The 226,578-nt window shown below is 70.5% G+C and carries 204 protein-coding genes, 2 pseudogenes and 1 riboswitch (2 of these 207 only partly in view); of the genes and pseudogenes, 94 read left to right on the top strand and 112 right to left on the bottom strand.

The window, feature by feature from the left end; translation table 11 throughout:
* The 3 genes from ACQPYZ_RS32405 to hemL all read right to left on the bottom strand — a co-directional run.
* Window positions 1–128: the 5' end (the start) of a TlpA family protein disulfide reductase gene (locus ACQPYZ_RS32405; RefSeq protein ID WP_433162755.1), read on the bottom strand. 439 nt of this gene lie to the left of the window's left edge; the window shows 128 of its 567 coding nt (coding positions 1–128); it begins with the start codon at window positions 126–128; its stop codon lies beyond the left edge, outside the window.
* A 61-nt stretch (window positions 129–189) separates the two neighbouring features.
* Entirely contained in the window at window positions 190–813 is a 624-nt protein-coding gene (locus ACQPYZ_RS32410; protein ID WP_433169809.1) for a histidine phosphatase family protein, read from the bottom strand.
* Between the two features lie 74 nt (window positions 814–887).
* Window positions 888–2,213: a glutamate-1-semialdehyde 2,1-aminomutase gene (gene hemL, locus ACQPYZ_RS32415; RefSeq protein ID WP_433162757.1), complete on the bottom strand. Its 1,326-nt coding sequence runs from the start codon at window positions 2,211–2,213 to the stop codon at window positions 888–890.
* Window positions 2,214–2,471: 258 nt separating this feature from the next.
* On the opposite strand from hemL, the gene ACQPYZ_RS32420 reads away from it, so the two are divergent.
* Window positions 2,472–3,845 (top strand): lytic transglycosylase domain-containing protein, encoded by a 1,374-nt coding sequence (locus ACQPYZ_RS32420; RefSeq protein ID WP_433162759.1) that lies wholly within the window; start codon window positions 2,472–2,474, stop codon window positions 3,843–3,845.
* Between the two features lie 107 nt (window positions 3,846–3,952).
* Here ACQPYZ_RS32420 and ACQPYZ_RS32425 read toward each other — a convergent pair whose 3' ends face one another.
* Complete coding sequence (locus tag ACQPYZ_RS32425; RefSeq protein ID WP_433162761.1) at window positions 3,953–7,633, bottom strand: S8 family serine peptidase; 3,681 nt, start codon at window positions 7,631–7,633, stop codon at window positions 3,953–3,955.
* A gap of 304 nt (window positions 7,634–7,937) precedes the next feature.
* Complete coding sequence (locus ACQPYZ_RS32430) at window positions 7,938–8,900, bottom strand: LLM class F420-dependent oxidoreductase (RefSeq protein WP_433162763.1); 963 nt, start codon at window positions 8,898–8,900, stop codon at window positions 7,938–7,940.
* A gap of 396 nt (window positions 8,901–9,296) precedes the next feature.
* Between ACQPYZ_RS32430 and ACQPYZ_RS32435 the strand changes: the two genes are divergently transcribed.
* Window positions 9,297–12,446, top strand: coding sequence for a glycoside hydrolase family 3 N-terminal domain-containing protein (locus ACQPYZ_RS32435; RefSeq protein ID WP_433162765.1), 3,150 nt, complete (start codon window positions 9,297–9,299; stop codon window positions 12,444–12,446).
* Window positions 12,447–12,453: 7 nt separating this feature from the next.
* Here the strand turns inward: ACQPYZ_RS32435 and ACQPYZ_RS32440 are convergent, their stop codons facing one another.
* From ACQPYZ_RS32440 to ACQPYZ_RS32450, 3 genes are all read right to left on the bottom strand, one after another.
* Complete coding sequence (locus tag ACQPYZ_RS32440) at window positions 12,454–14,574, bottom strand: MMPL family transporter (protein WP_433162766.1); 2,121 nt, start codon at window positions 14,572–14,574, stop codon at window positions 12,454–12,456.
* Window positions 14,575–14,692: 118 nt separating this feature from the next.
* Window positions 14,693–15,622 (bottom strand): GlxA family transcriptional regulator, encoded by a 930-nt coding sequence (locus tag ACQPYZ_RS32445; protein WP_433162768.1) that lies wholly within the window; start codon window positions 15,620–15,622, stop codon window positions 14,693–14,695.
* A gap of 4 nt (window positions 15,623–15,626) precedes the next feature.
* Entirely contained in the window at window positions 15,627–16,226 is a 600-nt protein-coding gene (locus ACQPYZ_RS32450) for an isochorismatase family protein (RefSeq protein ID WP_433162770.1), read from the bottom strand.
* A gap of 225 nt (window positions 16,227–16,451) precedes the next feature.
* On the opposite strand from ACQPYZ_RS32450, the gene ACQPYZ_RS32455 reads away from it, so the two are divergent.
* Window positions 16,452–17,672, top strand: a complete 1,221-nt coding sequence (locus tag ACQPYZ_RS32455) for an aldose epimerase family protein (RefSeq protein WP_433162773.1) — start codon at window positions 16,452–16,454, stop codon at window positions 17,670–17,672.
* 50 nt (window positions 17,673–17,722) lie between these two features.
* On the opposite strand, the gene ACQPYZ_RS32460 is transcribed toward ACQPYZ_RS32455, so the two are convergent.
* Window positions 17,723–18,484: an SDR family oxidoreductase gene (locus ACQPYZ_RS32460; protein ID WP_433162774.1), complete on the bottom strand. Its 762-nt coding sequence runs from the start codon at window positions 18,482–18,484 to the stop codon at window positions 17,723–17,725.
* A 78-nt stretch (window positions 18,485–18,562) separates the two neighbouring features.
* On the opposite strand from ACQPYZ_RS32460, the gene ACQPYZ_RS32465 reads away from it, so the two are divergent.
* A complete protein-coding gene (locus tag ACQPYZ_RS32465; RefSeq protein WP_433162776.1) occupies window positions 18,563–19,126 on the top strand; it encodes a TetR/AcrR family transcriptional regulator in 564 nt (187 codons plus the stop codon).
* Here ACQPYZ_RS32465 and ACQPYZ_RS32470 read toward each other — a convergent pair.
* Complete coding sequence (locus ACQPYZ_RS32470; protein WP_433162778.1) at window positions 19,123–19,713, bottom strand: DJ-1/PfpI family protein; 591 nt, start codon at window positions 19,711–19,713, stop codon at window positions 19,123–19,125. The genes ACQPYZ_RS32465 and ACQPYZ_RS32470 overlap by 4 nt on opposite strands.
* A gap of 72 nt (window positions 19,714–19,785) precedes the next feature.
* Between ACQPYZ_RS32470 and ACQPYZ_RS32475 the strand changes: the two genes are divergently transcribed.
* Both ACQPYZ_RS32475 and ACQPYZ_RS32480 read left to right on the top strand, forming a co-directional pair.
* The gene (locus ACQPYZ_RS32475) at window positions 19,786–20,700 is read left to right on the top strand and encodes a GlxA family transcriptional regulator (RefSeq protein ID WP_433162780.1); all 915 of its coding nucleotides are present in this window, start codon (window positions 19,786–19,788) and stop codon (window positions 20,698–20,700) included.
* 54 nt (window positions 20,701–20,754) lie between these two features.
* Entirely contained in the window at window positions 20,755–21,963 is a 1,209-nt protein-coding gene (locus tag ACQPYZ_RS32480; protein WP_433162782.1) for a cytochrome P450, read from the top strand.
* 18 nt (window positions 21,964–21,981) lie between these two features.
* Here ACQPYZ_RS32480 and ACQPYZ_RS32485 read toward each other — a convergent pair whose 3' ends face one another.
* Complete coding sequence (locus tag ACQPYZ_RS32485) at window positions 21,982–23,418, bottom strand: hypothetical protein (RefSeq protein ID WP_433162783.1); 1,437 nt, start codon at window positions 23,416–23,418, stop codon at window positions 21,982–21,984.
* Between the two features lie 185 nt (window positions 23,419–23,603).
* On the opposite strand from ACQPYZ_RS32485, the gene ACQPYZ_RS32490 reads away from it, so the two are divergent.
* Entirely contained in the window at window positions 23,604–24,512 is a 909-nt protein-coding gene (locus tag ACQPYZ_RS32490; protein ID WP_433162784.1) for a phosphotransferase enzyme family protein, read from the top strand.
* Between the two features lie 21 nt (window positions 24,513–24,533).
* On the opposite strand, the gene ACQPYZ_RS32495 is transcribed toward ACQPYZ_RS32490, so the two are convergent.
* From ACQPYZ_RS32495 to ACQPYZ_RS32510, 4 genes are read right to left on the bottom strand one after another with little or no spacing between them, the layout of a single operon-like run.
* Window positions 24,534–25,637, bottom strand: a complete 1,104-nt coding sequence (locus tag ACQPYZ_RS32495; RefSeq protein WP_433162786.1) for a Gfo/Idh/MocA family protein — start codon at window positions 25,635–25,637, stop codon at window positions 24,534–24,536.
* Window positions 25,638–25,675: 38 nt separating this feature from the next.
* A complete protein-coding gene (locus tag ACQPYZ_RS32500) occupies window positions 25,676–27,004 on the bottom strand; it encodes an ABC transporter substrate-binding protein (RefSeq protein WP_433162788.1) in 1,329 nt (442 codons plus the stop codon).
* Window positions 27,005–27,023: 19 nt separating this feature from the next.
* On the bottom strand, window positions 27,024–27,908 hold the full coding sequence (locus ACQPYZ_RS32505; RefSeq protein ID WP_433162790.1) for a carbohydrate ABC transporter permease: 885 nt from the start codon (window positions 27,906–27,908) through the stop codon (window positions 27,024–27,026).
* A complete protein-coding gene (locus tag ACQPYZ_RS32510; protein ID WP_433162791.1) occupies window positions 27,898–28,821 on the bottom strand; it encodes a carbohydrate ABC transporter permease in 924 nt (307 codons plus the stop codon). The genes ACQPYZ_RS32505 and ACQPYZ_RS32510 overlap by 11 nt, the downstream gene beginning before the upstream one ends.
* A gap of 221 nt (window positions 28,822–29,042) precedes the next feature.
* On the opposite strand from ACQPYZ_RS32510, the gene ACQPYZ_RS32515 reads away from it, so the two are divergent.
* Window positions 29,043–30,794, top strand: a complete 1,752-nt coding sequence (locus ACQPYZ_RS32515) for a hypothetical protein (protein WP_433162792.1) — start codon at window positions 29,043–29,045, stop codon at window positions 30,792–30,794.
* Here the strand turns inward: ACQPYZ_RS32515 and ACQPYZ_RS32520 are convergent.
* The gene (locus ACQPYZ_RS32520) at window positions 30,791–31,768 is read right to left on the bottom strand and encodes an NAD(P)-dependent alcohol dehydrogenase (RefSeq protein ID WP_433162794.1); all 978 of its coding nucleotides are present in this window, start codon (window positions 31,766–31,768) and stop codon (window positions 30,791–30,793) included. The genes ACQPYZ_RS32515 and ACQPYZ_RS32520 overlap by 4 nt on opposite strands.
* Window positions 31,769–31,908: 140 nt before the next feature.
* Between ACQPYZ_RS32520 and ACQPYZ_RS32525 the strand changes: the two genes are divergently transcribed.
* Genes ACQPYZ_RS32525 through ACQPYZ_RS32535 form a run of 3 tightly spaced genes read left to right on the top strand, consistent with a single transcriptional unit; the run spans window position 31,909 to window position 35,070 of the window.
* Entirely contained in the window at window positions 31,909–32,919 is a 1,011-nt protein-coding gene (locus ACQPYZ_RS32525; RefSeq protein WP_433162795.1) for a LacI family DNA-binding transcriptional regulator, read from the top strand.
* Complete coding sequence (locus tag ACQPYZ_RS32530; RefSeq protein WP_433162797.1) at window positions 32,919–34,511, top strand: FAD-dependent oxidoreductase; 1,593 nt, start codon at window positions 32,919–32,921, stop codon at window positions 34,509–34,511. The genes ACQPYZ_RS32525 and ACQPYZ_RS32530 overlap by 1 nt, the downstream gene beginning before the upstream one ends.
* A gap of 28 nt (window positions 34,512–34,539) precedes the next feature.
* Window positions 34,540–35,070 (top strand): dihydrofolate reductase family protein, encoded by a 531-nt coding sequence (locus ACQPYZ_RS32535; RefSeq protein WP_433162799.1) that lies wholly within the window; start codon window positions 34,540–34,542, stop codon window positions 35,068–35,070.
* A 382-nt stretch (window positions 35,071–35,452) separates the two neighbouring features.
* Here ACQPYZ_RS32535 and ACQPYZ_RS32540 read toward each other — a convergent pair whose 3' ends face one another.
* Both ACQPYZ_RS32540 and ACQPYZ_RS32545 read right to left on the bottom strand, forming a co-directional pair.
* A complete protein-coding gene (locus ACQPYZ_RS32540) occupies window positions 35,453–36,277 on the bottom strand; it encodes a hypothetical protein (protein WP_433162801.1) in 825 nt (274 codons plus the stop codon).
* Window positions 36,274–36,480 (bottom strand): hypothetical protein, encoded by a 207-nt coding sequence (locus ACQPYZ_RS32545; protein ID WP_433162802.1) that lies wholly within the window; start codon window positions 36,478–36,480, stop codon window positions 36,274–36,276. The genes ACQPYZ_RS32540 and ACQPYZ_RS32545 overlap by 4 nt, the downstream gene beginning before the upstream one ends.
* A 353-nt stretch (window positions 36,481–36,833) precedes the next feature.
* Here ACQPYZ_RS32545 and ACQPYZ_RS32550 point away from each other — a divergent pair, with 353 nt between their 5' ends.
* On the top strand, window positions 36,834–38,945 hold the full coding sequence (locus tag ACQPYZ_RS32550) for a DUF222 domain-containing protein (RefSeq protein WP_433162804.1): 2,112 nt from the start codon (window positions 36,834–36,836) through the stop codon (window positions 38,943–38,945).
* Window positions 38,946–39,366: 421 nt separating this feature from the next.
* Window positions 39,367–39,882, top strand: coding sequence for an AAA family ATPase (locus tag ACQPYZ_RS32555; protein ID WP_433162805.1), 516 nt, complete (start codon window positions 39,367–39,369; stop codon window positions 39,880–39,882).
* Between the two features lie 462 nt (window positions 39,883–40,344).
* On the opposite strand, the gene hemB is transcribed toward ACQPYZ_RS32555, so the two are convergent.
* From hemB to ACQPYZ_RS32590, 7 genes are all read right to left on the bottom strand, one after another.
* On the bottom strand, window positions 40,345–41,322 hold the full coding sequence (gene hemB, locus ACQPYZ_RS32560; RefSeq protein WP_433162807.1) for a porphobilinogen synthase: 978 nt from the start codon (window positions 41,320–41,322) through the stop codon (window positions 40,345–40,347).
* A 1-nt stretch (window position 41,323) separates the two neighbouring features.
* Window positions 41,324–43,051 carry a uroporphyrinogen-III synthase gene (locus ACQPYZ_RS32565; protein WP_433162808.1) on the bottom strand — a complete coding sequence of 576 codons (1,728 nt, stop codon included), beginning with the start codon at window positions 43,049–43,051 and terminating at the stop codon, window positions 41,324–41,326.
* Window positions 43,048–43,929, bottom strand: a complete 882-nt coding sequence (hemC, locus tag ACQPYZ_RS32570; RefSeq protein WP_433162809.1) for a hydroxymethylbilane synthase — start codon at window positions 43,927–43,929, stop codon at window positions 43,048–43,050. The genes ACQPYZ_RS32565 and hemC overlap by 4 nt, the downstream gene beginning before the upstream one ends.
* Window positions 43,929–45,242, bottom strand: coding sequence for a glutamyl-tRNA reductase (locus ACQPYZ_RS32575; RefSeq protein ID WP_433162811.1), 1,314 nt, complete (start codon window positions 45,240–45,242; stop codon window positions 43,929–43,931). Before ACQPYZ_RS32575 ends, hemC begins: the two co-directional genes overlap by 1 nt.
* Window positions 45,239–45,994, bottom strand: a complete 756-nt coding sequence (locus ACQPYZ_RS32580; RefSeq protein ID WP_433162812.1) for a redox-sensing transcriptional repressor Rex — start codon at window positions 45,992–45,994, stop codon at window positions 45,239–45,241. The genes ACQPYZ_RS32575 and ACQPYZ_RS32580 overlap by 4 nt, the downstream gene beginning before the upstream one ends.
* Before the next feature lie 149 nt (window positions 45,995–46,143).
* Window positions 46,144–46,377 carry a glutaredoxin family protein gene (locus tag ACQPYZ_RS32585; RefSeq protein ID WP_433162813.1) on the bottom strand — a complete coding sequence of 78 codons (234 nt, stop codon included), beginning with the start codon at window positions 46,375–46,377 and terminating at the stop codon, window positions 46,144–46,146.
* The gene (locus tag ACQPYZ_RS32590) at window positions 46,374–47,813 is read right to left on the bottom strand and encodes a class I adenylate-forming enzyme family protein (RefSeq protein ID WP_433162814.1); all 1,440 of its coding nucleotides are present in this window, start codon (window positions 47,811–47,813) and stop codon (window positions 46,374–46,376) included. The genes ACQPYZ_RS32585 and ACQPYZ_RS32590 overlap by 4 nt, the downstream gene beginning before the upstream one ends.
* Window positions 47,814–47,925: 112 nt before the next feature.
* Between ACQPYZ_RS32590 and ACQPYZ_RS32595 the strand changes: the two genes are divergently transcribed.
* From ACQPYZ_RS32595 to ACQPYZ_RS32605, 3 genes are all read left to right on the top strand, one after another.
* Window positions 47,926–48,807, top strand: coding sequence for an HAD family hydrolase (locus ACQPYZ_RS32595; RefSeq protein WP_433162816.1), 882 nt, complete (start codon window positions 47,926–47,928; stop codon window positions 48,805–48,807).
* Window positions 48,808–48,850: 43 nt separating this feature from the next.
* A complete protein-coding gene (locus ACQPYZ_RS32600; RefSeq protein WP_041289570.1) occupies window positions 48,851–49,393 on the top strand; it encodes a sigma-70 family RNA polymerase sigma factor in 543 nt (180 codons plus the stop codon).
* Window positions 49,394–49,647: 254 nt separating this feature from the next.
* Window positions 49,648–50,700 (top strand): DUF5667 domain-containing protein, encoded by a 1,053-nt coding sequence (locus ACQPYZ_RS32605; protein ID WP_433162817.1) that lies wholly within the window; start codon window positions 49,648–49,650, stop codon window positions 50,698–50,700.
* 801 nt (window positions 50,701–51,501) lie between these two features.
* On the opposite strand, the gene ACQPYZ_RS32610 is transcribed toward ACQPYZ_RS32605, so the two are convergent.
* The 3 genes from ACQPYZ_RS32610 to ACQPYZ_RS32620 all read right to left on the bottom strand — a co-directional run bounded on the left by ACQPYZ_RS32610 (window position 51,502) and on the right by ACQPYZ_RS32620 (window position 53,837).
* Window positions 51,502–52,659, bottom strand: coding sequence for a lysophospholipid acyltransferase family protein (locus ACQPYZ_RS32610; protein ID WP_433162819.1), 1,158 nt, complete (start codon window positions 52,657–52,659; stop codon window positions 51,502–51,504).
* Entirely contained in the window at window positions 52,652–53,644 is a 993-nt protein-coding gene (locus ACQPYZ_RS32615; RefSeq protein WP_433169810.1) for an NAD-dependent epimerase/dehydratase family protein, read from the bottom strand. The genes ACQPYZ_RS32610 and ACQPYZ_RS32615 overlap by 8 nt, the downstream gene beginning before the upstream one ends.
* A gap of 91 nt (window positions 53,645–53,735) precedes the next feature.
* Window positions 53,736–53,837, bottom strand: coding sequence for a 30S ribosomal protein bS22 (locus ACQPYZ_RS32620; protein ID WP_008356322.1), 102 nt, complete (start codon window positions 53,835–53,837; stop codon window positions 53,736–53,738).
* 111 nt (window positions 53,838–53,948) lie between these two features.
* Here ACQPYZ_RS32620 and ACQPYZ_RS32625 point away from each other — a divergent pair, with 111 nt between their 5' ends.
* Window positions 53,949–54,611 carry a class I SAM-dependent methyltransferase gene (locus ACQPYZ_RS32625; RefSeq protein WP_433162820.1) on the top strand — a complete coding sequence of 221 codons (663 nt, stop codon included), beginning with the start codon at window positions 53,949–53,951 and terminating at the stop codon, window positions 54,609–54,611.
* Window positions 54,612–54,641: 30 nt separating this feature from the next.
* Here the strand turns inward: ACQPYZ_RS32625 and ACQPYZ_RS32630 are convergent, their stop codons facing one another.
* Window positions 54,642–54,839: a hypothetical protein gene (locus ACQPYZ_RS32630; RefSeq protein WP_433162822.1), complete on the bottom strand. Its 198-nt coding sequence runs from the start codon at window positions 54,837–54,839 to the stop codon at window positions 54,642–54,644.
* Between the two features lie 113 nt (window positions 54,840–54,952).
* On the bottom strand, window positions 54,953–56,785 hold the full coding sequence (locus ACQPYZ_RS32635; RefSeq protein WP_433162824.1) for a BTAD domain-containing putative transcriptional regulator: 1,833 nt from the start codon (window positions 56,783–56,785) through the stop codon (window positions 54,953–54,955).
* Between the two features lie 51 nt (window positions 56,786–56,836).
* Between ACQPYZ_RS32635 and ACQPYZ_RS32640 the strand changes: the two genes are divergently transcribed.
* On the top strand, window positions 56,837–57,802 hold the full coding sequence (locus ACQPYZ_RS32640; RefSeq protein ID WP_433162825.1) for an alpha/beta fold hydrolase: 966 nt from the start codon (window positions 56,837–56,839) through the stop codon (window positions 57,800–57,802).
* 51 nt (window positions 57,803–57,853) lie between these two features.
* Here the strand turns inward: ACQPYZ_RS32640 and ACQPYZ_RS32645 are convergent, their stop codons facing one another.
* Both ACQPYZ_RS32645 and ACQPYZ_RS32650 read right to left on the bottom strand, forming a co-directional pair.
* A complete protein-coding gene (locus ACQPYZ_RS32645) occupies window positions 57,854–58,069 on the bottom strand; it encodes a helix-turn-helix domain-containing protein (protein ID WP_132209923.1) in 216 nt (71 codons plus the stop codon).
* 118 nt (window positions 58,070–58,187) lie between these two features.
* A complete protein-coding gene (locus ACQPYZ_RS32650; protein ID WP_433162826.1) occupies window positions 58,188–59,363 on the bottom strand; it encodes an acetoin utilization protein AcuC in 1,176 nt (391 codons plus the stop codon).
* A gap of 127 nt (window positions 59,364–59,490) precedes the next feature.
* Here ACQPYZ_RS32650 and ACQPYZ_RS32655 point away from each other — a divergent pair, with 127 nt between their 5' ends.
* From ACQPYZ_RS32655 to ACQPYZ_RS32670, 4 genes are all read left to right on the top strand, one after another.
* Entirely contained in the window at window positions 59,491–60,687 is a 1,197-nt protein-coding gene (locus ACQPYZ_RS32655; RefSeq protein ID WP_433162827.1) for a GDSL-type esterase/lipase family protein, read from the top strand.
* 374 nt (window positions 60,688–61,061) lie between these two features.
* The gene (locus ACQPYZ_RS32660; RefSeq protein WP_433162829.1) at window positions 61,062–61,739 is read left to right on the top strand and encodes a hypothetical protein; all 678 of its coding nucleotides are present in this window, start codon (window positions 61,062–61,064) and stop codon (window positions 61,737–61,739) included.
* 181 nt (window positions 61,740–61,920) lie between these two features.
* Window positions 61,921–62,889, top strand: coding sequence for a tryptophan--tRNA ligase (gene trpS / locus ACQPYZ_RS32665; protein ID WP_433162830.1), 969 nt, complete (start codon window positions 61,921–61,923; stop codon window positions 62,887–62,889).
* On the top strand, window positions 62,886–63,632 hold the full coding sequence (locus ACQPYZ_RS32670; RefSeq protein ID WP_433162832.1) for an endonuclease/exonuclease/phosphatase family protein: 747 nt from the start codon (window positions 62,886–62,888) through the stop codon (window positions 63,630–63,632). Before trpS ends, ACQPYZ_RS32670 begins: the two co-directional genes overlap by 4 nt.
* Window positions 63,633–63,644: 12 nt before the next feature.
* On the opposite strand, the gene ACQPYZ_RS32675 is transcribed toward ACQPYZ_RS32670, so the two are convergent.
* The 3 genes from ACQPYZ_RS32675 to ACQPYZ_RS32685 all read right to left on the bottom strand — a co-directional run bounded on the left by ACQPYZ_RS32675 (window position 63,645) and on the right by ACQPYZ_RS32685 (window position 66,132).
* Window positions 63,645–64,262 (bottom strand): hypothetical protein, encoded by a 618-nt coding sequence (locus ACQPYZ_RS32675; RefSeq protein ID WP_433162833.1) that lies wholly within the window; start codon window positions 64,260–64,262, stop codon window positions 63,645–63,647.
* Window positions 64,263–64,343: 81 nt separating this feature from the next.
* Entirely contained in the window at window positions 64,344–65,147 is an 804-nt protein-coding gene (gene proC, locus ACQPYZ_RS32680) for a pyrroline-5-carboxylate reductase (protein WP_433162834.1), read from the bottom strand.
* A gap of 55 nt (window positions 65,148–65,202) precedes the next feature.
* Entirely contained in the window at window positions 65,203–66,132 is a 930-nt protein-coding gene (locus ACQPYZ_RS32685) for a proline dehydrogenase family protein (protein WP_433162835.1), read from the bottom strand.
* A gap of 163 nt (window positions 66,133–66,295) precedes the next feature.
* Between ACQPYZ_RS32685 and ACQPYZ_RS32690 the strand changes: the two genes are divergently transcribed.
* On the top strand, window positions 66,296–67,327 hold the full coding sequence (locus ACQPYZ_RS32690; RefSeq protein WP_433162837.1) for a DUF695 domain-containing protein: 1,032 nt from the start codon (window positions 66,296–66,298) through the stop codon (window positions 67,325–67,327).
* Between the two features lie 135 nt (window positions 67,328–67,462).
* Entirely contained in the window at window positions 67,463–68,332 is an 870-nt protein-coding gene (locus tag ACQPYZ_RS32695; protein WP_433162838.1) for a hypothetical protein, read from the top strand.
* On the opposite strand, the gene ACQPYZ_RS32700 is transcribed toward ACQPYZ_RS32695, so the two are convergent.
* The 7 genes from ACQPYZ_RS32700 to ACQPYZ_RS32730 are packed head-to-tail and all read right to left on the bottom strand — an operon-like array spanning window position 68,281 to window position 73,819.
* Complete coding sequence (locus ACQPYZ_RS32700; protein ID WP_433162840.1) at window positions 68,281–69,165, bottom strand: aminoglycoside adenylyltransferase domain-containing protein; 885 nt, start codon at window positions 69,163–69,165, stop codon at window positions 68,281–68,283. The two genes, ACQPYZ_RS32695 and ACQPYZ_RS32700, sit on opposite strands and share 52 nt — an antisense overlap.
* A 55-nt stretch (window positions 69,166–69,220) precedes the next feature.
* Window positions 69,221–69,958: an ABC transporter permease gene (locus tag ACQPYZ_RS32705; RefSeq protein ID WP_433162841.1), complete on the bottom strand. Its 738-nt coding sequence runs from the start codon at window positions 69,956–69,958 to the stop codon at window positions 69,221–69,223.
* Window positions 69,955–70,677, bottom strand: a complete 723-nt coding sequence (locus ACQPYZ_RS32710; RefSeq protein WP_433162842.1) for an ABC transporter ATP-binding protein — start codon at window positions 70,675–70,677, stop codon at window positions 69,955–69,957. Before ACQPYZ_RS32710 ends, ACQPYZ_RS32705 begins: the two co-directional genes overlap by 4 nt.
* Before the next feature lie 41 nt (window positions 70,678–70,718).
* Window positions 70,719–71,309: an HDIG domain-containing metalloprotein gene (locus tag ACQPYZ_RS32715; RefSeq protein ID WP_433162844.1), complete on the bottom strand. Its 591-nt coding sequence runs from the start codon at window positions 71,307–71,309 to the stop codon at window positions 70,719–70,721.
* Window positions 71,309–72,007 (bottom strand): TetR family transcriptional regulator, encoded by a 699-nt coding sequence (locus ACQPYZ_RS32720; RefSeq protein ID WP_433162845.1) that lies wholly within the window; start codon window positions 72,005–72,007, stop codon window positions 71,309–71,311. The genes ACQPYZ_RS32715 and ACQPYZ_RS32720 overlap by 1 nt, the downstream gene beginning before the upstream one ends.
* On the bottom strand, window positions 72,004–72,858 hold the full coding sequence (locus ACQPYZ_RS32725) for a sugar phosphate isomerase/epimerase family protein (protein ID WP_433162847.1): 855 nt from the start codon (window positions 72,856–72,858) through the stop codon (window positions 72,004–72,006). Before ACQPYZ_RS32725 ends, ACQPYZ_RS32720 begins: the two co-directional genes overlap by 4 nt.
* A 28-nt stretch (window positions 72,859–72,886) precedes the next feature.
* The gene (locus ACQPYZ_RS32730; RefSeq protein WP_433162848.1) at window positions 72,887–73,819 is read right to left on the bottom strand and encodes a Ppx/GppA family phosphatase; all 933 of its coding nucleotides are present in this window, start codon (window positions 73,817–73,819) and stop codon (window positions 72,887–72,889) included.
* A gap of 87 nt (window positions 73,820–73,906) precedes the next feature.
* Here ACQPYZ_RS32730 and ACQPYZ_RS32735 point away from each other — a divergent pair, with 87 nt between their 5' ends.
* Window positions 73,907–74,644 carry a hypothetical protein gene (locus tag ACQPYZ_RS32735; protein ID WP_433162850.1) on the top strand — a complete coding sequence of 246 codons (738 nt, stop codon included), beginning with the start codon at window positions 73,907–73,909 and terminating at the stop codon, window positions 74,642–74,644.
* Here the strand turns inward: ACQPYZ_RS32735 and ACQPYZ_RS32740 are convergent.
* On the bottom strand, window positions 74,562–75,587 hold the full coding sequence (locus tag ACQPYZ_RS32740; RefSeq protein ID WP_433162852.1) for an NAD-dependent epimerase/dehydratase family protein: 1,026 nt from the start codon (window positions 75,585–75,587) through the stop codon (window positions 74,562–74,564). The two genes, ACQPYZ_RS32735 and ACQPYZ_RS32740, sit on opposite strands and share 83 nt — an antisense overlap.
* Window positions 75,588–75,655: 68 nt before the next feature.
* Between ACQPYZ_RS32740 and ACQPYZ_RS32745 the strand changes: the two genes are divergently transcribed.
* The 3 genes from ACQPYZ_RS32745 (at window position 75,656) to ACQPYZ_RS32755 (ending at window position 77,181) form a co-directional block, all read left to right on the top strand.
* Window positions 75,656–76,285, top strand: coding sequence for a VOC family protein (locus ACQPYZ_RS32745; RefSeq protein ID WP_433162853.1), 630 nt, complete (start codon window positions 75,656–75,658; stop codon window positions 76,283–76,285).
* 64 nt (window positions 76,286–76,349) lie between these two features.
* Window positions 76,350–76,706 (top strand): ArsR/SmtB family transcription factor, encoded by a 357-nt coding sequence (locus ACQPYZ_RS32750; RefSeq protein ID WP_433162855.1) that lies wholly within the window; start codon window positions 76,350–76,352, stop codon window positions 76,704–76,706.
* The gene (locus tag ACQPYZ_RS32755) at window positions 76,687–77,181 is read left to right on the top strand and encodes an SRPBCC family protein (RefSeq protein WP_433162856.1); all 495 of its coding nucleotides are present in this window, start codon (window positions 76,687–76,689) and stop codon (window positions 77,179–77,181) included. Before ACQPYZ_RS32750 ends, ACQPYZ_RS32755 begins: the two co-directional genes overlap by 20 nt.
* On the opposite strand, the gene ACQPYZ_RS32760 is transcribed toward ACQPYZ_RS32755, so the two are convergent.
* The 3 genes and pseudogenes from ACQPYZ_RS32760 to ACQPYZ_RS32770 all read right to left on the bottom strand — a co-directional run bounded on the left by ACQPYZ_RS32760 (window position 77,178) and on the right by ACQPYZ_RS32770 (window position 80,130).
* Window positions 77,178–77,750 carry a WS/DGAT domain-containing protein gene (locus ACQPYZ_RS32760; protein WP_433169812.1) on the bottom strand — a complete coding sequence of 191 codons (573 nt, stop codon included), beginning with the start codon at window positions 77,748–77,750 and terminating at the stop codon, window positions 77,178–77,180. The two genes, ACQPYZ_RS32755 and ACQPYZ_RS32760, sit on opposite strands and share 4 nt — an antisense overlap.
* 69 nt (window positions 77,751–77,819) lie before the next feature.
* Window positions 77,820–78,583: pseudogene (locus tag ACQPYZ_RS32765) on the bottom strand (wax ester/triacylglycerol synthase domain-containing protein); the annotation flags it as partial.
* 122 nt (window positions 78,584–78,705) lie between these two features.
* The gene (locus ACQPYZ_RS32770) at window positions 78,706–80,130 is read right to left on the bottom strand and encodes a beta-N-acetylhexosaminidase (protein WP_433162858.1); all 1,425 of its coding nucleotides are present in this window, start codon (window positions 80,128–80,130) and stop codon (window positions 78,706–78,708) included.
* Window positions 80,131–80,290: 160 nt separating this feature from the next.
* On the opposite strand from ACQPYZ_RS32770, the gene ACQPYZ_RS32775 reads away from it, so the two are divergent.
* From ACQPYZ_RS32775 to disA, 9 genes are all read left to right on the top strand, one after another.
* Window positions 80,291–81,526: an MFS transporter gene (locus ACQPYZ_RS32775; RefSeq protein WP_433162859.1), complete on the top strand. Its 1,236-nt coding sequence runs from the start codon at window positions 80,291–80,293 to the stop codon at window positions 81,524–81,526.
* Between the two features lie 11 nt (window positions 81,527–81,537).
* Window positions 81,538–82,233: a class I SAM-dependent methyltransferase gene (locus ACQPYZ_RS32780; protein ID WP_433162861.1), complete on the top strand. Its 696-nt coding sequence runs from the start codon at window positions 81,538–81,540 to the stop codon at window positions 82,231–82,233.
* Between the two features lie 125 nt (window positions 82,234–82,358).
* Entirely contained in the window at window positions 82,359–82,910 is a 552-nt protein-coding gene (locus ACQPYZ_RS32785) for a hypothetical protein (RefSeq protein WP_433162863.1), read from the top strand.
* Entirely contained in the window at window positions 82,900–84,147 is a 1,248-nt protein-coding gene (locus ACQPYZ_RS32790; protein ID WP_433162865.1) for an ABC transporter substrate-binding protein, read from the top strand. The genes ACQPYZ_RS32785 and ACQPYZ_RS32790 overlap by 11 nt, the downstream gene beginning before the upstream one ends.
* Window positions 84,147–85,919 carry a sugar ABC transporter permease gene (locus ACQPYZ_RS32795; RefSeq protein WP_433162867.1) on the top strand — a complete coding sequence of 591 codons (1,773 nt, stop codon included), beginning with the start codon at window positions 84,147–84,149 and terminating at the stop codon, window positions 85,917–85,919. The genes ACQPYZ_RS32790 and ACQPYZ_RS32795 overlap by 1 nt, the downstream gene beginning before the upstream one ends.
* Entirely contained in the window at window positions 85,916–87,232 is a 1,317-nt protein-coding gene (locus tag ACQPYZ_RS32800; RefSeq protein WP_433162868.1) for a hypothetical protein, read from the top strand. The genes ACQPYZ_RS32795 and ACQPYZ_RS32800 overlap by 4 nt, the downstream gene beginning before the upstream one ends.
* Before the next feature lie 53 nt (window positions 87,233–87,285).
* Entirely contained in the window at window positions 87,286–88,686 is a 1,401-nt protein-coding gene (gene radA / locus ACQPYZ_RS32805) for a DNA repair protein RadA (protein ID WP_433162870.1), read from the top strand.
* Window positions 88,687–88,837: 151 nt separating this feature from the next.
* Complete coding sequence (locus tag ACQPYZ_RS32810) at window positions 88,838–89,776, top strand: beta-ketoacyl-ACP synthase III (RefSeq protein WP_433162871.1); 939 nt, start codon at window positions 88,838–88,840, stop codon at window positions 89,774–89,776.
* Window positions 89,777–89,954: 178 nt separating this feature from the next.
* Window positions 89,955–91,049: a DNA integrity scanning diadenylate cyclase DisA gene (disA, locus tag ACQPYZ_RS32815; RefSeq protein ID WP_433162873.1), complete on the top strand. Its 1,095-nt coding sequence runs from the start codon at window positions 89,955–89,957 to the stop codon at window positions 91,047–91,049.
* Between the two features lie 39 nt (window positions 91,050–91,088).
* On the opposite strand, the gene ACQPYZ_RS32820 is transcribed toward disA, so the two are convergent.
* A complete protein-coding gene (locus ACQPYZ_RS32820) occupies window positions 91,089–91,757 on the bottom strand; it encodes a hypothetical protein (protein WP_433162875.1) in 669 nt (222 codons plus the stop codon).
* Window positions 91,758–91,790: 33 nt separating this feature from the next.
* On the opposite strand from ACQPYZ_RS32820, the gene ACQPYZ_RS32825 reads away from it, so the two are divergent.
* Window positions 91,791–92,687: an A/G-specific adenine glycosylase gene (locus ACQPYZ_RS32825; protein ID WP_433162876.1), complete on the top strand. Its 897-nt coding sequence runs from the start codon at window positions 91,791–91,793 to the stop codon at window positions 92,685–92,687.
* Between the two features lie 37 nt (window positions 92,688–92,724).
* Here the strand turns inward: ACQPYZ_RS32825 and ACQPYZ_RS32830 are convergent, their stop codons facing one another.
* Window positions 92,725–93,675, bottom strand: coding sequence for a DivIVA domain-containing protein (locus tag ACQPYZ_RS32830; protein WP_433162877.1), 951 nt, complete (start codon window positions 93,673–93,675; stop codon window positions 92,725–92,727).
* Between the two features lie 72 nt (window positions 93,676–93,747).
* Window positions 93,748–95,730, bottom strand: coding sequence for a kinetoplast-associated-like protein (locus ACQPYZ_RS32835; RefSeq protein ID WP_433162879.1), 1,983 nt, complete (start codon window positions 95,728–95,730; stop codon window positions 93,748–93,750).
* Between the two features lie 118 nt (window positions 95,731–95,848).
* Between ACQPYZ_RS32835 and ACQPYZ_RS32840 the strand changes: the two genes are divergently transcribed.
* The 3 genes from ACQPYZ_RS32840 to ACQPYZ_RS32850 all read left to right on the top strand — a co-directional run bounded on the left by ACQPYZ_RS32840 (window position 95,849) and on the right by ACQPYZ_RS32850 (window position 100,470).
* Window positions 95,849–98,680 carry a hypothetical protein gene (locus ACQPYZ_RS32840; RefSeq protein WP_433162881.1) on the top strand — a complete coding sequence of 944 codons (2,832 nt, stop codon included), beginning with the start codon at window positions 95,849–95,851 and terminating at the stop codon, window positions 98,678–98,680.
* A complete protein-coding gene (locus tag ACQPYZ_RS32845; protein WP_433162883.1) occupies window positions 98,677–99,192 on the top strand; it encodes a hypothetical protein in 516 nt (171 codons plus the stop codon). Before ACQPYZ_RS32840 ends, ACQPYZ_RS32845 begins: the two co-directional genes overlap by 4 nt.
* Window positions 99,193–99,297: 105 nt before the next feature.
* Entirely contained in the window at window positions 99,298–100,470 is a 1,173-nt protein-coding gene (locus tag ACQPYZ_RS32850; RefSeq protein WP_433162884.1) for a hypothetical protein, read from the top strand.
* A 100-nt stretch (window positions 100,471–100,570) separates the two neighbouring features.
* Here the strand turns inward: ACQPYZ_RS32850 and ACQPYZ_RS32855 are convergent, their stop codons facing one another.
* The 3 genes from ACQPYZ_RS32855 to lysS form a co-directional block, all read right to left on the bottom strand.
* Complete coding sequence (locus ACQPYZ_RS32855; RefSeq protein WP_433162886.1) at window positions 100,571–103,117, bottom strand: ATP-dependent Clp protease ATP-binding subunit; 2,547 nt, start codon at window positions 103,115–103,117, stop codon at window positions 100,571–100,573.
* A gap of 348 nt (window positions 103,118–103,465) precedes the next feature.
* Window positions 103,466–103,798: a histone-like nucleoid-structuring protein Lsr2 gene (locus tag ACQPYZ_RS32860; protein WP_433162887.1), complete on the bottom strand. Its 333-nt coding sequence runs from the start codon at window positions 103,796–103,798 to the stop codon at window positions 103,466–103,468.
* A 298-nt stretch (window positions 103,799–104,096) separates the two neighbouring features.
* Window positions 104,097–105,617 (bottom strand): lysine--tRNA ligase, encoded by a 1,521-nt coding sequence (gene lysS, locus ACQPYZ_RS32865; RefSeq protein WP_433162889.1) that lies wholly within the window; start codon window positions 105,615–105,617, stop codon window positions 104,097–104,099.
* 148 nt (window positions 105,618–105,765) lie between these two features.
* Between lysS and ACQPYZ_RS32870 the strand changes: the two genes are divergently transcribed.
* On the top strand, window positions 105,766–106,224 hold the full coding sequence (locus ACQPYZ_RS32870; protein ID WP_433162891.1) for an NfeD family protein: 459 nt from the start codon (window positions 105,766–105,768) through the stop codon (window positions 106,222–106,224).
* Complete coding sequence (locus tag ACQPYZ_RS32875) at window positions 106,200–107,123, top strand: SPFH domain-containing protein (RefSeq protein ID WP_433162893.1); 924 nt, start codon at window positions 106,200–106,202, stop codon at window positions 107,121–107,123. Before ACQPYZ_RS32870 ends, ACQPYZ_RS32875 begins: the two co-directional genes overlap by 25 nt.
* Here ACQPYZ_RS32875 and ACQPYZ_RS32880 read toward each other — a convergent pair.
* Both ACQPYZ_RS32880 and ACQPYZ_RS32885 read right to left on the bottom strand, forming a co-directional pair.
* A complete protein-coding gene (locus ACQPYZ_RS32880; RefSeq protein ID WP_433162895.1) occupies window positions 107,103–108,407 on the bottom strand; it encodes a hypothetical protein in 1,305 nt (434 codons plus the stop codon). The genes ACQPYZ_RS32875 and ACQPYZ_RS32880 overlap by 21 nt on opposite strands.
* A 102-nt stretch (window positions 108,408–108,509) precedes the next feature.
* Entirely contained in the window at window positions 108,510–109,184 is a 675-nt protein-coding gene (locus ACQPYZ_RS32885; RefSeq protein ID WP_433162896.1) for a hemerythrin domain-containing protein, read from the bottom strand.
* Between the two features lie 99 nt (window positions 109,185–109,283).
* On the opposite strand from ACQPYZ_RS32885, the gene ACQPYZ_RS32890 reads away from it, so the two are divergent.
* Entirely contained in the window at window positions 109,284–112,538 is a 3,255-nt protein-coding gene (locus ACQPYZ_RS32890) for a BTAD domain-containing putative transcriptional regulator (RefSeq protein WP_433162897.1), read from the top strand.
* Between the two features lie 12 nt (window positions 112,539–112,550).
* On the opposite strand, the gene ACQPYZ_RS32895 is transcribed toward ACQPYZ_RS32890, so the two are convergent.
* From ACQPYZ_RS32895 to ACQPYZ_RS32925, 7 genes are all read right to left on the bottom strand, one after another.
* On the bottom strand, window positions 112,551–113,993 hold the full coding sequence (locus tag ACQPYZ_RS32895) for a multicopper oxidase family protein (RefSeq protein WP_433162898.1): 1,443 nt from the start codon (window positions 113,991–113,993) through the stop codon (window positions 112,551–112,553).
* 38 nt (window positions 113,994–114,031) lie between these two features.
* On the bottom strand, window positions 114,032–114,472 hold the full coding sequence (locus tag ACQPYZ_RS32900; RefSeq protein WP_433162900.1) for a hypothetical protein: 441 nt from the start codon (window positions 114,470–114,472) through the stop codon (window positions 114,032–114,034).
* A 100-nt stretch (window positions 114,473–114,572) separates the two neighbouring features.
* A complete protein-coding gene (locus ACQPYZ_RS32905; protein WP_433162901.1) occupies window positions 114,573–115,334 on the bottom strand; it encodes a type III pantothenate kinase in 762 nt (253 codons plus the stop codon).
* Window positions 115,334–116,218, bottom strand: coding sequence for a carboxylating nicotinate-nucleotide diphosphorylase (gene nadC, locus ACQPYZ_RS32910; RefSeq protein ID WP_433162903.1), 885 nt, complete (start codon window positions 116,216–116,218; stop codon window positions 115,334–115,336). Before nadC ends, ACQPYZ_RS32905 begins: the two co-directional genes overlap by 1 nt.
* Window positions 116,211–117,875 carry an L-aspartate oxidase gene (locus tag ACQPYZ_RS32915; protein ID WP_433162904.1) on the bottom strand — a complete coding sequence of 555 codons (1,665 nt, stop codon included), beginning with the start codon at window positions 117,873–117,875 and terminating at the stop codon, window positions 116,211–116,213. Before ACQPYZ_RS32915 ends, nadC begins: the two co-directional genes overlap by 8 nt.
* 22 nt (window positions 117,876–117,897) lie before the next feature.
* On the bottom strand, window positions 117,898–118,725 hold the full coding sequence (panC, locus tag ACQPYZ_RS32920; protein ID WP_132314907.1) for a pantoate--beta-alanine ligase: 828 nt from the start codon (window positions 118,723–118,725) through the stop codon (window positions 117,898–117,900).
* Window positions 118,722–119,624, bottom strand: a complete 903-nt coding sequence (locus ACQPYZ_RS32925; protein WP_433162907.1) for a Rossmann-like and DUF2520 domain-containing protein — start codon at window positions 119,622–119,624, stop codon at window positions 118,722–118,724. Before ACQPYZ_RS32925 ends, panC begins: the two co-directional genes overlap by 4 nt.
* Before the next feature lie 76 nt (window positions 119,625–119,700).
* Here ACQPYZ_RS32925 and ACQPYZ_RS32930 point away from each other — a divergent pair, with 76 nt between their 5' ends.
* Window positions 119,701–120,252, top strand: a complete 552-nt coding sequence (locus ACQPYZ_RS32930) for a 2'-5' RNA ligase family protein (protein ID WP_433162909.1) — start codon at window positions 119,701–119,703, stop codon at window positions 120,250–120,252.
* 296 nt (window positions 120,253–120,548) lie between these two features.
* Window positions 120,549–120,839 (top strand): annotated as a pseudogene (locus ACQPYZ_RS32935) (SAM-dependent methyltransferase); the annotation flags it as partial.
* A 155-nt stretch (window positions 120,840–120,994) separates the two neighbouring features.
* Here ACQPYZ_RS32935 and ACQPYZ_RS32940 read toward each other — a convergent pair.
* Together ACQPYZ_RS32940 and ACQPYZ_RS32945 are read right to left on the bottom strand one after the other, a co-directional pair.
* Window positions 120,995–122,485 carry a PH domain-containing protein gene (locus tag ACQPYZ_RS32940; protein ID WP_433162911.1) on the bottom strand — a complete coding sequence of 497 codons (1,491 nt, stop codon included), beginning with the start codon at window positions 122,483–122,485 and terminating at the stop codon, window positions 120,995–120,997.
* Entirely contained in the window at window positions 122,482–122,970 is a 489-nt protein-coding gene (locus tag ACQPYZ_RS32945) for a PH domain-containing protein (protein WP_433162913.1), read from the bottom strand. Before ACQPYZ_RS32945 ends, ACQPYZ_RS32940 begins: the two co-directional genes overlap by 4 nt.
* Before the next feature lie 26 nt (window positions 122,971–122,996).
* Between ACQPYZ_RS32945 and ACQPYZ_RS32950 the strand changes: the two genes are divergently transcribed.
* Entirely contained in the window at window positions 122,997–124,202 is a 1,206-nt protein-coding gene (locus ACQPYZ_RS32950) for an NADH-quinone oxidoreductase subunit D (protein ID WP_433162915.1), read from the top strand.
* A gap of 6 nt (window positions 124,203–124,208) precedes the next feature.
* Here ACQPYZ_RS32950 and ACQPYZ_RS32955 read toward each other — a convergent pair whose 3' ends face one another.
* The 15 genes from ACQPYZ_RS32955 to dacB form a co-directional block, all read right to left on the bottom strand.
* Window positions 124,209–124,991, bottom strand: a complete 783-nt coding sequence (locus tag ACQPYZ_RS32955) for an inositol monophosphatase family protein (RefSeq protein WP_433162916.1) — start codon at window positions 124,989–124,991, stop codon at window positions 124,209–124,211.
* Window positions 124,992–125,015: 24 nt separating this feature from the next.
* A complete protein-coding gene (locus ACQPYZ_RS32960; RefSeq protein WP_433162917.1) occupies window positions 125,016–125,414 on the bottom strand; it encodes a hypothetical protein in 399 nt (132 codons plus the stop codon).
* A gap of 36 nt (window positions 125,415–125,450) precedes the next feature.
* Complete coding sequence (locus ACQPYZ_RS32965; protein WP_433162919.1) at window positions 125,451–125,891, bottom strand: hypothetical protein; 441 nt, start codon at window positions 125,889–125,891, stop codon at window positions 125,451–125,453.
* 11 nt (window positions 125,892–125,902) lie between these two features.
* Window positions 125,903–126,469, bottom strand: a complete 567-nt coding sequence (locus ACQPYZ_RS32970) for a DUF3180 domain-containing protein (protein ID WP_433162920.1) — start codon at window positions 126,467–126,469, stop codon at window positions 125,903–125,905.
* Window positions 126,470–126,471: 2 nt separating this feature from the next.
* Entirely contained in the window at window positions 126,472–127,029 is a 558-nt protein-coding gene (gene folK, locus ACQPYZ_RS32975) for a 2-amino-4-hydroxy-6-hydroxymethyldihydropteridine diphosphokinase (protein ID WP_433162922.1), read from the bottom strand.
* Window positions 127,026–127,415, bottom strand: a complete 390-nt coding sequence (gene folB / locus ACQPYZ_RS32980) for a dihydroneopterin aldolase (protein ID WP_433162924.1) — start codon at window positions 127,413–127,415, stop codon at window positions 127,026–127,028. Before folB ends, folK begins: the two co-directional genes overlap by 4 nt.
* Entirely contained in the window at window positions 127,412–127,894 is a 483-nt protein-coding gene (locus ACQPYZ_RS32985; RefSeq protein ID WP_433162926.1) for a nuclear transport factor 2 family protein, read from the bottom strand. The genes folB and ACQPYZ_RS32985 overlap by 4 nt, the downstream gene beginning before the upstream one ends.
* Window positions 127,891–128,688 (bottom strand): dihydropteroate synthase, encoded by a 798-nt coding sequence (gene folP / locus ACQPYZ_RS32990; RefSeq protein ID WP_433169813.1) that lies wholly within the window; start codon window positions 128,686–128,688, stop codon window positions 127,891–127,893. The genes ACQPYZ_RS32985 and folP overlap by 4 nt, the downstream gene beginning before the upstream one ends.
* 112 nt (window positions 128,689–128,800) lie before the next feature.
* Window positions 128,801–129,940, bottom strand: a complete 1,140-nt coding sequence (locus ACQPYZ_RS32995; RefSeq protein WP_433162927.1) for a S1 family peptidase — start codon at window positions 129,938–129,940, stop codon at window positions 128,801–128,803.
* Window positions 129,941–130,105: 165 nt separating this feature from the next.
* Entirely contained in the window at window positions 130,106–130,678 is a 573-nt protein-coding gene (gene folE, locus ACQPYZ_RS33000) for a GTP cyclohydrolase I FolE (RefSeq protein WP_433162928.1), read from the bottom strand.
* Window positions 130,679–130,780: 102 nt separating this feature from the next.
* Window positions 130,781–132,817 carry an ATP-dependent zinc metalloprotease FtsH gene (gene ftsH / locus ACQPYZ_RS33005; RefSeq protein WP_433162929.1) on the bottom strand — a complete coding sequence of 679 codons (2,037 nt, stop codon included), beginning with the start codon at window positions 132,815–132,817 and terminating at the stop codon, window positions 130,781–130,783.
* A 198-nt stretch (window positions 132,818–133,015) separates the two neighbouring features.
* Complete coding sequence (gene hpt / locus ACQPYZ_RS33010) at window positions 133,016–133,567, bottom strand: hypoxanthine phosphoribosyltransferase (RefSeq protein WP_433162931.1); 552 nt, start codon at window positions 133,565–133,567, stop codon at window positions 133,016–133,018.
* A 4-nt stretch (window positions 133,568–133,571) separates the two neighbouring features.
* Complete coding sequence (gene tilS / locus ACQPYZ_RS33015) at window positions 133,572–134,576, bottom strand: tRNA lysidine(34) synthetase TilS (RefSeq protein ID WP_433162933.1); 1,005 nt, start codon at window positions 134,574–134,576, stop codon at window positions 133,572–133,574.
* Between the two features lie 31 nt (window positions 134,577–134,607).
* The gene (locus ACQPYZ_RS33020) at window positions 134,608–135,699 is read right to left on the bottom strand and encodes a zinc-dependent metalloprotease (protein WP_433162934.1); all 1,092 of its coding nucleotides are present in this window, start codon (window positions 135,697–135,699) and stop codon (window positions 134,608–134,610) included.
* A gap of 40 nt (window positions 135,700–135,739) precedes the next feature.
* Window positions 135,740–137,104 (bottom strand): D-alanyl-D-alanine carboxypeptidase/D-alanyl-D-alanine endopeptidase, encoded by a 1,365-nt coding sequence (gene dacB, locus ACQPYZ_RS33025; RefSeq protein ID WP_433162935.1) that lies wholly within the window; start codon window positions 137,102–137,104, stop codon window positions 135,740–135,742.
* 50 nt (window positions 137,105–137,154) lie between these two features.
* On the opposite strand from dacB, the gene ACQPYZ_RS33030 reads away from it, so the two are divergent.
* The gene (locus tag ACQPYZ_RS33030; RefSeq protein WP_433162937.1) at window positions 137,155–137,643 is read left to right on the top strand and encodes an inorganic diphosphatase; all 489 of its coding nucleotides are present in this window, start codon (window positions 137,155–137,157) and stop codon (window positions 137,641–137,643) included.
* Between the two features lie 11 nt (window positions 137,644–137,654).
* On the opposite strand, the gene ACQPYZ_RS33035 is transcribed toward ACQPYZ_RS33030, so the two are convergent.
* From ACQPYZ_RS33035 to ACQPYZ_RS33055, 5 genes are all read right to left on the bottom strand, one after another.
* Complete coding sequence (locus ACQPYZ_RS33035) at window positions 137,655–137,846, bottom strand: hypothetical protein (protein WP_433162939.1); 192 nt, start codon at window positions 137,844–137,846, stop codon at window positions 137,655–137,657.
* Window positions 137,847–137,854: 8 nt separating this feature from the next.
* The gene (locus ACQPYZ_RS33040) at window positions 137,855–139,255 is read right to left on the bottom strand and encodes an NlpC/P60 family protein (protein WP_433162942.1); all 1,401 of its coding nucleotides are present in this window, start codon (window positions 139,253–139,255) and stop codon (window positions 137,855–137,857) included.
* Between the two features lie 315 nt (window positions 139,256–139,570).
* A complete protein-coding gene (locus tag ACQPYZ_RS33045) occupies window positions 139,571–140,392 on the bottom strand; it encodes an endonuclease/exonuclease/phosphatase family protein (RefSeq protein WP_433162943.1) in 822 nt (273 codons plus the stop codon).
* 64 nt (window positions 140,393–140,456) lie between these two features.
* A complete protein-coding gene (locus ACQPYZ_RS33050; RefSeq protein WP_433162945.1) occupies window positions 140,457–141,527 on the bottom strand; it encodes a WD40/YVTN/BNR-like repeat-containing protein in 1,071 nt (356 codons plus the stop codon).
* Window positions 141,528–141,548: 21 nt separating this feature from the next.
* Entirely contained in the window at window positions 141,549–142,811 is a 1,263-nt protein-coding gene (locus tag ACQPYZ_RS33055) for an RICIN domain-containing protein (protein ID WP_433162947.1), read from the bottom strand.
* A gap of 160 nt (window positions 142,812–142,971) precedes the next feature.
* Between ACQPYZ_RS33055 and ACQPYZ_RS33060 the strand changes: the two genes are divergently transcribed.
* A complete protein-coding gene (locus tag ACQPYZ_RS33060) occupies window positions 142,972–143,856 on the top strand; it encodes a bile acid:sodium symporter family protein (RefSeq protein WP_433162949.1) in 885 nt (294 codons plus the stop codon).
* On the opposite strand, the gene ACQPYZ_RS33065 is transcribed toward ACQPYZ_RS33060, so the two are convergent.
* Window positions 143,832–144,677 carry a helix-turn-helix transcriptional regulator gene (locus ACQPYZ_RS33065; RefSeq protein WP_433162951.1) on the bottom strand — a complete coding sequence of 282 codons (846 nt, stop codon included), beginning with the start codon at window positions 144,675–144,677 and terminating at the stop codon, window positions 143,832–143,834. The two genes, ACQPYZ_RS33060 and ACQPYZ_RS33065, sit on opposite strands and share 25 nt — an antisense overlap.
* Window positions 144,678–144,776: 99 nt before the next feature.
* On the opposite strand from ACQPYZ_RS33065, the gene ACQPYZ_RS33070 reads away from it, so the two are divergent.
* Window positions 144,777–145,520: an SDR family oxidoreductase gene (locus tag ACQPYZ_RS33070; protein WP_433162953.1), complete on the top strand. Its 744-nt coding sequence runs from the start codon at window positions 144,777–144,779 to the stop codon at window positions 145,518–145,520.
* Here ACQPYZ_RS33070 and ACQPYZ_RS33075 read toward each other — a convergent pair.
* From ACQPYZ_RS33075 to ACQPYZ_RS33085, 3 genes are read right to left on the bottom strand one after another with little or no spacing between them, the layout of a single operon-like run.
* A complete protein-coding gene (locus ACQPYZ_RS33075; RefSeq protein WP_433162955.1) occupies window positions 145,509–145,808 on the bottom strand; it encodes a thiamine-binding protein in 300 nt (99 codons plus the stop codon). The genes ACQPYZ_RS33070 and ACQPYZ_RS33075 overlap by 12 nt on opposite strands.
* Complete coding sequence (locus ACQPYZ_RS33080; RefSeq protein ID WP_433162957.1) at window positions 145,805–147,394, bottom strand: MFS transporter; 1,590 nt, start codon at window positions 147,392–147,394, stop codon at window positions 145,805–145,807. The genes ACQPYZ_RS33075 and ACQPYZ_RS33080 overlap by 4 nt, the downstream gene beginning before the upstream one ends.
* Window positions 147,391–148,011 (bottom strand): TetR family transcriptional regulator, encoded by a 621-nt coding sequence (locus ACQPYZ_RS33085; RefSeq protein WP_433162958.1) that lies wholly within the window; start codon window positions 148,009–148,011, stop codon window positions 147,391–147,393. Before ACQPYZ_RS33085 ends, ACQPYZ_RS33080 begins: the two co-directional genes overlap by 4 nt.
* 150 nt (window positions 148,012–148,161) lie before the next feature.
* On the opposite strand from ACQPYZ_RS33085, the gene ACQPYZ_RS33090 reads away from it, so the two are divergent.
* On the top strand, window positions 148,162–148,707 hold the full coding sequence (locus ACQPYZ_RS33090) for a hypothetical protein (protein WP_433162960.1): 546 nt from the start codon (window positions 148,162–148,164) through the stop codon (window positions 148,705–148,707).
* Here ACQPYZ_RS33090 and ACQPYZ_RS33095 read toward each other — a convergent pair.
* Window positions 148,697–149,158 (bottom strand): methyltransferase family protein, encoded by a 462-nt coding sequence (locus tag ACQPYZ_RS33095; RefSeq protein ID WP_433162962.1) that lies wholly within the window; start codon window positions 149,156–149,158, stop codon window positions 148,697–148,699. The genes ACQPYZ_RS33090 and ACQPYZ_RS33095 overlap by 11 nt on opposite strands.
* Window positions 149,151–149,630 carry a MarR family winged helix-turn-helix transcriptional regulator gene (locus tag ACQPYZ_RS33100; RefSeq protein WP_433162964.1) on the bottom strand — a complete coding sequence of 160 codons (480 nt, stop codon included), beginning with the start codon at window positions 149,628–149,630 and terminating at the stop codon, window positions 149,151–149,153. The genes ACQPYZ_RS33095 and ACQPYZ_RS33100 overlap by 8 nt, the downstream gene beginning before the upstream one ends.
* A 38-nt stretch (window positions 149,631–149,668) precedes the next feature.
* Here ACQPYZ_RS33100 and ACQPYZ_RS33105 point away from each other — a divergent pair, with 38 nt between their 5' ends.
* The 8 genes from ACQPYZ_RS33105 to ACQPYZ_RS33140 all read left to right on the top strand — a co-directional run bounded on the left by ACQPYZ_RS33105 (window position 149,669) and on the right by ACQPYZ_RS33140 (window position 156,220).
* Window positions 149,669–150,907 carry a glycosyltransferase gene (locus ACQPYZ_RS33105; protein ID WP_433162966.1) on the top strand — a complete coding sequence of 413 codons (1,239 nt, stop codon included), beginning with the start codon at window positions 149,669–149,671 and terminating at the stop codon, window positions 150,905–150,907.
* 68 nt (window positions 150,908–150,975) lie between these two features.
* On the top strand, window positions 150,976–151,590 hold the full coding sequence (locus tag ACQPYZ_RS33110; RefSeq protein ID WP_433162968.1) for a DUF998 domain-containing protein: 615 nt from the start codon (window positions 150,976–150,978) through the stop codon (window positions 151,588–151,590).
* 113 nt (window positions 151,591–151,703) lie between these two features.
* On the top strand, window positions 151,704–152,042 hold the full coding sequence (locus ACQPYZ_RS33115) for a hypothetical protein (RefSeq protein ID WP_433162970.1): 339 nt from the start codon (window positions 151,704–151,706) through the stop codon (window positions 152,040–152,042).
* Window positions 152,043–152,047: 5 nt separating this feature from the next.
* Window positions 152,048–153,376: a hypothetical protein gene (locus ACQPYZ_RS33120; RefSeq protein WP_433162972.1), complete on the top strand. Its 1,329-nt coding sequence runs from the start codon at window positions 152,048–152,050 to the stop codon at window positions 153,374–153,376.
* A gap of 95 nt (window positions 153,377–153,471) precedes the next feature.
* On the top strand, window positions 153,472–153,903 hold the full coding sequence (locus ACQPYZ_RS33125) for a MarR family winged helix-turn-helix transcriptional regulator (protein WP_433162974.1): 432 nt from the start codon (window positions 153,472–153,474) through the stop codon (window positions 153,901–153,903).
* On the top strand, window positions 153,900–155,111 hold the full coding sequence (locus tag ACQPYZ_RS33130) for an MFS transporter (protein ID WP_433162976.1): 1,212 nt from the start codon (window positions 153,900–153,902) through the stop codon (window positions 155,109–155,111). The genes ACQPYZ_RS33125 and ACQPYZ_RS33130 overlap by 4 nt, the downstream gene beginning before the upstream one ends.
* 40 nt (window positions 155,112–155,151) lie before the next feature.
* A complete protein-coding gene (locus ACQPYZ_RS33135; RefSeq protein WP_433162977.1) occupies window positions 155,152–155,703 on the top strand; it encodes a TetR/AcrR family transcriptional regulator in 552 nt (183 codons plus the stop codon).
* A gap of 10 nt (window positions 155,704–155,713) precedes the next feature.
* Window positions 155,714–156,220: a DUF2867 domain-containing protein gene (locus ACQPYZ_RS33140; RefSeq protein ID WP_433162978.1), complete on the top strand. Its 507-nt coding sequence runs from the start codon at window positions 155,714–155,716 to the stop codon at window positions 156,218–156,220.
* Here ACQPYZ_RS33140 and ACQPYZ_RS33145 read toward each other — a convergent pair.
* Window positions 156,203–158,044 (bottom strand): FtsX-like permease family protein, encoded by a 1,842-nt coding sequence (locus tag ACQPYZ_RS33145; RefSeq protein ID WP_433162980.1) that lies wholly within the window; start codon window positions 158,042–158,044, stop codon window positions 156,203–156,205. The two genes, ACQPYZ_RS33140 and ACQPYZ_RS33145, sit on opposite strands and share 18 nt — an antisense overlap.
* 158 nt (window positions 158,045–158,202) lie before the next feature.
* Between ACQPYZ_RS33145 and ACQPYZ_RS33150 the strand changes: the two genes are divergently transcribed.
* Complete coding sequence (locus ACQPYZ_RS33150; protein ID WP_433162982.1) at window positions 158,203–159,240, top strand: IS30 family transposase; 1,038 nt, start codon at window positions 158,203–158,205, stop codon at window positions 159,238–159,240.
* A 41-nt stretch (window positions 159,241–159,281) separates the two neighbouring features.
* On the opposite strand, the gene ACQPYZ_RS33155 is transcribed toward ACQPYZ_RS33150, so the two are convergent.
* The gene (locus ACQPYZ_RS33155) at window positions 159,282–159,836 is read right to left on the bottom strand and encodes a TetR/AcrR family transcriptional regulator (RefSeq protein ID WP_433162984.1); all 555 of its coding nucleotides are present in this window, start codon (window positions 159,834–159,836) and stop codon (window positions 159,282–159,284) included.
* A gap of 118 nt (window positions 159,837–159,954) precedes the next feature.
* Here ACQPYZ_RS33155 and ACQPYZ_RS33160 point away from each other — a divergent pair, with 118 nt between their 5' ends.
* Entirely contained in the window at window positions 159,955–162,450 is a 2,496-nt protein-coding gene (locus ACQPYZ_RS33160; RefSeq protein WP_433169815.1) for a bifunctional FO biosynthesis protein CofGH, read from the top strand.
* A gap of 544 nt (window positions 162,451–162,994) precedes the next feature.
* Here ACQPYZ_RS33160 and ACQPYZ_RS33165 read toward each other — a convergent pair.
* Both ACQPYZ_RS33165 and ACQPYZ_RS33170 read right to left on the bottom strand, forming a co-directional pair.
* Entirely contained in the window at window positions 162,995–163,621 is a 627-nt protein-coding gene (locus ACQPYZ_RS33165) for a hypothetical protein (RefSeq protein ID WP_433162985.1), read from the bottom strand.
* Window positions 163,614–165,536 (bottom strand): acyl-CoA dehydrogenase family protein, encoded by a 1,923-nt coding sequence (locus ACQPYZ_RS33170; protein WP_433162986.1) that lies wholly within the window; start codon window positions 165,534–165,536, stop codon window positions 163,614–163,616. Before ACQPYZ_RS33170 ends, ACQPYZ_RS33165 begins: the two co-directional genes overlap by 8 nt.
* Window positions 165,537–165,636: 100 nt before the next feature.
* Here ACQPYZ_RS33170 and ACQPYZ_RS33175 point away from each other — a divergent pair, with 100 nt between their 5' ends.
* From ACQPYZ_RS33175 to ACQPYZ_RS33190, 4 genes are all read left to right on the top strand, one after another.
* Window positions 165,637–166,032: a TOBE domain-containing protein gene (locus tag ACQPYZ_RS33175; protein WP_433162987.1), complete on the top strand. Its 396-nt coding sequence runs from the start codon at window positions 165,637–165,639 to the stop codon at window positions 166,030–166,032.
* On the top strand, window positions 166,032–166,802 hold the full coding sequence (modA, locus tag ACQPYZ_RS33180) for a molybdate ABC transporter substrate-binding protein (RefSeq protein ID WP_433162988.1): 771 nt from the start codon (window positions 166,032–166,034) through the stop codon (window positions 166,800–166,802). Before ACQPYZ_RS33175 ends, modA begins: the two co-directional genes overlap by 1 nt.
* Before the next feature lie 68 nt (window positions 166,803–166,870).
* Window positions 166,871–167,632, top strand: coding sequence for a molybdate ABC transporter permease subunit (gene modB / locus ACQPYZ_RS33185; RefSeq protein WP_433169817.1), 762 nt, complete (start codon window positions 166,871–166,873; stop codon window positions 167,630–167,632).
* Window positions 167,629–168,690, top strand: a complete 1,062-nt coding sequence (locus tag ACQPYZ_RS33190) for an ABC transporter ATP-binding protein (RefSeq protein ID WP_433162990.1) — start codon at window positions 167,629–167,631, stop codon at window positions 168,688–168,690. Before modB ends, ACQPYZ_RS33190 begins: the two co-directional genes overlap by 4 nt.
* A gap of 172 nt (window positions 168,691–168,862) precedes the next feature.
* On the opposite strand, the gene ACQPYZ_RS33195 is transcribed toward ACQPYZ_RS33190, so the two are convergent.
* A complete protein-coding gene (locus tag ACQPYZ_RS33195; RefSeq protein WP_433162991.1) occupies window positions 168,863–169,531 on the bottom strand; it encodes a hypothetical protein in 669 nt (222 codons plus the stop codon).
* Window positions 169,532–170,537: 1,006 nt separating this feature from the next.
* Here ACQPYZ_RS33195 and lanKC point away from each other — a divergent pair.
* From lanKC to ACQPYZ_RS33220, 5 genes are all read left to right on the top strand, one after another.
* Window positions 170,538–173,120 (top strand): class III lanthionine synthetase LanKC, encoded by a 2,583-nt coding sequence (lanKC, locus tag ACQPYZ_RS33200; RefSeq protein ID WP_433162992.1) that lies wholly within the window; start codon window positions 170,538–170,540, stop codon window positions 173,118–173,120.
* Window positions 173,121–173,125: 5 nt separating this feature from the next.
* A complete protein-coding gene (locus ACQPYZ_RS33205; RefSeq protein WP_132210032.1) occupies window positions 173,126–173,260 on the top strand; it encodes a SapB/AmfS family lanthipeptide in 135 nt (44 codons plus the stop codon).
* Between the two features lie 100 nt (window positions 173,261–173,360).
* Entirely contained in the window at window positions 173,361–175,280 is a 1,920-nt protein-coding gene (locus ACQPYZ_RS33210; RefSeq protein ID WP_433162993.1) for a prolyl oligopeptidase family serine peptidase, read from the top strand.
* On the top strand, window positions 175,277–176,929 hold the full coding sequence (locus tag ACQPYZ_RS33215) for an ABC transporter ATP-binding protein (protein WP_433162995.1): 1,653 nt from the start codon (window positions 175,277–175,279) through the stop codon (window positions 176,927–176,929). Before ACQPYZ_RS33210 ends, ACQPYZ_RS33215 begins: the two co-directional genes overlap by 4 nt.
* Window positions 176,926–178,644: an ABC transporter ATP-binding protein gene (locus ACQPYZ_RS33220; protein ID WP_433162997.1), complete on the top strand. Its 1,719-nt coding sequence runs from the start codon at window positions 176,926–176,928 to the stop codon at window positions 178,642–178,644. The genes ACQPYZ_RS33215 and ACQPYZ_RS33220 overlap by 4 nt, the downstream gene beginning before the upstream one ends.
* Here ACQPYZ_RS33220 and ACQPYZ_RS33225 read toward each other — a convergent pair.
* Window positions 178,623–179,222, bottom strand: coding sequence for a response regulator transcription factor (locus tag ACQPYZ_RS33225; RefSeq protein ID WP_433162999.1), 600 nt, complete (start codon window positions 179,220–179,222; stop codon window positions 178,623–178,625). The two genes, ACQPYZ_RS33220 and ACQPYZ_RS33225, sit on opposite strands and share 22 nt — an antisense overlap.
* A gap of 488 nt (window positions 179,223–179,710) precedes the next feature.
* Here ACQPYZ_RS33225 and ACQPYZ_RS33230 point away from each other — a divergent pair, with 488 nt between their 5' ends.
* Entirely contained in the window at window positions 179,711–180,316 is a 606-nt protein-coding gene (locus tag ACQPYZ_RS33230; protein ID WP_433163001.1) for a transglycosylase family protein, read from the top strand.
* A 94-nt stretch (window positions 180,317–180,410) separates the two neighbouring features.
* Here the strand turns inward: ACQPYZ_RS33230 and ACQPYZ_RS33235 are convergent, their stop codons facing one another.
* From ACQPYZ_RS33235 to ACQPYZ_RS33245, 3 genes are read right to left on the bottom strand one after another with little or no spacing between them, the layout of a single operon-like run.
* Window positions 180,411–181,064 (bottom strand): class I SAM-dependent methyltransferase, encoded by a 654-nt coding sequence (locus tag ACQPYZ_RS33235; protein WP_433163003.1) that lies wholly within the window; start codon window positions 181,062–181,064, stop codon window positions 180,411–180,413.
* Window positions 181,065–181,068: 4 nt separating this feature from the next.
* The gene (locus tag ACQPYZ_RS33240; RefSeq protein ID WP_433163004.1) at window positions 181,069–181,710 is read right to left on the bottom strand and encodes a Pr6Pr family membrane protein; all 642 of its coding nucleotides are present in this window, start codon (window positions 181,708–181,710) and stop codon (window positions 181,069–181,071) included.
* 40 nt (window positions 181,711–181,750) lie between these two features.
* Complete coding sequence (locus ACQPYZ_RS33245) at window positions 181,751–182,314, bottom strand: 2TM domain-containing protein (protein ID WP_433163006.1); 564 nt, start codon at window positions 182,312–182,314, stop codon at window positions 181,751–181,753.
* A 77-nt stretch (window positions 182,315–182,391) separates the two neighbouring features.
* Here ACQPYZ_RS33245 and ACQPYZ_RS33250 point away from each other — a divergent pair, with 77 nt between their 5' ends.
* The 3 genes from ACQPYZ_RS33250 (at window position 182,392) to ACQPYZ_RS33260 (ending at window position 185,734) form a co-directional block, all read left to right on the top strand.
* The gene (locus ACQPYZ_RS33250; protein WP_433163008.1) at window positions 182,392–183,003 is read left to right on the top strand and encodes a TetR/AcrR family transcriptional regulator; all 612 of its coding nucleotides are present in this window, start codon (window positions 182,392–182,394) and stop codon (window positions 183,001–183,003) included.
* Window positions 183,004–183,095: 92 nt separating this feature from the next.
* Window positions 183,096–183,608, top strand: coding sequence for an AAA family ATPase (locus ACQPYZ_RS33255; protein WP_433163010.1), 513 nt, complete (start codon window positions 183,096–183,098; stop codon window positions 183,606–183,608).
* 35 nt (window positions 183,609–183,643) lie between these two features.
* Entirely contained in the window at window positions 183,644–185,734 is a 2,091-nt protein-coding gene (locus ACQPYZ_RS33260) for a molybdopterin-dependent oxidoreductase (RefSeq protein ID WP_433163011.1), read from the top strand.
* Here ACQPYZ_RS33260 and ACQPYZ_RS33265 read toward each other — a convergent pair.
* Window positions 185,731–186,744 carry a LacI family DNA-binding transcriptional regulator gene (locus ACQPYZ_RS33265; RefSeq protein ID WP_433163013.1) on the bottom strand — a complete coding sequence of 338 codons (1,014 nt, stop codon included), beginning with the start codon at window positions 186,742–186,744 and terminating at the stop codon, window positions 185,731–185,733. The genes ACQPYZ_RS33260 and ACQPYZ_RS33265 overlap by 4 nt on opposite strands.
* Window positions 186,745–187,162: 418 nt before the next feature.
* Here ACQPYZ_RS33265 and ACQPYZ_RS33270 point away from each other — a divergent pair, with 418 nt between their 5' ends.
* The 6 genes from ACQPYZ_RS33270 to ACQPYZ_RS33295 all read left to right on the top strand — a co-directional run bounded on the left by ACQPYZ_RS33270 (window position 187,163) and on the right by ACQPYZ_RS33295 (window position 194,564).
* Entirely contained in the window at window positions 187,163–187,912 is a 750-nt protein-coding gene (locus tag ACQPYZ_RS33270) for a sugar phosphate isomerase/epimerase family protein (RefSeq protein ID WP_433163015.1), read from the top strand.
* Window positions 187,909–189,006, top strand: coding sequence for a Gfo/Idh/MocA family protein (locus ACQPYZ_RS33275; protein ID WP_433163017.1), 1,098 nt, complete (start codon window positions 187,909–187,911; stop codon window positions 189,004–189,006). The genes ACQPYZ_RS33270 and ACQPYZ_RS33275 overlap by 4 nt, the downstream gene beginning before the upstream one ends.
* A 132-nt stretch (window positions 189,007–189,138) precedes the next feature.
* A complete protein-coding gene (locus ACQPYZ_RS33280) occupies window positions 189,139–191,565 on the top strand; it encodes a glycoside hydrolase family 2 protein (protein ID WP_433163019.1) in 2,427 nt (808 codons plus the stop codon).
* Window positions 191,566–191,587: 22 nt separating this feature from the next.
* On the top strand, window positions 191,588–192,940 hold the full coding sequence (locus ACQPYZ_RS33285) for an APC family permease (RefSeq protein ID WP_433163021.1): 1,353 nt from the start codon (window positions 191,588–191,590) through the stop codon (window positions 192,938–192,940).
* Window positions 192,937–193,338, top strand: a complete 402-nt coding sequence (locus ACQPYZ_RS33290; protein WP_433163023.1) for a hypothetical protein — start codon at window positions 192,937–192,939, stop codon at window positions 193,336–193,338. The genes ACQPYZ_RS33285 and ACQPYZ_RS33290 overlap by 4 nt, the downstream gene beginning before the upstream one ends.
* Window positions 193,338–194,564: a glutathionylspermidine synthase family protein gene (locus ACQPYZ_RS33295; protein ID WP_433163024.1), complete on the top strand. Its 1,227-nt coding sequence runs from the start codon at window positions 193,338–193,340 to the stop codon at window positions 194,562–194,564. Before ACQPYZ_RS33290 ends, ACQPYZ_RS33295 begins: the two co-directional genes overlap by 1 nt.
* On the opposite strand, the gene ACQPYZ_RS33300 is transcribed toward ACQPYZ_RS33295, so the two are convergent.
* Together ACQPYZ_RS33300 and ACQPYZ_RS33305 are read right to left on the bottom strand one after the other, a co-directional pair.
* Window positions 194,565–196,022 (bottom strand): NAD-dependent succinate-semialdehyde dehydrogenase, encoded by a 1,458-nt coding sequence (locus tag ACQPYZ_RS33300; protein ID WP_433163025.1) that lies wholly within the window; start codon window positions 196,020–196,022, stop codon window positions 194,565–194,567. It abuts the gene before it with no gap.
* Window positions 196,023–196,058: 36 nt separating this feature from the next.
* Window positions 196,059–197,132: an MsnO8 family LLM class oxidoreductase gene (locus tag ACQPYZ_RS33305; RefSeq protein ID WP_433163027.1), complete on the bottom strand. Its 1,074-nt coding sequence runs from the start codon at window positions 197,130–197,132 to the stop codon at window positions 196,059–196,061.
* 411 nt (window positions 197,133–197,543) lie between these two features.
* Here ACQPYZ_RS33305 and ACQPYZ_RS33310 point away from each other — a divergent pair, with 411 nt between their 5' ends.
* The 4 genes from ACQPYZ_RS33310 to ACQPYZ_RS33325 all read left to right on the top strand — a co-directional run bounded on the left by ACQPYZ_RS33310 (window position 197,544) and on the right by ACQPYZ_RS33325 (window position 205,166).
* Window positions 197,544–200,519, top strand: a complete 2,976-nt coding sequence (locus tag ACQPYZ_RS33310; RefSeq protein ID WP_433163028.1) for a type 2 lanthipeptide synthetase LanM family protein — start codon at window positions 197,544–197,546, stop codon at window positions 200,517–200,519.
* Window positions 200,516–200,719 (top strand): hypothetical protein, encoded by a 204-nt coding sequence (locus tag ACQPYZ_RS33315; RefSeq protein WP_433163030.1) that lies wholly within the window; start codon window positions 200,516–200,518, stop codon window positions 200,717–200,719. Before ACQPYZ_RS33310 ends, ACQPYZ_RS33315 begins: the two co-directional genes overlap by 4 nt.
* 103 nt (window positions 200,720–200,822) lie before the next feature.
* Window positions 200,823–203,747, top strand: a complete 2,925-nt coding sequence (locus ACQPYZ_RS33320) for an ATP-binding protein (RefSeq protein WP_433163031.1) — start codon at window positions 200,823–200,825, stop codon at window positions 203,745–203,747.
* A 189-nt stretch (window positions 203,748–203,936) separates the two neighbouring features.
* Window positions 203,937–205,166 carry an ROK family transcriptional regulator gene (locus ACQPYZ_RS33325; RefSeq protein WP_433163033.1) on the top strand — a complete coding sequence of 410 codons (1,230 nt, stop codon included), beginning with the start codon at window positions 203,937–203,939 and terminating at the stop codon, window positions 205,164–205,166.
* Here ACQPYZ_RS33325 and ACQPYZ_RS33330 read toward each other — a convergent pair.
* Window positions 205,163–205,903, bottom strand: coding sequence for an alpha/beta fold hydrolase (locus tag ACQPYZ_RS33330; RefSeq protein WP_433163034.1), 741 nt, complete (start codon window positions 205,901–205,903; stop codon window positions 205,163–205,165). The two genes, ACQPYZ_RS33325 and ACQPYZ_RS33330, sit on opposite strands and share 4 nt — an antisense overlap.
* A 98-nt stretch (window positions 205,904–206,001) precedes the next feature.
* On the opposite strand from ACQPYZ_RS33330, the gene lysX reads away from it, so the two are divergent.
* The gene (lysX, locus tag ACQPYZ_RS33335; protein ID WP_433163036.1) at window positions 206,002–209,358 is read left to right on the top strand and encodes a bifunctional lysylphosphatidylglycerol synthetase/lysine--tRNA ligase LysX; all 3,357 of its coding nucleotides are present in this window, start codon (window positions 206,002–206,004) and stop codon (window positions 209,356–209,358) included.
* A gap of 84 nt (window positions 209,359–209,442) precedes the next feature.
* Complete coding sequence (locus ACQPYZ_RS33340; protein WP_433163038.1) at window positions 209,443–210,369, top strand: hypothetical protein; 927 nt, start codon at window positions 209,443–209,445, stop codon at window positions 210,367–210,369.
* Here ACQPYZ_RS33340 and ACQPYZ_RS33345 read toward each other — a convergent pair.
* Entirely contained in the window at window positions 210,366–211,025 is a 660-nt protein-coding gene (locus tag ACQPYZ_RS33345) for a hypothetical protein (protein ID WP_433163040.1), read from the bottom strand. The two genes, ACQPYZ_RS33340 and ACQPYZ_RS33345, sit on opposite strands and share 4 nt — an antisense overlap.
* Window positions 211,026–211,202: 177 nt before the next feature.
* Here ACQPYZ_RS33345 and ACQPYZ_RS33350 point away from each other — a divergent pair, with 177 nt between their 5' ends.
* Window positions 211,203–211,877: an alpha/beta fold hydrolase gene (locus ACQPYZ_RS33350; protein ID WP_433163042.1), complete on the top strand. Its 675-nt coding sequence runs from the start codon at window positions 211,203–211,205 to the stop codon at window positions 211,875–211,877.
* Here the strand turns inward: ACQPYZ_RS33350 and ACQPYZ_RS33355 are convergent.
* Window positions 211,864–213,237 carry an L-serine ammonia-lyase gene (locus ACQPYZ_RS33355; RefSeq protein ID WP_433163044.1) on the bottom strand — a complete coding sequence of 458 codons (1,374 nt, stop codon included), beginning with the start codon at window positions 213,235–213,237 and terminating at the stop codon, window positions 211,864–211,866. The two genes, ACQPYZ_RS33350 and ACQPYZ_RS33355, sit on opposite strands and share 14 nt — an antisense overlap.
* 78 nt (window positions 213,238–213,315) lie before the next feature.
* A riboswitch (glycine riboswitch) is annotated at window positions 213,316–213,406 on the bottom strand.
* Between the two features lie 164 nt (window positions 213,407–213,570).
* On the bottom strand, window positions 213,571–213,960 hold the full coding sequence (locus ACQPYZ_RS33360; RefSeq protein WP_433163046.1) for a DUF3817 domain-containing protein: 390 nt from the start codon (window positions 213,958–213,960) through the stop codon (window positions 213,571–213,573).
* Window positions 213,961–214,084: 124 nt separating this feature from the next.
* Here ACQPYZ_RS33360 and ACQPYZ_RS33365 point away from each other — a divergent pair, with 124 nt between their 5' ends.
* Window positions 214,085–215,554, top strand: coding sequence for an alpha/beta hydrolase (locus ACQPYZ_RS33365; RefSeq protein ID WP_433163048.1), 1,470 nt, complete (start codon window positions 214,085–214,087; stop codon window positions 215,552–215,554).
* A gap of 47 nt (window positions 215,555–215,601) precedes the next feature.
* Here ACQPYZ_RS33365 and ACQPYZ_RS33370 read toward each other — a convergent pair whose 3' ends face one another.
* The 3 genes from ACQPYZ_RS33370 to ACQPYZ_RS33380 all read right to left on the bottom strand — a co-directional run bounded on the left by ACQPYZ_RS33370 (window position 215,602) and on the right by ACQPYZ_RS33380 (window position 218,260).
* Window positions 215,602–215,829, bottom strand: a complete 228-nt coding sequence (locus tag ACQPYZ_RS33370) for a hypothetical protein (RefSeq protein ID WP_433163049.1) — start codon at window positions 215,827–215,829, stop codon at window positions 215,602–215,604.
* A gap of 192 nt (window positions 215,830–216,021) precedes the next feature.
* Window positions 216,022–217,452 carry an aminopeptidase P family protein gene (locus ACQPYZ_RS33375; protein ID WP_433163050.1) on the bottom strand — a complete coding sequence of 477 codons (1,431 nt, stop codon included), beginning with the start codon at window positions 217,450–217,452 and terminating at the stop codon, window positions 216,022–216,024.
* An 85-nt stretch (window positions 217,453–217,537) separates the two neighbouring features.
* Window positions 217,538–218,260, bottom strand: coding sequence for a GntR family transcriptional regulator (locus ACQPYZ_RS33380; RefSeq protein ID WP_433163051.1), 723 nt, complete (start codon window positions 218,258–218,260; stop codon window positions 217,538–217,540).
* A 169-nt stretch (window positions 218,261–218,429) separates the two neighbouring features.
* Between ACQPYZ_RS33380 and ACQPYZ_RS33385 the strand changes: the two genes are divergently transcribed.
* The 4 genes from ACQPYZ_RS33385 to ACQPYZ_RS33400 are packed head-to-tail and all read left to right on the top strand — an operon-like array spanning window position 218,430 to window position 221,934.
* Entirely contained in the window at window positions 218,430–219,725 is a 1,296-nt protein-coding gene (locus tag ACQPYZ_RS33385) for an NRAMP family divalent metal transporter (protein ID WP_433163053.1), read from the top strand.
* 15 nt (window positions 219,726–219,740) lie between these two features.
* Entirely contained in the window at window positions 219,741–220,493 is a 753-nt protein-coding gene (locus tag ACQPYZ_RS33390; RefSeq protein ID WP_433163055.1) for a LamB/YcsF family protein, read from the top strand.
* Window positions 220,493–221,098: a 5-oxoprolinase subunit B family protein gene (locus ACQPYZ_RS33395; RefSeq protein ID WP_433169819.1), complete on the top strand. Its 606-nt coding sequence runs from the start codon at window positions 220,493–220,495 to the stop codon at window positions 221,096–221,098. The genes ACQPYZ_RS33390 and ACQPYZ_RS33395 overlap by 1 nt, the downstream gene beginning before the upstream one ends.
* On the top strand, window positions 221,095–221,934 hold the full coding sequence (locus ACQPYZ_RS33400) for a biotin-dependent carboxyltransferase family protein (RefSeq protein WP_433163057.1): 840 nt from the start codon (window positions 221,095–221,097) through the stop codon (window positions 221,932–221,934). Before ACQPYZ_RS33395 ends, ACQPYZ_RS33400 begins: the two co-directional genes overlap by 4 nt.
* Window positions 221,935–221,966: 32 nt before the next feature.
* Here ACQPYZ_RS33400 and ACQPYZ_RS33405 read toward each other — a convergent pair whose 3' ends face one another.
* A complete protein-coding gene (locus ACQPYZ_RS33405; RefSeq protein WP_433163059.1) occupies window positions 221,967–222,944 on the bottom strand; it encodes a GlxA family transcriptional regulator in 978 nt (325 codons plus the stop codon).
* A gap of 62 nt (window positions 222,945–223,006) precedes the next feature.
* Here ACQPYZ_RS33405 and ACQPYZ_RS33410 point away from each other — a divergent pair, with 62 nt between their 5' ends.
* On the top strand, window positions 223,007–223,645 hold the full coding sequence (locus ACQPYZ_RS33410) for an HD domain-containing protein (protein WP_433163060.1): 639 nt from the start codon (window positions 223,007–223,009) through the stop codon (window positions 223,643–223,645).
* Window positions 223,646–223,740: 95 nt separating this feature from the next.
* Entirely contained in the window at window positions 223,741–224,085 is a 345-nt protein-coding gene (locus ACQPYZ_RS33415) for a UBP-type zinc finger domain-containing protein (RefSeq protein WP_433163062.1), read from the top strand.
* Window positions 224,086–224,111: 26 nt separating this feature from the next.
* Here the strand turns inward: ACQPYZ_RS33415 and ACQPYZ_RS33420 are convergent, their stop codons facing one another.
* The 3 genes in view from ACQPYZ_RS33420 to ACQPYZ_RS33430 are tightly spaced (each overlapping or abutting the next) and all read right to left on the bottom strand, a layout consistent with a single transcriptional unit that may run on beyond the window.
* Window positions 224,112–225,113 carry a proline racemase family protein gene (locus ACQPYZ_RS33420; protein WP_433163064.1) on the bottom strand — a complete coding sequence of 334 codons (1,002 nt, stop codon included), beginning with the start codon at window positions 225,111–225,113 and terminating at the stop codon, window positions 224,112–224,114.
* The gene (locus ACQPYZ_RS33425; protein WP_433163066.1) at window positions 225,110–226,012 is read right to left on the bottom strand and encodes a dihydrodipicolinate synthase family protein; all 903 of its coding nucleotides are present in this window, start codon (window positions 226,010–226,012) and stop codon (window positions 225,110–225,112) included. Before ACQPYZ_RS33425 ends, ACQPYZ_RS33420 begins: the two co-directional genes overlap by 4 nt.
* On the bottom strand, window positions 226,009–226,578 hold the end of the coding sequence (locus tag ACQPYZ_RS33430; RefSeq protein ID WP_433163067.1) for an FAD-dependent oxidoreductase. The gene runs 1,176 nt beyond the window's last position; 570 of the gene's 1,746 nt are visible here — the last part of the coding sequence; its start codon lies beyond the right edge, outside the window; the stop codon is at window positions 226,009–226,011. The genes ACQPYZ_RS33425 and ACQPYZ_RS33430 overlap by 4 nt, the downstream gene beginning before the upstream one ends.

The following is a 226,578-nucleotide window of genomic DNA, read 5'->3' on the forward strand; positions in this document are numbered from 1 at the left end:
GACGCCACCCGGCCGTTGCCGCTGACGAAACCGGTCTGTCCCTCCCGGCTCTCCGCCGCCTGCTGCCCGGACGAGCAGCCCGCGACCAGGAGCACCGCGGCGACGGCAACCGACGTACGCAGAAACATCACGCGCCACCGACGAACTTCTTGGGGTTCTTCGCGGCCCTCACACCCTCTTGTTCCTTCATCACGCCCCACCTACGAACTTCTTCGGGTTCTTCACCGGCAGCAGGTCCTTGGCCGGTTCGGCGTACCCAACAGAAACGATCGAGTCGCCGTGGAAGGTGAACGAGGTCAGGCTGGCCAGGCTGCACTGGCGGCGGCGCGGGTCGTGCGGCAGCCGGCGGCCCTCGATCGCGGACCGGACGATCCAGATCGGCAGCTGGTGCGAGACGATCAGCGCCTCGTGACCGGCCGCCTTCTGCCGGGCGGTCTCGATCGCGTCCCGCATCCGGCGGACGATCTGCTGGTACGGCTCGCCCCAGGACGGCTTGATCGGGTTGCGCAGCAACCACCAGGCGCTCGGGTTCTTCAGCGCGCCGTCGCCGACGCCGAACTTCCGGCCCTCGAACAGGTTGGCGGCCTCGATCACCCGCTCGTCGATGTCCGGCGTCAGGCCGAACGTCTTGGCGATCGGCTCCATCGTCTCCTGGGCCCGCTCCAGCGGGGAGCTGACCAGGTGGACGATGTCGCGGCCGGCCACGTGCTCGGCGACCCGGTCGGCCATCTTCCGGCCGAGCTCGGACAGGTGGAAGTCGGGGATCCGGCCGTAGAGCACCCCGGTCGGGTTGTGCACCTCGCCGTGACGCATCAGGTGCACGACCGTCGTTTCGGTCACTGCTGCCCCTCTATCTCGCGGTTGGGTAGAGCATCGATGTCGGTCTTTCAGTTCTGGACCGCGGCGGCCGCACGGGCTGCCGGGGCGAGGGCGGACTCGAGCTCCGCGAGCGCGTCGTCGTCGATGGCGCTGCTGACGAACCAGGCCTCGAACGCGCTCGGCGGCAGGTAGACGCCGGCCTCCAGCATGGCATGGAAGAACGCCGCGAACCGGGGCAGCACCTGGGCGTTCGCCCCGGCGAAGTCCCTGATCGCGGCAGGTGCCTCCGAGGACTCCACGAAGAAGACGCTGAAGAGGTTCCCGGCCGCCTGGATGACGTGCGGCACACCTTCCTTGTCCAGCGCGGTGCCGACCAGCCGCTGAATGGTGGCCGAGGTCTCGTCGAGCCGGGCGTAGACCTCGTCGGTTGCCAGCCGCAACGTGGTCAGGCCGGCCGCGGTGGCCACGGGGTTCCCGGACAGGGTGCCGGCCTGGTAGACCGAGCCCTCCGGGGCCAGGTGCGCCATCACGTCGGCCCGGCCGCCGAACGCGGCCGCCGGGAAGCCACCGCCCATCACCTTGCCGAACGTCATCAGGTCCGGCCGGACGCCGTCGACGCCGTACCAGCCCGAACGGGTGATCCGGAAGCCGGTCATCACCTCGTCGGAGATGAACAGCGCGCCGTTGTCCCGGCAGGTCCGCGCGAGGAACGCGTTGAAGTCGTCCCGCGGCGGGACCACGCCCATGTTGCCCGGCGACGCCTCGGTGATCACGGCCGCGATCTGGTCGCCGTACTCGGCGAAGGCGGACGTGACGGCGGCCTGGTCGTTGTACGGCAGCACGATCGTGTCCGCGGTGGTGGCCTCGGTGACGCCCGGCGTCCCCGGGATGCCGAGGGTGATGACGCCGGAGCCGGCCTGGGCCAGCAGGGCGTCCACGTGACCGTGGTAGCAGCCGGCGAACTTGACGATCTTCGCGCGGCCGGTGAACCCACGGGCGAGCCGGAGCGCCGACATGGTCGCCTCGGTCCCGGACGACACCAGGCGGACCTTGTCCACCGGCGTCCGGCCGACGATCTCCTCACCGAGCAGTACTTCGGTCTCGGTCGGCGTCCCGTACGACGTACCCCGGGAGACCGCGGCCTGGACGGCGGCGGTCACCTCCGGGTGGGCGTGGCCGAGGAGCATCGGGCCCCAGGAGCAGACCAGGTCGAGGTAGCGGTTGCCGTCGACGTCGGTGATGTGACATCCGTCACCCGACGCCATGAACCGCGGCACGCCGCCGACGGCGCGGAAGGCGCGTACGGGAGAGTTGACTCCGCCCGGGGTGACGGCGGAGGCCCTGTCGAAGAGAGCGGCGGACTGTTCGGTGCGGTCGGGCCCTGGGTTCGTCACCGGACCATTCTCCCCGACACTCCGGTCGGTCCGGCGGGCGGGCAGGGTGGATCGGACCCGATTACCGGCACCAGGGGGTTCACAGCAGCGTTGTTACGCGCCAGTATGGGTACCCGGTGACCGCTCGTACACGGTCTCGTCCGGCGCGTAACCCACGCACGGGGCGGACGTTAGACCACTCGAGGGCGACCGAGACGACGCACAGACCGTCCGCAGCGTGGGGCCGGACAGGTCGATGAGTCACGGAGGGGATCATCGATGGCGAAGGGCAAGCGCCGCGCCACCGGGAGCGGATGGCGTCAGGTGGCGCCGTTGGTCCCGTTGGCGTTGTTCGCGAGCGCGTTCACCGTCAGCGCCACGGACGATCCGGCAGTTGCCACGGCCTCGCTCGAGGAGGGTCTGTCCGGCAAGGACCCGGTCGTCGTACCGGCCAAGCCGATCGTCGCGCCGGCCAACGTGCCGGTGCCCGGGGTGGTCGGCCACGGGGTCGGCCCCGGTGAGCAGCCGACCCAGGTCGTCTCCGGACTGTCCCGCAACGGGATCCCCACCCTCGCCCTGAAGGCGTACTCCCGGGCCCAGCAGGTGATGGCCCAAGCCGACCCGGCCTGCCACCTGCCCTGGACGCTGGTGGCCGCGATCGGCCGGGTCGAGTCGAACCACGGCCGCTTCGGCGGCAACGCGCTGAACGCGCAGGGCGTCGCGGTCCCGGGCATCTTCGGACCCCGGCTGGACGGCGCCAGCACGGCCCGGATCACCGACACCGACGCGGGTGCGTTCGACGGTGACGGCGCCTTCGACCGCGCGGTCGGCCCGATGCAGTTCATCCCCGGCACGTGGCGGTCGATGGGGGTCGACGGTGACGGCGACGGCGTACGGAACCCGCAGGACATCGACGACGCGGCCATGTCGGCGGCGGTCTACCTGTGTTCCGGCAAGTCCGACCTGTCCGATGCAGGCGACCTGAACGCGGCGATCCTGCGCTACAACCACTCCCAGCAGTACGCCGACCTCGTGCTCAGCATCGCCAAGGCGTACGCCGGCGGCAGCTGGATCGCGGTCGGCAACGGGACCGAGGACGACGAGCAGGGCATCGACCGGGCCGGCGACCAGATCGGTGACCAGGACATCGACGCCCCGGCCGACGACAACCTCCCGCAGGCGGTGGACAACCCCACCTACCCGGGCACGGTGAAGCCGCCGGGCGAGCAGCAGACCGGCAAGCCGTCCACCGATCCGGCGGGCAAGCCGTCGTCGACCACCAAGCCGACGACGAAGCCGTCCACCAAGCCCCCGTCGCAGCCGCCGTCCAAGCCGCCGGCGAGCGACCCGACCACCCCGAAGCCACCGGCCACGACGCCGCCGAAGGCCCCCGGCCTGGCGACGCTGCAGACCGCCGCCGGCCTGATCGTCGGCACGGTCGGCAGCACGGTGGCCGAGCTGTCCAAGGCGACGCAGTACTGCCAGGCCGAGATGGCGAAGGTGACCATCACCAAGCCGTCGCAGGAGCAGCTGCAGAAGTGCGTCACCGCCTACCAGACCGGCGGCACGAAGGCCGTCGACCAGGTCATCCGCAACCTGCTGTCCCTGCTCGGACTGCTGGGCGTCCTCGGTGGAGGGCTGGGCGGAAGCTGACCCACTGACCGGCGCGCCTGCCCCCACCCCTCCCTGGGCGCGCCCCTGGCGACGCCACGGAGCACCTCCCCCCGGCTTCGTGGCGTCGCCCTTTTTGATCGTTCATCTCACCGGACGGCCCAGGCCTTCTCGATCGTCTGGCTGATCCGGTTGCCGACTAGATCGGTCGCCGTGACCCGCAGGTTCGCGTACTGCGCCCCGTCCGGAGCACCCGGGATCCGCGCCCCGACCGTGCCGCCGAGACCGGGCCGCAGCGGCAGTCGCTGCCACGTCGTCCCGTCGTACGAAATCTCGGCGGTGGTCCGGAACAGCCCCAGGCCGCGAGCCGCCGGCTGGTAGCCCGGCTTCAGGTCGAGCCGGCCGGCTGCCACCTTGTAGTCCACCTGGACCAGCGGCAGCACCGACCGCCCGCGCGCCGATGTGGAGTAGAACCGCCACTCCGTGTGGGTCGCCGTCGAGGTGGTGGCCCAACTGTTCGGGCCGCGCCGCTGGTCGAGCTTCAGTTCGTACCAGGCAGGCTTCGCCGCGACGGGGAACTGTCCCATCGACCAGTCGGCGCTGCCGAGCACGGTCCCGTTGCTGCTGAGCTCGAGTTTCGTCGTGTCGCCGCGATCACCCCAGCCGTAGGTGTCGCCGTCGCCGCTGACGTACTGCGGGATCGCGACCCTGATCGCGTTCTCGAAGCGGGCCACCGGCAAGCCTTCGGCCTCGGTCCCGGTCGGGTTGTCCGGGATCGCCGGGCGCATCAGCGACTCCCACCAGCCGCGGGTGACCTTCTCCCCGGGCCGGTAGCTGCGGGCGACGGAGTACTCCCAGCCGGACTCGTTCCACTCGCCGGCCGCCGTCCGTTCCTCCCACTCGACACCTCCACGGTCCGTCGCCAGGTAGTCGGTGCGCGTGACCGGGCCGGTGACCTGCCGGGACGAGGTGAGCCCGGTGGCGAGGCCGGGGAGGTAGGCCGTCCGGCGGTCGAAGTGCAGGAACCACGCGTCGTTGCGGTGGTACTCGGTGGTCACCGCGGCCGGGCGCATCTTCGCGATGTCGTACGTCAGCGGACCACGCACCGTCGACGGACCGACGGCCAGGTCGTAGCGGTAGGTGCTGTCGAGCAGACCCTTGAGCTGGAACGTCACCGGACCCTTGGCGAGCAGGGACAGCAGTTGCTTCCCCTGCTCGGCCCGCAGCAGGTAGAACGGGATGCCCTGGTCGGAGGAGGTCGACCAGAAGCCGGGGCGCTCGTTGTACAGGAAGATCGCCCGCGCGCCGGCGTCCTTCGCTGCCTTGACCTGCGCCTCGACCTCGGCCGGCGACACGAAGCGAACCAGCGCCACCTTGTCCTCGGCCCCGGCCAGCTGCTCCGGCGTCCCGTCGCGGCCGTCGACCACCGGCACCTTGTCGTTGCCGACGTACACGGTCCGGAACGACGCCTCGCGTGGCGTCGGCAGCCGGAAGCTCTCGCCCGACCCGCTGACGTCGACCGTCAGCTTGGGTTCCGCGAGGTCCCACCGCTGGACGACCTGGAAGGTGCCGTTGGCAACCTTCCCGAAGTCCTGCACGTAGACGCCGTCGGCCACGCTCTCGTCGTACGCCCAGCCGGACACAGCGTCCCGGTCGCCGACCGTGCGGTGCCAGGCGACCCCGACGCTCTGCGGGTCGGTGCGCAGCGGGGTCTTCACGGTCACCTTGTGGGCTGTCCGGGCGTCGAAGGTGAAGGTGCGGTCGCGGTCGATCCACTCGTCCGGGTCGCCCATCAGCGTGACCGAGTTCGTCCAGTCGGCCTCGTCGCCGCCCATCGCGTACGCCATCACGCTGTACCGCCCGGTCGGCACGTCGAGGACGCGGGTGCCGGTCTGGTCGAACGCGATGGCTCGGACGTCACCGGTGTCCTGGTTCCACAACTGGACACCGCTCGCACCGGCCCTCGTGGTCGCCGGCTGACCGTCCCGGCCGATCCCCTTCACCGTCACCTGATGCATCCGTCCCCCGGCCGCGAACCCGAGCCCGGTCCGGTACGACGTACCACCTGAGCGGGCCGTGAGGACGCCGGAGTACTTCGCCGGCGTGGTCCTGGCCAGGTCCAGGGTGACGGTGGCGGACGCCGTGCCGCCGGCCGGGATCGTCATCCGGGTCGGGCTGACGGTGACCGCGGCCTTGACCTTGGCCGGCGACCGGGCGTCGACGGTCAGATCGAGCGTCACCGGCCGGTTCGTGGTGTTGCGGTAGGCAACTTGCTTGGTCACCGGCTTCGGCGCGGCGCCGGTCCAGGAGACGTCGCCGAAGTACAGGTTCGCGGTGTCCGGCAGGACCTTCGGGTCCAGCGCCTTCGGGATGTCGATCCGGCCTAGGCCCTGCTGGTCGGTCCTTGCTGTCGCCGTCGGGACGGCGGTCGCCGCCAGGGCGGACTTCAGCTGCTCACCGGTCCAGTCCGGGTGACGCTGAGCCAGGATCGCGGCGGCGCCGGCCACGTGCGGGGTCGCCATCGAGGTGCCGCTCATTGCCGCGTAGTACTCACCGAGCACGTGACCCTGGACGGTCCCGGCCGCCCGGGCGGCCGCGATCTCGACGCCCGGCGCGGTCACCTCGGGCTTCAGCGCGCCGTCGCCGAGCCGCGGACCACGGCTCGAGAACGGGGCCAACGTGTCGTCCCGGTCCACCGCGCCGACGGTCAGCGCCTCGGACGCCGCGCCCGGAGTGGCCACCGTCTCCTCGGCACCGGCGTTGCCGGCGGCGATGACGAACAGGGCGTCGCTGTCCCTCGACAGCCGGTCGACAGCCTGGCTCATCGGGTCCGAACCGTCGCTCGGCAGGCCACCAAGGCTCAGGTTGATCACCTTGGCACCCTGCTGGACCGCCCACTCCATGCCGGCGATCGCCTCGGAGTCGAGGCCGCTGCCGTTGTTGTCGAGCACCTTGCCGACCAGCAGGTCCGCCCCCGGTGCGACCCCCTTGCGCTTGCCGTCGGACGCCGTACCGAGGCCGGCGACGATGGACGCGGTGTGCGTGCCGTGGCCGTGCAGGTCCTGGACGGGCTGGTCGGGGACGAAGCTCTCGGACGCGACCACCTGCTTGGCCAGGTCGGGGTGCTTCGTGTCGTACCCGGTGTCGAGGACGGCCACCTTCACGCCGTCGCCGTCGTACCCGTGGCGCCAGGCGGCCGGGGCCCCGATCTGTTGCGTGGAGCGGTCGAGGGTCGCGTGTGTGCGGCCGTCGAGCCAGATCTTGCCGACCTGGGTCCCCGCCTTGAACGTGGTGGGTCCGCTGACGCCGTCCCAGAAGGTCTTGGCGTCCGCCTTCTGCACGCTGACCGCGGTGCTGCCGACGCTGGCGAGCGTACGGCGGACGGTCGCGGCCTGCGGCGCCGGTGGCGCGCTGCGCAGGGTGGCCGGCGCGGTGAGGATCAACGGCAGCCGGTCGCTGCGGGCGTCGTCGTACCCTTGGGCGACCAGGTCGGTGAGATTGAACAACCGCCGGTCGAGCCGGCCCTCGGCGAACAGCGGGTACGCGTCCGCCGGGACCAGGGTGAGGTCACCGTCGAAGTTGCCGAAGTAGTACGGCTCGTCGTTGGTCAGCCGGGCGGAGACCTTGCCGTTCGTGCCCTTGGTGAACTCGGCGACGTCGCCGGTGACCAGGGTGATCCGGTGCGTGCTGGCACCCGGGGTCGGCCGGTCGGCGCCGGGACCGGCCGCGGCGGTGGTGCCGTCGGCTTGTGCCGGGGTGGTCGCCAGCAGGGAACTGGCGACCACCGCAGCGAGCAGGCTCTTCGCGAGACGTGACGATCGGGTAGTCACAGGGGGATACCTCCCGACGCCCCGACCCACGCGAGGCCATCGTCGGGAGCCTGGCAGTTGCCCTCAGCCCCGGTCCACGAGTTCCCGTGACGTACTCCCGCCATGACCGGTTCTGGTCACGGCTCAAGCAAAGCGCTTGGCTACCCGCTCGGCCCGGTCGACCTCACCCCTCACCTCTGCTTCCTCAGGCGAAGCGCTCGGCCCGGTCGACCACACCCCTCACCTCTGCTTTCCTCAGGCGAAGCGCTCGGCCACCCGCTCGACCCGGTCGACCTCACCCCCCACCTCTGCCTTTTGCTTTTCCTCAAGCGAAGCGCTTGGCCACCTGCTCGGCCCGGTCGACCAGGTCCAGGTCGTAGGCGACGCCGGGGACGTAGAAGTTGACGTAGTCGGCGCCGGCCTCGAGGGCGGCCTCGACCTTGTCGGCAATCTCGTCCTCGGTGGCGATGAAGTTGTCCTTGTCGAACTTCTCCCGGTTCATCGGGCCGAGCGCCTTCTCGGTCGCCTTCTGCGGGTCGTCACCCTTGTCGATCGGGAAGACGTTGAAGTTCGTCGACTTGATGATCTCGTCGTAGTCGCGGCCGACCTTCTCGCAGTGTTGCCGCAGGATGGCGCACTTCTCCTTGATCACCTCGGGGTTGCCACCGCCGATGTTCGCGGCGTCGGCGTACTGCGCGACCAGCTTGAGCGTCACCTGGGGACCGCCGCCACCGATCCAGAAGCTCGGGTGCGGCTTGCGCACACCCTTCGGCTCGTTGATCGGCTTGTCGATCGAGTAGTACTTGCCGTCGTAGACCGGCTTGTCCTCGGTCCACATCTTGACGATGATCTCGGTCGCCTCGCGGAACGCGGCCATCCGCGGCTTCACCTCGGTCCACTCGTAGCCGTACGCCTTCCACTCGTGCTCGTACCAGCCCGCGCCGATCCCGGCGTACAGGCGGCCGTGGCTGGCGACGTCGACGGTGGACGCGATCTTCGCGTAGAGCGCCGGGTTGCGGTACCCGTTGCAGCCGACCATCTGGCCGATGTTCACCCGCTGGGTGTCACGGGCCAGCGCGGCGGTCGCGCTCCAGCACTCGAACGTGGTGTTGTCACTGGGCTCCGGCACGGTGTGGAAGTGGTCGAACAGCCAGATCGAGTCCCAGGACTGCTCGTCGGCGCGCTTGGCGACCGCGGTCATCGCCTCCCACTGCTCGACCGGATCCGCGATCTGCGCGAGATCCATCTTCCAGCCCTGCGGAACGAAAATGCCGAAACGTGTAGTCATGCCCCCATCCTTTCCACCCCTCCCCACCCCGGTCCATCACTCCAACTACTGAATTCCTTCTCAATCAGACCACCCCAACTTCTCAATCCCACCCGCCGTCGTACCCCCGACGGCGGCCGTTGGCCTTCGGTCGCTTGAGGCCCACCACCGGACTCCCCACGCAGTCGCCGGTTGCGGGCAGATCGACAGGAGGTGTTCGGTTTCATGGGCATCGGGGGGCCGGGGTTGAGCGTGGAGGTGATGTGCGGGGGCTGGCACCTCCTGTCGGGTTGCAGGTGTGGTCGCCGTGAGAGCGCTCTAGTTTCGGAACCGGTGAGGTCTTGCGTTGGGCGGGGTGAGGGCTGAGAGTCGGGGCGGAACGCGGGTGTGAGGCTCGCGCGGACCTGAGGGGCGGCCATGCGGAGATTGCCTGGTTTTCGTCGGACGGCGCTGGTCGCGGCAGCGGCCCTGGTCGCTGCGTTGACACCACTGCCTGCGGCGGCGGACGATCCGGCGCCGATCGTGCTGGCGGCGTTCGAGGGGGCGGAGCCGTTCGCGTCGCCACCGAACCCGGGGATCTTCGGCTGGGGCAGTGACGGCGACGACCCGCCGACGATGGAGCTGCAAGCCCAGGCGGACGCGCCGGCCGGTGAGAAGGTGCTGCACGGTTCGTACGACATCAGCGGCTGGGGTGGCTTCACCCACAACGTCACCTTCGACCAGGCGCCGGGTGACTGGTCGGCGCACAAGGGCATCCGGTTCTGGTGGTACGGCCAGAACACCGCGCCGCTACCGCCCGGGTCGGGCAAGCGGATCTTCTTCGAGATCAAGGACGGCGGCGCCAACGCCGAGGCGTCGGAGCTGTGGAACACCAGTTTCACCGACGACTGGCAGGGCTGGCACCTGGTCGAGATCCCGTTCAGCGACCTGGTCTACCGCGCCGACTACCAGCCGGTCGGCGGTATCGACCAGGTGCTCAACCTGACCCAGATGTGGGGGTACGCGTTCACCATGCCGGCCGGATCGCCGGGTGAGTTCGCGATCGACCAGGTCGAGGTCTTCGGCAAGGCCGACCCGGCGCTGAAGGCGAGCGTAGTCACCGACGCCGGCGTCTACCCGGTGAAGGAAGGCGGCACCGCCAAGGTCAAGATCCAGGTCGCGACCACCGGCAGCACACCGCTCGAGGAGCCGGTCACCGTCGCCTACCGGACCGGCACCGGTAGCGCCGGCGCAGACGACTACAACCCGACCAGCGGCACGATCACCTTCCCGGCCGGTACGCCGTCCGGTGCATCACAGCTCGTGAACGTCGCGACCCGCAAGGACCGCACCGCCGAGGTCGCCGAGACGATCCCGCTCGAGCTCACCGTCACCGGCGCGAAACCGCCGTCGACGCAACCGGTGGTCGTGATCGACGCGCACGACCTGCCGTACCTGAACAGCAAGCTCCCGATCACGAAGCGGGTCGCGGACCTGCTGTCGAGGATGAACCTGGCCGAGAAGGTCGGCCAGATGACCCAGGCCGAGCGGAACGCCCTCCGGGCCCGCACCGACATCGCGACGTACGCACTCGGTTCGCTCCTGTCCGGCGGCGGTTCGGTACCGACGCCGAACACTCCCGCGGCCTGGGCGGCGATGATCGACACCTTCCAGCTGAACGCGCAGGCGACCCGGCTGCAGATCCCGCTGATCTACGGCGTCGACGCCGTGCACGGCCACAACAACGTGGTCGGCGCGACGATCCTGCCGCACAACATCGGCCTCGGCGCGACCCGGGATCCGGACCTCGCCCGGCGTACCGGTGAGGTGACCGCGACCGAGGTCCGCGCGACCGGCATCCCGTGGGACTTCGCGCCGTGCGTCTGCGTGGTCCGCGACGACCGCTGGGGCCGGGCGTACGAGGGGTACGGCGAGGACCCGGCGCTGGTGCGGTCGATGGCGACCGTGATCACCGGCATGCAGGGCAAGGCCGACGGCAGCCAGCTCAAGCAGAACGACAAGGTGCTGGCCACGGCCAAGCACTTCGTCGGCGACGGCGGTACGACGTTCGGGTCGTCGACGACCGGCTCGTACACGATCGACCAGGGCGTCACCGAGGTCACCCGGCAGCAGCTGGAGACGCTGCACCTGGCGCCGTTCGAGACCTCGGTCGACCTCGGGGTCGGCACGGTCATGCCGTCGTACTCGAGTGTCGCGATCGACGGCCAGGCACCGGTCAAGATGCACGGGAACGGCGAGCTGATCAACGGCGTGCTGAAGGACCGGATGGGCTTCGACGGGTTCGTGATCAGCGACTGGCAGGCGATCGACCAGCTGCCGGGCGACTACCCGAGCGACATCCGGACCTCGGTCAACGCCGGGCTCGACATGATCATGGTGCCGACGAACTACCAGGGCTTCACCCAGGGCCTGACCGACGAGGTGACCGCCGGCCGGATCCCGATGAGCCGGGTGGACGACGCGGTCCGCCGGATCCTGACCGAGAAGTTCAAGCTCGGCCTGTTCGAGCGACCCTACGCCGACACCTCGCGGATCGGCGAGGTCGGATCGGCCGCCCACCGCGCGGTCGGCCGGGAGGCGGCGGCCAAGTCGCAGGTGCTGCTGAAGAACGACGGCAACCTGCTCCCGCTGAGCCCGTCGAAGAAGGTGTACGTCGCCGGCAGCAACGCCAACGACCTCGGCAACCAGATGGGTGGCTGGAGCATCAGCTGGCAGGGCGGCTCGGGTACGACGACCACCGGGACGACGATCCTGGACGGGATCAAGCAGGTGGTGCCGTCGGCAACGTTCAGTGCGGATGCCTCGGCGCCGCTCGACGGTCACGACGTCGGCGTGGTCGTCGTCGGCGAACGCCCGTACGCCGAGGGGATCGGTGACGTGGGCAACGGTCACGACCTGCTGCTGTCGCCCTCCGACAAGACCGCGGTCGACACGGTATGCGCCGCCATGGACTGCGTCGTGCTGATCGTGTCCGGCCGGCCGCAGGTCATCGCCGACCAGCTCGGCACGATCGACGCGTTGGTCGCGTCCTGGTTGCCGGGGACCGAGGGCGCGGGCGTTGCCGACGTACTGTTCGGCAAGCGGCCGTTCACGGGCCGGCTCCCGGTCAGCTGGCCGCGGGCCGAGGATCAACAGCCACTCAACGTGGGCGACGCGTCGTACGATCCGCAGTACCCGTACGGCTGGGGTCTGACGACGCAGGCGACGGCTCGGCAGAAGCTGACGGAGGCACGGAACGCCCTGCTGCAGAAGCGCGATCCGTACGCACTGGCTGCCGGGATCGCGGCCGGAATCGCGCTGCACGTCAGGGACTGGTCGGGGCCGCAGGCACCGATCGCGCTGGCCGCGCTGGCACAGTCCGGAAAGTACCTGGAGCGCACCAAGGTCGACTCCTACGGGCAAGGTGATGCGGTGGTGAGCGCGGCCCGGTGGATCGCGCAGAACCGGATCGGCCAGAACGTCGACCAGCCGACCTCGAAGCTGACGTCCGACGCCGAGCACGCACTGCTGACCGGAAAGCTGCAGACCGCGGTCAGCAAACTGACCGCGGCCTACAACCTGAGGTAGCTCGAGCTCAGACGGTGACCAGCTCCCGTTCCGTCTGCACCGGCGCCTCCCGGTGCAGGCGGTTCGGCCACCAGGCCTTGCGTCCCAGCAGGACCATGATCGAGGGCAGCATCACGATCCGGACCAGGGTCGCGTCGATCAGTACGGCGACCGCCAGGCCGACCCCCATCTGCTTCATCTCCAGCATCCCGAGGGTGGCGAAGACGGCGAACACCGAGATCATCACCGCGGCCGCGCTGGTCACCACACCGGCCGACTCGACGATGCCCTTGCGGACCGCCTCCCGTGGCGCCAACCCCTCCGCGACGCCTTCCCGGATCCGGCCGAGCACGAACACGTGGTAGTCCATCGACAGCCCGACCAGGATGACGAACAGGAACAGCGGGATCCACGACACCACGAACCCGGCCGAGGTGAAGTCGAGCAACCCTTCCGCCCACGTGCGCTGGAAGACCAGCGCCAGTACGCCGAAGCAGGCCGCCACCGAAGCCAGGTTGAGCAGCGTCGTGACCACCGCGATCGCCACGCTGCGGAACGTCACCGCCATCATCACCAGCGTCAGTGCGAGCACGAACGCGATCACGTACGGCAGCCGGTCCCGCTGGTTGTTGCTGTAGTCAACCGACTCGGCCGACTCACCGCCGACCGCCCAGGTCGTCGACCCGAGCGCGGGCGGGGCCAACTCGGTGCGCAACTGGTTCAGCGCGGACTCGCCGTTCTCGCTGCTCTCCGGCAGCACCGACACCAACGTCAGCACCGCGGTCCCGTTCGCCTGCCGGATCGCGTCCCCCGGTGGCACCACGAACTTGCCACTTCCGACCGCGGACTCCTGCAGCCGGGTCAGCCCCGCGACCGCGTCCCCGCCCTGCGCGACGACGTCGTACGAGAGGCCGCCCTGCGACGGGAAGTTGGCCTGCAGGTCCTTGAACGTGCGCACCTCGGGGATGCTCTGCGGCAGCGTGTTCAGGTCGGCCGACTCGGTCTTCATCCCGACCGCGGGTACGGCGAGGGCCACCACGGCGACCGCGGAGATCGCCAGGGCCGCGCGCGGGTAGCGCAGTACGGGAGCTAGCACGCGACGACTGATGCCGCCCGGGCCGATGCGCCGGTTGAGCCGCCACAACAGCGGAACCCGCGGCCGGTCGACCCGGTGCCCCAGCTTCGCGAGCAGGGCGGGCAGCACGGTCAGCGAACCGAGCACCGCCACCGCAACCACCACGATCGTTGCCGTCGCCATCGACGTGAACGTCGCGTCCTGCGAGACGTACAGGCCGGCCATCGACACGATCACCGCGAACCCGGAGACCACGACCGAGTGCCCGGACGTCGCCGCGGCGATCTCGACCGCGTCCAGCGTGGTGCGACCCTTGCGCCGTTCCTCGCGTTCGCGCTTGAGGTAGAACAGCGAGTAGTCGACGCCGACCGCCATGCCGATCAGCAGCACGACGTTCGCCACCGAGCCGCCGTCCGGGAACAGGTACGACAGCGGCGCGTAGAAGCCGAGGGCGGCGCCGACGGCCGAGAACGCGAGCAGGACCGGGATGCCGGCCGCGATCAGCGCGCCGAAGGCCAGCAGCATCAGCGCGAACGTGATCGGTAGGCTGAGCATCTCCGCCTTCGCGAGGTCCTCGCCGACCTGCTTCCAGATCCCCGCGTCCACCGACGCGTTGCCGGCCTGCGTGATCGACAGCTCCGGGTTGGCCTGCTGCACCTCGGCCGTGGTGGCGACGATCTTCTCGATGTTGTCGGCGGCGTCGTCCGGGGTCCCCTTCAACTCCAGCGGGACCAGCGCGGCCTTGCCGTTCTCCGACCACACCGGCTGCCCGACGGACCGGACCGAGTCCAGTGCCGTGAGCTTCTGCCGGAGCTGGGCGATCGCCGTACCGGCGGCCGCCTTGTCCAGCGGTCCGTCCGGGTCGGTCAGCAGGACGGTCTCGGTCGGGACGTCGCCGAGCCCCGCCTTCTCGATCAGCTCCGCGGCCTGGCCGGACTGGCCGACCCAGGTGTCCTTGCTCTCCGCCTGCTGCTTCGGGATGACCACCGACATCCCGACCGCGACGACGACGAGCAGCAGCCAGAGGCCGATCGCCCGCCATGGATGAGTCGCACTCCAGCGTGCGACGCGCACAGTTACCGATCCCCTGCTCACCTTGGCCCCACCTCTCGTTCGTTCGGTCAGCACGAGCCTGACCGGACGGCGGGCGGAACTCAGGAGTCCTGAGCCCCCGGGGTGGGTGGAGCTAGGCCTACCCCGCGACCGGCTCGGCCGTCCGGGAGCGGAGGCGGCGGAGCATCCGGGCGTCCTCGAAGCCGACCGCCCGGGCGGCCGCCTCGACCGTCGTCCCGTGGCCGATCAGGTGCTCGGCGCGTTCGAGGCGGAGGAGTTGCTGGTAGCGCAGCGGGGTCAGGCCGGTCGCGGCGGTGAAGATCCGGGTAAGGGTCCGCTCGCTGACGCCGACCTGGCGGGCGAGGTCGGCGAGCAGCAGACGGTCGGCGTACCGGGCGTCGATGACGTCCTGCACCCGGTGGGCGAGGTCGCTGAGGTGACCGCGGTGCCGCAGCATCACGCTCTCCTGCAACTCGTCGCCGTTGCGGCGCGCGTACACGACCATTTCCCGTGCGACCCGGGCCGCCGCCTCGGCACCGCGGGCGACGGCGACCAGGTGCAGGGCGAGGTCGATCCCGCTGGCGATCCCGGCGGAGGTGATCACCCGGTCGTCCACGACGTACAGGACGTCACGGACGATCGTGGCCTTCGGGTACCTGGCCGCGAGTACGTCGGTGAGCTCGTGGTGGGTGGTGTAGCGCCGGCCGTCGAGCAGGCCGGCCGCGCCGAGCGCGTCGGCCCCCGAGCACACGCTCGCCACCGATCCGCCACCCGCGTAGTGGCTGCGCAGACGCTGCCTGGTCTCCGGCCCGATCGGCGGCACCGGCGACAACCGCGGTGACCGCCACCCCGGTACGACGACCAGGTCGTCCGGACCGAGGTCCGGCCACTCCAGCCGGGCCCTCACCGGCACGCCTTGAGCGGTCGGGATCTCGTCCGTCTCGGCCACGTAGCTCAGCTCGTAGCCGTACCCGAGGTCGTTCGCGGTCGAGAACACCTGCGCCGGCCCGGCCAGATCCAGCAGGTGCAGCTTCGGCACCAGCAGGAAGGCAACCTGGGTAGGTCTCATCCGGTCAGGATGGCACGGGGACGCCGGTCAGTTCGTCGAGTGTCCGAATGGTGGCGAACCGTCCCGCGAGCGCGTACTCGGTCCGCTCGGTGACGAGCTCCGGGGTAAGCGTCCGCGGATCGGCCAGGACCTCCTCGAGGGATGCGTCGGCCGGCATCGTCCAGTGCGGCAACGGGGTCGTCGCGGTCGCCTCCGTGACGAACACGACGTCGTACCCGAGGTCGGAGGCGACCCGGGCGGTCGTCTCGCAGCACTGCTCGGTACGGATGCCACTGATCACGACCTCGGTGACGCCGTGCTGGGTCAGGTACTGCTGCAGATGCGTTGTGGTGAAGGCGTTGTGCGACGTCTTGGTCATCACGAGCTCGGTGGGCAGCGGCTCCAGGCCGTCGATCAGCCGGACGTGGCCATTGACCGGGTCGAACGCGCCGCCGGTGCCGGGCTCGGTGTGCAGCACCCAGACCACCAGGTCGCCCTTGTCCCGGGCCGCGCGAACCAGGCGGTCGACCCGCTCGGCGATGTCAGGACGGTTCACCGCCTGCCAGTTCGGGCGGACCCGGAAGGACTCCTGGACGTCGATCACGATCAGTGCGGTTCGGCTCATGGCGTCCATGCTCGCGCCCGGCCGGCGTACCCCAGAAGGCCTGATCAGGGCCCGGGCCGGACCGATCCGGTCAGGCGGCGCGGAGCCTTTCGATGGCCGTGCAGTCATCGGACGAATTCGAACCGTTACGAACTGTTCCGAACACGCGGGTGGCGTGCTTATCGTGCCCAGGTCGGCGGTGGGAACGCTCTCGCCGGCTTCGGACGATTCAGTGAGGGGATTGTCATGTCTGACCAGTTACCCCGCCGCCAGGTCCTCCGGACGGCCGGGGCCATCGGCCTGGGTGCCGCCGCCGTGAGCGGCCTGAGCGGTACGGCCCAGGCCACCTCGTCCACTGGTACGGCGGATAGGTTGACCGCCATGGGCGAACATCACGGCAGGTTCGAGATCCGCAAGGACCCCTTCGGCACCACCTCCGACGGCCGGCCGGTGGACGTGTACACGTTCACCAACGGCCGGGTCACCATCTCGATGCTGACCTGGGGCGCCACCATCCAGCGGGTCGAGACCCCGGACCGGCGCGGCCGGACCCGGAACATCAGCTTCGGGTTCGACAACATGCCGGACTACGAGACGCTCAGCCCGTACTTCGGTTCGACCATCGGCCGGTACGGCAACCGGATCGCCAAGGGCCGGTTCACGCTCGACGGGACGACGTACCAGATCCCGGTCAACAACGGTGAGAACGCCCTGCACGGCGGCACGATCGGCTTCGACAAGCGGATCTGGACGGCCAAGGTCGTCCGCAGCGACAAGGCCGTCGGCGTCGCCTTCAGCTACGTCAGCCCGGACGGCGAGATGGGTTTCCCGGGCGAGCTGACCACGACCGTGACCTACACGCTCGACCGGCGGGACACCCTGCGGATCGAGTACCACGCGACCGTGGCCGGCAAGGCGACCGTGGTGAACCTGACCAATCACGTGTACCTCAACCTGGCCGGCGAAGGCAGCGGCTCGATCGAGGGCCACGTGCTCCAGCTGGACGCGCCGTCGTACACCCCGGTCGACGCCGGGCTGATCCCGACCGGCGAGATCGCGCCGACGGCCGGTACGCCGTTCGACTTCAGCCGGCCGACCGCGATCGGAAAGCGGATCCGTGACGACCACCCGCAGCTCGTGATCGGGCGCGGGTACGACCACAACTTCGTCCTCGGTGACGAGCCGGACCGCAACGGCCTGCGGTACGCCGGACGCTTCTGGGAGCCCGAGGACGGCCGCACCGTCACCGTCCACACCACCGAGCCGGGCGCCCAGTTCTACAGCGGCAACTTCCTCGACGGCACCTTCCAGGGCATCGGCGGCAAGTCCTACCGCCAGGGCGACGCCTTCGCCTTCGAGACCCAGCACTTCCCCGACTCCCCGAACCACCCCAACTTCCCGTCCACCGTCCTCCGCCCCGGCGAGACCTACCGCTCCACCACGACCTACACCTTCGACACGAAGTAGGCACGGCTCGTGGTGCAGGACGCCGTACGACGTCCTGCACCACGACGGACTCAGCGCTCGTTCGGGCCGAGCCAGAGTCCCCCGTTGGCCTCGAGAACCTGGCCGGTGACCCAGCGCGCCTCGTCCGAGGCGAAGAACGTGATCACGTCGGCGATGTCGCCGGACTGACCGTGGCGGCCGAGGGCGACCATGCCGGCGACCCGGGCGGCGGCGGCCGGATCCTGCAGCCAGCCGTTCATGTCGGTCTCGGTGATGCCGGGCGACACGGCGTTCACGGTGATCCCCCGAGGGCCCAACGTGCGGGCCAGCGAGCGGGTGAAGACGTTCAGCGCGCCCTTGGTCATCGCGTAGGTGATCTCCGGCTGGGCGAACCAGGTCACGCCGGACGACACGTTGACGATCCGGCCGCCGTCCGGGATCAGCGGCAGCACCCGCTGGGTGAGGAACAGCGGTGTCTTCACGTTGACCGCAACCAGGCGGTCGAACTGCTCCGGGCCGACGTCCTCGATGCCGTCGGCGTAGTCGACGACCGCGGCGTTGTTCACCAGGATGTCCAGGCCCGCGCCGTCCAGACCGGCCACCAGGCCGTCGTACAGAGCATCGACGGCGCTGTCGGTCCCGAACTCCGCCTGTACGGCGAACGCCTGGCCGCCGGCCGCGACGATCGCCTCGACCGTCTCCTTGGCCGCCGCCTCGTTCGTGCTGTAGTGCACCGCGACCCGCGCGCCGTCCGCGGCCAGCCGCTCGGCCACCGCCCGGCCGATCCCGCGAGACGCTCCGGTCACCAGTGCCGTCTTTCCGTTCAGGCTCATCGCTGCAGTCCTCCTCGAATGGAACGATCCCTAACATGAACGATAGGGAACGATCCCTAACATTGCTACCCTGGGTTCGTGAAAACCCGCAGGAGTTCGGAGGAGACCCGTGAGCACGTGCTCACGGTCGCGCACGACCTCTTCTACTGGCAGGGCATCCGGGCGATCGGCGTGGACCGGATCGCGACCGAGGCCGGGATCGCACCGACGACGCTGTACCGGCTGTTCGCGTCGAAGGACGACCTGATCGCGGCGTACGTCGCGCGCGCGTACGACGCCTATCGCGAGTGGTTCCGGACGGCGGTCGACCGGGGTGGTGACGATCCACGCCGGCGGGTGCTCGCACTGTTCGACGAGCAGAACGTGATGCTCCAGCCGGACGTCTGCCGCGGCTGCCCGTTCCTGATGGTGCTGACCGAGTTCCCGGATCCGGAGTTGTCCAGTCACCAGCAGGCGATCCGGCTCAAGGAGTGGGTCCACGACCAGTTCGTCGTACTGGCGTCCGAGTTGGAAGCCGGCGATCCGGACCGGCTGGCCACTCAATTGACGTTGATCTTCGAGGGCGCGTACGCGTCCGTCCAGGCGCTTGGGGTCGAGGGGCCCGCCGGGCACGCGCGGGCCCTGGTGGAGACGCTGATCTAGCCTCTCCGCCAGACCGTTCCCTGACGGTCGCGGCCGATCCATTGCTCGAGGGCGACGGTCTCCGCGGCCGCGCCGAGTTCGCGCTCGAGGAGCCACGAGGCCAGGTCGACGCCGGCGAACCAACCAGATCCACAGGTGACCAGGTCGCCGTCGTCGACGATCCGCGCGTCGATCACCTCGGCCCACGCGCGCAGGCGGTCGTAGTCGGCCCGGTGGGTGGTCGCCGGCCGGCCGTCGATCAGGCCAGCGGCGCCCAGCAGCAGTGACCCCGAGTCGATCCCGGCCAGCACCAGCTTGTTGCCTCCGGCCCGTTTCGCGTCGGCCAGCTGCTTCGGGATGACGCCGCGCTCGATCTCCTCCAGGATCCACCCGCCGGACACCGCGAGCACCCGCGCGGTCGTCGGCGACCAGGGCTCCAGGCCGGCGAACGTCGTTCCGTAGCACCCGGTGACCTCGGTCGCACCGTCCGCGGTCACCAGCCGGGCATCCACGGCCAGCCCTCGCCGCTGCGCGTTCGCGAACACCGCGTACGTCGCCAGCGCATCCACCTCGGCCACACCCTCGAACATCAGTACGTCGATCCGCATACCCGTCAGCCTGCGAGCGTCGCGGCCTCGACCGTGAGTGGCCGGAAAGACATGATCAGCTAGATTCGCGCCATGATCACCGTCGCCGTACTGGCCCTGGAGGGCGCGATCGGGCTCGAACTGGCCGGCGCCTGCCAGGTGTTCGCCAGCGCCGGCCGGTACGACGTCCGCGTCTGCGGCTCACCCGGTACGACGCTGATGGCGCACGACCGCCCGATCCTCCGGGCCGAGGCGCCGTACCCGCTCGAGGAAGCGCTGGCCGCGCACACGCTGATCGTGCCCGCCGCCTTCGAGCCGAGTGACGAGGTGGTGGAACTGGTCCGTGAAGCACACCGGCGAGGGGTGCGGATCGCGTCGATCTGCACGGGCGCGTTCGTGCTCGCGGCGGCCGGCGTACTGGACGGGCGGCGGGCCGCGACGCACTGGGCCCACGCCGACGAGCTCGCTCGCCGCTACCCGGAGGTCGAGGTGGTCGTCGACGCGCTCTACCTGGACGACGGCGACGTACTCACCTCCGCGGGCATCACCGCCGGCCTGGACCTCTGCCTGCACCTGGTCCGGCGCGACCACGGCTCGGCCGTCGCCGCGGCAGTCGCCCGCCGCCTGGTGATGGCGCCGCACCGGGACGGCGGCCAGGCGCAGTTCGTCGTCGCACCTGTTGTCGCGGGCAACGATTCGCTGGAGCCGGTGATGCGCTGGATGCGCGACCACCTGGCCGAACCGCTCACCCTCACCACCATCGCCGCCCAGGCCGCCGTGAGCCCCCGCACCCTCTCCCGCCAGTTCCGCGCCCAGACCGGTACGACACCCCTCCAGTGGCTGATCCGCCAACGCCTCGCCCGCGCCCAGGAACTCCTCGAGACCACCACCCTCCCGATCGGCCGGATCGCCACCGAGTGCGGCTTCACCACCCCACTGCTCCTCCGTCAGCACTTCACCAGGACCTTCGCGACCACCCCCACCAACTACCGCCGCAGCTTCGGCTGAGTTCGACGCGCCCGGGTCGCGCAAAGGGTTGCCTAAGTCGCTTAGGGTCGAGCCATGTCGGAGCCGGTGTTGCAGATCCCGTTCGAGGACGCCTTTCGGTTCGATCCGTCGCCGACCTTCGCCGAGCTCCGGGAGAACCGGCCGGTCGCGCGGGTGCGGACGCTCGCCGGCGCCGAGGTCTGGCTGGTGACCCGGTACGACGACGTCCGGATGGTGCTCGCGGATCCGCGGTTCTCCCGGGCCGCCGTGGTGAAGCAAGGCGCGCCCCGGGTCGCGCTGGCGAAGCCGATGCCGAACAGCCTGACCACGACGGACCCGCCGGAGCACACCCGGCTGCGGAAGCTGGTGTCGTCGACGTTCGCGCACCGCCGGATCGAGCGGACGCGGCCGTGGGTGGCGGAGCTGTCCGCCCGGCTCGCGGACGACGTGGCCGCGGCCGGCGACGGCGCGGACCTCCGGCAGCTGGTCGCGCTGCCGCTGCCGATCCAGGTGATCTGCCAGCTGCTCGGCGTACCGTACGAGGACCGCGAACAGTTCCGGGAGTGGACCGAGCTCGGCTACAGCATGCGGATGGCGGAGAAGGATCTCGTCGAGGACGCGATGACGAGCCTGACCGCGTACATCGAGGCCCTGGTCACCAGGAAGCTGGCGAACGCCGACCGGCCGGCCGAGGACCTGCTCGACGAGCTCGTCCGCGCGCGGGAGGAGGGCGACCGGCTCAGTCAGGACGAGCTGATCGCGTTCGGCGTCAACCTGCTGGTCGCCGGCCACGAGACGTCGGCGAACCAGATCTCCAGCTGTGTCGCCACCCTGCTGCGGTGGCCGGACAACTGGGCGAAGCTGGTCGCCAACCACGACCTGGTGCCATCGGCCGTCGAGGAGCTGCTGCGGTTCAACCGCTTCAGCGAGGTCGGACAGCTGCGGGTCGCGATCGAGGACGTCGAGCTGCACGGCGTACAGATCAAGGCCGGCGAAGGGGTGATGGCGGCGCTGAACTCGGCCAACCGGGATCCGCGCGCGTACGCCGAACCCGACGAGCTGCGGCTGGACCGACAGGACAACAAGCACCTGTCGTTCGGCTTCGGCCCGCACTTCTGCCTCGGCGCGCAACTGGCCCGGATCGAGCTGCAGGAGTCGCTGCTCGCGCTGGTACGCCGCTTCCCGCGGCTGAGCCTGGCCAAGCCGGCCGAGGAGCTCGAGTGGCGACGCGTGCTCGTCAGCGGTCTCGCGGAACTGCCGGTGAACCTCGGCCTCGACGGCTGAGGTCCACCGGCGGTCGCCCTAGTTCTGGGACGCGAACACGACGCCGTGCTCGGTCTCGTACTGCTCGATGAACCGCGCGGCCATCGGCTCGCTCGACGCGATCGCGTCGGCCAGCGTCTTCGCGGTCCGCTCGCGGCCGTCCGGCCAGTCCGACAGCAGGGCGTACGCCCGCATCCGCTTCTTCTCCAGCGCGGTCGGCTCCGGCTGGTCCTCGGCCGGCTTGTCCGCCTCGACCTTCTCGGTCTTCTGGACGACGACCGGCTCCGGCGTGGGCCGCACCTGCTCGACCTTGGGCGTGGTGATCAACGCTGGCGGCGAGGTGTCGGTGGTGTCCGCGAACGGCGACGGCGGCTGCGGCTTCTGCACCAGCGGCTCGGCCTTCGGCTGCGGCGCGAACGGCTTCAGCTTGCCGTTCACCGCCGAGGACGCCGTCCCGTTCTGGACGACGTGCTGCGGCTCGCTCTCGTCCTCGACCACGACCGCCTCGGCGACCGGCTCGTCGTTGTCGTTGCGGTCCGGTGTCTGGTCGACGATCGCCATCAGCTCACCGGTCCAGGCGTCCTCGTCGCGCAACGAGACGCCGGTGCTGTCCGCGCGCAGCGGTCGCGGCTGCCCGCCCTCGAGCACCCACACCGCGGCCGGCACCCGCGGCTCCTCGGTCTGCTCCGGCGGCGGCGAGATCGCCTTGGTCAGCTTGTTGGTGATGACCTCGTAGTTGATCCGCTCCTCGAGCATCCCGGCCAGCCGATCCGGGTCGTACGTCGTCTCGGCGATCTTGGCCAGCCGCTCGTCCTGGTGCTCCGAACGGATGTACTCGGCAACGGTCCCGGCGATCGCCTCCCGGCGGCTCCGGTTGCGGATCTGGTGCTGGGCGGCGCGGAGGCTCTCGTACAGGCCGTACCCGTGCTCGATCGCCAGCGACCGCGCGAGCCAGGTGACCTTCGGCTCGCGGATCCACTGCACGACGCCGTACACCGGGCCGGTCTCACGCATCTGCCCGGCGCGGCGCAGCGCATCGCGACGACGGGCCGAGCTGTGGATCAGCCAGAGCACGTAGGCGAACGCGGACAGGCCGCCGAAGCCGAAGGCGAGGAACCGCTCCTCCGGGCGCCAGTGGCCGACCACGTTGAAGACGACCGCGACCAGGGCCGCGAAGAACGACATCGCGCGGTAGGCGTAGGCCTGCTCACCCTTGCGCCGGCGCAGGTCGGCGAGCGCGGCGGTGGCCACACCACCGAGCTCGAGCACGGCCACCGCGGGGGTGACGACGGCGATCTTGAGGACCGTCGACCAGCCGGTCTCCGGCCAGGGGATATGGGTCACGCCGGCCCAGACCTGGCCGACAAGTGCGGCCGCGGCCGCAGTGGCGTAGAACGCATAGGCGACCTTGTCCGCACCGGTAAGAGGTACGTTCGCCAGTTCGCCAGTACTGGTGTTGCTGGTGTTCTCCTGCAAGACGTGGTCTCCTGACCGGTTTGGGCTCTCCGGCAGTTTCGTCGGGTGATGGTACGGCGGCCTCCCCCTAGGGCGCTGCAAGAGGCTACCGGTTCCCGGCCCCCGAAGGGGAGGCGAATCCGGAAACGTCTCGAACCTCCCCACTCCGTCCCGACTTCACACCTGCGAGTTCTACGCTCGTCGTCGTGCTTCCGACATTGCGTTCACTGCCCGAGCCCACCGCGCTGACGACGTACCTGAGCGATCGGTACGGCCTCGCCTTCACCGGCTGCACGCTGCTCCGCTCGCTGGTGAACGACGTCTACGAGGTCACCACCACGGACGCCCGCTACGTCCTCAAGCTCTACCGGTACGACGGCCGCGCGGTGGACGAGATCCGTTGGGAGACAGGGCTTGCGGCTCATCTGGTCGCTCGCGGACTGCGGACACCACGGGTCGTTCCGCTGCCCGGCGGGGACCCGGTCGGAGTGCTCGACGCACCCGAGGGACCACGGCCGTTCGTGCTGCAGGAGTACGTCGACGGGAGCAAACCGCCGTACGAGCCGGAGCTGTATCGGGAGTTCGGCGTACTGGTTGCCGAGTTCCACGAAAAGGCGGATTCCTATGTGTCCGAATTTCCGCGCGGTCCCGTCGACCTGTCACAAAGCCTCGACGATCTTCACCCGTATCTTGCATCCGCGGAGGAAAACCTGCTCCGGGACCTGATGGCCGCTGTACGGAACAACGTCACGCAGTACACCCCGCGGCCCGGCATCTGCCACGGCGACGTGAGCCTCGACAATCTGCTCGTCGTCGGCAACGACCTCGTGCTGTACGACTTCGACCTCGCCGGCCCCGGCTACCGCGCCACCGACTTCACCGGCGTCGCGTCGACGCCGTACTGGGAGGACTTCAAGGCCGGCTACGGCACCCGCCTCCCGATCACCCCCGACGACGAGGCCGCCATCCCCTACCTTGGCGTCGCCGCGCGGATCGCGAACCTGCGCTTCCACCTGATCGACAAACCGCGCTTCCGCGGCGCCGAGTCCCGCACCGAGGGCTGGGCCGACCGAGAGCTGACCGCACTGAGGAAGGCAGCCGGCCAGCTTCTCTGACGCGTCAACTGTTGGCCGTCGTCACGCGGTCCAGGGCGCTCCCAGTTCGCTGAAGAGGGCCAGTTCGTCGGAGGCGCGGTCGATCCACGACTCGACGTCCTGCACGATCGGGTGGCGGTCGAGGCCTTCCCCTTCCCACCGGATCAGCGCCGGCGGGATCTCGCGCGGTGCCGCCGCGACGCGGACCGCCTCGACGACCTTCGTGAACCCACCGGTCGCGGAGACCGGCACGTACAGCGGCACGGCGGGATCCGCGCGATGGGCGAGCAGGTTCTCCAGCAGGTCTTCCCGCTCATACTTGCGGGCCTGTAGACAGCTGCCCTCGTAGATCTCGAGTGTGTCCGAGGCATACTTCAGGACTGCGCGACCGGTCGAGCCGTGCACGATGACCTGCGGCTCGAGGTGCTCCGTCGCGCACAACGTGACCGCCACGAGGATCGGCGTACCCCGGCCGGTCACGACCCGGACCGTCGTCGTGTCGTCGGACTCGATCGCGTTGGCCCGGAACAGCTCGGTCTCCACCGACCGTACGTCGTCCACGCCGGTCGACCCGTCGAGCAGCAACGCGGCCGCGGTCGAGTGCGCCAGCGGGTTCGTCACCGCGCCATCGACCACCGCGACCCCGTCGAGGGTACGGCGACCCGCCCAGCGGGCCCGTTGGAAGTACCGCGCCGTCCGCACCCATTTGCCGACCGCACTGATCCCGCGAAGCTCACCGAACCGGCCGTCGGCCACCATCTGCGCCAGCTTCAACGTCGCCGTGGACGCCTGCGCCTGGAACCCGATCTGACACGCCCGGCCGGTCTCGTCGACCAGCGCGGACAGCCGCTCGAACTCGGCCAGCGACGCCGTCGGCGGTTTCTCCAGCAGTACGTCGGCGCCGGCCCGCATCGCCAGCTCCGCGAGCGGGACGTGCGTCTGGATCGGCGTACTGACGATCACCACGTCGACCTCGGTCGACGCGAGCAACTCGTCGAGCCCGCCGTACACCTGGACGCCGGTGGGCAGGCCCTCGGCCGGCCGAGGGTCGGCGACGGCGACCAGGCGGGCGCGGCCGGTCTCGGCCAGCCGCGCGACGTTCCGGACGTGGGACGCCCCGTGGCCGTGGACCCCTGCCACGGCCACCCGGGGCGTCATCGGCAATCAGTTGCCATCAGCAACACTTACTTGAGCTCCCCGTTGACCTCGTCGATGAATCCCTGCGCGGCCTTGTCCGGCGTCTGCCGGCCGAACAGCACCTCGGTGGTGTACCGCTGGATGATCTTCTCCACCTGACCACCACCCACCGGCGGCGCCGGCGACGGGTCGCCGAGCTCCTTGCCGATGTCCTGGATGAACTTGGCCGACGCGGCGTCGGCCGGCTGCAGCTTCGGCGTCACCGCCGAGCGGATCTCGGTGTTCGGCGGCACGCCCCGCTCCGCCAGCAGGATGTTACCCGCCGCGGTGCTGTTGGCCAGGTAGTTCACGAACTCGGCGGCCTCCTTCTGGTGCTTCGACCGCGACGAGATCGACCAGAACATCGAGCCCTTGTAGTAGGACCCGTTCGCCTCGGCCTTGCCCTCGACACTCGGCACGCGGAGCAGCTTGAGCTCCTTGCCGGCCGCCTTGCTCATCGCGTTCAGCTGGTTGCTCCACATCCAGCTCATCGCCAGCTTGCCGGTGGCCATCGCGGACTGGTCGAGCGCGGCGTTCATGTCCTGGGAGACGAACTCGGCGGACGGGATCGCCTTGGCGTCCCGCAGCTTGAGGACCTGCTGGTAGAACGCGGTCACCTGCTCGGCCGAGACGCCGAGCTTGCCGTCCTGGGTCCACAGCGACTCACCGTGCTGGCGGGCCCACAGGTTCAGTGCGGCCTCGTTGGTGCCGGGGGCACCGGTGCCCCAGCCCTTGCCGGCCAGCTTGGTGCTGAGCTCGGCGGCGATCCGGGTGTAGTCGTCCCAGGTCCAGGTGGTGTCGTCCGGCATGGCCACACCGGCCGCCTTGAAGACGGCGGGGTTCGCCACGATCGCGAACGAGTTGATGCCGGCGTTCAGGCCGTACAGTCCGCCGTCGAACTCACCGGCCTTGAGGGTGTCCTCCTCGAACTTGCCGGTGTCCAGGCCCTCGGCCTTCTTCAGGTCGAGCAGCGCGCCGCGGTCGGCGTACTCACGAAGGTACTTCTCGTCCATCTGGATGATGTCCGGCGCGTCGTTCGCGGCGACCGTGGTGGCGAGCTTGTCCCAGTAGCCGGACCACTCGCCGAACTCACCCTTGATCTTCACGTTCGGGTGGTCCTTCTGGTAGGCGTCGATCGCCTGCTGGGTCAGCTTGGTCCGGGTGTCACCACCCCACCAGGTGAACCGCAGGGTGACCTCGCCGCCGTCGGCGGAATCGCCGCCGGGACCGCCGGAGTCGCCGCCGCAGGCACTGACGGCGAGCAGGCCGGACGCGATCGCGACAGCGGCCATGGTTCGCAGGCGCCGGCCCGCGGTGGGTGGGATGTGCGGCCTCATGATGTGCACCTTTCAGGGATTACTTGATGCCGGTGGTGGCGATGCCCTTGATCAGGAACCGCTGGCCGAGCAGGAAAGCGAGGAAGATGGGAACGAGGGAGACGACCGACATCGCGAACATCGAGCCCCACGAGGACTCCGCGGTCGCGTCGACGAACGACCGCAGGGCCACCGGGACGGTGTACATCTTCGGGTCGGTCAGGTAGATCAGCTGGCTGAAGAAGTCGTTCCAGGTCCAGATGAACGTGAAGATCGTGGTGGTCGCGAGCGCCGGCACCATCAGCGGCAGGATCACCCGCAGGAAGATGCCGCCCCGGCCGCAGCCGTCGATCCGGGCGGCCTCGTCCAGCTCGCGCGGGATGCCGCGGATGAACTGCACCATCAGGAAGACGAAGAACGCGTCGGTGGCCAGCAGTTTCGGCACGACCAGCGGGAGGAACGTGTTGATCCAGCCGGCCTGCGAGAACAGGATGTACTGCGGCACGATCACCACGTGGATCGGCAGCATGATGCTCAGCAGCATGATCGCGAACCAGAGCTTCTTGCCGGTGAACTCCAGCCGTGCGAACGCGTACGCCGCCATCGAGCAGGACACCAGGTTGCCCAGCACCGAGCCGAACACCACCGCCGCGGAGTTCAGCAGGTAGCGGGTGAACGGCTCGGTGAGCGCGTTCCAGCCGACCCGGTAGTTGTCGATGTGCAGGTCGCGCACCAGGATGCTCGGTTCGCGGAAGATCTCGTTGCCCGGCCGCAGCGAACTGACCACCATCCAGATCACCGGGTAGAGCATCACCAGGGCGGCGGCCGCCAGCGCGACGTGGATCACCGCCGGCCGTATCCGCGCCCAGGTCAGGCCGGCCGTGCTCCGGGCGGCGACCGTGCCGCGCATCGTCTCAGTCGTCATAGAACACCCAGTACTTCGAGGCGAAGAAGTTCGCCGCGGTGAAGACCCCGATGATCACGAGCAGGAACCACGCCATCGCGGACGCGTAGCCCATGTCGAAATTGCCGAAGCCCCGGTCGTAGAGGTAGAGCGTGAAGAACATGGTCGAGTCCGACGGCCCGCCGGTTCCCCCGGAGACGACGAACGCCTGGGTGAACGACTGGAACGCGTGGATGATCTGCAGCACCAGGTTGAAGAAGATGATCGGCGTCAGCAGCGGCAGCGTGATCCGGAAGAACCGGCCGAGGACGCCGGCGCCGTCCACCGACGCGGCCTCGTAGTACATCGTCGGGATCTGCCGCAGGCCGGCCAGGAAGATCACCATCGGCGAGCCGAACGTCCACACGTTCAGCACGACCAGCGTGCCGAGCGCCGTACTCGGATCGGAGATCCAGCCCTTGCCGTCGATACCGACCAGCGCGAGCACCTGGTTCAGCAGACCCTCGGTGCCGAACACCTGCCGCCACAGAATCGCGATCGCGACGCTGGAGCCGAGCAGGGACGGCAGGTAGAAGACCGAGCGGTAGAACGCCATCCCGCGCACACCGCGGTCGAGGACGACCGCCAGCAGCAGGGCGACCGCCAACTGCAGCGGCACCGAGACGAACACGTACGTGAACGTGACCCGGAGCGAGTTGTGCAGCCGCTCGTCGGACAGCATCCGGGTGAAGTTCTCGAACCCGATCCACTGGGGCGCCTGGATCAGGTTGTAGTCCGTGAACGACAGGTACAGCGAGGCCAGCATCGGCCCGATGGTGATCAGGAACAGCCCGAGCAGCCACGGCGCCAGAAACAGATACGCGGCCAGATTGTCTTTCTTCTGCCCTGCGGGTTTCTTGCCGCGGAGCGAACCGAGCTCGCCCAGCGCACTCATACTTTCTTACCTCCAGAAACCTCCCAGGCCAGCGGAAAGCGCTTGCCTTGGCCGGTCAAATTAGTCCAAGAAACCGGTTCACACAAGACTCTGCGTCGCCTCCGCCTGACCGGATGCGGTCAGCTGCGAAGTCTTGACAGGACAAAGCCCCACGGACACAGTTACGGACGTTTCGGCAACCGCTTACCAAGTCAGCTGGTTCGATCCCCTGGGAGAACCCGATGCATCGTCGTACGTTCCTCGCCGGCTCGCTCACCACGCTGTCGGCCGGCGCGCTCTTGCCGGCCACCGCGGCGGGCGCGGACGCGGCTCCTGTCGACGACGACTTCCTGACGCTGCTGACCACCGCGAACCAGGCCCAGATCCCGGTCGTGCTGGCCAACCTGCAGAACCCGTCCGACAGCGTCCGGACCGTCGCCCGCAAGGCCCGGCGCCTGGTGTCCGGGTACGTCTGGGGCAGGTCGTCGTACCACCACGACGCGTCGCTGCTGGCACCGCTGCAGTGGCTGGCCGAGCAGCTCGCCGCCCGCCAGCACGAGGACGGCCTGTACGACGTCGGCAACCTGCACTCGCCGCCGGACAGCTCGTTCGCGATCCAGGACGTCGCGATGGTCTACGGACTGCTCGACGCCGACGACCAGCCGGCCACCGAGCCGCACCGCGCGATCCTGGCGAAGGTACTGCGGAAGGCCGGGCCGGCCATCGCGACCGGCGGGGTCCACACGCCCAACCACCGCTGGGAGATCGCGGCCGCGCTCGCGCGCACGCACCACCTGTTCCCGGACCGCCGGTACGCCGCCCGGATCGACGACTGGCTCGACGAGGGCATCGACGCGACCCCGGACGGCATCTACTCCGAACGCAGCTCGACGTACGCGTCCGAGGTGACGAACCACTGCCTGCTCGCGATCGCCTGGGTGCGGAACAAGCCGGAGCTGCTCGAGTACGTGCGACGCAACCTGGACGCGACGCTGTCCTTCCTCGAGCCGAACGGCGAGGTCGACACGATCGCGTCCCGGCGGCAGGACCAGACCCGGATCCGCGAGGTCTGGTGGTACCTGACGCAGTTCCGCGAGCTCGCCCTGCACACCGGCGACGGACGCTTCTCGACTGTTGCCAAGAGCATCGAGCAACGTGGCACCGGTGAGCTCGGCGACTTCCTGGCCGAGGTGCTGGAGCGGCCGGAGCTCGCCGCGGTGCTGCCGACGCCGGAGCCGTTGCCGACGGACTTCGCCCGGCACTTCCCGTCCCAGGCGTCGGCCCGGATCCGCCGCGGCTCCAGGACCGCGTCAGTCTTCGGCGGGACGGATTTCCACGACATCCCGGTGATCGCGTCCGGGTTGTCCACGAACCCGACGTTCTTCAAGCTGCGCAGCGGTTCCGCGATCCTCGACTCGGTCCGGCTGTCGCCGCAGTTCTTCAGCACCGGGCACTTCCGCAGCGACGGAATGCGCCGGGTCGGGCCGCGGACCTACAAGTTGGCGCAGGAGGTGAAGGTGCCGTACCACCTGCCGTTGCCGAAGCGATACCGCCGGGAGGACGGTCGCTACGCACTGACCCCGGACGGCCGGTTCTACGCGTCGATGGACTTTCCGCACCGCCCGAAGCACTACCGCAGGTTGCGCACCGAGGTGACGATCGTCGAGGTCGGCGACGGCTGGGACCTGGCGTTCGAGTTCGACGGCGACGAGACGGCGTACGCGATCGAGCTCTGCTTCCGCACCGGCGTTACGTTGTCCGGCGTGGAGGCGTTGAGTGCTCCGGGCAACTATCAGCTCGTGTCCGGGACCGGCACGTACACCGTCGGTTCCGACCGGATCTCGTTCGGCCCCGGCAATGGTGATGCGCGCGTCGCCATGGATCCGGGCGAGCGCTACACCTACCTCGGCGGCAGCCTGACACCGGACGGTCAGCGGGTGTACCTCACCGGCCGCACACCTGGCCGGCAGACGCTGCGGCTACGTACCTTCTAGACCGTGATCACGACCTTGGCGCGGGCGTGCTCGGTCTCGACGTACCGTAGGGCTTCGGCGATCTCAGCGAGTGGGTAGGTGCGGTCGATGGCCGGGATCAACTGCCTGGCCTCGACCATCGTCCGGAGTGCGGTGAGGCTGTCCACACTGGGCTTCGCGTCGAAGGTGACGATTCGCTGCCGGACGAAGCGGGACAGCAGGGCACCGCGCATGATCAGGCCGACCGGCCCGAACACACTGCCGCCGCGGAACACTCCCCCGCCGGACAGGACGAGCACGCCCTCCGGCGTCAGCGCCCGTCGCAGGTCGCCGAGTGACCGGTTCCCCACCAGGTCGAGGACGACGTCGTACCGCTGCCGGGTGAAGTCGTCGCGCGAGTAGTCGACGACCTGGTCGGCGCCGAGCGATCGCATCAGGTCGACGTTCCGCGTGCTGCAGACCGCGGTCACGTGCGCCTCGAGCGCCTTGGCGATCTGTACGGCGAACGTCCCGACGCCACCGGAGGCGCCGTTGATGACGAGGCGTTGACCGGCCTTGACCTGTGCCACGTCGCGCAGTCCTGTCAGGGCGGTGTTCGCGGCGAGCGGCATCGCGGCCGCCTGCTCGAAGGTCAGGTTGGCCGGCTTGTCGTCGACCACGCTCTCGGGCGCCACGACGTACTCCGCGAACGCTCCCGGCGCCTCGCCGTACACTTCGTCCCCGGGCTTGAGGCGGGTGACGTCCGGCCCGACGGCCTCCACGACACCGGCGAAGTCCGTGCCGAGCACGTTCTTGGGTGCGCGGAGCCCGAACGATCCCGGATCCATCAGGCGGGCGACGTACGGATCGCCGCGCATGACGTGCCAGTCGCGGGCGTTCACCGACGCCGCCCGCACCCGGACGACCACCTGATCCCCGGTAGGGCCGGGCTGCTCGGTCTCTCGCACCTCGAGCACGTCCGGACCGCCGTATCGCGCCTGCGCCACCGCTCTCATGCTCCGACCGTATTCGGCCGGACACAGCGGGACCATCCGGACGAACCCTGCACGATCCCTGGTTGGCCGGGTTGGAGGCTGCTGGTCGATCGGCGTACGGTGGTGTTCGGCAATACGTATTACTACTGAAGGTTGATCGAATGCCGAGCGCCCGGCTCACGCAGCGCGATATCGCCCGGCTCGCGAAGGTGAGCCAGACGACCGTGTCGCTGGTGCTGAACAACCGCGCCGTGCGCGTACCTCCTGAGACCCGGGAGCGGGTGCTCGAGGTGATCCGGGAGACCGGCTACCAGGCCGACCCGCTCGCCCGCCGGATGGTCGAGCAGCGCAACCAGATCCTCGGCGTGTTCACCTACGAATCGGTGTTCCCGAGCTCGACCGGCGACTTCTACCACCCGTTCCTGGCCGGGATCGAGGACTGCGCCGAGCGTCTCGGCTGGGACCTGCTGCTGTTCACCAGCGCGCCGGTGACGTCCGGCCAGCGGCGCATCTTCCACGAGAACAACCGGCTCCGGATCGCCGACGGCTGCCTGCTCCTCGGCCGCCGGATCCCCGGTGACGAGCTGGCCCGGCTGATCGCCGAGGACTATCCGTTCGTCTCCGTCGGCCGGCGCGACGATGCCGGCGGCCCGGTTCCGTACGTCGGCGCCGACTACGGGTCGGCCACCTCGGCCCTGGTCGAGCGCGCCTTCGCGCTCGGCCACCGCCGGGTCGCGTACGTCGGTCCCGGTGCCGGCGCCGAGTCGTCCACGGATCGCCTGCGCGGCTTCCGTCGTACAGCGGGACGCCGGGCGCGGCACGTGCCGACCGACCGACCCGCGGCCGAGGTGCTCGGCACGCTGGTGGACGCGCGGATCACCGCGGTCTTCGTCGAGGAGCGGGCGGACGCGGTCGCGCTGGCCGACGCGGCCGCCGACCGCGGCGTCGACGTTCCCGGCGACCTGTCCGTGATCGCGCTCGGCGACGCGACCCGGCCGGCCACGACCGGCATCGAATTCAGCGGCTTCCACGTCCCCCGCCAGGAGATGGGCAGCCAGGCCACCGAATTGCTCGAGGCCATCCTGAGCGGCCGGGCCGAGGCAGGCACGCAACGGCTGCTGCCGTGCGAACTGACCGAAGGCACCACGTTGATCGCACCGAAGGGTACGTAATGCAGACAGACGTTCTGGTAGTTGGTGGCGGGCTCGGCGGTGTGGCCGCGGCTCTGTCGGCCGTGCGCGCCGGTCGCTCGGTCGTGCTGACCGACGAGTTCGACTGGCTCGGCGGACAGCTGACCAGCCAGGCCGTGCCCCCGGACGAGCACACCTGGGTCGAGCAGTTCGGCGTCACCGCGTCGTACCGCGCACTCCGCGAGGGGATCCGCGACTACTACCGGCGCCACTACCCGTTGACGTCCGCGTCACGGGCGGCTGTGCAGCTCAACCCGGGCGCCGGGTACGTGTCCAAGCTCTGCCACGAGCCGCGGGTCGCGCTGGCGGTGCTGGAGGGAATGCTCGCGCCGTACCGGTCGAGCGGGCGGTTGCGGGTGCTCCAGCCCTTCCGGCCGGTCGCCGCCGACACCGATGGCGATCGCGTCAGCGCGGTGACCGTGCGGCATCGCGACACCGACGAGCAGCTGACGATCACGGCGCCGTACATCCTGGACGCGACCGAGACCGGCGAGCTGCTGCCGCTGACCGGGACGGAGTACGTCACCGGCTTCGAGTCGCAGAGCGACACCGGCGAGCCGAGCGCGCCGGCCGAGGCGCAGCCGCTGAACATGCAGGCGGTCTCGTATTGCTTCGCCATTGATCACGTCGACGGCGACCTGGTCGGGGACGAGCCGGCGAACTACTCGTTCTGGCGCGACTACCAGCCGTCGTTCTGGGGTGATCGGCTGCTGTCCTGGACGGCGCCCGACCCGCGAACCCTGACCGCCTCCCCGCGGACCTTCACGCCGAACCCGGACGACGACCCGCTCGCGGTGGTCGCGGACCAGCGCCGGACCGGCGGCGACACAAACCTGTGGACGTTCCGCCGGATCGCGGCCCGCCGGCACTTCGAGCCGGGTGCGTACGCCAGCGACATCTGCCTGGTGAACTGGCCGATGATCGACTACTTCGAGGGCCCGGTGATCGACGTACCCGACGCGGACCAGCATCTGGCGGCGGCGAAGGAGCTGTCCCAGGCCGTCTTCTACTGGCTGCAGACCGAGGCGCCGCGACCCGACGGCGGCACCGGGTTTCCCGGGCTGCGGATGCGCGGCGACCTGCTCGGGACCGACGGTCTCGCCCAGGCGCCGTACATCCGCGAGTCGCGTCGCATCAAAGCGGAGTACACGGTCGTCGAGCAGGACCTGGCGGTCGCGGTCCGCGGCTCGAGCGGCGCGGTCGAGTACGACGACAGCGTCGGCGTCGGGATGTACCGGATCGACCTGCACCCGTCGACCGGCGGGGACAACTACATCGACGTGGCCAGCAGCCCGTTCCGGATCCCGCTCGGGGCGCTGATCCCGCGCCGGGTGGAGAACCTGCTGCCGGCGAACAAGAACCTCGGCACCACCCACATCACCAACGGCTGCTACCGGCTGCACCCGGTCGAGTGGAACATCGGCGAGGCCGCCGGACTGCTCGCGGCGTACTGCCTCGACCGCGGTGTCCGCCCGCGCGCGGTCCGCAACACGCCGGCGCTGCTCGGCGACTTCCAGTCCCGGCTGGTTGCCCAGGGCGTCGAGCTCACCTGGCCGGATGTCACCGGCTACTGACATCTTCCCGCTGTGGAAAACTGGTGGCGTGAGCTTCCATGCGGCTGTCTTCATCGCCACCAGTCTCGACGGCTACATCGCCCGCCCGGACGGGTCCATCGACTGGCTCACCTCGCGCGCCGAACAGGCCGGGGACACCGGGTACGACGAGTTCATGGCGTCCGTCGACACCGTCGTACTCGGCCGGAACACCTACGAGAAGGCACTCACCTTCGACTTCTGGCCGTACGAGGGCAAGCACGTCGAAGTCCTCAGTACGACGCTCGCCGCGGACGCCGACGAACGCATCCTCGTCCACCGCACGCTGGACGGCCTGGTCGAGACGCTGAACGACCGCGGCGCCAAACGCATCTACACCGACGGCGGCCGAGTCATCCAGACCTTCCTCCGAGCCGGCCTCCTGAACGAGCTCACCATCACCACCGCCCCCGTCCTCCTAGGCGCCGGCATCCCCCTCTTCGGCGACCTGGACACCGACATCCCCCTCACCCACAACGCCACCCGAACCCTCAAAGCCGGCTTCACCCAATCCGACTACACCATCCACCGCCCCACCTAACCACCTCCGCACCCAACGCGGGCCCGCCCTACACACACCGCCCCACAGACGGCGCTACACGGGACCAGACCTACCCACCCCGGCCCACAGACGCGCTCCACCGAGCCCGGCCCACACACGTCGGCGCAGGCGTCCTGCCGGGACCGGTCAACTGCACGCCGGCCCGCACGCGTCCTCCACGAGCCTGCCCCACCCCGACCCGCAGGCGTCCTGCCCGCGCCCGGCCGCAGCCCGCCAACAGACCGGCTCGCGCGGCCCGCCGTACTGGTGCTGAACGTCCGCCTTCGCACACCTCGCGCGCTGCGTGGACTGGCATGCTCTGCGTGCCTGACGGCTCGGCGGCCTCGCTTAACTGCGCCAGAGGCAGCCCTGGGGACGCGTGCTAGAGGTCGAGGGTCTTGCTCGGGTCGCGGCCTTCGGACCAGGCACGTCGTGGGTCCTCGGCGGTGGCACCCGCCTTGGTCTGCTCCGACGGCTGCGTCGGATTCGTCCCGGCACGAATCGCAGTCGCCAGCTCGTCACTGTCGTGCGCGATCCGCCGGGCATCCGGGGACGTGTTCTCGAAGCCTTCGCGCAGCTCACCAAGCCCACGGCGTGCGGTACCGACCGCGTACTCGGCCTCCGTGCCGGCTTCCTGGACGACCCGCGCGGTCCGGTCCTGGTCCTCGATCGCACCAGGTACGTTCAGCAGCGGCTCGAGGTTCTCCCGGGCAGCGGCCAGACGCTGGTTGGTCCGATCGGTCCCCTCCATCGCATCGTCCACCGCGCGACTGAGAGCCACCAGCCGCGTCCGCAGCTGATCATTCACCTCGGACCGCTGCCCAGGCATCGAGTCGAGCTCATCCATGAACTGCCGACCGGCCGCGAGGGAACGCGCCCCCTGCTCCAGGTGCTCACGGACCTCGGCGACGCCGCCCTGCCCGCGTCGCAGGCTCTCGCGGATCTCGTCGGCTGCGTACCGCGCGTTCCGCAGGATCGCCTCGGCGTCTTCCGTGTTCTCGGCGTCCCGCACCCGGTTGGCCATCCCCGCGACCGAGGCGATGTCGTCCTCGGCCCAGCGCAGCCGACGGTCCACCTGGTCGGTGAGCTCGGCAGCGCTCTCCAGCGACGCGCGCGCCGAGGTGACCGCGTTCACCGTCATCTCGGCCAGGTTGCCGGCATGCTCCCGGGCTTGCACCGCGGCTCGCTCGTCAGCCGGCGTACTCACCGACCCACCTCACCCTGACTGTCGCCCCGCACGCCACCCGCCGCGTTGCCCTGCACGCCGCCCGCCGAGTTCGTCTGCTCGCCGCCCGCGGCGAGGGCGTCGTCGGCCGCCAGCGCGTCCCTCAGACTCGTACCGACCGCCTGGATCTCCCTCCTCGCGGCCCGGAGATCCGCATCCGGCGCCTGCTCGTCCGGCAGTTCCACGCCCTCGCCCCGATCATCCTCTGGGGCCCCGTCCGATGGCAGTTCCGGCACGACGAAACCTCCTTCTCAGCAACAACAGTCGACGCACGACTGTATCCCGCCACAGGCCCACCCCCGGAGATTGCCGGGCAGCAGGGCTTCGCCGACAACCTCCAACGCCAACCTCCGCTTCATGCTACGCCCGCCGTACGGCGCCGTCCATTCGACTACTTGCCCGCAGCAACAACCCTGCAGTTGTGGATGACTTATCCACAGAACACGAAGCTGTGGACAACCTCACGTAGCCGATCCTCCTTGAAAATAAGGGATCTCGAGCTCGAAAACTGTCGGTGGGCATGTCTACAGTGATGGGCATGGAGATCCTCGGCGAACGGCCCGCCTGGTCGATGAGCGACAGCGAGAAGCTGTCGACCCTCGACGCGGTCCTCGCCGAGCAGGCCAGGCTGGCGACGTACAGGTTGCACCTCATCGCCGACCTCGAGCGCTCCGGCTACGCCAAGGAGCTAGGCGCCGGCGACACCGCCCGCCTCCTCTCCCAGCGCTACCGCATCGACACCGCCGAAGCCCGCCGCGACGTACGCGTCGCCACCAGCCTCGACCGACACCCAGCCACCAACGCCGCCCTCCCCGACCCCAGAACCCCTTTCGCGAATCCGGCCACCGCCCAACCCACCACTCCCGGCAACCCCGACGACGCCAACAACGCCGACGCGGCTGCCGGGCCACTGGGCAGCCTGGACACCGAAGACGCCGAGACTCTCAACAGCCCGGCCGCCAACGGGGCCGGCCTCGGTGGCCTCGATGCCGCCGGCTCCGGGCTGCGTGGAGGCTGGCGGGTTCATCCGGCTCATGCAGAAGCGATCATGTCGGTCCTGGACAAGGTCCCCGCGACGGTGTCGACCGAGAACCTCGAATTCGCCGAACGCCAACTGATCGACCTGGCCGCAACCCACACCCCGTCCGAGCTCCGCCGCGCCGGCCGGAAGATCCGCGACATCCTCGACCCCGACGGCCCCGAGCCGGACGAACAGAAGGCGTACGACCGCGAATCCCTCACCCTGAAAACCGCCGACCGAGGCCTCACGTTCCGCGGCTACCTGGCCAACGAGAACGCCGAACTCTTCCGCACCCTGATCCACGCCCACGCCAAGCCCCACAAGACAATCGACGGCGAGCTAGACCCACGCCCACGCGACAAACGCCAGGCGGACGCCCTAACCACCATCCTCACCACCGCCGCCAACCCAACCCCAACCCCCAACACCGCAGCTGGCAAGGCAGGGGACGGCCGGGCGGCGGACAATGCCGTCGGCACGCTGCTCGGCACCATCGAGCCTCGCCCAACCGCCGCAACGACCGCGCCCAGTCGTGGCGGCCACGAAGGTCACCGCGAACCTGAAGCCCACCGCGAGCGTCCAGGCCAGCGTGCAGACGACGGCGAGCGTGCACGCGATGCCGACGATGTGTACGACGGCGAGGAAGCGCGCGACAGTCTGCGCGACGGCCAGGCTGTGGGACACGAGAAGGGTCATGGGTACGTCGCTGGGTATGGGCCGAAGGCGCAGATCAGCGTGACCATCGACTTCGAATCCCTCAAGGCTGCGACCGCGAACGCAACCGGCGCCCTCGTGTTCGGGGATGACCTGTCCGCCGCGGTCGTACGCCGCCTGGCCTGCGACGCCGAGATCCTCCCCATCGTGCTCGGCTCCAAATCGCAGCCACTCGACGTCGGCACCAGCCAACGCCTCGTCACCCGCCCCATGCGACGCGCCTTGAACGCCCGCGACAAAGGCTGCGTCGTGTGCGGCGCACCACCGATCAAATGCGACGCCCACCACGTCGTGTCGTGGCTCGACGGTGGCATAACCGCCGTCAGCAACCTGGTGCTGCTCTGCCGGCGGCACCACAACGACCTGCACTCCGGCCACTGGCGGATCCGCATCGTCGACGGCGTCGTCCAGGTCACCCGCCCCACTTGGACGAATCCCACTCCAATCCCACAAGGCAGATACCGCCCACCCACCACCCCGATCCCCTCCTACCTTGCACCCACCTCACCGAAATCGCCCCCAGTCGACGCCCGCCCGAGCAGCGCGCACCCAGACAGCGTGCATCCGGTCGCCGAGTGCACAGGCAGCGTGCATCCAGTCGACGTACGCGGCGACGAGCGCCAAGGCAGCGCACGCCCAGTCGGCGTAGGCCCAGGTGACATGCGACCAACGGCTCATTTCGATCCCTGGGGAGAGACCGATGCGACAGACATCGCGCCCCAAACTGGCCCGCGGCAAGCAACGTCACCTACTCCCTGGCCGCGCCCGTCGAGCGCGCCAACAGGTCAGCCACCCGGCGGACACTTCCCGCGCCCGTCGGCCCCGACCAAGCCGTTCGACCCGTGGGGCGAACCACTGCCCGATGGCACGCCGACAACGAACAACACGGACCCGGCCGCAACCGCCTCCGCTTGACCACCACCCGCGCGTACCGCGACAGCCAACCTCAAAGCCGCCAGTCCCCACCGCGCTGACACGGAGCGAAACACTGCACCGAGACCCAGCCGCAACCGCTTGCGGTCCGCTGTCTCCGCGCGCACCGCGACAGCCGAACCTCGAATTCGTTGAACCCTGCCGCGCTGACACAGTGCCAAGACAGAGCATCGAGGCTCCTGCTGCACATCGAGCGAGTTGCCGGGAGCAACGATCACACGCCCAGAGTGGGCCAGATGGTCAGGGCCATCTCGCGGATGTTCGGCAGCGGTCCGGCAGTTTGGCCACACCGCCAATCGGCACGACGCCACGACGTGCGGCGAGGGCTCGGCAGGCCTCCATGGGTTGTGGAGTCTGGATAACTGCGTTGCCTTCGTGTCGGGTGGGCCGATTGGATGTGGGGATGGGATCGGGTGTCAGGGTGGTGCTGCTGTGTGGGACCGCGTTTTCTGGCAAGAGTACGGTCGCGCGAGCCTTGGCGCCGAGGTTGTCCGCGGGCGTTGTGAGTCTCGATGAGATCAACGAGCGCCGTGGATTGTGGGGTGGCGACGGGATTCCCGTCGAGGAGTGGGTCCGTACTCATGAGCTCGCGAGGGAAGAGGTCCGCGGGCTCCTCGGCTCAGGACGGTCCGTCGTCATCGACGACACCAGTTCCCTGCGAGCCCTCCGCGACGGCTGGCGCTCACTGGCCATCGGCGCCGGGGCCGAATTCATCCTGCTGTACGTCGACGTCGACCACGCGACCGTCCGCCGTCGCCGGGCCGACAATCAACTCGATCCGCGCCGACGCGATGTCACCGACGCCGTACTGAACCAACACCTCGCCGACTTCGAACCCCCAGAAGCCGACGAGAATTCCATCCGGATCAAGTCCGCCGAAGATCTGCAGCGCACCCGGTTGGCTGCCGAGTCACCCTGACGGGGCGGCGCCGCTGACATACAGGGCGAGGACCCCCGGACCGCCCGCTGCCACCCACGACGGGTGATCTCCGCTCGTGGATTCCTCGGCACGGATCGCGCGGGTTGAGCAGCGGCAGGCGCGCTCGCCGCGGCCGGCCACGCCCGGGCGGGCAGGACGGCGCCGCGGCGATGGGATGCGGCGGCGCCGAGCCGGCGACGGGTTGCGCGCGGACGGCAAGCCGGCGACGGGGTGCGCGCGGACGGCGAGTAGCGGATCGCCGGGGAGTGCGAGCCGCGGGTTGTGTTGGCACGTTGCGGGTGGCGCATGGCAGGTAGCGTTCCTCGCCGCGATGCCCACCCTGGCCAGCATGCCTAGCGCGCTTCACGAGGACTACGCCGCGCGGACACGATGGCAGGCGAGGGCCGGCCGGGTACACCTTTGGCGGGCTGGAGGGCCGGCCGGGCACACACCTTAGGCGGGCTATCTGAGGAGGTGGACTGCTTCGGTTGCCCAGTAGGTGAGGATGGTGTCGGCGCCGGCTCGGCGGATGGCGGTGAGGGTTTCGAGGATGGCGCGGTCGCGGTCGATCCAGCCGTTGGCGGCGGCGGCTTCGACCATGGCGTACTCGCCGGAGATGTTGTACGCGGCAACGGGTACGTCGACGTGGTCCCGGACCTGCCGGATGATGTCCAGGTAGGCGAGCGCCGGCTTCACCATCACGATGTCGGCGCCTTCGGCGATGTCCAGGTCGACCTCGCGCAGCGCCTCGCGGGCGTTGGCGGGGTCCTGCTGGTACGTCTTCCGGTCGCCTTGCAGCGACGAGTCGACGGCCTCGCGGAACGGGCCGAAGAAGGCCGACGCGTACTTGACGGCGTACGCCAGGATGACGGTGTCCTGGAAGCCGGCCGCGTCGAGCGCCGTACGCACCGCCCCGACCTGGCCGTCCATCATCCCGGACGGGCCGACGACATGCGCGCCGGCGGTGGCCTGGGCGACGCCCATCTCGGCGTAGAGCTTCAGGGTCGCGTCGTTGTCCACGCGGCCGGCGGAGTCGAGTACGCCGCAGTGCCCGTGCGAGGTGAACTCGTCCAGGCAGAGGTCCGACATGACCAGCAGCGCGTCACCGGCCTCGGCGACCGCGTCCCGGATCGCGACGTTCAGGATCCCGTCCGGATCGATTCCGCCCGACCCGACCTCGTCCTTGGACGACGGTACGCCGAACAGCATGACGCCACCGAGTCCGAGCTGAGCCGCCTCGGCGACCGCCTTCCGGGCGGTGTCCCGGGTGTGCTGGTACACGCCCGGCATGGACCGGATCGCGATCGGCTCGCGGGCGTCCTCCCGGATGAACATCGGCAGGATCAGCTGCCGCGGTTCGAGCGTGGTCTCCGCGACCAGTCTGCGCACCGCCGCCGACGACCTCAGCCGCCGCGGCCTCACTTCCGGGAATCCAGGCATGTCAGCTCTTCCGACGAGAACCCGAGCGCCGCTCGGACGGACGGGTGACCGGCTCCCCGGCCTCGACCATGGTGTCACGCCGGTCCGCACCGAACCGGGCCAGGGCGTCGGCGAGCTCCTCGGCGGACGGCGACTCGGCCATTGCGTCGACCCGCAGGCCGTGCTCCTCGGCGGTCTTCAGGGTGGCCGGGCCGATGACCGCGATCACCGTGGACGCGTGCGGCTTGCCGGCGATGCCGACCAGGTTGCGCACGGTCGAGGACGAGGTGAACACGACCGCGTCGAACTTGCCCGACTTGATCGCCTCGCGGGTCGGCGCGGGCGGCGGGGCGGCCCGCACGGTCCGGTACGCCGTCACGTCGTCGACCTCCCAGCCGAGATCGGTCAGCCCGGCGACCAGGGTCTCGGTGGCGATGTCGGCCCGCGGCAGGAACACCCGGTTGATCGGGTCCAGCACCTCGTCGAACGGCGGCCAGTCCTCGACCAGCCCGGCGGCCGACTGCTCACCGGACGGGACCAGGTCCGGGCGGATGCCCCAGGCACCGATCGCCTCGGCGGTCTTGTCGCCGACCGCGGCGATCTTCAGCCCGGAGAACGCCCGCGCGTCCAGGCCGTACTCGTCGAACTTCTCCCGGACCGCCTTGACCGCGTTGACCGAGGTGAACGCGACCCACTCGTACCGGCCCTCGACCAGGCCGCGGATCGCCTTGTCCATCTGCTGCGGGTTGCGCGGCGGCTCGACCGAGATGGTCGGGACCTCTTCCGGCATCGCGCCGTACCGCCGCAACCGGTCCATCAACGGGCCCGCCTGGTCCTTGGTCCGCGGGACCAGGATCCGCCAGCCGAACAGCGGCTTGGTCTCGAACCAGGACAGCGCCTCGCGCTGCTCGACCACGGCGCCGACCACGACCACGGGCTCGCCGGTGACCTTGGCCGCGCGCAGGTCGGCAACGATCGTCTCCAGTGTGCCGACCACGCTGGTTTGCGAGGTCGTCGTACCGCCGACCGTCGCGGCCACCGGCGTACCGGCGTCGAAGCCGGCCTCGACCAGGGCTGCGACCGTCTCCTTCAGGACCTCGGCCGCGTTCAGCAGCACCAGGGTCTGCTTCGGGTGCAGCCGGGTCAGGTCGAGCTTGGCCTCGGCCAGGTCGAGGACGGTGACCTCGCGGTCGCCCTTCATCGTCAGCGGGATCCCCGCGTACGTCGGGACCGCGCTGACCTCGCTGACACCGGGGACGATGTTGAAGCCGATGCCCGCCTTCCGGCACGCGGCCGCCTCCTCGGCACCGCTGGAGAAGGTGAACGGGTCACCGGTCAGCAGGCGGACGACGTTCGCCGCGGACTTGGCCGTCTTCACCACCAGCCGGGCCCGGGCGGCGACCCGCAGCGCCCGGCTGCCCTCGGCGCCGCTGCCGTCGATCACCTCGACGCCCGGCTTGCAGTACGCCAGGAACGCGTCGTGCTCGGGGCCCTCGACGACGACGGCGTCGGCGTTCGCCAGGACGTCGCGGCCGGCCAGCGTCAGCAGGGCGGGGTCGCCCGGCCCGACACCGACGAACGTGACGTGGCCGAGTGGTCTGGTCTGCTTGACCGTGCTGGTGGCGGCCGCCTTGGCCGGCACGTTCTGAGGTGCCGCGGTGGCCGCTGTCTTCGCGCTGCTCACGTCTGCCTTCGCCCTCGTCCTCGTCCTGCTCGTCTTCTTGGCCGTCGTGCCCTGTGCCGGTGTCATGTCTGCTCCAGCAACTCGTTCGCCAGCGCCTTGCCGAGTGCCACCGGGTCGTCCACCGGCCCGTTGGCCGACAGCCGTCGTACGCCGTCCTCCTGGCCGAGCGCTCCCCGTAGCCAAAGCTCCGGCCCGTCCTCACCTTCGACCACCTCGGCGAGCGCACCGACCGGAGCCGTGCATCCCGCCTCGAGCGTCGCCAGCATCTGCCGCTCCGCCGTCACCGCTGCCCGGGTGGCCGGGTCCTCCAGTGGTGCCAGCGCGGCCAGTACCGCGGTGTCCTCCGCCCGGCACTCGATGCCCAGGGCACCTTGTCCGGGAGCCGGCAGGACCTGGATCGGATCCAGGGTCTCGGTCACCTCGGCGAGCCGTCCCAACCTGGACAACCCTGCCCTTGCCAGCACCACCGCGTCCAATTTGCCCTCGGCCACCAGGCCGATCCGGGTGTCCACGTTGCCGCGGATCCCGGTGCACTCCAGGCCGAGGCCGAGCGCGTCCAGCTGGGCGACCCGGCGGGGTGAGCCGGTGCCGACCAGGGCGCCGCGCTGCAGCTCGCCGAGGGTCAGCCCGTCCCGGGCGACCAGTACGTCTCGCGGGTCCTCGCGCACCGGGACGGCGCCGATGGACAGCCCGTCGACCGGCGCGGTCGGCAGGTCCTTGAGCGAGTGCACGGCGATGTCGATCTCGTTGGCCAGCAGGGCGTCGCGCAGCGCGCTGACGAAGACGCCGGTGCCGCCGATCTGCTCCAGCGGCGCGCGGTTGACGTCGCCGGTGGTGACGATCGGGACGAGCTCGACGTCGTGGCCCAGGGCCCGCAACCGGTCGGCCACCCAGGTCGCCTGCGCGGTCGCCAGGGCGGACCGCCGCGTACCGAGCCTGATCATCAGCGGTCACCTCCGGTCGCGTCGGCGCGGGTTTTGCTGGTCTCTTCCGGTGTCTTCGCGGCCGTGACCGCGTCCACCGTGGCCGGATCGAGCGCGAACAGCTCGCGCAGGGCGTCGGCGTACGTCGGCCCGCCGGGGTCGGCCGCCAACTCCTTCACCCGCACGGTCGGCGTGTGCAGCACCTTGTCGACCACGCGACGGATGGTCCGGGCCACCTCGTGGCGCTGGGTGTCGTCCAGGCCGGGAAGCTTCCGGTCCAGCCGGGCCAGCTCGGCCTCGACCAGCTCGGTCGCCATCGCCCGCAGCGCGACCACGGTCGGCGCGACCGACGCGGCCCGGCGGGTGGCCTCGAACGACCCGGTCTCCTCCGCGACGATCCGGCGTACCTCGTCGATGTCGTCCTCACTGCCGCCCGCCGTGCCGGCGAGGTCGGCCAGCGTGACCAGGGTGACGCCGGGGATGCGCGCCGCCTCGGGCGCGACGTCCCGCGGCAGGGCGACGTCGAGTACGCCGATCGGCCGCCCGTCGGACGCGTTCCGGATCATCTCCTCGGTCAGTACGACGCCGCGCGCGCCGGTGCACGAGACGACCAGGTCCGCCTCGGCCAGCGCATCCGGAACGGCCGCGAGCTGGATCGCCGACCCGCCGACCCGCTCGGCCAGCGCGACCGCGCGGTCGTAGTTGCGGTTGGCGATGGTCACGCTCTTCGCGCCGCCGTTCAGCAGCGTCTGCGCGGCCAGCGACGCCATCGAGCCGGCGCCGACGATCAGCGCGCGGCGGCCCTCGAAGCCACCCACCGCGTCGAGGCCGGCCGAGACGACCGACCGTCCGGCGGAGTCGATGCCGGTCTCCGCGCGGGCGCGCTTGCCGACCCGCAACGCGTGCTGGAAGACGGCGTTCAGACCGGTGCCGACGGTCTCCAGGTCCTGGCCGACGCGCAGCGACTCCTTCACCTGGCCGAGGATCTGGCTCTCGCCGACGACCATCGAGTCCAGCCCGACCGAGACCTGGAACAGGTGCGCGACCGCACCTTCCTCGAAGTGCACGTAGAGGTGCTCGGCCAGGTCCAGCAGCGGTACGCCGGTGATGTCGGACAGGATCGCGGTGACCTCGTCCATGCCCGCGTGGAACCGGTCGACGGACGCGTAGACCTCGGTCCGGTTGCAGGTGGCGAGCACCGCGGACTCCGAGACGGCCGGGGTGTGCTTGACGGCCAGGGCCAGCTTGGTCGCCGCGTCCGCGTCGAGCGCCACCCGCTCGAGGACGTTGATGTCGGCGGAGCGGTGGCTGATCCCGACGACCAGATAGCTCATGCGCCGACACCTCCCCCGACGCTCGGCAGATCGGTGAGACCGTTCATCGCTGGTAGTTCGGGCACCGGGGGGAGCGCCGCCTCTCCGGACTTTCGTTGTTCGTGGTACGCCAGGATCTGCAACTCGATCGAGAGGTCCACCTTGCGGATGTCGACGCCGTCGGGCACGGACAGCACCACCGGCGCGAAGTTCAGGATGCTGGTCACCCCGGCCGCGACCAGCCGGTCGCACACCTCCTGCGCCGGGCCGGCGGGGGTGGTGATGACACCGATCGAGACCCGGTCGGCCTTGACGATGTCCTCGATCTCGGCGAAGTCGCGGACCTCCATGTCACCGATCCGCTCGCCGATCAGGTTCGGGTCGGCGTCCAGCAGCGCGACGATCCGGAACCCGCGGGTGCCGAAGCCGGAGTAGTTCGCCAGCGCGTGGCCCAGGTTTCCGATCCCGACGATGACCACGGCCCAGTCCTGGGTGACGCCGATCTCGCGGGCGATCTGGTAGCGCAGGTACTCGACGTCGTAGCCGACGCCGCGGGTGCCGTAGGAGCCCAGGTAGGACAGGTCCTTGCGGAGCTTGGCCGAGTTCACCCCGGCGGCGGTCGCCAGGTCCTCGCTGGACGCGGTGGCGATCCCGTTGTCCGACAGCGCGGTCAGCGCCCGCAGGTACACCGGCAAGCGCGCGACAGTCGCCTCGGGAATGCCGCGTTCGGTTCTCGTCGGCGGGCCGGGGCGACGGCTGCTGGCACGCGTCACAATTCTCCTGGGAACGGTTCTCCACGGCCGCGGTCTTGACGGCCGGCGGCTCTTCTTACTCTAGGAGCTTGTGAACGTGAGAACAAAATCGGCGGCGGCCGAGGTGACCGACTGCACTAAGAGTCGGGTCGGGGGATCACCAGACGCGACTACGTGAGCGCCATTCGGAGCCTGGCGGGGTCCACGCGCCAGAAATCGTGCTGCTTGCCGTCCACGAAGGTCACCGGGATCTGCTCGCCGTACTCGGTGAACAGCCGGTCATCCTGTGTGATGTCGACCTCGGACCAGTCGACGCCCAGCTCGGCACAGACCTGCTGGACGATCGCCCGGGCGTCGTCGCACAGGTGACAGCCGGGCTTCCCGTAGAGAGTGACGCGCGTCATTTCCGCAGTTGCCCCTTGGCGACCTTGCCGGTGACCGAGTGCGGCAGGTGGTCCACCACCGCGATCTCGACCGGACACTTGAACCGGGCCAGCCGCGTCCCGGCGTACTCCAGCACCGCGGCCGTGTCCACCGCCGCACCCGTCTCCGGGACGACGAACGCCTTCACCGCTTCCCCGGTCTCGTCGGACGGTACGCCGATGACGGCGGCCTCGCGGACACCGGGAGCGCCGACCAGGACCTCCTCGACCTCGCTCGGGAAGACGTTGAACCCGGACACGATGATCAGCTCGCGCAACCGGTCGACCAGGAACAGGTCGCCGTCGGCGTCCAGGAAGCCGACGTCACCGGTGCGGTACCAGCCGTCCTCGTCCGGGCCGTCGACCCCGTCCGGCCAGTAGCCCGAGAACAGGTTGCGGCCGCGGATCAGGATCTCGCCGGGGTCGTCGCCCTCGACGTCCTCGCCCTGCTCGTCGGCGATCCGCACCTCGACGTTCGGCAGCGGGCGGCCGACCGAGCCCGGTTTCGGGTTCTCCTCGCCGAGGGTCGTGGTGACGCCGGGGGACGCCTCGGTCAGGCCGTAGCCCTGGTGGACGAACTTCCCGGTCTCCCGCTCGAACCGGTCGGCCAGCGCCCGGTCGAGGGTGGACGCGCCGGTCAGGACGACCTTGACCGTCGCCAGCGCGTCCCGCAGGTCCGGCCGGGCGAGCAGGGCGGTCAGCGCCGGCGGGGCGAGCGGCAGGCGGGTCACGCCGTACCTGCTGATCAGGTCGAGGGTGTGGGTGGAGTCGAAGCGCGGCTCGATGACGAGGGTGGCGCCGCTCGCGACCGCCCAGCCGAGGACGGCGTTCAGGCCGAAGGCATGGAACATCGGCAACACGCCGAGGACGACGTCGTCGGGACCCATCCGGTCCTCGCCGAGGCCGGAGAGGTTCCGGACGTTCGCGGCCAGCGCGCGGTGCGACAGCATCGCCGCCCGCGGATCCCCGCTGGTTCCGGACGTGTAGAGCAGGACGGCCAGGGTCTCCGGGTCGAGCTGCGAAAGTAACGGAGCGTGACCTTCGAGCTCGCCGGCCCGGATCGTCCGGAGGCCCTCGATCTTGCCCGCGAGGTCGCCGTCGGCGACCGCCAGCCGGGCTCCGGAGTGCTCCACGACACTGCTGATCTCGCGCGCCGTCAGCCCGGTGTTCAGCGGTACGGCGACCAGGCCGGCCCGGAGAATCCCCAGGTAGGACGTGACGAACTCGACGCTGTTGGCGGACAGCAGGAGGACCCGGTACCCCGGCACCAGGCCGGCCGCGGCGAACCCCTGCGCGGTCCGCTCGACGGTCGCGTCGAGCTCGCGCCAGGTCAGCCGCCGATCACCGTCGACCAGCGCGAGACGTTCGCCGTGACGTTGCGCTGTGTCACGAAGAATGTCCGCGAAATTGAAGTTCACCAGGCGAGTCTGTCATGTGGGCGTGGTCACGGTACGCCCGCCCGCCGCCGCTGTGAGACGGTGACGGGCAGTAGGCGACAGACCGGGGTTCCGTGCCCTAAGGTCCTCATCCATGGGTGGGGGTTCGTCGCGCGATCTGCGCGCGAGATCGGTGCTCGCCGGGGAGGCCAGCGCCGCGGCGGCCGAGGTCGAGGCCGCGTTACGGACACGTCCGGTGCCGGACGCGGCCGCGTTCTTCGACGTGGACAACACGATGCTGCAGGGCGCCTCGATGTTCCATCTGGCCCGCGGGCTCTACCGCCGGAAGTTCTTCACCTCCGGCGAGATCGCGCAGAAAGCCTTTGCACAGTTGAGGTTCCGGCTCCAGGGCGAGACGCCGGACTCGGTCGCCAACGCCCGGGCGGCCGCGCTGACGTTCATCGCCGGCCACCGGGTCTCCGAGGTGCAACTGCTGGTCGAGGAGATCTTCGACGAGATCATGGCCGACCGGATCTGGCCCGGGACGCGGGCGCTGGCCCAGCAGCACCTGGACGCCGGCGAGCGGGTCTGGCTGGTGACGGCCGCTCCGGTGGAGGTCGCGAGGCTGCTCGCCAGGCGGCTGGGACTGACCGGCGCGCTCGGAACGGTTGCAGCGGAGCGTGACGGGATATATACAGGTGAACTCGTGGGCGACATCCTGCATGGCCCGGCCAAGGCAGAGGCCGTCCGCGCGCTTGCGGCGCACGAGGGGCTGGCCCTGGCCTCCTGTGCGGCGTACTCGGACTCGGTGAACGACCTGCCGATGCTCGAGCTGGTGGGGAATCCATGCGCGATCAACCCCGACAGCCGGCTGCGCCGCCACGCGGAAGTCGCCGGCTGGCGCATTCGTGACTATCGGACCGGACGGAAGGCGGCACGCCTCGGACTGTTGACAGCGGGTGTTTCAGGCATAACGCTCGGTGCTGTCTCAGCCGCTGTGGCCATTCGCGGATGTGTCAGAAGACGTGCCAGTTGAACGGGGAGAAATCTTGACCACGCCGGAGCCAAGCCCGGACGGGATGAGACGTGCGGAGCTCGTCGATCGCGCCCAGGCCGGGGACGTCGGTGCCTTCGGTGAGCTGTACGACGAGTACTCGCTCACCGTCTATCGCTACATCTACGCTCGGGTTTCGTCCTCGGCGCTCGCCGAGGACCTGACCAGCGAGACGTTCGTCCGGGCGCTGCGCGCGCTGGACTCGTTCCGCTGGCAGGGCCGCGACTTCGGCGCCTGGCTGGTGACGATCGCCCGGAACCTGATCACCGACCACTACAAGTCCGGCCGGGTCCGGCTCGAGGTGGTCACGGACGAGATCGAGACGCACGACCGGCAGACCGAGGGGCCGGAGGTCGACGTACTGGCCGCCGCCACCGCCGAGGTCCTGCGGGACGCCGTCGCGGCCTTGCCCGACGAACAACGCGACTGCCTGACGATGCGATTCTTCGCCGGTTTGTCGATCGCGGAAACGGCCAAGGCGCTGGAGAAGTCCGAAGGCGCCGTCAAGCAACTGCAACTGAGGGCCGTACGGCACTTGGCGAAGGTTATCCCCAAGGACTTGAGGTGAGGCGGATGACAACGAATGTCTTTCGTAACCCGTCAGTGAGTTTCCTCGTTCTCCTTCGTGAGGACCTGTCGGTAACCCCGACTGGCCATTGAGGAGAACGAGAACTCATGAGTGACCTACACAGGGCTCGAGCGCGCGCGGAGGCCTTCGCGCACGCCGTCGATCACGGGCCCCGTCACTCTTCGCGACTGAGCGATGACCCCGAGCTGATGGAAGCTGTGGAACTGGTCGGACGGCTGAGGACCGCCGGCGCAGTGGCACCGCGACCGGAGTTCAGTGCCGAGCTGCGGCACCGCCTGATGGAGCAGGCGGCGGCGCGAGCGGCCACGACCACTCCGACGATGGTGCGCAGTACTCCGGACGACTCGGACGACCCGCCGACCCGCGAGGACGTCGACGCGTCCGTGACAGATATCCGCCATCGTCACGGCCGGCGCATCCGGCTCGTGGCCAGTACCGCCGCGCTGGTCCTGCTCGGAGGTGGCATCGGTTCTGCCGCCGCCGCTCAGCAGGCGATGCCCGGCGACACCTTGTACGGGATGAAGCGCAGCATCGAGAACGTCTCCACCAACGTCAGCGTCGGGGACGACTCCCGGGGCCGGCGTGATCTCGAGCACGCGATGACCCGACTGTCCGAAGTCCAGGCGCTGGCCGATTCCGGCGGCGACGTGGGCACGATCAACGCCACCCTCGACGACTTCTCGGCGCAGGCCCGCAAGGGCGTGTCCCGGCTGGTCGCGTCGTACCAGCAGGACGGCGACGCGAGTTCGATCACGGCGGTCACGCAGTTCATCACCAGCGCCCGCCAGGCCCTTGGTGAGCTCGCGCCGAAGCTGCCGCCGGAGTCGCTGAAGTCCGCCGTCGAGGCGCTCGCCACCATCGAGCAGCTGGCCGGTCACACCACGGCCGCCTGCCCGAAGTGCGAGCAGCCGAAGCCGGCCAAGGGTGGTGGCAACCAGCCGGCCGCACCGAACAACACGACCGAGCCGAGCGCCACGGTCAAGGAGCCGAGCGCGGGTCCGTCCAGCAAACCGGCAACGGCCCCGAGCACCGCGCCGAGCGCGACGCCGACCAAGCCGGTGGACACGACCATCGTGGAGGAGTCGAACACTCCACCGCCGAGCCTGAAGACGCCCCCGAAGCCGGTCTCGTCGGGCACACCGACGTCGACGCCGACGGTCGTCCCCACCCTGCCCACGCCGAGCCAGACCTCCTGGCCCTGGCCGTTCCCGACCCTGTCCCTCCCGACAACGCCGATCATCAACCTCCCCGGCGTCATCGAAACCCTCCTCCCACCCTGGAAGTAAGGGACAGCAAACCCCCAGGAAGCCCGGCGCCCCGCGCCGGGCTTCCTGCTTTCCCCCACCCCACACGACATTTCCACCTGCGGCCGTCGCCCCGCCCCGCCCCGCCCCGCCCCGCCCGGGCCCGGTCCACCCAGCCCGCGTCGGACTCCCTACTTTCCCCCGCCCGAAGCACCACCGGCGGGCCCACGCCGCTTCCCGCCGTACGCCGCCCGCCTCGTACCCAGCACCCCCGCCCGACGTCGTACGCCGCGCCCCTCCCGCCGCGTCGAGCTTCCTGCTTCCCACCCTCCCGCGCGCATCCCCACGGGCCCTGCCGCCCCACGTCGCCCGCCCCACCACATCCGCCGGCGCCGCGCCCCGCCGTGCTGCCCCGCGCCCCGACGCCGGGCTGCCTGCTTCGCCGCCCTTCCCGCCGTGGCGCATCACCCACGAGCCGGCGCCGCCCCCGCCTCGGGCCGCGGTCCACACGCCCGCGCCCCGGTCCGCGGCCCCCCGGCCGGGCCTCGCTCGTCCGCATTTGATGGGTTAACCCATGAGGTTGTGGGTTCTCCACCCGGATTATCGGTGCACAACCGACCATTTCATGGGCCAACCCATGAAATGGTCGAGGGCGGGGCGAGCTCGGGCAGCAGGCGGGCCGGGCTGAGCCGGTCAGCGGCGGGCCGGGGCTGAACGCCGGGCCGGGGGTCGGGCCGTAGTTGGCGGGGCTGCGGCTGGCCGGGCTGGCGGTGGGCCGGGCTGGGGTGCGCCGGGCGGGAGGCGAGGACGGGGTCTGGGTCCGGGCTGGGGGGAGGCCGGGCGTTAGAAGAAGACGCTGCGGCGTTGGACTAGGAGGGTGTAGAGGGTTTGCTGGATGGTTTCGCGGACCTGGTCGGTGACGTTGAAGACGAGCATCGGGTCGTCGGCGGCGCCGTCGGGGAAGTCGTCGGTGCGGATCGGCTCGCCGAACTCGATCAGCCACTTCGACGGCAGCGGGATCAGGCCGAGCGGGCCGAGCAGCGGGAAGAAGGGGGTGATCGGGATGTACGGTACGCCGAGCAGCCGCGCGAGTGACGCCATGTTGCCGACCAGCGGGTAGATCTCCTCGGCGCCGACGATCGAGCACGGCACGATCGGTACGCCGGTCCGCATGGCCGCGCTGACGAAGCCGCCGCGGCCGAACCGCTGCAGCTTGTACCGCTCGCTGAACGGCTTCCCGATCCCCTTGAACCCTTCCGGCCAGACGCCGACCAGGTCGCCGCGGCCGAGCAGCCGCTCGGCGTCGTCGTTGCACGCCAGTGTCGCGCCGCCCTTGCGGGCCAGCTCGCCGACGAACGGCGTCTGGAACACCAGGTCGGCCGCGAGCGTCCGCAGCGGCCGGTGCGCGTGGTCCGCGACGATCAGCTGGGTGACCAGGCCGTCCAGCGGCATCGTGCCGGAGTGGTTCGCAACGATCAGCGCGCCGCCGTCGGACGGGATGTTGTCCACGCCGCGGACCTCGACCCGGAACCACTTCTCCGCCAGCGGCCGCAACATCGGCAGCAACACCTGGTCGGTGAGGTCGGCGTCGTACCCGAACTCGTCGACCGCGTACTCGCCGCTCAGCCGCCGGCGCATGAACGCGAGCCACTCCGCCACCCGGCGCTCGCCGTCCTCGCCGAACAACTCGCGGACGACCCGCTCCAGTCCGGCGAAGTCGAACGGCGGCGGACCTTCGACCAGCGGGATGTCCTCGAGGATCGGCTCGACCGGTACGTCGCCTGCGCCGTCCACCTGTTGTCCCGACGGGCCGCGAGTCGACGACCCCGACGTCGACGACCCCGGCGTCGAAGGCCCGGGCTTCGGCGGTCGGCCGGTCCTCGACGAGCGGTCGCGGGGTCCGGCAAGGGCGCGGGCTGCTGCGGACGGCGTCGTACGACGGCCGCTGCCACGACCCGGTCGCCCGCCGGAACCGATCGGGATCACTTCGGCGTCAGCCACGCAGGGCTCCCAGTCCGGCGCTGAGCAGGGCGGAGGCGTGAGAGGTGGCGCCCGGGCCGAGCGAGGCGCGGAAGTCGTCGAACGCGGTCGCGGTGGTGTACTTCGGCTCGAAGCCGAACTCGGTCCGCATCCGGGTGGTGTCCACCGCGCGGCCGTAGGTCAGGAACGTGATCTGGTCCGGCGAGAAGTCCGCGAGCCGGGCCCGGCGTACGGCGGCCGCCGTGGTCGACGCGGTGAACGGGGGCAGCCGCAGCGCCGGCCGGCCGAGCCGGCGGATCGCCTGGGACAGCGCAAGGATCCCGTCGCCGGCCAGGTTGAACGTGCCGGGCAGGTCGTCGACGGTGGCGTGATGGATCGCCTCGACGCCGTCGTCCTCGTGCAGGAACTGCAGGCGGGCGTCGTACCCGAAGATCGTGGGGATCACCGGCATGGAGAAGTACCGGGTGATCGGGGAGTCGGTCCGCGGACCGATCCAGTTCGCCATCCGGAGGGTGGAGACGCAGACGTCGGGGCGGCGCCGGGCGAAGCCGCGCACGTACCCCTCCACCTCGACCGCGTCCTTGCTCAGGCCGGTCTGGTGGATCGCCCGCGGCGCCATTTCCTCGGTGAACAGGGCCGGGTCGCGCGGGCCCGCGCCGTACACGGTGGTGGACGACTTGACCACCAGCTTGGCCACGCCGGGCGCCTTCTGGCAGGCGGCGAGCAGCTGCATGGTGCCGATGACGTTGATCTCCTTCATCGACGACCGGCCGCCCGCACTGCCCGGGGTCGCCACGACGCCGGTGTGGACGACCGTGTCGACGTCCTCGGCGGCGATCACCTTGGCGATCACGGGGTTGCGGATGTCGGCCCGGACGAACCGGACCCGGCCCAGCTCGGCCCGTGGCGGTACCACGTCGACGCCGAGCACCGTGCCGATCGACGGGTCGTCGGCCAGTCTGCGCGCACAGCGAGCACCGGCGTCCCGGGAGACGCCGGTCACCATCACCACCTGTGCCACGAGAGACCCCCAGCCAGACAGCAACCCCACGAAACGCCGCGCTGCCGTGCTTCCCGGCCGGCGCGGCGGGACCTGCTTACTTGCCGAGCTTGCGGCGCTGCACCCGCGTCTTCTTCAGCAGCTTGCGGTGCTTCTTCTTCGCCATACGCTTACGGCGCTTCTTGATTACGGAACCCACGTTGGACCTTCCAAACCTAAAGAGAACGTCGGCAAAGCTTACCCGTAGGTCACCGCCCCGACCTAAAGCGGGCGGCTGGGTAGGGTGGAGGCTCGACCTGGGGAGGTTGGGATGAGGGCTCGGTACGACGGTCTGGCCGAGTGGTACGAGGAGCGCTTCGTCGCCGGATCGGACACCCACCAACCGGGGCTGCTCGACCTCCTCGGCCCTGGATCCGGCCCCTGTCTGGACCTCGGCTGTGGCACCGGCCGCAACTTCGAGACCATCCGCGCGACCGGGCGCGGCGTCGTCGGCGTCGACTGCTCGCCGGACCAGCTCCGGGTCGCGCGGACGCGTACCGACGGACCGTTGATGGTTGCAGACGCTGCTCGGGTGCCGTTCGCCGACAGCTCGTTCGACACCGTGATGGCGATGTGGATCTCGACCGACGTGGACGATTTCGGGGCGGTACTGCGTGAGGCCGCGCGCGTGCTGCGGGTGGGCGGAGTGCTGGTGGTGTACGGCGTGCATCCGTGCTTCAACGGGCCGCATGTCGTGTACAACAGCGAGGACGGGAGCCGGTTGGTTCATCCGAGTTATCGGACTCCGGGATGGGCACAGGAGTCGCCGTGGTGGGCGGAGGACGGTGTCCGCCGGCGGGTCGGCATGCGCCACCTTCCACTCGCCGAGTACCTCAACGCCTTCCTCGCCACCGGCCTCACTCTCGAACACTTCGAGGAACCAGGCGGCTATGAGGTCCCCCACGCACTCGCCGTCCGAGCGCGCCGAGGCTAGCCACCGGGCCGATCAGGCCAGACGGCGGGCCTAGGCGGCGGTTTTGCGGACCGGGAGCTGGACGATCGGCTCGGTGAGGACGGCCAGGTGTGGACCGAGGGTGGTGCGGGTGACGGTGGACCGGTCGGACGGGGTCGCGGCGTAGGCGGCCGGGGTGAAGGCGACGGCGGCGAGGCCGAGGCCCGCGATGGTGCCGGCGGCAACGGTCTTGACGATCTTCATGCGCATCGGGTGCTCCTCAAAACCTGTGGCCGGGCCTTCCCCGGCGGCACCTCCATCCTGACCACCGCACATCAGCCTCCCCTGGGAACATCCTGGGAGCTTCCTGTGAGCCTCGATGCCTAGAGGTAGTCGCTGACCGGGCCGAGGGTCAGCAGACCTGAGCCGGCGGCGAGCTCGCCCGCGGCTGGTGCCAACGCGTGGCGGGCTCGGGTGAGCAGGGCGTCGTCGCCGAGCTCGCGCGCAACAAGCGCCGTCAGGCACCAGAGCGCCTCGAGCAGCAGCCCCGGCGGTGGCTCTGGTACGGCGGCCGAGACGGGACGGCCCCGCGACAGCAGGACCAGCGGGCGAACCCACGGCTCGTACGGGCCGTAGTCGACGTCCGCGAGCGGCCGACCGTGACGCAACGCATGAGCGGCGACGGCCAGCGGCACCAGCCCCTGCTGCAATCCAGGCATCCCGGCACCGTCGAGCAACGAGCCGGCCTGCTCATAGGCATCCACGGTGTCCACCCGGAGGGCGCGGTACCAGGCCGTGAAGACACCCACCAGCGGAAGCTCGTGCCGGGCCGCCAGTGCATCAGCAGCGCTCGAATGCTCGTCGGCAACCGCATACTCACCCAACGCGCAGCACGCCTGCAGCCGGATCAGATGACCCAGCACCTCGTAGGTCGCCAGCCCGTGCCGCGCCGACAGCTCGACCAGTTCCGCACCCAGCGCATCGCGCCGGGACGCCAGCCCTGCGCGCCGACACGACTGCATGAACACCCCGTTGAGCGCGAACGCGAGCACCGCCGGATCGTCCAGCCCGCGAGCGATCTCCTCCGCCTCCCGAGCCGCCTGCCCGGCCCGGCGGTCCCGCGACCCGCGCGACTCCAACGCGATCGTGGCAAGGAGCCGAGCCCGCATCGACGGATGCTCCTGCGTCCGCAGGGCCCGCTCCGCCGAGGCCACGATCGCGGTGCCCTGCGCCTCGTCGTCCGACCGCGTCCAGATCGCTGGTACGTCGTACGCGCCGATCACCCGGGCAGTCAGGTCGGCGTCACCGAGCTCCTCGGCCGCCATGACTGCTGCCAACCGATGGCGGCGCGCTGCCTCGAGCCCACCGCCGCCCGTCACCGCGAGACTGCGCAGCAGGCCGACCGTCGACTCCAGCCGTGCTCGCGCGCCGGCACCCACAGTCCGGTCGTACTCCGCGGCCGCCTCCTCCCACACGCGTCCGGCCGACACGGGGTCCAAGTGCTCGGCCTGGTTGAGGATGTCGGTCTCCAGCCGACTCAACGCAGTCCCCGGATCCACACCGAGCTGGTCGATCAGCATGGCGCGCGCACGACGCAGTACCGCCAACGCGTCGCCTTGCCGACCAGTCCGGTAGAGCGCGAGCGCCAGCAGCCGCCAGGCCTCCTCGCGCCAGGGATGCTCGGTCACATGCGCGTCCAACTCGGGCACAGCCTCAGCCGCCAACCCGAGCGCGAGCCGCGCCTCCGCCTGCCGCTCAACCGCTTGCAGCCGCAGCTCGGTCAGTCGTGCGCGCTCCGACTGCGCCCAGTCCTCGTCGGCGAAGTCGGCGTACGCCGGACCGCGCCACAACGCCAGCCCCTTCGACAGCTCAGGCAACCCGCCGGCCGCGACCGCCCGCTCGAACCGCCACGCGTCCACCGCCTCCGTGCGCAACGCGTACCCGGGCCCTTCGGTCACCAGCAACCGGGCCGGCGACCGTGGCGCTCGGTCCGGCTCGAGCGCCCGCCGCAGTGACGCGACGAACGTCCGTACGGCGCTCAGCGCGCCGTCGGGCGGGTCGATCCACAGATCGTCGACCAGCCGGCTCGCCGGGACGACGCGGCCCCGGGCGACGATCAGCCGGGCCAGCACCGCCCGGTGCCGCGGACCCTTCAGAGCGATCGGCCGCCCGGCGTCGTCCCAGGCCGCCACCGGCCCGAGCACCCCGAGTTCCACCCGCTCACCGTACTCATCCAGTGCTCATCCGCGCGCGCAAGGCTGATCACCATGAACATCAACGGGTTCGACTACCGCCGCGTCCCCGGCGTCGACGGCATCTCGCTGAACGTCGCCGTCGCCGGCTCCGGTCCGCCGATCGTCCTGCTGCACGGCTTCCCGCAGACGCACCTGATGTGGCGGCACGTGGCCACCGACCTGGCGGCCGACCACACCGTCATCTGCCCCGACCTCCGCGGGTACGGCGCCAGCGACAAGCCAACCGCCGACGGTGGGCACGACGCCAGCGACAAGCCGACCGCTGACGATGGGTACGCCGCCAACGACAAGCCGGCCGACGACGCGAACGGGACGACGACCGGCACCTACGCGAAGCGGACGATGGCCGCCGACGTCGTCGCGGTCGCCCGCGCATTGGGCCACGAGAAGTTCGCTCTGGTCGGCCACGACCGCGGTGCCCTGGTCGCCTTCCGGGCCGGCCTCGACCACCCGGACGTGATCACGCACCTGATGTGCCTCGACGTGCTGCCGACGCTGGACATGTGGGACGTGATGCACGGGACCAGCGCGGCCGTCGGCTTCCACCTGTACCTGATGGCGCAGCCACCCGGCCTGGCCGAGACGATGATCGCCGCCGCCGCGGACACCTTCTTCGGCCACTTCCTGACGCTCTGGGCGAACGACGACGTCGCGATCCCGGCCGACGTCCGGGCGGCGTACCTGGACGCCTGCCGGGACGCCGTTCCGTCGATCGTCGCGGACTACCGGGCCTCGGCCACGATCGACGTCGCGCACGACCGGGAGGATCTTGCTGCGGGCAACAAGCTGACGATGCCGGTGAGCGTGATCCAGCAGGACTGGGGTGCCGCCCTGGGTTTCGACGCCGCCGCATTGTGGCGTGCCTGGGCGAAGGACCTCGACCACCGGACGACGTCCGCCGGCCACTTCATGGCCGAGGAGTCTCCCGCCGAGATCACCGCCGCGATCAGGGCCCTGCTGACCAGGGCCAGGCAGTAGACACGGCGAGGCGGCCGGTCCCGGAGGACCCGGCCGCCTCGTCTCTCGTGGTTATCCGGCTTGAAAGTAGGCGCCCTTGAGGTAGTCGTGCACGGCGTCCTCCGACACCCGGAACGACCGGCCGACCCGCACCGCGGGCAGCTCTCCGGAGTGCACCAACCGGTACACCGTCATCTTGGACACGCGCATGGCCGTGGCGACCTCCGCCACGGTCAGGAACTTCACCTCGGCGAGCGGCTGCTCACCACCGGACTTCTTTGATGCCATTGCGCACCGCACTTCCAGCACGGATCGTGCGCCGGCTTCCCCTCCGGCACCTCCGTCCGCGCATGTCACGAGCGTAGTGGCTGTTGGTACGAATGGGAAAGGGGGTGTCTCGTGTGACTCAGTACGACGGGTCGAGCCCGAGCAGCGGGAAGCTGACGTCGCGGGTCGCCTTGATCGAGCGGTCCAGCCACGTGTCCGGGTTGTAACCGCCCGACCAGTCCTCGTACGCCGCGTCCCGGCCGTCCGTCATCCGCAGCGGCGCGGTCCGGGCGTACCGGATCCGGATGTCCTCGCGCCACGACTCCGGCACCGGGGTCTGCGGGTCGATCGGGTGACCGGCCACGATCGCGAGCAGGTGACTCCAGGCCCGCGGGACGACGTCGATGATCGCGTAGCCGCCACCGCCGGTGGCCACCCACTTGCCGTCCGCGACCTCGTGGGCGAGGTCGTGCAGCGCCAGGTACGCCGCGCGCTGGCCGTCGACCGTCTTCGTCAGGTGCGCCAGCGGATCCTCGACGTGCGAGTCACACCCGTGCTGGGTGACCAGGACCGACGGACGGAACGCCCGGACCACGTCCGGCACGATCGCGTGGAACGCCCGCAGCCAGCCGGCGTCCCCCGTCCCCGGCGGGAGCGGGATGTTGACCGCCGTACCCTCCGCACCCGGTCCGCCGGTCTCCGCCGCACTCCCGGTCCCGGGGAACAGCGTCGTGGGCGACTCGTGCAGGCTCACGGTCAGCACCCGCGGGTCGTCGTAGAACACGGTCTGTACGCCGTCCCCGTGGTGGACGTCGACGTCGACGTACGCGACCCGCTCGGCGCCGTGGTCGAGCAGCCACCGGATCGCGATCGCGGGATCGTTGTAGACGCAGAACCCGCTGGCCGCGGACGGCATCGCGTGGTGCAGGCCGCCGATGATGTTGGCCGCGTGCAGCACGTCGCCCTCCCAGACCGCGCGGGCGGCCTCGACCGAGGCGCCGACGACGTGCGCGGAGGCGTCGTGCATGTTCGGGAAGCAGTACGTGTCCTCGGTGCCGAGGCCGTGCTCCAGGTCCGGCTCGTCGGGGTCGGCCCCCGCCCGCTTGACCGCCGCGATGTACTCGGGGGTGTGCACGGTCCCGAGCAGCGCGTCGTCGGCGACCGGCGCCGGCACGACCTTCAACTGGTCGAGGACGCCGAGCGCCCGGGCCAGCCGGACCGTCAGGTCCACCCGGATCGGGCTCATCGGGTGCCCATGGCCGAAGTCGTACGCCGTCAGACCCTCGTCGAACACCAGCATTGCCTCACCACTCATGCCCCGACCCTAGCCCCCTCGGAAAGTTGGCACCGGTTGACGAAGGCTTCGGGGTCGGTCGAAAGGATTGCCCGTGGCCACGGACGGAACTGACGATCGGGTGGTCCGCCCGGTGAAGGAGAACCGCATGCGAGCGTCCGTCCGCGCCCTGCCCGTCCTGCTCAGCGCCGCCGCGCTGGCGTTCACCCTCGGCCCCGGCACACCGTCCGGCCCGGCCACGCCCAGCTCGAAGGCATCCACCCTGGCCGCGTCCGCCCCAGCCGCGTCCACCCAGGACGCGTCCACGCCGGCTGCCGACGGGCCCGCCGTACCGCTGGAGCGGGAGCGGCCGACGAGGATCATGCCGCTGGGCGACTCGATCACGGCCGGGCACGACGCGGCGAAGGGCGGTTACCGGACCGACCTGTATCAACTGCTGGCGGCGGACGGGCGGCCGATCGACTTCGTCGGCTCGGTGGCCTCCGGGTCGGCGGCGCTCGCGGACAAGGACAACGAGGGCCACGGCGGTTGGACGATCGGGATGGTCCAGGACAAGGTGGCCGGCTGGCTGACCACCTACACCCCGGACGTCGTCACGATCCAACTCGGCACGAACGACATGTACAACGACGCCTCCGCCGGCGCGGCACCCGGCCGGCTGTCCACGCTCCTGGACACCATCGCGACCACCCTGCCGGCCGCACGGATCTTCGTCAGCAGCATCCCGCCGATCAACGACCCGAACCACTACAGCCGGGTGAACGCCTTCAACGCCACGATCCCCGGCCTGGTCGCCACGAAGGTTGCCGCTGGCAAGCAGATCGCGTTCGTCGACACGAACCCGTCGTTCTCGAACCCGTTCGACCTGACGGACGCGCTGCATCCCAACTACGGTGCGCTGTCCAAGGCCGCGACCAGGTGGTACGGCGCTCTGACCGGCGTACCGCTGACCCGGCTCGAGGCCGAACAGTCGGCGAACGCGACCGTCGTCCACGCCCGGCGGACCCAGATCACCTCGGCCTCGGGCGGGGCGAAGATCGGCTACATCGACTACGCCGACAGCTCGGTCACGTTCACGTTCCAGGTGCCGGCCGCCGGCACGTACCGGATCCGCGCCCGTGGGGCCAACGGCACCGGCAGCACCTGCACCCACCAGGTCTCGGCCAACAACGGGCCGCAGGCAACTATCACGTACCCGTCCTACGGCTGGGCCCTGCTGGCGGTCGCGAGCGTCGACCTCCCGCTCACCGCCGGCCCCAACACAGTCAAGTTCACCAAGGGCGTCTGCTACGCCGAACTGGACGCGATCGACCTCAGCCCGGTGCCCTCGGCTACCGGGAGCTGAGCGGCCGCAGACAGGGAAGCGGGCGGCGCAGCACCCCTCCTGGGCCGCGCCGGCCGCTTCCGCAGGGATCGGATCCAGCTGACAGCTGTCGGCTGACCCAGTCGCGCACAGCCCCGTCCGCCGACGAGGTGACCAGGTCGATCGAATGGCTACTAATCGAAATGGCTACTGGGAGTCACTGGCCCTGCGAACGGTCTATCGCGAGAAGCCTGCAAGGCGTTACAGGATTTGCAGGAACCTGCAAACCGGGCACCGGACTTGCGCTGAGTAGCCGGTTGGCCTCACAGTTCCCTCCCGTGAGGAAGACCGTGAGCTCGCTGAGACCGAATCGACGACAGATCTTCACGGCGGGGGCCGCGGTAGCCGCTTCCACCGTGGCCGTGCCACTGGCGACCACCACCGAGGCCGCGGCGGCCGGCGGCGGGCCGTACGGCTCCGGCGTACTGGGGCCGTGGAGCGACAAGACCAAGGCGATCTCGACCGCCGCGCAGATCCAGCGGACGCGGGACACCAACGGGGTGTTCATGTTCGGCGACAGCATCTCCGTCCAGGACGGCAAGTCGCTGGCGATCCGGCTGCTGAACCGCGACAACAGCCAGCTGGCCGTGCACAACTGGGCCAGCCGGCCCACCGTCGGCGCGGTCGACGCGCTCCAGCAGTGGGCGTCGACGTACGGCCTGCCGCGGCGGATCCTGATGGCGAGCGGCTCGAACGACATCTTCGACCCGCCGAAGTTCGCCGCGCAGGTCGACCGGGCGATCAGCATCGTCGGCCCGAACCGGACGCTGTTCTGGGTCAACCTCCAGGTCGTCCGCACGAGCGTGCCCGCGACGACGCAGCTCGCCGACCAGCGCAACAGCTCGTGGCTGAACATGCAGCTGTACGACGCCCAGGAGAAGCACCCGAACCTGCGCATCATCCGCTGGGCCGAGTGGCTCTGGGTCAAGCCGTACCGCCTGGTCAACTACCTCCGCGACGGCGTGCACCCGACCGTGCCGCTCGGCCAGGACGCCCGCAACGAGCTGATCGTCCAGTCGCTCGTCCAGCGATAACCAGGCTGGCGCGGGCTCCCGCGCTCCGGCTACCCTGGTCGCGTGAACACGAACGTGCAAATGTGGTGGGCCGCCTAGGGCGGTCCCCCCAGCGTGTTCGCACGCATCCACGAGGCCGCCTCGCCGAGGCGGCCTCTTTCATGCCCTCGGTGGGGCCTCCACACACCGAAAGGGCATTCCCATGACCTCGCTTTCCGGCATCACCCCGTCCGGCCGGCTGACGCTCGGCAACCACCTCGGCGCGCTCCGCCGGTTCACCGACCCCGACGGGTACTACTTCGTCGCGAACCTGCACGCGATGACGACCAGGCACGACCCCCGAAGACTCGCCGCGCTCACCCGGGAGATCGCGACGCTGATGCTCGCCGCCGGCGTCCCCGAAGGGACCGTCTTCGTCCAGTCCGACGTGCCCGCGCACGCCCAGCTCGCGTACCTGCTGGAGTGCACGTCGTACGTCGGCGAGCTGTCCCGGATGATCCAGTACAAGGAGAAGGGCCGGGGCCGGCCGATGACCCGCGCATCGCTGTTCACCTATCCGTGTCTGATGGCCGCCGACATCCTGCTGTACGGCACCGAGCAGGTCCCGGTCGGCGGCGACCAGGACCAGCACGTCGAGCTCGCCCGGGACGTGGCGATCCGGTTCAACCGCGAGTACGGCGAGACGTTCGTCGTACCGCGGCTGGCGAAGGCGGCGTTCGCGATGCGGATCAAGGACCTGGCCGATCCGGTCGCGAAGATGAGCAAGTCCGACTCCGACGACGCGATCGGCACGATCCGCCTGCTCGACCCGCCGGACGTCATCCGCCGGCAGATCATGCGCGCGGTCACCGACTCCGGGAACGAGGTCCGGCACGACGAGGCGAACCAGCCGGGAGTGACCAACCTGCTGGAGATCCTGGCCGCCTGCACCGAGGGCGACCCGGTCCGGCTGGCGCAGTCCTACTCGTCGTACGGCGCGCTGAAGCAGGACGTCGCGGACGCGGTGCTGGCGGTGATCGAGCCGCTGCAGAAGGAGTACGCGCGGCTGGCGACCGACCCGGGAGCGGTCGACGACCTGCTGGCCAAGGGCCGCGACCGGGCGATCGAGGCGAGCACACCCCGACTCCAGGCGGCGGTCCGGGCGATGGGTTTGGCAGGATCGGCGCCATGAAGCTCCGCGCCGCCACGTTCAACATCCGCAACTCGTCCGCGCCGGACGGCGACAACGCCTGGCCGGTCCGGCGGGACGCGGCGGTGGCGGCGATCGAGCACCTCGACGCGGACGTGGTCGGGCTGCAGGAAGTGCTGCCCGACCAGCTCGAGTACCTGCGCTGGCGGTTCCCGCGGTACGAGGTCGTCGGCGTCGGCCGGGACGACGGCATGAGTGCCGGCGAGCACTCCGTCGTCCTGGTCCGGCCGGGCGACTGGAAGGTCGACAAGCACGAGACCCGGTGGCTGTCCGACGACCCCGGTACGCCGGGATCGGTCGGCTGGGACGCGGACCTGACCCGGATCGCCACGCTGGTCTGGCTACGCCACCGCAACGGTACGACGGTCGGCGTCGCGAACACGCACTACGACCACGCCGGCGAGGTCGCGCAACTGCAGTCGTCGCGGCTGATCGCCCGCTGGATCGCCGGCGCGCTGCCGTGGATCGTGCTCGGCGACCTGAACGCGACGCCGGACTCGCCGCCGTTGAAGGCGTTGACGGCCGCCGGGCTGCGGAACGCCGTACCGGCCGACGCAGGTGGCAGCTGGCACGACTTCACCGGCGCCGAGGACGACGACCGCATCGACCACATCCTGGTGACCGAGGAATGGCGCGTGCTCGAGGGGTCCGTGTCCCACTTCCGCCCGGGCGGTCGGCTGCCGAGTGACCACTGGCCGGTGGTCGCGACTTTGGAGCTCGGCTAGAACCTCTGCGGGTCAGACGATGTGCCAGCGCATCAGGAAGGCGCCGACGGACAGCGTCAGGTAGACGAGCACGAAGAGGGTGCCGATGCCGGGGCGGTGGTGATGGCGGCGGACCGGGTTGCTCGCGGCCTGCCGGCGGAGGGCCTCCATGACGGCGGCCACCTCGGCGACGCGGTGTTTGGGGATGCCGTTGATCTCGTTCTCGTCCTGGCCGCGGGTGAGCACGACGTTGTCGTCGCCGACCTCGATCCGGTCGACGTCCTGCCAGGCCAGGCTGCGGATCAGCATGCTGGTGCGCGCCTTCAGCGCGGTCGGGGTCAGCACCACCCGGTAGAGGACGACACCGCCGGCCACCCGGACGACCGAGGCGCCGATGACGATCAGCAGGCCGACGGCGAGCATGTCGCGGGCGCCCATCCAGAGCCAGGAGTTCAGCGCCGGCACGGCGACGAACGGGGTGACGAACAGCGCCCAGGCCCACCACGGCGCCGGATCCAGCGGAACCCGCCACGGCAGCGCGGGCACCTGCGCGGCGGCCGGCACCTGCGCGGGGGCGTTCACTTGCGCGGCGGCCGGCTCCGGGGCAGGGCTGACTTGCTCGGGGCTCGCCTGCTCCGAACGATTACGCATGGGCGGGACCATAGTCGACTCATCCCTTGAACACGGCAGGGAACTGCGGCGACAACAATAACGACCACCGCGGTCGAGGTGTTATTCGGCGGCGAGCGCCCTCGACCGGTTGCGGGCCGCCTCGATCGCGGACAGGAACGCGGCCCGGACCTTGTGGTCCTCGAGCTCCCGGACGGCGGCCGCCGTCGTCCCGCCCGGGGACGTCACGCGCTCCCGCAGTACGGTCGGGTGCTCACCGGTCTCCCGCAGCAGCTTCGCGGAGCCGACGACGGTCTGGACGACGAGCTCGGTCGCCGTACCCCGCGGCAGCCCCATGTGGACGCCGGCCTCGATCATCGACTCGACCACGAAGAACAGGTACGCCGGACCGGAACCGGAGATCGCGGTCACCGCGTCCTGCTGTTTCTCCGGCACGCGCAGCACCCGGCCGGTCGCCGCGAGCAGGCTTTCGGCCAACTCGAGGTGGCTCTCGTCGCAGTGCGCGCCGCGGGAGATCGCCGCCATCCCCTCGTCCACCAGGGCCGGCGTGTTCGGCATCACCCGGACCACGGCGACGCCCTCCGGCAGGCGGGACTCGATGAACCCGGTGGTCACCCCGGCCGCCATCGACACCACGGTCTGCGAGGCGTCGACCGCCGGGGCGATCTCGCTCAGCAGGTCCGGCATGTCCTGCGGCTTCACCACCAGGACGAGGGTCTCCGCCTTCGCGGCCGCGTCCACGTTGGACACGACGTCGACGCCGTACCGCTCGCGCAGCTCGGCGGCACGCTCCTCCCGACGCTCGGTGATCAGGAGCTCCTCCGGTCGCCGTCCGGCCCGAATCAGCCCGGACAACAACGTCTCCCCCATCACACCGGCCCCGAGAATGGCCACCTGACTAGTCATGCCTTCAGGTTACTGATGGCGGTCGCCGGGGTGCCGGTGGCGCCCACCAGGCGGTCTACTTCTTGCTGATCAGGGAGCGGGCGAAGAACTGGAGGTTGGCGGGGCGCTCGGCGAGGCGGCGGACCAGGTAGCCGTACCAGTCCTCGCCGTACGGGATGTAGACGCGCACGGTGTGGCCCTGCGAGGCCAGCCGGAGCTGCTCCTCGGGGCGGATGCCGAAGAGCATCTGGTACTCGAAGCTGCCCGGGCGGCGGTTGGCGCGGTCGGCGAGCGAGCCGGCGATCGCGATCAGCCGCGGGTCGTGGGAGGCGATCATCGGGTAGCCGGCGCCGTTCATCAGGATCTTCGTCGCCCGGACGTACGCCTTGTCGACCGCCCGCTTGTCCTGGAACGCGACCGACTCCGGCTCCTTGTACGCGCCCTTGCACAGCCGGACCCGGGAGCCCGCGTGCGCGAGGTCGCGGCAGTCGGCCTCCGTCCGGCGCAGGTACGCCTGCAACACCGCGCCGGTCTCCGGGAAGTCCTGGCGCAGCTCGCGCAGGATGTTCAGCGTGGAGTCCGTGGTGGTGTGGTCCTCCATGTCGAGGGTGACCGTCGTCCCGGCGTTGCGGGCCGCGTGGCAGATGGTCCGCGCGTGCTCCAGCGCGATCTTCTCGCCGTCGCCGGGCAGCGCCTGGCCGACCGCGGACAGCTTCACCGAGACCTCGGCGTTCTTGGTCAGGCCGGCCTCGGACAGCTGCCGGAGCAGCTCGAGGTACGCGTCCGCGGTGGCGGTCGCGGCGGCCAGGTCGGTGACGTCCTCACCGAGGTGGTCGAGGGTGACGTACAGGCCGTTGCTGACCAGCTTCTCGGTGGCCAGCACGGCCTCCGGCGCGGTCTCGCCGGCCACGAACCGCGCGACGATGCCACTGGACACCGGAAGTGACGACACGGCCTTCTTCATCTGGGGGCTGCGGGACATGCCCAGCAGGACTCGCCGAAGCACTACGTGTTCCTCCTCATCACCCACCCGGCCCCGATTGCCAGTGGTGTCAGCAGGTTACGCGCCTGAACGGAGCGCTCCCTAATCGTGTGTCCGGGACCACACCACCATGGTCACTGGTTCGGTCACAACCCGTGCCCGCACCCCGGCCGGGAGAGGATGCGGCATGCCCATCTTCAAGCGTCGCAAGCGCACCACCGGGGAGGCCGACCGGATCGGCGCGTTCTGGTCCTGGTGGACCGGATCCGGCGCCACGCTGGTCGCCGGCGCCGTCGCGCGACAGCAGCCCGCCGAGGCCGCCGTACTGTCCGAGCACCTCGGCCGGATCCATCCCGACCTCGAGTGGGAGCTCGGGCCAGGTCTGCACGCCGAGTACGTGCTGATCGTCACCGCCGCCGGCGACCCCGGCCTGCGGGCGACCGCGCGCCGGTGGCTGCGGGCGGCGCCGCCGTCCGACCAGACTTGGGAGTACGCCGACCTGCGGCGCCCCGGGCCGGCGGCCACGATCCGCTTCGAGGGTCTGCCGCAGATCGCGGTCGACGAGGCCGTGGTCACGACCGATCCTGAGGCGGCCGCGATCCATGTCGGCGTACATCACCCTGTCTTTCCGTCGCTGCCGGTCGACGCGCAGCGGCAGGTGACCTTCCTGATACTCGACCTGGTGCTGGGCGAGGAGATGGTCGAGACGTGGGTCGGCGCGATCGAGCCGCTGTCGGACGCGCCGGCCGACGGTTCGCCGATCTCGACGCTGCTGCCGACGGTCGCCGCGTTCGCGGGCGAGCACACGCTGGCGGACGGGAGTCCCGCGTGGAAGATGCTCGAGGGGACGCGCGCCGGTCAGCGGATCATCGCGACCGCCGAATATCCGCTGCGGTCGATCCGGCGGCCGCAGCTGGACACCCACGCGGCCGTGTCGATCGGCTATCCGGTACGTCGCGAGGACGGCCTGCCCGAGACGGAGATGCTCGACGAGCTCCGCCAGTTCGAGGACCACCTCACCGACCGCCTCGGCGGCTCCGGCAACCTCCTCGCCCACGAAACCACCGCCGGCATCCGCACGCTGCACTACTACGTCGACGGCACGACCCCCGCCGGCGAACAACTCCGAGCCGCCACCACCGGCTGGCCCCACGGCCGGGTCACCGTCTCCGTAACCCCCGACCCCGCCTGGACCAACGTCTCCCACCTCGCCGGGTAATCCCCCACGCGCCCGGTTGTTCGTCTGGTGGTCGGCAACTAAATCGGGGGTGGGGGTGTCTATACCCGCGAGTCGACGTACCGATGAGAGGTGGGGGACATGCGGAAGTTGCCGGTTGCTTTAACCATGTTGGCTGTGACCGCGGGGCTGGTCGTCAGCCCGGCGGCGGCGAGTGCGAAGACGCAGAATGCCGCGGCCTGTGCGATGAATCTCGGCTCCGTGACGGCCGGGGGTGACCAGGTGCTGCAGCGGATCACCGCGACCACCCCGCCGACCGCCGGGGCTCGTGCCGTCACGCCGAACGTGTACGCCGACGGGGCAGCACGGCTCAGCGGGTCGTTCGTGAACGAGTCCGTGCCGACCGGGTCCAGCCGGTACGGGCGGGTCGTGCTCGGCGATGCGATGTACCAGCACTGGCTCGAGCTCGGCACGAACGGTGCGGTCAAGTCGTCGAAGCTGGCGCGGATCGGCGGCGGCTGGAGTGCGTTCACCGACTTCGAGCACTCGTCGTTCAACGACAACCCGACGCATCCGCGCACGTACGAGTACGCGCTGCGCAACGACGGCGTACTGTTCCGCTGGGTGGTCGGCGACGCCGGCGGCTGGCAGGCGTACGGCTCGGCGCCCGGGTTCGCGGCGGTCAAGTCGATGACGCTGATCAGCAAGGCGGCGGCGTACGACACCTTCCTCGCGAACACCCGCGGCGGCGCGCTCTACACCATCCGGATCCCGGTCAACACCGCGATGAAGCCGGTCGTCACGAAGGTCCGCACGGCCACCTGGCAGGGCTTCGAGCACCTGGTCGCCGGCCAGTGCGGCAACTACGGAACCGTTGTCGTCGGCATCGACAAGGACACCGGCTCGGCGTACCTGTACACCTTCGGCCACGCCGACGGCCCGAGCACCTCGATCACCGGCCACGGCAAACTCCCCGGCACCTACGCCGACCCCACCTACTTCCGCTGGGCACCCCCAGTCAAATCCGACTGGCTCTTCGGCGAGTGATCGTCGAGCGCGGCACGGATCGTGTCGCGGAAGTTCAGTAGGGCGGGGTGATTCCAGGGGTGGCCGTCGGTGGGGCGTTCGGTGGGGGTGACGGGGCGGGTGCTTCGGTAGCAGGTGAGGGCTTGGTCGATGAGCGGGTGGTGTTGGGGCGGTAGGTTCGCTCGGGCCCAGGGAACGGCTTCTTCTTTGCTGAGGACGGTTCCTGGGCCGAGGGCGCGCGTTGCCAGGACGCGGCAGGCGTTGAGTACGCCGTAGTACGGCGACGCGAGGATCTCGTCGCCGGCGAGGATGTCGTCGAGGTCGGCGGTGATGGCTGCGAGGTAGTCGCCGTACGGGACGGAGGCGAAGACGTCTGCCGGGGGTGGGCCGCTCACGGTCGCACCGCGGTGGCGGGTGACGGTGAGGTGGGCGGCGAGGTCCGGGTCTTGGTGGGTGGCGGTGTAGTCAACGTCGCCGGCGAGGATCCTGGCGGTCCAAGCAGCCGAGTAATGCACCTCGAACGGCCTTGGGTGTTGGTGATTCGCCGCTTGGTCTTCGGTGAGGACCGACAGCTCGAGGTCGCCGACGATGGGTCGGTGTGCGGCGCGGTGGGCGAGTGTCTGTGCGACGTGCTCACGCTCGGCCGGGGTCAGTGTTTCCGGGACGACCACCAGGACGTCCACGTCGCTCTTTGCCCGGTAGAAGCATCCCATCGCGAGCGAGCCGTGCACGTAGACGCCGACGGGCCGCAGACCGGTCGCATCCAACGTGTCGACAACGTAGGCCCGGACATCCGGATCGCAGTCACCCCACGCCTGAGCCCGACCAGGCGGATGCGGGACAAGAGCCTCCATGCCGACTCACCTTAGGCGGCACAGTCTCTTCACGCACAGGAGTTTGGGGGTGAACTCAGGCTGTGCGGCGGCGGAGGGTGGCGGCTCCTAGGGTGAGGGCGGCGAGGATGAAGGCGAGGACGACGAGGGCGTCGGTGCCGGCGCCGGTGGTGAAGCCGTTGCCGGCGGCAACGCTCGTGACGGCGTCGACGGCGTACGACAGCGGCAGGACGTCGCTGATCGCGTGCAGGACGCCGGGCAGCTGATCGCGGGGAATGAGCAGGCCACACAGCAGGATCTGCGGGATCATCACGGCCGGCATCATCTGCACCGCCTGGAACTCGGTCGCCGCGAAGGCGCTCGCGAAGAGCCCCAGCGCCGTACCGAGGACACCGTCGAGTACGGCGACCACGCCGAGCTGCCACGCGGCGCCCTGGACGTCGAGATCCAAGGCGTACAAGGCGATCGAGACGACCACGAGCGCCTGGACGACGGCGATCAGCGCGAACGCCAGCGCATACCCCAACAGGAAGTCGAGCTTCCCCATCGGCATCGTGAACAGCCGGGACAACGTGCCCGACGACCGCTCGCGCAACGTGGCGACCGACGTGACGACGAACATGATGATCGCCGGGAAGACCGCGAGCAGCGGCCCGCCGAAGCGGTCGAACGTCGCCGGCGAGTCGACGAACATCCACCACATCAAACTGACCAGCAACGCCGGCAGCACGACCAGCATGGCGACGGTCCGATGGTCGCGGCGCAGTTGGGCGAGCACGCGCGCGGCGACGGCGAAGGTGACCCGGGGCGTCATCGCGAACCTGCCTTCTGTTCGATGAGGGTGAGGAACACCTGCTCGATGTCGTCGGTTCCGACCGCGTCGAGCAGGGCTTGCGGGGTGTCGTCGGCGAGCAGGTCGCCGTCGCGCATGAGCAGCAGCCGGTCGCAGCGCGACGCCTCGTCCATCACGTGACTGGAGACGAGCAGCGTCGAGCCGGCGTCCGCCAACGAGTGGAAGAGGTTCCACAGGTCGCGCCGGAGCACCGGGTCCAGACCGACGGTCGGCTCGTCCAGCACCAGGAGCTCGGGGTTGCCGAGCAGCGCCGCGGCCAGCGAGGCCCGGGACCGCTGACCGCCGGACAGACGATCGACGCGTACGTCGGCATGCGACCGCAGATCCACCGCGTCGACGACCCGGTCGACGTCGTCGGCCGGCACCCCGAGGACGGCGGCGAAGAAACGCAGGTTCTCCGAGACGCTCAGGTCGCCGTACACGCTCGGCTCCTGGGTCACGTACCCGATCCGGCCGCGCAGCTTGGGCGCACCCGCCGGCTGGCCGAGGACCGACACGTCGCCGGTGACCTTGGCCTGCAGTCCGACGATCGCCCGGATCAGCGTCGTCTTGCCGCACCCGGACGGGCCGAGCAACCCGGTCACGGTCCCGGCGCGGAGGTCGAACCCGACCCCGTGCAGGACCTCCCGGTCGCCGCGGACCACCACGACGTCCCGGCAGCTCACCGCGTTTTTCATCATGTGATGAATTTAGAACCTGAGCCGTCGCGTTGGCAAGAGGTTCAGATCACCGAGTGGCCGCTCTGCGAGCTCAGGGACTCCAGGTCCGGGTCGCCGTACCGCTGCCGCAGCCGGCCGAACGTCGTCACCTTGTCCGCACCCCACCGCGCGACCAGGGCCGAGTACGCGTCGCCGGACACGAAGACCGGCGGCGTGCGCTTGCTGTGGAACTTGTCCGCGTACAGGACGAGCTCCTCCTCCGGCGTCCCGGGCACGTAGTCGTCGACCGGGATCGGCAGCGCTTGCCGCCGTACGTCGTCCCGCGTGAGACCGACCCCGGTGTGCCGGGAGCAGAAGCGGGCGAGTTCATCGGGGAAGCCGAGGTCGTGGAGCAGTTCGTGCCCGAGTACGCCGTGCCGGATGTAGCCGACCGAGTCGAGTACGCCGGAGTCGTCGTACAGCCGGTAGACGCCGATGTCGTGCAGCAGACAGCCCGCCCGGACGAGATCGCCGTCGACGTCCAGTCCGGGAAGGAACTGCTCGGCGATCCGGCAGACGAGTTCGCAATGCACGAAGACGGACTCGAAGGCCCCGCGGGTGGGTGCGTGATCGCGATGCAGGGCGCGGAGCTCGCGGTCGGTCGGGAGCTGCATTAGCCCGTCAGGTGATGTTGCAGCACCGGGGCCAGCCGGTCGATCAGGGTGCCGAGCTCGGCGGACGCGATCGGCTCGAGCTCGATCAGGTAGCGGGCCATCGCGACGCCGATCAGTTGGGTCGCGGCCAGGCCGACGCGCAGGTGGGCGTCGGGGGTGTCGAGGAAGCGCGACACCGGCTGGATGATCATCTGGCCCATGCCTTCACGCATGATCCGGGCCACCGCGTCGCTGCTCACCACACTGCGGATGATCGCCTTCATCCTCTGCTGGCCGTCGGGCGACTCCCAGACCCCGAGGAAGACGGTCGCGATCCGGCGGCCGAGCTCGTCCGCCGGGCCGTCCATGATCTGCGCCGCGACCTGGCGGGGATCCACCGGCAGGGCCATCGACTCGATGAACAGCTCGTCCTTGCTGCCGAAGTAGTGGTGCACCAGGGCCGCGTCCACGCCGGCCTCGCGGGCGATCGCACGGATCGAGGTCGCGGTGAAACCCTTGTCCGCAAAGGAGTCCCGGGCCGCCCGCAGGATCTCCCCGCGCGTGTCCGGCCCGCCCGGCCGCCGCCCCTTCCCCACTCCCCGGCCCGCCGAGCCGCCGCCCTCCACGGCGCCGGCCGTCCCGGTTCCGGACGCCGGTGTGCCGGCCGCCGCGGTACGTCGGCCCGCCGGCGACGGACCGTCGGTCGCGGACTTCGTCATCGGGTGAGCTCCGAGATCTCCCCCTCGGGGGTGACCGCGAACGAGGACCGGCGGGAGGACGAGCGGACGAAGTGCTTGCGGGTGAACTCGAGCGACTCGACCAGGTCGACCTCACGCTCGGACCGGCTGGTCGCCCGGCGGGTGTTGATCTCGATGATGATGTGCCCGCGGAAGTCCTGGTTCGCGAGGTTGTGGAGCAGGTCCGCGGCCCGCTGGGTCCCCCGGCCCGGCACCAGGTGCTCGTCCTTCGCCGACCCCGTCCCGTCGGTCAGGTGGAGGTGCGTGAGGCTCTTGCCCATCGTCTCGGCGAGCTCGACGCAGTCCTGCTCGGCGGTCGACGAGTGCGACAGGTCGAGGGTGGTGTGGGCGTAGTCCTGCTCGGTCGGGTCCCAGCTCGGCGCGTACGCCTGCAGGCCGCGGCCCGGCGCCCGCCACGGGTACATGTTCTCGACCGCGAAGATCACGCCGGTCTCGTCCTCGAGCCGGGCGATCCCGTCGACGAAACCGCGCGCGTAGTCGCGCTGCCAGCGGAACGGCGGGTGGACGACGACCACGTCCGCGCCGAGCACCTTCGCGGCCTCGGCGCTGCGCTCCAGCTTCTCCCACGGGTCGGTGCCCCAGACCCGCTGCGTGATCAGCAGACACGGTGCGTGGATCGCCAGCACCGGCAGTTGGTGGTAGTCGACCAGTCGCTGGACCGCGTCGATCTGGGTGCTCAGCGGGTCGATGCCGACCATCACCTCGACGCCGTCGTACCCGAGCCGGGCCGCAAGCTCGAACCCGCTGGCCGTCGACTCGGGGTAGACAGACGCGGTCGACAGGCCGATCCGGGCGGTCTTGCTGGTGCTCATCTGGTGCCTTCGCGGTGGTTCGACAGGTTCATCGGGGTTGCAGCTGGTCGAGCCGGGACAGGATGACACCCTCCCGCAGCGCCCAGGGACAGACCTCGAGCGACGGCAGGTCGAACAGGTCCATCACCGCGTCCGCGACCAGCGCGCCGGCGAGCAGTTGGGACGCCCGGCCGGCCGACACCCCGGGCAGCTCGGCCCGCTCGGCCGTGGACATCTTGGTCAGCTTCGGCATCCACTGGGCCAGGTCGTCGCGGTCCAGCCCACGCGGCACGTACGGCCCCTCGTCCGACGGCGCGGCCCCGCAGATCCTGGCCAGCGAGCGGAACGTCTTGCTGGTGGCGACCGAACGCTGCGGCTTGCCGGCCCGCAGTACCCTCCCGGCCACCGCGGCCATCTCCATCCGGATCCGCTTGCGCAGCGCCCGGACCTCGTCCTTGTCCGGCGGGTCCGAGGTCAGGGCCTCGCGGGTCAGCCGGCCGGCGCCGAGCGGGACCGACACCGCGACCGTCGGCTCCTCGTCGGACCCGGCCGCGATCTCCAGCGAACCGCCGCCGATGTCGAACACCGCCAGCCGCCCGGACGACCAGCCGAACCAGCGGCGGACGGCGAGGAACGTCAGCCGGGCCTCGTCCTCGCCGGTCAGCACCTGCAGGTCGACGTCGGTCTCCTGGCGGACCCGGTCCAGCACCGCCAGGCCGTTCGGCGCCTCGCGCAGGGCGGAGGTGGCGAACGCGAGCACCGACTCACAGCCCTTGTCCTCGGCCAGCACCGAGGCCTCCTTGACGAACGAGAGCAGCCCGTCGGCCCCGGACGAGGCGATCTTGCCGTCCTTCGCGAGGTGCTCGGCCAGCCGCAGGTCGGCCTTGTGCGAGTACGCCGGCAGCGGCGCGGCACCGCGATGCGCGTCCACCACGAGCAGGTGGACGGTGTTGGATCCCACGTCGAGTACGCCGAGCCGCATACCCTCACGCTACTGGACCACGAGAAGCCGGGCGCGTTCCGGAGTCGCCGTTCACAGTTGCCGGGCTCGGGCGCGTACGCTTTCCAGGTGCCTGAGGTTTCTCTCGATTTTCCCCGTGCCTGGGTCGAGTTCATCGACCCCGAGGACCCCGACCAGGTCTTCCGCTGCGACCTGACCTGGCTGACGTCCAACTGGACCTGCATCTTCGGCGGCGGCTGCCGGGGCATCTACAAGGGCCGGCCGAACGACGGCTGCTGCACGCTCGGCGCGCACTTCTCCGACGCCGACGACGAGAAGCGGGTGAAGGCGTACGTCAAGGAGCTGACCAAGGAGGACTGGCAGTTCCGCAAGGAGGGCCGGAAGAACGGCTGGGTCGAGACCGACGACGACGGTGACCGCAAGACCAGGGTCTGGGACGGCGCCTGCATCTTCCTGAACCGGCCGGACTTCCCCGGTGGCGGCGGATGCGCGCTGCACGGCCTGGCCCTGAAGAGGGGCGTGCACTTCGTCGAGACCAAGCCGGACGTCTGCTGGCAGCTGCCGATCCGCCGGACCTTCCGCGAGGTCGAGCGCCCGGACGGTACGACGTACACCGAGGTCGGCATCGGTGAGTACGACCGGCGCGGCTGGGGTCCGGGCGGGCACGACCTGGACTGGTACTGCACCGGCAACACCGAGGCTCACATCGGCGTCGAGGCCGTCTTCGAGTCCAGCAAGGTGGAGCTGCAGACGCTGATGGGTCTCAAGGCGTACGACGTCCTGGCGACGTACTGCCGCGAATACCTGGAGGCCGGCCGGCTCCTCCCGCACCCCGCTTCTCAGTGATCTTGCCGTTGTCCACCAGCCAGCTGACGCCGGCCAGCGCGGCGTCGAGCGCGGAGTAGCGCGGCCGGAAGCCGAGTAGGCGCGCGGCCTTCTCCATCGAGCAGTGCGGGCTGTGGGCGATGTGGTCGTAGGTCGCGGCCGCGTCGCGTTCGGAGACGGTCTTGCGCCACTCGTCCCAGGGCAGGAAGCCGAGCTTCGCGTCCTGGCCGAACCACTCGGCGACCCCTTCGGCGTACCCACGCAGCGTCATCGCGCCTTCGGCGACGGCGTGGAAGCTCTCGCCGGTCGCGACCGAGTGGTTCCGCAGCGCGGCGAGGAACATGCCGGCGACATCGGCCGCGTGCACGTGCTGGACGGTCTCGAGGCCGAGGTTCGGCAGCAGCAGTTCGTCGCCCCGGGCAAGCTTCTCGAAGACACCGAGGTCGAGGTTGGCGGCCGGATTGATCGGCGTCCAGCCGGGACCGCTGATGTGGCCGGGGTGGATCAGCGTGACCGGCAGACCGTCGCGGCGGGCGCGGTCGAGCAGGTAGGTCTCGATCGCGGCCTTCTGGATGCCGTACTCGCCGAACGGCCGGCGGGGAGTGTCCTCACGGGTCGGCACCTGGCCACTCGGACCGTGGATCCAGATGGTGCCGCAGTGCAGCAGGTGCTGGATCCTTCCCTGCACCGCCTCGGCGAGCTGACGGGTGCTGTCCTCGGTGAACGAGATCAGGTCGACGACGACATCCGGCTCCAGTTCCGCGACCCGTCCGCCGAAGCTGCCCGCGGCATCCTCCGTCTCCCGGTCGACCTGGATCGTCCGCACCCGCGACCAGGCTCCGTCCGACCGGTACGGCGACCGCTCGCCGCGACTGAGGACGACGACCTCGTGACCGAGCCGGACCAGCTCCGGGACCAGGTACGTACCGATATGACCGGTGCCTCCGACGACGACTGTGCGCATGCAGCCGAGGGTAGTCCGCGACACCCCCGGATCGGCGACTGTCGGTGGTCGGGGACAGAATGACTGGCATGCGTCTTGATCATCTTTCGTACGCCTGCGGGCCCGACGGGTGCGAGGCGACGCTCGAACGGCTGTCCGCCCTGCTCGGCGCCGAGTTCGTCGACGGCGGGGTGCACCCGCGGTTCGGCACCGTGAACCACGTCCTCCCGCTGGAGAACGACCGCTACATCGAGGTCGTCGACGTGCTCGACCACCCGGCCTCGGACAAGGCGCCGTTCGGCCAGGCGGTGCGCGCCCGCAAGGCGCTCGGCGGCGGCTGGCTCGGCTGGGTGGTGGCGGTCCGCGACATGGAGCGGATGGAGAAGCGCCTCGGCCGGGAGGCGGTGCCCGGCAACCGGCACCGGCCGGACGGGGTGAACCTGACCTGGCGGCAGATCGGCGTCAAGGGCCTGATCGCCGACCCGCAACTGCCGTTCTTCGTGCACTGGGACGACCTGACCCAGCACCCGTCGGTCGGCGGCAAGGGCATCCGGCTGACCTCGCTGGAGATCGCCGGCGACCCGGCGCGGGTGACCGACTGGATCGGGCATCCGGCCGACCATCTGCTCGACGACCTGGACGTCGACTGGCGTCCCAACGGCCAGCCCGGTCTGGTCTCCGCCGTCTTCGAGACCCCGTCCGGCACGGTCCGGCTGTAGGTCCCGTTCGGCTGATCCCGCATGGTCTTGACCCAGTGGTCGCGCAGGCCTAACGTACAACCAAATGGTTGTAGATGAGCAAGTGGTGGACCGGTTGCTGCAGGCGCTGGCCGACTCGACCCGGCGGGACATCGTCCGCCGGTGCCTGGCCGGCGAGGCGTCGGTGTCGCGGCTCGCGGAGGCCTATCCGATGAGTTTCGCGGCGGTGCAGAAGCATGTCGCCGTCCTGGAGCGGGCCGGGCTCGTCAGCAAACAACGCAGTGGCCGGGAGCAACTGGTGAGGACCGACGTCGACGCCGTACGGCGGGCGCGCGAGGCGCTCGACCGGCTCGAGGCGACCTGGCGTGGACGGGTCGACCGGATGTCGGAGCTGCTCACCGAGACAGAGGGGAACCGGAACGATGAGCGTGATCAGCGTTGACAAGGACTTCGACGCACTGACCCTGACCGTGATCGCCGACTTCGCCGCACCCGCGGAGCGGGTGTGGAGGCTGTGGGCCGACCCGCGGCAGCTGGAGCGCTGGTGGGGACCGCCGTCGCACCCGGCGACGGTGATCGACCACGACCTGACGCCCGGCGGCGAGGTCACGTACTACATGACCAGCCCGGAGGGTGAGAAGTTCCGCGGCTGGTGGCGGTTCACCGAGGTCGACCCGGTCACGTCGCTGGAGTTCCTCGACGGGTTCGCGGACGCCGACGGCAAACCGGTCGAGGGCATGCCGGTGAACACCGTCCGGATGCGACTGTCGGCGCACGACGGCGGCACCCGGATGGAGCTGCGGTCGGTGTTCGACTCGCGCGAGCAGATGGACCAGCTGATCGGCATGGGCATGGCCGAGGGTCTGGAGCAGTCGGTCGGCCAGATCGACGCACTGCTCGCCCAGCCAACTGGCTAGTGGATGTTCTCCAGCTCGGCGAGGGACGTCTCGAGGTGGACGAGCAGCCGCTGGAGGTGTGGGACCGTCCGGCGGCAGCCGATCAGGCCGAAATGCAGGTGGTGGTCGTAGCTCGTCACGCTGATGTTCAGCGCCTGACCGTTCAGCACGATCGACGCCGGGTACATGCCGAGCAGGCGCGAGCGGTTCCAGTACAGCGGACCCTCGGCCGGTCCGGGCACGTTGGAGATGACCAGGTTGTACGGCGGCATCGTCCGGCCGGCCATCCCCGGGAGCACGGCCGCCGGCCCGGCGACACCGAAGCCGACGGCGCCGATGATCAGGTTCTGCAGGGGGCTGAGCGCGGACAGCACGCCTTTGCCGTAGCTCGTCGACGCCATGATGCGGCGGATCCGGCGGTCCGGGTCCGCCTCGTCGGTGGCGAGGTCGGCGACCATCGTGCTCAGCGAGTTGGCACCGCCGGGCGCGTCGGCCCGGCCGCGCAGCGACACCGGCACCATCGCCGTCATCGCCTTGTCCGGCAGGGCGTTCAGCTCGAGCAGATAGTTGCGCAGGGCACCTGAACACATCGCCAGCAGGACGTCGTTGAGGGTCGCGCCGGTGATCGCGCGGACCTTCTCCAGGCGTTCGATCGGCCACGACTGCGCGGCGAACCGGCGGGCGCCGGTGATCGGCCGGTTGAGGACGGTCCGCGGCGCCTGGAACGGCACGGTCGTGTGCAGGAGGCTCTTCAACGCCACCGGCGTGAGCCCGGCGAGGTCCGCGAGCAGGCGGCCGGCCCCGCCGACCGTCTGAGCGGCCGCGCCGATCGCCCGCGCCGGGAGGTCCGCGAGCGACCCGGGCGCTCCGACGCCACCGGCACCCGGCACGGCGTACGTCGCGGGCATCCCCGACCGGCCGGGGTCGGTGGTCAGGGTGTCCTGCATCCAGCGGAGGGCGGTCACGCCGTCGAGCAGCGAGTGGTGGATCTTGCTGTAGAGCGCGAACCGGCGGCCTCGACGCCCTCGATCAGGTGCATCTCCCACAGCGGCCGGTGCCGGTCGAGCAGCGTCCCGTGCAGCCGGCTGGTCAGCTCGAACAGCTCGCGGTACCGCCCGGGCCGGGGCAGCGCGGACAACCGCACGTGGTACTCGAGGTCGATCTCGCCGTCCGGCTCCCACGACCAGTAGCCGAGGTCGCGCGGCCGGTTCCGCACCCGGCGGGCGAACAGCGGGTTGACCGACGGCGCGGCGACCATCTCGTGGTACAGCCGCGACAGGTAGTCCCGGGACCCTTCCGGGAACACGTGGTCGCGCCCGGCCCCCTCGGGCAGCTCGAACAGCATCAACCCGCCGACATGCATGGGCTGCTCACGGCTCTCCCCGAGCAGGAACATCGCATCCAGCGGCCCCACGACGGTCATGGCCCCTCCCGCTCCGGCCTGGGTGGCTGACGACTCATCGTGGTCACCCGGCACCCAGGCCGTCTACCCCTCCAGGTAGCGCTTACGGAGAATTGTCGTCCCCCGCCTGCCTACAACCGGGGCTAGTCGAGCGGGCGGTAGTTGACGCCGAGGCGTTCGATCCGGGTCAGGTGCGGGCGGAGGCGGGTGAGGAACTCGTCGTACGACGTCCGCGGCGAGCCCCAGGCCCGTTCGGCGAACGCGGACAGCCGCGGCAGCAGCATGTAGCCGACCTGCTCCGGCCCTTCCATGTACTCGGTCCAGATCTGGCACTGGGTGCCGACGATCCGGGCCTCCTCCTCGGCCGACAGCCCAGCCGGGATCACCTCGAAGTCGTAGACCTTCTCCAGCGGGATGAACCCGCCGATCGCCAGCGGCTCGGTCGACGGGTCGCCCTGGTAGTAGTCGAAGTACACCGACTCGCACGGCGCCATCACGGTGTCGTGGCCGGCCTTCACCGCGACCTCGCCGCGCTGGGCGCTCCGCCACGCCATGATGACCGCGTCCTTCGGGCAGTCGGTCTCGACCATCTCGTCCCAGCCGACCAGCCGACGGCCCTCCTCGGCGAGCACCTCGGCAACCTGCGCGGTGAACCACCCCTGCAACTGGCTCGGCTCGCTCAGGCCGAGCTCGGCCTGACGCTTCTGGGCCGCGTCCGCCTCGCCCCACTGGACCGCCGGGCACTCGTCGCCGCCGAGGTGGATGTACGGGCTCGGGAAGATCTCCAGGACCTCGCGCAGCACGGTCTTCACGAACTCGACGGTCTCGTCGTTGACGTTCAGCACGTCGTCGCTGATCCCCCAGATCTGCCGGACGCCGAGCTGGTTCTCGGGGAAGTTGCCGAGCTCCGGGTACGCCGCGATCGCGGCCTGCATGTGCCCCGGGAGGTCGATCTCCGGGACCACGGTGATGCCCCGCTCGCCGGCGTACGCGACGATCTCGCGGAGCTCGTCCTTGGTGTAGAAGCCGCCGTGCCGGACGCCGTCGTAGGTGAACTCGGTCTGGTGGTGGGTCATCTTCCCGACCATCGACTGGTCCCGCCACGCACCGATCTCGGTGAGCTTCGGGTAGGCGTCGATCTGGACCCGCCAGCCCTGGTCGTCGGTGAGGTGCAGGTGCAGCACGTTCAGCCGGTGCAGGGCGATCACGTCGATGATCCGCAGGACGAAGTCCTTCGGCATGAAGTGCCGGGCGACGTCGAGCATCATCCCCCGCCAGCCGAACCGCGGCGCGTCCGCGATCCGCACGGCCGGCACCGCGACCTTGCCGTCCTCGGCCGGCTCGGCGGCGTCCAGCAGTTGCTCGTACGTCGTCTCCGCGTGCCGCAGCGCGTCCTCGGAGCCGGCCGAGAGCCGGGCGCCGTCCGGGGTGACGTCGATGCGGTACTCGGTCTCACCGAGGTTCTCCACCACCGTCCGGACCGCCTCCGCGGCCGGATCCTCGGCGATCCACCGCCCTTCGGTGGCGGTGAGCTCGCGGGGTGCAGGGACGATCGCGATGTCGGGCATCGGGACTCCAAAGGGAGGGTCGAGTTACGTCAGATCGATCCTATAAGCGCGGATCGGCGGACGTCCATGCTCGAAAATGCGTGCAACCCACAAACTGGGAACGATGGCGAACACCCGAACTGAGCTGCCTTCCCGGTCAGGGAGATGAGAAGGTGAGCCCGTGACCGTCGACCAGAGACCCGCCGACCTGCAGCGAACCACCCTGAAGGTCCTGGTCACCAGCAACGCGCTCGGCGGCGTGGCCACAGCGAGCGGGTTCGCCGTTGCCGGCCTGCTGGCCGAGAACGTGTCGGGCTCGACCTCGATGGCCGGGCTGGTCGCCACCTCGACCACGCTGGGCGCCGCGCTGCTCGCCGTACCGCTGGCCCGGCTGGCGCGCTCGCACGGGCGCCGAGCGTCGCTGACCACCGGCTACCTGATCGCCTTCGCCGGGGCGCTGCTGACGATCGTCGCCGCCCAGGTGGGCTCGCTCGCACTGCTGCTGTTCGCCGGTTGCCTGTTCGGCAGCGGGTCCGCCTCCAACCTGCAGTCCCGGTACGCCGCCACGGACGCGGCCGACCCGGATCGCATCGCCCGCTCGCTGGCCGTGGTCGTCTGGGCGACCACGATCGGCGTGGTCGTCGGCCCGAACCTGACCGGGATCGGCGGCTCGGTCGGCGAGGCCGCCGGCCTGATCGCGCTCGCCGGTCCCTACCTCTTCTCCGTGGTCGCCTTCGGGGTGAGCGCCGCGATCGTCTGGCTCGGGATGCGCCGGTTGCAGCAGTTCCGGCCGAAGGGCGCGGTCGAGCGCCAGCCGCTCGTGGCGACGTTCCGGCAGGTCGTGGCCGTCCCGCACGCCCGGCTGGGCCTGCTGGCGATCGCCACCGCGCACGCGGTGATGGTCGGCGTGATGTCGATGACTTCGGTGCACCTGACGCACCACGGAGCTTCGTTGACGATCGTCGGGTTCGTCCTGAGCGGTCACGTCGCCGGTATGTTCGCGCTGTCGCCGGTGACGGGCTGGCTGGCCGACCGGCTCGGCCGGGTGCCGACCATCGGGATCGGGCTGGCGGTGCTCGCGATCGCGATGACGCTCGCCGCGCTCGCTCCGGACGAGGCGCACGGCCTCACCGGGGTGGCGCTGTTCCTGCTCGGTCTCGGCTGGTCCTGCTGCCTGGTGGCCGGCTCGACGCTGCTGTCCCGCTCCGTCCCCGAAGACATCCGCACCTCGGCCCAGGGCCTGTCCGACCTCACCATGGGCATCCTCGCCTCGATCGCGGGCATCGCCTCCGGCCCGATCCTGGCGTACTTCGGTTTCCACTGGCTGGCCGTGGTCTGCGGCCTGCTGCTGATCCCCGTCGCGGTGCTCGCGGCCACCACCAAGCCGATGCCCATAGCAACGATCAGCGTGGATTAGGGTCAGACACCGTGAGTATCGCGGACGGCGGGATCCCGAGTCCCAACATCTGGCAGCACCCGGCGGTCTACGAGATCGAGAACCGGGCGGTGGACCCGCACGGCGTGATCGAGCCGGCGATGCGGGCGATCCGGGACTGGGCCGGCGCCACCGTGCTCGACATCGGCTGCGGCACCGGGTTCCACCTGCCGAAGTTCGCCGCGACCGCGGCCCGGGTGATCGGCGTCGAGCCGCACGGCGGCCTGGCCGAGGCCGCCCGCCGCCGGACGCGCGCCGTACCGAACGTCGAGGTCCGCCAGGGTACGGCGCAACGCCTGCCGGTGGCGGACGCGTCGGTCGACGTGATGCACGCGCGCTGGGCGTACTTCTTCGGCCCGGGCTGCGAGCCGGGGCTGGCCGAGCTGGACCGGGTGATGCGCCGCGGCGGGACGGCGTTCGTGATCGACAACGACGGCAGCCGGTCGACGTTCGGGCGCTGGTTCAGCGACGCCTACCCGAAGATCAAGGCACCGGTGGTCGAGCGGTTCTGGAGCGCGCGCGGCTGGCAGCGGACGCCGTTGGACATGGGCTGGCGGTTCGAGAGCCGGGCCGACTTCGAGGCGGTGGTCCGGATCGAGTTCACCCCCGCCGACGCCGACCGGATCATCGCGTCGTACCCCGGCACCGAGGTCGACTACGCGGTCAACCTGTGGAGCCGGACCTTCTGAACGCTTTCAGCAGGATGGGCTCAACATTCTGAAGGAGGCACGCGGCGACGGCTGCGGACGGCCCTGGAATCCCCATAGGGTTGACGGACCACTCGACGGGGCCACTGGGGAGGCGCCAGCCACGGATGGACGGACTGCTGCTCGAACACGTACCCGGTCTGCCCGCGAGAGTCCTGATCGAGGTGGGCGAGCAACGAGCCGTGGTGGTGCCCACCGCGGCTGCGGCCCGTCGGCTGGCCGACGTGGTGCTCGGCGAGGAAGACCCGCCTGACGAGGCCGTCGTCAAGGCGGGCGGACCGATCCGGCTGGTGCCCGCGGAAGGCGGACTGCTCCCGCATCTGACCGTGCTCGGCAACGTCGTCCACGGACATACCGTGGCGCATCGGGTGACCCGTCAGGCGGCCGAGCTGCAGAGCACCCAGACCGCGAAGTGGTGCGGCCTGGGCGACGTACTCGATCGTCATCCGCACGAGATCACGCCCGGCCGGCGCCGACTGGCCGGTGTGGCCCGGGCACTCCGCGCGGAACCGCGGGTGATCGTCCTGGAGGACGCGGGCGGCCTGCCGACGTGGGGATCGCTGCTCGCCCTGCACCCCAACCCGGAGCTCAAACGAGCCGCACTGGTGCTGATCACCACCGATCCGGAGCGTACGACGGGCTTCGACGATGCGACCTAGTCGCCGGGTGATCCTCGGGACGGCGGCAACATTGGCGGTCGCGGGATGCTCGAGCGACGTCCTCGGATTGCGTCGCGGTGTGCGCGTCGCGGTCAGCTGGAGCGGACAGGAGTTGCGGGCGTTCCACGACGTCCTCGACGGCCTCGGCGAGCTCGGGTACCCGGTCGAGGTCGTGCCCCTCGGCGACGACATTTCGACCGCGTTCGGTGCGCGTCCGACCCGCCGGCCGGACATCGTGATGCTCCCGCAGCCCGGGCTGGTGCCACGCCACCTCGACGACCTCGAGCCGATCCCGGACGACGTCGCCGACCGCGGCCGGGCCCGGCTCTGGGCCGAGTTGCTGGTGCACGACGGGACGACGTACGGGGTTCCGTTCAAGACGGCGCACAAGTCGGCGGTCTGGTACCGGCCGTCGGTGTTCCGGGAGGTCGGCGTACGACCGCCGCGGTTGTGGTCGGAGTGGCTTGACCTCAACCGGTCGCTGACGTCCGCCGGCGTACGGCCGCTCTCACTGGCCGCCGGTGACGGCTGGGTGCTGACCGACTTCTTCGAGAACGTACTGCTCGGCACAGCTCCCGCTGTCTACGCAGCCCTCGCGACAGCGGACCACCCACAGCCGTCGCGGCAGTCCCAGACCGCTGCAGCGCTTCGGCTCCTGGGCACGGTGTGGTCGGCGCCGGGTGTGCTGGCGGGCGGTGTGGAGCGGTCACTCGTGCAGCAGTTCCCGGACGCGATCGTCGAGGTGTTCGGCCATCGCCGCGCGGCCATGGTGCTCGCCTCGGACTTCGCTGAGCCGGTGGTGCGGTCGTTCGCCGCGGACCCTGGCGACGTCGGCCTCTTCACCTTCCCGCCGCTCGCGCCGGGTGCGGCCGCGCCGGTCGTCGTCGGCGGAGACGTGATGGTGCTGCCCAAGCCGTCCTCCGACGACGCCCTCGACCTGGTACGACGCCTGGCCGCACCGGCCGCCGTGGACCCATGGGTGCAGGAGGGCGGTTTTCTGGTCGACGGGCGGACGTCCGGCTACTCGCCCGAGCTCACGCTGCTGGCGAAGCAACTGTCCGGGACGGACGGTCTGCTGCAGTTCGACCTGTCCGACCGGCTGGGCCGGCTCGGTGACATCAACGGACTGTGGCGGGTGCTCACCGACTTCCTCGTCCGCGTCGGCGGTCGCGGCAGTGACGTCGTACCGGCTGCGGTGGACGCGGCGATGACCGAGCTGCGGACGGTGGAGAGCTGATGGGCCTGCACAGCAACGGCCTGTCGCTCGAGATCGTCGGCCGCGAAGTGAGTGGCCGTCCGGTCCCCGGCAAGCCCCGACGGGCCGGCGGACCGTACCTGCTCGGCCTGCCCGCCCTGTTGCTGAGCTGCCTGCTGCTGGTCCCGATCGGGGTGACCGTGGTCGCGGCGTTCCGGACACCGAGCGGCTTCGGCGTCGGCAACTTCGCGGTGATGGCCGACCCCGACGCATTACGGGCCGTCGGCAACAGTCTGGCCTGGGTCGCGGTCGCGCTCGGGCTGGTCGTGGTCGGGTTCTTCCTTGCGCTGGTGAGCTACCGGCTGCCCGGGCTGACGTCGTTCCTGCAGCCCGCACTGGTCATCCCGTTCGCCGTCTCTGTGCTGGTGTCAGGAGCGACGTTCCGGCTGATCTTCGACCCCGCCCCCGAGCGCGGCACGGTGACGGCGGTCTGGACCCAGCTGTTCGGGTCGAGTCCGGTGTGGCTCGGTCCCGGCCTGGTCTGGCTGGTCCTGGTGTCCGCCTTCGGCTGGACCTGGCTCGGGTACGTCGTCTCGTTGTTCCGCGCCGGTCTGGACGCCATCCCGGACGACGTGAGCCGGACGATCGCGGCCGAGGGGGTCACCGGCTGGCGGCGGCTGTTCGCGCTGGAGATCCCGCTGCTGCGGCCGATCACCGGGGTTGTCACGTTGACGCTCGTGATCGCGGCCGTCCGGGTGTTCGACCTGGTGCTGATCGTCGTCCCCGGGCCGATGCAGCGGTCGGCCGACGTACTCGGGCTGAACTGGTGGCGTGCGACCACCACGGGAGACGATCCGGGTCGTACGGCGGCGCTCGGGGTCGTGCTGTTCGCGATCGTGGCGGCTGTCGGGGTGGTCGGCGTCCGCGGGTTGCGTCGGCGCAGCTGGGCGATGCCGGTGGCCGTCGTACCGCCGGACCCGTCGCTCGGTCGGCCGAAGCCGAGCAAGCGGGTACGGCGGATCGGATGGACCGCCGGGTTCGCGGTCAGCCTGGTGTGGATCCTGCCCGCGGTGGTGCTGGTTGCCACCGCACTGCATTCACCACGTGAGGCCGGGCTGCGGGGATGGTGGTCGCCGTCGGGACTCGGGTTCTCGTCGTTCACCGCTGCCGCGAATGTCGGGTTGTTCCGGGCGTTGCTGTCCACGGTGCTCATCGCCGGTGCGGCCACGGTGGTGCTGCTGGTGATCGCCGTACCGACGGCCTATCTGGTCGCGTGGGGCGGCCTGCCGCAGTGGCTGGGTCGCGTGGTGATGTCCGTGTTCGTGGTGCTGGCCGTGACGCCGGTGCAGATGTACGCCGCTCCGTTGCGGGATGCGATCGGTGCAGCAGGGTTGGCCGGATCGCGGATCGCCCTCGCGTTGGTGCATGCGGCGGCCGGCCTGCCGTTCGCCGTGCTGTTGCTGCGGTCCGCGTTCGCGTCGGCTCCACCGGCGTTGGTTTCCGAGGCATTGCAGGGCCCTGCGCGTCAGAGCGCCGTACTGGCGACCGTGCAGCGGACCTACCGGCCTGCGTTGGTCGCCGTTGCGGTGCTGGAGTTCGCGCTGGTGTGGAACGACTTCATCGTGGGCTTCCTGATCAGCGGCCCTGGTACGACGCCGTTGTCGCTGGTGCTGTGGGGTGAGGCCAGGCAGTTCTCCGCGTCGGCCGGGACCGTCGCCGCGGCCGGTGTGGTCGCGTCCGTCGTACCTGTGGTGCTGATGCTGACGTTCTGGCGGACTGTGGTGCGCGGACTGACCGCGGGGAGCAGGCCATGACCGAACCGCAGTCCGAGGCAGACAGGCGCCCTGAGGACAGGGACCGGCAGAATCGCCGGCGGGGTGGGTTCTTCGGCGTCGCCGCGCTCGCGTGGGCCCTGCTGTCCGGACTGGTCGGCGACCAGTTGTCGGCGAGCCTCGACAGCGGCGGCTGGGTCCAGGTGGCGGGGTACATCGTCACCGGCGCGCTGACGCTGATCTGCGCGATCTACTACCTGCCGACCGGCCTGCATGCGTTGCGGCGGTGGCGGCGGGGTGGCCTGGACTCCGCACCGGCTCCTGAGCTCCACGCCGCGGCCGAAGAGGCGGAGACCTGGTTGGTCAGGCTCGGTTCGGGGTCAGGCGGGATGGCCGCGGCGGAGTGGTTCGCACTGAACGAGTCGTGGCTGCGGGAGCTGCTGGAGACCGAGAAGGCACGGCCCGAGACCGCCGACGACCTCGCGCGCATCTGCGACGCGCTGGAGGTCTGGTACCTGCGCAGGTACGAGCCCGGCGCGCTGCTGGCGTTGAGCGAGTTCCTGACCGTGGTCGCGGACGCGAGCGGACGACGGGACCTCGCCGAACTCGCTGCCGCCCGCGCGGCCACGGCGTACCGGCTCATGGGCGACCTGGCCGCCGCCAGCACAGAGCTCGGCAACTCCGACGACGTCGCGACCCACGGTCGTACGGCGGCCGCGCTGACGACCCGCCGGCAGGTGGAGCGCGCGCTGCTGAACCTGGAGCGGGCCGACCAGGCGCCGGCCGGCAACGACCGCGAGGAGGCCGTCCTCAACGCCCGGGACCGGCTGGACGACGCCCGCCGGAGCCAGCCAGGTCCCGACCTGGCCGCCGATGTGGCGATCTCCGTCAACCTCGCGATCGTGCACCTCTATCAGCAGGACCCGGAGAGCGCCCTCGACCACCTGCGGACGGCGGCTGCCCGGGCCACCGCAGCCGGAGACTTGAGCGGTCACGCGCACGCCATCGAACTGCAGGGCGTGGCCGCCTGGATGCAGCGCAGCCCGGTCGAGGCCGAGAACTGGTGGCGGCACGCCGAGCACCTGTACGCCGAGATCGACGAACGCGAGGGCCGAGCACGCTGCCTGCAGCACCTGGGCTCGGCCGCCGTGGTCGCCGGCCGACTCGACGACGCCCGGGAACTCCTCGAGCAGGGTGCGATGCTGCGGCAGTCCGAGAGCGACCTGTTGACGAAGTACCTCCACGCCGCCCGCCGGACCGGCGAACCACCGGTGGTCGTCGAGGACGAGCGCGGGCACGTCGCGGTCAGCTGGATCCGGCGCCGGCTCGCGCGGCTGCGCGGGCACTTCCGCTGAGCCTGTGGACGAGTCGCCGGGATTTGTCGGCAGCTTCGCCTAGGTTGTTCGCCATGGCGAAGGCTGCGGGGAGCACGAAGGGGAAGCCGGCGTTCGCGTGCAGCGAGTGCGGGTGGACGTCGGCGCGGTGGATCGGGCGGTGCGGTGAGTGCCAGGCCTGGGGCACGGTCGCCGAGGTCGGTGCGCCCAAGGCCGCCCGGATCACCGCCGGTCCGGTGTCCTCGCCCGCGATGCCGATCGCCAGGGTGTCCGCGATCGAGGCCGAGTCCCGCCCGACCGGGATCGGCGAGCTCGACCGCGTGCTCGGCGGCGGCGTCGTACCGGGTGCGGTGATCCTGCTCGCGGGTGAGCCGGGGGTGGGGAAGTCGACGCTGCTGCTGGAGGTCGCGGCGCAGTCGGCCCGGCGCGGTCAGCGCACGCTGTACGTGTCTGGCGAGGAGTCCGCGGCCCAGGTCCGGTTGCGGGCCGGCCGGACGGACGCGCTCGTCGACGAGCTGTACCTCGCGGCCGAGACCGACCTGTCCGCGGTGGTCGGGCAGGTCGAGGCGGTCGAGCCGTCGTTCCTGGTGATCGACTCGGTGCAGACGATGGCGCATCCCGAGGTCGAGGGCGCGCCGGGTGGCGTGACCCAGGTCCGCGAGGTCACCGGCGCCCTGGTGCGGCTGGCGAAGGAGCGGCACATCGCGGTCGTCCTGGTCGGGCACGTGACCAAGGAGGGCGCGATCGCCGGGCCGCGGATGCTCGAGCACCTGGTCGACGTCGTGCTGGCCTTCGACGGCGACCGGCACTCCGGCTTCCGGATGGTCCGCGCGACGAAGAACCGGTTCGGCCCGTCCGACGAGGTCGGATGCTTCGACATGGTCGACACCGGCATCGTCGAGGTGACCGACCCGACCGGCCTGTTCGTGTCCGAGCACGCCGAGCCGGTCGCGGGCACGTGCGTGACCGTGATGATGGAGGGCCGGCGGCCGCTGCTCGCCGAGGTCCAGGCGCTGGTCGGGCCCTCCGTCGCACCCCAGCCCCGCCGGACCACCTCGGGGCTCGAGTCGTCCCGGGTCTCGATGGTCCTCGCCGTCCTGGGCAACCGGGTCGGGCTCAAGCTGACCGACCAGGAGGTGTACGTCGCCACCGTCGGCGGCGTGAAGATCGCCGAGCCGGTCGCCGACCTCTCGGTCGCGATCGCGGTCGCCTCGTCGGTGATGGACCGGCCGATCCACCCGGGCCTGATCGCGATCGGCGAGGTCGGCCTGGCCGGTGAGGTGCGCCGGGTCGGCGGCCTGGAGAAACGGCTGGCCGAGGCCGCGCGGCTCGGGTTCACCAAGGCGATCGTGCCCGCCGACGTGCCCAACCGGGGCAAGGAGCTGAAGCCGATGGACATGCAGGCCAAGTACGGCCTGCGCGTCTTCGCCGCCCCCGACCTGCCGTCCGCCCTGCTCGCCGCCGGCCTCACCTGAGGCTCCCGGCCGGGTTGTGTCGCGGGCCACACCACGAGACGCGGCATCCCGGCGGGCGCGCGGGGAACGTACGCTGGGGACGCCCCCCGCCGGGTTCAGCGTGGAACCTGGGATCTCACCGGCTCGCCCCGGTTGACCGCAGGAGCCACAGATGACCGGATCCAGAGTTGTCGCGCTCGGCCACTACCAGCCCGAGCGGGTGCTCACCAACGACGAGCTCGCCACCATGGTGGAGACCAGCGACGAGTGGATCCAGAGCCGGGTCGGCATCCGCGAACGCCGGATCGCCGCGCCCGACGAGCAGGTCGACGAGATGGCCTGGCGGGCGGCCGAGAAGGCGGTCGCGAACGCCGGCATCGACACCGCCGAGATCGACTTCGTCGTGGTCGCCACCTGTACGGCGATCGACCGCTCCCCCAACATCGCCGCCCGGGTCGCCCGCCGGCTCGGCCTCGGCACCCCGGCCGCCCTGGACGTGAACACCGCCTGCTCGGGGTTCGCGCACGCGCTGGCGACCGCCGACCACGCGATCCGTGCGGGCGCGGCCTCGAAGGCGCTCGTGATCGGCGTCGAGAAGCTGAGCGACTTCACCGACTGGACCGACCGGACCACCTGCGTGCTGATCGGCGACGGCGCCGGCGCGGCCGTGGTGGTCGCGAGTGACGAGCCCGAGGTCGGCCCGGTGGTCTGGGGTTCGGTGCCGGAGATGTCCGACGCGGTCCGGATCGAGGGGCCCGAGGCGAAGTTCGCGCAGGAGGGCCAGAGCGTCTTCCGCTGGACCACCACCCAGCTGCCGGTGATCGCGAAGCAGGTCTGCGAGAAGAGCGGGATCGCCCCCGAGGACCTCGGCGGTGTCGTCCTGCACCAGGCCAACCTGCGCATCATCGAGCCGCTCGCCAAGCGCCTCGGCGCGGTCAACGCGGTGGTCGCCAAGGACGTCGTCGAGTCCGGCAACACCTCGGCCGCGAGCATCCCGATCGCGCTGTCGAAGCTGGTCGAACGCCGCGAGATCCCGAGCGGCGCGCCGGTGCTGCTGTTCGGTTTCGGCGGCGGCCTGTCCTACGCGGGCCAGGTCATCCGCTGCCCCTGAGCGCGCGGCCGCCGGTCCGATCGGGCCGGTTTCACGCGGGAGCACGGCCTGCACGGGCCGGGTGCACGGGCGTTTGCACGCGCACGTGCAAGCGCGACCGCGTCGCGGGCCCGCCGCGGTGCGCCCGCCGGGGACTTCGGGCCCACGCGGTGCGGACAACGGCATAGACTCAGTCACCGTGGCCCCGAATTCCGACAAGAACAGCACCGGCGCCCGGATGCGCGCGACCCTCGCGGCGGTGGCACCGGGTACCGAACTGCGCGAAGGCCTGGAACGGATCCTGCGCGGGCGTACCGGCGCCCTGCTGGTCCTGGGTCACGACAAGACGGTCGACGCGATCTCGACCGGCGGCTTCGAGATCGGCGTGGAGTTCACCGCCACCGGGCTGCGCGAGCTGAGCAAGATGGACGGCGCGATCGTGCTCGACCGTGACGCCACCCGGCTGATCCGGGCCGCCGTCCACCTGATGCCGGACCCGTCGATCGAGACCGACGAGACCGGCACCCGGCACCGCACCGCCGACCGGGTCGCCCGGCAGACCGGCTTCCCGGTGATCTCGGTCTCGCAGTCGATGCACATCATCGCGCTGTACGTCGACGACCAGCGCTACGTGCTGGAGGACTCCGGCGCGATCCTGTCCCGCGCGAACCAGGCCCTGGCCACTCTCGAGCGGTACAAGCTGCGGCTCGACGAGGTGTCCGGCACGCTGTCCGCGCTCGAGATCGAGGACCTGGTCACGGTCCGGGACGTGGCCGCGGTCGCGCAACGGCTGGAGATGGTCCGGCGGATCGCGACCGAGATCGACGGGTACGTCGTCGAGCTCGGGACGGACGGCCGGCTGCTCACGCTGCAGCTGAACGAGCTCGTCGCCGGGGTCGCCGGCGAGCGTGAGCTCGTGGTCCGCGACTACCTGCCGCCGGCCACCGGCCGCAGGGCGAAGACGGCGGACGACGTCCTGCTCGAGCTGGACGCGGTCAGCCCGGCCGATCTGCTGGACATCGGGCAGGTCGCGCGGGCGCTGCAGCTCGGCGGCGCCGAGCAACTGGATGCTGCCGTCACCCCGCGTGGGTACCGGCTGCTCGCCAAGGTGCCGCGGCTGCCGGGGGCCGTGATCGACCGGCTGATCGATCACTTCGGGCATCTGCAGAAGTTGCTCGCGGCAAGCATCGACGACCTGCAGACGGTCGAGGGCGTCGGCGAGAACCGGGCTCGCACCGTCCGCGAAGGCCTGTCCCGGCTGGCGGAGTCCAGCATCCTCGAGCGCTACGTCTGACCGCCGGCCCGACCGCCTCGCGGTGGCGGGAGGTGGGGATCAGACGACCTGGAAGGCCTGCACGGTCGACGCGCGGCCGTCGTACTCGGCCTTGACGACGTACGTCCCGGGCTTGGCCACCGGCTGGCCGGGCAGACAGCCGGGACCTGAGCGCCGGCCGTTCCATGGCACCGTCGACGCAGCTTGCTTGCCCTCGGCAACGACTAGCGTGGCGCGCTGGATCGCCTGCCCGCAATGGGTCGTCGTCCAGATCAGGTCGTTGCCGGACATCACCGTAACGGTCAGGGTCCCGGACTCGACCGCCGCCTTGCACTCGTCCGCGGCCGGCTCGAGCCGGACGACGAAGTTCAGCGCCGACCCGGACGCGATCTTCCGGTGGGCCGGCAGGACGTCGACCCGGACATCGGAGCCCTCACACTTGGTGTCCTGTGGCGGCGTGGTGGTCTTGGCCGACCCCTCGGACTTCTTGGTCCCCGACGGCGTACTGGACGAGGTACCCGACGGCGTACCGGTCGGCGTCGCCGGCGGGGCGGACGTGGGGTTCTGCTCCGGGCCCGAGGCAGCCGTGTTCTGCGGGTCCTCGCCGCCGCCTCCGAACAGGCGGAGGACCAGGAAGAGCAGCAGCGCCAGGACGGCGAGCACCAGTCCCCGGCGGAACCAGTACACGCTGGCGGGCAGATGCCCGACCGGACGGAGCAGGCTGCTCATGAGGCTGACCTTAGTGTCAGGATTGTCCCCACCATGTCAGGCTCGCCGCTCCCCGGCCCAGCTGCCGCGCTGCACGGCCCCGTGCTCGCGTGGTACGACGCCAACGCCCGGGTGCTGCCGTGGCGGGAGCCGGGCGTGGGTGCGTGGGCGGTCATGGTCAGCGAGTTCATGCTGCAGCAGACGCCGGTCAACCGGGTGCTCCCGGCGTACCGGGCGTGGCTGGAGCGGTGGCCCAAGCCGGTGGACCTGGCCGTAGAGCCGCCAGGCGAGGCTGTGCGGGCCTGGGACCGGCTCGGGTACCCCAGACGTGCCCTCCGGCTGCACGCGGCGGCTCAGGCGATCGTGGAGCGCCACGGCGGCGACGTACCCGACGACCACGAGGCGCTGCTCGCACTGCCCGGTGTGGGCACGTACACGGCGGCTGCGATCGCGTCCTTCGCGTTCGGCCGGCGGCACGCGGTCGTGGACACCAATGTGCGCCGGGTGCTCGCGAGAGCCCTCACCGGCGTCGCACAGCCGACCGTCTCGCCGACTGCGGCCGATCAGCGGCTCGCGGTTAGCGCACTGCCCGATGACGAGCCGACCGCCGCCCGCTGGGCCGTCGCGTCGATGGAGCTCGGTGCACTGGTCTGCACGGCCCGTACGCCGCGATGCGGCGACTGCCCGATCCGCAGCCGGTGTGCGTGGGTCCTGGCCGGCAGTCCGCCGTACGACGGCCCGCCGCGTCGCGGGCAGACGTACGAGGGCACCGACCGCCAGGTCCGCGGGCGCCTGCTGGCCGTACTGCGGGCTGCGGCGGACGACGTACCGAAGAAGACCCTGGACGCGTGCTGGCACGACGCAGCGCAGCGCGAACGCGCGCTGGACGGCCTGGTGGCCGACGGGCTGGTCGAACCGCTGCCGCGGTCCCGCTACCGCCTGCCGAGCTGAAAGGCCGGCCCGGCACCCCGGACCGGCCTCACAACCTTCAGTTCTTCTTGCTGCCGCTGGTGGCCTGCTCGTCGTCGTCGGTCAGCAGGTCGAGCGGCATCGCCGGGCTGCCGGACAGCGTCGCCAGCATCTGGCGGACGTTGGTCAGCTGCGCGTTGATGCTGTCCCGGCGCTGCGTCGCGGCGGCGAGCTCGCGCTCGGACTCGGCCCGGATCCGCTCCGCCTTGTCCTTCGCGGCGGCGACGATCTCCTGGGCCTGCCGGTTGGCGTCGGCCAGCTGCTGCTGGGCGAGCCGCTCGGCCTCGGACCGGGCGCGGTCGGCCTCACGCTGCACCTGAGCAGCGCGGTCGGTGACGGCGGCCAGCTGCTGCTCGGCCAGCGCGGTCCGGGCGGCGAACTCCTGCTCGACCTTGCCCCGGCGCTCGGCCAGGGTGGTCTCGAAGGCGGCCGCGGCCTGGGCGGACTTGGCCCGCTCCTGCTCGTACAGCGCCTGGGCCTCGCTGCGCCGCGCGGTGGCGTCGCGTTCGGCCTCGTCCCGCATGTCGTCGGCCTGGGTGCGCGCCTCCTCGAGGATGCGGGCGGCCTCGGCGTCGACCTCGCTCTTCCAGTCCAGGGAGTACTGCTCGGCCTCCTTGCGGACCTTCTTCGCGTGCGCCTCGGCGTCGGCGACGATCGCCTCGGCGTCGGTGCGGGCACGGGTGACCAGGTCACGGGCCTCGTCGTCGGCCAGCGACAGGATCTTCGCCACCCGCTCACCGAACTCGGTGAACGTCGGCGCGCGGTCCTTGCTCTCCTCCTGCGCAGAGATGACAGCCGACTCGGCGGCGTCCGTCCGGGTCTGCAGCTCCTGCACGTGCCGCTGCAGCTGCTCGGACTGCTGCTGCAGCGCGGTCAGCGAGGTGGTCAGCTCACGGATGTGCTGGTCCACCTGGGCAGGCTCGTAGCCACGCAGAACGGTGCGGAACGGGGTTGGGCTTTCACTGCTCATGTTTTCTGATGCTCACTTCGGTGGGTGGGTGGATCACACATTGTCACTGACAAGGATCTGACTGTCACGTCCTCATCCTGATTCCCCCGTGGAACCCTCACTGGACGACATTCCACCACCTGGACGGAACCCCGGTACAGCGAGTGCCTCGATCACACCCGAAAGCTGGGTGAGCTCCTTGGTGATCTCATCACGGCGCTGGTTCAGCGCCGCGACCCTCGCCTCGGCGTCGGCGAGAAGTTTTCGGGCCTGGACCCGCAGGTCGTCGGCGTGCTCGCGCGCCTGCGCCTCGATCTGCTGGGCCTCGGCGCGGGACTTGCGGATCAGGTCGTGCGACTGCCGCTGGGCGTCGGCCAGGTCGTTGGCGGCGCGCTCGCGCAGGACCTGGGTGCTGGCCTCGGCCTCGGCCTCGCGGCGGTTGGCCCGCTCGACGATCTCGCGGGCCTCGGTCTGGGCCGCGCCCTTCAGCCGGTCGGCCCGCGCCTGCGCCTGGGCGGTGACCTTGCCGGCCTCCTGCCGGGCGGCGGCCAGGGTGGCCTCGGCCTGCTCGGTCGCGGTCGTCAGCGTGGTCTCGGCGAGCGTGGTCAGCTCGGCGTTCTCGCGGGCGATCGCGTCCTTGGTCTGCTTGAGCCGGCTGGTGGTCCGGCCGACCACCCGGCGCAGGTGCGCCCGCTTGTGCCGCAGCAGCTCGGCCGCGTCCGCCGCCGCCTGCTCCCGGATCGTCTGCGCCTCGGTCTCGGCCGCGCCGATCAGGTCGTCGACCGTCTTCCTGCTCCAGGCGGTCTGCTTCTCGGCCTCCGCCAGCGCCGCCTCGGCCGCCTTGTTCGCGTCCTCGACGATCCGCTGCGCCTCGGCGGTGGCGGTCCGGCGGTCGGCCTCGATGCTGTCCACGACCAGCTTGGCCTGGGCCCGGGCGTCGGCCATCAGCTGCTCGTTGCCGGCCTCCGCCTCGGCCTTCCGCTCGGCGATCTCGGCGACCGCCTCGGCCCGCAACTTGTCGATCTCGAGCGAGATCGCGGCCAGCTTGGCCCGCTCGGTCTCCTCCAGCTCGGCGGTCCGGCGCTCCAGCTCGGCCCGGTTCTCGCCGCGGAGCCGCTCGATCTCGGCGTGCGCCTCGGCGATCTGCACGCGGGACTTCTCCCGGGCCGCCTCCACCTCGCGCTCGACCGCGGCGCGCAGCTCGGCGGCCTCGGTCTCGGCGCGGGCGATCAGCTCGGCCTCGTTGCGGACCGCGGCCTGCGAGACCAGCGCGGCCTGCTCGCCGGCGTCCTTGACCAGTTGCTGCGCCTCGCGGCCGGCCCGGTCGACCGTGTGCTGCGCGGACTCCCGGGCCATCCGGGCTTCCTCGAGCAGCTCGTCGGCCTCCTCCTTCAGCCGGGCCGCCTCGGCCTCGGCCGCCGCGATCCGCCGGTCGGCCGCCGCCTGCGACTCGGCCCGCAACCGGTCGGCGGCCGCCTGGCTGTCGCGCCGCAGCTGCTCCGCCGCGGCCTCGGAGTCGGCCCGGCGCTTCGCCACCTCGTCGGCGACGGCGGCCCGCAACTGCTCGGCCGCGGACTCCGACTCGGTCTTCAGCCGCTCGGCGATCGCGGTCGCCTCGGCTCGGACCCGCTCCGCTTCCGCGGTCGACTCCTGTTGCAGCTTCTGCGCGGCCGCGGCGGCATCGCGTCGTACCCGGTCGGCTTCGGCGGTGGACTCGGCCCGGAGACGCTCGGCCGCGGACTCGGCCTCGGCCCTGACCCGCGCGGCCTCCTGCTCGGACTCGGTCCGGAGCTGCTCGGCGGCCCGCTCGGCGTCGTTCAGCAGCCGCTGCGCGGCGGACGTCGCGTCGGCGCGGAGCTTCTTCGCGGCCTGCTCGGCCTCGGCCTGCAGCCGCTCGCTCTCGGCGCGGACCCGGTCCGCCTCCTCGCGGGCGAGGTCGTTCTCGTACTCCGCCTGCTCGCGCAGGGTGTCCGCGATCCGCTGGGCCCGCTCCAGGACACCACCTGCTTGCCGCACGCCGAAGGAACCGGTGTCGGCGACCGGTTCCTGGGTCAGGGGCAGACGCGGGGCGTCCATGCGACGAGATGATTCCATCCCCGGCCCCCTTTCCGACAGTCCGGGTCCCATCAGCGTGGTCACAGCGTTACAACGCGGTACCGAGCGAGAGGTAACTGTGGCGGGTAACGTCACTCTCGTGCCGCTGCGCGATCTTCCCACCGAATCGAAGGCCGCGGCGGCCCTTCTCCGTACCGATCTGATCACCCATCGCAGGACGATACGACGATCCGGACGGCACGGTGTGGTGCTCGCGTGTCTGGCCGCCGGTACGGCGTTCGCAGTCCTCGTCCCGGGGTCGCCGGGCACAGGCTGTTACCTCTGGCGGGCGACCACGCAGCCGATCACGGGCCGCGGCGCGGCGGTCGCCGTACCGGTCGTGATCGTGCTGCTCGTGCTCGCGGATCGCTTGTCCGCGGACAGATTCCGGTTGCGCCGCCAGGTCCGGGCCGTCGGTACGGCGGCCGTCGCGCTGACCACCCTCGCGGCCTGGACCGGGTTCGCCGCGCAGGGCCGGCCGAGCTGCACGACCTCACCGGCTGTGATCGGCACGATCGTCCTGGGGATGCTGGCGACCGGCGTCGCCGCGCACTGGGCGACCCGGTCGACGACTCCGTGGACCGTGGCCGACGAGGCCTCGGACGACGTCTCCACCGAACCGCTCAACCAGTCCGAATTGCGGGCAGTCTTCGTCCGGCTCGGCGCGGAGGTCGACGCGTGGACGCCTTTTCGCTTCCGGATGTTCGCCTTCGCGTCGGGCACCCTTGCCGTCCTGCTCGTGCTGTCCACCGTCCTCCCCTGGCGTGAACTGCTCGATCCGGTCGCGCTCGGGCCGACCGCGGCGGAAGCCGGTCTAGCCCGGTCTCAACTCTGGGAGATTCCGTCCGCGCGGGTCTGGGGCTACCTCGTCTGCGGGTTGGCGTTGGCGACGCTCGTCTCGTCCGGTCTGGTCCGACGAGCAGCCGCCACGGCCACTGGTTCCGTGGTGGTCGCGGGACTGCTGACCAACCTGTTGTGGCTGCCGCCGACGTTGGGGTCGGGTGTCGGCTACCGGCCGGCGATCGGAGCCTGGACCGCCCTCGGGCTCGGCGTGCTCCTGGTGCTGGCCGGTCTGTGGGGTGCACGCCGGGCGGTGGTCATCGGGGCGGCGGTGGTCGGCGTGGTGGCCGGAGTGCTGGTTCCGTCGGCGACCGGAGCGCCGTACCGTCCGTCGGTCGAGGCCGGAGTGCCGCATCGCCTGCTGGACCTGCAAGGCGGGCAACTGGTCGATCGACTCGGGATGCGGGTCGCCATCGGCACACCCAACCCGTTGGACTCGGTGGCCGGATCACTGGACGGAGAGGCCGGGCAGTGGTTGCTGGGCCGGACCGGCTCGGAGAGCTCGACGGTGTTCGCGTACGACGACGGCGTCGCGCTGCCCCAGGTCACGCTCAACCACGGTCCCCCGCCGCCCGCACTGTGGGGCGTCACCGGCAACCGCATGATCCTGCTCGCCGGCGGCGCACTCGGCCGGCCATGGGCGATCCTGTCGGTGCCGCTCGACCTCGTCAGCGCCGACATCAGCCTGAGCCACAAGAACCCGGACGGGTCGTACTACGTGACGCCCGGCGTCGACATCCTCGCGACCGGCCGCGGGCCCGCTCGCAGTCAGCGCAACGCGGACCGCTCGATCGTCCTCTGGGGACCCACGACCACCTGGCAGCTCCCGGCGCACCAGCTACGCAAAGGCATGCAGCTGCAGGACTTCCAGGTCGACCCCGGCGCGGGCGCACCGGGCCACCCGGTCTCCGTCGGTCCGGACGGGACGACGGCCTGGCGGACGAGCGAGACCGGTCTCGCGATGGTCTGGCCAGGTGGTCCTCCGCAGCAGCTGACCGGCGTGGCGCCGGCGGGCTGTGTCCTGAGCAGCGACGCCGCGAGCTCGTCCCTCAGCGCCGACGCCTTCGCGGTCGACGTACGCGGCAATCTCTGGCTGGGCGGTGGCGCGCCGGCCTCGGTCATCACGCCGGACGGCGTACTGCGGAAGCTGCCGGGTGGTGCAGACGGCGTCGAGAGCATCGAGGCCCGGCCGGACGGATCGGTCCTGCTGGGGACGTCACCGGGTGGAGGCGACCAGATCCTGCGGATTCCCGACGCGGCGGCCGCGGCGGCGTCGTACCCGGCTGCTCCGCCGCCGTCGCCTCGCTGCGACCGCCGTAGGCCTGTCGACGGTACGACGTCCTTCAAGGCGTCGACGGTGTCGCGGGTGCCGGAGGTGGACCCGAAGCTGGGGGCCTCCGGCGTACGCACGCAGTTGGGGCTGGACGCGGCCGGACAGTTGGTGCGCATCCGGTTGCCGTTGACGGCTCGGGCGATCGCTCCGGACGGGCAGGGTGGCGTCTGGTGGACGGTCGCCGGTCGTCGGTCGACCGAGAGCGCCGTCCATCTGTCCGGCGGCGTGACGACCGTGGTGCGGGATCCGCAGCCGGCACCGGCCGACCAGAAGCTGCAGTCCGCCGCGGCGTCCGGGGACCGGTTCGTGACCGCGGTCGGCCCTGGCTCCTACAACTTCTACGGACCGGGCCGCGCCGTACGCCGGGTGCAGGTCGAAGGCGAGCTGCGGCCGGGCGGCTTGGTCCAGCTCCCGTCAGGTCAGGCGGCGATGGTCCTCGGCGAGCAGCTCGTGCAGGTCGCCGGGGACGGCCGCACGACGGTCCTGCTGGGCGGTACGGCGACCGGCTGGCCGATCTCGGCGGCCGGCGTACCGGTGTCGCAGCGCACCGCCGACGGCACCTGGTTCACCGGCCCGGACGGCCGGCTCTGGGGGTACGACGGAAGCCACCTGGTCCGCGTGGACGCGCCGGGCCGGGTCACTGTGCTCGCCGGACCACGGCAAGGCGTTCCCCAGGCCGCGGACCAGCTGACCGTGATCGGCCAGGCCCTGTACTTCCAGCTGGGCACCGACCTCGTCCGGTTGGAGGCGGCCTCGTGACGGAGTTTCCGGACGAGGAACTGCCTCGCCGGCTGGACGCCGCTGAGGCAGCGCTCGCGCGGTCGGAGCACCGGTGGTTCGGTCGGGTCACGCTCCTGGCCGCCTTGGCCACCGGGCTGACGCTGCTACTGCCTTGGACCTACACGCGCCGCTACGGACTCTCAGTTTGGCAGTTGGGCATCGAGACGCAGCCGACGCTGGCTCTCACCTGCCTGGCCGGGATCGCGGCCACAGTCGTCGCACTGACCCTGAAGCCGGGCACGGGCGCTCAGGTGGCCGCAGGTGTCACCGCCGTCGTCGCGCTCTGCTGCCTCGTTCTCGGCTGGCGGGTCACGAACCTCGAGACGCTGGACGACACCTGGGCGGGCCCGGGTCCGACGTTCACCATCGCCACGTCGGTGGTGTGGCTGCTCGCCGCCGCCGCCCAACTCGTTGCCCAGAACAACAAACCCGCCGAGCCCGACCAGGCGGCCGTCGCCCGCGCGATCACCCGGCTACGCCGGACCCGCTGAGCGCGGGTGACATCACTCCCCGGAGGGAGACGGAACACTCTCGCGGCTGAGGTCCGCGGTGGTGCTCCGGCCGGACAGTGAGAGCACTGACGGCTGGAGGAAGCGATGAGCGATGTTGGGGTCCGGGATCGAACCCGGAGCGTGGTGCCGGTGCTGGTGGCAGCGCTGTCGTTGGTCTACGGGATCGCCGGGCTGGCCTGGCTGCTCGGCGCGGACGGGTACGCGTTCGGCCCGGTTCCGCCCGACGGCGAGCGGCTGTCCCTGCTCGCGCAGGTGCCGGACCGGGTCGGCGCCGGGCTGATCGCCGTACTCGGGTTCCTCGGTGTTCCGGCCGCGATCGCGCACACCCGGACGGAGTGGAGTACGACGGCGTACCGGCCGCTGCTCGGGTTCACGGCGGTGCAGGTGCTCGTGTTCGGGCTGCTGGCGCCGAGCGTCACGGTGGTGATCATGACCGGCTACCTGCTCGTGCTGATCGGTCTCCCGGCGGGCGTCGTGTGGTTGGTCGTCGGGGCCTGGAGGCAGCCGGCGACCAGGGTCCTGCTGATCGGGCTGGTGGTCGTCCTGGCCGGGTTGGAGGTGACCACCGGGATCTTCGACTGGGCCGCCTTCCGCGAGGTGGCCGTCGGCATCGGCGGCGTACCGGCGAAGGTCGGGACCACGCCGCTGTTCGTCACCGGGGCGTTCCTGCTGGGTTGCGGGTGGGCGGTCCTCGGTGTCCGTGGACTGCGCAGCGCGCGCGGGCGATGCCTGCGGTGCGGGCGGCCGGGCGCGAACTGGACGCGGCCGGAGTCGGCCCGGCGCTGGGGGTTCTGGGTCACGATCGTGGCGGCGCTCTGCCCGATGCCGTACGCGCTGCTGCGGATGACCTGGCTGCTGCCGAACCCGATCGGTTTCGACGCCGACGACCTGAACGCCGAGCCGGGGATCAAGCTCTTCGGCCTCGGGCTCGGCCTGATCGCGCTCGCCGCCGGGATCGTCACGCTCGGCCTGATCCGGCCGTGGGGCGAGGTGTGGCCGCGGTGGATCCCGGTCGTCGCCGGGCGGCCGGTGCCGATCAAGGCCGCCGTCGTCCCGGGCGCGGCGGCCGCCACCCTGCTCCTGGTCGGCAGCGCCTCGCTGATCGGCCTGCTCTGGAACCCCGAGGCGTCGCTGGGCGAGAACCTGCTCTTCCAGCTCGTCCTGCCCTTCCCGATCTGGGGAGCCGCCGTCGGCCTGGCCACCGCCGCCTACTACTACCGCAGGCGAACCGCCTGCACCAGCTGCCAGCAAGCCTGAGCACGCAACACCGACTCCCCGGGCTGCAACCACTGCCCGGGCTGGGAGCAGCAGAAGGCCCCGCGCGGGGAGCGCGGGGCCTTCTGCGGGGTTGATGCGGTTACGAGTCCTGCACGCCAGAGGCGGTGCCGGGGCCGGCCGTCAGGTCGGACAGCTCCAGCTCGGGCGAGGTGGACTTCGGCGTCCCGGTGAAGGTGAAGTACTCCGGCAGGCCGTCCTCGCCCACCGTGCCCTCCGGCGCCACGTCGACCAGGACGATCTGGCCGGAACGCAGGTCCCCGAACAGGATCTTCTCGGCCAGCACGTCCTCCACGTCGCGCTGCAGTGCGCGGCGCAGTGGGCGGGCGCCCAGGACCGGGTCGAAGCCCCGCTTGGCGACGAGTTCCTTCGCCGCCGGGGTGAGCTCGATGCCCATGTCCTTGTCCTTCAGCCGCTCCTCCACCTGGGCGACCATCAGGTCGACGATCTTGACGATCTCTTCCATGCCGTGCTGGTGGAAGACCACGATCTCGTCGACGCGGTTCAGGAACTCCGGCCGGAAGTGCTGCTTGAGCTCCTCGGTGACCTTCGCCTTCATCTTCTCGTACGAGCCGCCGGTGTCGTTGGCCTGCGCGAAGCCCAGGGAGACCGCCTTGGCGATGTCCTTGGTGCCCAGGTTCGTGGTCATGATGATCACGGTGTTCTTGAAGTCGACCACGCGGCCCTGGGCGTCGGTCAGGCGACCTTCGTCCAGGATCTGCAGCAGCGAGTTGAAGATGTCCGGGTGGGCCTTCTCCACCTCGTCGAACAGCACCACGCTGAACGGCTTGCGGCGGACCTTCTCGGTCAGCTGGCCACCCTCTTCGTAGCCGACGTACCCGGGAGGCGAGCCGAACAGCCGGGAGGCGGTGTGCTTCTCCGAGTACTCCGACATGTCGAGGCTGATCAGCGCGTTCTCGTCGCCGAACAGGAACTCGGTCAGCGCCTTCGACAGCTCGGTCTTACCGACGCCGGACGGGCCGGCGAAGATGAACGAGCCGCTCGGGCGGCGCGGGTCCTTCAGGCCGGCGCGGGTCCGCCGGATCGAGCGGGACAGCGCCTTGACCGCGTCGGTCTGGCCGATGTACCGCTTGGCCAGCTCCTTCTCCATGTCGAGCAGCCGGGACGACTCCTCCTCGGTCAGCTTGAAGACGGGGATACCGGTCGCGGTGCTCAGCACCTCGGCGATCAGCTCCTCGTCAACCTCGGCGACGACGTCCATGTCGCCGGCCTTCCACTGCTTCTCCCGCTCGCCCTTGGCGTTGATGAGCTTCTTCTCGTCGTCGCGCAGGCTCGCGGCGCGCTCGAAGTCCTGCGCGTCGATCGCCGACTCCTTCTCCCGGCGCACGTTCGCGATCTTCTCGTCGAACTCGCGCAGGTCCGGCGGAGCCGTCATCCGGCGGATCCGCAACCGGGCGCCGGCCTCGTCGATCAGGTCGATCGCCTTGTCCGGCAGGAACCGGTCGGAGATGTACCGGTCGGCCAGCTGGGCCGCCGACACCAGCGCCGGGTCGGTGATGGTCACCCGGTGGTGCGCCTCGTAGCGGTCGCGCAGACCCTTGAGGATCTCGATCGTGTGCGCGATCGACGGCTCGGCCACCTGGATCGGCTGGAACCGGCGCTCCAGCGCGGCGTCCTTCTCGACGTACTTGCGGTACTCGTCGAGGGTGGTCGCGCCGATGGTCTGCAGCTCACCGCGGGCCAGCATCGGCTTCAGGATGCTCGCGGCGTCGATCGCGCCCTCGGCCGCGCCGGCCCCGACGAGGGTGTGGATCTCGTCGATGAACAGCACGATGTCACCGCGGGTGCGGATCTCCTTGAGCACCTTCTTCAGGCGTTCCTCGAAGTCGCCGCGGTAGCGCGAACCGGCCACCAGGGCGCCCAGGTCGAGGGAGTAGATCTGCTTGTCCTTCAGCGTCTCCGGGACGTCACCGCGGACGATCTGCTGGGCCAGACCCTCCACGATCGCGGTCTTGCCGACGCCCGGCTCACCGATCAGGACAGGGTTGTTCTTGGTCCGCCGGGACAGCACCTGCATGACCCGCTCGATCTCGGTCTCGCGCCCGATCACCGGGTCGAGCTTCGATTCGCGGGCGGACTGGGTGTAGTTCCGGCCGAACTGGTCGAGCACCAGCGAGCTGCTGGGAGCACCCTCGGTGGCACCGGCTCCGGCCGACGCCGTCTCCTTGCCCTGGTACCCGCTCAGCAGCTGGATGACCTGCTGACGGACCTTGTTCAGGTCCGCGCCGAGCTTGACCAGGACCTGCGCGGCGACACCCTCACCCTCGCGGATGAGGCCGAGCAGGATGTGCTCGGTGCCGATGTAGTTGTGGCCCAACTGCAGGGCCTCGCGCAGGGAGAGCTCCAGCACCTTCTTGGCGCGTGGGGTGAACGGGATGTGCCCGCTCGGTGCCTGCTGCCCCTGGCCGATGATCTCCTCGACCTGGGAGCGGACGGCCTCGAGCGAGATACCCAGGCTCTCGAGAGCCTTGGCGGCGACACCCTCACCCTCGTGGATCAGGCCGAGCAGGATGTGCTCGGTCCCGATGTAGTTGTGGCTGAGCATCCTGGCCTCTTCCTGAGCCAGGACGACTACCCGACGGGCGCGGTCCGTAAATCGTTCAAACATCGCCAAAGCGCTCCTTGCCTCAGAGGAGTCGGACGTGCCGTGTAGGCCGACCCCCGTACATGCATGCTAGTCCCCGGTGCCGACAGGCTCGCTCTCGGCGAACAAATGCTCACCGCGCGGCCGGCCGCCGAACAGGCATCACAAGGGAACAACCCCGCGGTTCGCCCCGGTGTTCCCGCCCGGGCCGACTCACCGGGCCTGTTCGCCACCAGCGAATTCCCGCGGTTGCCTGCCGCCGCAGTGATCCTTCGCGACACGCCCGGGGCCGGATGCGTCCACACTGTGAAACAACCGGAATGCGGACGGTCCCGGCACCCATGCAGGGGCCGGGACCGGCGGTCGTGCGAATTACTTGGCTTCGTTGTACGCCGCGCGCACCTCGGCGGAGATCCGGCCGCGCTCGCTCACGTCGTACCCGTTCTCCTTCGCCCAGGCCCGGATGTCGGCGGAGTCCGACGCCGACCGGCCCCGGCCCCGCGCCCGGCCCGCGCCGCCACCGCGGCGGCCGGAGACCCGGCGCGCCGAGCCGACGTACCCGGCGAGGGCGTCGCGCAGCTTGGCGGCGTTCTTCTTGGACAGGTCGATCTCGTACGTCGTTCCGTCCAGGCCGAAGGTCACGGTCTCGTCGGCCTTACCGCCGTCGAGATCGTCCTCGAGAACCACCTGCACCCTTTGCGCCATCGATGACAGTCCTTTCCGCGCCCGTCACCGGGCCGCAATCCCCCTGCCGTTTTCGTCACCTGATTTGTACCGCACAAACCGGCTTCGTGTCATTCACATCCCACAATGAGCGGGAAAGATGTGACTAAACCGTCGGTACGGCGTGCCGCCGGTCAACGCTGTGCAGCCGTCGTGACCTTGAGTATTCACCGGCGAAACCGGCCGGACCAGAAAGCGGCGCTATCCGGAATACGGGACCCCGGCATTTGCAGTGACCGTCCGTTGTGCTATGCAACGATCCTGCGACCGATTCGCGGAATCACTCCGGGCGGAGCAACGGGAAGAGAATCGTCTCCCGGATACCGGCCCCGGTGAACAGCATGATCAGCCGGTCCAGGCCCATCCCCATACCACCGGCCGGGGGCATCCCGAACTCCATCGCACGCAGGAAGTCCTCGTCCAGCTCCATCGCCTCCGGGTCGCCGGCGGCGGCCAGCAACGACTGTGCCACCAAGCGTTCCCGCTGGATCACCGGGTCGTTCAGCTCCGAGTAGGCGGTGCCCAGCTCGACCCCGTTGACGACCAGGTCCCAAGCCTCGACGAGCCCCGGAATTTCCCGGTGCGGCTTCGCCAGTGGCCGCGCCGACTCCGGATAGTCGCGCACAAAGGTGGGCTGGATCAGCGTGTGCTCGACCAGCTTCTCGAACAACTCGACGGCGATCTCACCGGCATTCCAGCCCGGCTGCAGCTCGACGTCGTGCTGCTCGGCCAGCTTGGTGAGTGTGGCCACGTCGGTGCCCACGTCGACGGTCTGGCCGACCGCTTCGGAGACCAGGCCGAAAAGCGTCGCGTGCCGGAACGGCTGGTCCAGGTCGATGACGGATCCGTCGCGCGCTGTGATCACCGACCGGCCGATCGCGTGCGCGGCGTTCCGCATCAGCTCGGCGAACAGTTCGGCCATCGTGTCGTAATCGCCGTACGCCTGATAGGCCTCGATCATCGAGAATTCCGCCGAGTGGGTGGAGTCCAGCCCCTCGTTACGGAACGTGCGGCCGATCTCGTAGACCCGGTCGACGCCGCCGATCATCGCCCGCTTGAGGTCGAGCTCGAGCGCGATCCGCAGCTTCATCTCCTGGTCGAACGCGTTCAGGTGGGTGGTGAACGGCCGGGCCGCGGCGCCGCCGTTGGTCAGCTGCAGGACGGGGGTCTCGACCTCGACGAAGTCGTGCCCGTCGAACGTCGCCCGCAGTGACTTCAGCACGGCGGCCTTGGCCCGGACCATCTCACGGGCCTCGGCCCGGACGATCAGGTCGACGTACCGGAGCCGGACCCGGGCCTCCTCGTTCAGCGGCCTGTGCTCGTTCGGGAGCGGGCGCAGCGTCTTGGCGGCCATCTGCCAGCCGGTCGCCTGCACGGACAGCTCGCCCCGGCGGCTGGTGACCACCTCGCCCTGGACGGCCAGCAGGTCGCCGATGTCGACCAGCGCCTTGAAGCGGGCCAGCTGCTCCTCGCCGAGGTCGGCCAGCGACAGCATCACCTGGAGCTCGGTCCCGTCGCCCTCGCGGAGCCGGACGAAGCACAGCTTGCCGGTGTTGCGCAGGAAGATCACCCGGCCGGCCACCGAGACCTGCTCGCCGGTCCGGGTGTCGGGCGCCAGCTCCTGGCCGTCGTACGTCGCCCGCAGGTCCTTCAGCAAGTGCGTCCGGGGCACCGAGATCGGGTACGGCTGCACACCCTCCGCCAGCAGGCGGTCACGCTTCTCCCGGCGGACCCGCAGCTGCTCGGGCAGGTCGTCCTGCCCGCTGTCGGGGTTCACCGGGTCCACGTGTGCATCAGTCATGCCCCAAGGCTAGTGACTGAGCACCTCCTCGGCCGAATCGTTTGTCCCCGGGCCCGGTGCCGGAAGGAAGTTGAACTGTTACGTCCGCACCCGCGGATCCCGGGGTACCGTCGACAGAAGAGGTACTCTCCGCCGCCGGGTGGTCGCCATGCAGTCCTGGTTCCTGTGGTTGATCCTCGCCGCCGTTCTCGGCACCGCCGAGTTGATGACGGCGACCCTCGATCTGCTCCTGCTCGCCGTCGCCGCGCTTGCCGCGGCCGGAGTGGCCGGCCTGGGGCTGGGTGTCGGGCTGCAACTGCTCGCGTTCGCGGTCACCGCGGCCGCGATGATCACGCTGGTCCGGCCGGTGGCCCGCCGGCACCTGACCGCTCACCCGCACCTGCGCTCCGGGGTGGCCGCGCTGGTCGGCCGCGAGGCCGTCGTCCTGCGCCAGGTCGGCCGCGAGTCCGGCCGGGTCCGGCTCAACGGCGAGGAGTGGAGCGCACGGTCCTACGACCCCGACCTCGTCATCCCCGAGGGCACCTGGGTCGACGTCTTCGCCATCGAGGGGGCCACCGCCCTCGTTCATCCCCGGGAGGATCCATGGCCGAACTCATCTTCGGGGTGATCATCGCCCTGCTCGCCGTCGTCCTGGTGCTCCGGACGGTCCGGATCGTGCCGCAGGCGCGGGCCAGCAACGTCGAGCGCCTCGGCCGGTACCTGCGCACGCTGGAGCCCGGACTCAACATCGTCATCCCGTTCATCGACCGGCCCCGGCAGCTGATCGACCTGCGCGAGCAGGTGGTCTCGTTCGAGCCGCGCTCGGTGATCACCGAGGACAACCTGGTCGTCCACATCGACACCGTGCTGTACTTCCAGGTCACCGATCCGCGGGCGGCGGCGTACGAGATCGCCAACTACATCCAGGCGATCGAGCAGCTGACCGTGACCACGCTGCGCAACGTGATCGGCAGCCTCGACCTGGAGAAGGTGCTGACGTCGCGCGAGCACATCAACTCCACGCTGCGCGGGGTGCTCGACGAGGCCTCCGGCAAGTGGGGCATCCGGGTGAACCGGGTCGAGCTGAAGGGCATCGAGCCGCCGCCGTCGATCAAGGAGTCGATGGAGAAGCAGATGCGGGCCGAGCGGGAGAAGCGGGCCGCGATCCTGGCCGCCGAGGGCCAGCGGCAGTCCAAGATCCTGACCGCGGAAGGTGAGCGGCAGGCCGCCATCCTCCGGGCCGAGGGTCAGGCGAAGGCGATCGACACCGTCTTCGACGCGATCCACCGCAACGACCCGGACCCGAAACTGCTCGCGTACCAGTACCTGCAGATGCTGCCCGAGCTGGCCAAGGGTCCCGGCAACACGTTTTGGGTGATCCCGTCCGAGGTCACCTCGGCACTGCAGAACGTGACCAAGGCCTTCAACGGCATCGCGCCCGAGATCGCCGCGCCCGAGGTCGCCGCGCCGGAGATCGCCAACGGCCGGACGCCCGACACCGCGAGGTCAGCGGACGGTCAGGGGTAGTTGCGGGGTGATGGTCCCGCCCAGCGGGCGGCCGAACATCATCGCGCCCGGGATCACCCACCGGTAGGCGAAGCTCCCGGCCTGGGACGTCTTGAACAGCAGCGAGGCCTGGCCCTTGCGCATCGGCACCGCCTTCAGGTTCACCCAGCGCCGGGTCTGCCGGTTCCACGACTGCAGCATCACGGTGGAGTTCATCCGTGGGGTGACCGTCGTGTAGACCGACACGTTGTCGCCGCGCCGCTTCGCCGGACCGCCGACGAACCCGGCCGCGGCCACCCGGACCACGCTCTTGGTGTACGCCGGCCGGCTGGTGGACGGACCGGTGAGCACGCCGGCCCGGGTGTACGCCGGGACGGTGATCTTGTACGGCCGGCTCGGACCGTTGACCATCGGGATGTCGTAGTGCCCACCGGCGGTCGTCGAGCCGCGGGCCGCGGGCGTCCACCGGGCGCCCGGGGTCACCTGCGTGAGCACGACCACCGGCACACCGGCCGGGGTGGCCCGCCGCTGGACGCAGGCGGTGTCCGCCTCGCAGACGACCTCCTGGACGACGACCCGGCCGCGGACGTGCACCTGGATGCTGTACTGCGCCAGCGCGGGCACCGACCCGCTGATCGAGCTGGTCAGGCCGAGCACCTCCCCGCCCATCCGGGTGCTCCACTCGTTCTGCGCCCGCAACTGGAACAGGTACGGCGGCTGGAGGCTCTTGATCAGCTGCCGCGTCGACGTCGTCGCGGGGCCGATCGCCCGCATCGTCCCGCCGGGCCGGCCGACCATCGGCACGTAGCGCTGGGTCTTCGCACCCTTCACGTCCAGCGGGTCGTTCGGGGTGAAGTCCTGCGGCGCGACCGGCACCGACCACTTCATCAGCACCCCACGGCCCATCGGCGTCGCGCTTGCCCCGCCCGGCCGGACCGGTCCGTCGGTGTCGAACACCTCGGAGCGGGCGAGTTTGCTGGTCACGCCGCCCTGAGACGTCCCGGTCGCCACCGCGACCCGGTAGTTGCCGTCCGGCGGGAAGGCCGAGGTCGGGATCTCCCAGCTGTTCGGCTCGCCGGCGCCGACGTACTTGACGTACGACGGGCTGCTGCTCAGCACCCCCTCGATCGTGATCCGGTTGGGGGCGCCGTCGTCCTTCCAGCTCACCAGCACGCCACCACCGCCGCCGGCACTCTCACCGGCCCAGGCGACCCCCACGTCGGTGGGCATCGGATCCGACTGGCAGGCGGTCAGGGCGGAGGCGCCCAACAGCGCCGCCAGCCCGACGGCGAGCACCCGCCGCATCTGGACCACCTCGTTTCAGCTGCCTCACAACCGACCCGGGTGAACCTTACCCAGTCCCTACCCCCCATTCTGAACGACCGTTGCCGGATCGGTACCCCGCCGTCAGGGCGTGGCCGTGCCGTGGACGGCGAGGGCGTGCTTGCGAAACGCCCGCCGGGACAGCCGCGGCACGATCCAGCGGATCAGCACCGGAGTGTTCCCGACGATCCTGGCCACCACCTCCGGGTCACCCTCGTACTGCACCATTCCGAGTACCAACGGCATCTCCTGCTTCCGGAGCTTGGCCACCCCGGCCTCGCCGAGCTGGTTCCACTCCGCCTCGGTGACGGTGCGGGCGGCGATCGGGAGCAGCCGCTCCTCCTCCGCCTCGAGGTGCTCGACCAGGCTGACGTACAGCTCGTCGAGGAGCCGGGCGAGCTCGTCGGTGTCCGCCGGCCGGGCGGTGGCCCGCCACTGCGGGCGAAGCTGTTCGATCTCCGTCAGCAGCGCGCCGACACGCTCGTGCTGGGCCTCCATCAGGTGCACGATCGGCGCCAGCTCCTCCGGCACCCGGGCCAGCAGCTTCGGCCAGAGCAGCTCGTCCTCGCCGACGTGATGGTGATGCAGGACCGTGGTCAGGAACTCCAGATGGTCGGCGACGATCCGGGCCCGGCCGGTGTCGTCGGCGCCGACCGCCCGGACCACGCCCGGCGCGAGGCGGAACTCGCGGTGGAACATGGTGTGCACAGCGTTCATTTCCCGGGTGTCGATCGTCGTCGACGGCAGTCCGGCAGTCATGGCGTCCCCCTCAGGATCTCGGTGGATCCACTGTCCGGGTCGTCGCTTGCCATCGAATTGCGGACGACTTGCACCGCGGCGCGCCCTATCCTGCGGAGCATGCAGGTCCGGGTGCTCGGCGGCGTGGAGCTGGTCGTCGACGGATCGGCCGTCGACCTCGGCGGCCCGAAGCAGCGCGCGCTCCTGGCGATCCTGGTGGCCGCCGACGGCCAGGCCGTCTCGGCCGATCGGCTGGTGGACCTGCTCTGGGGCGACGAGCCGCCGGCCAAGGCCGTGGTCTCACTGCACGCGTACGTCGCCCGGCTCCGCCGGCTGCTCGAGCCGGTCCGTGAGCCGCGCGCACCGGCCACCGTCCTGGTCTCGCGCGCACCTGGCTACGCCCTGCTGCTCGACGGTATCGACGTGGACGCCCGCCAGTTCACCAGGCTGCTCGCGGACGCGGTCGGCGCGGACCCGGCCCGGACCGAGCACCTCCTGCAGACCGCACTCGACCTCTGGCACGGCGAAGCCTTCGGCGGACTGCCCGGTACGACGCCGGTCGTGCACGCCGAGGCGACCCGGCTGGAGGAGCTGCGGCTGACGGCGCTGGAGGACCTCTGGACCGCGCGACTCGCCCTCGGCCGGCACGCGCACGCCGTGCCGGAGCTCGAGCGCCTGGTCGAGAGACATCCGCTCCGCGAGCGGCTCTGGGCGCTCCTGGCGTTGGCGTTGTACCGCTCGTCCCGGCAGGCCGAAGCACTCGATGCGTTGCGGCGAGCGCGCCGCCGGCTGGTCGACGAGGCGGGTCTCGATCCAGGCGTGGAACTGCGCGACCTGGAGACCGCGATCCTGCGCCAGGCTCCCGACCTGCAGCTCCCCAGTACGTCCATCGGTCTCGCCGGCCGGGACATCCCTCTGCGCGAGGTCCGGCAGGCGTTGACGGAGGCGGCCGCCGGTCACGGTCGCGTCGTACTGGTGAGTGGCGAGGCCGGCATCGGCAAGACCTGTCTGGCGCAAGCTGTGGCCGAGCAGGCGAAGGCGGCCGGCTTCCGCTGCGGATGGGGTGGCTGGGAGCCCGATGCGAGTGCGCCGTTGTGGGGATGGCAGCAGTCCGTGCAGCAACTGTTCGGCGACACCGGCATCCTGAGGCAGGCCGGACCGGAGCCGATCGACACGGCCTCGTCGACCTTCCGGCTGGCCGGTGCGCTCGTCGACGCCCTGCGTACTGAGGGAGCGTCGCTGCTGGTGCTCGACGACCTGCACTGGGCCGACGCGGACAGTCTGCGGCTGCTGCGACGCGTCGCGGCCACGCTGTCCGACGTACCCGCGCTGCTGCTGGTCACCTGCCGGGACACCGAGTCCGACATCAGCTCGCCGGTGGCCGAGGTGCTCGCAGCACTCGCCCGGTTCGAGCCGGTGCGGATCCGTCTCGACGGCCTGGACGAGGCGGCCGTCCAGGCCCAGGTACAGCGGCAGACCGGGGTCGAGGTGGATGCCAGAGTTGCCGCGGCGATCCGGGGGCGGACCGACGGCAATCCCTTCTACGTCAATGAGTTCGTCCGGCTGCTGGCGGCGGCCGGTGATCTGTCCGATCCGGCGGCCTCGTCCTGGCGGGAGGTTCCCGGCGGGGTGCGGGACGTGGTCCGGCAACGCCTGGCGCAGCTTCCCGGCGAGGCCGGCGACCTCCTCGCGACCGCGGCCGTGCTGGGCCGGTCGTTCGAGCTGGACGTCCTCCAGGCCGCCGTCGAGGCTCCGGCGGAGGTGCTCGACGATGCCGTCGGGGCGGCGTTGCGTTCCGGTCTGCTCGAGGAGGAGACACCCAACCGGTACCGGTTCACCCACGCCCTCGTCCGCGACGCCATCTATCGCTCGATGACCGCGCCTGCCCGCTCGCGGGCCCATGCTCGCGTCGCACAGGCCCTCGAACGCCGGCGCATCGGCCATCTCGAACCCCACACCGCACAACTCGCCGAGCACTACCGGCTGGCGGGACCTGTGCACGCGCGATCGGCCTGGACGTTCGCGAACCGTGCCGCCCGGCGAGCGGCTGACCGCTCGACCCATGACGAAGCAACCCGGCTGTTCCGGATGGCTGCCGAGTTGCAGGACCAGGACCCACTCGTGACCGCGGCAGAACGAGAGGCGGCGCGGGCCGGACTCGGCCAGGCGCTGCACTGGTCGGGCCGTCCGCTCGAGGCCTGGGCTTCACTCGCCGACGCAGCTCAGTCGGCGCTCCAGCACGGAGAGGCCGTCAAGGCCGCTCGAGCGCTGGTGGTCATCACTGCGGGCGCCATCTGGACGTGGCGTGAGTATCCGGTGCCCGACCAGGCCGCGATCGACCTTTGGGAGCAAGTCCTGGCGAAGCTCCCTGGCTCGGAGGCGCTGCTGCGAGCGCAGGTCCAGGCTGCGCTGGCGATCGAGCTGCTGTACCAACCGGGCGCTGCCAACCGCGCAACGGCGCTGGTCACCGAAGCCGTGCGGGTGACCAGGAGAGCGGGCTCTGCGAAGCAGCTGGTCCGGGTTCTTCAGTTGGGGCACCTGGCGCAGCAGCGGCCGGATCTGCTCGATCGCCGGATCGCGATCGCCGACGAGCTCGTGACCCTGGCGGGCCGGATCGGCGATCCCGCTGAACTCGCCGCTGCGCTGTGCAAACGAGCCGTCGACCGCGCCGAGGCCGGTGCGTGGGCGAGTGCGGTCAGTGACCTGCACCGCGCGTACGGGATCGCCGAGCAGCACCAATTCGTGCCGGCGATGGTGGTGGCGACTGCGGGACTGTCCTTGGAGCGCCAGGCAGTCGGAGACTTCGCCGGCGCCGAGGAAGCGATCGAACGACTCCAGATCCTGCAGGCCACCGTGTCGATGGCGCCGGAGGCCTTGGTCCCCGCGCACTACGCTGCCCTGCGGATGTTCCAGGGCCGGCTGGCCGAGCTCGAGCCCGCGCTTCGGGCCACGACCCAGGGCCAACCCGTGTTCCGCGACTTCCACGCGCTCGCACTGCTCGCCGGTTCGCGGACCGACGAGGCCCGCATGCTGCTCGGCGACTGGTCCGAGCAACCCCCGCTGAACTGGGACTTCGCCTGGATCGTCCTGACTATCCTGCGGGCCCGGGTCTGGCTCGGCCTCGGCGACGCCCGGGCGATCGCCGACCTGCGGGCACAGCTGGCGCCGTTCGCGGACCGGCTGGCCGTGGGCGGCCTGGGCTCGTTCTTCCTGGGTAGTGTCCACCACACGCTCGGCGAGCTCGCGTTGGCCGCCGGTGACCGGGCGGCCGCGCGGGAGCATCTGCTGAAGGCCCTGGAGATCCACGAGCGGCTCGGGTTCGCGGCGTTCGCCTTGGCGACCGGAGCTCTGCTGCGGCGTACCGACCTGCCGTGACTTGCCCGACGCCTATTCGGGCTCGTTGCCGGTGGGGCCGCCGAGGTGGAACTTCGTCGTCACGCCGCTGTACATCAGGTGGGTGACCAGCCCCTGGGCCGCGTGCGGCAGGTTGTGGCAGTGGTCCATCCAGACGCCCGGGTTGTCCGCGACGAACGCGATCTCGAAGGACTCGTCGTCCTCGACGTTCAGCGAGTCGGTCCACCACGGGCTGCCGGTGGCGGCGACCCCGTTGCGGCTGAGGACGACGACGTGGTGCCCGTGCAGGTGCATCGGGTGGACCTGGCCGGAGGTGTTCCGCACCGTCATCCGGACCACGTCCCCCTCGGTCACCATGAACATCGGTACGTCGGGGAACTGCCGCCCGTTGATCGTCCACCACAGCCCCGGCCGGCCGTCGAAGAACCCGGGCCGCCGGCCGATGTCGTACTGGAACACCCGGGTCGCGCCGGCCGGGTCGAAACCGAGATCCCCCGGCTTCCCGTAGGACAGCAGGTCGACCCGGTCCCGTGGCTCGGCACCCGCCGGGGCGTCGCCCTCGCCGATCACCAGGGACGTCGGGCCACCACCGAGACCGACCCGGATCGCCGACCCCGGCGGCATCGTGACCTGCAGGTCGATCCGGCCGCCCGCCGTGACGAGCACCGACTTGCCTTCCACCGGCGGCGGCGCGTTGATTTCGGTCCCGTCCACCGCGACCACCGTGTACGGCGCTCCGTCGACCCAGGCCGCCCACGGTCCGTTGTCGGTGTTGATCAACCGGACCCGGACCGTCGATCCGGGTGCGGCCACCCGGCGTTCGCCGTACCCGCCGTTGACCGTCCGGACCTTGTCGTAAGTGTGCACGGCCGCGACCACGTCGGCGGCGGTCGGCTCCACGATCAGCACTCCCCACAGGCCCTTCTTCACCTGGTCGTGGGAGACCTGGTGGGAGTGGTACCAGTACGTGCCGACGTCCTCGGCGACGAACCGGTACACATGTGACTGCCCCGGCAGGACCGCGTCCTGGGTCACCCCGGCGACCCCGTCCTCGCCTGCGGGTACGTCGACGCCGTGCCAGTGCAGCGTGATGCCGTCCGGCACAGACTCGTTGTGCAGGGTGACCTGGACGAGGTCCCCCTTCCGCGCGACGATCTGGGGTCCGGGTGAGGTGTGGTTCAGCGTGAAGCCGTCCATCGAGCCGCGGCCGGGAATCTCGAACGGCTCCTCGCGGGCAACCAGGTCGACGGCGACGTCCGGCGTACCGGAGGGACCTCTGAGCGTGCTGACGTCCTGGCCATGATGCGCGTGGTCCGCGTGCGTCGCCGGGCCGCCGCCGTAGTCGGCGTACCCCATCTCCATCGCGGACAGGTCGCCGGGCACCAGGCTGCGCTGCCAGAACCACGCGAGCGGCGCCAGGACGACGAGCGTCGCCACGACCGCGATCACGGTGCGGCGACGTGGCCGCCGGGCCATCAGCCCGCGGCCACGTGCGAGTCAGTTGCCAACAGCATCTATCTGGCCGCCTCGGCCGGCGTCTCCGCCGGTGCCGTCGCCTGCGCGGACGCTGCCCGGCGGGCGGCCATGCTCGCGACCCCGGCCAGGGCGAACGCGTTCAGCCCGTGCAGCGTGCCGACGACCGGCGCACCGAAGGACACGAACGCGAGCGCGATCTGCAGCACCACCAGGCCGACCACGAACAGCGCCCACTTGACTCCGCCCTGGATCTTGGCGAAGAACGAGACGATCAGCAGCAGCAGCGCGATCACCGGGATGGCGATCATCCCGATCCAGCCGTGCGCCAGGTGGCCGAAGTTGAGATCGGTGTTCTTGTCGATGACCAGGCCGTCGTCCATGTCCTTGATCGCGGTGAACCAGGCGAGCGCGATCGACATCGCCTGGACCACGACGCCGACGGCGACCAGGCCGGCCAGTGCTCGGTAGACAGACTTCATGTTCTCCCCCACCCCCGGAAGTCGTTCACCTCATAGTGATCCCGGCCACATCAGCGCACAAGGGGTTTTGCCCGTCGGGGCATTTCTGGCACTCGGCGGTCTAGTTGTTCCGGGCAAAGGCCCGGTACAGGCCGTGCAGAGTCAGTAGCGGTTCGTTGCGAACCGGGGTCGTCAGCTGCCCGGCCAGCAGTGGTGCGAGTGCTCCGGTGAGCACGACCGCGGTGTCGCCGTCGAGGGACTGCTCGGCGCGGATCCGGGTGACGAGACCGTCGACCAGTGCCGCGAAGCCGTGGATCGCGCCGGACTGCAGGGCCTCGACCGTGTTCTTCGCGACCACCGAGCGCGGCCGGACGAGCTCCACCCGGCGCAACTGGGCAGCGGCGTGACCGAGGGCGTCGGTGGCGGTCTCGATGCCAGGGGCAATCACTCCGCCGACGAACGCGCCGGCCGGGTTGACCACGTCGATCGTGATCGCCGTCCCCACGTCGACGATCAGGCACGGAGCGCCGTACAGATGGACGGCCGCGAGCGCGTTGGCGATCCGGTCGGTGCCGACCTCGCGCGGGTTGTCGACCAGCACCGGCAGCCCGGTTTTCACACCCGGCTCGACCACGACACTCGGTACGTCGTGGTAGTACCGCGCCACCAGATCCCGCAGCTCGTGCAGGACGTGCGGTACGGCGGAGCACACCGCGATCCCGGACACCGGTGACTCTCCGGCCAGCAGGCCCTGCAGGAGCACTGCCCACTCGTCGGCCGTCCGCCGGCTGTCCGTGCCGACCCACCAGTGCCGTTTGACCGTGCCCTCGAACACCAGGCCGACGAGGGTCCTGGTGTTCTCGACGGCGACGGCGAGCAGCATCAGGAGTCCCCGTGATCCATCTCGGAGCCCGGCTCGGCCCGCAGGTCCAGCGCGATGTCGAGCACCGGCGCCGAGTGCGTGAGCGCACCGACCGCGAGGTAGTCGACGCCGGTCTCGGCCACGGCGCGGGCCCGGTCCAGGGTCAGGCCACCGGAGGCCTCGAGCCTCGCCCGGCCGGCCACCTTCTCGACCGCCTCGCGCAGCAGCGGGAGGTCCATGTTGTCCAGCAGGATCAGCTCGGCGCCGGACTCGACCGCGATCAGCGCGTCGTCGACCGAGTCCACCTCGACCTCGACGGACAGCTCCGGGTAGGCCTTGCGGACCAGCCGGAACGCCTCGGCCACCCCGCCGGCCGCGATCACGTGGTTGTCCTTGATCAGCGCCGCGTCGGACAGGCCCATCCGGTGGTTCTGGCCGCCGCCGCAGCGAACGGCGTACTTCTCCAGCGACCGCAGCAGCGGCATCGTCTTGCGGGTGTCGCGGATGACCGCGCCGGTGCCCTCGACCGCGTCCACCCAGCGCCGGGTCAGCGTGGCCACGCCGGACAGGTGGCAGAGCAGGTTCAGCGTCGTCCGCTCGGCGGTCAGCAGCTGCCGGGTCTTGCCGCGGATCGTCATCAGCACGTCGCCCCGATGGACGGTCGCGCCGTCGGTGACGGAGTACTCGAGCTCGACCTCCGCCGGGGCCGCGACCAGCCGGATCACCAGCTCGGCGATCTCCAGGCCGGCGACCACGCCGTCTGCCCGGGCGACGAGCTCGGCGACCGAGACCTGGTCCGGGTCGATGGTGGCGGTGGTGGTGACGTCTACTCCGCCGGCCAGGTCCTCCTCGATCGTGGCCCGCACGAGGTCGGCGACCCATTGCCGGTCGACAGTGTCATCCATGCCGGTCATTCTCCTCGGTCTGGTGCGGGACGAACGTCGTCCGCGGAACGGCCTGGTCGCCGTCCGGCGACAACGTGAGGTCCAGGTTGCCCGACCACCGCGCGTCGTCGCGATCGGGGTGGTCCTCCCGCCAGTGCGACCCGCGGCTCTCCTCCCGGGCGGTCGCCGCGGCGATCAGCGCGGAGGCCACCGTGACCAGGTTGGTCGCCTCCCAGCCCGGCGTACCCGGCACTCCGGCGGGTTGCTGGATCAGCTTGCCGAGCGTGGCGCCCGCCTCCGCGAGACCGGTGGCGCTGCGGATCACCCCGGCACCCACGGTCATCACCCGCTGCACGTCCGGTACGACGTCCGCGTCGACCAGACCGGGGACGCGGGTGTCCTGGACCGGCTCGCGCAGCTCGGGCAGGCCGCGGGACAGCTGGGTGGCGATCCGCCGGGCGAACACGAGCCCTTCGAGCAGGGAGTTCGAGGCGAGCCGGTTGGCGCCGTGCACTCCGGTGCACGCGACCTCCCCGCACGCGTACAGGCCGGGCACCGACGTCTGACCGTGCAGGTCGGTCCACACGCCGCCGGACGAGTAGTGACAGGCCGGCGCGACCGGGATCAGTTCGCGGACGGGGTCGATCCCGTGCGAGCGGCAGGACGCCAGGATGGTCGGAAACCGGACCCGCCACTTCTCGTCGCCGAAGTGCCGGGCGTCCAGGAAGACGTGATCCTTGCCACTAGCAAGCATCTGCCGCATGATCGCTTTCGCCACGACATCCCGCGGCGCCAGGTCGGCCAGCTCGTGCTGACCCTGCAGGAACCGGTTGCCCTCGTGGTCGACCAGGAACGCGCCCTCGCCGCGGACCGCCTCGGACACCAACGGCTGCTGGCCTTTGGCGCTCTTGCCCAGCCAGAGCACGGTCGGGTGGAACTGCACGAACTCGAGGTCGCGCACCTTCGCCCCGGCCCGCAACGCCAGCGCCATCCCGTCACCCGTCGACACGCTAGGGTTCGTCGTCGCGGCGTACAACTGGCCGATGCCGCCGGAGGCGAGGATCACCGCCCGGCTGCGGATCGCGCCGACGCCGTCCAGTTGGCCCTCGCCCATCACGTGCAGGGTGACGCCGGCGACCGCTCCGTCCGCGGCGGTCAGCAGGTCGATCACGAGCGCGTGCTCGATCAGGCGGATGTCGGGCGCCCGCTTCACCGCGGCGACCAGGGCCCGCTCGACCTCCGCGCCGGTGGCGTCACCGCCGGCGTGCACGATCCGGTTGCGGTGGTGCCCGCCCTCGCGGGTCAGCGACAGGTCCCCGTCGACGGTGTCGAACCGCGCGCCGAGGTCGATCAGGTCCCGGACGGCGTCCGGCCCGTCGGTGACCAACGCCCGTACGGCGTCCGGATCGCAGAGGCCGGCGCCCGCGACCAGGGTGTCGTGCAGGTGCTCCTCGGGCGAGTCCTCGGGGCTGAGGGCGGCGGCGATCCCGCCCTGGGCCCACTGGGTCGACCCGGAGGCAACGACGTCCTTCGTCACCACCAGCACGGACCCGAGCTCCCGGGCCTCGAGCGCGGCGGTCAGCCCGGCGATCCCGGACCCGATCACCACCACGTCGACGCTGTCGGTCCAACCAGGCTCAGGCGCGGCGAGTCGCTGCGGGACTGCAGGTGCGGTCATCACGCGACCGTATCAATCGATTTCACCTGAGCGTGATGGAAATGTTGTCAATGAGACGGGTGGTGCCGATCCGGGCGGCGATCAGCATGCGGGCCTCGCCGGGGCCGATCACCGGGCCGAGATCCGGCGCGCGCAGCGCCAGGTAGTCGATCTTCACCGACGGGACCGCCTCGAGCTCGGCCTGGGCCGCGGCCATCACCGCGTCCGGACCGTTCATCCCCGCCTTGGCTCCGGCGGTGAGCGCCCGGTAGAGCACGAGGGCCTCGTCACGCTCGGTCTCGTCCAGATACCGGTTGCGTGAGGACAGCGCGAGACCGTCGGCCTCGCGCACCGTCGGCACCGGCACGATGTCGACGTCCCAGTCCAGGTCGCAGACCATCTCGCGGATCAGCGTGAGCTGCTGGTAGTCCTTCTCGCCGAACAGCGCCAGGTCCGGCGCGGTCAGGTGCAGCATCTTCGCGACCACGGTGAGCACGCCGGCGAAGTGGCCCGGCCGGACCATGCCCTCCAGCTCGTCGGCCAGCGGCCCGGGGTGCACGGTGATCGACGGCTCGTTCGGGTAGAGCTCGTCCCGGGACGGATTGAAGACCAGGTCGACGCCCTCGTTCTTGGCGATCGCCAGGTCGCTGGCCAGCGTGCGCGGATAGCGGTCGAAGTCCTCGGCAGGCCCGAACTGCAACGGGTTCACGAAGATCGTCAGGACGACGCTGCCGTCCGGCCCGACCCGCTCGCGGGCCTCGGCGAGCAGGGCCGCGTGACCTTCGTGCAGGGCGCCCATCGTCATCACGACCGCCCGGGGCCGGATCGCCGCGGCCGCCCGCAGCTCGGCCTTGGTCTGGGTGAGTCTCATCGCGGTGCCTCCCCTGTCCGATACCGCTCGCCTGCCACTCCGTCCGGCACCAGACCGTCCGGCACCAGACCGTCCGGCACCGGCCCGTCCAGCACCTCCGCGAACCGCGCCGCCGTGTCCGGATCCAGCCGTCCGTCCGCCGCCGCCAGGTCCACCGTCGCCCGGGCCAGCTCGGCGTACGTGCGGTGGACCCGGTCCCGCAGTACGGCAAGATGCGCTGCCACCGTGTCGACATCGCCCCGGGCGATCGGCCCGGTGAGCGCATGATGACCGGATCGCAGCGTGTTGTCGAGGGTTGCGGTGACCAGCGGCCGGAGTGTCGCCGCCGGATCCGCGACGCCGGCCGCCCGCAGTACGTCGACGGCCTGCGAGAGCAACGTTGTCAGGTGATTCGCGCCGTGGACGAGACCCGCGTGGTACCGCGCACGGTGCTCCTCGGCCACCCACTGCACCTGACCGCCGAGCGACTTCACCAAGCGCTCGACCAGCTCCCTGGCCGCGTCGGGCGCGGTCGCCGTGAACATGACCCCGTCGAGGCTGACCGGGCCGCCGGGAAACGTCATCGCGGGATGCAGCGCGACCGGGACCGCCTCGGACGCCCTCAACGGCTCGAGGCCGTGCGCTCCGGACAGATGGACGACGTACTGCGCACTCGTGAGCGGAAGCTGGTCGACGACCTCGCCGATCAGGTCGTCCGGTACGGCGACCAGGACCACGTCGGCGCGTTCGGCGACCTCGCCGGCCGTCAGCACCGGTACGTGGGGAAGAAGCCGGGTGGCGCGTTCACGTGACGCGCCCGACCGGGCGGTGACGCCGACCAGGGGATGCCCGGCGGCCGCCAAGGCTGCTCCCACGGCGGTTCCGGCCCGGCCGGCTCCGATCAAGCCGATCCGTTCCATACTCACCCTCTTCGTTCCAGTCCCGCACGGGTACCAGACGATCCACCTTCAGCGTAGGTGATGAGAGCATGCGGGAGTGAGTGACGCGTGGGCCGGACGGAACGGATTGACCGCGATTCTGATCACAGCGCCCGAGTTGGCCGACTTCACCGACCGGTGGCGGTCGGTGTCGCGGTCCAGTGCGCGGCCGCACGTCTCACTGAGCGAGCTGATTCCACCGCACGTCACCGTGTTGATCCCGTGGGTCGCCGACCCGGACGATGCGGACGTGCGCCGGCTCGAGGAGGCGGTGTCGACGTTCGAGCCGTTCGAGCTCAGCTTCCCGACGGCCGGAGAGTTCCCCGGCGGCACGGCCTGGTTGAAGCCCGAGCCGTTCGACAAGGTGCGCTCGCTGTTGTTCGCGGTCTACGGGGCGTTCCCCGAATGCCCGCCGTACGGCGGTGAGTTTCCCGACCCGCATCCGCACCTGACCATCTCGGCCGGTTCGGACCGCGGTTCCGACGTCGTCCGGGAGGCTTCGGCGGCGCTCGCGGAGACGCCGGCGCCGACCACCGTGCTGACCGAGTTGGGCCTGTGGCATGAGGGTGACGACGGGGTGTGGCGGCAATTCGGCGCCGTCGCGTTGTGAGCGGCTTCCGCGAGGCATGGGAGGCCGCGCTCTACGGGCCGGACGGGTTCTACCGGCGGGAGCGGCCGGCGGCGCACTTCCGGACGTCGGTGCACGCGTCCGCGCTGTTCGGCCAGGCGCTCGCACGGTTGGCCCGAGCTGTCGGCGCTGAGCAGGTCGTGGATGTCGGCGCCGGCTCCGGTGAGTTGGGCGAGGTGGTGCGGGCCGAAGGGTTGTCGGTCGTCGAGGTGGAGCTGGACGACGAGCTACCGGCCGTCATCCAGGGGCTGGTCGTCGCGAACGAGTGGCTGGACAACGTGCCGTGTGACCTCGCCGAGCTCGACGACGACGGCGTACCCCGGTATCTGCTGGCCGACTGGTCGCTCGGTGATGTTGTCACCGGCAACGACCTGCGATGGCTCGAGCAGTGGTGGCCGTTGCGGGAGCCGGGTGATCGCGCGGAGATCGGTACGTCGCGCGATCGGGCCTGGGCGTCGGTGGTCGAGCGGCTCGCGGACGGCGGGCTCGCGGTGGCGATCGACTACGGGCATGTGCGGGCCGGGCGGCCGCCGTACGGGACGGTGACCGGCTTCCGCGCCGGCCGCGAGTGCGAGCCGGTGCTGGACGGCTCCTGCGATGTCACCGCCCATGTGGCCCTCGACTCGCTGGGTGGATCGCTCGTCCGGCAACGAGACGCTCTGCGCGCTCTCGGTGTGAGCGCGACCCGCCCGAGCCTCGAGCTGGCTCAGGCGGATCCGCTGCGCTACGTCGCCGGGTTGTCGTCCGCCGGCGAGGCCGCGGAACTGCTCGATCCGTCCGGGCTCGGCGGGTTCGGCTGGGTCTGGACCGCCGCCGACGACGGCACCGCGCGCCGGGCCTCGCGCGCCCTGTCGGCCTGAGCCTCCAGGAGCTGCGCGGCCTCGAACTGGTCGCGGTGCAGCGCGATCGCGTCGGTCGGGCCGAGCGGCGTGTCCACGTGCACGTTGGCGAGACCCAGGCGTCGTTGCAGCGGCCCCTGCTCCAGCCGGACGGACTGCGTCTTGTGGTGCAGCACGATCGACGTACGGCGGCTCACCCAGCCACGCGTGGTCACGAGGACCTGGCCGTCGTACCCGTACGCGAGATAGCGCCAGCCGATCGGGCGCAGACGCTTCGCCCGTTCCGGCGCGCGGTGCATCTCGATAGCGGCGAGGTCCAGGCCCGGCAGGACCCGTGCGAGTACGCCGGCGACCTCGTCGCGCTCGCCGACCGGCAGGAGTTGGGCGCCCTCGCGGTCGTCCTCACCCTCGGCCGGGTTGCCCGCGACGCCGGCGATGTCCAGCTCGACCCGTGACCAGCCGAGCAGGCGCCAGATGATGGGCTCGGTGATCAGCAGACCCTGGACGCGTCCGGGCGGCACGGTCTGCCGCTGGACGTCGAAGAGGCCGCGCTTGGTCCGCAGACCGTGGTCCGTCTCCGACAGCGTGAAGCCGTGGTTGCCGACGACCTGCTTCCAAATCGGCTGGACGACACCGAGCAACAGCGGCAGACCGGCGAACAGACCGATGCGGAAGTCCAGGACGGTGGTGGCGACGATCAGCCAGATCAGGCCGCCGGCACTGCCGAGCACGGTGGACGACAGCAGCGTGGCGCCGAGCAGCCGGGTCGTCGGGACGACCAGGATCGGCTCCGGCTCGGGCTGCTGGACGGCGTGCTCGACCGCCTGCTCACCCTTGGCCCGGACCAGCAGGATCGTCCGCAGCTTCACCGCCTCGTCGTAGGTGAAGTAGCTCAGCTTGCCGTCGCTCTTGCCGCCGCCGGCCACGTCCATCCGCAGCTCCGCCATCCCGAACAGGCGCGCGACGAACGGCTGGGCGACGTCGATCGCCTGGATCCGGTCGAACCGGATGATCCGGGTCCGGCGGAACAGGAACCCGCTGTCCACCCGGACCGCGTCGTCGGTCAGCTGCCACTTGGTGAACCACCACGACAGCGCGCCGAGCGCGATCCCGCCGATCAGCACCGCGATCAGCGCGAACCCGGCGATCGTCAGGTTGCTGCGCAGGCTCTCGTTGTTCACCATCGCGATCGCCGCGACGACGAAGTACCCCCAGCCCTTCACGAACGGCGTCAACGGGTGCAGCCGCGCCCCGGTCGGCTCCCCCGGCGGCCGCTGCGCGGGCAGCTCCTCCACCGGAGGCGGCGCAGGCCAGTGCTGTCCGGGTGGCGCCGGTGGGTGCTGCCCGTCGTACCGCCCGGGCGTCGGCTCCGTCACAGGCCCCACGCCTGGGCCTGGCCGAGGGCGGACAGGCGGTCCCGTAGCCGGCTCGCCTCGTCGGGATGCAGGCCCGGGATCTTCGCATCGGTCGCCGGGGTCGCGGTGTGCAGCTCGACCGTCGCGATCCCGAACGAGCGCTCCAGCGGGCCGGCGGTCACGTCAACGAACTGCATCCGGCCGTACGGCACCACCACCAGCTCACGGAACAGGATTCCGTGGCTGACCAGCAGCTCGTCCTCGCGTTCGGCGTACTTCCAGGACCGCTGGTTCCGCCCGATCAGCATCCACGACCAGGCGAACCCGGCCGCGAACACCGCCAGCGCCAGGAAGCCCCAGACCCAGCCCAGGGTGATGCCGAGCACCACGAGCGCGACCAGCCCGAGCAGGCCGAACGTGATCGCCGCGTTCAGCCGGCGGACCGCGGCCAGCTTCGGTGAGACCGGCGTCCAGCTGACATCCGAGGGTGCGAAGAGGTCGTCCACCCCCTAAGCCTGTCACGATAGTGGTCATGAGTACCGAACGAGTCGTGGGAATCGGCGCCGGGGCCGCGGGATTCGACCCGGCGTACGAGCGCGGCGGGACCGGGAGCGGCTCGGAGCTGGCGACCACCGACATGGTGCTCAACATCGGTCCGCAGCACCCGGCGACGCACGGCGTACTGCGGCTCCGGCTGACCCTGGACGGCGAGCGGATCGTCGGCTGCGAGCCGATCGTCGGCTACATGCACCGGGGCGCGGAGAAGCTCTTCGAGGTCCGCGACTACCGCCAGATCATCGTGCTGGCGAACCGGCACGACTGGCTGTCGGCGTTCAGCAACGAGCTCGGCGTGGTGCTCGCGGTCGAGCGGATGATGGGCCTGGAGGTCCCGGTCCGCGCGGTCTGGCTGCGCACCCTGCTGGCCGAGCTGAACCGGATCCTCAACCACCTGATGTTCCTCGGCTCCTACCCGCTCGAGCTCGGCGCGATCACCCCGGTCTTCTACGCCTTCCGTGAGCGCGAGACGCTCCAGGCGGTGATGGAGGAGCTGTCCGGCGGCCGGATGCACTACATGTTCAACCGCGTCGGCGGCCTGAAGGAGGACCTGCCCTACGGCTGGCTCGACCGCGCGGCGGCCGCCTCGACTGCGGTCCGCACCCGGCTGCCCGACGTCGAGGACATTGTCATCGGCAACGAGATCTTCCGGGCCCGGACCGTCGGCGTCGGCCGGCTCGCCCCCGAGCTGGTCGCCCAGTACGGCGTCTCCGGCCCGATCGCCCGCGCCTCCGGCGTCGACGCCGACCTCCGCCGCGACGAGCCCTACCTCGCGTACGACGAGTTGCAGCGCGACGGCGTACTCCGGGTGATCACCCGCACCGACGGTGACTGCTTCTCCCGGTTCTCGGTGCTGCTGGAGCAGGTGAAGGTGTCCCTGGACCTGGTCGACGCCTGCCTGGACAAGCTGCGGTCGATGCCCGCCGGGCCGGTGAACGTCCGGCTGCCGAAGATCCTCAAGGTCCCGGAGGGCAACACCTACGCCTGGACCGAGAACCCGCTCGGCATCAACGGCTACTACCTGGTCTCCCGCGGCGACAAGACGCCGTGGCGGCTCAAGCTGCGCTCGGCGAGCTTCAACAACATCTCCGCCCTGCCCGCACTGCTGCCCGGCACCGTCATCCCGGACATGATCGCCATCCTCGGCAGCATGTTCTTCGTCGTCGGCGACATCGACAAGTAGCCGGCCTCAGCCGAACGCTTCGCCGATCAGCTCGAGCAGCGGCTCCCGGAGGCCGGCCGAGACCGCGAAGGTGCCGCGGGACGCGGGCGAGTGCTCGGACCCGTCCAGGTCGAGGACGAACACACCGGCCTCGCGGTTGATCGCCACCCCGGCCATCGTGTCCCAGGGCTTGTTGGAGAACATCACCATCGCGTCGAAATGGCCGGCCGCGGTCCAGGTCAGCGCGGTGGCCGCCGTACCGATCATCCGCAGCCGCTGCACACGCGGATAGAGCAACCGGGTCAGCGCGAGCCGGTCCGCGTTCTGCTCAGCCGCGCCCGGGCCGACGGCGTAGTCGCCCACGGCAACCAACGCGTCGGACAGGTCGTCGCACTCGCTGCCCCGGATCGGCTGCCCGTTGCAGGTGGCGCCGTGGCCCTCGGCGGCGGCGTACCTGGTCCCGAGCGCGGGGTGGTCGATGACGCCGGCGACCGCGCGGCCCTCGTGGATCAGGCCGAGCGAGATCCCCCACAGCGGCACCCCGTGGATGAAGTTGACCGTCCCGTCGATCGGGTCGAGCACCCAGCGCGTCCCGTCGGTCGCGCCGCCCTCCTCCTCGCCGAGTACGCCGATGTCCGGCGTCTCCCGCTCGAGGAACGCCCGGACCTCGCGCTCGACCGCGAAGTCGACCTCGGAGGCCATGTCCCGGTCGCCCTTGGCGGTCAGCACGCCCGGCGCCCGGGAGTCGGTGATGGCCCGTCCACGATCGACGGCGGCCTCGGCGACCTTCAGCAGCTCGGAGATGTCCACAGAGCAGAAACCTACGCGACCGGCTCAACCGGTGCCGGAGCTGTCCGACCTGCGGCGCCACGACCGCACCGCGGTGAACGCTCCGGCGGCGAGGACCCCCGCGGCCGCGGCCTGGCCTGCCTTCCGCCGGCAGCCGACGCTCTGGCAGCGGGGGATCGGGTACGGCTGCCCCGGGTTCAGCTCGTGGGTCTCGTCGGCGGCGACGTACGCCGCGGTCGCCGGGAAGTCCCAGCCGTCCGGATTCAGCAGGCGGTACCAGTCCCGCTCCTCCCAGGCCGTCAGCCGGCAGGTGACGTTCACCGACGGCGACTCGAACGGCGTCGGCCCGAGCTGCCCGATCGGGAAGTGGTCCTGGTTGTAGACCGTGACGTGCCCGTTCGGGTCGTTCATCGTCACGGCCGGGTAGTTCGCGTCCAGCCCCATGTCCATCCCCTCCCACACCGCAGTATGGGCGCGGACTCAGGACGCGGCCAGACCTCGCAGCTTGAGGTCGACGACCGTCGGCGCCTCGGCCTGGGAGTGTTTGTCGCCCGCGGCAACCACCGTGGCGACCTCCTGGTCGATCTTGTCCAGCCGCTCGTCGATCTTGTCCAGCCGGCGCTGCATCAGGTCGACGAACTCGGCGTTCTCGACCACCCGGGCACTGGTGATCCGGGAGTACTCCTGGGCCACCTGGGCCCGTTCCTCGGAATGGGCGAGGCGTTCGACCAGGAGCTGGTGGCGGACCAGCAGTGAGGCACCGACGGCGACCAGTACGGCGACCACGGCGGCCGCGCGCAGGATCCACTGGTTCTGCGAGAACAGGGCGATCGACACGCCCAGGCAGACGACGACCAGCAGGGAGTTGGCGACGGCGAGAACTGTGGCCCTGGTACGACGGCGGTTACCCCTTGAGCCCATGGACCGACATGTTAGGGGGTCTCGTCGGGGTCCTCGGGAATGCGACACGCGCGTTCGAGCAACAATCCGGCCGTGACGACCAGCACAGAGATCACCGCCGCGGCACCGGCCATGATCACACGGTTGCGGGGCCCGGACGAGCTCACCGCTTCCAGGAAGGATAACGCGAACCCTGCGTAAACACCGGTGCACAACGCGCCGACGAACGCGCTCGCCTTGCCGATCAGCAGCAGGAACACCGCCCGGGACGGCTCGATCCGCTCCCGCCGTACCTGGACCCGCTGGTGGGTGTTGCGGGCCGCGGCGAACAGCAACGCGGCCAGGAACGCCCAGGCGACCAGCGTCAGCCAGGACACCGAGGGCGCCACCCCGCCGCCGGACTCGATCGCCTTGACCAGGGTCACGCCGATCGCGGCGCCGAGGACCGCGATCGCGACCAGCAGCCGGCGCGCGGTCGGCCGGACCGAGCCCGGGCGCGGCGGCTCCTGACCGTTCCCGCGCCCGCTGCCGTTTCCGTTGCCGCGCCCGTTCCGGCGATCGTCTTCAGGCGCCCGGCCGGGCTCGGGACCGCCGGACACCACTACTGCAGCTCGATGTCGAGTTTGGTCACGCCGTCGGAGTCGACCTTGGCGAGCAGCTCGGCGACCGGCCCGTGCCCGGGCAGCACGGCGTCCGGCTCGATGTCGAGCCAGGGCGCGAGCACGAAGGCCCGCTCGTGCGCCCGCGGGTGCGGCACCGTCAGCTCCTCGGACTCGATCGTCTTCTGGCCGTACGTGATCAGGTCGACGTCCAGCGTCCGCGGCGCACCCGGCACCCCGCGCTCGCGGCCGAAGGCCTGCTCGATCGCGTGCGCCCGGTCCAGCAGCATCTCGACCGGCAGCGTGGAGTCGGCCAGCAGGACGATGTTCAGGTACGGACCGGACTCGCTCGGCCCGCCGATCGGCTGGGTCTCGTAGACCGGGGAGACCTCGACCACCACGACGTCCGGGGTGTCCCGCAGCGCGTCGACCGCGCCCTGCAGGTTCGCCTCACGGTCGCCGAGATTGCTGCCGAGCGACAGGATCACCTGCCGGATCGGCTTGAGGCCACCGCTCAGGGTGTCCGCGTCGATGACGTGGGGACTAGGGGTCTCAGTCACGTGGATTCTCCGGCTCTGCGCTGCACGGTCAGGACAACGTCGTCGAACGGCACCGTGATCGGCGCCGAGGGTTTGTGGATGGTCACCGCGGTCGCTGTCACCCGCCGGTCGGCGAGGCACAGGTCGGCGATGCGCTGGGCGAGGGTCTCGATCAGGTCCACCGGGTCGTTCTCGATCGCCCGGTGCACCTGCTCGGCCACCACCCCGTAGTTCACGGTGTCGGCCAGGTCGTCGGAGGCCGCCGCGGGCCGGGTGTCCAGCTCCAGCCGGACGTCCACGACGAACTCCTGTCCGTCGGCCCGCTCGTGCTCGAACACCCCGTGGCGCCCGAATCCCCGGATGCCACGGATCTCGATCACGTCAGGAGACGTAGTGGGACCGCTCATTCCGCCTCCTCCTGTCGGCCCCCAGACGACAGTACCGGGGAGGCATGGTGGATCCACAACCGCCAGCCGGACGAAGTTTTCCGGAAGACGTTCGTCGCCAGCGCCTTGCCGCCCGCGAAGCCCTCCTCCGGCGCACCCTCCCCCGAGGACAGGACATTCTCCGTACACGTGACGTATGCCACGTCTTCATCCACGCGCACCTGCACGTCGGTCAGGAAGAACTGGATGTACGGCGTGTTCGCGAAGATCATCGCCCAGGCGCGCATCATCTCCGGATACCCGTAGATCGCCGCGTTCCCGGGATGGATGCAGACCGGGTCCGGCTCCGGCAGCCAGACCGCCGCCATCAGATCGAGGTCGCCGGCCTCGAACGCGTTGTAGAACGCGGTGTTGGCGGTCAGCACGACGTCCTCCACCGTGGCACCGCGCGCACCCTCACCATTGGTGCCGTGCCGCGGGCCGCCGGTTCCGTCCGTCATACCGTTCCCCATCTCTTCGCCACCCGGACCGCATCGGCGCTCGGCGCCACCGCGTGCGCCCGGACACACCAGGCTCCCGCGGCGGCGGCCAGGGCGGAGACGGCCGCGCTCGCATCGTCTCGTCGTACGGCCGGTCTGGGTTCACCGGTCTGCTCGTCGGCGAGCAGCCTACCGAGGAACGCCTTCCGGGACGCACCGATCAGCAACGGTCTTTCCAGTACGGCGAATTCCCGCAACCGCCGCAGGATCTCCCAGTTGTGGTCCGCGTTCTTCGCGAAACCGAGCCCGGGGTCGAGCGCGACCCGGCCCAGGTCGACGCCGGCCGACCGCATCGCCTCGATCCGCGCGCCCAGCTCCGCGATCGTCTCGGCGACGACGTCGTCGTACTCCGCCTTGTTCTGCATGTCGATCGAGTGTCCGCGCCAGTGCATGCAGACGTACGGCGTCCGTCGTTCGGCGACCAGCGGGAGCATGTCCGGATCGGACTGGCCGCCGGACACGTCGTTGATCATCACCGCCCCGGCGTCGAGGGCGAGCGCGGCCACGTTGGCCCGCATCGTGTCGACCGACACGAGGACGCCGTCGGCCGCGAGCGCCTCGATCACCGGGAGGACCCGGCGGATCTCCTCCTCCGGCGCCGGCCGCTCGGCACCCGGCCTGGTGGACTCACCGCCGATGTCCAGCAGATCGGCCCCTTCGGCCAGGAGCTCACGCCCGTGCTTGATCGCCGCGGTCGGCTCGAACCACTCGCCCCCGTCGGAGAACGAGTCCGGCGTGACGTTGACGACACCCATCACCAGACACCGGTCCACCACCGGCAGCCCGTCCACGAAACCCCAAGCCTCAATACCCACCCATCCACCGTAGTGGGCCCCACCCCCAGCAGCAGAACAGACCGCCGCCTGGTCAGTTGGTCAGGATCAGGCGGGATCTGGTGGACTGGAGGACTTCGGCGATGGGCTGGGCGTAGGACTCGCTCGCCTGGCCGTGCTTCTCGAGGCACTGGCCGTTGATCAGGGCGGCGCCGCTGGAGATGCCCTGGGCGTAGTTGCCGGTCATGGTCGCGCCGCCCGAGTCCCCGGCCTCGGTGCACGCGGTGTGCTGGAACAGCCCGCGGACGACCCGGTTGTTGCCGTAGTTCACGGTCACGTTCCGGGCGACGATCCGCCCGCACGTCCAGCCGGTGGTCTTGCCCGACTTGCACAGCGTCGACCCGACGGTCGCGTTCGCGATCCCCTTGACCGCGACGTTGCCGGCGCCCCAGCCCTCGACGTACCCCTGCTGGTCCCAGCCCTCGATCACGCCGACCGTGCCGAAGTCGTTACCCGGGAAACTCGACGTCTGGGTGTTGCCGAGGACGTACCCGTTCCGAGAGAACGTCGGCTTGCCGGCCGTGCAGTGCCCGGCGGTGAGGAAGATCCGGTTGCCCTTCGTGGTCCGCGCGTTGAAGCCGAGCGAGCAGACATACCCGGTGTTCTTGTCGACCTTCATCCCGCCGCGGAGGCCGAAGTCGTCGGCGGTGAGGGTCACCTTGCCGACCGCGCGCCGGATCGTCACCAGGTCGCCGTTCTCCTTGGCGCGCTCGAGGAACCGCTCAGTGATCAGGTCGCGGGCGCCCTTCGGCACGGTGACGACCACGGTCCCCGAGATCGGGTCGACGTACCAGGACCGGACCTTGCCCGCGCTCGAGCTGGTGGCCAGGCGGTTCAGCTCGGCCTGGACGGCGTTCAGCTGGTCGGCGGTGAACCGGACGAGTTTCGGGATCGCGCCGGCCTGGCGGACCAGGTCGGCGGCGGCCAGGTCGGACACCGCGACAACGAGCTTACCGGCGTCGTCGTAGTACGTGCCGACGGCCTTCGAGCCGAGCTCCGTCCGCAGCTCGGTCTCGAGCGCGTTCGCGACCAGCGGCGAGCGGTCGGTCAGTTGCCCGGGCGTGATCTCCGCCGACGGTGAATCTGCGGTGGCCCAGTTGGCCGCGACCAGCCCGGTCGCCGTCAGTACGACGGCCCCGGCCAGTGCGGCGCCGACCCGGAAACGCCCCGACATCCTTGTCCTCCCTCACGCCGGCCTCCGATCCCGTCGACCGAACGCACTACGGAAAGTAAACGCTCAGCGACAGAATGTCCACAGATCCCGGCTTTCAAACCCCAACGATCCACACCCCGTTCGAGCTACGCCCCGCACCGGAGCCGGCTGATGGGCGGGCGGGGATCAGCCGACGATGAGGCTCATGGCTTCGGAGCGGGTGACGGGGTTGCGGAGTTGGCCACGGACGGCGGAGGTGATGGTTTTGGCGCCCGGTTTCCGGACGCCGCGCATGGTCATGCACAGGTGCTCGCACTCGATCACGACGATGACGCCGCGCGGCTCCAGGAGTTCGAGGAGCGAGTCGGCGACCTGGGTGGTGAGGCGTTCCTGCACCTGCGGGCGTTTCGCGTACACGTCCACCAGCCGGGCGAGCTTGGACAGCCCGGTGATCCGGCCCTCCCGGCTCGGGATGTAGCCGACGTGCGCCACGCCGGTGAACGGCACCAGGTGGTGCTCGCACAGGCTCCAGACCTCGATGTCCTTCACCAGGACCATCTCGTCGTGGCCGATGTCGAACGTGGTGGTGAGCACGTCCTCGGCCCGCTGTCCCAGTCCGCCGGTCATCTCGGCGTACGCGCGGGCCACCCGGGCCGGTGTCTCCTTGAGGCCCTCGCGGTCGGGATCCTCCCCGATGGCGATCAGCAGCTCCCGGACCGCCCGCTCGGCGCGCGCGTGATCGAAGTTCGGCGACGTCATCGGCCCACTCTAGACAGCCGGCCACCGGGACAACGGACGCCGTCCGGACGGCGGAGAAACGACGAACGCCGCCGCCCGGTCGGGCGACGGCGTTCGCGGTGATCAGTCCTTGGGGGACGGCGGGGTCGGCCCGCTGCCGTAGTTCGGCGGCTTGACGTTCTCGTCCGGGCCGACCGCTCCACCCGGCAGGACGTCGGAGAGCGAGCCGTTCTGCTCGGCGCGCGACGGCACCGGCATCACCGGCGGCTGGTCGGACGGGACCCGGGTGGACGAACCGGTCCAGGCCGGCCGCCGGTCACGCTTGACCACCGGCGCGAAGACCCGGGCGATCTCGTTCTTGTCCAGGGTCTCCTTCTCCAGCAGCTCCTCGACCAGGTGGTCCAGGACCGCCCGGTTCTCGGCGAGGATGTCGAACGCCTCCTGGTGCGCGTTCAGGATCAGCTTGCCGACCTCCTCGTCGACCGCGGCCGCGATCTCCTCGGAGTAGTTCCGCTGGCTGCCCAGGTCGCGGCCGAGGAACGGCTCGCTGCTGTCCTGGCCGAACTTGATCGCGCCGAGCCGCTCGGTCATGCCGTACTGCGTGACCATCGCGCGCGCCAGCGCGGTCGCCTTCTCGATGTCGTTGCTGGCACCGGTGGTCGGGTCGTGGAAGACCATCTCCTCGGCCGCCCGGCCGCCCAGCATGTAGGCCAGCTTGTCCAGCATCTCGGACCGGGTGGTCGAGTACTTGTCCTCGTCCGGCATCACCATCGTGTAGCCGAGCGCCCGGCCCCGCGGCAGGATCGTCACCTTCTGCACCGGGTCGGAGTGCGGCAGCGCGGCGGCGACCAGGGCGTGCCCGCCCTCGTGGTACGCCGTGAGCACCTTCTCCTTGTCCGACATCAGGCGGGTACGGCGCTGTGGGCCGGCGATCACGCGGTCGATGGCCTCGTCCAGGGCCTTGTTGTCGATCACCTGCATGTTCGAGCGGGCGGTCAGCAGGGCCGCCTCGTTCAGCACGTTGGCCAGGTCCGCACCGGTGAAGCCCGGCGTACGGCGGGCCACGGCCGTGAGGTCCACGTCCTGCGCCATCGGCTTGCCGCGCGCGTGCACCTTCAGGATCTGCTCGCGACCGGGCAGGTCCGGCGCGTCCACGGCGATCTGCCGGTCGAACCGGCCGGGCCGCAGCAGGGCCGGGTCGAGAACGTCGGGCCGGTTGGTGGCCGCGATCAGGATCACGCCGCCGCGGACGTCGAAGCCGTCCATCTCGACCAGCAGCTGGTTCAGGGTCTGCTCGCGCTCGTCGTGGCCACCGCCGAGGCCCGCGCCACGGTGCCGGCCGACGGCGTCGATCTCGTCGATGAACACGATCGCGGGCGCGTTCGTCTTGGCCTGCTCGAACAGGTCGCGGACCCGGGAGGCACCGACGCCGACGAACATCTCGACGAAGTCCGAACCGGAGATCGAGTAGAACGGCACGCCCGCCTCGCCGGCGACGGCGCGGGCCAGCAGGGTCTTACCGGTACCGGGCTGGCCGTAGAGCAGCACGCCCTTCGGGATCTTCGCCCCGACCGCCTGGAACTTGCCGGGCTCCTGCAGGAACTCCTTGATCTCGCCGAGCTCCTCGATCGCCTCGTCGCAGCCGGCCACGTCCGCGAAGGTGGTCTTCGGGGTGTCCTTGGTGATCAGCTTGGCCTTCGACTTGGCGAAGCTCATCACCCGGGATCCGCCGCCCTGCATGGAGTTCATCAGGAAGATGAACACGACCGCGATCAGCAGGAACGGGATGAGGGTGGAGAACACCTGGCCGATGAAGCTCGGCTTCGGGTTCTCGACGTCGTACCGCTCGATCTTCTTGTCGTCGAACAGCTTCTGCACCGACTGGCCGAGCGCGTTCGCCTGGCCGTCGACCCAGTGCGCCCGGACCTTCGTGCCGTCGGTCTTCTCGACCCGGATCTCCTGGTCGGGGTCGATCAGCGTCACCGACTTGATCGTCTTGTCCGACGAGTTCGTGGCCTGCTGGATCAGCTGCACGACCTGGCCGGTGGGCTCGGTCTTGTACCCGGTCGAGCCGGTCAGGAGCTGTCCGATCACCAGAACGCCCAGAAAGGCGACGACGATCCAGAACAGGGGTCCGCGGAAGATGCGCTTCACGTCCATGATCGAGGCCTACGCCCCGTCCCTCCTAGCTCGGCAGGCCCGGGTATGCGGGCTTGAGACGGTAACACCAGTCCAAGTGTCTCGTGCCGCACAAGACAACCCGGCACTAGGGTCAGCAAAGACCGTACGACCTGTTGTACAGGCCGTCACCAAGTCTGCCTTGACAAGCCAGTCTAAGCCGTGCCCGGGCCGCGGTCGTCAGGAGTAGACGTGCGGTGCCAGCGTGGCCACGCAGCGCAGGTTCCGGTACTTCTCCGCGTAGTCGAGCCCGTACCCGACGACGAACTCGTCCGGCAGCTCCAGGCCGACGTACTTCACCGGGACCGCCATCTTGGCCGCGTCCGGCTTCACGAACGCGGTGCACAGCTCGAGCGAGGCGGGCTTGCGGGACTCCAGGTTGCTGACCAGCCAGCTGAGCGTGAGCCCGGTGTCGATGATGTCCTCGACGATCAGCACGTGCCGGTTGGTGATGTCGGTGTCCAGGTCCTTCTGGATCCGGACCACGCCGGAGGACTTGGTGCCCGACCCGTACGACGAGATCGCCATCCAGTCCATCTCGATGTGCCGGCTGAACGACCGGGCCAGGTCGGCCATCACCATCACGGCGCCGCGCAGGACGCCGACCAGGAGGAGGTCCTTGCCCTCGTAGTCCCGCTCGATCCGCGCCGCCAGCTCCCGCAGCTTCGCCAGGATCTGGTCCTCGGTGTAATGGATCTTGCTCAGGTCCTTCTCGATGTCCGCCGCATCCACGCGGTCAGCCTGTCACATCGGGACCGAGGACGATGAATCCACCCCGTCGCGCGGCCCGGATCCCTTGCGGGAGGTCGATCCAGCGCTGGCCGCGCCAGCCGGTCACGAGCGTGTCGACGGCGGCGATGTGCCCGGCGGTGAGGTCCGTGGCCCGGCAGCCCGCCTCCAGCGCGGCCTGCCGCAACACCCTCGTCCGTACGGCGTCCGGCTCCGACTCGAGCGTGGCGACGTCACAGTGCACCTCGCCGTCGGTACGTCGTACCGAGGTCTCGGCCACGTCGGCGGCGAGCATGTCCAGCGCGTCCGCGTCCGCGCGGAGCAGACCCGCCGTACGGGCGAGCGCCTCGACCACACCGGGGCCGAGCGCCTCCTCCAGCACCGGCAGGACCTCGTGACGCACTCTGACCCGGGTGAACTGCGGGTCGTCGTTGTGCGGGTCGTGCCAGGGCCGCAGCCCGGACGCCACACACGCGGCCGCCGTGGTCGCACGTGGCAGCTCCAGGAACGGCCGGCGCAGCAGTCCGGCGACCCCGGCCATGCCGGCCAGCGAGCGAGCACCGGAGCCGCGGGCAAGCCCTAGCAATACAGTCTCGGCCTGGTCGTCCCGGGTGTGCGCCAGCAGTACGACGTCCGCCGCGAACTCGTCGGCCGCGTCGCGCAGAGCGTCGTACCGGGCTGCTCGGGCGGCTCCCTCCGGCCCACCTTCGCTGCCGACCTCGACCGCCCGGACCTGCACCGGATCGAGGCCCAGTGACCGGCACTGCCCGGCGGCGATCTCAGCGGTCTGCGCGGAGTCCGCCTGCAGCCCGTGGTCGACGATCACCGCACCGGCACGCAGGTTCAGCTTCGGCGCCTCGAACGCGGTCGCGGCCGCGAGCGCCAGCGAGTCCGTGCCGCCCGAGCAGGCGACCAGCACGGTCGTGCCCCGCGGCAGCTCGGAGAGCATGCTGCGCACCGCCTCGCGAGTACGCGCCACCGCCGGGTGCAGCTTCCCCCTCCGGTGTTCCACCAGTTCCTCGGCCGCCGAACGGCCCGGCGGCTCAGCCGTGGAGTCGCGTGACCCAGGCATCGGGGTTCGCGATCTCGTGCTTGGTCGGCAGGGTGTTCGGCCCGGTCCACACCCGGTTGAAACCCTCCATACCGACCCTGTCGACCACCTGGCGGACGAACGCGGCGCCGTCCTTGTACTGCCGCAGCTTGGCGTCCAGGCCGAGCAGCCGCTTCAGCAACTGGTCGACCGGGCTCCCGCTCTGCCGGCGGGACGTGAACTTCGACCGGATCGTGTCCACGGTCGGGATCACCGACGGGCCGACGCCGTCCATGACGAAGTCCGCGTGCCCCTCCAGCAGGGACATGACCGCGGTCAGCCGGTCCAGCACGGCCCGCTGCTCGGGCGACTGCATCAGGTCCACCAGGCTCAGCTCGGCCTCGCCGCGCACCGACCGGCCCAGCCGCTGCACGGCCTCCCGGAACATCGCCGCGTACGCCGACGCGTCCAGCTCGGCCTGGTCGAGGAACAGCGCGATCTCGGACCGCAGGTGGTCCCGCAGCCACGGCACCGCGGTGAACTGCACCCGGTGCGTCTCCTCGTGCAGGCACACCCACAGCCGGAAGTCCCGCGGTACGACGCCCAGCTCGGACTCCACGTGCATGACGTTGGGCGCGACCAGCAGCAGCCGGCCGGTGAGGTGCGGCCGGTCCGGATCCGGCTCGGACGGGTAGAACGGGTCGAACTGACCCAGCACCCGCGAGGACAGGAACGCCAGCAGCGCGCCGGCCTCGATGCCCGTCACCCGGGAGCCGACCGCGGACGACAGCCCGCCGGTGCGCTCGGCCTTCTCCCGCAGCTTGTCCGCCAGCGGCTGCAGGACGGTCCGGAAACCGTCCGCGTTCGCCTGCACCCAGCCGGGCCGGTCCACGATCACCACCGGCGCGGTGGCCGAGGTGGCCTGCAGTCCGGTGAACTCGCGCACGTGGTGCTCGGAGTCGGCCGCGAACTGGCGCAACTCGGCCACCACCTGATCCGCCTCAGCGCGACTGACCGCCGGGCCTGGCCGGAGCAGCTTGCGTGCCACTCCGGTCGCCAGCTGCCAGTCGACCATCTCCGCCGCAGTCGAGCCTTCCGTACTCATGTGTCGACCCTAGTCGCATGTACCAACATGCGCCTGCCGTTCAGGCCGCGCAGCCGCAACCGGCCAGCGCCGCGGCGGCCCGGTCGAGGGCTGCCCGGGCTGCGAGCGTCTTGGGAACGGGCACGCTGTCGGACGCCACCGCGAACACCAGCAGCGTGCCGGTGCGGTCACGGACCAGACCGGCCAGGCTGTGTACGCCGCTGAGCGTGCCGGTCTTCGCACGGACCAGTCCGGTGCCGGGACTGGTCCCGGCCGAGGCGAACCGCTCCTCGAGGCTGCCGGTGAAGCCGGCGACCGGCAGCCCGGTCAGCAGGGGCCTCAACTCCGGGTGGTCGGCCGACACCGCCACCCGGACTGCACCGGCGAGCACGTCCAGCGGGACCCGGTTGGTGCGGGTCAGGCCGCTGCCGTCATAGATCTGGGCCGCACTCGCGTCCAGCCCGAGCTTGGTGAGCGTCGCCTTCAGGCCCTTCACCCCACCGACGGCCGAGCCGCCGTTCTTCGTCGCCAGACCGACGTGCCGCAGCAGGACCTCGGCACCGTCGTTGTCGCTGTGCAGGTTCACGTGCTCGACGATCTCGCCCACGCTCGTCGACGAGACCTGCGCGACCGGCTCCGCCGCGGGCGGCGCGACCGCGGCTTTCACGGTCGGCGCGACGGTGATGCCGGCCGCCTTCAGCTGGGCGGCGAACGCCGAGGCCGCGGCCTGGGCCGGGGAGGACGCGCGCTTGGCCATGCCCGGCGTCAGCCGGCCCTCGTTCACCCAGAGCGCCGACACCGGAGCCGCGATGCCTTCGGTGACGTAGTTGGGCTGCCACTTCGGGTTGACCGCGGGACCGGTGAACAACGAGGCGTCGTACCCGAGCCGTACGCTGCGGACGCCCTGGGCCTTCAGCGCCTTCGCCGTACTGGCGGCCAGGTCCTGGAGGGAGGCGCGCGTGGGGTAGTCGGTGGGATCGGTCTGGCGCTTCACCGTGAGCAGCGGGTCGCCGCCGCCGACCAGGACCAGCGAGCCCTGTGCGGGGCTGACCACCTTCGTGGTGAACCTGTGGTCCGCGCCGAGCGTGTCCAGGGCCGCCACGGTCGTCAGCAGCTTCAGCGTGGACGCTGGGACGTACGGCGTGGCCGAACCGACCGAGAACACCGGCTTGTCGCGCGAGGCGTCGTACACGTAGAGGCCGCGGTGCTTGCCGAGCGCCGGGTCCGCGAGGATCGGGGCGAGCGCCTTCCGGACGCCGGCCGCGGTCGGCACGACGCCCTCGGCTGTCGCCGGGGCCAGCACCGCGGGCGCCTGGACCTGAGCGGCCGGACGAGATCCGGGTACGGCGTCCGCGCCGCTCGCCAGGCTCACACCGAGCGCTGTGGCGAGCAGCGTGACGAACACCGCACGAGGAGGACGGACCACCGGGCTGCTCCTGTCAATCGGCCGGCCGGAACCGTGACAGTATCTGCCCTATGGAGTTCGACGTCTTCATCGAGATCCCCAAGGGCACCCGCAACAAGTACGAGCTGGACCACAAGACGAACCGGCTGCGGCTCGACCGCACCCTGTTCACGGCCACTCAGTACCCCTCCGACTACGGGTTCATCGAGGACACTCTCGGGCAGGACGGCGACCCCCTGGACGCACTCGTCCTGCTGACCGAGCCGACCTTCCCCGGCTGCCTGATCCGGGCCCGCGCGATCGGCATGTTCCGGATGACCGACGAGAAGGGGCCGGACGACAAGGTCCTGTGCGTCCCGGCCGGCGACCCCCGGCAGGAGCACCTGCGCGACATCCACCATGTGCCCGAGTTCGACCGGCTCGAGATCCAGCACTTCTTCGAGGTCTACAAGGACCTGGAGCCGGGCAAGTCCGTCGAGGGCGCCACCTGGGTCGGCCGCTCCGACGCCGAGGCCGAGATCTCCGCCTCGTTCGAGCGCCTGAAGACCGAAGGCCACTGACCCCGCCGGGCCTACCAGCCCGCCAGCAGGTAGGTCTCCGCCTTCCCGGCATCACCGTCGTCAGCCACCGGGCACGACGGGTTCTCGTCGTCGGCGATGTCGGCCGCCAGGTACGTCGACGAGCGCGGCCGCCCGATGGCGGTACGTCGGCCACGACGCCGTACCCGGGACATCGCGGACGCGATCGTCGCCTTACCAGGCAAGGGATTCCTCACGGCCGGCCGAAGAAGTCCGGCGGCTCCCAGTAGTACACGCTGTCGATCCGCACCGGCTGGCCGGACCGGGGCGCGTGCACCATCCGGCCATTGCCGAGGTACATGCCGACGTGGTGGATCGTGCCCGGGTCGTCCGGATCGATCGACCAGAAGATCAGGTCACCCGGCCGCAGCTCGTCCTCGTCGATGTGCCGGATCTGCTCGTACTGCGCGACGCTGTAGTGCGGCAGGTAGACGCCGGCCTTCGCCCACGCACCCTGGGTCAATCCCGAGCAGTCCCAGCGGTTCGGGCCGGTCCCACCCCACAGGTACATGTCGCCGAGCTGGTCCAGGGCGAAGTCGATCGCGGCGCCGGCGCCCTTCCGGGACGGGCGGTCGTCGTCCCGCGGCCGGTCCGGCTGCTTCTTCTTCGGCGGCTTCTTCTTACCCGGGTCCTTCTGCTGCTCGCGCTGCTCCTCCCGCCGCTCGCGCTCCTCCCGCGCCTTCTCCGCGGCCTTCTCGGCCGCTTCCCGCCGCCGCTCGGCGGCCTCCCGGGCGGCGATCCGGCGCTGCAACTCGGCGGCCTTCTTCGCGGCTAGAGCGGCGGCTCGCTGGCGCGCAAGCTCCTCGAGTCCCCGCTGCCGCTGCGCGGCCACCTTGGTCGACGTGTTCTGCAGTACGGCGAGCTGCGTGATCGCCTGCCTCCGCTGGACGCCCATCGCCGCGACCGCGGACGCCTGCTCCTGCTCGGCCGCCTCGGCCGCCTTCTTCGCCTTGGCCGCCTCGTCGGTCGCCTGCTTCACCCTGGTGACCGCCTGGTCGGCCTGCACCTTGAACAGATTCGTGACGACTTGCGTGGCGGAGTACCTCAGATAGGAGCCCTGCATCGCGGCCGACACCGACCGCGCCGCGCCGGCCGAGTCCAGCAGCTGCTGCGGCCCGTCCGCGGTGAACAGCGGCGCGAGCTTCGCGACGTCACCACCACCTTGGTACGACGCCGCCGCGAACCGGCCGATCTGCTGCCGCTGGATCGCCAGCGTCCGCTGCGCCTTGGCCGCCCGGGCCGCCGCCTGCGCGGCCTCGGTCTTCGCCAGCTGGAGCTTGTAGACCGCGCCGTTGTAGGCCTCGGCGGCGACACCGGCCGCCACGCCGAGGCGCTCGAGCCGCGCGTTCGCGGCGGCCAACTGGTTCTCGATCGCGGTCACCTGGGCCGCCTTCGCGGAGGCGGCCTGCTGGGCCCGCTCGACCGCGGCCTTGGACGGGATGACCGGCGGCTTCGGCTGCGCCTGCGCCGGGACCGGGTTCACGGCCATCGAGCCGGCCAGACAGACCGCGAGCACCCCGGAGAGCAGCGCCCTGCCGGTCTTCCCCGTGCCCGCGACCCGCCCGCCGGACGTGGCCCTCGAGGGCGTCCGCATCGGGGTCGTTCCTTCCGCCGGTCACGAACCCCTTCCCCAGGGTTCGTGAACTTTTGGTCCTCCTGGACCTCATACGTGACACTAGTTGCCTACAGCCCCAATGGGAACACTTTTCACACAAGTAACTTTGTTTCACCTGCGTGTCGGCTTGACAAACTACAAGCCTGTAATTCCGGACGAACCGCCACCGGTCGCCTGCTTAGAGCACTCAACTCGGGGCCTTGAACACCAAACGGGGGCCTGACACAGGCAATTACCTGTGCCAGGCCCCCGCGGGGTGTTCACGGGTCCCGGCGACGCGGCGCCGGGGCTGGGTCAGCGGATGGTGTAGGAGGCTACGACCGGGAGGTGGTCGGAGGCGGGTGAGACCGGTACGGCGGCCTTCTTCGGCGTCACCTGCCGGCTGTGCAGCAGGTAGTCGATCCGGGCCGTCGGGTTCTCGGCCGGGCTGGTGTACCCCGGTCCGGTACCGACCTCGACCCAGGTGTCCGCCAGCAGCGCCGTCATCGTCTTGATCTCCGGCGCGTCCGGGCGGGCGTTCAGGTCGCCGACCAGCATCGTCGGCTTCTTCGAGGTCCCGAGGATCTCGACCACCTTCTGCGCCTGCTCCATCCGCTCGGCGTTGTTGTTGTGGGTCAGGTGGGTGTTCGCGAACCGCAGTTCGGCGCCGCGCACCTTGATCGTCGCGACCGCCAGCCCCCGCTGCTCCTGGCCCGGGTACATCGGCAGCAGCGTGTTGGTGAAATCCTTGATCGGGTAGCGAGACAGGATCGCGGTCCCGTACTGGCGGTTCGGCTCACCCGGGTTCAGCGGCGGGAGGTCGAGGTTGGCGGCGTACCCGTAGTGCATCTTCAGCCGCTTGGCGAACCAGGCCGGCTGGTCGACCCAGTTGCTCCGCTCGCTCCAGTGCCGGTCGACCTCCTGCAGCCCGATCACGTCCGCCCCGGACTTCTCGATCAGTACGGCGATCCGCTCGAGGTCGAGGACGCCGTCGTACCCGGCGCCGTGGTGGATGTTGTACGTCATCACGGTCAGCGGACGCGCCGGGCGGCCGGCCGTGTCCGCGGGCTCGGCCGCGGCCGAGATGGGAAGCACCATCAAGAGTCCCGCAATCGTCCCCAGCAAGAGTTTGCGCATGGTCCCCATCCTGTCCGGAGGCCGGCGACACCCGCACGACGTACGAGTGTCGCCCACCTGAACTTCACCGTGTCAGCCGCGCGACCGCGCCGTTCGCGCCGGAGGCCCAGCAGCCCGCTCTGGACCCGTACCCGGCGCACTCGACGCTGTCGAAGCTGCCGTCGTAGAACTGCTTCCAACTGCGCCCGCCGTCGTAGCTCACGTCGCTGCCCGACGGGCCCACCGCGATCACGGTAGCGAGGGTGTTCGGCACGAACGCGGAACCACTCCGGTAACCCTTCGGCGCCTTCTCCGCCGGCACCAGCTTCCAGCTGCGGCCGCCGTCGTACGTGACCGAGGCTGCCTTCACGGCCTCGGTCGGCTTGAGGAAGTCACCGCCGACCGCGACGCCGAACAGCGACCCGCGGAAGGCGAGGCTGAAGATCCCGGCCGCCTCGCCACTGGCCATCGGCGAGTCCGTGACCGTCCAGCGCTTGCCGCCGTCAACGGTCCGGAACACCCGCGGCCGGTCGCCGCCGCCGGTCGCGAACCAGGCGGTCCGGCCGGGGCCGGCAACCAGGCAGGTACCGCTGGCCGCAAAGGCGAACTCACCCGGCAGCGCGGCCGGCATGTCCGCGGTCGGCTGTACCTTCCACGACCTGCCGCCGTCCGCGGTCGCCAGGATCCGGAACTTCCCGTCCACCGGATCGCTCAGCGCCAGCCCGCGCTTGTTGTCGAAGAAGTCGAGGCAGTCGTAGAACGCGTTCGGGTCGGGGTTCCGGAAGGTCTCGGTCCAGGACTTCCCGCCGTCCACGGTCCGGTAGACGCGCGAGTCCTCGCCGTTCCCGATCGACAGCACCACCGCGCGCTTCGCGTCGAACGCCTCGACGTCGCGGAACTGCACGGTCCCGGCCCCGGGCGGGCTGACGTTCTGCCAGTGCTTCCCGCCGTCGACCGTCCGCAGCACCTGCCCGCCCGACCCGCCGACCCAGGCGACGTCCTTGCTCACCGCGGCCAGTCCGCGGAACTGCGCCGTACTCCCGGTCGGCGTCAGCTCCCACTGGTACGACGGCTTGCCGCTCGCCTGGGCGGGGACGAGCTGCGACGCCAACAGCAGACCACCTACCGCAACCGCGGCCACACGCACGATTCTCATGCGCGTGAACCTAACCCACAATCACCTCTCCGTCAGCCGGAACGACTGGGTGGATGTGCCGTTGCAGGTGAGCTGGACGAGCTGGGTGCTGTCGGCGGTGGAGCCGTTGGGGATGGTCAGGCACTTGTTGCTCAGCCGGCTGACGAGGTGGACGTGGCCGTCGCCCTCCGGGACGGCTTTCCACTGCTGGTTGGCGCCGCCGCCGTACGTCCACAGCTGCAGCCCGGCGTTGTCGGCGGACGACACGTTCACGACGTCGATCACTTTGGTGGTGTCGTTGCGATTGTTGAGCCGGGTGAAGCCGTCGGACGTCGGCTGGAACCGGAACTGCTGAGCCTGCGTGCCGTTGCAGGAGTACTGCTGGATTACGGTGCCGTCGGCGGTCCCGGCGGCCCGCGCGTCGACGCACTTTCCGTTGCCCTTGTTGGCGATCGAGTACCACGCGGTCGGCGACGGCTGGTCTTCCGGCGGCGTCGTCCCGGCACCGCCCAGCCACTTCAGGGCATCCATCAGGAACTGGTTCTGCGCCGCGCTGTCGAAGGTCGACGAGAGCCGGGTGCCGGTGTCGTAGTCCATCGCATTGTGGCCGAAGTTGGCGTAGATCATCTTGTAGTTCTTGTTGGTCCAGACGATCGGGTAGTAGCCGCTGTACCACGTCTGCGCGGGGTCGGTTCCGACCGGGAAGCTGGACGGGTCGATCGACGCGAGGATCTGGATGTCGGCTTTGTTCCGCAGGTCGTTCTGCCAGCTGTACCACTCGCTCACCGACGACCGGAACGTCGCGCCCGTGTTCACCAGCGACGGGTGCGACCGGTTCTCGGCCTTCAGCGTGACCGCGGTCGGCCCCCAGGTGTTGGACCGGAACCGGCCGGTGCCGAGGAACGTGTTGTTGAACCACGGCCAGCCGCCGCTCGCGTCGTTGTACGCGGTGACGTGGAAACCGAGGAACCCGCCGCCGTTGTCCATGTACCGCTGGAAGCCGGCCCGCTGCGCCGCGCTGTGCGGTGAGTCGTCGAGGAACATCACCACCTGGTACTGCGACGGGCTCAGGTTGTTGAGCTGGTCCCAGTTGTTGGTCGCGGTGTAGCTGAACCCGTGCTGCGCCCCGAACTGCGGGAACCGCTCGTTCGCCTCCTCGACGAAGTCGATGTGGGCGGGATCCCAGGTGCCGCTGTAGAACGCCAGCACGTTGAACGTCGCGGCCGGCCGAGCGTACGACGTACCTCCGGACACCAGGCAGAGCAGCAACGCGACCAGGACAGGCAACAGCTTCCGAGCGGGCATGGGCGGATCCCCTCAGTCACGGAGTCATTACGCAATGAGATTTCAGAACTTAAATTAACTCATGACGTAAGCCCTGGGAAGACGTCACCGGTCCCGGAACTCTTGCCGTCGGGGCGGGGCGCTGTCACCCTGAGCCACTGACCTTCGAAGGGGCCCGCAGATGGACGACTCCGTGCTGACCTCGGTGCTGCTGCCGATCGCGCTCGCGATCATCATGCTCGGGCTCGGCCTGACCCTGACGGTCGCCGACTTCACCCGGGTACTGCGGATGCCGCGAGCGGTCCTGATCGCGCTCGGCGTCCAGGTGCTCCTGCTGCCGCTGATCTGCTTCGGACTGGTGAAGCTGTTCGGCCTGGCCCCCGCGCTCGCGGTCGGCATGATGCTGCTGGCCGCCTCCCCCGGTGGTACGACGGCCAACCTGTTCAGCCACCTGGCCGGCGGCGACGTCGCCCTGAACGTGACCCTGACCGCGGTGAACTCGGTGCTCGCCGTGGTCACGCTGCCGATCGTGGTGAACCTGTCCCTCGCGCACTTCCTCGGCGACGGCGAGATCGGCCTGCAACCGGCGAAGATGCTGCAGGTGTTCGCGATCGTGCTGGTCCCGGTCGCCCTCGGCATGCTCCTGCGGAACAAGCTGCCGGCGTTCGCGGAGCGGATGGCGCGACCGGTGAAGATCGGCTCGATCCTCGTCCTCGCGCTCGTCATCTTCGCCGCGATCTACAGCGAGCGCGACAACGTCCTCGACTACATCGCCGCCGTCGGGGTGGTCGCGCTCCTGCTGAACGTCCTCAGTCTCGCGCTCGGGTACGCCGTACCGCGGCTGACCGGCCTGGGCGAGCGGCAGTCGATCGCGTGCTCGATGGAGATCGGCATCCACAACGCGACCCTGGCGCTGACGATCGCGCTCAGCCCGAGCCTGCTCGGCAACAGCGAGATGTCCATCCCGGTCGCCGTCTACGGCATCGTGATGTTCTTCCCGACCGCGATCTTCGCCTACTACCTCAGCCGGCGGACGACGGTTCAGCGCGCGGGGTCGAGTGTCTGACTGCCGAGCACCGACAGCAGTTGCAGCCTCTCCGCGCTCTCGCTGCCCGGCGTCGCGGTGAACACGACCAGGGTCTGCTGCTGGTCGCGGTTGTCGATCACCTCGCAGTACAGCTCCAGCTCGCCGACGACCGGATGGTCGAACCGCTTGGTCCGGCTGTGCGCGACGCCGACCTCGTGCGCGTCCCAGATGGCGGCGAACTCCGGGCTGAGGTCGCGCAGGGTGCGGACCAGCTGGGCGGCGTAGGACTTGGGTCCGTCCGCGGTCGCCACCGAACGCAGCCAGGAGACCAGCATCCGGCTGTGCGTCGACAGCTCCGGCTCGCGGTACAGCGCGCGGGCGGCGGGGTCGGCGAACCAGCGGTAGAACTCGCTGCGTGCCATCCCTTCGAGGTTGGTCTGCTCGCCGGCGAACGCGACGTGCGCCGGCGTCTGCGCGAGCGTCTCGCCGTACCGGTTGAGCAGCATCGCGGGAGTGTCCTGCAGCCGGTCGAGGATCCGCAGCATGCCGGGGTCGACGTGGCCGGCCCGCGTCGTCCGCGGCGGGCGGCCGTGGCCGGCGAGCACGAACAGGTGGTCGCGCTCCTCGAGGGTCAGGCGCAGCGCCCGCGCGATCGACCCGAGCATCTCGACCGACGGCTGCGGACCCCGCCCGCCCTCGAGCCGGCTGTAGTAGTCGGCCGACATCGACGCCAGCGCGGCCACCTCCTCACGCCGCAGGCCGGGCGTACGGCGTCGCCGGCCGCGCGGCATCCCGACGTCCTCGGGTTGCAGGGCCTCGCGTCGTTTCCGGAGGAAATCGGACAGGTCGCCGTACTCCATGGGTCCAGTCTCCCGGACTTCCGGCGGTTATCCACTGCCTGCCGAGCAGAGGCTGAGGCGAGCCTGGTTACCCCCGGCCGGCGGACGTTGGCTGGAGCCATGAAAACCACAGGCAACACGATCTTCATGACCGGCGGCACCTCCGGCATCGGCCTCGGGCTGGCCCGGAGGTTCCGCGACCTCGGCAACACCGTGATCATCAGCGGCCGCCGCAAGGACCTGCTCGACCGGATCGCCGCCGAGGACGGCATCGAGGGGATCGCCCTCGACGTCGCCGACCCGGCGTCGATCGCGGCCGCGTTCGAGACCGTCACCACGACGTACCCGGACGTCAACGTGCTGGTGACGATGGCCGGCATCATGCAACTCGAGGATCTCCGGGACCCCGCCCACCTGGCCGCGAGCGAGGACACGATCGGCATCAACCTGCTCGGCACGATCCGGACGATCACCGCGTTCACGCCGTACCTGCTGGCGAAACCGGACGCCGTGATCATGACGGTGTCGTCGGGGCTCGCGTTCGTCCCGCTGGTGCACACGCCGACGTACAGCGCGACCAAGGCCGCGATCCACAGCTACACCCAGAGCCTGCGGATCCAGCTCGTGGACACCGGCGTCCAGGTGATCGAGCTCGTCCCGCCGGCCGTCCAGACCGGCCTGCTCAACGGCACCCCGAACCCGGAGTGGATGCCGCTGGACGAGTTCCTGGAGGAGTCGGTCGGCCTGCTGCGGCAGCAGCCCGACGCCGACGAGATCCTGGTCGACCGCGTCCGGTTCCTCCGGGACGCCGAACGCGAGAACCGCTACGAGCAGGTGATCGGCGTCCTCAACTCAGTCGGCTAGCGCGTCCTCGATCCGCTCGACCTTGGCGGTGAGCTGACCGGAGTACCCGGGCCGGATGTCCGCCTTCAGCACCAGACTCACCCGGGGCGAGGCCGCCGCGACCGCGTCGACCGCCTGCTTCACCACCGCCATCACCTCGTCCCACTCCCCCTCGAGGTTGGTGAACATCGCGTTGGTCTCGTTCGGCAGACCGGAGGCGCGGACCACGCGGACGGCTTCGGCCACCGCCTGGCTCACGCCTCCGGTCTCGTCACCGCCGGAAGGGCTGATGCTGAATGCAACGATCATGCATCCAGGATGTCAGGCTCCTCGGCGGCACGGCGCTCGGCTGCCGAGGTGGTCAGCAGCGCCTTCTCCTTGATGAACAGGATCGCGACCAGGGCGAGGACGGCGATCGGCACGGAGATCAGGAACAGGTCCGCGGTCGCGTCGCCGTACGCCTCCTGCACCGCGGCCTTCACCTCCGGCGGCAGCGTGGTGATGTCCGGTACGGCGCCACCGCCCTGGGACCCCTCCACCCCGAGCGACGCCGCCACCTTGTTCGCCAGTACCGCACCCAGCGCGCTCACGCCGATCGTGCCGCCCATGCTCCGGAAGAAGCTCACCACCGACGTCGCCGCCCCGAGCTCGCGCGCCGGTACGTCGTTCTGCGCGGCGAGCACCAGGTTCTGCATCACCAGGCCGACGCCGACCCCGAGGACGACCATGAACAGCGACATCCGGAACGTCCCGGTGTGCGCGTCGATCGTGCCGAGCAGCCCGAGCCCGACCGGCAGCAGCACGCCACCGGCGACCAGGTAGATCTTCCACTTCCCGTACTTCGTGATCAGGCCACCGGCGATCGTGGACGACACCAGCATGCCGAGGATCATCGGCAGGCTCATCAGGCCGGCCGACGTCGGCGAGTGCCCCTGGGCGATCTGGAAGTACTGCGACAGGAACACCGAACCACCGAACAGCGCCAGGCCGACCAGCATGCTGGCGACCACCGACAGCGCGACCGTGCGGTTGCGGAACAGGTCCAGCGGGATGATCGGCTCCGGGTGCCGCGACTCGATCACCACCGCGACGACGAGCGCGACCACGGCGATGCCGACCATCAGGAAACTCCAGCCGGACACCCAGTCGAACCGGTTCCCGGCGAACGTCGACCAGACCAGGATGGTGCTGACCCCGCTGGTGATGAACAGCGCACCCCACCAGTCGATCCGCACGTTCCGGCGGATCGTCGGCAGCCTCAGCGTCCGCTGCAGCAGGTAGATCGCGAGCAGGCAGAACGGGACGCCGACCAGGAAGCAGGCGCGCCAGCCGAGCGGGGAGTCGACCAGGAAGCCGCCGAGCAGCGGCCCGCCGACGGTCGCGGACGCGAAGATCGCGCCGAAGATGCCGGAGTAGCGGCCGAGCTCGCGCGGCGGGATGATCGCCGCCATCACGATCTGGACCAGCGCGGTCAGGCCGCCGGCGCCGATGCCCTGCACGACCCGGCTGGTCAGCAGCAGCTCGACGTTCGGCGTGAACCCGGCGACCAGCGAGCCGATCACGAAGAACGACAGCGACAGCTGGACCAGCAGTTTGTTGTTGTAGAGGTCGGCGAGCTTGCCCCACAGCGGCACGGTGGCCGTCATCGCGAGCAGCTCGACGGTGACCACCCAGGTGTAGACCGACTGGCTCGCCTCCAGGTCGGCGATGATCCGCGGCAGCGCGGTCGACACGATCGTGCCGGCCAGGACGGCGACCAGCATGCCCATCATCAGGCCGGAGATGGCCTGCGCGGTCTGCCGCGGCGTCAGGGTGGCGATGTTCTCGGTGACCTCACCCGCGGCGCCGTCGGAGACGTTCTCCGGCGACGGGGAGGGTGACGAGGTCGTCGTCATGAGTGACCTTTCGTTGTCGGTTCGAACCGAGGGTCGATGCCCTCGGCAAGTAGTTGGAAGCTTTCGGCGACGAGCTCACGGACGGGGCGGTCCGGTGCGGCCTTGTGCAGCTCCATCGCCACGCGGCAGGCGGCGCCGGCGGTGCTGACGACCAGCGCCGGGCGCACCGACGCGGGCGGCTCGCCCATCCGCTCGGCCAGCGCGGCGGTGAGCTGCCGCTCGTCGTCGAAGCTGGACATCATCAGCTGGTAGAGCAGGGTGGGCGAGCTCATGATCAGCTCGCCGCGACGGGACAGCTCACCCTCGCGCTCGAGGTTCGTCAGTACGTCGCTGACGACGTGCCACATCGTGGTCAGCGGCGACTCGTCGGCCGGTGCGGTCCGCATCCGGTCCAGGGCACGCTCCAGGTGCTCGGGGTCGCGCCCGAGGATCGCGTGCTCCTTGTGCGGGAAGTAGTTGAAGAAGGTCCGCACCGAGACGTCGGCCGCCTCGGCGATCTCCTCGACGGTGACGTGGTCCGCACCCTTCGCCAGCGCCAGCCGCAGCGCGGCCTCGGCCAACGCCTGCCGGGTCTCGCGCTTCTTGCGCTCCCGCAACCCACCCTCTGCTTGCCTCACCGGACCAGGCTAAGGACAAACTTGCAGTCACTGCAAACTATTAACCATGAAACTTTGCAGGCACGCAGGAAACTGTCCCGGGTGACCCCGGTGGCGGTAGAATGAAGTGGCAGCCTCCGGTGCGGGTTCCCGCGTTCGGAGGCTTTTTGTATGCCTACTCTTCTCTACCGAGCCGCCATCCACGACCTCCGCGGGACCGAGATCCTGCCCCTCAACCTGCTCCGCGAGCAGCACCCCGACCTGTACGAACGCGAGGCCGGCAAGTACTCGCAGCGGCCGGAGACGATGGACCAGCCGGTCCATCCGCTCGGCTGCCGCTGGAACGATGTGGTCTTCCTGTCGCCGGTCCACCCGGCGCCGATCTTCGACGCACTCCGCGAGTCCGGCCGGATCGGTCCGGGCGCGCTCGACTTCTGGACCGTCGACGCCGAACTGCTGGAACCCGACCGCACCTGCATCCTGCTCAAGCGCTACGACCCGGAGTTCCGCCCGCAACCCGCGTCCGACTACCTCCCGTACAGCCCGGCCACCGTCGCCACCCTGTCCACCCCGTCCGACCGGGCACTCACCCGGCTGCGCACCCTGAACGCCACCGAACCGCTGTTCCCGTGGGCCGACATCCCGCACATCCTCCACCGCGGCCCTCTCTCCATCACCCTCTTCCGCACCCCAGACGGCCGGCCGGTCAGGGTCTGAACCGGGGCAGCCAGGCCGGGACCGTCCGCCGGTAGTCCTCGTACAGAACGCCGTACCGCCGCAGCAGCGCGGGCTCCTCGTACCACCGGACGAAGGAGGCCATCACGGCCCAGGCGACCACGCCGTACCCGAGGATCCAGGGGTCGAGGAAGGTGAGCGCCTGGCCGAGGATCGCGGTGACGACACCGACGTACATGGGATTGCGGACGAAGCGGTAGTCGCCACCGACCACGAGCTCCTCGGTCGGGGCGACGGGCGCCGGCGTACCGCGGCCTTCCCGGACGAAACGGACGAAGGCACGCAGTACGACGTACGCCCCGCCGGCGACCACGACTGGGCCGGGCCAGAACCGTGGCCCGGCCCAGTCGCTGATCCACCACGGGATCACGCCGCCGACGACGCAGGGCGCGGCGAAGAAGAACGCGGTGCTGCCGAGGATGGCTCTAAGCATCGTCGAGCCGGGTGATCACGCGGTCGGAGAGGTCGCAGAAGGTGTCGAGCTCGGCCGGGGTGAGGTCGGCGAACCAGTCGGCCACCGCCGCGAGGTCGCCGGCGTCCCGCTCGCGCCAGTACGCCGTACTGCGCTCTGTTGCTGACAGCAACTTGCGGCGCCGGTCCGCGGGATCCGCCTCGACCCGCAGCAACTCCTTGCGGACCAGGGCGGCGACGATCTGGGCGACGTTCTGATGCGTGCTGCCCAGGGCGGCGGCCGCCTCGGCCAGGGACGGCCTGCCCAGCGCGACCACGGCGGTGATCAACGCGGCCTGTTGCGTGGTGAGCCCGTCGGTCCGCAGCCGCTCGTCCATCGCGTAACGGAGCTTCTGCGCGAGCATCAGCGTCGTCCGGAACGCCCGCACCGACGGCGCCAGCTCCGAGCCGGCTCCGGTCCCGAACACCTCTGCGGTCTTGTTCCGTCGCGACATAGGCAATATATTACCTATCAACATCGAAGGGGGCAACCGTGATCTGTCTGCTGCCGCACTGCGCCTATCTGTCGGAGACCTCCCGGATGCTCGAGCTGCACCGGGCCCTCCGCGAGCTCGGGGTCGAGGTGCGCGTCGCCACCCACGGCGGTCCGCACGAACGCCTGCTGGCCGGCATCGAGTACGACGTCCTCGGCCCGGGCCTGTCCGCCGCACGCTCGGCCCGGTTCGTCGCGTCGGCGGTCGGCCTCGGGGATCCGCGGCAGAGCATGTACGACGACGCCGAGCTCCGGACGTACGTCGCCGCGGAGGCGGAGTACTTCCGCGCCCACGGGATCACGGTCGCGGTCACCGGGTTCACCGTGACCACGTTGCTGTCGACGCGGCTGGCCGGCGTACGGCTGATCACCGAGCACGCGGGCAGCTTCGTGCCTCCGGTCTTCGAGCGGCGACTGCTGCCGGCGCCAACCCGGCCGGTCGATCCGCGGCTGAAGAACGCTCCGGACTGGTTCGCCCGGTTCTTGGTCAACAGGACGGTCAACCGCACGACGGCGTACACCAGTGGCTTCAACCGGGTTGCCGCATCGCTCGGTGTAGAAGGAGTTCCGAGCCTGGCCGCGATCTTGCTCGGCGACCTGTCGTTGGTCCCGGAGATTCCTGAGGTGCTCGGCATCCCGGCCGCCGACGTGGCGGCTTGGCGTCCTGGCAAGGGGTATCGCGCCGGGTCGCGACTCCGGACGGTCGGGCCGCTGTTCGCCCACCTGAACCTGCCGATGCCGGGGAGAGTGCAGCGGTTCCTCGACCGCCCCGGCCCGACGATCTACCTCGCGATGACGTCGACCCCGGCCGATCAGGTCCGCTCGGCGATCGCGGAGCTCAGCCGGCTCGACGTACGCATCCTCGTCGCCGGGACGATCCACGACCTCGACGACCTGGCCACCGACCGGATCATGGTCGAAGGCGTCCTGCCCAGCCACCTGGTGATGCCGCAGGTTGAGCTCGCCGTCACCACCGGCGGCCAGGGCAGCGTGCAGACCGCGATGGCCTGCGGTACGCCGCTCCTCGGCCTCCCGCTCCACCCCGAGCAGGACCTCAACGTCGCCCTGGTCGAACGCCTCGGCGCAGCCCGCCGCCTCACCCGCCACGACAACCTGGCCACCCTCGCCGCCCACATGCTCGACGACCGCACCCACCTCGAAGCCGCCGAACACATCCAGAAGCTCTACGCTGCCGCCAACGGCCCCACCGAAGCCGCCACCATCATCGCCGCCTCGTGATCCCGTGTCCGGATCCAACCGGCCCCTTCGACGTCTCTGCTGAAGCTCTGAGCAGAGAGGACACGACCATGAACCACCTCCGCGCCTGCGGCATCGTCGCCGGACCCCTGTTCCTGACCATGTGGGCCGTGCAGGCCTTCACCCGCGACGGCTTCGACCCGTCCCGTCACCCGCTCAGCCTGCTCGCCCTCGGCGACGGCGGCTGGGTCCAGATCACCAACTTCGTCGTCACCGGCGCCCTGTACGTCGCCGCGGCAGCCGGCCTGCGCGACCACGGACGCTGGCTTCCCCGCTTCGTCGCCACCTTCGGCCTCGGCCTGATCCTGGCCGGCGTCTTCGTCACCGACCCCGGCGCCGGCTACCCCACCGGAGCCCCCGAAGCCCGCGCCCCCCTCACCTGGCACGGCCTCCTGCACGAACTGGCCTTCGCCGTCGTCCAACTGGCCTGGCTGGCCACCGCCATCACCCTCGCCAAACGCACCTTCGGCCTGCCACGCCGCGCCACCATCACCACGATCCTCCTGACCCTCACCATCGCCGCCTGGCCGGACCCCGACACCCTCAGCATCCGCCTGGTCATCGCCTCCGCTCTCCAGTTCGGCCTCCTGGCGGTGATCTGCATCAGGCCCGCGACGGCTTGGATTGAACCGGATGCAAGGAAGGTCGAACAAACCGGCGTTTGATTCACACAGGCATTCCATCGGCTATTGCCTCTCAAGGTTTCTCACCCGCATTCTGTTGATGCGCAGGATGCGTTCACGTCCGCCGGACGGAACGCGGGGGCCGGGAGGTGCGCATGAGCAAGCCAGGGGTTTGGATTGTCACGATCGGGTGCGCGTTGGCAATCTTCGGAGTCATCGTGTTCGGCACATATCTCGTGACCGACGAAGTCAAAGCGTGGTCCGTCGGATTGGGCGGTGCTTGTTTCGCAGCCACGGTCGCGATAGGAAGCTCGATCCTCACGTCGCGGGTCAAGCCGGAGCAACCGAAACAGGCATCAGCCGGCCAGCAGACGGGAACGGCCTTTGCGACCGGCGGCTCGATCGCCGGTCTGGCCGCAGGCAACGACATCACCATCGGCACGCCGCCCGCTCCTCAGCAGAACGCACCGAAACAGCCGGCCGAAGGCGACTGATCACGGTGCCGGAAGCGGACGACAGCGCGTCGCCGAAACCGTCCCAGCGCACCGGACCGACGTTTGCGAGCGACGGTTCGATCGCGGGCCTGGCCGCCGGCCGCGACATCAATATCGGCAGTCCGTCATCGATCAACGACCTGGTTCTCGAGCTTCAGCACTTGAGCTTGAACGGCGCCTTCCAGAGATTCAGGAAGATAGACCTCAAGGCCGGGGTTCTTGGGGACCTGCTCACCAAGAATCCCCGCCGCGCCTCAGATCTGGTCGGAAGGCTGTTCAAGGACGACCCTGTCGGCACCCGGCAACTGATCCGGCAGTTGGACGCCGCCTTCGCCGGAAAGCTCATGCTGTTCATGAGACCCGCGGCACGAGCCGATCTCATGGCTTTCCACGGCGCACCGGCGCGCATCATCGGCAGCATGAGTCCCAGGGACGGCGGAGCCCTGCTGTCGGACTTGGCGCGTGGCGATCTCAGTAGTGCGACGAACGTACTCGGATCCTTTCCGATCACCCACCGCACCGACTACATCGGGCAGATGGAGCCGCGCCAGGCGGCCCGTGTTCTTGTGGCCTCTCCGGCGACGGAGGCCGCCGAAATCATCGAGCGGCTGCGAAGCAGCGACCGGAACGCAGCCGAAATCCTCTCGGCCGAGGTGCAGACAGTCGCCGAGGCCGCCCGGCGTGAAGACTCTCTCCGGCTGACCGCTCTGGTCTTGAAGATCGTCTCGGTCGCTCTGCTCCTCGCCTGTGTGTTTCTGCTGGCTACCCGGGGCGGCGGACCCGCCCAGCCGGACTCCAACGTGGCTGGACCGCCTAACCCGAGCTCGACTACCCAGCCTTCGACAGCCCCACCGGCGAGCAACCTAGGCAACAGGCCCGCCGCATCAGCCGTATCCGCCGTTCCCCGCGACTTTCCGACAGATCGCCTTCTCCGCAACGAGCTCCTCCGCTGGGCCGATGTCTGCAGCCAGTGGCTGGACGAGCCGGAGGCCAGGAACAACCAGGTGACCCGGCTGATCTACAGCTGTCAGACCGAGCAGGGGGTGTGGATCGTCTACACCCAGTACTCGTTGAAAGTCACACCCTTCAGCTTTGGCAAACCGAACCAGGCTGACGCAATCGCCGGAGCGTGGAAGGGGCCGGATCAACGGCAGGGCACCTACCTTCTGTACGCCCGCGATCGAGGACGGCCCGGAATCTGGTTGCAGGAAGACGGTACCTCGCGGATCGCGTTCATGCTCTGGGCACCGGAGGGCAGCAACCTGGGCGAGCAACAGCTCGCAGACTCCCTGCGCCGACTGCTCGAGGGGCATGGATACAGCCTGACGTCCTGAATCCACCATCGCGGCGTGGCGGCTGGCGCTGTCGTGATGAGGCTCACTGTGGTTGCGGGTGGAGATGCATAGGTTTGCTATGTATGTTGCGGAGTGTGAGTGGACCTGAGCTGACTCAGTTGAGTGTGGAGATGGTGGTGGCGTCGGCTCGGTTGACGCGGATGGCGAGTCGGGATGTGAGCGCGTTGCCGCATGCGGCGATGCGGTTGCTGGGGCGGCTCGACGAGCTCGGCCCGACGCGGATCAGTGAGCTCGCCAAGGCCGACCGGTGCTCCCAACCGACGATGTCCACTCTTGTGCAGCGTCAGGAGGAGCAAGGGCTGGTACGGCGGGACGCCGACCCGGAGGACTCGCGGGCCAGCCTGATCAGCCTCACCGACGCCGGGTACGCCGAGCTGCAGAGCGCCCGCCGCCAAGCGGGTGCCGCCCTCGCCGCCCGGCTCGGCCAGCTTCCCGCCGCCGACCTCGCCACCCTCGAGGCCGCCGTCACCGTCATGCGCAAACTCCTGGAGGTCACCCCGCGGTGAGCAACTCGTTCCTGAAGCAACCCAAGTCCGTCTGGGCGGTCGCGTTCGCCTGCGTGATCGCGTTCATGGGCATCGGCCTGGTCGACCCGATCCTCAAGCCGATCGCCGAGCAACTGCACGCGAGCCCGTCGCAGGTGTCGCTGCTGTTCACCAGCTACATGGCGGTGATCGGTGTCGCGATGCTGATCACCGGCGCCGTCTCCAGCCGGATCGGCGCGAAGCGCACCCTGCTCATCGGCCTGGCGATCATCGTCGTCTTCGCCGCCCTGGCCGGGCTGTCCAACTCGATCGGCGCGATCGTCGCCTTCCGGGCCGGCTGGGGTCTCGGCAACGCGCTCTTCATCGCGACCGCGCTGGCCACGATCGTCAACTCCGCCAGCGGATCGGTCGCCGAGGCGATCATCCTGTACGAAGCGGCGCTCGGGGTCGGGATCGCGGCCGGCCCCCTGGTTGGTGGCGAGCTCGGCACGATCTCGTGGCGCGGTCCGTTCTTCGGCGTCGCCGTACTGATGACGATCGCGCTCGCGGCCACCGCGTTCCTGCTGCCCGCGTCACCCCGGGCAGAGCGTCGTACGTCGATCGTCGAGCCGCTGAAGGCGTTGCGGCACCGGTCACTCGCGACGGTGGCGATCACGGCACTGCTCTACAACTTCGGGTTCTTCACGCTGCTCGCGTTCACGCCGTTCCCGCTGGCGATGTCCGCGCGGCAGATCGGGTTGATCTTCTTCGGCTGGGGGATCGGGCTGGCGATCACCTCGGTGTTCGTGGCTCCGCGGCTGCAGCGCTGGTTCGGCACGCTGCCGGTGGTGATGACGTCGCTGCTGCTGTTCGGCGCCGACCTCGCGGTGATGGGCGTCTACGCGCACCACAAGGAGGTGCTCGCGATCGGCGTGATCGTGGGCGGCCTGTTCCTCGGCATCAACAACACCCTGATCACCGAGGCCGTGATGGCGGCCGCCCCGGTCGAACGCGGCACCGCATCCGCGGCGTACTCCTTCGTCCGCTTCTCCGGCGGCGCGGTCGCCCCCTGGCTCGCCGGCAAGCTCGGCGAGGAGCTCAACGTCCACGTCCCCTTCTACGTCGGCGCCGTCGCCGTCGTCCTCGCGGTCGCCACCCTCGCCACCGGCTGGAAGCCCCTCTCCCACCTCCGCGCCCCCACCCCACACACCCGGGCCGAGGCCGAAGCCCTCACCACTGCCGACGCCTGAGCCCCGGCGGCCATACCAAACAGTATGGTATGGTCACCGCATGGTGACCCGGGTCGAGTGGTTGGAGGCCGGCTTCGAGTTGCTGGCGGCGGAGGGGGCGCCGGCGGTGACGATCGAGCGGCTGACCGCGAAGCTCGGGGTCACCAAGGGGTCGTACTACCACCACTTCAAGGGAGCGCCCGGGTTCCGGACCGCGCTGCTGGAGTACTTCGAGGCGCAGTACACGACCCGCTTGATCGACACCGTCGAGCGCGAGCCCGACGCGGAGCCCTGGGCCAAGCTGCAGCATCTGCTCAAGCTGGTGCTGTCGGATCCCGACAGTGCCGAGCTGGAGATCGCCGTCCGGGCCTGGGCGCTGCAGGACGCCGAGGTCCGGGCCGTACAGGAGCGCGTCGACGAGGCGCGTACGGCGTACCTTCGTGAGCTCTGCCGTGGACTGAAGGTCGACGTCGACCCGGACCGGCTCGCGCAGCTGCTGTACCTGATCCTCATCGGCTCCGAGCAGGTGCTGCCGTCGGTGCCGAAGGGCGACCTGCGCGAGCTCTACGCGATGACCCTTCGGCTCGCGACCGGCGAGACGCTGATCGACTAGGAGGCCACGGATGCCCGCTCGCACCGATCTGCCCGAACTCGACCACCTGTTGCCGACGGTCGACGTCGTCGACGTGAAGACCGTGGGCGGGGCGGTGTCGCTCCGGGAGTTCACCGCCGGCGCACTCGGCTACTCGCCACTGTGGATCAAAGGGCTGTTCGCGGTCCGGATGGTGGTCGCCCAGGTGCTGCGTCTCGACACCACTGGGGTCCCGGCTGGACGACGGTTGCGACCCGAGACCGTGAGCTTCACCCCCGGCGATCCGGCGTCGTTCTTCACGGTCGTCCGCGGTGAGGAGGACCACTACCTCCTGCTGGAGATCACCGACAACCACCTGGTCGCCTGGCTCGCGATCATCACCGACAACGCGCAGCCGGTGAGCTCGTTCAAGGTCGTCACGTTGGTGCGCTACCTGCGACCGGCGGGCCGCTTCTACTACAACCTGATCCGGCCGTTCCACCACCTGGTCGTCGCGAGCATGGCCCAGGCCGGGACCAGGTCATTCGCGTCCCGCTAGCAACAGGATCGGCGGCCGGCCGGTCGCTCGGTGCGCGGTCGCGGCGGTAGCGGCGCCGACCACGACCGTCGCCGCGACGAAGATCGCGCCGAGGAGTCGCCACGGGATCGCCACGGCGGCAACGCCGTACGGACCGGCGGCGATCCCGGCGAGCGCGGCCGCCGCGACGACCGCTCCGAGCAGTACGCCGATGACGACGACCACGGTGGACTCCACGAGGGCGACGATGACGACCTGTCCCCTGGTGAGCCCGGCCATCCGCGCCAGCGCGAACTCACGCCGGCGGTCCGCGGTCGACATCACCACGGCGTTGACGACCGCGACCGCGGTGTAGATGCCCGCGAGTCCCATCAAGGCGGCGAACAGGCCGGAGTTGCCGCGCTGCTGGGCCTCGCCTTTCGCCTCGGCCCACTCCTTGACGGTCTGCCCGCCGACGACGTGGCCCGGTTCGACCTGGACGAGGGTCTCGGTGCGTCCGCCGGCCGGGAGCAGGGTGCGCGGAACGAAGAAGTTCTCGCTCACGTCCAGGGTCTCCGGCATAACCGCGACCACCGTGACCGGAACCTTGCGGTTGCCCAGGGCAACTGTCAGCCTCTCGCCGACCTGGTAGCCCTCCGCCGCCATTCCGGGGCCGATGGCAATCGTCCGTCCGGTCAACCGGTCCAGCGAGCCCTTTCGCGGCCGGAGCTTGTGCGTCTGCTGGTACGCCGCCGGATCGATCCCGATCGCCTCGGAGTAGATGGTCCGCTTGCCCCGCCTGACCCCGACCGGTACAGCGGTCTGCGGAGATGCGACCGTGATGCCGGGCCCGGTCCGGACCACGTGGTCGACGACGCGATCGGCGGTGATCAGCCGTTCCTGCTCCACCCCGACCGCCTTCGCGAGCGAACCGAACGTACCCCACAGGCCGACCACGAGTCCGACCAGCACGATCAGAGGCGCTGCCGTGGCAGCACTTCGCCGTACGGCGTGCAGAACACCGGCCCGGGCGAGGTCGGCGAGCAGGTTGCCCCGCAGTACGGCGGCCGGGAGGCGACCGGCCAGGGGTACGACGACCGGGCTGAGCTGACTGAGTGCGATCGACCCGCTGATCATCACGACGAGCCCGACCATCAGGCCCGCGACCAGATCACGGGCCGCCTGGGCGGCGATCACCAGCAGGACGGTGCAGGTCGCGGCCGACAGTCCCCAGAACCACCGCCAGGCCGTCATCACCCGCGTCGCCTTCGGGCTGTCGGTCAGTGCCTCCAGCGCGCTCACCCGGGATGCCCGCCAGGCGGCCGCGAGTACGCCGACCAGCGCGGTGCTCACGCCGACGATCATCGCGGCCCACAGCGCCCCTTGGTCCCACGGCGCGTCGAACCAGGCCGGCAGCATGCCGAGCTCGATCAGCAGGGCCGACTGCGCCAAGGTGCCGAGCAGGCCGACCGGTACGCCGATCGCCGTACCGAGCACCCCGAGCAGCGCGGCCTCGCAGAGCAGCATCAGGCTGACGTAGCCGCGGTGCGCGCCCACCAGCCGGAGGAGCCCGAGCTCACGCCGCCGCTGCACGACCGTGAACCCGAACGTCGTACTCACGATGAACACGGTCAGGAACACCGCGAGCATCACCGACATCCCGAGCAGGGTCGCTGCGCCGACGTACCCCTCGCGAACCCGGGCCCGGTCGTAGGCGGACAGCCCGGGCGGCACGACCGGCCGGTCCGCTGCCGCCAGCATCTGCAAGCCCGACTGCACCAGCCCGACGCCGAGCGCGACGGCGACCACAGCGCCCGCGAACAACTGCCACCTGTCACGGACGGCACCAACCGACAACCTCAGCATTCCTCCAGCCAACCGCACCCCGCCCCACGCCACCCGGGCCCACAAACCCCATCCGAGGTAGCCCGCGCGCTACCGACTCTGTGCTCCGCTCGAGCACTTCTACGCCCTTGGCCTCAACCGGTTGTTGCACATGATTTGTGTGATGACTGGAGGTTGTGGTGCCGGGTAGGCGGTTGGATGAGCGGGAGCGTCAGGTGATTGAGAGGTCGCTGGCGGCTGGGTTGTCGGTGGAGCAGATCGGGGCGGTGCTGGGGCGTCATCGCACGACGATCGCGCGGGAGATCGAGCGCAACGGTGTTGGTCGGTTTGGGTCGCTGCCGCCGCGGCGGGCGGCCGGTGGTGGGATGTGGGGCCGGCCGCGGGTGTATCGGGCGGTGCGGGCGCAACGTCATGCGGTCCGGCGGGCGCGTCGTCCGAAGCCGTTCAAGCTGACCGGGCCGTTGGCGCTGGCGGTTGGGGAGTTGTTGTTGCAGGACTGGTCCCCGCAGCAGATCGCGGCGAGCTTGCCAGGGTTGTTCCCCGGCGACGACGGTATGCGGGTGAGCCACGAGACGATCTACCAGTCGTTGTTCGTGCAGACCCGCGGCGAGTTGCGGCGGGAACTGACCGAGCACCTGCGCACCAAACGGATGAGCCGCAAGCCCCGCAGCGGCGTCGTGCGGCGGGGCCTGATCGGGATCGTGCCGATCAGCCAGCGGCCGGCCGAGGTCTGCGATCGGGCCGTGCCCGGGCACTGGGAAGGCGACCTGCTGCTGGGCGGGGTCGGCAAGGGCGCGGTGATCACCCTGGTCGAACGCAAGAGCCGGTTCGTGCTGCTGGCCCCGCTGCCGGACCGGCATACCGGGCTGGATCTGAAGGCCGCGCTGACGCCGCTGATCGGCTCGCTGCCCCAAGCGCTGCGCGGCTCGCTGACCTGGGACCGCGGCAGCGAGATGAGCGAGCACGCCGCCATCGCTGTCGACGCCGGGATCGACATCTACTTCGCCGACCCCCACTCACCTTGGCAGCGGGGCAGCAACGAGAACACCAACGGACTGCTGCGCCAGTACTGGCCCAAAGGCGCCGACCTCCGAACCCTCACCCAGGCCCGCACCGACGAAGTCGCCCACCTGCTGAACACCCGCCCCCGACAGACCCTGGGATGGAAGACTCCGGCCCAAGCCCTCAACGAGGCCCTCAGTGCAACAACCAGTTGAAACCGCCGCCGCCGCAGTACTCGGACCGCGCACAAAGTGCGCTATCGCAGGACGTCCAGGAGGGCGGCGAAGTCGGCGCGGTCGACCTGACGGGCGCCGATCAGGGCTTGCATGAGCAGGCCGTCGAGCGCTGCCACCAGGAGGCGCGCCTTGTGCGGGTCGGCGGTGAACGCGCGGGCGATCTCGGTGAGCGGCACCAGCCACGCTCTGGCCGTCTCGCGGAGGTCCGGGCGGCGGGCGGCGTACAGGTAGAGCTCGTAGAGGGCGAGCGTCCGGCCGCGCCGGCGCACCAGGCTGTGCTCGATCAGTCGCGCCAACTCGTCCGCCGGTCGCGCCCCGAGCTCACTCCCCCGAGCGTCGAGCTCGGCCGCCAGATCCTCCGCGGCCCAGGTCAGCGCCGCGACCAGGAGATCGTCCAGGGTCGGGTAGTGGTACGTGATCGACGCGACCGACACGTCCGCCGCCGCGGCCACCGCGCGATGGCTCACACCTGCGACTCCGTCGCGTTCGATCACCGCGAGCGTTGCCCGCAGCAACTCGCTCCGCCGCTGCTCACCGCGCATCCGGCGCCCGTCGACCACCCGCCTGACCTGCACGAACAGCAAACTACCAGGACAGATGTACGGATTGTTTTTCGTCCCCGGAATCGGGAGAACGCCCGGTTCCCGGCGCCTAGGCTCGGACTTCGTGGCCACCAACGACATCAGTACGGCGATGCGTCGCGCCCTCAAGCGGGCCGACGACGGCAAGACCCTCGACCCGGCCGAGGCGGAGGTGCTGCTCACCGCCACCGGTGACGCGCTGACCGCCTTGACGGCGACCGCGGCGCGCGTGCGCGACCAGGGTCTGCAGGACGCCGACCGGGGCGGAATCGTCACGTACTCGAAGAAGGTCTTCATCCCGCTGAGCCGGCTGTGCCGCGACCGGTGCCACTACTGCACGTTCGCGACCACGCCGGGCCGGGTGCACGCGCCGTACCTGTCGCCGGACGAAGTGCTCGAGATCGCCCGGCAGGGCGCGGCGCTCGGCTGCAAGGAGGCGCTGTTCACTCTTGGCGACGCGCCTGAGAAGCGCTGGGACGCGGCTCGCACTTGGCTGGAGGAGGCCGGGTACGACAGCACGCTCGACTACGTCCGGGCGATGGCGATTCGGGTGCTCGAGGAGACCGGGCTGCTGCCGCATCTGAATCCGGGTGTGCTGACCTGGCAGGACCTGCAGCGGCTGAAGCCGGTCGCGCCGAGCATGGGCATGATGCTGGAGACCACGTCGCGCCGGCTGTTCGAGGAGAAGGGCCAGCCGCACTTCGGGTCTCCGGACAAGGACCCGGCGGTGCGACTGCGGGTGCTCGAGGACGCGGGGCGGTCGAACGTGCCGTTCACCACCGGTCTGCTGATCGGCATCGGCGAGACGCTCGCGGAGCGGGCCGACTCGATCTTCGCGCTGCGCAAGGTCGCCCGGCAGTACAACGGGATCCAGGAAGTCATCATCCAGGGGTTCCGGGTGAAGCCCGACACCGCGATGCGGAACGACGACGACGTACCGCTGGACGAGTGGCTGGCCGCGATCGCGGTCACCCGGATCGTGCTCGGGCCGCGGATGCGCGTGCAGGCCCCGCCCAACCTGGTCGACCTGGCCGAGTGCCGGGCGCTGCTCGACGCCGGGGTGGACGACTTCGGCGGGGTCTCGCCGCTGACTCCGGACCACGTGAACCCGGAGCGGCCGTGGCCGATGATCGACGACCTGGCCAAGGTGACGGCGGATGCCGGGTTCGTGCTGCGCGAGCGGTTGACGACGCATCCGGAGTATCTGCGCGAGCCGTGGCTGGATCCGCGGCTGATCGCTCACGTCGAGGCGCTCGTCGATCCGGAGAGCGGGCTGGCGAACGAGGAGGCTCGGCCGACCGGGCTGCCGTGGCAGGAGCCGGATGGTGGGTGGGGCAGCGCCGGGCGGACCGATCTGCATACCGCGATCGACACGGAGGGGCGCCGTACCGAGACCCGGTCGGACTTCGACGCGGCGTACGGCGACTGGGACGTCCTGCGCGAGGACGTGGCCGCCCGGCGAGCTACTGACGCCGCACCGGAGCGGCTCGAGGCCGAGGTGAAGGCCGCGCTGGCCGCGGCGGAACGCGACCCGGCGGGACTATCGGACGCGCAGGCGCTGACGTTGATGACGGCCACCGGGCCGGCGCTGGACGCGCTGGCCGGGCTGGCCGACGAGTTGCGCAAGGCAACGGTCGGGGACGATGTCACGTACGTCGTCAACCGGAACATCAACTTCACCAACGTCTGCTACACCGGCTGCCGGTTCTGCGCGTTCGCCCAGCGGCGGACCGACGCGGACGCGTACTCGCTGTCGATGGACGAGGTCGGGCAGCGTGCCGAGGAGGCCTGGGTGATCGGCGCCACCGAGGTCTGCATGCAGGGCGGCATCCACCCCGACCTGCCGGGGACGGCGTACGCCGACCTCGTCCGCGCGGTCAAGGACCGGGTCCCGGAGATGCACGTGCACGCGTACTCGCCGATGGAGATCGTCAACGGCTCGGTCCGCACCGGGCTGTCGATCGAGGACTTCCTGCTCTCGGTCAAGGAGGCCGGCCTGGACAGCATCCCGGGGACCGCGGCCGAGATCCTCGACGACGACGTCCGCTGGATCCTCACCAAGGGGAAGTTGCCGACGGCAACGTGGATCGAGGTGATCAGCACCGCGCACCGGGTCGGGCTGCCGTCGAGCTCGACGATGATGTACGGCCACGTGGACGCGCCGCACCACTGGGTCCAGCACCTGCGCACGATCGCCGCCGTCCAGGACCGGACCGGCGGGTTCACCGAGTTCGTGCTGCTGCCGTTCATCCACCAGAACTCGCCGATCTACCTGGCCGGGGTCGCCCGCCCCGGTCCGACGTACGACGAGAACCGCGCGGTGCACGCGATGGCGCGGATCATGCTGCACGGGCGGATCGACAACATTCAGTGCTCGTGGGTGAAACTCGGGGTCGACGGGTGCGTCGCCGTCCTCAACGGCGGCGTCAACGACATCGGCGGCACGCTGATGGAGGAGACGATCAGCCGCATGGCCGGCTCCAAGCACGGCTCGCGCAAGTCGATCGCCGAGCTCACCGCGATGGCCACCGCGGCCGGCCGCCCGGCCCGTCAGCGCACCACGACGTACGGCGAGGTGCCGTCGCGCTCGTCGCTCGAGCTCGCCTGAACCAGCCCGTGGCCCGGCACGGTCGGGGGCGGGAGTTCCTGGTTGGTGTCCGGCCCCCAGTTGCGCCGGACACCAACCCAGGAACGGGAAACGCCGGCCGCGCCTGATGTCGGTCGCCACCTCACTGGCGACCGGCACCGGTATCGCGCGGCCGGCGTCCTGCTGTTGCCCCGAGAGGGCAGTCGGCCCGAAGGAGGGTGGGCCCGGCGCCTCATTCCGTGACCGGCAGGGGAGGAACAGTCCGGTCGCGGACGGGAGTACGCCGGGATCACCTGGAGCCTGTGTCGGCGACCCGTCCGTCGCCGACAGCAGAACGTTGTCACGCGGCCACAGTCGCGGACCATCCCCCGGATCAAACATTTGCATTGCCTTTGAACAAGGCAACACTGTGTATACAGAACTTCACTTTCCGTGCATTAGTTGCCTTCCACAACAACAAGACCGGGGCTGCGACAGCAATCCGGCATAGACCTCTCCTCCTGGTCTTCCGGACGCAAACGCGGCCTGCCTCCAGAGGTCCGGAGGCAGGCCGCTGTCGAGTGGTCTAGTAGGGGTAGGTGTCGTCGCGGCGGGTCGGGTCGAGGTCCCAGAGTGAGAACTCGACGATCTTCTGGGACTCCTCGCCGCCCGCCGAGGCGAGGCCGACGTGGTCGTAGTCCTTGGAGCCGAGGCCGTCGAGGTAGGTCAACAGCTCGAACGCGGACTGGGCGTCCTCGATGTCGTCGATCACCTCGTCGTTCTGCGCCTCGTCCGCGCGGCTGCGGACGTACCGCACGAACGCTTCCGGGTCGGTGACGACGAAGTCGAACCGCGCCTGGTAGCTGAGCCGGACGCCGTCCTCCGGCACCAGCGGCTCCTCCAGCTCCTCGAGGTCGTCGATGCTGCCGCCCTCGACGATCTCCCGGTAGTCCTCCGGGTCGTCGAAGTCGTCCGGCCCGAGCGGCAGGTCGTCGAGGTCGTCGGGGTCGTAGGAGTCGATCCCCAGGAAGATGTCGCCCCAGCCTCGTTCGTGCACGGCGTCCGCGAGCGCCCGGGCCTGGACCCGGACGGTCTCGATCGCGCCGGTGGCCCGCAGGTCGTGCAGGTCCAGAGCGTCAGCCTGCTCCAGCAGCACCCGGGCGAGTTCACGGGCGGCCTCGGCGGCCGACGCGGGTTCGATCGGCTCACTCATGCTGTGACGGTACAACCATGGGTACGTCGACCGCCGCGCCCGGTACGCCGAACGCGTCGACGAGCTCCACCGCGGCCGGCCGGACCGCGGCACACAGCTCGTTCACGAGCGCGGTGATCGCCTTCGACCGGCCCGGCGAGAGCCGCCCGTGCTCCAGGTACCAGGCCCGCTCCGCCTCGATCGTCGCCAGCGCGTGCAGGTCGTAGACGTCCTTCAACTGCTCACGCAACTCGTCGGGCGCCTTCTGTACGGCGACCTGGAACGCCTCGAGGACGACCCGGTCCACGTGCGCCCGGCCGGCCGCGATGACGTGGTCCTGGCACCGGTTGAAGACCTCGAACGGCTCGTCGCCCGCATCGATGCCGGCCTTCAGTCGCCGCGCCACCCCGGACAGCATGTGCTCCTCGCGGAACCGCAGCAGCCCCGAGTGGTACGCGTCGTCCCGCAACCCGGCGTCCGGGTCGGCCGAGTCGTTCCGGTTCGGTACGGCGTCCCGCAGCCGCTCGATCAACGGTCGCAGGGCCGCCTTCTCGACCGCGATCTCGACCGCCTGCGCCGCGACGAAGCGGGCCGTCCCGAGCGGGTCGAGCTTCCCGAAGGACTCCCGGTAGTCCGTCAGCAGGCCCTTCGCGACCAACTGCAGCAAGACGGTGTTGTCGCCCTCGAAGGTGGTGAACACGTCGGTGTCCGCCTTCAGCGTCGCCAGCCGGTTCTCCGCGAGGTACCCGGCGCCGCCGCACGCCTCACGACACGTCTGGATCGTCTCGGTCGCGTGCCACGTCCCGATCGCCTTGGTCCCGGCCGCCTGCGCCTCCAGCGCCCGCCGGTCGTGCTCGTTGCTGCTGTCACCGAAGATCCGGACGAACTCGTCCACCAGCTCCGCCTGGGCGAAGTGCAGCGCGTACGTCCGGGCGAGCAACGGCAGCAGCCGCCGTTGATGCATCCGGTAGTCCAGCAGGAGGGCCTCCTCGGCGCTGCCCGGAGCACCGAACTGCCGACGCTGGGCGCCGTACCGGATCGCGATCGTGAGCGCGACCTTGCTCGCGTTGATCGCGGCTCCGCCGACCGAGACCCGGCCCTGCACGAGCGTTCCTAGCATGGTGAAGAACCGGCGGTCCGGGTTCTCGATCTCGCTCAGGTAGTTGCCATCAGCATCGACCTGGGCGTAGCGGTCCAGCAGGGCGTCCCGCGGCACCCGGACCTGGTCGAACACGATCCGGCCGTTGTCCACCCCGTTCAGCCCGAGCTTCGGGCCGCAGTCGGACAGCGTGACGCCTGGCATCGGCGTACCGTCCTCGGCACGGATCGGGACCAGCAGACAGTGCACGCCGTGGCTCTCGCCACCGACCACGAGCTGCGCGAACACCGCCGCCATCCGCCCATGCCGCGCCGCGTTGCCGATGTAGTCCTTCCGCGCTGCCGGGGTCGGCGTGTGCACGACGAACTCCCCGGTCGAGGCGTCGTACGTCGCCGTCGTGCCGAGGGCCTGGACGTTCGAGCCGTGGCCGGTCTCGGTCATCGCGAAGCAGCCCAGCAGCCGGCCGCCGATCGCGTCGGCGAGGTACTTCTCGTGGTGCCGCTCGGTCCCCAGGTGCAGGATCGCGCCGGCGAACAGCCCGAACTGCACCCCGGCCTTCACCATCAGCGAGAGGTCACCGAAGGCGAGCGTCTCGAACCCGGCGATGAACCCGCCGAGATCACCCTCGCCGCCGTACTCCTTCGGGAACCCGCGCCCAGGATGCCCGTCCGCGGTGATCCGCTGGAGCAGCTCGAGGACCTTGTCGCGGTACTCGTCCCGCGGCAGCCTGACGGCCAGCTCGAACAGCTCCGCGTCCGCGCCCAGCCCGGCGCGCACGACGTCCCGCGCCGCCTTGTACGGCCCGTCCAGATAGTCCCGCATCCCCGATGTGCTCATGCCCTTAACCTATGCGTCCCGGCGGGCACTTTCTGTGATCAATTCGTCGGTGTGGACAAACCGCAGCAGGCTCCGCATCTGCGGCGGTAGAGTGGGGATCATGCCGAATTTGCGGATCAGTGAGGCGGCCGCGTTGCTCGGGGTCAGTGACGACACCGTGCGGCGGTGGGTCGAGCAGGGGCGGTTGCCGGCGGTTCAGGGCGGCGGGCGGATGGCGGTCGACGGGCGGGAGCTCGCCGCGTTCGCGCAGAAGCTGGCGGAGTCGCCCGAGCCCGGGACCACCACGGCGGCCTCGGCGCGCAACCGGATGCGCGGGATCGTCACCCGGGTCGTGAAGGACGGCGTGATGGCTCAGGTCGAGCTGCAGGCCGGCCCGTTCCGGGTCGTGTCGCTGATGAGTCGCGAGGCGGCCGACGAGCTCGGCCTGGAGCCGGGTGTGGTCGCCGTCGCCTCGATCAAGTCCACCCATGTCGTCGTCGAGATCCCGGAGGCCTGATGTTCCGCCGTACTGCGCTCGCCACGCTGGCCGCCGTCGCCGTGTTCACCCTCGCCGGCTGCGGTGAGGACAGCCCGGCCGCATCGACCGGCGGTACGACGAACCTGTCCGGCACCGTGACCGTGTTCGCGGCCGCGTCGCTCACCGGGTCCTTTACGCAGCTCGGGAAGGACTTCGAGAAGGCGCATCCCGGCGTCAAGGTGACCTTCAACTTCGCCGGCAGCTCGGCGCTCGCCCAGCAGATCAACCAGGGTGCGCCGGCCGACGTGTTCGCCTCGGCGGCGCCGAAGAACATGGAGCAGGTCACCGACAAGAACACCGCGACGACGTTCGTGAAGAACACGCTGCAGATCGCCGTACCCAAGGGCAACCCGGCCGGGATCACCGGGCTGAAGGACTTCGCGGACAAGGACCGCAAGATCGCGCTGTGTGCCGCGCAGGTGCCGTGCGGAGCCGCGGCCGAGAAGGCGTTCCAGGCGGCCGGGATCACGCCGGAGCCGGACAGCCTGGAGCAGGACGTCAAGGCCGCGCTGACGAAGGTCGGTCTCGGTGAGGTCGACGCGGCGCTCGTCTACCAGACCGACGTACTCTCGGCCAAGGACAAGGTGGAGGGCATCGAGTTCCCTGAGGCGGACAAGGCGGTCAACGAGTATCCGATCGCCACCCTGACCAAGGCCCCGAATCCCGACGGCGCCAAGGCGTTCGTCGACTACGTGCTCTCGGAGCAGGGCAAGGCCGTCCTCACCGCTGCCGGATTCGACAGCCCATGAGGCGGTGAACGCTGGGAGCACGAGTGAGTCGTAGGCGCAGAGGCACGGGTGGACGGTTGCCACTCGTGTTGCTGGTGCCTGCCCTGCTCGGTCTGGCGTTTCTGCTCGTCCCACTGATTGGTCTGCTCGTCAGAGCGCCGTGGTCGACGCTGCCGAGCCGGTTGTTCAGTGCGGAGGTGTGGACGGCCCTGCGGCTGTCGCTGGTGTGTGCGACGGCTGCCACCGCGTTGTGCATACTCTTGGGCATCCCGCTGGCGTGGCTGCTCGCGCGCGGTGCTCTGCCCGGTCGTGGGCTCATCCGCGCGCTGGTGACGGTCCCACTGGTTCTGCCTCCGGTGGTGGGCGGAGTCGCGCTGCTGCTGGTGCTGGGACGGCGTGGACTGATCGGTGAGCGGCTGGACCTCTGGTTCGGGTTCTCGTTGCCGTTCACAACCGCCGGCGTGATCGTGGCCGAGGCCTTCGTCGCGATGCCGTTCCTGGTGATCTCGGTCGAGGGTGCACTGCGCGCTGCCGACCCGCGCTACGAGGAGGCGGCCGCGACCCTCGGTGCGGGACGGTGGCTGACGTTCCGCCGGGTCACGCTGCCTTCGATCGCACCGGGCGTGGCTGCGGGCGCCGTACTCTGCTGGGCCCGGGCACTGGGAGAGTTCGGCGCCACGATCACCTTTGCGGGCAACCTGCCGGGTACGACCACCACCATGCCGCTCGCGGTGTACCTGGCGTTGGAGACCGATCCGGACGTGGCCGTCGTACTGAGTCTGGTGCTGCTGCTCGTGTCGGTCGTCGTGCTGGCGTCGCTGCGTGAGCGTTGGATCAGTGGTCTGCGATGACTTTGTACGCCGACGTGCAGGTGACCCGTGGAGCCTTTGACCTCGAGCTGGATGTCACGGTCCAGCCCGGCGAGGTCGTCGCGTTGCTAGGGCCTAACGGGGCCGGCAAGACCACCGCGTTGCGAGTGATCGCGGGGCTGCTGCCCGTGGGCGCCGGACGCGTCGCACTGAACGACCAGGTGTGGGACGAGCCTCCGCGCGTCTTCCGTACGCCGGAGAAGCGGCCGATCGGAGTGGTCTTCCAGGACTACCTGCTCTTCAACCACCTGAGCTGCCTGGAGAACGTCGCGTTCGGCCTCAGGGCACGTGGGGTCGACAAGCAGGTCGCGCGTGCTGAGGCTTTGCGGTGGCTGGAGGCCGTCGGACTCGCGTCGTACACACGCGCTCGGCCGCGCACACTCTCCGGCGGACAGGCGCAGCGGGTGGCGCTCGTACGGGCGTTGGCGACCAGTCCGGAGGTGCTGCTGCTGGACGAGCCCCTGGCAGCTCTGGACGCGAGTACGACGCTCCACGTGCGGGCAGAGCTCGGCCAGCACCTCCAACGCTTCCCCGGCCGGACTGTCCTGGTCACCCACGACCCGTTGGACGCCATGGTGCTCGCCGACCGACTGGTCATCGTCGAGGAGGGACGTGTGGTCCAGGAAGGCCGGCCCACCGACATCGCCCGCCGGCCGCGCACCGACTACGTCGCCCAACTGGTCGGCCTCAACCTCTACCGCGGCACCGCGTCCGGCACCTCGGTCGCCCTCACCGACGGCGGCACGATCACCCTCGCCGAGCCCGCGACCGGACCGGTCCACGTCGCGTTCCCACCCACCGCCGTCAGCCTGTACGTCGACCCGCCGTCCGGCAGCCCCCGCAACACCTGGCCCGCGGTCGTCACCGGCATAGAACAACATGCCCACACGGTCCGGGTCCGCCTCACCACCTCTCCCGCCGGCCCCCAAACCCTCCTGGCCGACATCACCCCCGCCGCCGTAGCCGACCTCCACCTCACCCCCGGCCAGTCCCTGCACGCCACCCTCAAAGCCACCGAGATCCACACCTACCCCAGCTGACTAGTTACCCCACGCGTGCTGCGTGGCCACTCCTTCGTCGCGTCCACTACGCGCGCTCCCGCCCGCCCTGGGTTTCTTCTTGCGGGCTACCGCCCGCGTGCCGGGCTGCCGCCCGGGTCTCACTGTGGCGACCGTCGGCGTACGGGCCGAGGCACCCTGCAGAAGCACGCGTTCACCTTCGGCTCAGCGAGGATCGCCCAAGCGCCAAGAGCCCGCGCGCGATCCCATGCCGGTCCGTCCCCGGACGAATGTAGCCACCCGGACCAGTTTGTCGCTCTATCGCAGCAATGATGCGACTTCGCGAATCCTGTGAGAAGGTCGACCACGCGTCCAGAGCAACGAGCAGAGCGTGCCACTGCTCGAAGGCTGAGCGCGAGTGGGCAATACAGTTGACGATCACGTCTACGTTGACGAGCGAATGAGCGCCTTGCATCATTCCGAGAGCAGCGACTCTCTCGCCGTCCGTCCCATTCTTGAACAACCGAGCTACCTCGTCGGCACTATGATCGCCGGCGCGACCCTTTTCACGTGCGTCAGACACGACTTGCTCCAGCAACGTCGTGCGTCGTGGCCCACTTTCCCGGTCCTGGCGGGTTCGCTCGTACGTTTCCGCCAGTGGCCCGATCTGGCGGCGTAGACCATCGACTTGATCCTGCACGTCTCGGATCGAGCGGTTGAGCAGCCGCTCGATCCACAGAACCGGAGCAAGTAGTAGGAACGTCGAGCCCAACTGCAGCAGGAGATCCGACCCGTAGCCCGCGCCCTCAAACAGCCATCCGGCAGCGATCATCGCCGCACCAGCCGACGCGGAGAGTGCCACCAGCAACCGGCGGTCGGCCATCACCGCCTCCGACCGAGGCCTGGCAGCCCTCCGCTGATGGTTCTCACGCTCACGCCTCGCTCGGAGCGGAGGCTCTGGCGATCAGCCTCTAGTGCCTTCCTCCAACTCTCCGCGGTCGTCAACTGGTTGTTGCGACCGTTGGAGGCGTTGCGTGGGAGCCGCACAGGGGCTGAGCTGCGAGAACCTCGGCTCTGTCGTACAGGAACAACGGCACTCGGCCGTTGCGCCGCAACGCGCGCCGGCGTCCGGGCCTGCAAGTCGGCGACACGCAGCCTCGCGGCACGAGCTCGACAGGACTGGCAACACGGGTAGTTGTCCGGCATCCAGTCGTCCTGCCACCACGATTCTGCTAGCGATGCCCCGCAGAGCGCCTCATCGCGCCTTCGAGCAGCCAGCAGGTGAACTACATCTTGCTGGTCGAGAACCCACCACTCATATCGGAAAGCGGTTCTGACCCGCTCGCAGCCACGACAGGCAGGGTAGTTGTCAGGCATCCAGTTTGATTCCCACCAGGGCTCCTGCCAAACGGAACCACACAACGCCGCGAACGGCGACATGGGATCGAGTCGATGCACTAGGTCGTCGTAGTCCAGGACATGCCACTCGTAGTCGAACGCTGCACTCGGCAGCCGCACCCCATTGACACTCACCATTGCTCCCCCAGCCCCCGCCCCCACAGATCGAGCAAGTATGGCAACTGCCCCGTCGTGGCACTAGACAAGAAGTCGATCTCGTTGGTCCGGCAGTTCGTCCTGCTCATCGCGATGAACCCCATACACGACCCATAGCGGGAGAAGTTACGGGTTGTGATGGCACTGTCGCGGATTGACATGGTGTAACGGTCGGAAACGCGCTTGAAGGCTGCAGTGAGGTAACGAAGAGTGTTTAGTTACTCACTCGTAGTGTGTGGATTCTTCACATCAGAGTGATGACATCGTGCACTACGACGACCCTCCTCGAGGCGCCCAAGATGTGCGGGGCACCACGGAAGGGGGGTCGAACAGTTATGCGCGACGACGCGCAGGAGAGCTACGAGTTCTACTGCCTGGCGGATCGGACGTTCTACGAGACGCCGGCCAACCGTGGTGCCCAGCACCCGGACTTCGCGCTGTGCGACCGACCGGTCCCCGAGGGCTGGCAGCACGTGCCCGGGGACACCTGGATGCACTACGCGCCCAGCGACCTGCAACTGCCGCCGCAGGGCTGGAAGATCCACGTGTCCGCGCGGCTCGCCGACGTGGAGCGGACGCTCGAGGCCGTCTGGGAGTACTGCGTCCCCCGCGGGATCGCGTTCAAGTTCCTGCGCAACGAGCCCGTGCTGGTGATGGTCAACTCCAAGTCCGCGCCGCGCGGTTCGAGCGGCAAGCTGGTGACGATCTACCCGGCGGACGAGGCCCAACTGCAGACCACGCTGGCGGAGCTCGACGACCTCCTGCGAGGTGTCGAAGGCCCGTACATCCTCAGCGACCTCCGCTACGCCGAAGGCCCGCTCTTCGTCCGGTACGGCGCCTTCGTCAGCCGGTTCTGCCTGTCGCCGACGGGTGAGCGCGTACTCGCGATCGAGGACGACCAGGGCCGGCTCGTGCCGGACCACCGCGGCCCGACGTTCTCGACGCCGCCGTGGGTGCCGCTACCGGCGTTCCTGCAGCCGCACCTCGACGCCCGCAACGCGGTCACCACCAACGACCTCGCGTACACGATCGACGGCGTCATCCAGTTCTCCAATGGCGGCGGCGTGTACGTCGGCCACCACCACGAGACCGGCGAGCGCGTCGTCCTCAAGGAAGGCCGCCCGTATGCCGGTCTCGACATGGCCGGCCGGGACGCGGTCGCCCGGATCAGCCACGAACGCGACATCCTCGAGCAGCTCGACGGCCTGGACGTCGTACCGCGGATCCATGACTACCTGCAGCTCGGCGACCACCACTTCCTCGTGCAGGAGCACATCGACTCGGTGTCCCTGCAGCGAGAGCTGGTACGCCGCTATCCGCTGACCCACCCGGACGCGACCGACGCCGAGAAGGCGGAGTACGCCGACTGGGCCACCGAGATCACGGCCAAGGTGCGGGACGCGGTCGAGCAACTGCACGGGCGCGGAGTCGTGTTCTGCGACCTGCACCCGGACAACGTCCTGGTGGACGCCGAGGGCCGGCTGAAGCTGATCGACTTCGAGGTGGCCACCAGGGCCGAGGACAAGGCACGGTCGACGCTCGCCCACCCGGGCTACGCGGCGCCGCCGGATCGTCAGGGTGTCGACGTGGACCGGTACGCGCTGGCCTGTGTCGCGCTCGGGGTCTACGCACCCCAGGCGACGATCCTGCTGAATCTCCGGCCCGGCAAGGCGTTCCAGCTCGCCGACATGATCACCGAGACCTTCCCGGTGCCCAGGGCAACGATCGACGAGGCGGTCCGTACGATCGCCGGACCTGAGGCGACCGACGACCTGGCCGACGTCGCGCTCCCCGGCAAGGCCGAGTGGACCGACGTACGCGCGGCGCTCACCAAGGCCATCGTCGCCAGTGCATCGCCGGAACGCACGGACCGCCTCTTCCCGGGCGACATCGCGCAGTTCCGCGACGGGGGCGGGATCGACCTCGCGACCGGCGCAGCCGGCGTGCTGTATGCGCTCGCGAAGACGGGCGCCGGCCGCTTCCCGGAGTACGACGACTGGCTGCGCAAACGGACTCTGGACACGGAGACCGGCCCTGGGCTGTACGACGGCCTGCACGGTGTCGCGCACGTCCTCGACGAGCTCGGCTACCGCCAGGACGCGTTGGACCTGGTCGACCGCACGCTCGCCGACGACTGGAGCTCCCGCGAGCTCGGCCTGCACTCCGGACTCGCCGGCATCGGCCTGAACCTCCTGCACTTCGACACCGAGCCCGCGCTCCGGGCGAAGGCGGTCCGCGTCCTCGACCTGGTCGCCGACCGGCTCGGCGACGTCACCGACGTACCAGAGCTCAGTGGCGGTCAGTATGCGCGGGCCGGGCTGATGTACGGCGCGTCCGGGCCCGCCCTGTTGTTCGTCGAGGCGTTCGAACGGCTCGGTGACACCGGGCTGCTCGACCTGGCCGAGATCGCGCTCCGGCAGGACCTGAAGCGGACCGTGCGCACCGACGACGGCGTGCGCCAGGTCAACCAGGGCTGGCGGACGCTGCCGTACCTCGAAGAGGGCTCGGCCGGCATCGCGCTCGTCCTCGCGCGCTACCTGCGCCACCGGCCCTCCGACGAGCTCGCGAACACCCTGCAGGAGCTCCAGCGGGTCACGCACTGCTCCTACTTCGTCCAGCCCGGCCTGTTGATGGGTCGCGCCGGTCTGCTCCTCACCGCCGCGGCGCTGGGCGAGGAGCGGACGACGGTCGACGACCTGGTCCACGGCCTCGGCTGGCACGCGATGTCCTACGCAGGTGGGCTCGCGTACCCCGGTCATCAACTGCTCCGGCTGTCGATGGACCTGGCGACCGGATCGGCCGGCGTTCTGCTGGCCCTGGGCACCGCGCTGCACGACGCGCCGGTGGCCCTCCCGTTCCTCGGACCTCCCCAGTGGTCCGAGTCTCTGTCCCGACGATCTGCACCTAAGGGGGTGTAAACGACATGGCACTTCTCGACCTTCAGGGTCTGGAGACCCCGGGCTACGGCGGCGGCCACCACCACGGTGGTTCCACGCTCACCGTGCTGGGCTGCGCTTCGCAGCGCCCGAGCAACCTGAGCCTTCTGCTCTGCCACTGATCGGTCCCTGGTCCACCAGGTTCTGAAGGCCCTGGGTGGGCGATGTGCCCACCCAGGGCCGAACCTGCATCCGGCCTCTGAACGGAAGGAGGTCCATCCCGTGCAGTCCTATCCATGCGCCGAGCGGCTCCCGCTCGTGGAGCAGGTGCACGGTCATCCGGTCGCGGACCCGTACCGCTGGCTCGAGGACGCGACGTCCGCCGCCACCCGGCAGTGGCAGGCGAGCCAGGACGAGCTCTGGCTGTACCACGCCGCCACCCTCACCAGCCGGTTCCAGTTCCGCACGCGGGTCAAGACGCTCTCGAACGTCGGCACGGTCTCGACGCCGACCTGGCGCGGCCCGCACTGCTTCACCCTCCGCCGCGACCCCGGTCGGCAGCATCCGGTCCTGTACGTCGACGAGACGCCGCTCGTGGACCCGATGCGACTCGACCCGTCCGGCCTGACCACGCTGGACAGCTGGCAACCATCACCCGACGGCCGACTCCTCGCCTTCCAGATCTCGCGCGGCGGCGACGAGCAGTCCGTCCTGCAGGTCCTCGACGTCACCACCGGCCGGGCCGTCGACGGCCCGATCGACGGCTGCCGCTACTCCCCCGTCGCCTGGCTCCCGGACGGCAAGTCCTTCTACTACGTGCGATTCCGCCAGGTGCGACACCACACGATCGGCTCGAGCGACGACACCACGGTCCTCGCCGACGAGGCGTCGTACGGGCTGGAGCTCAGTCACGACGGCAGGTGGCTGGTCGTCTCGGCGGTCCGCGGTACGGCGAACGACCTCTGGCTGGCCGACCTGCGCACGACCGCGCCACCCACCCCGATCCAGCAGGATGTCGACGCGCTGACGGTGATGTCGGTCGGCCCCGACGGCCGGCTGTACGTCGTCACCACGAAAGACGCGCCGACCGGCCGGATCTGCATCGGCGATCCCGCCGACCCGCTGGTCTGGCACGACTTCATCCGTCCGGACGCCCCGCTGACCGGTCTGACGATCCTGGACGACGCGATCCTGGTCGGCACGAGCGCCGGGATCACCGTCCACGACCGCGCCACCGGCCATCGGATGGGCAAAGTCGAGCTGCCCGGCGCCGGCTCCGTCGGCTCGTTGACCGCCCGTCCCGGCGGCGGAAGCCAAGCCTGGTTCAGCTACACCGACAGCGTCACGCCGTCGGCCGTCTACTGCTACGACCACAGCACCGGCCGGACGACGCTGACCTCGCAAGCGCCCGGCGTGACCGCCGAGGCCGACAGCCACCTGCTCACGTTCGCCACCGCGGACGGCGCCGAGATCCACCTGCGCGTGATCGCGCAGCCCGGCGTCGAAGGCCCCCGCCCGACGATCCTCTACGGGTACGGCGGCTTCGGCCACGAGCTCACGCCGACGTACTCGGCGTTCAGTCTCGCCTGGGTCGAGGCCGGCGGCGTCTTCGTGACGGCCACCGTCCGAGGCGACGGCGCGACCCATCGGCACGGGACCGGAGAGCACAAGCAGAGGGTCTTCGACGACTTCCTCGCCGCCGCCGAGCACCTGATCGCCGAGGGCTGGACGACCTCCGACCAGCTGGCGCTGTGTGGCGAGTCGAACGGTGGTCTGCTGGTTGCCGCCGCACTGACCCAACGCCCCGAGTTGTTCGCGGCCGCGGTCTGCTCGGCCCCGCTGACCGACATGGTCCGGTACGAGCTGTCCGGTCTGGGCGAGCGCTGGGTGCCGGAGTTCGGGTCGGCGAAGGATCCCGCACAGTTCGAGAACCTGTTGTCCTACTCGCCGTATCACCACGTCACGGACGGCGTGAAGTATCCAGCCGTCCTGTTCACCGTGTTCGGCAACGACACCCGCGTGGATCCTCTGCACGCACGGAAGCTGACGGCCGCGCTCCAGCACGCGACCGACGGCCCGCGTCCGGTGCTGTTCAGATTCGACCCCGACGCCGGTCATGCGACTGGCTCGGCCGGCCAGGGGATCAGCCTCGCCGCGGACATGCTCGCCTTCCTCGCCGCGCAGACCGGGCTGGGCACATGATCACGTTCGGCTCGGTCGCCAAGCACGGCCGAGGCTGGCTGCCGCTGATCGGGCTGAACGCCCTGATCGGCAGTAGCGTGACGCTCGCCCTGCCGACCATCCTCGGCCGCTCGGTGGACTCGATCGTCGCGGGCACCGGCTACACCCAATGGCTCATGGTCGCGGCCGGCCTGATCGCCCTCGGCATCGCGGCCAGCCTGGTCGACGCCTTCGCGGGCGCCGCCTGCGTCGCCGAGACCACCGCCTGGCTCCGGCACCGCCTGGTCAACCGGATCGTCCGCAGCGGCCCGGAAGGTACGCGCGACTTCGAGACCGGCGACCTGGTCACCCGCGTCTCCGCCAACGCCACCGACGCCGCGCAGGCCGGCCCGGCCGCCGTGACCGCGGTCGCCGCCGTCGCACCGCCGGCCGGCAGCCTCGTCCTGCTCGCCGTGATCGACCCCTGGCTCGCCGCGGCATTCTTCGGCGGCGTGCTGCTGGTGATCGCGGTCCTGTGGACGTTCGCCCGGCGTACGGCCGATGTCAGCCTCGCGTACCAGGAGACCCAGGGCCGGATCGCCGCCCTCCTGTCGGAGTCCCTCACCGGCATCCGCACGATCGCGGCCGCCGGTACGACGGCCCGCGAGGAGCGCCGCGTCCTCGGACTCCTCCCCGAGCTGCACAAGCACGGGGTGGTCACCTGGCGGATCCTGGCTCGCTCCGGTGCGCAGGCCGCCGTCGTCGGTCCGCTCGTACTGGTCGCCGTACTGGCCGTCGGCGGTCTTCAGGTCGTCTCCGGCCGGATCACCGCCGGAGAGCTGTTCGCCGCCTCGCAGTACGCCGTCCTCGGCGCCGGCCTGGGGAACCTGACCGGAGTGATCGGGGAGATCGCCCGGGCGAAGGCCGGCGTGCGGCGGGCGGCCGAGGTCCTGTCGATCGACCCGGTCGTGCACGGCACGCTGGCGATTCCGGCCGGGCCGGGGCACCTGTCGTTCCAGGGCGTCAGCGTGGTCGCGGGCGGGAATCTCCTGCTGGACAACGTGAATCTCGACCTTCCCGGTGGTGCGACCGTCGCCGTCGTCGGCCCGAGCGGCGCGGGGAAGTCGGTCCTCGCCGCGGTTGCCGCGCGGTTGCGTGATCCGTCGGTCGGCCAGGTGTCGCTGGACGGCGTACCACTGCAGGCGGTCAGCCGGCGGGCGTTGCGCACGGCGGTCGGCTGCGCGTTCGAGCGTCCGCAACTGGTCGGCCGGACCATCGGTGAGGCGATCGAGCCGCACGCCGTCAGCCCGGTGCGGACGCTGGCGGCCGCGCGCGCCACGCATGCGCACGACTTCGTCAGCCGGCTGCCCGACGGGTACTTCACTCCGTTGCGCAAGGCACCGATGTCCGGCGGCGAACGCCAGCGGCTCGGGCTGGCCCGCGCCTGGTCGGCGAACCGGCTGCTGGTGCTGGACGACGCGACCTCGAGCCTGGACACCGCGACCGAGCAGCAGATCAGCCGAACCCTCACCGAGGACCGGCACCACCGCACCCGCCTGATCGTCACCCACCGCTCCGCGACCGCCGCCCGCGCCGACCTGGTCGTCTGGCTCGACCACGGCCAGGTCCGCGCGGTCGCCCCGCACGCCGACCTCTGGGAGAACTCCTCCTACCGCGAGGTCTTCGGTTGAGACGCGAGCTCACGTACGGCGCCCGCGCACTCCGGAACCGGTCGACGCTGAGGCTCGTCGCCTGGTCGGTGCCGGAGATCCTGCCGACCGCGGTGTACGGGATCGCGGTCGCCCAGGCGACGGACAACTTCCTCGCCGGGCGCGCCTGGCCGGGGATCGCCTGGCTCGGCGGCCTGATCGCGGCCGCGGGTCTCGGCTCCGCGGGCGCCAAACAGGTCTACGGCCGGCTCGGCGACCTGGTCGAGCCGCTCCGGGACGACCTGGTACGACGGGTCGTCGCCGGCGCGCTGCGAACGGGCGACGACAGCGCGGTGGCCCGGCTGAACCGGCAGGTCGAGATCGTCCGGGACACTTTCGCCGGGCTCGTCCTGGTGATCCGCAGCTTCGCGGTCACGTTGTTCGGCGTGCTGACCGGGTTGTTGTCCTTGGCACCGGTGGTGGCGGGGTTCGTCGTACCGCCGTTCCTGCTCGGGTTCGCGCTGTCGTTGGCGGTGCTGGGGATGGCCGCGGATCGCGTGCGCGCGTCGTTGACGGCGGACGAGGAGCTGGCCGCGTCCGCGGGGATGGTGTTCGGCGGCGTCCGGGACATCAGCGCGAGCGGGACCGAGGAGTACGCCGAGCAGTTGGTCGGCGAGCCGATCGAGGCCCACGCGACGGCGGAGCGCGCACTCGCGAAGGTCGCCGCGCTGCGCACGCTGTGTTTCGCGGTCGGCGGGTGGTTGCCGCTGCTGATCCTGCTGGCGATCGGACCGTGGCTGGTCGGACGCGGGGTGAGCACCGGGACGCTGCTCGGCGGGTTGACCTACGTTCTGATCGGTCTGCAGCCGGCGCTCAACACGGTGCTGAGCGCGTTGGGCGACAGCGGTCTGCGGTACGTGATCACGCTCGGGCGGATCCTGGACACGTCGGCGCCGGCGGAGCGTCCGCGGCGGGTCCAGGAGGTGAACGGGTATCAGGTGCGGATGCGCGGGCTGACCTTCGCGTACGGGCCCAACGCAGAGCCGGTGCTCGACAACCTCGAGCTCACGGTGGCCGAAGGCGAGCATCTCGCGGTGGTCGGCCCGAGTGGGATCGGGAAGTCGACGTTGGCCGGCCTGGTGTGCGGGATGCTCAAACCGACCCGGGGGCGCCTGCTGCTGGGCGACGTACCACCGGCCGAGCTCACGACCGAGCGGCTGGCGGCGACGCGCGTCCTGATCCCGCAGGAGGCGTACGTCTTCAGCGGCACGCTGCTGGACAACCTGCGCTACCTGTTGCCAGACGCCACGATGAGCGAGGTCGAGTCGGCCGTCACCGCGATCGGTGCGGACGCGCTGATCGAGCGGATCGGCGGGCTGACCGCGGAGGTCAGGCCCGGCGAGTTGTCCGCCGGCGAACGGCAGTTGATCGCGCTGGTCCGGGCGTACCTGTCGCCGGCGCCTCTCGTCGTACTCGACGAGGCCACGTGCTTCCTCGATCCGGAAGCCGAGCGACGCGCCGAGGAGGCCTTCGCCCAGCGCGGCGGGACGTTGATCGTGATCGCGCACCGCATCAGCTCGGCGCTGCGTGCGCGGCGCATCCTGGTCCTCGACGGGAACAAGGCGACGATCGGCACGCATGCCCTGCTGATGCGGACGTCGCGGCAGTACCGCGAGCTGCACGGGCACTGGTCGCCGACGGCAACCAACAGCGCCAGGTCGAGCGCCGGCCGCCGTCAGATCCAGCCGGCGTCCTGAGCCTTCCGGATCGCCTCGATCCGGCTGCGCGCACCGGTCTTGGCGAGGATGCGGGACAGGTAGTTCCGCACGGTGCCCGCGCTCAGGCTGAGCGTTCGCGCGATCTCCTGCGCGGTCGCGCCGGTGGTCACCTGGCGGAGCACCTCACACTCCCGATCCGTCAACGGGTTGTCCCCCGCCTTCAACGCCGCAACTGCGAGCCGTACGTCGACCACAGGCAGACCCTTGGCCACGTCACGGACCGCCTGCACCAACTGATCCGTGGTCGCATCCGTCGCGATCAGCCCGATCCGCGGCGCCTGCTTGACCAGGGACAGGCTGGTCGCGGCGATCGCCTCGTGGTCGATCAGCACCAGCACTCCGCGACCGGCCAGCTTCCGGCACAGCTCCTCGATCCGGATCCGCCCGGGCAGCTGGGCGTCGAGCAGCACGACGTGCGGCCGCCGTCCGGCCACGTGCAGGACGTCGTCCGAGCGGTCCAGCTCGGCCACCACGTCCAGGTCGTTCTCCCTTGCCAGCACCGCGGCCAGTGCACCACGCACCAACGTGCCGCGATGGCCGAGAGCTACTCGGATCACCGCTCGCCCCCATCACATCCGTCGCCTCATCCGCCGGCTCCGCCCCCACGTAACCGAACTCCGGACGGCGGTGCCCGTGCTTCCTCAACGACTCAGCCGCCGAGAGGGCACGCGGCACCGTGGGAAACCGATCGGTCCGCGCTCAGAACCTGTGGAAACCAGGCTGTTTCGAACGTTTGACTTCCCCACTACGTTATCCCTCAAACACGCGGAAACCCTTTGTGGCGTTGGGGTTTCGGTTCGTGAAGCACCAGAAAAAGTTGGGGCAGATCGGCGATCTGGTCTTGCGCTCGGGGCCCTGGTCACCCAGGATGACTCAGGTCGCGTCGTTACCGTGGCGTGACCGTTCGGACGCTGTCCTGTGACCTGCCCGGATGCCCCTCCCCTGCACGGGGGGCCTGGTGAGTTCCACCATGCCCAAGCTCACGAGGAGCGCACTACTGATGTCCAAAGCCCGACATGCGCGCCCCCGGCGAAGTACCCGCCGGGTGGCCCGGACCCTCTCCATTGCCGGCCTCGGGGCCGGTATCACCGCCGCCGGCGCCGGCGCGGCGTTCGCGACCGACTACACGGTCAAGCCCGGCGACACCCTCTCCGAGATCGCCCAGGCCAACGGTGCCGACTGGCGCGAGCTCGCGCGGATCAACAACCTGAAGGACCCCGACCTGATCCTGATCGGGCAGACCCTCACCCTGGACGGCACGGCGAAGGCCACCGCTCCGCGGCGGACGACCGCGAAGAAGACCGAGACCAGGAAGGTCCGCAAGACCGAGCGCAACACCGAGCGCAACACCGGGCGCCGGACCGAGCGGAAGGCGCGCACCAGCCGCTCCGAGGACCGGTCGTCCTCGAGTGTGAACATGAGCGCCGCCTGGCGGAAGGTCGCCGACTGCGAGTCCAGCGGCAACCCGCGGGCGGTCAACCCGGCGGGCTACTACGGCCTGTTCCAGTTCGACCTGCAGACGTGGCGCAGCGTCGGCGGCTCCGGCAACCCGGCGAAGGCGTCGGCGGCCGAGCAGTTGATGCGCGCGAAGAAGCTGTACGCGCAGCGCGGCGCCCAGCCGTGGCCGAACTGCGGCCGCTACCTGCGCTGACGGGTCGCCCTCCTACCGGTGGGGGCGGGCGGTAGACCGTCCTCCCGCCCGCCCGACCGGTCCCTCGACACGTCCTGCGCGCGAACAGCCGACGTCAGTTGTCCCGGGTGATCACGAGCATCTGGTCCGCACCCACCTGGAACTCGTACGGCACCTTGCGGATCTCCCAGGTGACGCCTTCCAGCGCATCCATCAGCTCCGGAAGGTAGGGCACCGGATCACCCGCGCCTTGCATCACCAGCGGGAAGATGCGGACCTCCCGGTTGCTGACCCGGACCAGCTCACGCAGGGACGCCAGGTGCCAGTCCTGGTCGTACTTGTCCGCCCAGGTGAACAACAGGTGCGAGCACAGCACCAGCTCGAACCGCCGGTCCCCGAACGGCAGGTCCGGCAGACCGGCGGCGACGTACCGCTCCGGCGCCGCCGCCACGTCCTGCAGGAACGCGTCGGCGGCCTCGATCCGGTACTGGTCCTTCCGCTCCGGCGTCCCGTACCAGTGCCAGACGAAGCTCCCGGAGTGCTCGTCGATGATCCCGGCGGTCGCCGGCAGGCTCCGCCGGACGGTGTCCACCAGCTCGGCGGGCTCGAGCTCGTACGCCGGATCGGCGGCGATCGCGTCCACCCCACGGGCGGCCGCCTCGGCGGTGAAGCTCGCACCGCCGGCACAGCAGTCGAGGATCGAGTCGGGGAGTTCGGTCAGGTCGAACATCGCTTCGTACTCGGCGTACGAGCGCGAGGTCACCAGCACGGTCTTACCTTTCGACGGTCGTCTTCCGGCGCAACCGGCGGTCGAGGACGGTGGCCCCGGCCGCCAGAGCCAGGAACAGTACCGCGACCAGGAGGCAGTTCAGCAGCACCCGCGGGTACCCGTGCTCGATGACGTTCACGAACGGGTACGGATAGAACCCGACGAACTCGCCGCGGACCAGGGTGAACACCAGCCAGAGCAGCGGGAACGCGATCGACCAGGCGACGACGTGCGGATCGGTCCGGTCGCGCGGCCCGAACAGCAACCACCCCAGGACGCCGGCCACCGGCGCGGCCGTGTGCAGCAGGAAGTTCGTGAACGCTCCCCAGCCGGACAGCTCGTCCAGGCCGGCCAGCGCGAGGTGGTAGACGATCCCGGTCACGGCGATGCAGAGCACGCCGTTCAACCGGAGCGTCCGGAACAGCGTGCCCTGCGGCCGCTCGGGCCGCAGCGCGAGCATGGCGGTGGTCACGCCGAGCAGCAGGTTCGACTGGATGGTGAAATACGCGAACACGTTGAGCACCCGGTCCGGGTTGTCCGGGAAGAACCCGGTGGTCCCGCCGGCCGTCACGAACAACTGCACCGCGATGCCCACCGCCACGATCACCGCGGTCAGCCCCGCCCAGACACGCCCCGTCATCGTCATGACCGCAATGTACGACGGCCGGGACGCGCGCCCGGGGACCTCAGACCGACTGCTTCTCGCGGGTCTGCCCGGCCTCGTCGCCGTCGCCGTCGCCGTCGAAGGAGTAGCTGAAGGACACGATCGCGTCGATCACCAGCACGATCGTCCAGGTCCACGCCGGGCCGAGCGCGGCGTCGTACCCCTCGCCGGAGAGGATGCCGAGGCCGAGCATGATGCCGACGGCCACGACGTACGCGAGCAGGTGCCGGTACCAGCCGGCGCGCTCGCGGCGGGCCCGCTCCGGACCGCCCTTCGGCGGCTTGACCGGTCGGGGCGCGCCGGCCAGGTAGTGCGCGGCCCACTTGTCCGCCCACTTCAGCGTCTGGTGGCCGAAGCCGACGCTGACGCCGATGAAGATCGCGGCCAGCGAGTGCTTGAAGGACGGCTCACCGCCGCGCTGGATGTCGGCGACGCTGGCCACCAGCATGACCACGTCGACCAGCGGTACGCCGGCCAGCAGCACCATCCCCGCCTTCGGCAGCCGGAGCAGGTAGCGCGTCGCCAGGCCGGCGGCGAGCAGGACCCAGAAGCCGATCTCGCACGCGGCGATCACAGCGATCAGCACGATGGTTCACCCTCCCGTTTATTTGGTACGACTGTGTCGTGAAACGACTCTAACACGATTGTGCTAAAAAGGACCACATGCCGAAGATCGTCGACCACGAGGCCCGCCGTGAGGAGATCGCCCAGGCGCTCTGGCGGGTGGTCCGCCGGGACGGGATCGGGGCCGCCTCGGTCCGGAGCATCGCCGCCGAGGCCGGCTGGTCGGCCGGCGCAGTCCGCTACTACTTCCCCGACCAGGCCGGCCTGCTGAGCTTCGCGATGGACCTCGTCTCCCGTCGCGTCGGCGAGCGGATCACCGCACTGAACGCGGCCGGTGCGGCCAAGGGCGGCCCGGCGACCGTCGCGCTGCGTTATCTCGAGGAGGCGCTGCCGCTCGACGCGGAACGGCGGGCGGAGTTCGACGTCTGGATCGCGTTCATGGCGCAGGCCCAGGCCGAGTCGGACGCCGGCAGCCTGCACGAGCACGTCGACAAAGTGCACGACGGGCTGCGACTGCTGTGCGAGTCACTGTTGCATTCCCTGTCCGAGTCCGGCGTACTCCGGGACGACCTCGACCTGCGCCGGGAAATCGAGCGTTTGCATGCGCTGATCGACGGTCTCTCCCTGCACGCGGCCATCCAGCCGGACCGCACCACCCCGGCCCGGGTCCGGCAGCTCCTGCGCGACCACCTCGGCACACTGCTGGCCTGAAACCCCTTGAAAACGGCGGTTTTCTGTCCGAGGAACGACAAGTTTCGCCGGGGCCCGACTAAAACCTTGTCCCGCGTGGCACGATCACTCGCATGGAGTCCGAGGGGGTGATCGTCGTCAGTGGAATCATGGCGGCCGGGAAGGCGACGGTCTCGCAGTTGCTGGCCGAGAGATTCCAGTACGGCGTCCACCTCCGCGGCGACGTCTTCCGCCGGATGATCGTCAGCGGACAGGCCTCGATGGCCGACGACAGCGCCGAGGCCCAGCGCCAGTTGCAGCTGCGCTACCGGCTGGCCTGCCAGGCCGCCGACGGGTACGCCGACGCCGGGTTCACCGTCGTCCTCCAGGACGTCGTGATCGGTGAGCTGCTGCGCGAGTTCCTCGACGGCATCCGCACCAGACCGCGGTACCTGGTCGTCCTCACCCCGCGTCCCGAGGTCATCTCGAGTCGCCTCGGCGGGGCGCACCACCTGGTCGATGAGCTCGACTACGAGCTGCATGCGTTCAGCCCGCGCCGCGGCCTCTGGCTGGACAACTCCGACCTGTCCGCCGGCGAAACCGTCGACGCGATCCTCGGCCGGCTCGACGAGGCACGCTTCGAGTGATGGCCGCGCAGGCTACCCAGGGGTAGTTTGAGTGGATGGCGACCACACGGCGGACCTCCTGCAACCTGTGTGAAGCGATCTGCGGTGTGCTCGTGACCGTCGCGGACGGCCGGGTGACCGACATCCGCGGCGACGAGTCGGACCCGCTCTCCCGCGGTCACATCTGCCCGAAGGCGGTCGCGCTGCGCGATCTCCAGGACGACCCCGACCGGCTGACCACGCCGGTCCGGCGGACCCCGGACGGATGGCAGGAGCTCGGCTGGGAGGCGGCGTACGAACTGGTCGTCGAGAGGCTGACCGGGATCCAGCGCGAGCACGGGCGGAACTCGGTCGGTGTCTATCTCGGCAACCCGAACGTGCACAGCCTGGGTGCGCTGACCCACATGCCGACGATGGTCCGGCAGCTGCGGACCAGGAACCGGTTCAGCGCGACCTCGATCGACCAGTTGCCGCACATGCTCGCGTCATACCTGCTGTACGGGCATCAGTTGATGATCGCGGTCCCGGACATCGACCGGACGTCGTACCTGCTGATGCTCGGCGCCAACCCGCTCGCGTCGAACGGCAGCATGATGACCGCGCCCGGGTTCGGCCGGCGGCTCAAGGACCTGCAGAAGCGCGGCGGCCGGGTCGTCGTCATCGACCCCCGGCGGACCGAGACCGCCGCGGTCGCCGACGAGCACCACTTCGTCCGGCCCGGGACCGACGCGGCGTTCCTGCTCGCGCTGATCCATGAGGTGATCGCGGGCGGGCACGCGCGGCCGGCGCCGTACGTCGACGGCCTGGACGCGGTCGAGCAGGCGGTGGAGCCGTGGACGCCGGAGCGCGCGGCCGGGATCACCGGGATCCCCGCCGAGGTGATCCGGCGGATCGCGGCCGAGTTCGCCACCGCCGAGCGGGCCGCCTGTTACGGCCGCGTCGGGGTGTCGACGCAGCAGTTCGGCGCGGTCTGCCAGTGGGCGATCCAGGTGCTCAACATCATCACCGGCAACCTCGACCGGCCCGGCGGGACGATGTTCCCGCGGCCGGCGGTGAACGCGCTGCTCGGGCTCGGCCGCGGGCACCTCGGGGTGTGGACGAGCCGAGTCCGTGGGCTACCCGAGTTCGGCGGTGAGCTGCCGGTGTCGACGATGGCCGAGGAGATCCTGACTCCCGGCGACGGCCGGATCCGGGCGATGGTGACGATCGCCGGCAACCCGGTGCTGTCCACGCCGAACGGCCGCCGGCTCGACGAGGCGCTGGAGACGCTCGACTTCATGGTCGCCGTCGACCCGTACATCAACGAGACCACCCGGCACGCGGACGTGATCCTGCCGCCCGCGCCGCCGCTCGAGCGCGACCACTACGACGTGATCTTCCACCAGCTCGCCGTCCGGAACACCGCCCGCTGGAACGACGCCGTCCTGCCGAAACCGCCCGAGGCACGCCACGACTGGGAGATCTTCCGCGACCTCGCGCTCGGCCTGCTCCGCCGTACGCCGATGAGCCGGCGGAAGGTGATGACGTCGGCCCGGCTGCGGTTGTCGCCGCGGCGGATCGTCGACCTCGGCCTGCGGATCGGGCCGTACCGGTTGTCGCTGCGGAAGCTGCGCAGGACGCCGGGCGGGATCGACCTCGGGCCGCTCCAGCCCGCACTGCCGGGAGCGCTGCACCACAAGACCAAGCGGATCGACCTCGCCCAGCGGATGATCCTGGACGACCTGCCGCGGCTGGACGCACTGGCCACCGGGAACGACGGTGAGCTGCTGCTGATCGGCCGCCGGCACCTGCGGAACAACAACTCCTGGATGCACAACTCGGCCCGGCTGGTGAAGGGCAAGCCCCGGCACCAGCTGCTGATGAACCCCGACGACCTGGCGAAGCGCGACCTCGCCGACGGTCAGCTGGTCAACGTCAGCTCGGCGGCCGGCACGGTCGCGGTAGAGGTTGCCGCAAGCAACGACATGATGCCCGGCGTGGTCAGCCTCCCGCACGGCTTCGGCCACGGCCGCCCCGGCGCCCGCCTGTCGATCGCCAACCAGGTCCCCGGCCCCAGCGCCAACGACATCACCGACCCCGCCCTCACCGACCCCGTAGCCGGCACCTCCGCAGTCAACGGCGTCCCGGTCACGGTGACTGCCCGTTAACCCGGTGGAGGGCCGGAGCTGTCTCGGATGATGAGGAGGGGGGTGGAGTAGAGGTGGGATTCGGGGCGGGCTCCTTCGAGTAGGTCGAGGAGGCGGCAGGTGACCTCGGCGCCGTACGCGACGATGTTGTGGCTCATCGCGGTCAGGGTCGGGTGCGTGTGCCGGCACAGCGTCGAGTCGTCCCAGGCGACCAGGGTGACGTCGTCCGGCGACCTCAGCCCCAGCTCCTGGACGACCGCCAGCCCGGCGACCGCCATCAAGTCGTTGTCGTAGATGATCGCGGTCGGCCGGGGATCCGAGGTCATCAGCGCCCGCGTCGCCGTGGCACCGTCCTCGGCGGAGAAGTCGGTGTGCACCACCTGCGCGTCCAGGCCGAGGCGCAGGCTCGCGGCCGCGAAGGCCTTATCGCGGATCCAGACGTGGCCGTGTTCCGGCGTACCGGCGACCCGGGCGACCGCGCGGTGGCCGAGGGACGCGACGTGTTCGACCGCGGCGTTCATCGCGGACGTCCCGTCGGTCCAGACGCACGCCATGCCGTCGGCGAGCGACGGATCGCCGACGAGAACAGCCGGCAGGCCGAGCTTGCGCAGCAACGGGATCCGCGGATCGTCGACCCGCAGGTCCACCACGATCACCCCGTCGACGCGGCGCTCCGCGGCCCACTTCCGGTACGTCGCCAACTCCGCGGGCAGATCCGCCACGACCTGGAGGGCGAGCGCGTACGACTTGCGGGCCAGGACGGACTCGACCCCGCCGACGAAGCCCATGTAGAACGGTTCCTCGCTCAACGTCTGCGCGGTCCGGGCGAGCACGAGCCCGAACGTCTCGCTGCGGGCCGCGGACAGCTGGCGGGCGGCCCGGTTCGGCACCCACTCCAGTTCCTCGGCGACCTTCAGGACCCGCGCGCGGGTGGCCTCGGAGACCCCCGGCTGGTTGTTCAGCGCGTACGACACCGCGCCTTTGGAGACTCCTGCTCGACGGGCGATCTCCTTGATGGTGACTCGGGGCACAACGGCCTCCTCCTAGGGCGGCCGGACCGCTGACGGTCGGTCCGGAATCCTCCAGTGTGCGCCGCTTCCTACCGCCTGTCACCATTCAAAAGCAGAGCGTAACCATTTGATCAAATCCATCGGCGCCGGGCCGGGGGGCTTGGTCACCAACTCGGGGCGTTGCACACGAAATACCTTGTGCTCCCCCACCACTTCCTGTTCAAGCCCACGACGGGCGCCCGGGCTGGGGTGAGGCGCGGGGCCGGGTGCGGGTTGGGGCGGGTGGGCGGTGGGGTAGGTGACCGACCAGTGGTTGGGCCGAGGGTGGTGGGATGGGGGGCGGGTGGGATACGGTTTGCGTCGTTACTTAACCGGTTCGGCAATCAGACCGGCGCGGAGCCCAGGGCAGCGGGTGAGGTGCCGGCGACGAGGAGAAACCATGGTCGCAGTGGACAACCTGTCCCTCCAGTTGTACACGGTCCGGGGCAAGCTCGAGGAGGACTTCGACGCCACCCTGGCCCGGATCGCGGAGATCGGCTACACCAAGGTCGAGCCCTTCGGTGTGACCGCGTTCGCGGACCGCCTGGCCGAGTCGCTGCCCAAGCACGGCCTGTCGGCGCCCACCACGCACGCCGGCCTGCTGCGCGAGGACAGCGGACCGATCTACGCCGCCGCGAAGCGGCTGGGCATCACCACCGTCATCGACCCGCACACCGACCCGGCGCGCTGGCAGTCGGCCGACGAGATCAAGGTCATCGCCGACGGGCTGAACAAGGCCGCGATCGAGGCCGCCGACCACGGCATCACGGTCGGGTACCACAACCACCACTTCGAGCTGGAGTCGACGGTGGACGGCGTGCACGCGCTCGAGATCCTGGTCGACAACCTGTCCGACGACGTGATCCTCGAGGTGGACACGTACTGGGCGGCCGTCGGCGGGGCCGACGTACCGGCGCTGCTGAGGAAGTTCGGCGACCGGGTGACGGCGATCCACGTCAAGGACGGCGACGGGACGCTGGACAACAAGGCGCAGGTGGCGGTCGGCGACGGGACGATCGCGGTCGCGGACATCCTGGCCGCGGTGCCGAACGCGCTCCGCGTGGTCGAGCTGGACGACTTCAGCGGCGAGATCTTCGACGCGGTCGAGGGCAGCTACACCTACCTGACCGGGGAGGGCGCACCGGCATGACGTCTGTTGGAGTGGGTGTGATCGGCGCGGGGACCATCTCCGACGCCTACATCAAGAGCATGCAGAGCTTCCCGGACCTGACGGTGCACGCCATCGGCGACCTGCGGCCGGAGGCGGCGAAGGAGAAGGCGGACACGTACGGCATCGAGACCCACGGCGGTCCGGACGCGGTGCTGAACCACCCGGACGTCGAGATCGTGGTCAACCTGACCATCCCGATCGCGCACGTCGAGGTCGCCCTCGCGGCGGTTGCCGCCGGCAAGCACGTCTGGAGCGAGAAGCCGTTTTCGCTCGACCAGGAGAGCGGCCGGAAGCTCCTGTCCGCCGCGCAGGACGCGGGTCTGCGGCTCGGCTGTGCGCCGGACACGATCCTGGGTCCGGGTCTGCAGGAGTCCCGCCGGATCATCGAGCGCGGTGAGATCGGTACGCCGCTGACGGCGCTCACGCTGATGCAGTCCCCCGGCCCGGAGTCCTGGCACCCGAACCCGGCGTTCCTGTTCCAGGAGGGCGCGGGCCCGCTGTGGGACATCGGCCCGTACTACCTGACCACGCTGGTCCAGCTGTTCGGGCCGGTCGCGGCGGTGGCCGGCCTCGGGTCGAAGTCGCGGGACAAGCGCACGATCGGCTCGGGTCCGCTCGCGGGCACCGACTTCGACGTGACCGTGCCGACGCACGTGAGCGCGATCGCGCGGTTCGAGTCGGGGCAGTCGGCGCAGAGCATCTTCAGCTTCGACTCGCCGCTGTCGCGGGCCGGGTTCGTCGAGATCACCGGGTCCGAGGCGACCCTCGCCGTACCGGACCCGAACCGGTTCGACGGCGAGATCAAGCTCCGCCGGCGGGACGCCGACGACTGGGAGACGGTCGCGACCACGGAGGCGACGGCCGAGCGCGGTACGGGCGTCCTGGACATGGCGCGCGCGATCCGGGAGAACCGGCCGCACCGGGCCACCGGCGCGCTGGCGTTCCACATCGTCGACGTGATGGCCTCGATCACCGAGTCGATCGACACCGGTGCGTTCGTGGACGTCGACAGCACGGTCGAGGTCGCGGCGATCCTGCCGGACGGCTGGGACGTGAACGCGTCGACCCTGTGACCTCGAGATTGCCGGATCCCCGGCGAACCGTCGTGTTCGCCGGGGATTCCCGTCACCGACCGCGGTGACAGCACCCCCTAGCTCGATCAGCAGGCGTGTGCGAACTAAACCGGTTCACTTTGGAGAGCTCCTGTGTCATCCGTGAAGGTAGTCCCGCTGACCACCGATGGTGGCGTCGCCTGGACCGTGCGTGCGCTCGACGGCGACTTCGGTACGACGGTCGCCGCCACGGTCCCCGGCGAGGTCCACACCGACCTGCTCGCGGCGGGTGAGATCCCGGATCCCTTCGACGGCGACAACGAGTCCGCGCTGGCCTGGATCGGGCGGACCCGGTGGAGCTACCGGACCACGTTCACCTGGAGCGAGGACGGCAACGACCGCCAGGAGCTGGTGGCCGAGGGCCTCGACACCGTGGCGACGGTCACGCTGAACGGCCGGGAGCTCGGCCGGACCGCGAACCAGCACCGCTCGTACCGGTTCGACGTCACCGACGTCCTGATTGCCGGTGACAACGAGTTGATGATCGACTTCGAGGGTCCGGTGACCGCGGCCGAGGAGGTGCAGGCCGGGTACGGGACCTGGCCGCACACGAACCTGCACCCGTACAACGCGCTGCGCAAGATGGCCAGCAACTTCGGCTGGGACTGGGGGCCGGACGTGGCGACCGTCGGCATCTGGCGGCCGATCCGGATCGAGTCCTGGTCGGGTGTCCGGATCGACTCGGTGCGCCCGCTGGCCGCGGTCGAGGGCGACCGGGGTGTGCTGACCACCCACGTGGCTCTGGCGTGGACCGACGGAGCCGAGGGCGACGTCACGGTCAGCGTCGAGATCGACGGCACCACGACCGAGCAGACTGTCCCCGCCGGCACCAAGACGGTCTCGATCACGTCGACGGTCGACGCCGTGGACCTGTGGTGGCCGCGCGGCCACGGCGAGCAGCCGTTGTACGACGTCACGGTCACAGTGCACGAGGACCGCTGGCACGGCCGGGTCGGCTTCCGGAACGTCTCCCTGAACGTCGATCCGGACGACCACGGCACGCAATTCGTGCTGTCGGTGAACGACAAGCCGATCTACATCCGCGGTGCGAACTGGATCCCCGACGACGCGCTCGTGACCCGGCTCGACCGGACGACGTACGCGGCCGGCATCCAGGACGCGGTCGACGCGGGCATGAACCTGTTGCGCGTCTGGGGCGGCGGGATCTACGAGAGCGAGGACTTCTACGACCTCTGCGACGAGCACGGGATCCTGGTGTGGCAGGACTTCCTGTTCGCCTGCGCGGCGTACTCCGAGGACGACAACCTCAGCACCGAGGTGGAGGCGGAGGCGCGCGAGGCCGTCACCCGGCTGAGCCGGCACGCGAGCCTGGCGGTCTGGAACGGGAACAACGAGAACCTCTGGGGGTACGTCGAGTGGGGCTGGCGGGTCCCGCTCGGCGGCCGGCCGTGGGGTGCCGGGTACTACTTCGACCTGCTCCCCCGGATCGTCGCCGAGCTCGACCCGCGGACGCCGTACTCGCACGGCAGCCCGTACTCGTTCGACCAGTTCATCCACCCGAACGACGAGCGCCACGGCACCATGCACATCTGGGACGTGTGGAACCAGGTCGACTACACGACCTACCGCAAGTACAAGCCGCGGTTCGTGTCGGAGTTCGGGTTCCAGGGTCCGCCGGCCTGGTCGACGCTGACCTCGGTGGTGCACGACGAGCCGCTGGATCCGTACGGCCCGCAGATGCTCGTGCACCAGAAGGCGTTCGAGGGCAACCTCAAGCTGGAGCGCGGGCTCGGCAACCACCTGCCGAAGTGGAAGGACATCGACGACTGGCACTGGACGACGCAGCTGAATCAGGCGCGGGCGATCACCTTCGGCATCGAGCACTTTCGCAGCCTGTACCCGCTGAACACCGGATCGGTCGTCTGGCAGCTGAACGACAACTGGCCGGTCGTCTCCTGGGCCGCCGTCGACGGCCACGGCATCCGCAAGCCGCTATGGCACGTCCTCAAGCGCGTGTACGCCGACCGCCTGCTGACCGTCCAGCCGCGGGCCAACGAACTGGTCGTTGCCGCACACAACGACACCGACGAAACCTGGTCCACCGAGATCACCGTCACCCGGCGGTCCACCGGCAACGAGACATTCGCCCGCGAGACCTTCGTGCTCGAGGTCGAGCCGCGGTCGGCGACACTCAGCTCGCTGCCCGAGTCGATCACGAAGCCGTCCGACCCGACCCGCGAGTACGTCGAGGTCCGCGGCGCCGACGGCTCGACGGCGTACTGGTACTTCGTCGAGGACACCGCGCTGCGGCTGCAGGGCGACGCGTACGCGGCGTCGGTGATCGCAACGGAGACCGGGTACGACGTGACCGTCACGGCGACCGCGCTCGCCAAGGACCTGGCGCTCTTCCCCGACCGGCTGGACCCGGCCGCGCGCGTGGACTCGGGTCTGGTCACCCTGTCGGCCGGTGAGTCGCACATCTTCCACGTCACCGCGACCGACGTCCCCAGCAGCGTCGGTGTGCCCGTGCTCCGGTCGGCGAACGACCTGGTGAGCTGAAAGGCGGGCATACTGACCGACCATGGCCCTTCAGAGCGGGTCGCGGGGGCGGAGTCTGCGGCGCGATGCGCTGGGCCTGGGCTCGTCGACCGCGATCGGGATTGCTTCGACGGCACCGGCGTACTCACTGGCCGTGTCGGTGGGACTGCTCGCCGGGTACGTCGGCGCCGCGGCTCCGCTAATTCTGGCGGTGAGTGCGGTCCCGGTGATCCTGGTCGCGCTGTGCTTCCGTGAGCTGAACCGGACCGAGCCGGACTGCGGGACCACGTTCCCGTGGACCGAGAAGGCGTTCGGGCTGGGCACGGGCCGGATGGTCGGCTGGACGACAGTGATGGCGTGCGTCCTGGTGATGAGCAACCTCGCCCAGGTCGCCGCGGTCTACACCTACCTCCTGCTCGGGCTCGACGGCGCCGCCGACTCCCGGCTCGCCCAGGCCGGACTGGGGACGGCGTTCATCCTGGTGATGGCCTTGCTCGCCTACCGCGGGATCCGGGTCGCGGCGACCACGCAGTTCGTGCTGCTGACGATCGAGGTGGTCGCGCTGCTGTGGTTCGCGGTCAACGCGTTCCGCGAGGCCGGATCGGTCGACGTCCTGGGCGGGGCCACCGGTGACGGCGCCTGGGCGGCCGGAGTCCTGGTCGCGGTGTTCCTCTACTGGGGCTGGGACTCGTCGTTCAGCGTCAACGAGGAGTCCCGCGACCCGCGCCGTACGCCGGGGATCGCCGCCCTGATCGCGAACGGCTTCCTGGTCCTGCTGTACGTCGTGGTCGCCTGGGCCGCGGTGGCGTACGCCGGCGTGGACCCGCTGGCCGAGATCGCCGACGACGACTTCTTCGCGGTCCTGTCGAACGACCTGCTCGGCACGGCCGGCGGGAAACTCCTGGTCGGCGCGGTCCTGGTGTCGGCGCTGGCGTCGACGCAGACCACGATCCTGCCGACGGCCCGGACGATGCTGTCGATGGCCCGGCGGGACGCGTTCCCCGGCCAGTTCGCCCGGATCTCGGCCCGCTACCAGACGCCGACCGTGGCGACCTGGGTGTTCGCCGGAACCAGCGTGGTCGTCTACGCGTCCCTGGTGCTGACGTCGGACGCCGTACTGGCCGACTCGGTCGCCGCGGTCTCACTGCTGGTGTCGCTGTACTACGTGGCCACCGCGGCGGCCGTGCCGGTGTACTTCAAGGGCGAGTTGCGGGAGCGGCTCGTGCAGCGGGTGGTCGTGCCGGTGCTGGCGACGGTGTCGTTCGCAGTGGTGCTGGTGCTGGCCGTCGCCGACGTCGGCACTGGGCCCCTGGTTGTGGTGGGTGTAACCATGGTGGTCGGAGCGGCGATCATGTTCTCGATGAAGCCCCCAGCGGAGGGCGAGGGTAGGCGATGAAGCGTAGGCGGATGCGCAGCGGGGCGGTGACGCTCGGGCTGACCGCGCTCGTGGCCGCTTCGCTGACCGGATGCTCGAACGACGAGGAGCAGCCGGACTACGCCGCGATCTGCGTCGACCCGCAGACGCAGACCCGGACGGACGACGACGACTGCCAGGACGAGCGGGAGTACCACGGCTCCGGTGCCGGGTTCTTCTGGTTCTACATGGCCACCCGCGGCGGCGCGTTCGTGCCGCCGATCGGCGGGCGGTACAACGCCGCCAACGGCACCTACACGGTCCCGCGGACGGGGTCGCCCACGATCCGGCGGGGTGGTCTGGACCGCGGTGGCGGCGACATCGGCACGATCACCCGAGGCGGCTTCGGGAAGTCCGGCCACGGGAGCTCTGGCGGCTGATGTGGCGGCACTCGACCAAGCCGCGGGAGCGGTGGAAGGACACCGTGATCGAGCAGGGTCTGGTGTTCCCGATGACCGACCACCCGGACGGCTCCGAGACGCCGTACTGGAACGAGAGCGCGTGGTACGAGGTGACCATGGACGAGGTGCTGCACCTCGAGCGGGTCACCGAGGAGCTGTACGAGATGTGCCGGCACGCGGCCTCGGTGATGGCGTCGGGTGACCGGTTCTCCGACACCCAGCTCGGGCTCGCTCCGGGCACGCTGCCGCTGGTGCGGGAGTCGCTGAAGCGCGACGACCTGTCGGTGTACGCCCGCTTCGACCTGGCCTGGTCCGGGCCGGAGCCGAAGATGCTGGAGATCAACGGTGACACCCCGACCGGCCTGGTCGAGTCCGCGGTGATCCAGTGGAACTGGCTGGAGGACGTGTTCCCGGACGCCGACCAGTGGAACTCGGTGCACGACCGGCTGGTCAAGTGGTGGGCGGAGCATCTCGCGGCCGGCGACTTCCCCGGCAACGAGGCGCACTTCTTCAACTCCGGCGCCGAGACCTCCGGCGAGGAGGCGATGACGGTCGCGTACCTGCGCGACACCGCGGCGATGGCCGGGCTGGCGACGTACGGGCACGAGATCGAGGACCTCGGCTGGGACTCGGCGCGGCGGGCGTTCGTGGACTGGGGCGGGCGGCAGGTCCGGACCGCGTTCAAGCTGTACCCGTGGGAGGACATGCTCGACGACGAGTTCGGCCGGTTCGTGCTGGCCGGGCTGGAGCCCGAACCGGTGCAGTGGATCGAGCCGATCTGGAAGACGATGCTGTCCACCAAGGCGATCCTGCCGGTGCTGTGGGAGCTCTACCCAGACCACCCGAACCTGTTGCCGGCGTACTTCGACGACCCCGGTGACCTGCTCGAGTGGGTGGCCAAACCGCTGCACGGCCGGGAGGGCGGCAACATCCGGATCCACACCGTGGGCGGCGCCGACGACCACGTCCACGACGGTCCGTACGACACCTCGACCATGGTCTACCAGGAGTGGCACCCGCTGCCGTCGTACGAAGGGAACCGGGCCGTCATCGGCAGCTGGATCGTCGACGGGGTCGCGGCCGGGATGATGGTCCGCGAGTCCGACGGCCCGATCACCGACTACTACGCCCGCTTCGTCCCGCACGCGATCGGGACCAGCCCGCGGCCGGACCAGGAGACCGTCCAGCGGTGGCTGGCGGAGTGATCAGACGTTGATCGCGACGTACTTGATCTCCAGGTACTCGTCGATGCCGGTGCTGCCGCCCTCGCGGCCGAGGCCGGACTGCTTGACACCGCCGAACGGCGCGGCCGGGTTGGACACGATGCCCTGGTTGAGCCCGATCATGCCGGTCTCCAGCTGCTCGGAGACGCGGAGCGCGCGGCTCAGGTCGCTGGTGAACAGGTACGAGACCAGCCCGTACTCGGTGTCGTTGGCCATCGCGACCGCCTCCTCCTCGGTCTCGAAGGCGGTCAGCGGCGCGACCGGGCCGAAGATCTCCTCCTTCTGCAGCCGAGCGGCCTTCGGTACGTCGGCCAGCACGGTCGGCGCGTAGAAATAGCCGTTGCCCGCGGCAACCGATGCCCCGGTGAGCACCCGGGCGCCCTGCCCGACGGCGTCGTCGACCAGGTCCTTCACCTTGTCCCGCTGCTTGGCGTCGATCAGCGGGCCGACGTCGATCCCGTCCTCGGTACCGCGGCCGACCTTGAGCGCACCCATCCGCTCGGACAGCCGGGCGGCGAACTCGTCCATCACCGGCGCCTGCACGTAGATCCGGTTGGCCGCCGTACAGGCCTCGCCGCCGTTGCGCATCTTGGCCAGCATCGCGCCGTCGACCGCCTGGTCCAGGTCGGCGTCGGCGAACACCAGCAGCGGCGCGTTCCCGCCGAGCTCCATGCTGGTCCGCAGCACCTGGCCGGCCGCCTGTTCGAGCAGCTTCCGGCCGACCTGGGTGGAGCCGGTGAAGGACAGCTTGCGGGCGCGGCCGTCGCGGATCAGCGGCTCCATCACGCCGCCGGACTCGCTGGTGGTGACCACGTTCAGCACGCCGGCGGGCAGGCCGGCCTCGGTCATCAGCTCGGCCAGCTTGAGCATCGACAGCGGTGTCTGGGAGGCGGGCTTCATCACCATCGTGCAGCCGGCGGCGACCGCCGGGCCGATCTTGCGGGCGCCCATCGCGGCCGGGAAGTTCCACGGCGTGATCAGCAGGCACGGCCCGACCGGCTGGCGCATCACCAGGAACCGGCCCTTGCCGTTCGGCGCGACCTGGTAGCCGCCGTCGATCCGGACCGCCTCCTCGGCGAACCAGCGGAAGAACTCGCCCGCGTAGGCGATCTCCGCCTTCGACTCGGCCACCGGCTTGCCCATCTCGAGCGTCATCAGCAGGGCGAGGTCGTCGGCCTGCTCGGTCATCAGCTCGTACGTCCGGCGGAGGATTTCGCCGCGGTCCCGGGGTGGCGTCGCGGCCCACTCGGCCTGCGCGGCGACGGCCGCGTCCAGCGCGGCCACACCGTCGGCCGGGCTCGCATCGGCCACGTCGCACAGTGTGGTACCGGTGGCCGGGTCCTCGACGGCCAGGGTCCTGCCGCCCTCGGCCGGCTGCCACTTGCCGCCGATGAACAGCTCGGTGGGACACGCCTCCACGACTTCCCGCTCGCTCGCCATCGGGTCCGCCTTTCTCTCAGTTCGGCAGTACCCACATTAGGCAGTGGCGATCAGCGGAGGTGCGTGCCGGGGGACGGTGCGGACCATGCGGGTGAGGCCGCCGGCGATCGTGCGGAGGATGGCCGACCGGACGAGTCCGTCGAAGGCGAGCGGGACCAGCATGACCTCGTCGGCGCCGGTGGCCGCGACCAACGTGCCCAGCTCGGACACCACCGAGGCCCGGGAGCCGACGATGTGGCCCGGATCGTCCAGCAGGCGGTCGGCCTTGCCGCGCTCGCGCCCGGTCAGTGGCGGCTCCAGCAACTCCATCAGCTCGGCCGGGGTCGCGCGCGGCGACGCCGAGGCGAGCCTCGTCTTCACCCGGACGTACTCCGCGAACCGGATGATCGCCTCCTCGTCGGAGTCCGCGGCGACCACACCGACCGTCACCGCGAGGTACGGCTTGACCGTCGGCCCACTCGCCTCGAAGTGGTCCTGGTACGCCGCCACCGCCGCGGCCGTGGTTGCCGGAGCACAGTGGTGCGCGAGAAACGCCGGCAGTCCCCGTACGGCGGCCATCACCGCGGCAGCCGGGTGATCGGCCAGTACGAAGACAGGTGGTGGCAGCCCGGCCAACGACAGCCGTACGTCGCCCACGGGCGCACGACCGGGCAGACCGTCGCGCAGGAACCCGCACAACTCGTCGAGCCGCTGCGGGAACGTGTCACGGGCGGCCCCTCCGAGCGCGGCCGCCGTACTGGCCGCCACACCGTTGTGCTGACCGACACCGAGGTCGATCCGGCTCGGGTACGCCGCTGCCAGCGCGGCGAACTGCTCCGCGACCACGAGCGGCTGGTGCGTGGTCAGTTGTACGCCGCCGGCGCCCAGGCGGATGCGGTCGGTCCGTGCGGCCAGGACGGCCGCGAGTACGGCCGGTGTCGCGCTGCCGACGCCCCGGACGCCGTGCTGCTCCCCCAACCAGAACCGGCGGTATCCGAGGTCGTCGGCAGCCTGTGCCACCTCCGCGGTCTCCCGGAGCGCGGCCGCAGCCGACTGACCGGGCAGCTGCGGTACAACGTCGAGCACCGAGTGCGCTGAGACGGGCAGTCCGGGAGTGACGGGGGATAGCACCTGCTCACCGTGGCAGGGTCCGTCCGCTTCCCGCATGGGTGTTCGGCACCCAAGTTCAGACCGGCGAGCACCCACCTCGCGGCCGGCCCGCCGGGTCCCGAAATTGGGGGTCCGGAGGCCTTGCCGGAGCGTCGGCGGTGGGGCATCGTTCCCGGCGTTCCTTCCAGATTTCGCGGACAGAGGAGGCCGAAGACGAGTGCAGACACCGAGCTGGGAGCCGTAGCGCTCCCGACCTGAGCCGGGCCGGCCTTCCACCAGAGGCCGTCCCGGCCGGGCGCTGCTGCCGCGGGGTGGTCAACCCCCAGTCGTCACCCCGCGGCAGGTGTCGCCTGCCCGTTCCAGGGCGCTTCCGCGAAATATGGGGGCTCCATACCCATGTCTGGGGGACAGTGCCGATGGCAGCCTGTCCGCGTGCTCAACTCAGCGACCGCCGGGCCGGCCCGGACCGACCAGCGCAATGCCTGGTGGTCCGCCGGGATGCGCCCGCACGAGCTGACCACCTCGGCACCCGCCTGGGCGGAGTACGTCGAGCGCAGCACCACCCAGACCGCGCCTGCCGCCGGTCGCAGCCCCGCAGGGACCGATGCCGCCGGCGGCCACACATCAGGTGGGGCTGACGGAGCGTCGGGTGGGCACAGCGACTGGCGGCAGGCGCTTGTCCGGTGCCTCGAACCGCTGCTGTCGTCGGCCCGCCGCGACCTGGCCGCGGCCGGGCACACCGGCGTCCTGGCGGAGCAGTTCCTGCAGCGGCTCGGGCTGCGGCTGGTGAAGCTGGCGTCGCGCACGCTGGTGCTGGAGCTCGCCCGGGCCCGTGACCGGGGAGAGCTGGCCGGGGACACCCCGGCCGAACGTTTTCTGGACTTCACCCACCGGCTCGTGGGAGGGAGCGAGCTGGCGGAGTTCCTGGCCGCGTACCCGGTGCTGGCCCGGGTCCTGGGCGAGTCGTGCCGGCAGGGCGTCGAGGGTCACCTCGAGCTGCTGGCACGACTCGCCGAGGACCGTGAGTCGCTCGTCACCGGGTTGCTCGACGGCCGTGATCCCGGCGCGCTGACCGCGATCGACCCCGCGGGCGACCCGCACCGGGGCGGACGGTCCACGGCGACCCTCACGTTCGCGGACGGACGGCGACTGGTCTACAAGCCGCGGCCGCTCGACCTGCACGGCCACTTCAACGACCTGGTCGGCTGGCTGAACGGCAAGACTTGCCTGGACATCCGCACCGTCGCCCTGCTCCCCCGCACCGGGTACGGCTGGTCGGAGTACGTCGTCCACCAGCCGTGTCACGACCTGGCCGAGGTACGCCGCTTCTACCACCGCCAGGGCGCGTTGCTGGCGCTGCTGTACGTGCTGGACGGCACGGACATGCACTACGAGAACCTGATCGCCGTCGGCGAGCAGCCGGTGCTCGTGGACGTCGAGACGCTGTTCCACCCGAGTCACACGCCGGCGGGGGCGCTCAGCCACGACCCGGCGTACCGCGAGCTGCTGAGCTCGGTCTACCGCACCGCCCTGCTGCCGCTGCTCGTGAGCGGTGAGCACGGGGTCGCGGACATGTCCGGCCTCGGTGGCGACGCCGACGCGATGGCGCCGACGAGTGTCGTGGACTGGGCCGACGCCGGCCTGGACTCCATGCACCTCGTACGGCGTCCCGGAAAGACACCCGGTGCCAAGAACCGCCCACGGCTCGACGGTGCCGACATCGAGCCGCGGGACCACGAGATCGCTTTGCTCACAGGGTTCCGGGCCGCGTATGAGGCGATTGCCTGGCACCGTGACGAGCTGATCGGCCCGCAAGGCATGCTGGCCCGGTGCGCGACGGACCAGATCCGCTTCGTCCCGCGCGGCACCAGCCTCTACACCGGTCTGCTGGACGAGGCGACCCACCCGGACGCACTGCGGAACGCGGCCGGCCGCAGCCAACTGCTCGACCTGCTGTGGGACGCCGACGAGGCCCTGCACGTGGTCGTGCCGTACGAGTTGGCGGACCTGTGGGCGGGCGACGTACCGCTGTTCACGGCTCGCCCGGACTGCCGGGACGTGTGGGCGTCCGACGGCACCCGCATCCGCGACGTACTCGCGACCGAAGGCCTCGCCGCGGTGGAGGCGAAGATCGCCGGCCTCAGCGACATCGACGAGCACCGGCAGAAGTGGCTGATCTCCGCGACGCTCGCCACCCGTCCGGAGCCGATCGTGCACACCGGCACCTCCGGACGGCCCGGCCTGGGCGCCACCGAGGCGGATCCGGACCACCTGCTCGCCGCCGCCACGGACATCGCTGACGAGATCATGGCGCAGGTCCACAGCGACCCCGGCGGCGCCGCGAACTGGCTGGGTCTCGAACTGATCGACGACCACCACTGGGCCGTCCGCCCGATGGGCGCCGGACTGACCAACGGCTACACCGGTACGGCGCTCTTCCTCGCTCAGGTCGGCGTGCTGACCGGAGCCGGCAAGTACTGCGAACTCGCGCGCGACGCGATCCGCCCGCTCCCCGCCCTGCTGGAGAGCCTGGCCGCGGACCCCGAGTCGGCACAGCTCGTCGGACCCGGCCTGCACGGGCTCGGTGGGATCAGTTACGGCCTGGACCGTTTGCGCACCCTGCTCGACGACTCCGAGCTGACCGGCTGGCTGTCCGCCTCGCTGGAGCTCGCCGAGCGGCTCCGGCCCGACGAGGTGTGCACGTACGCCGAAGGTGCGGCCGGCGGACTCGCCGCCGTACAGGCGATCGAAGGACTCCCGGCGGGCACGCGCCTGGCCCGCCGGTACGCCGACGAACTCGTCGGCGCAGTGGAGCTCGGGCTCCGTGGCCGAGTAGCAGCGGACCACGGCTTCGCCCGGGGCTACCAGGGAATCGCATGGGCTCTCGGCCGGTACGGCGTACCTGGCGACAGGTACACGGACGCCGCGCGTGCGGCGGCCGATCTGGACCGGCGGGAGCGCCCTGGTGGCCATGGATGGTGCTCAGGTGACGCGGGAACCGCGCTGGCCCGGCTGAGTGCCGGCGTACCGGCGGACCTCGACGCCTACCTGGGGACCGCCGCGGAAAGGCCGGTGCTCGCCGACCTGAGTCTGTGTCACGGCGAGCTCGGTGCGGTGGAGCCACTGGTGTGGCTCGCCGAACGTGGGCACACAGCTGTCGAGGTGGTCCGGCGGCGCCGGGCCGGGCTGGTGCTCGCGGCAGTACAGCAGTACGGACCACAGTGCGGGACACCGCGAGCCGTTCCGTCTCCAGGCCTGCTGACCGGTCTGGCGGGAATCGGCTACGGCCTGCTCCGGCTGGCGTTCGCCGAACGCGTTCCGTCTGTCCTGCTGCTCGAACCAACCGCCGGGTCGAGGCGCCCACCTGTAGCGCCGACACCCATTCTTTCGACAGGGGAGACACCATGACCGCCCAGCACCACACCGAAGAGCCGGACGTCCAGCCGACGACGGACGGCACCGACCCGCTCGGTCCGATCACCTTGCCGACGCGTTCCAGGATCGGCGCCCGGGCCATGGCCCTGGTCGGCACGGTCGGCCTGAGCGCGTTCGCGGCCGCGGTCGCGGCGAGCGACCTCGGCAGCACGTGGCCGACGATCGAGAGCTGAGCAAGCGCTTGAATCGCACCGGCCGACCGGTCCGCTCCAGGGCGGCCGGTCGGCCGGTGCGATTCGCTGCGGTGGCAGCGATACGTCGTTAGAGTTGGCAAGCATGCAGACCCGAGCGCCCAGAGTGGTCGGCAGAGACCGGGAGATCGATCAGCTCCACCACCTGCTGGCCGCGGCCCGAGGTGGTCGCGGGGGCGCGGTCTTCCTCGTCGGCGAGCCCGGGATCGGCAAGAGCCGGCTGGCCGGGGTCGGCACCACGCGGGCGCTCGACGACGGGATGGCGACGCTGCGCGGCCGGGTCGGTGCCATCGGCACCATGGTCGCGTTCCGCCCGTTCACCGAGGCGCTGCTGTCGCTCATCCGCCGTGGCGAGATGCCGGCGGCCGACGGTCTCGGCCCCTACCGCCAGGTGCTCGGCCGCCTGGTCCCCGAGTGGGACGACGGTACGGCGCACGACACGGCCACGTCGGCCGTCGTCCTCGGTGAAGCCGTCCTGCGGTTGCTGGCGCTCGTCGGCAAGGACCGTGGTTGCCTGCTGGTGCTGGAGGATCTGCACGGCTCGGACCCCGAGACGCTGGCCGTGATCGAGTACCTGCTCGACAACCTGGAGGACCAGCCGATCGCACTGGTCGCGACACTGCGGTCGGAGACGTGCGCGGCCTTCGAGCTCGCCCAGTTGTCCGCACAGCGCGGCTCGGCCGGTCTGGTCGAGTTGCAGCCGCTGGACCGGGCTGAGGTCGGTGAGCTGGCATCCAGTTGCCTGGAGGTGCCACCGGACGGAGTGCCCGACGCGCTGGTCGATCGACTGTGGCGGGACAGCGCCGGAATCCCCTTCATCGTCGAGGAACTGCTGCAGGAGGCGAGCAGGTCCGGACAGCTGCTGTCCAAGGCCGACGGCAGCGTGCAGGTGGTCGACGGCCTGCAGACGAACGTCCCGGCCGCCGTGGTCCGGAGCATCAGCAGCCGGACCGACCAGCTGGGTCCGCAGTCGCGGGACCTGCTGGTGCTGGCGGCGGTGATCGGCCACCGGTTTCCGCTGAGCGTCGTACGCAAGGCGACCGGTACGGACGAGCGGTTGCTGCTGGCCACCTTGCGCGCCGGGCTGGCCGCGCAGCTGGTCGGCCCGGACGAGCCCGTACCGGACTGGTACGCGTTCCGGCATCCACTGACGGCTGATGCCCTGCTGGCTGGGCTGACGCCGACCGAGCGGTCCACGCTCGCCCGGCGGTGCGCGGACGCGATCGAGGAGCTGCATCCGGGTCTTCCCGGCGAGTGGTGCCAGATGGTGGCGGAGCTGGCGGAGACCGGCGGCGACCTGGCCCGGGCCGGCCGGCTGTTCGCGACCGCCGGACGCCGGTCCTTCGACGAGGGCTCGATGGCGTCGGCGGTGAAGTTGCTGGAGCGCGCGACCGCCTTGCTGGCCGGCGATCCCGACACCAGCTACCGGGCCGAGGTGCTCGGCTCGTTGCTGATCGCCCTGAGTGAGACCGGCCAGTTCGAGAACAGTACGGCGCACGCGGCGACCATCGAGGAGATGGCCGACCGCAACCTCGACAGCCGCAAGGTCGCCGCCCTGCACGTCCAGCTCGCGAACCTGGAGCACATGGCCGGCCGCTGGTCGGCCGCGCTGACCCAGGTCGCGACCGCCCGCTCGCTGCTCGGGATCGACGCCGGCGACGCGGACCTCGCGCCGGTCGACGCAATCGCCGCCCACCTCGAGCTCGCCCGGCCGAGTCCCGGCCGGCTCAAGGCGGCGACCGAGCTGGCGACCCGCGCAGCCGGCGCAGCCGAACGCGCCAAGCTGCCCGCGGTCGCGTGCGACGCGCTGCAACTGCTCGGCATCCTGTCCCGCGAGCACGACCTGGACCGGTCGATCGACTACTTCCACCGCGCCCGGCTGGTGGCCGAAGAGCACAACATGACGTTCCAGCGCGTCTGCTCGCACATCTTCCAGGCCGGCACGATCTGCCTGGCCAACGGCTCCATCGCCGAGCTGGAGAAGGCCCGGCAGCAGGCGCTGCGGATCGGCGCCATCCCCCTGGCCTACGAGGTCGACGGGATCCTCGGTCAGCAGGCGATCCTGCGGTCCGAGTACGACAAGGCCGCGGTCATCATCGACGAGTGCCTGGAGGTCACCCGTCGACTCCGGCTCGGCCGCTCGGCGACGTACTTCCTGTCCACCAAGGCGATCCTCGAGGCGCACCGCGGACGCCGGACGGCGATGGAGGCGACGCTGGCCGAGGCCGCGAACTGGGGTGGCGAGCGGGCGTCGTACGAGCTGCCGTACTCCTACGGGCTCGCGCGGACGTTCTGCGCGCTGCTGGAGGAGAACCGCGAGCTCGCCGACTCGGAGATGGCCCAGGCGCTCGCGTACGACGCGCAGAACCCGACCACCCTGCACACTTCGGGGAAGTACGGTCTGGGGCTGCTGCTCGGCGTACTGTCCGGGCGCAACAGCTGGGCGCACTTCGAGGCGATCACCGCGGCCGCGGCCAGTGGGATGCGGTGGAACAAGCAGTTCGTTCAGTTGGCGCACGCCGTACTGATCGGACGGAGCGGTCAGGTCGACGCGGCCAACGCCAAGGTGGCCGAAGCCTTGGAGACCGCGTCGCTCTACCCAATGGCCCGTTACCTGGGTCTGCGGCTGATCGCGGAGCCGGCGCACGCCGACGGCTGGGGCGAGCCGGTGACGTGGCTGCGGCAGGCCGAGGACTACTTCCACAACGCGGAGATCCCGGCGGTGGCGAGCTCGTGCCGCAGTCTGCTGCGGCAGCTCGGGGCGACCGTGTCCCAGCGCCGGAGCGGGATCGAGCAGGTGCCCGCGCACCTGCGCCAGCTCGGGATCACCAGCCGCGAGTACGAGGTCTGCCGGCTGCTCGTGGACCGGATCGGGAACAAGTCGATCGCGTCCCGGCTGCACATTTCGCCACGGACCGTGGAGAAGCATGTGGCCAGCTTGATGACCAAGACACAACAACCGGACCGGGAGGCACTGAGCAGTTTCGCCCGGACCGTTCTGCAGGACTGAGGGTGCTGTCCGGAACCAAATAGGCGGCCCGATTCCGGCACTGATGCGTGTGCTGGACCGCAGGACGGCCGGAGGGTGGTAGTTGTCGACTCACGCAGTCGGCGACCGCCCGTGGACGCGTCACGAAACGGTAATTTATGAACACTCGCTTTCTATTAGGATGGGCGAGTGGCAGGCAAGGGGTCGGACATGAGCAAGGGAACGGTCGGCGGCGGCGGTACGACGATGCTGCGGCGGATCAACGTGGCCTCGGTCCTGGACGCGGTCCGGCGGTCCGCGCCCGCGCCGCTGCGGGTCGCCGAGCTGGTCGAGCGCACCGGTCTGGCCAGACCGACCGTCGCCCAGGCCGTCGACGAGTTGCTCGACGCCGGCTGGCTGCAGCAGCACGGCCCCGATTCCGCGGACCGATCGCTCGGCCGCCCGGCCATCCGCGTCTCGTTGCGCGGCCGCGCGGCGCCGGTGCTCGGCCTGGACGTCGGCCCGCACCGGGTGACCGTGGGCGTCTCCGACCTGGCCGGCCGCAAGCTCGCGCTGGTCCGGCGCTCCGGCCCCGGCTGGACGGCCCAGGAGCTGCTCGGGGTCATCAGCGAGGTGATCACCGAGGCGCTGGCCGAGGCCGAGGTGCCGGCCGACGACATCGCGGCCGCGGTCGCCGCGAGCCCCGGCATCGTGGACGAGCACACCGGCCGCGTCCAGCTGGTCCCGAGTGTGCCGGGCTGGTCCGCGGTCGACCTGATCAAGCACGTCCGCGGCCTGCTCGACTGTCCGGTCATGCTCGACAACGACGCCAACCTGGCTGCCCTGGCCATCGCGGCCGCACGCGGCGGCACCGGCACGCTGCTCGCCGTGCAGTGGGGTGAGCGGCTCGGTGCGGGGATCGTGATCGACGGCCGCCTCCACCGGGGCACGGGCGCCGCCGGTGAGATCGGCTTCATCGCGACCGCGCCGGACGACGTGATCAACCCCGAGGACAGCCGCGGCCCACTGGAGCGTGCGGTCGGCTCGGAGGCGATCGCCGCCCTCGGCCGTCAGGCCGCCATCGACAACCCCAAGTCCCGGCTGGCCGAGCTCGGTGGAGACCAGCTGGACACGGCCGACGTGTTCGCCGCCGCGGCCGAGCGTGACCCGGTTGCGCAGGCCGTCGTCCAGCAGGTCGCCCGCGACTTCGCCCGGGCGCTCGCCCCCGCCGTCCTCGTGCTGGACCCCACCGCTGTCGTCATCGGTGGCGGTGTGGCTCGCGCAGGCGCCGTACTGCTCGACGCCATCTCGGACCAGCTGCGACTGCTCACGCTGAACCACCCGAAGCTGGAGCTCTCCGCCCTCGCCGAGGACGCGGTCGTGACCGGCGCCATGCGGATGGCCCTCGACGAGGTTTGGCAGCGCAAGCTGCCCACGCCGGCGCTCACCAGCACGGCCTAGTTCTTTGCGGCCGCAGCGATCGCGTCGGGGCGATCGAGGTGGACAAGGTGGGCGGAGTCAGCCAGCACCTCGATCTTTCCGTCGAGTACGTCGGCCAGCCGGCGCTGACCGGCCAGCCAGCGGTCCGCGGTGAACCGGGAGCTTCCGCCGATTGCCACCAGCACGGTGGTCGGCGGGACCTGATCCGACACCAGCCTGCCGACCTCGCTCGCGAGCTCCCAACTACTCGCGAGCTCGTCCCAGAACAACAGCCAGGACCGCGCGTCGCCGTACCGCTGCCGTGCGGTTGCCTTGGACAACAGATCGCGGTTCGTGGTGCTGCCGATCCTCACGATCAGCCGCCGGACCGCGGGCCCGAGCAGCTGCGGTACGCCGATCCGCCCGAGCGACCGCAGGAACGCCCGGATCACGCGATTGCCGGGCGTCCCAGGGTAGAGCCGTCGCCAGCCCGTCTCGGACGTGAGGCTGGTGTCGACGAGCACTACCCGGCTGACCTCGGACGGCCGGGTCAACGCCCAACGCAGGACGGCGAGACCGCCGATCGAGTGCCCGATCAACCCGACCTCCGCATCCGCCGGCACGCCGGCCGCGCGACGCAACGCGTCGACGTCCGACGTGACCGGCGTACACCACGGATCGACCACCCGGACGTCCAGCCCCGGCAACAGCTCGGCCACCCGGCCGAACTCCTCCGGAGTCTCGGCCAGCCCAGGCAGCACCACCCAGATCGTTGTCATCGCAACAAAGCTTGCCTCAGGCCTGGTAACCGGGTCGCCGGCAGCAGGCAGAGCGTGCGGCAGGTATCACTCGGGGACACTAGTGGGATGATCGCCCGGTGCGGTCGGAACAGGCGGAGGTGGTGGTCCCGCAGTGGCAGCAGCGAGCGGCTGTCTGGGTGGGCCGCGTGGTCGTGGCCGCGTCGGTCTGGTCGTTCATCGCGATCCCGCTGCACCTGTTCGCCCCGGCGTCCGTGAAGCAGGTTGATCAAGCCTTCGATTTCTTCGGCATCCCGGCCGGGCACACCTTCTTCTCCGCGGTCTACCTGGCCGTCGTCGGCAGCGCGTTGCTGCGGGGCAAGCGGGCCGCGCTGCTGTGGGTGCTATGGGTCTTCCAGGCCCTCTGGCTGATCGCGCACACCGCGGCGGTCGCGTTCACCAGCGTCCGGCTGGCCAACCCGAACGACGCCGAACTGCTGTCGACGTTCGGCCCGGCGACCGTCAAGGATCTGGAGCTCGGCATCGTCCAGGTGGTCGTGGTGGCCGCGATCATCGTGCTGCTGTGGACGATCCGCGGCGCGTTCCCGGCCCGGCTGGCGCCCGGCACCCGGCAGCTCGCGATCACCGCGCTGCTGACCGGCCTGCTGGTCTCGGTCGCGGTGAGCATCACGCTGACGCAGATCTTCCCGAAGACGCTGACCGGGCAGCGGGAGAAGATCGGCTGGGCGGTCATGGCCACCCTCGGCCAGTCCCGCAGCCAGCTGGGCGGCCACGAGGGCCACGGCTGGATCGGTCTGACCGTCGGCGCGATCTCGGCCGCGTCGCTGGTGATCGCGTTCGCCATCTTCCTGCGCTCGGTCCGCCGGGTCCGCTACCTGTCCCAGCCCGAGGAGCTCGACGTACGCCGCCTGCTCCTGCAGCACGGCGAACGGGACTCCCTCGGGTACTTCGCCACCCGCCGGGACAAGGCGGTCGTGTTCTCCCCCGCCAAGGACGCGGCGATCGCGTACCGGGTGGTCAACGGGGTCAGCCTGGCCAGCGGCGATCCGCTCGGCGACCCGGCCGCCTGGCCCGGTGCGATCAAGGTCTGGCTGGCCGAGGCCCGCACGTACGGCTGGTCCCCCGCCGTCCTGTCCGCGAGCGAGGAGGCGGCGCACGCGTACGTCGACGCCGGCCTCCGCGCGTTGTCGATGGGCGACGAGGCGATCATCGACGTCGCGGACTTCACCCTCGAGGGCCGGACGATGCGACCGGTCCGGCAGGCGGTGACGCGCGTCCAGCGGGCCGGGTACCACGCGGAGGTGGTCCGGCACGGCGACCTGTCGCCGGACGCGTTGGCGGAGTACGTCGAGCTGGCCGAGAGGTGGCGGGGAGCGCAGACCGAGCGCGGGTTCTCGATGGCGCTCGGGCGGCTGGGCGACCCGGCCGACGCGCGCTGCGTGATGGTGATCGCCCGCGACGCCGAGGGCTCGGTGCGCGGGTTGCTGTCGTTCGTGCCGTGGGGGGTGCGCGGCGTCTCGCTCGACCTGATGCGGCGGGATCCGGAGTCGGTGAACGGCCTGATGGAGTTCATGGTCACGTCGCTGGTCGACGCGTGCGGGGACCTCGGGCTGCACCGGATCTCGCTGAACTTCGCGATGTTCCGGGAGATCTTCAGCGACGCCGAGCGGGTCGGCGCCGGGCCGGTGCTGCGGTTGACCAACGCGCTGCTGACGGTGGCGTCGCGGTTCTGGCAGTTGGAGAGCCTGTACCAGTCGAACGAGAAGTACCTGCCGCGCTGGTCGCCGCGGTTGATCTGCTACTCCCGCGGTGCGTCGCTGGCGCAGGTCCTGCTGGCGGCCGGGACCGCGGAAGGTTTCCTGCCGGCGCCGCGGCCGTGGACCCGGGTCGACAGCCTGGAGACCGCCGAACGGCACGCGATCATGGCGGCGGACGGTGGCGCGTTCGCGGGCGCCGTACGGTCACAGGAGGAGGAACTGCTGCGGCCGGCTCTGCCCGACCGGAAGCTGACCGAGCAGGAGCTGATCCGGCGGTCGAAGCTGGCCGAGCTCGTTGCTGCCGGCATCGATCCGTACCCCGCGAGCGTGCCGCGGACGGAGACGCTGGGGCGGATCCGCGCGTTGTACCCGAACCTGCCGGCCGACCACCGGACCGGTTCGGAGGTGGCCGTCACCGGACGTGTGATGCGGCTGCGGAACCACGGTGGGCTCGCGTTCGCCTCGTTGCAGGACGGGTTGTCGCAACTGCAGGTGATGCTGACCGCGGAGTCGTGCGGCGAACCCGGGCTGGACCACTGGCGACGACTGGTCGACATCGGTGACCACGTCAGCGTGACCGGTGAGGTCGTCACGAGTCGTCGCGGCGAGCTGTCGATCGCGGCCACGAGCTGGCTGATGGCGGCGAAGTGCCTGCACCCGTTGCCGGACAAGCGGAAGGGGTTCACCGATCCGGAGGCCCGGGTCCGGCAGCGGCATCTCGACCTGGTGATGAACCCGGAGTCGCTGCGGATGATGCGATACCGCAGCAGCGCGGTCCGGGCCCTGCGCAACGGTTTCGAGGCGCGCGGTTTCATCGAGGTGGAGACGCCGATGCTGCAGGCCGCGCACGGCGGGGCGAACGCGCGCCCGTTCGCCACCCACATCAACGCCTACGACACCGAGCTGTTCCTGCGGATCGCGCCCGAGCTGTTCCTCAAACGGCTCAGCGTCGGCGGGCTCGGCAAGATCTTCGAGCTGAACCGGAACTTCCGCAACGAGGGCGCGGACGCGACGCACAACCCCGAGTTCACCTCGGTCGAGGCCTACCAGCCGCATGCCGACTACGAGGTGATGCGTGAGCTCACCCGGGAGCTGGTGATCGAGGCCGCGACCGCGGTCTTCGGCAAGCCGGTCGTCCAGCGGCCCGGCGGCGAGGTCGACATCTCCGGCGACTGGCCGGTGATCACCGTCCACGACGCGGTCAGCCGCGCCACCGGTACGTCGATCTCCACGGACACCCCGGTCGAGCGGCTGCGGGAGCTGTGCACGACGTACGGCGTACACACGACCTTCGAGTGCACCGCCGGCGAGCTCGTCCTCGAGCTGTACGACGAGCTCGTCGAGCCGGCCACCACCCTGCCGTCGTTCTACACCGACTTCCCGCTGGAGACGTCGCCGCTCACGCGCACGCACCGGTCCGAGCCACGGCTCGCCGAGCGGTGGGACCTGGTCGCCTTCGGCGCCGAGATCGGCACCGCCTACTCGGAGCTCGTCGACCCGATCGAGCAGCGCCGCCGGCTCACCGAGCAGTCCCTGAAGGCCGCTGCCGGCGACCCCGAGGCGATGTCGCTCGACGAGGACTTCCTCACCGCCCTCGAGTACGCGATGCCACCGACGGGCGGACTCGGGCTCGGCGTCGACCGCCTGATGATGCTCCTCACCGGCCAGAACATCCGGGCCACGCTCGCCTTCCCGTTCGTCCGCTCTGCCCCACGCTGACCGGTCACAGTCCGGGCCGGGGCTCGCTCACGACCTCCGGGACGCATACCCTGTGCGGCAACAGGGTGGGTGTGGGGGGCGTGCATGAAGAGGTTCGCTGTGCTCTGCGTGGGGTTGGGGCTGGTGGCCGGGTGTGGTGACCCGGTGGTGCAGGAGCAGTCGGTGTCCACACCGTCGGCGTCGGTGAGTACGACGCCCGTGCAGGCGCCGGTGCCGTCGACACCGACCGGGCCGCTCGGGTCGGCGGCGTACCAGGCCGAGCTGACGAGGATCGAGAAGACCCTCGCGAGTGGCCTGCGGGCGCTCACGCGGGTGCGGACCGCCGAGGCATTGACCGAGACGATGGGCGGGTTGTCGTCGGCGCTCAACACGGCGTCGTCGCAGTTGGCCGAGACCACGGTGACGAGCCGTTTGGCCGGCGTACACCAGGTGCTGCAGGCGCGGCTGCGGGTCGCGGCGACGTCGATGTCCGGCGCGAGGTCGGACACCGTCGAGCTGAACGCGCGGTGTGGTGGGGTCGCCTACACGTCGCAGAAGGTCCAGCGTCAGCTGCGCGCGGATCTGCAGAGCGCGATCGTGTCACTCGACAAGCTCCAGCTCCGCTTCGGCGCCACGTTGCCCGACCCGGGCCCGGCGCCCGAGGACGTCCGGCCGTCGAACGGCGCCGTCCTGGTCCGCCGCGGTCCCGCCGGCATCGGCCGGCTCCGGGTCACGAACGGTACGGCGAAGGACGTGGCGATCTCGATCGTGAGCACCGGGCAACCGCCGGGCACACCGCACGTGATGGTGTACGTGCAGTCGAAGAAGGCCGCGACGATCAGCCGGATCGGCGGCGCGTACTCGATCTACTACAAGAGCGGCACCGACTGGAACCTGGAGCGCCGGCAGTTCGGCGCCGACTGCTCCTTCCAGAAGTTCGACCGCACCTTCGGCCGCAACGAAGGCTGGCAGATCGACCTCCAACCCACCATCACCGGCAACGCCAGCACCACCGAAGTCGAGGCCTACTAGAGGCCGAGGGTGTCGAGGATGGTGGTGAGGAGGCCGCCTACCAGGCCTGGGTCGTTCGGTTCGTCGGGGTCGTCCGGGGGCGGCGGGGGTGGGTCGCTGGTGGGCGGGGGCTCTGTCGGCGGCTTGGTGGGCGGTTTGGTCGGCGGGTCCGGCGGCTGGGTGGTCGGGTCCGCGGGCGGCCGGGTGGTCGGTTTCGGGGGGACCTTGGTGGCCGGCGGGTGCGTGGGCTCCTGGTGGTCGACCAGCTGCGGGATCGCGGGCTTGGTGGTCGGGCAGGGCGTCGCGGGTTGTCCGTTCTCGGTGACCTGACCGGTCCCCGGCGCGGTCGTCGTTGCTGGCGGCAACGACGGGGTCTGGCCCGGCGTCGGCGGAGCCGTCGGTACCGGGGTCTCCGAGCCGCGCGGGACGGTCGGGCCGCCGGTCGGGAGCCGGGTGCTGGGTTCGAGGCCGGCGACCGGGCTGGCCGGGTCCGGGCCGCCACCGGGCAGCGGCAGGAACGAGGCGCCGATCCGCGGACCACCGAGCAGAGCGATGACGACGAGCACGCCGTACAGCGACAGCAGGGCACCGACCGTGTAGGCAGCCTGACGCAGCCGCCGGCGGTTCTGCCAGGGCGGTCGGCTGCCTGCCGCCGTTGCGGCAGAGATCGGTTTCACGGTCCCGCACAGTAGCGGCTACACCAGCGCTTGAAACAGCCCTTGGAAGAAATTCCACGCTAGATCGCAATATTCGGTCAATTCCGTTCCGCTACGCATTCGTAGAATTGCACCGAGTCAACAGTGGACGCGCCCATCGGCGGCGCAGCGAAGGATTTCCTGTGCCAGCCTGCTCCCATGTCTTCTCTGGTGCTGCTGCACGGACTCGGAGCCAACGGCCGGGTGTGGGACCGGTGGCCACAACCACGGCTCGCGCCCGATCTCCCCGGCCACGGCTCGGCTCCCGCGCTCCCGGCGTACACCTTCGGCGCGATGGCCGCCGCGATCGCCGAGACCCTTCCGGTACGGCGTGAGGTCGTGATCGTCGGCCACTCACTCGGCGGCGTGGTCGCGCTGGAGCTCGCCAGTGGACGGTACGGCGTCGACGTCAGCCGGGTGATCGCGCTCGGGGTCAAGGTCACCTGGTCCGACGACGACCTGGGCCGGGCCGGCGCCCTGGCGCGCAAGCCGGTCGCCTGGTTCGACACTCGCGAGGACGCGGCCGGGAGGTTCCTCAAGGTCTCCGGTCTGCAGGGGCTGGCCAACCCGGACGATCCGGTCGTCGATCACGGCCTGACCGAGGCCGACGGCCGCTGGCGCCTGGCGATGGACCCCGGCACGTTCGGTGTCGGTGCACCCGACCTTCGCAGACTCGTTGCCGAGAGCAAGGCGGACGTCGTCCTCGCCCGAGGAGAGCTCGACCCGATGAACACCGACGCCGAGCTGCACGCCCTGCACGACCAGGTCGTCACCTTGCCCGGCCTCGGCCACAACGCCCACGTCGAGGACCCGGGAGCGCTCAGCATTCGATGACGTTGACGGCGAGGCCGCCGCGGGAGGTCTCCTTGTACTTGATCTTCATGTCGGCGCCGGTCTCGCGCATGGTCTTGATCACCTTGTCGAGGGTGACCACGTGGACGCCGTCGCCATGCATCGCCATCCGGGCCGCGTTGATCGCCTTCACCGAGGCCATCGCGTTGCGTTCGATGCACGGGATCTGCACCAGGCCGCCGACCGGGTCGCAGGTCAGGCCGAGGTTGTGCTCCATCGCGATCTCGGCCGCGTTCTCGACCTGCAACGGCGTCCCGCCGAGGACCTCGCACAAGCCGGCCGCGGCCATCGAGCAGGCCGACCCGACCTCGCCCTGGCAGCCGACCTCGGCGCCGGAGATCGACGCGTTCTCCTTGTACAGCACGCCGATCGCGCCGGCGGTCAGCAGGAACCGGACGGCGCCGTCGTCAGTCGCGCCGGGGACGAACCGCCGGTAGTAGTGCAGGACGGCGGGAATGATGCCGGCGGCACCGTTCGTCGGGGCGGTGACGATCCGGCCACCGGAGGCGTTCTGCTCGTTCACCGCCAGCGCGAACAGGTTGACCCAGTCCATCACCTTGAGCGGATCGACCGACCACGGGTCCTGCGACAGCTTGCGGTGCAGCGCGTGCGCCCGTCGCGGCACCTTCAGCCCGCCGGGCAGGATCCCCTCGGTCTCGCAGCCCTCCCGCACGCACTCCTGCATCACCTGCCAAATGTGCAGCAGCCCGTCGCGCACCTCGTCCTCGGTCCGCCAGGCCAGCTCGTTCGCGAGCATCACCTCGCTGATCGACAGCTGCGACTCACGGCAGCGGTCCAGCAGCTCGGCGCCGGTGGTGAACGGGTACTTCAGCGGAGTCGTGTCCGGCACGATCCGGTCCCCGGCAGCCGCGGTCTCGTCGACCACGAACCCGCCGCCGACCGAGTAGTACGTGCGCTCCCGCAGTACGTCGCCGTCCGCCGTCCGGGCCGCGAACGTCATCCCGTTCGGGTGGTACGGCAGCGCCTTGCGCCGGTGCATCACCAGGTCGGTGTTCTCGTCGAAACCGATCTCGTGCGTCCCGGCCAGCCGCAGCCGGCCGCGCTCGCGGATCGCCTCGACCCGCGCGTCGACGGCATGCGTGACCACGGTCTCGGGGTCGTCGCCCTCGAGTCCGAGCAGGACCGCCTTGTTGCTGCCGTGGCCGTGCCCGGTCGCACCGAGCGAACCGAACAGCAGCGCCTCGACCCTCGCCGTCCGGCCGAGCAGGCCGTCGTCGGACAGGCCGAGCGCGAAGGTGCGGGCGGCACGCATCGGTCCCACCGTGTGGGAGCTCGACGGGCCGATCCCGATACTGAACAGGTCGAAGACGCTGATCGCCATCGTGCGGAGGTTCCTTCCGGTCGCCGTTGACCGTTGGCTTCCTCCCCGCTCTGTCAGGCAGATGCCTTCCAGAGGTGCCTCGCCCGTACGGTGAAGGTGCCTGAGAGATTCTTGGGGAGAGTTGCTCCTACGGCGCCCGAGTCATGGGCGCGTCTCCCGATCCCACGCCGTAGCGAGCAGGCGCTCGGCGGAGTGCCTCGCTGTGCTGGAGCGGAGGGCTCGATGCGGATCCATCGTGCCCTTCGCTCCAGTGCAGCGAGGTGCCCGCCGAGTGCCGCGCAGTAGGCGTGGGATCGGGAGACGCGCCCTTGCTCGGGACTCTCCCGCACGGGTTCATGCGGCTGTTGAGTTGACTGACGTCCGTGACGGTACGGCGGTCTCCCGGCCGCCGTCAATCCGGCCGGTGCGCACCATCCAGATCTCGAAGAGCCAGGTGAACAGCGGCGGAACGCTGGCCGCCAGACCCACCAGCGTGACCGGCCAGGACCACCGCAGTGGACCGCGGACGACGAGCACGGTCAGCACGTAGGCGATGAAGATGCCGCCATGGATCGGGCCGAAGATCTTCACCCCGAGCTCGTTGTCGGACAGCACGTACTTGAACAGCATGCCGATCAGCAGCCCGGTCCAGGAGATCGCCTCCGCGATCGCCACCCACCGGAACCACACGGCGTACTTGGCACTCTTCGGCGCATCACTCGGCGCACTACTCGTCCCAGTCATCAGCGACCGACCCTAACAAGTCCCCCAAGCGGTGCCCCGGGTCGGGCGGGGGCTGCTCCCCGATGTGATCGAGCAAACGGTTGCCCAGGATCGGGGGAGTTGCCTCAGACAGGAGTTCTCCCAGATGAAGTTCAGACAACGCGCCCTCGCGTGCGGCGCGGCGCTGGGCGTGGCCGCCGCCGGGCTGACCGCGCTGCCGGCGTCCGCGACCCCGGCGACGATCCAGTGGGCCGACTGCACGCCCGAAGGCCAGGACGATCCCGAGGTCGTGAAGGGTTCGCAGTGCGCGACCCTGCAGGTCCCGGTCGACTGGCGGAACCCGGACGGTCCCACGTTCGGTCTCGCGATCGCCCGGCGTACGGCGAAGGAGCCGGGCGACCGCGTCGGCGTCCTGCTGTGGGGTCCGGGTGGTCCCGGTGACTCCGGTGTCGACCGGGTCAAGACCGGGATGGATCGCTTCAGCCAGACCCTGCAGAACCGGTTCGACGTGGTCAGTTTCGACCCACGCGGGATCGCCCGCAGCAACCCGGTGAAGTGCTCGGCCGCCTTACTGGCCGGGCAGCCGTCGCCGGTGCTGAAGAGCCAGGCCGACTTCGACGCGACGATCCGCTACAACCGCACACTCGACGCGGACTGCCGGCAGCACACCGGGCCGGTCTACGACCACATCGACACCTGGCAGACGGTGCGGGACGTGGACGCCGTCCGGGCCGCGCTCGGAGAGCGGACGATCTCGTTCCACGGCAGCTCGTACGGGACGCTCCTCGGTGGTCAGTACGCCGAGACGTACCCGCACCGCGTCCGCGCGATGGTGCTGGAGAGCGTGGTCGACCACAGTGCCGCGTCGGCCCGGTCGTTCATCGACGCCCAGGCGTCCGCTGCCCAGGACTCGTTCGACGAGTTCGTGACCTGGTGCAACGCGGCAACGACCTGCGCCCTGCACGGCCGTGACATCAGCGCGTTGTGGGCCGGCCTGCTCGAGCGGGCGGACGACGGCAAGGTGCCCGATCCGCGAAACCCGGACGTGCCGATCACGCCGTACTGGCTGAGCTTCAACGTCTTCCGGGCCCTCTACGGTCCGCAGTGGCCGGCGTTGGCGGACCTGCTGAAGAAGCTCGACGCGAGCGTCCCGCCGACCGGGCAGCCGCCGGTCCCGACCGGGCTGGCCTCGAACACCCTCGCGGTCTTCTGCCAGGACTGGGACCTCCCGGTCCGCAACTATCGCGAGTACGCCGGGATGCTCGACCGACTGGCCCGGAACAACCCGGACATGCGCTACCCGGGTCAGCTGGTCGCGATCTCGATGTGCCTGGGCCTACCGTCGGCCGACAATCCACAGCACCGGCTGAAGGTCCGCGACCTGGACACCCCGGTCCTGCTGGCGAACGCGATCCACGACCCGGCCACCGGCTACAACTGGGCGCGGAGCGTGGCCCGTCAGCTCGGCCGGCACGGCGTGCTGCTGACGTACGAGGGCTGGGGGCACGGCAGCTACGACGGCGGCCCGTGCATGGAGACCACGATCGACGCGTACCTGGTCGCACTCGACGTCCCCCGCCGCGGCACGAGCTGCCCGGCCGTACCGCCGGTGTGACAGTCCCGGGCAGGCGTCTCCCAACCAGACGCCTGCCCGGGCGCTCTTCAGACCGGTACTCCGGTGACCTCGAGCACGCGGTCGAGGTGGTCGCCGCGGACCATCCGGCCCGCCAGCAGACGGAGTTCGGCGCAGGCGGTCTCGAGCGCCTGCGTCTGGGACCGGCAGTGGTCGACGTACCAGAACGGGTCGTCGGGTTGCGGGTCGTCGGCGTCGTCGATGTCGGCGTACCAGTGCTGGTCGCCGCAGTGCATCACTCGCACGCGCAGGTTCATGGCTGCTACCCCCGTGGCCGGGATCCCTGGGTCCCCCCCGGATCCCAGTCGGGGTCGTCTCGGCCTGGCGCGTGGTCGCGGCCCCCCACTGCCACGCGCCGGGCCGAGTTCGACCCTCCCCCGCTGACTACATCGTTGCCGAGGGCGTCGGTGTTACTGCTTGTGACGGGATTATTTTGCGTGGCCCGGCGGCTACCGCGCGTTCAGGTGCGACTGGGTCCACTGCTCCAGGCCGGCGGCCGTGATCGGCAGGTCCTCGGTGAGGATCTCGAGCCGGTCGGAGTGCACCACCACGTTGTCCTCGATGCGGATGCCGATCCCGCGCAGCTCCGGCGGCACGGTCTCGTCGTTCGGGTGGAAGTACAGCCCCGGCTCGACCGCCAGCGCCATCCCGGCCTCGATCTCGCCGGCGAAGTACGCCTCCGGCCGGGACGCGTCGCAGTCGTGGACGTCGAGGCCGATGTAGTGACCGGTGCCGCAGACGATGTACCGCCGGTGTTGCTGGCCGTCCGGGCCGAGCAGCTCGTCGAGCGACACGTCCAGCAGCCCCCAGTCCCGCAGGCCTTCGGCGAGCACGCGCATGGCGGCGTACTGGAAGGCGCGGTACGGCGCTCCGACCCGGACGGCGTCCAGGGACGCCAACTGCGCCTTGTGCACCAGGTCGTACACCTGCCGCTGGGCGTCGGTGAACTCGCCCGTCGCCGGGAACGTCCGGGTCACGTCCGCGGTGTACAACGTCCGCGTCTCGACGCCGGCGTCCAGCAGGATGACGTCGCCCTCGTTCACCGGCCCGTCGTTGCGGACCCAGTGCAGCACCGGCGCATGTTTGCCGGCAGCAACGATCGAGGCGTAGCCCACGCCGTTGCCCGCGGTCCGTGCGCGCCGGTCGAAGGTGCCCTGCAGCCAGCGCTCACCGCCGCCGCGGATCGCCTCCGGAAGCTCGCGGGCGACGTCACCGAACGCGAGCACGCTGGCCGCGACCGCCTCGCGCAGCTGGTCCAGCTCCCAGTCGTCCTTGATCCGGCGCAGCTCGGCGAGCGTCTGCCGCAGCGCGTTGCCGTCGGTCGGCGAGGTCCGGACCAGGGCGTCCAGCATCGGCTCCACGCCCGGCGTCGAGAGCATGAACGGTACGGCGCCGCGCACCGCGGCCGGCAGCTCCTCGATCGGCCGGCAGGCGATCTGCAACGCCTCCGACCAGTCCTTCAGCCCCGGCACCGGCCCGACCCACAGCTCGCCGTCGCGCGCGTTCGCGAAGAAGTCGGCCTCGTCCGGGCCGGCCGTCTCGCGCAGGTAGAGGGTCGCGTCCCCGTCCGCGGACAGCACGAGTACGGCGCCCTCGGCCTGGCACCCGGTGAGCCAGACGAAGTCGCTGTCGGCGCGGAAGAGGTAGTCGGTGTCGTTCGACCGGACCGGCGCCCCGCCGGCCGCGACCGCGATCCGGCGTCCGGGCAGCGCCGCCGACAGCTTCGCGCGGTGCTCGGCGGCCGCCTCGGCCAACCCGTCCGGTACGGTCACCGAGCGGTCGACCGGACCCCAGCCACGCGAGATGAACTCCCGGAAACCCTTGGCGTCGATCGGGCGGTAGGACTTCGGCGTTTCGTCGGTCCGGTCGTCGTCGGTCATGAGCTGTGCTCCCCTTTGCAGCTGACGGATACTGCCATCAACTCAGGTCGGAGCAGGGCCGCGCAAGCCCTTATCCACCGCGGGATCACCGGGCCCGGAACGCGTCCAGCAGGCCTTGCTCCGAGTCCACCAGGTACTGGTGCAGGTCGGCGGCGGCCTGCTCGTACTTCCGCGCCTCGAGCAGCTCGAACAGGCCGCGGTTGCGGGCGATGTACGGCTCGTGCAGCTCCTGCGGGGTCGCGATCACGTGGAAGAGGAGCCGCAGCTCCGCGAGCAGCCGGCCGGTGATCGCGTCCACCCGGGCGCTGTCGGCCAGCCCGATCAGATGCTGGTGGAAGCGCATGTTCGCCGTACCGACGGCCGGCCAGCGATCCGCGCGCGCGGCCGCCTCGGCGGCCTCGACGTCGTCCCGCAGCGGCTCGAGCCGCTCGGCCGGCAGCTCCGGGTCCCGGTCGGCCAGACCGCGGACGACGTCCACCTCGAGCACCCGGCGGAGGCGGTACAGGTCGACCACGTCGCGCTCGTCCAGTTCGGGCACGAACACGCCGCGGTGCAGCTTGTAGACGAGCAGGCCCTCGTGGGTCAGCAGCCGGAAAGCCTCCCGCAGCGTGTTCCGGCTGACCTCGAGCACCTCGGTCAGCTCGATCTCGGAGAGCTGGGCGCCCGGCGGCAGCGCACCCTCGGTGATGCTGCGGCGCAGGATGTCCGCCGCCCGCTCGGCCGAACTGCTCCGGTCCAGGCGCGCGACGTCGGCGGCGACTGTGCGCAACCACGCCTGGCGGCCCTCGTCGATCTCACCCGTGCTCATCACCGCATCATCACCCACCTGGCCTCGTCGGCGAAAGTTTGGTCGAACAAGACTCTTGCAGGATTGTTGAACAATCTCTACTCTCGTGTCACCGGACGCGTCCGATCACCCACTCACAGCCATGGAGAACACCCGGCAGCACCACCCGCAGACCTCAGGAGCATCCGCCATGTCCAAACCACCGACGAAGCGCCTGTCGAAACCCACCACCCGCGGTACGACGACCCGGCGCCGGCAGCTCAGCCCGGCGGCCGGCCACAAGACGCCCGACAACGCGATGAAGACCGGGACCCGGTCGACGCTGGTCGGCGCCATGTTCCTGATGGCCACCTCCGCGATCGGTCCCGGGTTCATCACCCAGACCACGCTGTTCACGGTCTCGCTCGGTGCGGCGTTCGCGTTCGCCATCGCCGCGTCGATCCTGGTCGACATCGCGCTGCAGCTGAACGTCTGGCGGGTGATCGGCGTCTCCGGCCGCCGCGCCCAGGAGCTCGGCAACCTGGTCGCGCCCCGGCTCGGGACGGCGATGGCCGTGCTGCTGTTCGCCGGCGGGCTGGTCTTCAACATCGGCAACGTGGCCGGCACCGGGCTCGGGACCGACGCGATGCTCGGCCTGGACCCGAAGCTCGGCGGTGCGTTGTCCGCACTGATCGCGATCGGCGTCTTCCTGTCCAAGCGGGCCGGCCTGGCGATGGACCGGATCGTGCTCGTGCTCGGCGCGGTGATGATCCTGCTGACGACGTACATCGCGATCACGTCGGGTCCGCCGGTCGGCCAGGCGCTGAAGAACGCCGTCCTGCCGGAGCAGGTCGACTTCCTCGTCATCACCACGCTGATCGGCGGCACGATCGGCGGCTACATCGTGTACGCCGGCGCCCACCGGCTGCTCGACTCCGGACTGTCCGGTCCGCAGCACCTCCGCGAGATCAGCCGGGGTTCCGTCACCGGCATCCTGATCACCGGCCTGATGCGCGTCGTCCTGTTCCTCGCCATCCTCGGGGTCGTCGCCGGCGGCGTCGCGCTCGACCCGGGAAACCCGACCGCCTCGGCGTTCCAGCACGCTGCCGGCGAGTTCGGGCTGCGGGCCTTCGGCGTGGTGCTCTGGGCGGCCGGGATCACGTCGGTGATCGGCGCGTCGTACACGACCGTCTCGTTCGTCACCTCGCGGACCACGACCTCGGACCGGACCCGGACGGTCCTGGTGGTGCTGTTCATCGCGGTCAGCGCGGTCATCTACCTGGCCGTCGGTACGGCGCCGGCGAAGCTGCTCGTGTTCGCGGGCGCGTTCAACGGGCTGCTGCTGCCGCTCGGCATCGGCGTCCTGCTCTGGGTGGCCTGGCGCCGGCGCGACCTGATGCGTGGGTACCAGTACCCGCGGTGGCTGCTCTCCCTGGGCGCCGCGGCCTGGCTGCTGACCATCTACCTCGCCGTGCGGTCGGTGAAGCCCGTGCTCGAGCTGTTCTAGTTTGGAGGAGTGGAGATGGACCTCAACGCGGATCTGGGCGAGGGTTTCGGTCCCTGGCCGATGGGCGACGACAGCGCGCTGCTGGACGTCGTCACCAGTGCCAACGTGGCCTGCGGTTTCCACGCCGGCGACCCGTCGATCATGCGCCGGGTGACCGGTGAGGCGGTCGAGCGCGGGGTGGCGATCGGGGCACACGTCGGGTACGCCGACAAGGCGGGCTTCGGCCGCCGGTTCGTCGACATCGAACCGGCCGCACTCCGCGACGAGGTCGTCTACCAGCTCGGTGCCCTGGACGCGTTCGCCCGGGTCGCCGGCGATCGCGTCCGGTACGTGAAGCCGCACGGCGCGCTCTACAACACGATCGGGCACCACGAGGAGCAGGCGGCCGCCGTGGTCGGCGCGGTCCTCGACTACGACCGGACCCTTCCGGTGCTCGGTCTGCCCGGCTCGGCCTGGCTCCGGCTCGCGGCCGACGCCGGGCTGACCGTCGTCCACGAAGCCTTCGCGGACCGTGCGTACACCCCGGAGGGGACGTTGGTGTCGCGCCGGGAGGCCGGGTCGGTGCTGCACGACGCGGACGAGATCGCGGCCCGCTGTACGGCGATGGCGACCGGGCAGCCGATCCGGGACAACGCCGGTGGGTCGCTCGTCGTCGAGCCGGCCTCGATCTGCGTGCACGGCGACACCCCGGGCGCGGTCGACATCGCGCGCCGGGTGCGAGCCGCGCTGGAGGGAGCGGGCGTCACGCTGAGCCCGTTCGGCCGGTGATGCGGATCCTGCCGTCCGGCGACCACGCGCTCCTGGTCGAGTTCGACGACCTCGACCAGGTCCTCGGCTACTACGCCGCTCTGTCCGCGGCTCCACCGGCGGACGTGGTCGACATCGTGCCGGCGGCGCGGACGGTGATGGTGTCGACCGCCGGCGGTCTGGACGAGTTGGCGCGGGTGCTGCGGGCGGTCGAGCCGGTGGATCGCGGGCAGGTGGCCGAGGACCTGCTGGAGATTCCGGTCGTGTACGACGGCGAAGACCTGGCGGACGTCGCCGAGCTCCTCGGCTGCAGTGTGCCGGAGCTGGTCGAACGTCACACCGGCGACGAGTGGACCGTCGCCTTCTGCGGGTTCGCGCCGGGGTTCGGCTATCTGACCTCGCCCGGTGAGTGGCAGATCCCGCGCCGCGAGTCTCCGCGGACGAAGGTGCCCGCCGGGGCGGTCGCGCTGGCGGGAGAGTTCAGCGGCGTCTATCCGCGCGAGTCCCCGGGCGGCTGGCAGTTGATCGGGCGGACCGACGTCCGGATCTTCGACCAGGACCGCGAGCCGGCCGCGCTCTTCCACCCGGGCCGCCGGGTGCGTTTCGTCGACGCGGGCCGAGGATGACCGGCTTCACCGTCCTCGAACCGGGGCCCTTGGCAACAATCCAGGACGGCGGCCGACGCGGCCAGGCGGCCCTCGGGATCCCCTTGTCCGGCGCCTGCGACCGGGCGTCGTACGCGCTCGCGAACCGCCTCGTCGGCAACCGGGCCGGGGCGGCCGCGATCGAGGTGACCTTCGGCGGTCTCGTCCTGCACGCCGACACCGACCTCGTGGTCGCGATCACCGGCGCGCCCTGCACCGGCGTACCGCTGAACGCACCGACCGTAGTGAAGGCGGGCGAGGTGCTGCGCTTCGGTCCACCGCGGAGCGGCCTCCGCACGTACGTCGCCGTCCGCGGCGGTCTCGACGTACCGCCGGTCCTCGGCTCCCGGTCGACCGATCTCCTGTCCGGGCTCGGCCCCGCACCGTTGACCGCCGGGCAGACCGTGCCGGTCGGCTGCGACCACGGTCCGATGCCGGGGGTGGATCTCGCGCCGGTCGCGGATCCCCCGTCCGCGGAGGTCGTCGTCCAGGTGACCCCAGGCCCACGCCGGGACTGGTTCACCGACGCCGGCTGGGCGTCGTTCACCACCCAGTCCTACGTCGTCAGCTCCAACAGCAACCGCGTCGGCGTACGCCTGGAGGGCGACCCGCTGGAGCGGGACCGCGAAGGCGAGCTCCCCAGCGAGGGCATGGCTCTCGGTGCCATCCAGATCCCACCCTCCGGCCTGCCCGTCATCTTCCTCACCGACCACCCGGTCACCGGCGGCTACCCCGTCATCGCCTACCTCACCACCGCCGCGGTGGACCTCTGCGCCCAACTCCGCCCCGGCCAAACCCTCCGCTTCACAGCCGGCTGACCGCAGCGGCGCCAGGTCTGCCGGGATGGCCGTCAGGCGGTGGCGCGGAAGCGGCGGAGGTATGTGGTGGGGGTGGTGTCGAGGTGGCGGGCGAAGGCCCGGCGGAGGGTCTCGTCGCTGCCGAGGCCGCTGAGGCGGGCGGCGGTGGTGATGCTGTGGCCGTCGAGGAGCAGTTGCTGCGCGCGGTCGAGCCGGATGCGTTCGACCCAGCGGGCCGGCGTCGTCCGCAGCTCGCTCTGGAACAACCGGGTCAGGTGCCGCGGGCTGAGCGCGGCGTACGCCGCCATCGCCGACAGACTGTGGTCGGCGGCCGGATCGGCGACGACCCTCGCGGTCACCTCGCGGAGCGGATGACTGCGGACCGGCGGCGTCGCCATCGCCGCGGAGAACTGCGACTGACCACCCGGCCGCTGCATGAAGACGACCAGCTCCCGCGCGATCTCCCGGGCCACGTCGGCGCCGTGGTCGGCCTCGACCAGCGCGAGCGTGAGGTCGATGCCCGCGCTGATCCCGGCCGACGTCAGGTACTTGCCGGACTGGAGGTGCAGCGCGTCGGGCTCGACCTCGATCGCCGGATACCGCCGCGCGAGCGCCTGCGCGTGCCGCCAGTGCGTGGTCGCCCGCCGCCCGTCGAGTACGCCGAGAGCCGCCAGCACGAACGCCCCCGTACAGACCGACGCCACCCGCTCGGCCCGATCCGCGAGACCACCGACCGCCGCCCGCAACTCGTCCGGCACCCGCTCGACCAGGTGCTCGGCGCCCGCCACCAGCACGGTGTCGAACGATCCGGCGTCCGCCGCCGCGACCGTGCCGGCCAACGTCACGCCGGACGCGGTCCGGACAGCTCCGCCCGACGGCGACACCACGACCGGCTCGTAGCGGCGGACGTCCCGGTTCGCTTGGTGCAGAACCTCGAGCGGACCGCTGACGTCGAGCAGCGTCACGTCGTCGAAGGCCACGATCCCGATCCGCCGTGTCCGGATCTGTGGTTCAGATGGCGTGATGGACATGGCGCCAGCGTACTCGCGCCGACCACGCTGGAGCCAACGACCAAGAGAAAGGCAGGACGGACATGACCGAAGAGATCGCCGGCGTGAAGATCCCGGACAGCACGCTCGCCCGGGCAGCGACCGAGCTCGTCCGCGATGCGGCGTCACCGCTGCTGTTCGACCACTCGCGCCGGGTCTTCCTGTTCGGATCGCTCCGCGGGCAGCAGGAGGGCCTGCGGTTCGATTCCGAGCTGCTGTACGTCGGCGCGATGTTCCACGACCTGGGGCTGACCGAGCGCTACCGCCGTACCGACCAGCGCTTCGAAATCGACGGCGCCGACGAGGCGCGCGACTTCCTGCACTCCCACGGCGTCACCGGCACGGCCGCCGACCAGGTCTGGACCGCGATCGCCCTGCACACCACCCCGGAGATCCCACTGCGCCTGGCTCCCGAGATCGCCCTCGTCACCCGCGGCGTCGAGCTGGACGTCCTGGGCATCGGCTGCCACGCCGTCACCGACGACCAACGCGCGCAGGTCGTTGCCGCCCACCCCCGCCCGGACTTCAAGAACCGCATCCTCGCCGCCTTCACCGACGGCATCAAGGACCGCCCCGAGACCACCTTCGGCAACATCAAGGCCGACGTGCTCGAGCACTTCGTCCCCGACTTCCGGCGCGGTGACTTCGTCGAGGTCATCAAGAACTCGTCCTGGCCCGAGTAGCCCCGGGGGCAGTCCGTGGCAGCGTCCGTGGTCTGTGCGTGGGGTTTCCGGAGTTTGCTTGTCGGGTGGGTGGTGGGGCGGCGAGGATGGCGGGCATGACGGAGATACCGGGGATCGACAGCACCGTTCCGCCGAGCGGGAGCGGATGTGAGGATTGTCTGCAGATGGGGGGATGGTGGTTCCACCTGCGGCGGTGTGCGCAGTGCGGCCACGTCGGGTGCTGCGACTCGTCGCCGGCGCAGCACGCGTCCGCGCACGCGCGGGACACCGGTCACCCGATCGTGCAGAGCTTCGAGCCGGGCGAGGACTGGTTCTGGCACTACGGCGAGTCCCAGTACTACGACGGCCCGGCCCTCGCCCCACCGGACGCCCGCCCCGAGAGCCAGCCGGTCCCCGGCGGCAAGGTGCCCGAGGACTGGCAGTCCAAGCTCCACCGCTGACCCCCTGCCACGAGGGTCCGCGCGGCCTACAGCACGAAACCGGCCGGGAACGGGTCGTCGGGGTCGAGCAGGTACTGCCCCATGCCGGTGATCCAGGCCCGCCCCCGGACGGTCGGTACGACGCCCGGCCGGTCGCCGACCGTGGTCTCCGCGAGCAGCCGGCCGGTGAACGACGTACCGATGAAGGACTCGTTCACGAAGTCCACACCGAGGCCGAGCTCGCCGCGGGCGTGCAGCTGGGCCATCCGCGCGCACGTCCCGGTCCCGCACGGTGACCGGTCGAACCAGCCCGGGTGGATCGCCATCGCGTTCCGCGAATGGCTCCCGTTCTGCCCGGGCGCGGTGAACTGCACGTGCTTGCAGCTGTGGATGCCCGGATCCAGCGGATGCACCGGGCGGGCGGTGGCGTTGATCGCGGCCATGATGTCCAGGCCCGCCGTCAGGATCCGGTCCTTCTCGGCCCGGTCGAACGGGATCCCGAGCTGCTCGAGCGGCAGGATCGCGTAGAAGTTCCCGCCGTACGCCAGGTCGTAGGTGACCGTGCCCAGCCCCGGCACGTCCACGGACGCGTCCAGCGCGTGGCTGTACGCCGGGACGTTCTGCAACGTCACGTGCTCGGCGCGTCCGTTGCTCACGGCAACATCGACGACGACCAGGCCGGCCGGGGTGTCGAGCCGGACCGTGGTGACCGGCTCGGTCACCTCGACCATGCCCGACTCGACCAGCACGGTGGCGACGCCGATGGTGCCGTGACCGCACATCGGCAGGCAGCCGGACACCTCGACGTACAGCACTCCCCAGTCGGCGTCGGACCGGGTCGGCGGCTGCAGGATCGCGCCGCTCATCGCCGAGTGGCCGCGCGGCTCGTTCATCAGGAACAGCCGCAGGTCGTCCAGGTGCTTGACGAAGTACTCGCGCCGCTCGGCCATCGTCGTGCCGGGGATGACGCCGACGCCGCCGGTGACGACCCGGGTCGGCATCCCCTCGGTGTGCGAGTCGATCGCGGTGATCGTCCGGACGGACCTCATCGCAAGCTCTCCACGGCCTTCTTCATGTCCTGCTCCAGCTGGGCGACGTGCTCGGGGACCAGCGGGCCCCGCGGCGGGCGGCACGGGCCGCCGTACCGGCCGACGTAGTCCATGCCGTACTTGATCGCCTGGACGAACTCGACCCGCGAGTCCCACCGGAACGCGGCGACGAGCGGCTCGTAGAGCGCCCGCGCCTCCTCCAGCTTGCCCTGGACGGCGAGGTCGAACAACCGCACCGACTCCGCCGGGAACACGTTCGGGAAGCCGGCGAACCAGCCGGTCGCGCCCATCAGCAGCGCCTCCAGGGTGAGGTCGTCCGCGCCGGCGACGACGGCCAGGTCCGGGGCGAGCTCGCGGATCTCCAGGATCCGGCGGACGTCGCCGGAGAACTCCTTGACCGCGACGACGTTCTCGAGCTGCGCGATCTCGGCGAGCAGGTCCGGGGTCAGGTCGACCTTGGTGTCGAGCGGGTTGTTGTAGACCATCACCGGCAGGCCGGCCTTGGCGACCTCGGTGAAGTGGTGGATCACCTCACCGCGGTTCGCCCGGTACATGGTCGGCGGCAGGCAGAGTACGCCGTCCGCGCCGTCCTCGGCCGCCTTCTCGGCCCACGCCCGGGCCTGGTGCGCGCCGACGCCGTGGACGCCGACGACCACGACACCGTCGTCGCCGACGGCCTCGATCGCGGTCCGGGCGACGGCCCGGCGCTCGTCGTCGGTCAGCGACGAGTACTCCCCCAGCGAGCCGTTCGGGCCGACGCCGCGGCACCCGTTGTCGACCAGCCAGCGGCAGTGCTCGGCGTACTTGTCCAGGTCGGGCCGCAAACCGGCCGGCGCCGTCGCGTCCTCGGCGTACGGCAGTGCAGTGGCGACGATCACGCCGTCCAGCTTCTCGCTCATGATTCCTCCTGCGCATCGGCCAGATCGCGCAGCCTCACGGGGACGGCGATCGGTCGTTTCATGGATGGTTCGGGTACGTCGTTCTGTTCGGTGGCGGTCAGCGCGGCCACGGTGCGCGCGCACACGCGTCCCTGACACAGCCCGAGGCCGGCGCGACTGCTAAGACGCAGCGCCCGCCCGTCGGCCAGCTCCCGCTCGGCGACAGCTCCTTCGATGTCGCCCAGGGTCACTTCCTCACACCGGCACACCACGGTCTCCGGCCGGCTCCAACTCCGCCAGCCGTCCCGCACCGGGTACGCCCTGGCCAGTGCACTGGCAAACCGCCGCCCCTTCACGACCTTCTGCAGCGCCGCCTCGTCGGCTGGTTGCTGACGGTTCGCCCGAGGCCTTGCTTCGTCTGCCCGGGGCCTTGGTTGCCCGCTGTCGCCCTGGGTTGCTAGGCGAGCGGCGGCGGCACCGGCGACTCGCCCTTCGGCCGCGGCGAGGTCGGCGCCACCGATGCCGGTGAGCTCACCGGCGGCGAACACCCCCGGCGTGCTGGTCTGCTGGTCCGCGTCCACGACCAC

The sequence above is a fragment of the Kribbella sp. CA-247076 genome (genome assembly GCF_050942445.1).
In the GTDB taxonomy this organism is placed as follows: Bacteria; Actinomycetota; Actinomycetes; order Propionibacteriales; family Kribbellaceae; genus Kribbella.

Excerpts from the sequence above, each read along its gene's own strand:
- ACQPYZ_RS32410 (WP_433169809.1), bottom strand. The coding sequence starts at position 813 with ATGCGTCACGGCGAGGTGCACAACCCGACCGGGGTGCTCTACGGCCGG.
- ACQPYZ_RS32420 (WP_433162759.1), top strand. The coding sequence starts at position 2,472 with ATGGCGAAGGGCAAGCGCCGCGCCACCGGGAGCGGATGGCGTCAGGTG.
- ACQPYZ_RS32430 (WP_433162763.1), bottom strand. The coding sequence starts at position 8,900 with ATGACTACACGTTTCGGCATTTTCGTTCCGCAGGGCTGGAAGATGGAT.
- ACQPYZ_RS32435 (WP_433162765.1), top strand. The coding sequence starts at position 9,297 with ATGCGGAGATTGCCTGGTTTTCGTCGGACGGCGCTGGTCGCGGCAGCG.
- ACQPYZ_RS32445 (WP_433162768.1), bottom strand. The coding sequence starts at position 15,622 with ATGAGACCTACCCAGGTTGCCTTCCTGCTGGTGCCGAAGCTGCACCTG.
- ACQPYZ_RS32450 (WP_433162770.1), bottom strand. The coding sequence starts at position 16,226 with ATGAGCCGAACCGCACTGATCGTGATCGACGTCCAGGAGTCCTTCCGG.
- ACQPYZ_RS32455 (WP_433162773.1), top strand. The coding sequence starts at position 16,452 with ATGTCTGACCAGTTACCCCGCCGCCAGGTCCTCCGGACGGCCGGGGCC.
- ACQPYZ_RS32460 (WP_433162774.1), bottom strand. The coding sequence starts at position 18,484 with ATGAGCCTGAACGGAAAGACGGCACTGGTGACCGGAGCGTCTCGCGGG.
- ACQPYZ_RS32470 (WP_433162778.1), bottom strand. The coding sequence starts at position 19,713 with ATGCGGATCGACGTACTGATGTTCGAGGGTGTGGCCGAGGTGGATGCG.
- ACQPYZ_RS32475 (WP_433162780.1), top strand. The coding sequence starts at position 19,786 with ATGATCACCGTCGCCGTACTGGCCCTGGAGGGCGCGATCGGGCTCGAA.
- ACQPYZ_RS32480 (WP_433162782.1), top strand. The coding sequence starts at position 20,755 with ATGTCGGAGCCGGTGTTGCAGATCCCGTTCGAGGACGCCTTTCGGTTC.
- ACQPYZ_RS32500 (WP_433162788.1), bottom strand. The coding sequence starts at position 27,004 with ATGAGGCCGCACATCCCACCCACCGCGGGCCGGCGCCTGCGAACCATG.
- ACQPYZ_RS32505 (WP_433162790.1), bottom strand. The coding sequence starts at position 27,908 with ATGACGACTGAGACGATGCGCGGCACGGTCGCCGCCCGGAGCACGGCC.
- ACQPYZ_RS32510 (WP_433162791.1), bottom strand. The coding sequence starts at position 28,821 with ATGAGTGCGCTGGGCGAGCTCGGTTCGCTCCGCGGCAAGAAACCCGCA.
- ACQPYZ_RS32515 (WP_433162792.1), top strand. The coding sequence starts at position 29,043 with ATGCATCGTCGTACGTTCCTCGCCGGCTCGCTCACCACGCTGTCGGCC.
- ACQPYZ_RS32520 (WP_433162794.1), bottom strand. The coding sequence starts at position 31,768 with ATGAGAGCGGTGGCGCAGGCGCGATACGGCGGTCCGGACGTGCTCGAG.
- ACQPYZ_RS32525 (WP_433162795.1), top strand. The coding sequence starts at position 31,909 with ATGCCGAGCGCCCGGCTCACGCAGCGCGATATCGCCCGGCTCGCGAAG.
- ACQPYZ_RS32530 (WP_433162797.1), top strand. The coding sequence starts at position 32,919 with ATGCAGACAGACGTTCTGGTAGTTGGTGGCGGGCTCGGCGGTGTGGCC.
- ACQPYZ_RS32550 (WP_433162804.1), top strand. The coding sequence starts at position 36,834 with ATGGAGATCCTCGGCGAACGGCCCGCCTGGTCGATGAGCGACAGCGAG.
- ACQPYZ_RS32555 (WP_433162805.1), top strand. The coding sequence starts at position 39,367 with ATGGGATCGGGTGTCAGGGTGGTGCTGCTGTGTGGGACCGCGTTTTCT.
- hemB (WP_433162807.1), bottom strand. The coding sequence starts at position 41,322 with ATGCCTGGATTCCCGGAAGTGAGGCCGCGGCGGCTGAGGTCGTCGGCG.
- ACQPYZ_RS32565 (WP_433162808.1), bottom strand. The coding sequence starts at position 43,051 with ATGACACCGGCACAGGGCACGACGGCCAAGAAGACGAGCAGGACGAGG.
- hemC (WP_433162809.1), bottom strand. The coding sequence starts at position 43,929 with ATGATCAGGCTCGGTACGCGGCGGTCCGCCCTGGCGACCGCGCAGGCG.
- ACQPYZ_RS32575 (WP_433162811.1), bottom strand. The coding sequence starts at position 45,242 with ATGAGCTATCTGGTCGTCGGGATCAGCCACCGCTCCGCCGACATCAAC.
- ACQPYZ_RS32585 (WP_433162813.1), bottom strand. The coding sequence starts at position 46,377 with ATGACGCGCGTCACTCTCTACGGGAAGCCCGGCTGTCACCTGTGCGAC.
- ACQPYZ_RS32595 (WP_433162816.1), top strand. The coding sequence starts at position 47,926 with ATGGGTGGGGGTTCGTCGCGCGATCTGCGCGCGAGATCGGTGCTCGCC.
- ACQPYZ_RS32600 (WP_041289570.1), top strand. The coding sequence starts at position 48,851 with ATGAGACGTGCGGAGCTCGTCGATCGCGCCCAGGCCGGGGACGTCGGT.
- ACQPYZ_RS32615 (WP_433169810.1), bottom strand. The coding sequence starts at position 53,644 with ATGGTGACCGGCGTCTCCCGGGACGCCGGTGCTCGCTGTGCGCGCAGA.
- ACQPYZ_RS32625 (WP_433162820.1), top strand. The coding sequence starts at position 53,949 with ATGAGGGCTCGGTACGACGGTCTGGCCGAGTGGTACGAGGAGCGCTTC.
- ACQPYZ_RS32630 (WP_433162822.1), bottom strand. The coding sequence starts at position 54,839 with ATGCGCATGAAGATCGTCAAGACCGTTGCCGCCGGCACCATCGCGGGC.
- ACQPYZ_RS32640 (WP_433162825.1), top strand. The coding sequence starts at position 56,837 with ATGAACATCAACGGGTTCGACTACCGCCGCGTCCCCGGCGTCGACGGC.
- ACQPYZ_RS32645 (WP_132209923.1), bottom strand. The coding sequence starts at position 58,069 with ATGGCATCAAAGAAGTCCGGTGGTGAGCAGCCGCTCGCCGAGGTGAAG.
- ACQPYZ_RS32650 (WP_433162826.1), bottom strand. The coding sequence starts at position 59,363 with ATGAGTGGTGAGGCAATGCTGGTGTTCGACGAGGGTCTGACGGCGTAC.
- ACQPYZ_RS32655 (WP_433162827.1), top strand. The coding sequence starts at position 59,491 with ATGCGAGCGTCCGTCCGCGCCCTGCCCGTCCTGCTCAGCGCCGCCGCG.
- trpS (WP_433162830.1), top strand. The coding sequence starts at position 61,921 with ATGACCTCGCTTTCCGGCATCACCCCGTCCGGCCGGCTGACGCTCGGC.
- ACQPYZ_RS32670 (WP_433162832.1), top strand. The coding sequence starts at position 62,886 with ATGAAGCTCCGCGCCGCCACGTTCAACATCCGCAACTCGTCCGCGCCG.
- ACQPYZ_RS32675 (WP_433162833.1), bottom strand. The coding sequence starts at position 64,262 with ATGCGTAATCGTTCGGAGCAGGCGAGCCCCGAGCAAGTCAGCCCTGCC.
- proC (WP_433162834.1), bottom strand. The coding sequence starts at position 65,147 with ATGACTAGTCAGGTGGCCATTCTCGGGGCCGGTGTGATGGGGGAGACG.
- ACQPYZ_RS32690 (WP_433162837.1), top strand. The coding sequence starts at position 66,296 with ATGCCCATCTTCAAGCGTCGCAAGCGCACCACCGGGGAGGCCGACCGG.
- ACQPYZ_RS32700 (WP_433162840.1), bottom strand. The coding sequence starts at position 69,165 with ATGGAGGCTCTTGTCCCGCATCCGCCTGGTCGGGCTCAGGCGTGGGGT.
- ACQPYZ_RS32705 (WP_433162841.1), bottom strand. The coding sequence starts at position 69,958 with ATGACGCCCCGGGTCACCTTCGCCGTCGCCGCGCGCGTGCTCGCCCAA.
- ACQPYZ_RS32710 (WP_433162842.1), bottom strand. The coding sequence starts at position 70,677 with ATGATGAAAAACGCGGTGAGCTGCCGGGACGTCGTGGTGGTCCGCGGC.
- ACQPYZ_RS32715 (WP_433162844.1), bottom strand. The coding sequence starts at position 71,309 with ATGCAGCTCCCGACCGACCGCGAGCTCCGCGCCCTGCATCGCGATCAC.
- ACQPYZ_RS32720 (WP_433162845.1), bottom strand. The coding sequence starts at position 72,007 with ATGACGAAGTCCGCGACCGACGGTCCGTCGCCGGCGGGCCGACGTACC.
- ACQPYZ_RS32725 (WP_433162847.1), bottom strand. The coding sequence starts at position 72,858 with ATGAGCACCAGCAAGACCGCCCGGATCGGCCTGTCGACCGCGTCTGTC.
- ACQPYZ_RS32730 (WP_433162848.1), bottom strand. The coding sequence starts at position 73,819 with ATGCGGCTCGGCGTACTCGACGTGGGATCCAACACCGTCCACCTGCTC.
- ACQPYZ_RS32740 (WP_433162852.1), bottom strand. The coding sequence starts at position 75,587 with ATGCGCACAGTCGTCGTCGGAGGCACCGGTCATATCGGTACGTACCTG.
- ACQPYZ_RS32745 (WP_433162853.1), top strand. The coding sequence starts at position 75,656 with ATGCGTCTTGATCATCTTTCGTACGCCTGCGGGCCCGACGGGTGCGAG.
- ACQPYZ_RS32750 (WP_433162855.1), top strand. The coding sequence starts at position 76,350 with ATGGTTGTAGATGAGCAAGTGGTGGACCGGTTGCTGCAGGCGCTGGCC.
- ACQPYZ_RS32755 (WP_433162856.1), top strand. The coding sequence starts at position 76,687 with ATGAGCGTGATCAGCGTTGACAAGGACTTCGACGCACTGACCCTGACC.
- ACQPYZ_RS32760 (WP_433169812.1), bottom strand. The coding sequence starts at position 77,750 with ATGTGTTCAGGTGCCCTGCGCAACTATCTGCTCGAGCTGAACGCCCTG.
- ACQPYZ_RS32770 (WP_433162858.1), bottom strand. The coding sequence starts at position 80,130 with ATGCCCGACATCGCGATCGTCCCTGCACCCCGCGAGCTCACCGCCACC.
- ACQPYZ_RS32785 (WP_433162863.1), top strand. The coding sequence starts at position 82,359 with ATGGACGGACTGCTGCTCGAACACGTACCCGGTCTGCCCGCGAGAGTC.
- ACQPYZ_RS32790 (WP_433162865.1), top strand. The coding sequence starts at position 82,900 with ATGCGACCTAGTCGCCGGGTGATCCTCGGGACGGCGGCAACATTGGCG.
- ACQPYZ_RS32795 (WP_433162867.1), top strand. The coding sequence starts at position 84,147 with ATGGGCCTGCACAGCAACGGCCTGTCGCTCGAGATCGTCGGCCGCGAA.
- ACQPYZ_RS32800 (WP_433162868.1), top strand. The coding sequence starts at position 85,916 with ATGACCGAACCGCAGTCCGAGGCAGACAGGCGCCCTGAGGACAGGGAC.
- radA (WP_433162870.1), top strand. The coding sequence starts at position 87,286 with ATGGCGAAGGCTGCGGGGAGCACGAAGGGGAAGCCGGCGTTCGCGTGC.
- ACQPYZ_RS32810 (WP_433162871.1), top strand. The coding sequence starts at position 88,838 with ATGACCGGATCCAGAGTTGTCGCGCTCGGCCACTACCAGCCCGAGCGG.
- ACQPYZ_RS32820 (WP_433162875.1), bottom strand. The coding sequence starts at position 91,757 with ATGAGCAGCCTGCTCCGTCCGGTCGGGCATCTGCCCGCCAGCGTGTAC.
- ACQPYZ_RS32825 (WP_433162876.1), top strand. The coding sequence starts at position 91,791 with ATGTCAGGCTCGCCGCTCCCCGGCCCAGCTGCCGCGCTGCACGGCCCC.
- ACQPYZ_RS32830 (WP_433162877.1), bottom strand. The coding sequence starts at position 93,675 with ATGAGCAGTGAAAGCCCAACCCCGTTCCGCACCGTTCTGCGTGGCTAC.
- ACQPYZ_RS32835 (WP_433162879.1), bottom strand. The coding sequence starts at position 95,730 with ATGGACGCCCCGCGTCTGCCCCTGACCCAGGAACCGGTCGCCGACACC.
- ACQPYZ_RS32850 (WP_433162884.1), top strand. The coding sequence starts at position 99,298 with ATGAGCGATGTTGGGGTCCGGGATCGAACCCGGAGCGTGGTGCCGGTG.
- ACQPYZ_RS32855 (WP_433162886.1), bottom strand. The coding sequence starts at position 103,117 with ATGTTTGAACGATTTACGGACCGCGCCCGTCGGGTAGTCGTCCTGGCT.
- ACQPYZ_RS32860 (WP_433162887.1), bottom strand. The coding sequence starts at position 103,798 with ATGGCGCAAAGGGTGCAGGTGGTTCTCGAGGACGATCTCGACGGCGGT.
- lysS (WP_433162889.1), bottom strand. The coding sequence starts at position 105,617 with ATGACTGATGCACACGTGGACCCGGTGAACCCCGACAGCGGGCAGGAC.
- ACQPYZ_RS32870 (WP_433162891.1), top strand. The coding sequence starts at position 105,766 with ATGCAGTCCTGGTTCCTGTGGTTGATCCTCGCCGCCGTTCTCGGCACC.
- ACQPYZ_RS32875 (WP_433162893.1), top strand. The coding sequence starts at position 106,200 with ATGGCCGAACTCATCTTCGGGGTGATCATCGCCCTGCTCGCCGTCGTC.
- ACQPYZ_RS32880 (WP_433162895.1), bottom strand. The coding sequence starts at position 108,407 with ATGCGGCGGGTGCTCGCCGTCGGGCTGGCGGCGCTGTTGGGCGCCTCC.
- ACQPYZ_RS32885 (WP_433162896.1), bottom strand. The coding sequence starts at position 109,184 with ATGACTGCCGGACTGCCGTCGACGACGATCGACACCCGGGAAATGAAC.
- ACQPYZ_RS32890 (WP_433162897.1), top strand. The coding sequence starts at position 109,284 with ATGCAGGTCCGGGTGCTCGGCGGCGTGGAGCTGGTCGTCGACGGATCG.
- ACQPYZ_RS32895 (WP_433162898.1), bottom strand. The coding sequence starts at position 113,993 with ATGGCCCGGCGGCCACGTCGCCGCACCGTGATCGCGGTCGTGGCGACG.
- ACQPYZ_RS32900 (WP_433162900.1), bottom strand. The coding sequence starts at position 114,472 with ATGAAGTCTGTCTACCGAGCACTGGCCGGCCTGGTCGCCGTCGGCGTC.
- ACQPYZ_RS32905 (WP_433162901.1), bottom strand. The coding sequence starts at position 115,334 with ATGCTGCTCGCCGTCGCCGTCGAGAACACCAGGACCCTCGTCGGCCTG.
- nadC (WP_433162903.1), bottom strand. The coding sequence starts at position 116,218 with ATGGATGACACTGTCGACCGGCAATGGGTCGCCGACCTCGTGCGGGCC.
- ACQPYZ_RS32915 (WP_433162904.1), bottom strand. The coding sequence starts at position 117,875 with ATGACCGCACCTGCAGTCCCGCAGCGACTCGCCGCGCCTGAGCCTGGT.
- panC (WP_132314907.1), bottom strand. The coding sequence starts at position 118,725 with ATGAGACTCACCCAGACCAAGGCCGAGCTGCGGGCGGCCGCGGCGATC.
- ACQPYZ_RS32925 (WP_433162907.1), bottom strand. The coding sequence starts at position 119,624 with ATGGAACGGATCGGCTTGATCGGAGCCGGCCGGGCCGGAACCGCCGTG.
- ACQPYZ_RS32950 (WP_433162915.1), top strand. The coding sequence starts at position 122,997 with ATGAGTACCGAACGAGTCGTGGGAATCGGCGCCGGGGCCGCGGGATTC.
- ACQPYZ_RS32960 (WP_433162917.1), bottom strand. The coding sequence starts at position 125,414 with ATGGGGCTGGACGCGAACTACCCGGCCGTGACGATGAACGACCCGAAC.
- ACQPYZ_RS32965 (WP_433162919.1), bottom strand. The coding sequence starts at position 125,891 with ATGGGCTCAAGGGGTAACCGCCGTCGTACCAGGGCCACAGTTCTCGCC.
- folB (WP_433162924.1), bottom strand. The coding sequence starts at position 127,415 with ATGAGCGGTCCCACTACGTCTCCTGACGTGATCGAGATCCGTGGCATC.
- ACQPYZ_RS32985 (WP_433162926.1), bottom strand. The coding sequence starts at position 127,894 with ATGACGGACGGAACCGGCGGCCCGCGGCACGGCACCAATGGTGAGGGT.
- folP (WP_433169813.1), bottom strand. The coding sequence starts at position 128,688 with ATGGGTGTCGTCAACGTCACGCCGGACTCGTTCTCCGACGGGGGCGAG.
- ACQPYZ_RS32995 (WP_433162927.1), bottom strand. The coding sequence starts at position 129,940 with ATGTCGGGGCGTTTCCGGGTCGGCGCCGCACTGGCCGGGGCCGTCGTA.
- folE (WP_433162928.1), bottom strand. The coding sequence starts at position 130,678 with ATGACGTCGCCGAACTTCGATCACGCGCGCGCCGAGCGGGCGGTCCGG.
- ftsH (WP_433162929.1), bottom strand. The coding sequence starts at position 132,817 with ATGGACGTGAAGCGCATCTTCCGCGGACCCCTGTTCTGGATCGTCGTC.
- ACQPYZ_RS33020 (WP_433162934.1), bottom strand. The coding sequence starts at position 135,699 with ATGAGTACGGAAGGCTCGACTGCGGCGGAGATGGTCGACTGGCAGCTG.
- ACQPYZ_RS33030 (WP_433162937.1), top strand. The coding sequence starts at position 137,155 with ATGGAGTTCGACGTCTTCATCGAGATCCCCAAGGGCACCCGCAACAAG.
- ACQPYZ_RS33040 (WP_433162942.1), bottom strand. The coding sequence starts at position 139,255 with ATGCGGACGCCCTCGAGGGCCACGTCCGGCGGGCGGGTCGCGGGCACG.
- ACQPYZ_RS33045 (WP_433162943.1), bottom strand. The coding sequence starts at position 140,392 with ATGCGCAAACTCTTGCTGGGGACGATTGCGGGACTCTTGATGGTGCTT.
- ACQPYZ_RS33050 (WP_433162945.1), bottom strand. The coding sequence starts at position 141,527 with ATGAGAATCGTGCGTGTGGCCGCGGTTGCGGTAGGTGGTCTGCTGTTG.
- ACQPYZ_RS33055 (WP_433162947.1), bottom strand. The coding sequence starts at position 142,811 with ATGCCCGCTCGGAAGCTGTTGCCTGTCCTGGTCGCGTTGCTGCTCTGC.
- ACQPYZ_RS33060 (WP_433162949.1), top strand. The coding sequence starts at position 142,972 with ATGGACGACTCCGTGCTGACCTCGGTGCTGCTGCCGATCGCGCTCGCG.
- ACQPYZ_RS33065 (WP_433162951.1), bottom strand. The coding sequence starts at position 144,677 with ATGGAGTACGGCGACCTGTCCGATTTCCTCCGGAAACGACGCGAGGCC.
- ACQPYZ_RS33070 (WP_433162953.1), top strand. The coding sequence starts at position 144,777 with ATGAAAACCACAGGCAACACGATCTTCATGACCGGCGGCACCTCCGGC.
- ACQPYZ_RS33075 (WP_433162955.1), bottom strand. The coding sequence starts at position 145,808 with ATGATCGTTGCATTCAGCATCAGCCCTTCCGGCGGTGACGAGACCGGA.
- ACQPYZ_RS33080 (WP_433162957.1), bottom strand. The coding sequence starts at position 147,394 with ATGACGACGACCTCGTCACCCTCCCCGTCGCCGGAGAACGTCTCCGAC.
- ACQPYZ_RS33090 (WP_433162960.1), top strand. The coding sequence starts at position 148,162 with ATGCCTACTCTTCTCTACCGAGCCGCCATCCACGACCTCCGCGGGACC.
- ACQPYZ_RS33095 (WP_433162962.1), bottom strand. The coding sequence starts at position 149,158 with ATGCTTAGAGCCATCCTCGGCAGCACCGCGTTCTTCTTCGCCGCGCCC.
- ACQPYZ_RS33100 (WP_433162964.1), bottom strand. The coding sequence starts at position 149,630 with ATGTCGCGACGGAACAAGACCGCAGAGGTGTTCGGGACCGGAGCCGGC.
- ACQPYZ_RS33110 (WP_433162968.1), top strand. The coding sequence starts at position 150,976 with ATGAACCACCTCCGCGCCTGCGGCATCGTCGCCGGACCCCTGTTCCTG.
- ACQPYZ_RS33115 (WP_433162970.1), top strand. The coding sequence starts at position 151,704 with ATGAGCAAGCCAGGGGTTTGGATTGTCACGATCGGGTGCGCGTTGGCA.
- ACQPYZ_RS33135 (WP_433162977.1), top strand. The coding sequence starts at position 155,152 with ATGGTGACCCGGGTCGAGTGGTTGGAGGCCGGCTTCGAGTTGCTGGCG.
- ACQPYZ_RS33140 (WP_433162978.1), top strand. The coding sequence starts at position 155,714 with ATGCCCGCTCGCACCGATCTGCCCGAACTCGACCACCTGTTGCCGACG.
- ACQPYZ_RS33145 (WP_433162980.1), bottom strand. The coding sequence starts at position 158,044 with ATGCTGAGGTTGTCGGTTGGTGCCGTCCGTGACAGGTGGCAGTTGTTC.
- ACQPYZ_RS33160 (WP_433169815.1), top strand. The coding sequence starts at position 159,955 with ATGCGTCGCGCCCTCAAGCGGGCCGACGACGGCAAGACCCTCGACCCG.
- ACQPYZ_RS33165 (WP_433162985.1), bottom strand. The coding sequence starts at position 163,621 with ATGAGTGAGCCGATCGAACCCGCGTCGGCCGCCGAGGCCGCCCGTGAA.
- ACQPYZ_RS33170 (WP_433162986.1), bottom strand. The coding sequence starts at position 165,536 with ATGAGCACATCGGGGATGCGGGACTATCTGGACGGGCCGTACAAGGCG.
- ACQPYZ_RS33175 (WP_433162987.1), top strand. The coding sequence starts at position 165,637 with ATGCCGAATTTGCGGATCAGTGAGGCGGCCGCGTTGCTCGGGGTCAGT.
- modA (WP_433162988.1), top strand. The coding sequence starts at position 166,032 with ATGTTCCGCCGTACTGCGCTCGCCACGCTGGCCGCCGTCGCCGTGTTC.
- ACQPYZ_RS33190 (WP_433162990.1), top strand. The coding sequence starts at position 167,629 with ATGACTTTGTACGCCGACGTGCAGGTGACCCGTGGAGCCTTTGACCTC.
- ACQPYZ_RS33195 (WP_433162991.1), bottom strand. The coding sequence starts at position 169,531 with ATGGCCGACCGCCGGTTGCTGGTGGCACTCTCCGCGTCGGCTGGTGCG.
- lanKC (WP_433162992.1), top strand. The coding sequence starts at position 170,538 with ATGCGCGACGACGCGCAGGAGAGCTACGAGTTCTACTGCCTGGCGGAT.
- ACQPYZ_RS33205 (WP_132210032.1), top strand. The coding sequence starts at position 173,126 with ATGGCACTTCTCGACCTTCAGGGTCTGGAGACCCCGGGCTACGGCGGC.
- ACQPYZ_RS33215 (WP_433162995.1), top strand. The coding sequence starts at position 175,277 with ATGATCACGTTCGGCTCGGTCGCCAAGCACGGCCGAGGCTGGCTGCCG.
- ACQPYZ_RS33240 (WP_433163004.1), bottom strand. The coding sequence starts at position 181,710 with ATGACGATGACGGGGCGTGTCTGGGCGGGGCTGACCGCGGTGATCGTG.
- ACQPYZ_RS33250 (WP_433163008.1), top strand. The coding sequence starts at position 182,392 with ATGCCGAAGATCGTCGACCACGAGGCCCGCCGTGAGGAGATCGCCCAG.
- ACQPYZ_RS33255 (WP_433163010.1), top strand. The coding sequence starts at position 183,096 with ATGGAGTCCGAGGGGGTGATCGTCGTCAGTGGAATCATGGCGGCCGGG.
- ACQPYZ_RS33260 (WP_433163011.1), top strand. The coding sequence starts at position 183,644 with ATGGCGACCACACGGCGGACCTCCTGCAACCTGTGTGAAGCGATCTGC.
- ACQPYZ_RS33270 (WP_433163015.1), top strand. The coding sequence starts at position 187,163 with ATGGTCGCAGTGGACAACCTGTCCCTCCAGTTGTACACGGTCCGGGGC.
- ACQPYZ_RS33275 (WP_433163017.1), top strand. The coding sequence starts at position 187,909 with ATGACGTCTGTTGGAGTGGGTGTGATCGGCGCGGGGACCATCTCCGAC.
- ACQPYZ_RS33285 (WP_433163021.1), top strand. The coding sequence starts at position 191,588 with ATGGCCCTTCAGAGCGGGTCGCGGGGGCGGAGTCTGCGGCGCGATGCG.
- ACQPYZ_RS33290 (WP_433163023.1), top strand. The coding sequence starts at position 192,937 with ATGAAGCGTAGGCGGATGCGCAGCGGGGCGGTGACGCTCGGGCTGACC.
- ACQPYZ_RS33295 (WP_433163024.1), top strand. The coding sequence starts at position 193,338 with ATGTGGCGGCACTCGACCAAGCCGCGGGAGCGGTGGAAGGACACCGTG.
- ACQPYZ_RS33300 (WP_433163025.1), bottom strand. The coding sequence starts at position 196,022 with ATGGCGAGCGAGCGGGAAGTCGTGGAGGCGTGTCCCACCGAGCTGTTC.
- ACQPYZ_RS33315 (WP_433163030.1), top strand. The coding sequence starts at position 200,516 with ATGACCGCCCAGCACCACACCGAAGAGCCGGACGTCCAGCCGACGACG.
- ACQPYZ_RS33320 (WP_433163031.1), top strand. The coding sequence starts at position 200,823 with ATGCAGACCCGAGCGCCCAGAGTGGTCGGCAGAGACCGGGAGATCGAT.
- ACQPYZ_RS33325 (WP_433163033.1), top strand. The coding sequence starts at position 203,937 with ATGAGCAAGGGAACGGTCGGCGGCGGCGGTACGACGATGCTGCGGCGG.
- ACQPYZ_RS33330 (WP_433163034.1), bottom strand. The coding sequence starts at position 205,903 with ATGACAACGATCTGGGTGGTGCTGCCTGGGCTGGCCGAGACTCCGGAG.
- ACQPYZ_RS33340 (WP_433163038.1), top strand. The coding sequence starts at position 209,443 with ATGAAGAGGTTCGCTGTGCTCTGCGTGGGGTTGGGGCTGGTGGCCGGG.
- ACQPYZ_RS33350 (WP_433163042.1), top strand. The coding sequence starts at position 211,203 with ATGTCTTCTCTGGTGCTGCTGCACGGACTCGGAGCCAACGGCCGGGTG.
- ACQPYZ_RS33355 (WP_433163044.1), bottom strand. The coding sequence starts at position 213,237 with ATGGCGATCAGCGTCTTCGACCTGTTCAGTATCGGGATCGGCCCGTCG.
- ACQPYZ_RS33360 (WP_433163046.1), bottom strand. The coding sequence starts at position 213,960 with ATGACTGGGACGAGTAGTGCGCCGAGTGATGCGCCGAAGAGTGCCAAG.
- ACQPYZ_RS33365 (WP_433163048.1), top strand. The coding sequence starts at position 214,085 with ATGAAGTTCAGACAACGCGCCCTCGCGTGCGGCGCGGCGCTGGGCGTG.
- ACQPYZ_RS33370 (WP_433163049.1), bottom strand. The coding sequence starts at position 215,829 with ATGAACCTGCGCGTGCGAGTGATGCACTGCGGCGACCAGCACTGGTAC.
- ACQPYZ_RS33375 (WP_433163050.1), bottom strand. The coding sequence starts at position 217,452 with ATGACCGACGACGACCGGACCGACGAAACGCCGAAGTCCTACCGCCCG.
- ACQPYZ_RS33380 (WP_433163051.1), bottom strand. The coding sequence starts at position 218,260 with ATGAGCACGGGTGAGATCGACGAGGGCCGCCAGGCGTGGTTGCGCACA.
- ACQPYZ_RS33385 (WP_433163053.1), top strand. The coding sequence starts at position 218,430 with ATGTCCAAACCACCGACGAAGCGCCTGTCGAAACCCACCACCCGCGGT.
- ACQPYZ_RS33390 (WP_433163055.1), top strand. The coding sequence starts at position 219,741 with ATGGACCTCAACGCGGATCTGGGCGAGGGTTTCGGTCCCTGGCCGATG.
- ACQPYZ_RS33395 (WP_433169819.1), top strand. The coding sequence starts at position 220,493 with ATGCGGATCCTGCCGTCCGGCGACCACGCGCTCCTGGTCGAGTTCGAC.
- ACQPYZ_RS33400 (WP_433163057.1), top strand. The coding sequence starts at position 221,095 with ATGACCGGCTTCACCGTCCTCGAACCGGGGCCCTTGGCAACAATCCAG.
- ACQPYZ_RS33405 (WP_433163059.1), bottom strand. The coding sequence starts at position 222,944 with ATGTCCATCACGCCATCTGAACCACAGATCCGGACACGGCGGATCGGG.
- ACQPYZ_RS33410 (WP_433163060.1), top strand. The coding sequence starts at position 223,007 with ATGACCGAAGAGATCGCCGGCGTGAAGATCCCGGACAGCACGCTCGCC.
- ACQPYZ_RS33415 (WP_433163062.1), top strand. The coding sequence starts at position 223,741 with ATGACGGAGATACCGGGGATCGACAGCACCGTTCCGCCGAGCGGGAGC.
- ACQPYZ_RS33420 (WP_433163064.1), bottom strand. The coding sequence starts at position 225,113 with ATGAGGTCCGTCCGGACGATCACCGCGATCGACTCGCACACCGAGGGG.
- ACQPYZ_RS33425 (WP_433163066.1), bottom strand. The coding sequence starts at position 226,012 with ATGAGCGAGAAGCTGGACGGCGTGATCGTCGCCACTGCACTGCCGTAC.